This is a genomic window from Larkinella soli (assembly GCF_003703975.1).
GTDB lineage: Bacteria > Bacteroidota > Bacteroidia > Cytophagales > Spirosomataceae > Larkinella > Larkinella soli.
Window position 1 is genome coordinate 1 of record NZ_ML112622.1, and the last position, 230,686, is coordinate 230,686.

Annotated in this window: 216 protein-coding genes, 1 tRNA gene and 1 riboswitch (1 of these 218 cut by a window edge); of the genes, 89 read left to right on the top strand and 128 right to left on the bottom strand. The window is 57.2% G+C overall.

The window, feature by feature from the left end; translation table 11 throughout:
- The 4 genes from DX909_RS00005 to galE form a co-directional block, all read right to left on the bottom strand.
- The coding region (locus DX909_RS00005; RefSeq protein WP_128542997.1) for a dTDP-glucose 4,6-dehydratase at positions 1-652 on the bottom strand (652 nt) is incomplete at its 3' end.
- A 67-nt stretch (positions 653-719) separates the two neighbouring features.
- Positions 720-1,265: a dTDP-4-dehydrorhamnose 3,5-epimerase gene (gene rfbC / locus DX909_RS00010; RefSeq protein WP_128542998.1), complete on the bottom strand. Its 546-nt coding sequence runs from the start codon at positions 1,263-1,265 to the stop codon at positions 720-722.
- Positions 1,266-1,323: 58 nt separating this feature from the next.
- The coding region (locus DX909_RS00015; RefSeq protein ID WP_164851165.1) for a GDP-mannose 4,6-dehydratase at positions 1,324-1,969 on the bottom strand (646 nt) is incomplete at its 5' end.
- A 54-nt stretch (positions 1,970-2,023) separates the two neighbouring features.
- Positions 2,024-3,070 carry a UDP-glucose 4-epimerase GalE gene (gene galE, locus DX909_RS00020; RefSeq protein ID WP_128542999.1) on the bottom strand — a complete coding sequence of 349 codons (1,047 nt, stop codon included), beginning with the start codon at positions 3,068-3,070 and terminating at the stop codon, positions 2,024-2,026.
- Positions 3,071-3,348: 278 nt separating this feature from the next.
- On the opposite strand from galE, the gene DX909_RS00025 reads away from it, so the two are divergent.
- Positions 3,349-4,221, top strand: coding sequence for a transglutaminase-like domain-containing protein (locus DX909_RS00025; protein WP_128543262.1), 873 nt, complete (start codon positions 3,349-3,351; stop codon positions 4,219-4,221).
- A gap of 15 nt (positions 4,222-4,236) precedes the next feature.
- Here the strand turns inward: DX909_RS00025 and DX909_RS00030 are convergent, their stop codons facing one another.
- Complete coding sequence (locus DX909_RS00030) at positions 4,237-4,866, bottom strand: 4'-phosphopantetheinyl transferase family protein (RefSeq protein ID WP_128543000.1); 630 nt, start codon at positions 4,864-4,866, stop codon at positions 4,237-4,239.
- A gap of 55 nt (positions 4,867-4,921) precedes the next feature.
- On the opposite strand from DX909_RS00030, the gene DX909_RS00035 reads away from it, so the two are divergent.
- The 3 genes from DX909_RS00035 (at position 4,922) to folB (ending at position 7,281) form a co-directional block, all read left to right on the top strand.
- On the top strand, positions 4,922-5,824 hold the full coding sequence (locus DX909_RS00035) for a WD40 repeat domain-containing protein (protein WP_128543001.1): 903 nt from the start codon (positions 4,922-4,924) through the stop codon (positions 5,822-5,824).
- Between the two features lie 125 nt (positions 5,825-5,949).
- Positions 5,950-6,846 (top strand): DivIVA domain-containing protein, encoded by an 897-nt coding sequence (locus DX909_RS00040; protein ID WP_128543002.1) that lies wholly within the window; start codon positions 5,950-5,952, stop codon positions 6,844-6,846.
- 84 nt (positions 6,847-6,930) lie between these two features.
- Positions 6,931-7,281, top strand: coding sequence for a dihydroneopterin aldolase (gene folB / locus DX909_RS00045; protein ID WP_128543003.1), 351 nt, complete (start codon positions 6,931-6,933; stop codon positions 7,279-7,281).
- A 4-nt stretch (positions 7,282-7,285) separates the two neighbouring features.
- On the opposite strand, the gene DX909_RS00050 is transcribed toward folB, so the two are convergent.
- From DX909_RS00050 to DX909_RS00065, 4 genes are all read right to left on the bottom strand, one after another.
- The gene (locus DX909_RS00050; protein WP_128543004.1) at positions 7,286-9,577 is read right to left on the bottom strand and encodes a glycosyl hydrolase family 95 catalytic domain-containing protein; all 2,292 of its coding nucleotides are present in this window, start codon (positions 9,575-9,577) and stop codon (positions 7,286-7,288) included.
- An 81-nt stretch (positions 9,578-9,658) separates the two neighbouring features.
- Positions 9,659-10,825 carry a hypothetical protein gene (locus DX909_RS00055; protein WP_128543005.1) on the bottom strand — a complete coding sequence of 389 codons (1,167 nt, stop codon included), beginning with the start codon at positions 10,823-10,825 and terminating at the stop codon, positions 9,659-9,661.
- Positions 10,826-10,935: 110 nt separating this feature from the next.
- The gene (ytxJ, locus tag DX909_RS00060; protein ID WP_128543006.1) at positions 10,936-11,274 is read right to left on the bottom strand and encodes a bacillithiol system redox-active protein YtxJ; all 339 of its coding nucleotides are present in this window, start codon (positions 11,272-11,274) and stop codon (positions 10,936-10,938) included.
- 59 nt (positions 11,275-11,333) lie between these two features.
- The gene (locus DX909_RS00065; RefSeq protein WP_128543007.1) at positions 11,334-11,639 is read right to left on the bottom strand and encodes a glycosyltransferase family protein; all 306 of its coding nucleotides are present in this window, start codon (positions 11,637-11,639) and stop codon (positions 11,334-11,336) included.
- Between the two features lie 67 nt (positions 11,640-11,706).
- On the opposite strand from DX909_RS00065, the gene DX909_RS00070 reads away from it, so the two are divergent.
- A complete protein-coding gene (locus DX909_RS00070; RefSeq protein WP_128543008.1) occupies positions 11,707-12,984 on the top strand; it encodes a 3-deoxy-D-manno-octulosonic acid transferase in 1,278 nt (425 codons plus the stop codon).
- Positions 12,985-13,051: 67 nt separating this feature from the next.
- Entirely contained in the window at positions 13,052-13,984 is a 933-nt protein-coding gene (gene rsgA / locus DX909_RS00075; RefSeq protein WP_128543009.1) for a ribosome small subunit-dependent GTPase A, read from the top strand.
- Between the two features lie 53 nt (positions 13,985-14,037).
- On the opposite strand, the gene DX909_RS00080 is transcribed toward rsgA, so the two are convergent.
- Together DX909_RS00080 and mce are read right to left on the bottom strand one after the other, a co-directional pair.
- Positions 14,038-15,414 (bottom strand): cystathionine beta-synthase, encoded by a 1,377-nt coding sequence (locus DX909_RS00080; protein ID WP_128543010.1) that lies wholly within the window; start codon positions 15,412-15,414, stop codon positions 14,038-14,040.
- A gap of 27 nt (positions 15,415-15,441) precedes the next feature.
- Positions 15,442-15,846: a methylmalonyl-CoA epimerase gene (mce, locus tag DX909_RS00085; RefSeq protein ID WP_128543011.1), complete on the bottom strand. Its 405-nt coding sequence runs from the start codon at positions 15,844-15,846 to the stop codon at positions 15,442-15,444.
- Positions 15,847-16,008: 162 nt separating this feature from the next.
- On the opposite strand from mce, the gene DX909_RS00090 reads away from it, so the two are divergent.
- Positions 16,009-16,335 carry a HesB/IscA family protein gene (locus tag DX909_RS00090; protein WP_128543012.1) on the top strand — a complete coding sequence of 109 codons (327 nt, stop codon included), beginning with the start codon at positions 16,009-16,011 and terminating at the stop codon, positions 16,333-16,335.
- Positions 16,336-16,433: 98 nt separating this feature from the next.
- Positions 16,434-16,988: an acyl-CoA thioesterase gene (locus DX909_RS00095; RefSeq protein WP_128543013.1), complete on the top strand. Its 555-nt coding sequence runs from the start codon at positions 16,434-16,436 to the stop codon at positions 16,986-16,988.
- Positions 16,989-17,021: 33 nt separating this feature from the next.
- On the opposite strand, the gene DX909_RS00100 is transcribed toward DX909_RS00095, so the two are convergent.
- The 12 genes from DX909_RS00100 to DX909_RS00150 form a co-directional block, all read right to left on the bottom strand.
- The gene (locus DX909_RS00100) at positions 17,022-17,453 is read right to left on the bottom strand and encodes a nuclear transport factor 2 family protein (RefSeq protein ID WP_128543014.1); all 432 of its coding nucleotides are present in this window, start codon (positions 17,451-17,453) and stop codon (positions 17,022-17,024) included.
- 20 nt (positions 17,454-17,473) lie between these two features.
- On the bottom strand, positions 17,474-18,988 hold the full coding sequence (locus tag DX909_RS00105; protein ID WP_128543015.1) for a glycoside hydrolase family 32 protein: 1,515 nt from the start codon (positions 18,986-18,988) through the stop codon (positions 17,474-17,476).
- Between the two features lie 6 nt (positions 18,989-18,994).
- Positions 18,995-19,954, bottom strand: coding sequence for a methylenetetrahydrofolate reductase [NAD(P)H] (gene metF / locus DX909_RS00110; protein ID WP_128543016.1), 960 nt, complete (start codon positions 19,952-19,954; stop codon positions 18,995-18,997).
- A gap of 102 nt (positions 19,955-20,056) precedes the next feature.
- Positions 20,057-20,704: a response regulator transcription factor gene (locus tag DX909_RS00115; RefSeq protein WP_128543017.1), complete on the bottom strand. Its 648-nt coding sequence runs from the start codon at positions 20,702-20,704 to the stop codon at positions 20,057-20,059.
- Between the two features lie 63 nt (positions 20,705-20,767).
- On the bottom strand, positions 20,768-21,496 hold the full coding sequence (locus tag DX909_RS00120) for a sensor histidine kinase (RefSeq protein ID WP_229310878.1): 729 nt from the start codon (positions 21,494-21,496) through the stop codon (positions 20,768-20,770).
- Positions 21,497-21,614: 118 nt separating this feature from the next.
- Positions 21,615-22,286 carry a hypothetical protein gene (locus tag DX909_RS00125; protein ID WP_128543019.1) on the bottom strand — a complete coding sequence of 224 codons (672 nt, stop codon included), beginning with the start codon at positions 22,284-22,286 and terminating at the stop codon, positions 21,615-21,617.
- Between the two features lie 49 nt (positions 22,287-22,335).
- A complete protein-coding gene (locus DX909_RS00130) occupies positions 22,336-22,806 on the bottom strand; it encodes a hypothetical protein (RefSeq protein WP_128543020.1) in 471 nt (156 codons plus the stop codon).
- Between the two features lie 310 nt (positions 22,807-23,116).
- Positions 23,117-26,989 (bottom strand): methionine synthase, encoded by a 3,873-nt coding sequence (gene metH, locus DX909_RS00135; protein ID WP_128543021.1) that lies wholly within the window; start codon positions 26,987-26,989, stop codon positions 23,117-23,119.
- A gap of 135 nt (positions 26,990-27,124) precedes the next feature.
- Positions 27,125-27,228: riboswitch (SAM riboswitch) on the bottom strand.
- An 84-nt stretch (positions 27,229-27,312) separates the two neighbouring features.
- Positions 27,313-27,675 carry a hypothetical protein gene (locus DX909_RS00140; RefSeq protein WP_128543022.1) on the bottom strand — a complete coding sequence of 121 codons (363 nt, stop codon included), beginning with the start codon at positions 27,673-27,675 and terminating at the stop codon, positions 27,313-27,315.
- A 15-nt stretch (positions 27,676-27,690) separates the two neighbouring features.
- The gene (locus DX909_RS29405; RefSeq protein WP_164851150.1) at positions 27,691-27,840 is read right to left on the bottom strand and encodes a DUF5989 family protein; all 150 of its coding nucleotides are present in this window, start codon (positions 27,838-27,840) and stop codon (positions 27,691-27,693) included.
- A gap of 19 nt (positions 27,841-27,859) precedes the next feature.
- Positions 27,860-29,002, bottom strand: coding sequence for an SGNH/GDSL hydrolase family protein (locus DX909_RS00145; RefSeq protein WP_128543023.1), 1,143 nt, complete (start codon positions 29,000-29,002; stop codon positions 27,860-27,862).
- 32 nt (positions 29,003-29,034) lie between these two features.
- Positions 29,035-30,897, bottom strand: a complete 1,863-nt coding sequence (locus DX909_RS00150) for a carbamoyltransferase family protein (protein ID WP_128543024.1) — start codon at positions 30,895-30,897, stop codon at positions 29,035-29,037.
- 255 nt (positions 30,898-31,152) lie between these two features.
- On the opposite strand from DX909_RS00150, the gene DX909_RS00155 reads away from it, so the two are divergent.
- Together DX909_RS00155 and DX909_RS00160 are read left to right on the top strand one after the other, a co-directional pair.
- Positions 31,153-32,043, top strand: coding sequence for a Ppx/GppA phosphatase family protein (locus tag DX909_RS00155; RefSeq protein ID WP_128543025.1), 891 nt, complete (start codon positions 31,153-31,155; stop codon positions 32,041-32,043).
- Positions 32,040-33,008, top strand: coding sequence for a GNAT family N-acetyltransferase (locus DX909_RS00160; protein WP_164851151.1), 969 nt, complete (start codon positions 32,040-32,042; stop codon positions 33,006-33,008). Before DX909_RS00155 ends, DX909_RS00160 begins: the two co-directional genes overlap by 4 nt.
- A 2-nt stretch (positions 33,009-33,010) precedes the next feature.
- On the opposite strand, the gene DX909_RS00165 is transcribed toward DX909_RS00160, so the two are convergent.
- The 6 genes from DX909_RS00165 to DX909_RS00190 are packed head-to-tail and all read right to left on the bottom strand — an operon-like array spanning position 33,011 to position 39,634.
- On the bottom strand, positions 33,011-34,516 hold the full coding sequence (locus tag DX909_RS00165; RefSeq protein ID WP_229310879.1) for a lipopolysaccharide biosynthesis protein: 1,506 nt from the start codon (positions 34,514-34,516) through the stop codon (positions 33,011-33,013).
- Between the two features lie 36 nt (positions 34,517-34,552).
- Entirely contained in the window at positions 34,553-35,449 is an 897-nt protein-coding gene (locus DX909_RS00170; protein WP_128543027.1) for a class I SAM-dependent methyltransferase, read from the bottom strand.
- The gene (locus DX909_RS00175) at positions 35,446-36,546 is read right to left on the bottom strand and encodes a glycosyltransferase (RefSeq protein ID WP_164851152.1); all 1,101 of its coding nucleotides are present in this window, start codon (positions 36,544-36,546) and stop codon (positions 35,446-35,448) included. The genes DX909_RS00170 and DX909_RS00175 overlap by 4 nt, the downstream gene beginning before the upstream one ends.
- The gene (locus DX909_RS00180) at positions 36,543-37,274 is read right to left on the bottom strand and encodes a class I SAM-dependent methyltransferase (protein ID WP_128543029.1); all 732 of its coding nucleotides are present in this window, start codon (positions 37,272-37,274) and stop codon (positions 36,543-36,545) included. Before DX909_RS00180 ends, DX909_RS00175 begins: the two co-directional genes overlap by 4 nt.
- Positions 37,275-37,292: 18 nt before the next feature.
- Positions 37,293-38,399, bottom strand: coding sequence for a non-hydrolyzing UDP-N-acetylglucosamine 2-epimerase (gene wecB / locus DX909_RS00185; RefSeq protein ID WP_128543030.1), 1,107 nt, complete (start codon positions 38,397-38,399; stop codon positions 37,293-37,295).
- A 2-nt stretch (positions 38,400-38,401) separates the two neighbouring features.
- Positions 38,402-39,634, bottom strand: a complete 1,233-nt coding sequence (locus DX909_RS00190; RefSeq protein ID WP_128543031.1) for a glycosyltransferase family 4 protein — start codon at positions 39,632-39,634, stop codon at positions 38,402-38,404.
- A 128-nt stretch (positions 39,635-39,762) separates the two neighbouring features.
- Between DX909_RS00190 and DX909_RS00195 the strand changes: the two genes are divergently transcribed.
- On the top strand, positions 39,763-40,572 hold the full coding sequence (locus DX909_RS00195; protein WP_128543032.1) for an FkbM family methyltransferase: 810 nt from the start codon (positions 39,763-39,765) through the stop codon (positions 40,570-40,572).
- A gap of 1 nt (position 40,573) precedes the next feature.
- On the opposite strand, the gene DX909_RS00200 is transcribed toward DX909_RS00195, so the two are convergent.
- Entirely contained in the window at positions 40,574-41,434 is an 861-nt protein-coding gene (locus DX909_RS00200) for a class I SAM-dependent methyltransferase (protein ID WP_128543033.1), read from the bottom strand.
- 167 nt (positions 41,435-41,601) lie between these two features.
- On the opposite strand from DX909_RS00200, the gene DX909_RS00205 reads away from it, so the two are divergent.
- Positions 41,602-42,864, top strand: a complete 1,263-nt coding sequence (locus tag DX909_RS00205) for a glycosyltransferase family 4 protein (protein ID WP_128543034.1) — start codon at positions 41,602-41,604, stop codon at positions 42,862-42,864.
- Positions 42,865-42,996: 132 nt separating this feature from the next.
- Here DX909_RS00205 and DX909_RS00210 read toward each other — a convergent pair whose 3' ends face one another.
- Positions 42,997-43,734, bottom strand: a complete 738-nt coding sequence (locus DX909_RS00210; RefSeq protein ID WP_128543035.1) for a class I SAM-dependent methyltransferase — start codon at positions 43,732-43,734, stop codon at positions 42,997-42,999.
- A gap of 57 nt (positions 43,735-43,791) precedes the next feature.
- Here DX909_RS00210 and DX909_RS00215 point away from each other — a divergent pair, with 57 nt between their 5' ends.
- The 3 genes from DX909_RS00215 (at position 43,792) to pfkA (ending at position 46,397) form a co-directional block, all read left to right on the top strand.
- A complete protein-coding gene (locus DX909_RS00215; RefSeq protein ID WP_128543036.1) occupies positions 43,792-44,541 on the top strand; it encodes a glycosyltransferase family 2 protein in 750 nt (249 codons plus the stop codon).
- Positions 44,542-44,552: 11 nt separating this feature from the next.
- Complete coding sequence (locus DX909_RS00220; protein ID WP_128543037.1) at positions 44,553-45,215, top strand: phosphatase PAP2 family protein; 663 nt, start codon at positions 44,553-44,555, stop codon at positions 45,213-45,215.
- Positions 45,216-45,422: 207 nt separating this feature from the next.
- Positions 45,423-46,397 (top strand): 6-phosphofructokinase, encoded by a 975-nt coding sequence (gene pfkA / locus DX909_RS00225; protein ID WP_128543038.1) that lies wholly within the window; start codon positions 45,423-45,425, stop codon positions 46,395-46,397.
- Here pfkA and DX909_RS00230 read toward each other — a convergent pair.
- A complete protein-coding gene (locus tag DX909_RS00230; RefSeq protein ID WP_128543039.1) occupies positions 46,394-47,164 on the bottom strand; it encodes a YdcF family protein in 771 nt (256 codons plus the stop codon). The genes pfkA and DX909_RS00230 overlap by 4 nt on opposite strands.
- A gap of 80 nt (positions 47,165-47,244) precedes the next feature.
- Between DX909_RS00230 and DX909_RS00235 the strand changes: the two genes are divergently transcribed.
- A complete protein-coding gene (locus DX909_RS00235; protein ID WP_128543040.1) occupies positions 47,245-48,681 on the top strand; it encodes a TlpA family protein disulfide reductase in 1,437 nt (478 codons plus the stop codon).
- A 95-nt stretch (positions 48,682-48,776) separates the two neighbouring features.
- On the top strand, positions 48,777-49,310 hold the full coding sequence (locus DX909_RS00240) for a hypothetical protein (protein WP_128543041.1): 534 nt from the start codon (positions 48,777-48,779) through the stop codon (positions 49,308-49,310).
- A 40-nt stretch (positions 49,311-49,350) separates the two neighbouring features.
- Here the strand turns inward: DX909_RS00240 and DX909_RS00245 are convergent, their stop codons facing one another.
- Complete coding sequence (locus DX909_RS00245) at positions 49,351-50,262, bottom strand: DUF58 domain-containing protein (RefSeq protein ID WP_128543042.1); 912 nt, start codon at positions 50,260-50,262, stop codon at positions 49,351-49,353.
- A gap of 121 nt (positions 50,263-50,383) precedes the next feature.
- Complete coding sequence (locus DX909_RS00250) at positions 50,384-50,830, bottom strand: septal ring lytic transglycosylase RlpA family protein (protein ID WP_128543043.1); 447 nt, start codon at positions 50,828-50,830, stop codon at positions 50,384-50,386.
- A 270-nt stretch (positions 50,831-51,100) separates the two neighbouring features.
- Here DX909_RS00250 and DX909_RS00255 point away from each other — a divergent pair, with 270 nt between their 5' ends.
- From DX909_RS00255 to DX909_RS00275, 5 genes are all read left to right on the top strand, one after another.
- Positions 51,101-51,424, top strand: coding sequence for a DUF3276 family protein (locus tag DX909_RS00255; protein WP_128543044.1), 324 nt, complete (start codon positions 51,101-51,103; stop codon positions 51,422-51,424).
- Positions 51,425-51,561: 137 nt separating this feature from the next.
- Positions 51,562-52,665, top strand: a complete 1,104-nt coding sequence (gene ychF, locus DX909_RS00260; RefSeq protein ID WP_128543045.1) for a redox-regulated ATPase YchF — start codon at positions 51,562-51,564, stop codon at positions 52,663-52,665.
- Between the two features lie 323 nt (positions 52,666-52,988).
- Positions 52,989-54,026 carry a sensor histidine kinase gene (locus tag DX909_RS00265; RefSeq protein ID WP_128543046.1) on the top strand — a complete coding sequence of 346 codons (1,038 nt, stop codon included), beginning with the start codon at positions 52,989-52,991 and terminating at the stop codon, positions 54,024-54,026.
- Positions 54,023-54,796: a LytR/AlgR family response regulator transcription factor gene (locus tag DX909_RS00270; RefSeq protein ID WP_128543047.1), complete on the top strand. Its 774-nt coding sequence runs from the start codon at positions 54,023-54,025 to the stop codon at positions 54,794-54,796. Before DX909_RS00265 ends, DX909_RS00270 begins: the two co-directional genes overlap by 4 nt.
- Positions 54,797-54,820: 24 nt before the next feature.
- A complete protein-coding gene (locus DX909_RS00275) occupies positions 54,821-55,471 on the top strand; it encodes a hypothetical protein (protein WP_128543048.1) in 651 nt (216 codons plus the stop codon).
- A gap of 18 nt (positions 55,472-55,489) precedes the next feature.
- Here the strand turns inward: DX909_RS00275 and DX909_RS00280 are convergent, their stop codons facing one another.
- Positions 55,490-56,821 (bottom strand): type IX secretion system plug protein, encoded by a 1,332-nt coding sequence (locus DX909_RS00280; RefSeq protein ID WP_128543049.1) that lies wholly within the window; start codon positions 56,819-56,821, stop codon positions 55,490-55,492.
- Positions 56,822-56,917: 96 nt separating this feature from the next.
- On the opposite strand from DX909_RS00280, the gene DX909_RS00285 reads away from it, so the two are divergent.
- Entirely contained in the window at positions 56,918-57,841 is a 924-nt protein-coding gene (locus DX909_RS00285; protein WP_128543050.1) for a bestrophin family protein, read from the top strand.
- 58 nt (positions 57,842-57,899) lie between these two features.
- Positions 57,900-58,700: a DUF3667 domain-containing protein gene (locus DX909_RS00290; protein WP_128543051.1), complete on the top strand. Its 801-nt coding sequence runs from the start codon at positions 57,900-57,902 to the stop codon at positions 58,698-58,700.
- Positions 58,701-58,702: 2 nt separating this feature from the next.
- On the opposite strand, the gene DX909_RS00295 is transcribed toward DX909_RS00290, so the two are convergent.
- Complete coding sequence (locus DX909_RS00295; RefSeq protein ID WP_128543052.1) at positions 58,703-60,691, bottom strand: ABC-F family ATP-binding cassette domain-containing protein; 1,989 nt, start codon at positions 60,689-60,691, stop codon at positions 58,703-58,705.
- Positions 60,692-60,817: 126 nt separating this feature from the next.
- Here DX909_RS00295 and DX909_RS00300 point away from each other — a divergent pair.
- The 6 genes from DX909_RS00300 (at position 60,818) to DX909_RS00325 (ending at position 66,037) form a co-directional block, all read left to right on the top strand.
- Positions 60,818-60,890: transfer RNA gene (locus tag DX909_RS00300), tRNA-Thr, on the top strand.
- 182 nt (positions 60,891-61,072) lie between these two features.
- On the top strand, positions 61,073-62,404 hold the full coding sequence (locus DX909_RS00305) for a site-specific integrase (RefSeq protein WP_128543053.1): 1,332 nt from the start codon (positions 61,073-61,075) through the stop codon (positions 62,402-62,404).
- Between the two features lie 159 nt (positions 62,405-62,563).
- A complete protein-coding gene (locus tag DX909_RS00310) occupies positions 62,564-63,355 on the top strand; it encodes an RteC domain-containing protein (protein WP_164851153.1) in 792 nt (263 codons plus the stop codon).
- Positions 63,356-63,447: 92 nt separating this feature from the next.
- Positions 63,448-63,783, top strand: a complete 336-nt coding sequence (locus DX909_RS00315) for a helix-turn-helix domain-containing protein (RefSeq protein ID WP_128543055.1) — start codon at positions 63,448-63,450, stop codon at positions 63,781-63,783.
- Between the two features lie 433 nt (positions 63,784-64,216).
- Entirely contained in the window at positions 64,217-64,453 is a 237-nt protein-coding gene (locus DX909_RS29840; RefSeq protein ID WP_229310880.1) for a hypothetical protein, read from the top strand.
- A 75-nt stretch (positions 64,454-64,528) separates the two neighbouring features.
- The gene (locus DX909_RS00325; RefSeq protein WP_128543057.1) at positions 64,529-66,037 is read left to right on the top strand and encodes a hypothetical protein; all 1,509 of its coding nucleotides are present in this window, start codon (positions 64,529-64,531) and stop codon (positions 66,035-66,037) included.
- Here DX909_RS00325 and DX909_RS00330 read toward each other — a convergent pair.
- The 11 genes from DX909_RS00330 to DX909_RS00375 form a co-directional block, all read right to left on the bottom strand.
- Positions 66,030-68,483 carry a class I SAM-dependent DNA methyltransferase gene (locus DX909_RS00330; RefSeq protein WP_229310881.1) on the bottom strand — a complete coding sequence of 818 codons (2,454 nt, stop codon included), beginning with the start codon at positions 68,481-68,483 and terminating at the stop codon, positions 66,030-66,032. The genes DX909_RS00325 and DX909_RS00330 overlap by 8 nt on opposite strands.
- Entirely contained in the window at positions 68,441-69,475 is a 1,035-nt protein-coding gene (locus tag DX909_RS29845) for a type IIL restriction-modification enzyme MmeI (protein WP_229310882.1), read from the bottom strand. Before DX909_RS29845 ends, DX909_RS00330 begins: the two co-directional genes overlap by 43 nt.
- A 391-nt stretch (positions 69,476-69,866) precedes the next feature.
- A complete protein-coding gene (locus DX909_RS00335) occupies positions 69,867-70,442 on the bottom strand; it encodes a carboxymuconolactone decarboxylase family protein (protein WP_128543058.1) in 576 nt (191 codons plus the stop codon).
- Between the two features lie 13 nt (positions 70,443-70,455).
- Complete coding sequence (locus DX909_RS00340) at positions 70,456-71,010, bottom strand: carboxymuconolactone decarboxylase family protein (RefSeq protein WP_128543059.1); 555 nt, start codon at positions 71,008-71,010, stop codon at positions 70,456-70,458.
- Between the two features lie 76 nt (positions 71,011-71,086).
- Positions 71,087-72,343, bottom strand: coding sequence for an MFS transporter (locus tag DX909_RS00345; protein WP_128543060.1), 1,257 nt, complete (start codon positions 72,341-72,343; stop codon positions 71,087-71,089).
- A gap of 7 nt (positions 72,344-72,350) precedes the next feature.
- Positions 72,351-75,128 (bottom strand): TonB-dependent receptor, encoded by a 2,778-nt coding sequence (locus DX909_RS00350; RefSeq protein ID WP_128543061.1) that lies wholly within the window; start codon positions 75,126-75,128, stop codon positions 72,351-72,353.
- Between the two features lie 13 nt (positions 75,129-75,141).
- On the bottom strand, positions 75,142-75,717 hold the full coding sequence (locus DX909_RS00355; protein ID WP_128543062.1) for a carboxymuconolactone decarboxylase family protein: 576 nt from the start codon (positions 75,715-75,717) through the stop codon (positions 75,142-75,144).
- Positions 75,718-75,844: 127 nt separating this feature from the next.
- The gene (locus DX909_RS00360; RefSeq protein WP_128543063.1) at positions 75,845-76,384 is read right to left on the bottom strand and encodes a hypothetical protein; all 540 of its coding nucleotides are present in this window, start codon (positions 76,382-76,384) and stop codon (positions 75,845-75,847) included.
- A gap of 333 nt (positions 76,385-76,717) precedes the next feature.
- Entirely contained in the window at positions 76,718-77,104 is a 387-nt protein-coding gene (locus DX909_RS00365; RefSeq protein ID WP_128543064.1) for a hypothetical protein, read from the bottom strand.
- Between the two features lie 382 nt (positions 77,105-77,486).
- A complete protein-coding gene (locus tag DX909_RS00370; RefSeq protein ID WP_128543065.1) occupies positions 77,487-77,849 on the bottom strand; it encodes a hypothetical protein in 363 nt (120 codons plus the stop codon).
- A 297-nt stretch (positions 77,850-78,146) separates the two neighbouring features.
- A complete protein-coding gene (locus DX909_RS00375; RefSeq protein ID WP_128543066.1) occupies positions 78,147-78,569 on the bottom strand; it encodes a response regulator in 423 nt (140 codons plus the stop codon).
- Between the two features lie 1,036 nt (positions 78,570-79,605).
- Between DX909_RS00375 and DX909_RS00380 the strand changes: the two genes are divergently transcribed.
- A complete protein-coding gene (locus DX909_RS00380) occupies positions 79,606-81,213 on the top strand; it encodes a two-component regulator propeller domain-containing protein (protein ID WP_128543067.1) in 1,608 nt (535 codons plus the stop codon).
- A gap of 58 nt (positions 81,214-81,271) precedes the next feature.
- On the opposite strand, the gene DX909_RS00385 is transcribed toward DX909_RS00380, so the two are convergent.
- On the bottom strand, positions 81,272-81,595 hold the full coding sequence (locus tag DX909_RS00385; RefSeq protein ID WP_128543068.1) for a hypothetical protein: 324 nt from the start codon (positions 81,593-81,595) through the stop codon (positions 81,272-81,274).
- Positions 81,596-81,774: 179 nt separating this feature from the next.
- Between DX909_RS00385 and DX909_RS00390 the strand changes: the two genes are divergently transcribed.
- A complete protein-coding gene (locus DX909_RS00390) occupies positions 81,775-82,128 on the top strand; it encodes a nuclear transport factor 2 family protein (RefSeq protein WP_128543069.1) in 354 nt (117 codons plus the stop codon).
- Between the two features lie 54 nt (positions 82,129-82,182).
- Here DX909_RS00390 and DX909_RS00395 read toward each other — a convergent pair whose 3' ends face one another.
- The 4 genes from DX909_RS00395 to DX909_RS00410 form a co-directional block, all read right to left on the bottom strand.
- Positions 82,183-82,488, bottom strand: a complete 306-nt coding sequence (locus DX909_RS00395) for a hypothetical protein (protein ID WP_128543070.1) — start codon at positions 82,486-82,488, stop codon at positions 82,183-82,185.
- Between the two features lie 76 nt (positions 82,489-82,564).
- Positions 82,565-82,867 carry a hypothetical protein gene (locus tag DX909_RS00400; protein ID WP_310589811.1) on the bottom strand — a complete coding sequence of 101 codons (303 nt, stop codon included), beginning with the start codon at positions 82,865-82,867 and terminating at the stop codon, positions 82,565-82,567.
- A gap of 365 nt (positions 82,868-83,232) precedes the next feature.
- Positions 83,233-84,621, bottom strand: a complete 1,389-nt coding sequence (locus DX909_RS00405) for a serine hydrolase domain-containing protein (protein WP_128543072.1) — start codon at positions 84,619-84,621, stop codon at positions 83,233-83,235.
- A gap of 374 nt (positions 84,622-84,995) precedes the next feature.
- Positions 84,996-85,868, bottom strand: coding sequence for a LysR family transcriptional regulator (locus DX909_RS00410; RefSeq protein ID WP_128543073.1), 873 nt, complete (start codon positions 85,866-85,868; stop codon positions 84,996-84,998).
- 123 nt (positions 85,869-85,991) lie between these two features.
- Here DX909_RS00410 and DX909_RS00415 point away from each other — a divergent pair, with 123 nt between their 5' ends.
- From DX909_RS00415 to DX909_RS00450, 8 genes are all read left to right on the top strand, one after another.
- Entirely contained in the window at positions 85,992-86,399 is a 408-nt protein-coding gene (locus tag DX909_RS00415) for an EthD family reductase (RefSeq protein WP_128543074.1), read from the top strand.
- A 348-nt stretch (positions 86,400-86,747) separates the two neighbouring features.
- On the top strand, positions 86,748-87,101 hold the full coding sequence (locus DX909_RS00420) for an HPF/RaiA family ribosome-associated protein (RefSeq protein WP_229310883.1): 354 nt from the start codon (positions 86,748-86,750) through the stop codon (positions 87,099-87,101).
- Positions 87,102-87,312: 211 nt separating this feature from the next.
- Positions 87,313-88,056, top strand: a complete 744-nt coding sequence (locus DX909_RS00425; protein WP_128543076.1) for a DUF4932 domain-containing protein — start codon at positions 87,313-87,315, stop codon at positions 88,054-88,056.
- A 240-nt stretch (positions 88,057-88,296) separates the two neighbouring features.
- A complete protein-coding gene (locus DX909_RS00430) occupies positions 88,297-88,635 on the top strand; it encodes a PadR family transcriptional regulator (RefSeq protein WP_128543077.1) in 339 nt (112 codons plus the stop codon).
- Positions 88,623-91,277 (top strand): ABC transporter permease, encoded by a 2,655-nt coding sequence (locus DX909_RS00435; protein WP_229310884.1) that lies wholly within the window; start codon positions 88,623-88,625, stop codon positions 91,275-91,277. Before DX909_RS00430 ends, DX909_RS00435 begins: the two co-directional genes overlap by 13 nt.
- A gap of 152 nt (positions 91,278-91,429) precedes the next feature.
- Positions 91,430-93,838 carry a TonB-dependent receptor gene (locus tag DX909_RS00440; RefSeq protein WP_128543078.1) on the top strand — a complete coding sequence of 803 codons (2,409 nt, stop codon included), beginning with the start codon at positions 91,430-91,432 and terminating at the stop codon, positions 93,836-93,838.
- A 385-nt stretch (positions 93,839-94,223) separates the two neighbouring features.
- On the top strand, positions 94,224-94,904 hold the full coding sequence (locus tag DX909_RS00445) for a hypothetical protein (protein ID WP_128543079.1): 681 nt from the start codon (positions 94,224-94,226) through the stop codon (positions 94,902-94,904).
- Between the two features lie 286 nt (positions 94,905-95,190).
- The gene (locus tag DX909_RS00450; RefSeq protein ID WP_229310885.1) at positions 95,191-95,571 is read left to right on the top strand and encodes a DUF805 domain-containing protein; all 381 of its coding nucleotides are present in this window, start codon (positions 95,191-95,193) and stop codon (positions 95,569-95,571) included.
- A 364-nt stretch (positions 95,572-95,935) separates the two neighbouring features.
- On the opposite strand, the gene DX909_RS00455 is transcribed toward DX909_RS00450, so the two are convergent.
- The 5 genes from DX909_RS00455 to DX909_RS00475 all read right to left on the bottom strand — a co-directional run bounded on the left by DX909_RS00455 (position 95,936) and on the right by DX909_RS00475 (position 105,233).
- Positions 95,936-98,587: a putative Ig domain-containing protein gene (locus DX909_RS00455; RefSeq protein ID WP_128543080.1), complete on the bottom strand. Its 2,652-nt coding sequence runs from the start codon at positions 98,585-98,587 to the stop codon at positions 95,936-95,938.
- 148 nt (positions 98,588-98,735) lie between these two features.
- Positions 98,736-99,656, bottom strand: a complete 921-nt coding sequence (locus DX909_RS00460) for an SH3 domain-containing protein (RefSeq protein ID WP_128543081.1) — start codon at positions 99,654-99,656, stop codon at positions 98,736-98,738.
- Positions 99,657-99,869: 213 nt separating this feature from the next.
- Positions 99,870-101,432 (bottom strand): RagB/SusD family nutrient uptake outer membrane protein, encoded by a 1,563-nt coding sequence (locus tag DX909_RS00465; RefSeq protein ID WP_128543082.1) that lies wholly within the window; start codon positions 101,430-101,432, stop codon positions 99,870-99,872.
- Between the two features lie 31 nt (positions 101,433-101,463).
- On the bottom strand, positions 101,464-104,634 hold the full coding sequence (locus DX909_RS00470; RefSeq protein ID WP_229310886.1) for a SusC/RagA family TonB-linked outer membrane protein: 3,171 nt from the start codon (positions 104,632-104,634) through the stop codon (positions 101,464-101,466).
- A gap of 329 nt (positions 104,635-104,963) precedes the next feature.
- Complete coding sequence (locus tag DX909_RS00475; RefSeq protein WP_128543084.1) at positions 104,964-105,233, bottom strand: hypothetical protein; 270 nt, start codon at positions 105,231-105,233, stop codon at positions 104,964-104,966.
- A gap of 142 nt (positions 105,234-105,375) precedes the next feature.
- Here DX909_RS00475 and DX909_RS00480 point away from each other — a divergent pair, with 142 nt between their 5' ends.
- Positions 105,376-106,068: a LexA family transcriptional regulator gene (locus DX909_RS00480; protein WP_164851154.1), complete on the top strand. Its 693-nt coding sequence runs from the start codon at positions 105,376-105,378 to the stop codon at positions 106,066-106,068.
- Between the two features lie 296 nt (positions 106,069-106,364).
- Positions 106,365-107,753 carry a DUF4403 family protein gene (locus tag DX909_RS00485; protein WP_128543086.1) on the top strand — a complete coding sequence of 463 codons (1,389 nt, stop codon included), beginning with the start codon at positions 106,365-106,367 and terminating at the stop codon, positions 107,751-107,753.
- Between the two features lie 8 nt (positions 107,754-107,761).
- On the opposite strand, the gene DX909_RS00490 is transcribed toward DX909_RS00485, so the two are convergent.
- The 6 genes from DX909_RS00490 to DX909_RS00510 form a co-directional block, all read right to left on the bottom strand.
- A complete protein-coding gene (locus DX909_RS00490) occupies positions 107,762-108,211 on the bottom strand; it encodes a DinB family protein (protein ID WP_128543087.1) in 450 nt (149 codons plus the stop codon).
- Complete coding sequence (locus DX909_RS00495; protein ID WP_128543088.1) at positions 108,208-111,213, bottom strand: serine hydrolase domain-containing protein; 3,006 nt, start codon at positions 111,211-111,213, stop codon at positions 108,208-108,210. Before DX909_RS00495 ends, DX909_RS00490 begins: the two co-directional genes overlap by 4 nt.
- A gap of 141 nt (positions 111,214-111,354) precedes the next feature.
- On the bottom strand, positions 111,355-112,515 hold the full coding sequence (locus DX909_RS00500; protein ID WP_128543089.1) for an aminotransferase class I/II-fold pyridoxal phosphate-dependent enzyme: 1,161 nt from the start codon (positions 112,513-112,515) through the stop codon (positions 111,355-111,357).
- Between the two features lie 125 nt (positions 112,516-112,640).
- A complete protein-coding gene (locus tag DX909_RS00505) occupies positions 112,641-113,957 on the bottom strand; it encodes an APC family permease (protein WP_128543090.1) in 1,317 nt (438 codons plus the stop codon).
- A gap of 12 nt (positions 113,958-113,969) precedes the next feature.
- Positions 113,970-114,146: a hypothetical protein gene (locus DX909_RS29410; RefSeq protein WP_164851155.1), complete on the bottom strand. Its 177-nt coding sequence runs from the start codon at positions 114,144-114,146 to the stop codon at positions 113,970-113,972.
- Between the two features lie 558 nt (positions 114,147-114,704).
- Positions 114,705-115,940, bottom strand: coding sequence for a spore maturation protein (locus DX909_RS00510; RefSeq protein WP_128543091.1), 1,236 nt, complete (start codon positions 115,938-115,940; stop codon positions 114,705-114,707).
- A 118-nt stretch (positions 115,941-116,058) separates the two neighbouring features.
- On the opposite strand from DX909_RS00510, the gene DX909_RS00515 reads away from it, so the two are divergent.
- Entirely contained in the window at positions 116,059-116,721 is a 663-nt protein-coding gene (locus tag DX909_RS00515; RefSeq protein WP_128543092.1) for a M15 family metallopeptidase, read from the top strand.
- Between the two features lie 26 nt (positions 116,722-116,747).
- On the opposite strand, the gene DX909_RS00520 is transcribed toward DX909_RS00515, so the two are convergent.
- Positions 116,748-117,269, bottom strand: coding sequence for a 3'-5' exonuclease (locus DX909_RS00520; protein WP_128543093.1), 522 nt, complete (start codon positions 117,267-117,269; stop codon positions 116,748-116,750).
- A 268-nt stretch (positions 117,270-117,537) separates the two neighbouring features.
- Here DX909_RS00520 and DX909_RS00525 point away from each other — a divergent pair, with 268 nt between their 5' ends.
- Positions 117,538-118,446: a metallophosphoesterase family protein gene (locus tag DX909_RS00525; protein ID WP_128543094.1), complete on the top strand. Its 909-nt coding sequence runs from the start codon at positions 117,538-117,540 to the stop codon at positions 118,444-118,446.
- A gap of 12 nt (positions 118,447-118,458) precedes the next feature.
- Here DX909_RS00525 and DX909_RS00530 read toward each other — a convergent pair whose 3' ends face one another.
- From DX909_RS00530 to DX909_RS00540, 3 genes are all read right to left on the bottom strand, one after another.
- Positions 118,459-119,040: a porin family protein gene (locus DX909_RS00530; RefSeq protein WP_128543095.1), complete on the bottom strand. Its 582-nt coding sequence runs from the start codon at positions 119,038-119,040 to the stop codon at positions 118,459-118,461.
- A 113-nt stretch (positions 119,041-119,153) separates the two neighbouring features.
- Positions 119,154-119,348 carry a hypothetical protein gene (locus DX909_RS00535; RefSeq protein WP_128543096.1) on the bottom strand — a complete coding sequence of 65 codons (195 nt, stop codon included), beginning with the start codon at positions 119,346-119,348 and terminating at the stop codon, positions 119,154-119,156.
- A 5-nt stretch (positions 119,349-119,353) separates the two neighbouring features.
- Positions 119,354-119,911 carry a YqgE/AlgH family protein gene (locus DX909_RS00540; RefSeq protein ID WP_128543097.1) on the bottom strand — a complete coding sequence of 186 codons (558 nt, stop codon included), beginning with the start codon at positions 119,909-119,911 and terminating at the stop codon, positions 119,354-119,356.
- Positions 119,912-120,096: 185 nt separating this feature from the next.
- On the opposite strand from DX909_RS00540, the gene DX909_RS00545 reads away from it, so the two are divergent.
- Positions 120,097-120,945 (top strand): histidinol-phosphatase, encoded by an 849-nt coding sequence (locus tag DX909_RS00545; protein WP_164851156.1) that lies wholly within the window; start codon positions 120,097-120,099, stop codon positions 120,943-120,945.
- Between the two features lie 57 nt (positions 120,946-121,002).
- Positions 121,003-122,295 carry a DUF5690 family protein gene (locus DX909_RS00550; RefSeq protein WP_128543099.1) on the top strand — a complete coding sequence of 431 codons (1,293 nt, stop codon included), beginning with the start codon at positions 121,003-121,005 and terminating at the stop codon, positions 122,293-122,295.
- On the opposite strand, the gene DX909_RS00555 is transcribed toward DX909_RS00550, so the two are convergent.
- The 3 genes from DX909_RS00555 to treF all read right to left on the bottom strand — a co-directional run bounded on the left by DX909_RS00555 (position 122,296) and on the right by treF (position 126,225).
- Complete coding sequence (locus DX909_RS00555; RefSeq protein WP_128543100.1) at positions 122,296-122,802, bottom strand: hypothetical protein; 507 nt, start codon at positions 122,800-122,802, stop codon at positions 122,296-122,298. It abuts the gene before it with no gap.
- 346 nt (positions 122,803-123,148) lie between these two features.
- Positions 123,149-124,588, bottom strand: coding sequence for a pyruvate kinase (pyk, locus tag DX909_RS00560; protein WP_128543101.1), 1,440 nt, complete (start codon positions 124,586-124,588; stop codon positions 123,149-123,151).
- A 128-nt stretch (positions 124,589-124,716) separates the two neighbouring features.
- The gene (gene treF / locus DX909_RS00565; protein WP_128543102.1) at positions 124,717-126,225 is read right to left on the bottom strand and encodes an alpha,alpha-trehalase TreF; all 1,509 of its coding nucleotides are present in this window, start codon (positions 126,223-126,225) and stop codon (positions 124,717-124,719) included.
- A gap of 73 nt (positions 126,226-126,298) precedes the next feature.
- On the opposite strand from treF, the gene DX909_RS00570 reads away from it, so the two are divergent.
- A complete protein-coding gene (locus tag DX909_RS00570) occupies positions 126,299-127,561 on the top strand; it encodes an MFS transporter (RefSeq protein WP_128543103.1) in 1,263 nt (420 codons plus the stop codon).
- Positions 127,562-127,566: 5 nt separating this feature from the next.
- Here DX909_RS00570 and DX909_RS00575 read toward each other — a convergent pair whose 3' ends face one another.
- Positions 127,567-129,339: a family 43 glycosylhydrolase gene (locus DX909_RS00575; protein ID WP_128543104.1), complete on the bottom strand. Its 1,773-nt coding sequence runs from the start codon at positions 129,337-129,339 to the stop codon at positions 127,567-127,569.
- Between the two features lie 245 nt (positions 129,340-129,584).
- Here DX909_RS00575 and DX909_RS00580 point away from each other — a divergent pair, with 245 nt between their 5' ends.
- Genes DX909_RS00580 through DX909_RS00600 form a run of 5 tightly spaced genes read left to right on the top strand, consistent with a single transcriptional unit; the run spans position 129,585 to position 133,968 of the window.
- Entirely contained in the window at positions 129,585-130,454 is an 870-nt protein-coding gene (locus DX909_RS00580) for an STAS domain-containing protein (protein ID WP_128543105.1), read from the top strand.
- 8 nt (positions 130,455-130,462) lie between these two features.
- Positions 130,463-130,855 (top strand): STAS domain-containing protein, encoded by a 393-nt coding sequence (locus DX909_RS00585; protein ID WP_128543106.1) that lies wholly within the window; start codon positions 130,463-130,465, stop codon positions 130,853-130,855.
- A complete protein-coding gene (locus tag DX909_RS00590; protein ID WP_128543107.1) occupies positions 130,839-131,249 on the top strand; it encodes an anti-sigma regulatory factor in 411 nt (136 codons plus the stop codon). Before DX909_RS00585 ends, DX909_RS00590 begins: the two co-directional genes overlap by 17 nt.
- On the top strand, positions 131,242-132,255 hold the full coding sequence (locus DX909_RS00595; RefSeq protein WP_128543108.1) for an ATP-binding SpoIIE family protein phosphatase: 1,014 nt from the start codon (positions 131,242-131,244) through the stop codon (positions 132,253-132,255). The genes DX909_RS00590 and DX909_RS00595 overlap by 8 nt, the downstream gene beginning before the upstream one ends.
- A gap of 3 nt (positions 132,256-132,258) precedes the next feature.
- Positions 132,259-133,968: an ATP-binding protein gene (locus tag DX909_RS00600; RefSeq protein WP_128543109.1), complete on the top strand. Its 1,710-nt coding sequence runs from the start codon at positions 132,259-132,261 to the stop codon at positions 133,966-133,968.
- Between the two features lie 34 nt (positions 133,969-134,002).
- On the opposite strand, the gene DX909_RS00605 is transcribed toward DX909_RS00600, so the two are convergent.
- Positions 134,003-135,019: a helix-turn-helix transcriptional regulator gene (locus DX909_RS00605; RefSeq protein WP_128543110.1), complete on the bottom strand. Its 1,017-nt coding sequence runs from the start codon at positions 135,017-135,019 to the stop codon at positions 134,003-134,005.
- Between the two features lie 174 nt (positions 135,020-135,193).
- Here DX909_RS00605 and DX909_RS00610 point away from each other — a divergent pair, with 174 nt between their 5' ends.
- Positions 135,194-135,655, top strand: a complete 462-nt coding sequence (locus tag DX909_RS00610) for a pPIWI_RE_Z domain-containing protein (protein ID WP_128543111.1) — start codon at positions 135,194-135,196, stop codon at positions 135,653-135,655.
- Between the two features lie 76 nt (positions 135,656-135,731).
- Positions 135,732-137,207: a Gfo/Idh/MocA family protein gene (locus DX909_RS00615; RefSeq protein ID WP_128543112.1), complete on the top strand. Its 1,476-nt coding sequence runs from the start codon at positions 135,732-135,734 to the stop codon at positions 137,205-137,207.
- Between the two features lie 86 nt (positions 137,208-137,293).
- On the opposite strand, the gene priA is transcribed toward DX909_RS00615, so the two are convergent.
- The 4 genes from priA to DX909_RS00635 form a co-directional block, all read right to left on the bottom strand.
- Complete coding sequence (gene priA, locus DX909_RS00620) at positions 137,294-139,801, bottom strand: replication restart helicase PriA (protein ID WP_262707499.1); 2,508 nt, start codon at positions 139,799-139,801, stop codon at positions 137,294-137,296.
- 43 nt (positions 139,802-139,844) lie between these two features.
- Positions 139,845-141,731 carry a monovalent cation:proton antiporter-2 (CPA2) family protein gene (locus DX909_RS00625; protein ID WP_128543113.1) on the bottom strand — a complete coding sequence of 629 codons (1,887 nt, stop codon included), beginning with the start codon at positions 141,729-141,731 and terminating at the stop codon, positions 139,845-139,847.
- Positions 141,732-141,740: 9 nt separating this feature from the next.
- The gene (gene kefF, locus DX909_RS00630; protein WP_128543114.1) at positions 141,741-142,331 is read right to left on the bottom strand and encodes a glutathione-regulated potassium-efflux system oxidoreductase KefF; all 591 of its coding nucleotides are present in this window, start codon (positions 142,329-142,331) and stop codon (positions 141,741-141,743) included.
- Between the two features lie 85 nt (positions 142,332-142,416).
- The gene (locus tag DX909_RS00635; protein ID WP_128543115.1) at positions 142,417-142,626 is read right to left on the bottom strand and encodes a helix-turn-helix transcriptional regulator; all 210 of its coding nucleotides are present in this window, start codon (positions 142,624-142,626) and stop codon (positions 142,417-142,419) included.
- 165 nt (positions 142,627-142,791) lie between these two features.
- On the opposite strand from DX909_RS00635, the gene DX909_RS00640 reads away from it, so the two are divergent.
- From DX909_RS00640 to DX909_RS00670, 7 genes are all read left to right on the top strand, one after another.
- Positions 142,792-143,064, top strand: coding sequence for a SymE family type I addiction module toxin (locus DX909_RS00640; RefSeq protein WP_128543116.1), 273 nt, complete (start codon positions 142,792-142,794; stop codon positions 143,062-143,064).
- A gap of 40 nt (positions 143,065-143,104) precedes the next feature.
- A complete protein-coding gene (locus tag DX909_RS00645) occupies positions 143,105-143,407 on the top strand; it encodes a nucleotidyltransferase family protein (RefSeq protein ID WP_128543117.1) in 303 nt (100 codons plus the stop codon).
- Positions 143,388-143,585: a HepT-like ribonuclease domain-containing protein gene (locus DX909_RS00650; protein WP_128543118.1), complete on the top strand. Its 198-nt coding sequence runs from the start codon at positions 143,388-143,390 to the stop codon at positions 143,583-143,585. The genes DX909_RS00645 and DX909_RS00650 overlap by 20 nt, the downstream gene beginning before the upstream one ends.
- A gap of 37 nt (positions 143,586-143,622) precedes the next feature.
- Positions 143,623-143,757, top strand: coding sequence for a HepT-like ribonuclease domain-containing protein (locus tag DX909_RS30055; protein ID WP_374755852.1), 135 nt, complete (start codon positions 143,623-143,625; stop codon positions 143,755-143,757).
- A 457-nt stretch (positions 143,758-144,214) separates the two neighbouring features.
- Positions 144,215-144,544 (top strand): YegP family protein, encoded by a 330-nt coding sequence (locus DX909_RS00660; protein WP_128543119.1) that lies wholly within the window; start codon positions 144,215-144,217, stop codon positions 144,542-144,544.
- A 170-nt stretch (positions 144,545-144,714) separates the two neighbouring features.
- Complete coding sequence (locus DX909_RS00665; protein WP_128543120.1) at positions 144,715-145,725, top strand: YpdA family putative bacillithiol disulfide reductase; 1,011 nt, start codon at positions 144,715-144,717, stop codon at positions 145,723-145,725.
- Between the two features lie 96 nt (positions 145,726-145,821).
- Positions 145,822-148,212: a family 78 glycoside hydrolase catalytic domain gene (locus DX909_RS00670; RefSeq protein WP_128543121.1), complete on the top strand. Its 2,391-nt coding sequence runs from the start codon at positions 145,822-145,824 to the stop codon at positions 148,210-148,212.
- A 62-nt stretch (positions 148,213-148,274) separates the two neighbouring features.
- Here DX909_RS00670 and DX909_RS00675 read toward each other — a convergent pair whose 3' ends face one another.
- Together DX909_RS00675 and DX909_RS00680 are read right to left on the bottom strand one after the other, a co-directional pair.
- Entirely contained in the window at positions 148,275-149,102 is an 828-nt protein-coding gene (locus tag DX909_RS00675; protein ID WP_128543122.1) for a ferritin-like domain-containing protein, read from the bottom strand.
- Between the two features lie 33 nt (positions 149,103-149,135).
- Entirely contained in the window at positions 149,136-149,888 is a 753-nt protein-coding gene (locus DX909_RS00680; RefSeq protein ID WP_128543123.1) for a ferritin-like domain-containing protein, read from the bottom strand.
- Between the two features lie 335 nt (positions 149,889-150,223).
- On the opposite strand from DX909_RS00680, the gene uvrA reads away from it, so the two are divergent.
- Positions 150,224-153,073, top strand: a complete 2,850-nt coding sequence (gene uvrA, locus DX909_RS00685) for an excinuclease ABC subunit UvrA (RefSeq protein ID WP_206512949.1) — start codon at positions 150,224-150,226, stop codon at positions 153,071-153,073.
- A 132-nt stretch (positions 153,074-153,205) separates the two neighbouring features.
- On the opposite strand, the gene tnpA is transcribed toward uvrA, so the two are convergent.
- The 6 genes from tnpA to aat form a co-directional block, all read right to left on the bottom strand.
- Positions 153,206-153,664: an IS200/IS605 family transposase gene (gene tnpA / locus DX909_RS00690; RefSeq protein ID WP_128543124.1), complete on the bottom strand. Its 459-nt coding sequence runs from the start codon at positions 153,662-153,664 to the stop codon at positions 153,206-153,208.
- Positions 153,665-153,719: 55 nt separating this feature from the next.
- Positions 153,720-154,715, bottom strand: coding sequence for a GRP family sugar transporter (locus tag DX909_RS00695; protein ID WP_128543125.1), 996 nt, complete (start codon positions 154,713-154,715; stop codon positions 153,720-153,722).
- A 42-nt stretch (positions 154,716-154,757) separates the two neighbouring features.
- On the bottom strand, positions 154,758-155,678 hold the full coding sequence (gene rbsK / locus DX909_RS00700; protein WP_128543126.1) for a ribokinase: 921 nt from the start codon (positions 155,676-155,678) through the stop codon (positions 154,758-154,760).
- Between the two features lie 319 nt (positions 155,679-155,997).
- Positions 155,998-157,248 (bottom strand): glutamate-5-semialdehyde dehydrogenase, encoded by a 1,251-nt coding sequence (locus DX909_RS00705; RefSeq protein ID WP_128543127.1) that lies wholly within the window; start codon positions 157,246-157,248, stop codon positions 155,998-156,000.
- Positions 157,249-157,258: 10 nt separating this feature from the next.
- Positions 157,259-158,287, bottom strand: a complete 1,029-nt coding sequence (proB, locus tag DX909_RS00710) for a glutamate 5-kinase (protein WP_128543128.1) — start codon at positions 158,285-158,287, stop codon at positions 157,259-157,261.
- 116 nt (positions 158,288-158,403) lie between these two features.
- Positions 158,404-159,030 carry a leucyl/phenylalanyl-tRNA--protein transferase gene (gene aat, locus DX909_RS00715; RefSeq protein ID WP_128543129.1) on the bottom strand — a complete coding sequence of 209 codons (627 nt, stop codon included), beginning with the start codon at positions 159,028-159,030 and terminating at the stop codon, positions 158,404-158,406.
- 357 nt (positions 159,031-159,387) lie between these two features.
- On the opposite strand from aat, the gene DX909_RS00720 reads away from it, so the two are divergent.
- From DX909_RS00720 to DX909_RS00740, 5 genes are all read left to right on the top strand, one after another.
- On the top strand, positions 159,388-160,092 hold the full coding sequence (locus DX909_RS00720; protein WP_128543130.1) for a GNAT family N-acetyltransferase: 705 nt from the start codon (positions 159,388-159,390) through the stop codon (positions 160,090-160,092).
- A gap of 173 nt (positions 160,093-160,265) precedes the next feature.
- On the top strand, positions 160,266-161,483 hold the full coding sequence (locus tag DX909_RS00725; RefSeq protein ID WP_128543131.1) for an argininosuccinate synthase: 1,218 nt from the start codon (positions 160,266-160,268) through the stop codon (positions 161,481-161,483).
- Positions 161,467-162,732: a glycosyltransferase family 4 protein gene (locus DX909_RS00730; protein WP_128543132.1), complete on the top strand. Its 1,266-nt coding sequence runs from the start codon at positions 161,467-161,469 to the stop codon at positions 162,730-162,732. The genes DX909_RS00725 and DX909_RS00730 overlap by 17 nt, the downstream gene beginning before the upstream one ends.
- A gap of 45 nt (positions 162,733-162,777) precedes the next feature.
- Positions 162,778-163,761 carry an N-acetyl-gamma-glutamyl-phosphate reductase gene (gene argC, locus DX909_RS00735; RefSeq protein WP_128543133.1) on the top strand — a complete coding sequence of 328 codons (984 nt, stop codon included), beginning with the start codon at positions 162,778-162,780 and terminating at the stop codon, positions 163,759-163,761.
- 165 nt (positions 163,762-163,926) lie between these two features.
- Positions 163,927-165,633: an AMP-binding protein gene (locus DX909_RS00740; RefSeq protein WP_128543134.1), complete on the top strand. Its 1,707-nt coding sequence runs from the start codon at positions 163,927-163,929 to the stop codon at positions 165,631-165,633.
- Positions 165,634-165,690: 57 nt separating this feature from the next.
- Here DX909_RS00740 and DX909_RS00745 read toward each other — a convergent pair whose 3' ends face one another.
- Positions 165,691-166,137: a LytR/AlgR family response regulator transcription factor gene (locus DX909_RS00745; protein WP_128543135.1), complete on the bottom strand. Its 447-nt coding sequence runs from the start codon at positions 166,135-166,137 to the stop codon at positions 165,691-165,693.
- A gap of 237 nt (positions 166,138-166,374) precedes the next feature.
- Here DX909_RS00745 and cysM point away from each other — a divergent pair, with 237 nt between their 5' ends.
- The 4 genes from cysM (at position 166,375) to lolA1 (ending at position 171,647) form a co-directional block, all read left to right on the top strand.
- The gene (gene cysM, locus DX909_RS00750; protein ID WP_128543136.1) at positions 166,375-167,259 is read left to right on the top strand and encodes a cysteine synthase CysM; all 885 of its coding nucleotides are present in this window, start codon (positions 166,375-166,377) and stop codon (positions 167,257-167,259) included.
- A 31-nt stretch (positions 167,260-167,290) separates the two neighbouring features.
- Positions 167,291-168,328: a quinone-dependent dihydroorotate dehydrogenase gene (locus DX909_RS00755; protein WP_128543137.1), complete on the top strand. Its 1,038-nt coding sequence runs from the start codon at positions 167,291-167,293 to the stop codon at positions 168,326-168,328.
- Positions 168,329-168,347: 19 nt separating this feature from the next.
- Positions 168,348-170,891, top strand: a complete 2,544-nt coding sequence (locus tag DX909_RS00760) for an FtsK/SpoIIIE family DNA translocase (protein WP_128543138.1) — start codon at positions 168,348-168,350, stop codon at positions 170,889-170,891.
- A 126-nt stretch (positions 170,892-171,017) separates the two neighbouring features.
- Positions 171,018-171,647, top strand: a complete 630-nt coding sequence (gene lolA1 / locus DX909_RS00765; protein ID WP_128543139.1) for an outer membrane lipoprotein periplasmic chaperone LolA1 — start codon at positions 171,018-171,020, stop codon at positions 171,645-171,647.
- Between the two features lie 186 nt (positions 171,648-171,833).
- On the opposite strand, the gene purQ is transcribed toward lolA1, so the two are convergent.
- The 10 genes from purQ to ruvX all read right to left on the bottom strand — a co-directional run bounded on the left by purQ (position 171,834) and on the right by ruvX (position 181,025).
- Complete coding sequence (purQ, locus tag DX909_RS00770) at positions 171,834-172,523, bottom strand: phosphoribosylformylglycinamidine synthase subunit PurQ (protein WP_128543140.1); 690 nt, start codon at positions 172,521-172,523, stop codon at positions 171,834-171,836.
- A gap of 184 nt (positions 172,524-172,707) precedes the next feature.
- The gene (locus DX909_RS00775; RefSeq protein WP_128543141.1) at positions 172,708-173,628 is read right to left on the bottom strand and encodes a bifunctional metallophosphatase/5'-nucleotidase; all 921 of its coding nucleotides are present in this window, start codon (positions 173,626-173,628) and stop codon (positions 172,708-172,710) included.
- Complete coding sequence (locus DX909_RS00780) at positions 173,606-174,367, bottom strand: 5'-nucleotidase C-terminal domain-containing protein (RefSeq protein WP_229310888.1); 762 nt, start codon at positions 174,365-174,367, stop codon at positions 173,606-173,608. Before DX909_RS00780 ends, DX909_RS00775 begins: the two co-directional genes overlap by 23 nt.
- Positions 174,368-174,388: 21 nt before the next feature.
- Positions 174,389-176,065, bottom strand: a complete 1,677-nt coding sequence (locus DX909_RS00785; RefSeq protein ID WP_164851158.1) for a M1 family metallopeptidase — start codon at positions 176,063-176,065, stop codon at positions 174,389-174,391.
- Positions 176,066-176,173: 108 nt separating this feature from the next.
- Positions 176,174-176,353, bottom strand: a complete 180-nt coding sequence (locus DX909_RS00790; protein ID WP_128543143.1) for a hypothetical protein — start codon at positions 176,351-176,353, stop codon at positions 176,174-176,176.
- Between the two features lie 181 nt (positions 176,354-176,534).
- Positions 176,535-177,851, bottom strand: coding sequence for an adenosylhomocysteinase (gene ahcY / locus DX909_RS00795; protein WP_128543144.1), 1,317 nt, complete (start codon positions 177,849-177,851; stop codon positions 176,535-176,537).
- A 24-nt stretch (positions 177,852-177,875) separates the two neighbouring features.
- Positions 177,876-179,093, bottom strand: coding sequence for a pyridoxal phosphate-dependent aminotransferase (locus DX909_RS00800; RefSeq protein ID WP_128543145.1), 1,218 nt, complete (start codon positions 179,091-179,093; stop codon positions 177,876-177,878).
- Between the two features lie 156 nt (positions 179,094-179,249).
- Complete coding sequence (locus tag DX909_RS00805; RefSeq protein WP_128543270.1) at positions 179,250-180,032, bottom strand: amidohydrolase; 783 nt, start codon at positions 180,030-180,032, stop codon at positions 179,250-179,252.
- Between the two features lie 7 nt (positions 180,033-180,039).
- Positions 180,040-180,612: a peptide deformylase gene (def, locus tag DX909_RS00810; protein ID WP_128543146.1), complete on the bottom strand. Its 573-nt coding sequence runs from the start codon at positions 180,610-180,612 to the stop codon at positions 180,040-180,042.
- A complete protein-coding gene (ruvX, locus tag DX909_RS00815) occupies positions 180,612-181,025 on the bottom strand; it encodes a Holliday junction resolvase RuvX (protein WP_128543147.1) in 414 nt (137 codons plus the stop codon). The genes def and ruvX overlap by 1 nt, the downstream gene beginning before the upstream one ends.
- A 122-nt stretch (positions 181,026-181,147) precedes the next feature.
- Here ruvX and DX909_RS00820 point away from each other — a divergent pair, with 122 nt between their 5' ends.
- A complete protein-coding gene (locus tag DX909_RS00820) occupies positions 181,148-181,645 on the top strand; it encodes an NUDIX domain-containing protein (protein WP_128543148.1) in 498 nt (165 codons plus the stop codon).
- 4 nt (positions 181,646-181,649) lie between these two features.
- On the opposite strand, the gene DX909_RS00825 is transcribed toward DX909_RS00820, so the two are convergent.
- Complete coding sequence (locus DX909_RS00825) at positions 181,650-182,033, bottom strand: VOC family protein (protein WP_128543149.1); 384 nt, start codon at positions 182,031-182,033, stop codon at positions 181,650-181,652.
- A 77-nt stretch (positions 182,034-182,110) separates the two neighbouring features.
- Positions 182,111-183,070 (bottom strand): helix-turn-helix transcriptional regulator, encoded by a 960-nt coding sequence (locus DX909_RS00830; RefSeq protein WP_128543150.1) that lies wholly within the window; start codon positions 183,068-183,070, stop codon positions 182,111-182,113.
- Positions 183,071-183,259: 189 nt separating this feature from the next.
- Here DX909_RS00830 and DX909_RS00835 point away from each other — a divergent pair, with 189 nt between their 5' ends.
- Positions 183,260-184,363, top strand: coding sequence for a hypothetical protein (locus tag DX909_RS00835; protein ID WP_128543151.1), 1,104 nt, complete (start codon positions 183,260-183,262; stop codon positions 184,361-184,363).
- 110 nt (positions 184,364-184,473) lie between these two features.
- On the opposite strand, the gene DX909_RS00840 is transcribed toward DX909_RS00835, so the two are convergent.
- Together DX909_RS00840 and DX909_RS00845 are read right to left on the bottom strand one after the other, a co-directional pair.
- Entirely contained in the window at positions 184,474-185,802 is a 1,329-nt protein-coding gene (locus tag DX909_RS00840) for a Gfo/Idh/MocA family protein (RefSeq protein ID WP_128543152.1), read from the bottom strand.
- A 1-nt stretch (position 185,803) separates the two neighbouring features.
- Positions 185,804-187,528: a GMC oxidoreductase gene (locus DX909_RS00845; protein ID WP_128543153.1), complete on the bottom strand. Its 1,725-nt coding sequence runs from the start codon at positions 187,526-187,528 to the stop codon at positions 185,804-185,806.
- A gap of 191 nt (positions 187,529-187,719) precedes the next feature.
- Between DX909_RS00845 and DX909_RS00850 the strand changes: the two genes are divergently transcribed.
- Positions 187,720-187,989, top strand: coding sequence for an ArsR/SmtB family transcription factor (locus tag DX909_RS00850; protein WP_128543154.1), 270 nt, complete (start codon positions 187,720-187,722; stop codon positions 187,987-187,989).
- An 85-nt stretch (positions 187,990-188,074) separates the two neighbouring features.
- Complete coding sequence (locus tag DX909_RS00855) at positions 188,075-189,166, top strand: alkene reductase (RefSeq protein ID WP_128543155.1); 1,092 nt, start codon at positions 188,075-188,077, stop codon at positions 189,164-189,166.
- 80 nt (positions 189,167-189,246) lie between these two features.
- On the opposite strand, the gene DX909_RS00860 is transcribed toward DX909_RS00855, so the two are convergent.
- Entirely contained in the window at positions 189,247-190,539 is a 1,293-nt protein-coding gene (locus tag DX909_RS00860) for a glucuronyl esterase domain-containing protein (protein WP_229310889.1), read from the bottom strand.
- A gap of 324 nt (positions 190,540-190,863) precedes the next feature.
- Here DX909_RS00860 and DX909_RS00865 point away from each other — a divergent pair, with 324 nt between their 5' ends.
- Positions 190,864-192,381 carry a sensor histidine kinase gene (locus tag DX909_RS00865; RefSeq protein WP_128543156.1) on the top strand — a complete coding sequence of 506 codons (1,518 nt, stop codon included), beginning with the start codon at positions 190,864-190,866 and terminating at the stop codon, positions 192,379-192,381.
- 3 nt (positions 192,382-192,384) lie between these two features.
- Here the strand turns inward: DX909_RS00865 and DX909_RS00870 are convergent, their stop codons facing one another.
- From DX909_RS00870 to DX909_RS00905, 8 genes are all read right to left on the bottom strand, one after another.
- A complete protein-coding gene (locus DX909_RS00870; RefSeq protein WP_128543157.1) occupies positions 192,385-192,654 on the bottom strand; it encodes a hypothetical protein in 270 nt (89 codons plus the stop codon).
- A 65-nt stretch (positions 192,655-192,719) separates the two neighbouring features.
- Positions 192,720-193,424 carry a hypothetical protein gene (locus tag DX909_RS00875; protein WP_128543158.1) on the bottom strand — a complete coding sequence of 235 codons (705 nt, stop codon included), beginning with the start codon at positions 193,422-193,424 and terminating at the stop codon, positions 192,720-192,722.
- 135 nt (positions 193,425-193,559) lie between these two features.
- On the bottom strand, positions 193,560-194,939 hold the full coding sequence (locus DX909_RS00880) for a hypothetical protein (RefSeq protein WP_128543159.1): 1,380 nt from the start codon (positions 194,937-194,939) through the stop codon (positions 193,560-193,562).
- The gene (locus DX909_RS00885) at positions 194,926-195,477 is read right to left on the bottom strand and encodes an RNA polymerase sigma factor (RefSeq protein WP_128543160.1); all 552 of its coding nucleotides are present in this window, start codon (positions 195,475-195,477) and stop codon (positions 194,926-194,928) included. Before DX909_RS00885 ends, DX909_RS00880 begins: the two co-directional genes overlap by 14 nt.
- A gap of 80 nt (positions 195,478-195,557) precedes the next feature.
- A complete protein-coding gene (locus DX909_RS00890) occupies positions 195,558-196,820 on the bottom strand; it encodes an Ig-like domain-containing protein (protein ID WP_229310902.1) in 1,263 nt (420 codons plus the stop codon).
- 127 nt (positions 196,821-196,947) lie between these two features.
- On the bottom strand, positions 196,948-198,666 hold the full coding sequence (locus tag DX909_RS00895; RefSeq protein WP_128543162.1) for a GMC oxidoreductase: 1,719 nt from the start codon (positions 198,664-198,666) through the stop codon (positions 196,948-196,950).
- 34 nt (positions 198,667-198,700) lie between these two features.
- The gene (locus tag DX909_RS00900; RefSeq protein ID WP_229310890.1) at positions 198,701-199,291 is read right to left on the bottom strand and encodes a gluconate 2-dehydrogenase subunit 3 family protein; all 591 of its coding nucleotides are present in this window, start codon (positions 199,289-199,291) and stop codon (positions 198,701-198,703) included.
- Between the two features lie 171 nt (positions 199,292-199,462).
- A complete protein-coding gene (locus DX909_RS00905; protein ID WP_206512950.1) occupies positions 199,463-200,758 on the bottom strand; it encodes an esterase-like activity of phytase family protein in 1,296 nt (431 codons plus the stop codon).
- Between the two features lie 193 nt (positions 200,759-200,951).
- Here DX909_RS00905 and DX909_RS00910 point away from each other — a divergent pair, with 193 nt between their 5' ends.
- From DX909_RS00910 to DX909_RS00920, 3 genes are read left to right on the top strand one after another with little or no spacing between them, the layout of a single operon-like run.
- On the top strand, positions 200,952-201,578 hold the full coding sequence (locus DX909_RS00910; protein ID WP_128543163.1) for an RNA polymerase sigma factor: 627 nt from the start codon (positions 200,952-200,954) through the stop codon (positions 201,576-201,578).
- A gap of 11 nt (positions 201,579-201,589) precedes the next feature.
- On the top strand, positions 201,590-201,898 hold the full coding sequence (locus DX909_RS00915; RefSeq protein WP_128543164.1) for a hypothetical protein: 309 nt from the start codon (positions 201,590-201,592) through the stop codon (positions 201,896-201,898).
- Between the two features lie 37 nt (positions 201,899-201,935).
- Positions 201,936-202,385 (top strand): HMG-box domain-containing protein, encoded by a 450-nt coding sequence (locus tag DX909_RS00920; protein WP_128543165.1) that lies wholly within the window; start codon positions 201,936-201,938, stop codon positions 202,383-202,385.
- 31 nt (positions 202,386-202,416) lie between these two features.
- On the opposite strand, the gene DX909_RS00925 is transcribed toward DX909_RS00920, so the two are convergent.
- On the bottom strand, positions 202,417-203,676 hold the full coding sequence (locus DX909_RS00925; RefSeq protein WP_164851159.1) for a glycosyltransferase 87 family protein: 1,260 nt from the start codon (positions 203,674-203,676) through the stop codon (positions 202,417-202,419).
- Positions 203,677-203,794: 118 nt separating this feature from the next.
- On the opposite strand from DX909_RS00925, the gene DX909_RS00930 reads away from it, so the two are divergent.
- A complete protein-coding gene (locus DX909_RS00930) occupies positions 203,795-204,439 on the top strand; it encodes a hypothetical protein (RefSeq protein WP_229310891.1) in 645 nt (214 codons plus the stop codon).
- On the opposite strand, the gene DX909_RS00935 is transcribed toward DX909_RS00930, so the two are convergent.
- The 10 genes from DX909_RS00935 to DX909_RS00980 form a co-directional block, all read right to left on the bottom strand.
- Positions 204,418-205,482, bottom strand: a complete 1,065-nt coding sequence (locus DX909_RS00935; RefSeq protein WP_128543168.1) for an AI-2E family transporter — start codon at positions 205,480-205,482, stop codon at positions 204,418-204,420. The two genes, DX909_RS00930 and DX909_RS00935, sit on opposite strands and share 22 nt — an antisense overlap.
- Positions 205,483-205,571: 89 nt before the next feature.
- Positions 205,572-206,006 carry a hypothetical protein gene (locus DX909_RS00940; RefSeq protein WP_128543169.1) on the bottom strand — a complete coding sequence of 145 codons (435 nt, stop codon included), beginning with the start codon at positions 206,004-206,006 and terminating at the stop codon, positions 205,572-205,574.
- A 26-nt stretch (positions 206,007-206,032) separates the two neighbouring features.
- A complete protein-coding gene (locus DX909_RS00945) occupies positions 206,033-206,932 on the bottom strand; it encodes an SDR family oxidoreductase (protein WP_128543170.1) in 900 nt (299 codons plus the stop codon).
- A gap of 56 nt (positions 206,933-206,988) precedes the next feature.
- Positions 206,989-207,684 (bottom strand): peptidylprolyl isomerase, encoded by a 696-nt coding sequence (locus DX909_RS00950; protein WP_128543171.1) that lies wholly within the window; start codon positions 207,682-207,684, stop codon positions 206,989-206,991.
- Between the two features lie 84 nt (positions 207,685-207,768).
- Entirely contained in the window at positions 207,769-208,200 is a 432-nt protein-coding gene (locus DX909_RS00955) for a GNAT family N-acetyltransferase (RefSeq protein WP_128543172.1), read from the bottom strand.
- Between the two features lie 13 nt (positions 208,201-208,213).
- The gene (hemC, locus tag DX909_RS00960; protein WP_128543173.1) at positions 208,214-209,137 is read right to left on the bottom strand and encodes a hydroxymethylbilane synthase; all 924 of its coding nucleotides are present in this window, start codon (positions 209,135-209,137) and stop codon (positions 208,214-208,216) included.
- A gap of 16 nt (positions 209,138-209,153) precedes the next feature.
- On the bottom strand, positions 209,154-210,056 hold the full coding sequence (gene rimK, locus DX909_RS00965; RefSeq protein WP_128543174.1) for a 30S ribosomal protein S6--L-glutamate ligase: 903 nt from the start codon (positions 210,054-210,056) through the stop codon (positions 209,154-209,156).
- A gap of 75 nt (positions 210,057-210,131) precedes the next feature.
- Positions 210,132-210,611 carry an ATP-dependent zinc protease family protein gene (locus tag DX909_RS00970; RefSeq protein ID WP_128543175.1) on the bottom strand — a complete coding sequence of 160 codons (480 nt, stop codon included), beginning with the start codon at positions 210,609-210,611 and terminating at the stop codon, positions 210,132-210,134.
- The gene (locus tag DX909_RS00975) at positions 210,608-211,723 is read right to left on the bottom strand and encodes a DNA polymerase III subunit (RefSeq protein WP_128543176.1); all 1,116 of its coding nucleotides are present in this window, start codon (positions 211,721-211,723) and stop codon (positions 210,608-210,610) included. Before DX909_RS00975 ends, DX909_RS00970 begins: the two co-directional genes overlap by 4 nt.
- Before the next feature lie 6 nt (positions 211,724-211,729).
- Positions 211,730-212,932 carry a putative sugar nucleotidyl transferase gene (locus DX909_RS00980; RefSeq protein WP_128543177.1) on the bottom strand — a complete coding sequence of 401 codons (1,203 nt, stop codon included), beginning with the start codon at positions 212,930-212,932 and terminating at the stop codon, positions 211,730-211,732.
- A gap of 160 nt (positions 212,933-213,092) precedes the next feature.
- On the opposite strand from DX909_RS00980, the gene DX909_RS00985 reads away from it, so the two are divergent.
- The 3 genes from DX909_RS00985 (at position 213,093) to DX909_RS00995 (ending at position 215,688) form a co-directional block, all read left to right on the top strand.
- Positions 213,093-213,641 carry a hypothetical protein gene (locus DX909_RS00985; protein WP_128543178.1) on the top strand — a complete coding sequence of 183 codons (549 nt, stop codon included), beginning with the start codon at positions 213,093-213,095 and terminating at the stop codon, positions 213,639-213,641.
- Positions 213,642-213,710: 69 nt separating this feature from the next.
- Positions 213,711-214,478 carry a shikimate dehydrogenase family protein gene (locus tag DX909_RS00990; RefSeq protein ID WP_128543179.1) on the top strand — a complete coding sequence of 256 codons (768 nt, stop codon included), beginning with the start codon at positions 213,711-213,713 and terminating at the stop codon, positions 214,476-214,478.
- A 4-nt stretch (positions 214,479-214,482) separates the two neighbouring features.
- The gene (locus DX909_RS00995; protein ID WP_128543180.1) at positions 214,483-215,688 is read left to right on the top strand and encodes an N-acetylglucosamine-6-phosphate deacetylase; all 1,206 of its coding nucleotides are present in this window, start codon (positions 214,483-214,485) and stop codon (positions 215,686-215,688) included.
- On the opposite strand, the gene ribD is transcribed toward DX909_RS00995, so the two are convergent.
- On the bottom strand, positions 215,667-216,695 hold the full coding sequence (gene ribD, locus DX909_RS01000; RefSeq protein ID WP_128543181.1) for a bifunctional diaminohydroxyphosphoribosylaminopyrimidine deaminase/5-amino-6-(5-phosphoribosylamino)uracil reductase RibD: 1,029 nt from the start codon (positions 216,693-216,695) through the stop codon (positions 215,667-215,669). The genes DX909_RS00995 and ribD overlap by 22 nt on opposite strands.
- An 88-nt stretch (positions 216,696-216,783) precedes the next feature.
- Here ribD and prmC point away from each other — a divergent pair, with 88 nt between their 5' ends.
- The 4 genes from prmC to DX909_RS01020 all read left to right on the top strand — a co-directional run bounded on the left by prmC (position 216,784) and on the right by DX909_RS01020 (position 219,344).
- Positions 216,784-217,629, top strand: coding sequence for a peptide chain release factor N(5)-glutamine methyltransferase (gene prmC, locus DX909_RS01005; protein WP_128543182.1), 846 nt, complete (start codon positions 216,784-216,786; stop codon positions 217,627-217,629).
- Positions 217,626-218,600, top strand: coding sequence for an AAA family ATPase (locus DX909_RS01010; RefSeq protein WP_128543183.1), 975 nt, complete (start codon positions 217,626-217,628; stop codon positions 218,598-218,600). Before prmC ends, DX909_RS01010 begins: the two co-directional genes overlap by 4 nt.
- 65 nt (positions 218,601-218,665) lie before the next feature.
- Positions 218,666-218,875, top strand: coding sequence for a hypothetical protein (locus DX909_RS01015; RefSeq protein ID WP_128543184.1), 210 nt, complete (start codon positions 218,666-218,668; stop codon positions 218,873-218,875).
- Entirely contained in the window at positions 218,865-219,344 is a 480-nt protein-coding gene (locus DX909_RS01020; RefSeq protein WP_128543185.1) for a PIN domain-containing protein, read from the top strand. Before DX909_RS01015 ends, DX909_RS01020 begins: the two co-directional genes overlap by 11 nt.
- Here DX909_RS01020 and DX909_RS01025 read toward each other — a convergent pair.
- The 8 genes from DX909_RS01025 to DX909_RS01060 are packed head-to-tail and all read right to left on the bottom strand — an operon-like array spanning position 219,325 to position 228,489.
- Positions 219,325-220,824 carry an MBOAT family O-acyltransferase gene (locus DX909_RS01025; protein WP_128543186.1) on the bottom strand — a complete coding sequence of 500 codons (1,500 nt, stop codon included), beginning with the start codon at positions 220,822-220,824 and terminating at the stop codon, positions 219,325-219,327. The two genes, DX909_RS01020 and DX909_RS01025, sit on opposite strands and share 20 nt — an antisense overlap.
- A gap of 17 nt (positions 220,825-220,841) precedes the next feature.
- Positions 220,842-221,789: a glycosyltransferase family 2 protein gene (locus DX909_RS01030; protein WP_128543187.1), complete on the bottom strand. Its 948-nt coding sequence runs from the start codon at positions 221,787-221,789 to the stop codon at positions 220,842-220,844.
- Between the two features lie 47 nt (positions 221,790-221,836).
- Positions 221,837-223,558 (bottom strand): hypothetical protein, encoded by a 1,722-nt coding sequence (locus tag DX909_RS01035; RefSeq protein WP_128543188.1) that lies wholly within the window; start codon positions 223,556-223,558, stop codon positions 221,837-221,839.
- 51 nt (positions 223,559-223,609) lie between these two features.
- Entirely contained in the window at positions 223,610-224,347 is a 738-nt protein-coding gene (locus tag DX909_RS01040; RefSeq protein ID WP_128543189.1) for a dolichyl-phosphate beta-glucosyltransferase, read from the bottom strand.
- 5 nt (positions 224,348-224,352) lie between these two features.
- Positions 224,353-225,789, bottom strand: a complete 1,437-nt coding sequence (locus tag DX909_RS01045; RefSeq protein WP_229310893.1) for a DUF6056 family protein — start codon at positions 225,787-225,789, stop codon at positions 224,353-224,355.
- Complete coding sequence (locus tag DX909_RS01050) at positions 225,786-226,739, bottom strand: DMT family transporter (RefSeq protein WP_128543190.1); 954 nt, start codon at positions 226,737-226,739, stop codon at positions 225,786-225,788. The genes DX909_RS01045 and DX909_RS01050 overlap by 4 nt, the downstream gene beginning before the upstream one ends.
- A complete protein-coding gene (locus DX909_RS01055) occupies positions 226,736-227,812 on the bottom strand; it encodes an LptF/LptG family permease (protein ID WP_128543191.1) in 1,077 nt (358 codons plus the stop codon). Before DX909_RS01055 ends, DX909_RS01050 begins: the two co-directional genes overlap by 4 nt.
- Before the next feature lie 14 nt (positions 227,813-227,826).
- A complete protein-coding gene (locus DX909_RS01060; RefSeq protein WP_128543275.1) occupies positions 227,827-228,489 on the bottom strand; it encodes a metal-dependent transcriptional regulator in 663 nt (220 codons plus the stop codon).
- 165 nt (positions 228,490-228,654) lie between these two features.
- On the opposite strand from DX909_RS01060, the gene DX909_RS01065 reads away from it, so the two are divergent.
- Positions 228,655-229,995, top strand: coding sequence for an Nramp family divalent metal transporter (locus DX909_RS01065; protein WP_128543192.1), 1,341 nt, complete (start codon positions 228,655-228,657; stop codon positions 229,993-229,995).
- A gap of 149 nt (positions 229,996-230,144) precedes the next feature.
- Positions 230,145-230,686: the start of a KUP/HAK/KT family potassium transporter gene (locus tag DX909_RS01070; RefSeq protein ID WP_128543193.1), read on the top strand. Its footprint extends 1,402 nt past the window's final position; only the first 542 of its 1,944 coding nucleotides appear in the window; the start codon lies at positions 230,145-230,147; its stop codon lies beyond the right edge, outside the window.

Below are 230,686 nucleotides of genomic sequence, written 5' to 3' on the forward strand. Positions count from 1 at the left end.
CGCCCTTACCGTAGACCGGCAGGGGCTGGTTGTGGCGGATGTTGTGGATCATCAGCGGGATGAGCTTCTCGGGGAAGTGGTGGGGGCCGTAGTTGTTCGAGCAGTTGGAGACGACCACCGGCAGGCCGTAGGTGTTGTGGTAGGCCCGCACGAAGTGGTCCGAGGCCGCCTTCGAGGCCGAGTAGGGCGACTGCGGGTCGTAGGGCGTGGTTTCGGTGAAGAACTCCTCGGGGCGGTGCAGCGAGCCGTAGACCTCGTCGGTCGAGACGTGATAGAAGCGTTTGCCCTCGAAGGCGCCCTGCCAGCGGTTTTTGGCGGCATTCAGCAGGTTGACCGTGCCGACGACGTTGGTCATGACGAAGGCCATGGGGTCGGTGATGGAGCGGTCGACGTGGGACTCGGCGGCCAGGTGGATGACGCCCTGAAAGTCATGGCGGGCGAAGAGCTCGTCGAGAAAGGGAGCCTCGACGATGTCCCCGCGCACGAAGGAGTAGTTGGGGGCGTTCTCGATGTCGGTCAGGTTGGCCAGGTTGCCGGCGTAGGTGAGCTTGTCGAGGTTGACGATGTGGTAGTCAGGATAGTTGGTTACAAACAGCCGCACCACGTGCGAGCCGATGAAGCCGGCTCCGCCCGTTATCAGGATTTCTTTCATATTCAGTGATTGGTCAGCCCCGGCAGCCGGTTTTCTGAACCTGCGAGCGCTTCCGGGACTGAAAATTTTAGACGGCAATACGTGGATATAAGACCTGAAAAACAGGGAGTTGCTGATCCTTTTCGGAAATAATGGGGTTGGAAACGCCCCAATCGATATCAAGATCAGGATCATTCCAGATGATTCCCGACTCCGACGCTTTATGGTAGACGTTAGTACACTTGTAACTGAAAACGCTGTCTTCCAGGGCTACGAAGCCATGAGCAAAGCCTTCCGGAATATAGGCCATGTTGTGTAATGCTGCATCCAGGAGAAAAGTTTCATATTTCCCGAACGTCGGAGATTCCTCGCGAAGATCGACGGCCACATCCAGGACTTTCCCGCTTATCACGCGGACCAGTTTCCCCTGAGCATACGGCCGGTTCTGAAAATGCAGGCCTCTAAGCACTCCCTTTACGGAAAAGGACTGATTATCCTGGACGAATCCCGTCGGAAGGCCAAGCGACTCGAATATCGCTTCGTTGTAGGATTCAAAAAACAGTCCCCGTTCATCTTCGAAAATACGGGGGCGTAATTCGACCAGCCCCTCCATGGAAGTTTTTCTTACCAGCATCGTTTTTCAAGTTGAGTATTTTTGTAATTCCTTCTGCACTTTTCTTGGCAAGTGCCTTTTATTCAAAGTAATTCAGAACCTGATGACCACCTTTTGCCAGTAACTGGTCGCGCCGGAACAAATCGACGTCGGCGGAAACCATGTCTTCCACCAGGGCTTTTAAATCGTATTTGGGTTTCCAGCCGAGTTTGGTCATGGCTTTGGTGGGGTCGCCCAGCAGCAGGTCCACCTCCGTCGGCCGGAAATACCGCTCGTCGATCCCGACGACTTCCTGTCCGATTTTTACCGGGAAAGCCGGGTTGGTAGCGTTAACGGCCACCGCTTTTTCCTGAACGCCTTCCCCCTTGAATTCCACCTCCACCCCAATCTCCGCAAAGGCCATCCGCACAAATTCCCGGATGGTGGTGGTGACGCCGGTGGCGATGACGAAGTCCTCGGGCTGCTCCTGCTGCAGCATCAGATACATGGCCTCCACATAGTCTTTGGCATGGCCCCAGTCCCGCTGCGCGTCCAGGTTACCGAGGAATACTTTTTCCTGTAGCCCCAGACCGATCCGGGCCACCGCCCGCGTGATCTTGCGCGTCACGAAGGTCTCCCCCCGCAGCGGAGATTCGTGGTTGAACAGAATGCCGTTGCAGGCGAACATATCATAAGCTTCCCGGTAGTTGACCATGATCCAGTAGCCGTACAGCTTGGCCACCGCANTAATCGTGTCTATCATTCTAATCGATGAGCCGGCGGGGCGGATAAACGGTCTTTCAGGCCACCGATGTTCCGGATTCTTTTTTGGACTTTTCTTCGAGCTTCTGTTGCCAGCGCCAGGCGTCGCGCAGGCTGTCGGCCAGCGATTTTTCGGCCCGCCAACCCATGACCTGGTTCACCTTGTCGACCTGGGCGTAGATTTTTTCGACATCGCCCGGACGGCGGGGCCCAATGCTGTAGTTCAGTTTAAGGTGGTTGACCTCCTCGAACGTTTTGATCAGTTCCAGAACCGTATGGCCGTCGCCGGTGCCGACGTTGAAGACGTCGTAATAGCTGGTTTCCTGGCGGCCGTCGAGCAGTTTCAGCGCCTGAACGTGGGCCTTTGCCAGGTCGACCACGTGGATGAAATCCCGCATGCAGGTACCGTCGGGGGTGTTATAGTCGCTTCCGAATACGGTCAGTTTCTCACGAATACCGGCGGCCGTCTGCGTAATGTAGGGTACGAGGTTGCCCGGCACTCCCGAGGGAAGTTCGCCGATCAGGGCCGAGGGATGCGCTCCGACCGGGTTGAAATACCGCAGGGAAATGCCTTTGACGGGGGCTTTCGACCGGACGGTATCCCGGATAATGTCCTCACAGATGGATTTGGTATTGCCGTAAGGCGATTCGGCCGGCAGGCGCGGGGTCTGTTCCGTCACCGGAAGCTGTTCAGGTTGCCCGTAGACCGTACAGGAAGAGGAGAACACCAGGTGCGGAACCCCGTATTTAATCATGGTCTGCAGCAGCAGAACGGTCGAACCGAGGTTGTTGTCATAATAATTGAGCGGTTTTTCGACCGATTCCCCAACGGCTTTATAGGCGGCAAAGTGAATGACGCCGTCGAATTTCTCTTTCTCAAAAATGGCGTTCAGGCTCCCGGCGTCGTTACAGTCGGCTTCGTAGAACGGAACTTCCTCGCCCAGGATCTGTTTCAGTCCGTCGAGCACCGACCGGTTCGAATTGGAAAAGTTATCGATAATAACAGGTTCATAGCCGGCGTTGCGTAGTTCGACAACCGTATGCGAACCAATAAACCCGGCTCCGCCAGTGACTAAAATTCTCATCGGAATGATTGGATTAAGGTAGTTGTTTCAAACGTTGAGGCCATTCCGGCCGATACGGATGGTCTGCTTTGAACCGGGAAAATTTATCTTTGCGGGGTAGCGGAATGCCAAATCCTTTTTTTGTAAAATTTTGTTAAGAATTCGAAACCAGCCCTTTCCTTATCGGGCAAAAGTATAAAATTCAGTAGGTTTCTAAAAATAGTTTTTATCTTGGGGTTATTATCGAATCGTGAACGCTTTTACACGGTGTTCGAAGGCAACCCCGCTTGAGTAGCATGATGAACGACAGCGAAATAAAAGCGTTGATCTCGTTGCTGGACGACGAGGATCGCGAAATTACTGACCACGTAGAACAGAGAATCCGTGAAATGGGCGGTCAGTTGATTCCTTACCTCGAAAGTGAGTGGGAAGGCAGTTTTAACCCGATCCATCAGAAGAAAATCGAAGAGCTGATCCATGACCTCCAGTACCAGTCGGTGCTGGAACGGATCACCGCCTGGAAGGACGCCGGAGCCCAGGATCTGCTCGAAGGCCTCTGGATCGTGGCGACCTACCAGTATCCGGACCTGTCACTGGACAAGCTGCGGCAGGACCTCAATCAGCTGTATATCGACGTCTGGCTGGAGGGCCGCAACGAGATGCACCCCATCGACCAGATCAAATCCCTGAACCACGTCTTCTTCAATAAACTGAAGTTTGCGGCCAACACCAAGCATTTCCATTCTCCGTCGAACTCGATGATCAATGTGGTGCTGGAAAGCCGTCGCGGGAATCCGATCTCCCTCTGCGTCATTTACATGCTTATCGCCCAGCAGCTCGGACTGCCGGTGTATGGCGTGAACCTGCCGAGCCTGTTCGTGCTGACCTACAAGAAGGACCACACGCAGTTCTACATCAACGTCTTCAACCGCGGACTGGTCTTTTCCAAATCCGACATCGACCATTACATCGGTCAGCTGAACCTTAAACCGGCCGATACCTTCTACCAGCCCTGTTCCAACCTCGACATCATCCGTCGGGTGCTGAGAAACCTGATGCTGGCCTTTGAAAAGATCGGCGACGCCGGCCGCGTGAAGGAGGTTGAGCAGCTAATGGATGCCGTTTTCGACGAAGACGCCACCCCTCCCCTGTCGGATTATACCAATAAATAAAGACGGTATTCCGATTTAAAACGCAATGGCCATCAGCCCCGGACCGGTCCGGAAGCAGTGGATGTGCAGTTCACGCACGTCGTCGGGCAGCCGGACATGGCCGGTCAGGCGGTCGGGGGCATCCGGGAAAGGCTCGATGTGGAGGTGTTCGCGGAAGGTGAGATTTCGTTTGCCGTAGAGCTTGTACAGCGCTTCCTTGGCGCACCAGTAAACCGCCAGCCGGGCCGGATCACCGTCGGCATGAGCAATCTCCCCTTCCGACAGCACCCGCGGCACCACCCGTGTAAACTGCTCGCGGAACGGTTCGATGTCGATGCCGACCGGCCGGGAATGGTGCAGCACGGCCGCGGCCCATCCCTGCGTGTGCGAAATCGAGACGTGGGCGTCCATTCCGATCAGGTGCGGCTTTCCGAAGGAGTCCTTGAACAGGCCGGGATAAGGCCCGAGCGGTTCCGTCAGGGTCGCCAGAGCCGCCCGACAGGCCAGCCATTCGACCCGTTGGGCCGGGTGGGTGATCTCATGGAGTTCGAACTGTTCGGGGGCCGTCAGCGTCAGCATCGGCCGTAACGCCGGCTCCTCTTCTTCTATTTTCCACAACACCGCCGTGCATTCTGCACTCAGCCGGAGCGTCTGATACAGGGACATATCCCGATTCCGATTATTTTTGACGCGAAAATAAGGAATCGAACCGAGGGTGGGTATGCAGGTAAAAAAAATCGACACCTTCGCCGGGCATCGCGATGGTGTTTATACGCTCGAAGAAGGCGGGTCGCCGACGGAGTTTTTTTCGGCCGGAGCCGACGGTCTGGTGGTCCGATGGCAGCTCGACAAGCCGGATCTCGGCACCCTGCTGGCCCGCGTGCCGGCTTCCGTGTATGCCATAGCGTTCGATCCGGAACAGAAACAGCTCTGGGTTGGACAGAATTATGACGGCATCCATGTGCTGACCCCGTCCGATAAGCAGGAAATCCGGTCGGCGCAGATCACCCCGGCCGCCATCTTCGACATTCGTTTTCATGAGGATACCGCCTGGGTTGCCCTCTCCGACGGGGTCGTCGTGGTAATGGACAAAGCCGCCTTTGCGGTAAAAAAACACCTCAAGGCGTCCGATAAAAGCGCCCGCTGCATTGCCGTCAACCCCGGCGGCCGTGAGGTGGCGGTCGGTTACAGCGACCACGGGGTCCGGATTTTCGACCTGGACAGCCTCGTCCTCAAACGGGTCATTCCGGCTCACAGCAACTCGGTTTTCACGGTGCAGTATTCGCCGGACGGCCGGTTTCTGCTCACGGCAGGCCGGGACGCCCACCTGAAAGTCTGGAACGCGGCCGGGGGCTACACACTGCACCAGGACATCGTCGCCCACCTGTTTGCCGTCAACCACATCTGCTACAGCCCGGATGGCGCGTTATTTGCTACATGCAGTATGGATAAGTCCGTGAAAGTCTGGGATGCCGAAACCTTCCGGCTGCTGAAAGTCATCGACCGCGCCCGGCACGCCGGCCACGGCACCTCGGTGAACCGGCTCTGGTGGAGTTCGTACCGGCAGCAGCTGGTATCGTGCAGCGACGACCGGCTCATCTCGGTTTGGGAGATTCTCCGGTAAATAGAATCGCGCCCTACTTTTTTCCGGTGAAAAGAAAAATTCGGATTAATTAATTGATATTTTCAACCTGATCCCTTTATTTTTAGCCAAAACGGTGAAAGCCCTTCACCAAAACCCATTCAATCATGAAGATAACGCCCATTGAAATACGTCAGCATACATTTGAGAAAAAGGGCTTCGGTGGTTACCGCCCCGATGAAGTGGACGCTTTTCTGGCTTCATTATCACAGGAGTGGGAACGTGTAATCAGCGAAAGCAAAATGCTGAAAATGCAGCTTGAACTGGCTGAAAAGGAACTCGGCAAGTTCAAGGAAATTGAACTGACGCTTTTCAAAACGTTGAAAACCGCCGACGAAACCAGCTCACAGATCACCGAGCAGGCCAACAAGGCTGCCGAAAAATACCTGAATGAGTCGAAACAGAAAGCGGACGAAGTGCTGGCCGACGCCCGCAAACGCTCGACGCTCATGGTGCAGGATGCCGAGAATCAGGCGCGATACATCAAAGAAAATATCCTGAACGACCTGAAAGCCATGGAGCACGACTTCAAGGCCATGGAAAAGTTCAAAGAAAGCCTCATCAAACAGATCCGGACCCTCGCTACCAGCGCCATAGACAGTGTCGACCGGTTCGAGAAAAAATTCAACCAGCAGTCGCTCCAGGCCAAAATCGACGAGGTCACCGCCCAGAATAACGAAGCGGAAGCCGCAGCGACGGCCGCCGACATCGACCCTAACGAGCCTCTGATCGGGCAGGAAGAAACCGCAGCCGAAACCACCGAGGACGTTCAGGCCGCTACCGAAGCCCCCGCTGAAGAGACCGCCGTCATCGACCCCGTAGCCGCCCAGGGCGAAGAAGCCGCCGAAGCCGGGCTGCCGGTTACCGAGCCGGTCGCGGAAGAGGAGCCGGTTGCCGAACCGCAGGCCTTGCACGAAGCGGCCGTTTCGGACGAGAAACCCAAAGAAGCCGGAACCCCAACCGCCGGAACACCCGCCGGAGGCTCCTTCTTCGACCAAATTTAATCGGAGGCCGGGTTTCAAATCCGGCCTTTTCCTTTACTTTTGGGCGTTTTTTACGTAAAAAGGCGGTCGAATAGCCGCCCTCCTATGGGAACGATCACGCTCGAAGGACTGGAATTCTTTGCCTACCACGGCTTTTACGACGAAGAACAGAAAATCGGCAACAAATACTCCGTCGATATCACCGTCACCGCCGATTTTACCGAAGCCGCCCGTCGCGACCGCCTGAGTGCCACGGTCAACTACGAAGAGCTGTACCGCATCACGCACGAGGCCATGCAGCGGCCGGCCCGCCTGCTCGAACACCTCGCCCATACCATCATCGAGGAAATCCGGAAACGCTACCCGGCCGTCGAATCGGTCGAAGTAAGCGTGTCGAAGTTCAATCCGCCGGTGGGCGGAGTCTGCCACCGCGCCAAAATCACCCTGAAGGAATAATCGTCTACCGGGCCTCCAGCGTCAGGCTGCCCCCGGGTTTCATCGTGATCTGCACTAGTCCGTCGGACGCCGGACCCACCTCGGCCTGCTGCCGGGTTTTCACGGTATAAGCCCTGAACGGCAGTTTTACGCGGGCGGTTCCTCCCTTCTCCGATTTGACCGTCACGCGGTCCGGAATACCGGGCGCTCGTTCCGCGCTGACCAGAAAAGCGCCTTCCGCCCGCAGATCCCGGAACGACAGGCTCGTCCAGTCGGCCGGAACCGCCGGAAATACCTCGATGCGGCCGGCATACGACTGCAACAGCATTTCCTGCAATCCGGCGGCAAAGGCAAAATTCCCCTCCAGCGTAAACGGCCGGTAAGTGAATCTGGACAGGCCGGATTTGGTCTGATCGCCGTTGAGGTGGAACGAGTTGGTGGAGCAGAACGCCCGCGCAAACGTCCGGAGGGCTTCGGCGGCTCCGGCCCCGTCTTTGGCCCTCGCCTTCAGGCCGGCCGCCCAGGCGTAGGAATACCCGCACCACCAGTCCGGCCCGATCCGGTCGAGCAGGGAAAGCGAGTTGCGGATGATCTGCTGCGCCTTTTCGCCGTCTTCCCAGCGAATCAGGCCCAGCGGGTGGATCGCCATCAGGTGGGAAAAATGCCGGTGTGATTCGTTGTAGGGAGCGCCCGGCGCAAACAACAGCTCCTGCCGGTCGCTCAGCGAAAAATCCGGCAGTTCTTTCCCGATCGCTTCCCAGTGCCAGGCTTCGTCGGCACGGCCCAGAGCACCGGCCATCTCCGCAGCCGCCGAAAAGACGAATTTCATCAGGGCCAGGTCGTAGTTGGTCGTGTTCAGAAACCAGGCTTCCAGCTTGTTATTGTTGATTTCCGGGCTGGAGCTGATGGGCAGCTTCCGGCGGCCGTCTTCTTCCCGCACCGTCACCTGCTCCAGATGCCGGGCCACCCCCGACACCCAGGGATAGGCCCGCCGGCTCAGAAAACCGGCATCCCGGCTATACTGCCAGTGGAGGTAGTAATGATGGGCCAGCCAGGCCGAGACCGTCGGCGACAGTGAATACTGAATCCAGCCGCCCATCTCCTTGCCGGTCAGGGTCGTTACGCCCGGCACGGCGATTCCGTCCGTTCCGAAATACCGCCGGGTATAGTCGCGGTAGACCGGCAGGTTTTCCTCCAGGTGGTTGAAATAGCCCAGCCCTTCTTCGAGATGATTTCCGCTGTAGCAGGGCCAGTAACTCAGCTGGGTGTTCAGGTCGTGGTGATAGTCGCCTTTCCAGGGCGGAATGCGTCCGTTGTCGGCGGTCCAGACGGCCTGGAGGGAAATCGGCGGGGCGTCGGCCCGGGCGGCCGAGCCCCACTTGTACTGTTCCAGATACCACTGTTTGCGAAGCAGGGGGTCCGGGACGTTCAGATCGGATTTCGACCAGAACGTTTTCCACCAGGCCCGGTGGCTCTCGAGGTCCCGGGTGAACGAAGCGGCAGCGGCCTGCGGTTTTTCAGGCGACTTCACCCCGTTGGCCAGGGATTTGGGAAAGTGGGAAACGATGGTCCAGTGGCCTTCCAGCACATTTCCCTGCCGCTTCCACCCGACCCGTACTTCGTAGGAAAAGCCGCCCCACCCCTCCTGCCTGTACGTGATCCCGTCCTTCTGCCGGACCAGCTGGCCCTGCGGGTACCCGAGCCGGACGAGATTGTCGCCTTCCACCACCGCATTGCCGACCGAATCCTTCCCGGCTTTCCCGTAAATGGGCGGAATCAGGTCGATGGCCGGGTCGGAAGGAAGGTTCTCGAACCGGAACCAGCCGACGGGCCGCGTCGCATGCACGAACGACCGCAGCACCACCCCGTTTCGCCAGCGGACCTCCCCCACGGCCTCCTGCACCGACACCCGCGCCGACTCGACCGGCCCGAAAGCCGCCATATCGAATTCCAGGGCCGCGCCCGGTATTTTGGTCGGGCCGGGTTCGCGGTCATAGGGCGCGTCGAAATAATCCTGCACTACCTTGTATTCCTTTTTCCGGACCTGCTGCTGCACCCAGCGAAAGCTGAATTCCGGCCGGTCGAGCCCCTTCATCGGGCGAAGGTCCCAGAGGTCGGCGCGGTCCAGTGAAACCCGCAGACGGCCGTCTTTCTGCCAGATCAGGGCGCCCAGCGTGCCGTTCCCCAACGGCAGTGCCTCATCCCAGCGCGTCGGCAGGGCGGAAAATTTCAGATCGAAATCACCTGACGAAAGGGTCTGTGACCAAACCGGGTGCAGCAGAACCAGCCAACCGATCAGAACATGGAAAGCAAGCACTGGGCATCGGCGAAATCCGGTGCGGGACATAGAGGTCCAGGAGTTAAAAGTTGAAGGGTTTAGGGGTTGGGGAGTTGGGGGTCAGGTCTGGGAATTGAGTTCGGGGCGTTCCTGTTGTTCGGAGCCGAGAAGTTCCTTCTGGTTGATCGGGATCAGGTTGACGCTGAATTGACGGACAATCAAACGCATGATCGGATCATTCTCGATCTTTCGCAGCATTCTCCGGGTCTGTTCCTCGTCGTAGCCCATCACCAGCTGGTCGGTCAGCTTCAGGTATTTGACCGCATAGTAAAAGCCGGTAATGACATAGGGGCCGAAAGGCGTCGAGGGTACGTCGAAGGAGGTGCTGGTGATGTTGAAGATCGTATTCGGCAGATACCGGTTTCCGACGTCGATTCCCCTCTCGTTCAGGTAGTATCTGGCGGCCAGAGCCCGGGACGTCATGAACTGGTTGGGCGTGCAGAGCAGGCCGGCGTAGGGCTGCTGTTTCTGGGACTGGCTCGTCAGGATGTCGAGCATGCTCGACGCCCGGCGCCGGATTTCCGCCTGCACCTCATCCCACCAGGGTACGGGCGGCTGGCCGCCGTCGAGCCGGATCAGGGCGTGAATCGAGTAATCGAGGATGCCGGCGGTTATCCGGATGCCGAGCCGGTTGAGGTCCGCGTCGCGGTCGATCATCTGCTGAAGCCGGGCGCGCTGGGCGCGGGGGTGCGTCCTGAGGTAGTCGATGCTCTGGACCCAGTCGCCGGCCAGGTACCCGTCATGGGCGTAAACCTCCTTCAGCAGGTGCCGGATGTCTTCGTCGTTCCGGATTTTGAATTTTCCGGCGGGGGTGTCGTATTCCAGCTGGTTTTCCACCAGCATCTGTTCGATCTCGACGGCCACACCGGTAGCGCCCAGCATCCCGCAGTTCAGCGCCGACCCTTCCACAATGCCCATTTTGTAGATATGGCTGACATACGATTTATCCGACTGGTCGTGCAGGTGCCCGTGGGTCTGGATATGAACGAAATGGTCGATCCGGTCGTATTTCAGGGCGTTGCGCTTCTGGTTTTCCCGGATGATGTGGTTGATGTCCTCGAATACGTCCTGGGTAACGAAGGAGCCGGCGGCCCGGATCACCTGGAGTTCGACGTGGATGTCTTTCGTGCGGTATTCGTTGATCTTGTCGTTTACGACATCCAGTTGAAGCTGGCTCAGGTCGCGCGCATCGGCACAACCAATGAGAATGTGAAGTTCCTGTCTCAAGATAGTGATGGATTGGATTCGGGCGAAGATAAAAAAAGCGCGACATTCCGGTTGCCGGGAATGTCGCGCTTCTGCAAAAAAGTCTTGTACGGGCCGCCTTATACCACAAATCAGGCGGAAGCAAGCTGCTGTTTCAGGGCGTCTACCGAGATGTCGAAATGCGAAGCATCGAAAACACATTCCCCGTTCTGGATCAGCAGAATCTGGGGTGACTGGTGGTAAACGGCAAACTCTTCCGCAATTTTGTTCGATACCGGGCGATACGAAATCAGGTCCAGATAATAGGGTTTGATTCCGAGAGAGTCGCTCCAGTTGCGTTCGAGCCGACTGAGGGCCGTCGAACTGATGGAGCAGCGCGTGCTGTGCTTAAAAATCAATACCGGTTGCCCGGCAGACTCTTTTTTAAGGGCTTCTAATTGGGCTTCGTTTTGCAGTTTGTTCCAGTTCATGTTCCGTGTTCACAGGTAACTACGAGCATATAAGACATTTCCGGCCGGAAAAGTTTCGATCAGCCCCGGTGTACCTTCAATTTTTCGACCATCTCATCGGAGATCTCATCGGCATAGGTTCCGTAGGCGTTGACCAGCGTTCCCTTCAACCCGTCCTTCGACGCGATAGCGTACAGAATGGAGTTGTCGTCGGGGTTGCTCATGCCCTCGAACCGGTACGTTTCCACGATTTCAAAATCGTCGGGCTGCAGCCGCAGGTTGGGGCTATGGCAGACGAGGCAGTCCTGCGCCAGATTGAAATCGTAAGTGTAGCCCTTCTGTTTCAGGTCGTTCAGGGCCTCGACGAGCGTATCGTAGCTTTCCATGGGACGTGTTGTTAAAAGATAGCGATCCTGTGTGTAGTTTTACCGACTAATATCAACGCACCTTCGTTTGCTTTCCGTTTTTTACAACCTCTCACTCCGGCTCTACCAGGCTGCCCTGCAGGCTGCGGCTCCCTTTCATACCAAAGCCCGGCTGGCGGTGGCCGGCCGTCGGGACTGGAATCGGCAAATTAGCGCAAAACTCTCCGGCAATCAAACGCCGGTGGCCTGGTTTCATGCCGCTTCCCTCGGCGAATTCGAGCAGGGACGGCCGGTGATGGAAGCCTTTCGCCGGCAATATCCCGGTTATAAAATCCTGCTGACCTTCTTTTCGCCCTCGGGGTTTGAAGTCCGGAAAACGTACGGCGGGGCGGATTATATTTTCTACCTGCCCATCGACACCCCCGCCAACGCCCGCGCCTTCCTCGACCTCGTCCGGCCGAAGATCGCCTTTTTTATCAAGTATGAATTCTGGTACAACTATCTCCGGGAACTGAAGCGCCGGTCGGTGCCGGTCGTTTCGTTCTCGACCATCTTCCGCCCGGAACAGGCGTTCTTCAAACCGTATGGCGGTTTTTACCGGAATTTTCTCCATTTCTTCGATCATCTGCTGGTCCAGAACCGCCAGTCGGTGGAGCTGCTGGCCGGCATCGGCATCACGCAGGTGACGCTGGCGGGCGACACCCGTTTTGACCGGGTACGTCAGGTAGTGGAGGCCAAAAAGGAAATACCGGTGGCGGCCGCCTTCAAACAGGGAAATCCGCTCCTGGTGGTGGGCAGCGCCTGGCAGGCCGACATGGACCTGCTGATCCCGTTCCTGAACGGCTTCGGCAAACCGCTGAAAGTGATCATCGCCCCGCACGAAATTCATGGGGAGGAGATCGAACGCTGGCGGGGTCAGTTGAAAGGCGGGTCGGTCCGGTTTTCGGAAACACAGTCGGATGCGTTCAGGCAGACCGCGCTGGAGGAGGCCGATTACCTGATCATCGACAACGTCGGCATGCTGTCGTCTTTGTACCAGTACGGCGAATTTGCCTACATCGGCGGTGCCTTCGGGAAAGGGCTGCACAACATCCTGGAAGCTGCCACCTTTGGGATGCCGTTGTTTTTCGGGCCGAATTATACCAAATTTCAGGAGGCCGTCGATCTGGTCCGGCAGGGCGCGGCTTTCACCGTCACCAACGAAGCCGGGTTCCGGGCGGTTTTCGGGAAGCTGTATGACAGCGAACCGGCCCGCCGGGAGGCAGCCCGCATTACGGCCGACTACGTCCGGGCCAATACCGGCGCCACGGAAAAGGTGATGGAGGTAGCCGGGCGTTTACTCCCTCCGGCCGAAAAAGCGGGGTAACCAATTCCGGTTTTAGCTTGTTAAAAGAACACGTCCGAAGAAATTCAGATTTTGCGTTGAACAACCCATGCCACTGAAACCCGGCCTCGTCATCCGCTCCACCGGCTCGTGGTACGATCTTCGTACCGAGGACGGTCATACCTTCCGCGCCCGACTGAAGGGTAAATTCAAAATCAAGGGGCTGAAGGTCACCAACCCCATCGCCGTGGGCGACCGCGTGCAGTATGAGGTCGAAGACGAAACCGAGAATACGGCCGTCATCACCGACATCGAGCCCCGCGAGAACTACATCATCCGGCAGTCGGTCCATAAAACCGCCCACGGGCATATTCTGGCGGCCAATATCGACCAGGCCGTTCTGATCGTCACGCTGACTTTTCCCCGCACGTCGCTGGGTTTCATCGACCGCTTTCTGGTCACGGCCGAGTCGTTCCGGATTCCCTCTACGCTGGTGTTCAACAAATCGGACATCCTGGGCGAGGAAGGCATCGCCTACCAGAACGAGATCATCGAGCTCTACGAACGGATCGGCTACGGCAGCATGGCCACCTCGGCCCTGGAGGGCAAGGGCGTGGAAGGGTTCCGGGAGTTGCTCGATCAGAAAATTACGCTGCTCTCCGGCCACTCGGGCGTCGGGAAGTCCTCGCTGGTCAACGCCATTGCGCCGGACCTGAAGCTTCGGACGAGCGAAGTATCCACCTTCGCCAATAAGGGCGTTCATACCACCACCTTTGCCGAAATGTTCGAAATCGGACCGGGAACGTTCATCATCGACACGCCCGGCATCAAGGAACTGGGCCTGGCCGACATGGAAAAGGAAGAAATCAGCCACTATTTCCCCGAAATGCGCGACCGGCTGAACCAGTGCCGCTACCACAACTGCCTCCATATCAACGAACCCGGCTGCGCCATCAAGGAGGCCGTCGGAACCGGTGAGATTGCCGAGAGCCGCTACTGGAGCTATCTCGGTATGGTTTCGGGAGAAGACAACCGAAGGTAAAACACAACGAAAAAAGGGCCTCCGAGGCCCTTTTTTCGTTGAAAGTCAGTTATCTAAATTGTCAGGGCCGCCAGCAGGTCGGCCTGGGTGATGATGTGGACCTGCTGGTTTTCGTCGCGGACCAGCAACGCCTTGTTTTCCCGGTCGATCAGCGACGACAGCACATCGACGGTATTGTCCAGCGCCACGAACTTGAACGGTTTGTCCATCACCTGCCCGATGGGGGCGTCCTTGATGGTCGGGTCTTCGATGAGTTTGCCGAGAATGTCCGAGTCGGTCAGGCTGCCGACGATGAGGCCGTTTTCGTCCGTCACCGGGATCTGGGAGATGCTGTGCTGATTGAGCAGCCGGATGGCCTCCCCAACCCGCATGGTCTGTCCTACCGTCGTCAGTTGGGCTTTGCCGTTCTTGCTTCGAATGATGTCGCGGGCGGTGGAGAACTCGCGGGACTCCAGAAAACCGTGGTCCTTCATCCAGGTGTCGTTATAGATTTTGGCGAGGTAGCGCGTTCCGTGGTCGGGCAGCAGAATGACCATGACGTCCTCCTCCTTCAGGTTCTCGCGGGCCCATTCCAGTGCCCCATGGACCGCCGACCCGCAAGACCAGCCCACAAACAGCCCTTCCTCCTTTGAAAGCCGCCGGGCCATGATGGCTGAGTCCTTGTCGGTCACCTTCACGAAATGATCGATCAGGTTGAAGTCGACGTTTTTGGGCAGAATGTCCTCCCCGATGCCTTCCGTCAGGTACGGATAGATTTCGCCCTCGTCGAAAACGCCGGTTTCCTTGTACTTCTTGAACACCGAACCGTAGGTGTCGATGCCGACCGTGACGACGCCCGACTTCTGCTCCTTCAGGTATTTGGCCGTCCCGCAGATGGTTCCGCCGGTGCCGACGCCCGACGCAAAATGGGTGATCCGGCCGGTGGTATCGCGCCAGATCTCCGGGCCGGTGGTGTCGTAGTGCGCGGCCGTGTTGGACAGGTTGTCGTACTGGTTCGGGTAGAACGAGTTGGGAATCTCCTGGTTGAGCCGTTTGGCGACGGAGTAGTATGAGCGTGGGTCTTCCGGTTCGACGTTCGTAGGGCACACCACCACGTCGGCCCCGACGGCCCGCAGGATGTCGATCTTCTCCTTCGACTGCTTGTCGGCCATGGTGAAGATGCATTTGTAGCCTTTGGCGATGGCGGCCAGGGCCAGCCCGAAGCCGGTGTTGCCGCTGGTACCCTCGATGATGGTGCCGCCGGGTTTGATGACGCCGGCTTTTTCGGCGTCCTCGATCATCCGGACGGCGATGCGATCCTTGACGGAGTTGCCGGGGTTGAAGTATTCGACTTTCGCCAGAATGGTGCCGGGAATGCCCTTGGTCACCTTGTTGAGTTTGACTAAGGGCGTGTCGCCGATGGTATCTATGATGGAATTATAGTATTTCATGGGGTTGTGGTTTTACTGATCAATTCATTAATCGGTAATCTCCTGACAAAGTTCGACCAGGACGCCGTTGGTGGTTTTGGGGTGCAGGAAGCAGACGAGCTTGTTGTCGGCTCCGCGTTTGGGCGTTTCACTGAGCAGGGTGAATCCTTCTCCGCGCAGCCGTTCCATTTCGGCCCGGATGTCGGAAACCTCGTAGGCGATGTGGTGGATGCCTTCGCCTTTTTTCTCCAGAAACTTTGCGATCGGGCTGCCGGGGTCGGTGGCTTCCAGCAGTTCGATCTTGGTCTGGTTGACCCGGAAGAACGAGGTCGTCACGCCTTCCGAAGCCACGGTTTCGGATTTGTACGGCGGGGTGTTCAACAGCTTCGTAAACAGGGCGTTCGAGGCTTCCAGGCTCTTTACTGCAATACCGATATGTTCGACGTTTGTCATCCTCTGGTTCGCATTTTACCCAAAATATCTCCTTTTTCGGCGTAAGAAAAAAAGATACCGCCCAAGTCGAGTTAAAGGAAACCCGGGCCGCCGACCCTATAAACGAAACTTTTCTTTTTGGACGAGGGTTTTTACTTTAGCATTCAAATTACTTGCACTGCCATGGTATCGGTAACTGACAAAGCCAAAGATAAAATTGTGGAACTGCGCCAGAAAGAAGGCCTGACCGACAACTACGCCATCCGTGTAGCGGTTCAGGGCGGGGGCTGTTCCGGTCTGATGTATGATCTTCAGTTCGATACGGCCCAGCAGCCGAACGACCACATTGTGGAAGATAAAGGCATCAAAATCTACGTAGACCGCAAAAGTCTGCTTTATCTGGCCGGCACCGAACTCGATTTTTCCGACGGACTGAACGGGAAGGGATTTCAGTTCAAAAACCCCAACGCCAGCCGGACCTGCGGCTGCGGGGAGAGTTTCTCGGTATAGATATATTCTTGATTATAGGTTGTTAAAGGCATCGTCGCTTCCAGACGGTGCCTTTTTTTGTACCTTCCCGCGTCCAATGGATTGCAAAACCGCCCTCTATGACTCCCAAATCCGTCGATGTCTCCCGCGTTACCCTGACCGAGCTGATGATTCCCTCCTACGCCAATTTCGGCGGGAAGATTCACGGCGGTATTCTCCTGTCGCTGATGGACAAGGCCGCGTATGCCTGCGCGTCGAAGCACTCCGGAACCTATTGCGTCACCGTCTCGGTGGATGGGGTCAATTTCCGGCAACCCGTCGAGGTCGGCGAGCTGGTTTCCCTGATGGCCTCCGTCAATTATGTAGGCAAAACCTCGCTGGTAATCGGCATCAAGGTGATTGCGGAAAACGTGAAAACCGGCATCGTGAAGCATACCAACACCTCCTACTTCACGATGGTGGCCAAGGGCGACGACGATCACCCGACGGAAGTGCCTCCCCTCCTGCTCGAATCCGACGACGACATCCGGCGGTTTCTGGAAGCCATGAAACGCAAGGAACTGAAGGAGATGTACAAGGTTCATTTCGACAATGAAAGAACCCGGATGCTCGTGAGGGACGGCGGTCTGGAATTGCTGAAAAACGAGCGGTGCGTGATCCGGCCGGAAACCTAAAGGCGGGAAACCCGGCAGCTCCCTGCATGGAAATCAGTTGGCCAGCCGCAGCGATTGCCAGGCCACCATCTGCCATTGCCTGCCTTTTTTGACGTAAACGTCCGTATACCGCAGCCGGGTGTTGATCGTTTCCCCGTTGTTGGTGGCCCTGACCTGGCAAATTCCGCTCACCACGGCCGTATTGCCGTACACCCGGACTTTCTGTTCCTGCACGTTGACATCCTCGTAACTCTGTTTGCCTTCCCGCAGCGACTGGATGTACGATTGTTTGCCGTCCTGGTGGCCGTTCGAATGGGTGTAGACCAGGTCTTCGGCCAGCACTTTCTCCAGAAATTCGTAATTTCTGGACACCTGAGCGTCGAACCGTTTTTTCTCAAGCTCCATCACCGCGTTCTCGACGGATTTGGTCTGGCCGTAGACAAGAGAGGCCGAAAACAGAAGGCAACACGCAAAAAATACTTTCATATATCTTTTTAGGTTGGTGATTACTGCGGCCACACCGGCTCGACATTCCGGATCGTAACCGCGCGGAGTCCGTCGCCGGTAAAGGAAATGCCCCGGCTTTCGGGCTTCGGAAAAATGAGATTGGTCAGCGTCACCTGGCCGTCGTTGACGAAGACTTCCACCGACGACCGGTCCACATATATTTCCAGCCGGATGCCGGCCGGGGCGCCGGTGGCCGTCACTCCCGGATCGACGGGAGCGGAAAACCGGCCCGCAAAATCCTTGCTGAAAGCCGTCTGCCCGGAGCGGGTCCGATCCACAAAGACCTCCTTCCGGACCGGGTCATACCCGACCACGGTTTCTTCGCCGGCTCCCCTGCGAACGACCGCACTGAATTCCCTGCCGGGTTCGGCTTCGAGCCGCATGACGTAGGCATCGCCCTGGACCTTATTCTTTTCGACGCTTTTGTTCAGCTCGGCGGTATCGAACCCACGCCACTGGAAGCTGTCGGAGGTCAGCGGCCGAAGCTCCCGGGCCACGGTTTGACGGAGGGCGTAGCTTTTTCCGCTGCGGACGATTTTCAGCTCGCGTGGGAGCGTCATGGCGCCCCGGAAGGGCGTCGTCGGTATTTCGTTGGCATACTGCCAGTTGTTGAGCCAGCCGAGGCTGAGCGGGCGGGCCGTCTGGTTGAAGGTGATGGCCGCGTAGTAGTCCTTGCCGTAATCGACCAGACGAACGTCGTCGGTGCTGAGGTCGCTACGGAATCGTTTGCCGTCGAAGTCGCCGATGAAATACCGCATCCCGGTGCCGCCGGCGGGCATACCGCTACCGAGCGAGAGCAGCAGCAGCCATTTGGTCTGCCGGGTCCCTTCCACCGGAATTTCACGCAGCGCGGGGCATTCCCAAATGCCGTCCGGCCCGCCCGGCGAGGAAAACTCCCCGTTGCGGGTCCACTGCTTCAGGTCCTTCGAGCTGTAAAACAGAGCTTTCCGCTCCTTCGCCAGGACGACCGTCATCACCCAGCTTTGGGTCGGTTCGTGCCAGAATACGTTCGGATCCCGGAAGTCCTTCTCTTTCAGGTCGATCACCGGGTTGCCTTCGTATTTGGTCCAGGTCCGGCCCCGGTCGAGGCTGAAGGCGAGGTGCTGGCTCTGGTTATCTTCGCGGTGATTGGTGTAGACGGCCACCATCGGCACCTTGCCGTCGCGGCCGAAACCGCTCGTATTTTTCGTGTCGACCACGCAGCTTCCCGAAAACACCATGCCTTTGTCGTCTTCGTGCAGCGCCGGGGGCAGTTCCTTCCAGTGAAAGAGGTCCGGGCTGACGGCATGACCCCAGGTCATGTGCCCCCAGCGGATTCCGTACGGATTATATTGGAAGAACAGGTGGTATTCGCCGTCATGATAGACGAGCCCGTTGGGGTCATTGGTCCAGTTGACCCGGGGCGAAAAGTGGTATTGCGGCCGGAACGCCTGCCGGTAGGTGGTGTCGGCGGGCCGGCCCAGCAGGACCAATGCATTCAGCATCAGCAGGATCGACAGAAGTGATGTCTTCATAACAGCTTAGAAAACCTGTTCGGCGATTTTACGAATATTATCCGATTTCCCCATCGTGTAAAAATGAAGCACCGGAACGCCGGCCTTCATCAGTTCGCGGCATTGCTGCACGCTCCACTCGATCCCGACCTCCCGCGCCTGGGTGTCGTTTTCACAGGCTTCGACCGCGCGGACGAGGTCTTCCGGCATATTCAGGTGGAAAATGCTGGGCAGCACCTGAAGCTGTTTGCGCGTACTGAGCGGCTTCAGACCTGGGATGATCGGCACGTTGATACCGGCTTTTCGGCAGCGATCGACGAAATCAAAATATTTCTGATTGTCGAAAAACATCTGCGTGACCACGTAGTCGGCGCCCTTGTCGATCTTGAGTTTCAGATAGTTCAGGTCCTCATCCGGATCGGCGGCCTCGAAGTGTTTTTCGGGGTAGGCCGCCACCCCGATGCAGAACCGGCTGGGGGTCAAGGTGTGCTCGCTGTCATGCAGATACACCCCCCGGTTCATGTTGGCGACCTGCTCGACGAGTTCGCTGGCGTAGGAGTACCCGTTGGTTTTAGGCTTGAAGGTATGGTACGGCTTGGCCGGGTCACCGCGCAGCACCAGCACGTTGTCGATGCCGAGGTAGTGCAGATCGATCAGAAAGTCTTCGGTTTCGTCTCTCGTAAAACCACCGCAGAGCACATGCGGCACCGGATCGACACCGAACCGGTGCATGATGGCCGAACAGATGCCGACCGTTCCGGGGCGTTTGCGCGTCACGATCTTCCGGATCGTGCCGTCGGGCTCAGGCCGTTCGATGTATTCCTCCCGATGATAGGTCACGTCGATGAACGGCGGTTTGAACTCCATCAGCGGTTCGATATTGTCTAACAGGTTTTTAAGATTGTCTCCTTTGATGGGCGGGATTACTTCAATGGAAAAGATCGTCTTACCGTCGGCATTACGGATATGATCACAGACTCTGGCCATAAGTGGAAAAAAGTTGGAACAATAATGGATAAAAATGCCCTGGCAGTTACCACTCCAGGGCATAACTCTACAAAAATACCGGAAAAAACCGAGATTCTGTGATCAGGGGTCGATCAGCCCCCAGCGGATGGCTTCCATAACCATGCCCACCCGGGTTTTGACGTTCATTTTCTGGAAAACCGACTCCCGGTAACCGTCGACGGTGCGGGAGCTGACGCACATCCTGTCGGCGATTTCGTTATAGGTGAGTTCACTACAGGCTTTTTTCAGAAACTCGAACTCGCGGTCGCTGAAGTTGAAAAAGGCAGCCGGATTCGAGCCTCCGTCCGGGTTCAGGCTGCGGATGAGTTTGTCGGTGAAGAAATCGGAGTAGTGATAGCCCTTCGTGCGGAGGTCGTCGAGGGCCTGGCGCAGTTCGGACGGGCGGCAGCCTTTCAGCAGGTACCCTTTGGCACCCTGGCGCACCATCCGGACGATGTGTTCTTCCCGGTCCATCATGGACAGCACCATCACCTTGATTCCGGGGTGATGCTGCTTCAGATAGGCGGCCGTCTCAAAACCGTCCATCTCCGGCATACTGACGTCAAGCAGCACAATATCAGGCTTTTCCCCCCGGTTCAGATACCGGATCAGATCCCGCCCGTTTTCGGCGACAAACAGCACTTCGTAATCATCGAACTTCTGGATCAAGTCCGACAACGCCTGCGCTAACAACCGATGATCATCGGCAATGGCGATAGAGGTTTTCACTGGGGTAGGATTTTTGAGTGATGGTGAAATGTAGGATATGTATACCCCAAACACAAAATCCGGTTACATATTTTCAGACAATCGCCCGCTCATTTTATCTTCCGGCGATTCCGCCTTCGGCATCGGCACTCTGATTTCGACCCGCGTGCCGGTATCGGGCCGGCTGGTCAGCAGACAGTCGCCCCCGAGCATTCGGGCGCGTTGCCGGAGGTTGAGCAGTCCGGAGCCGGAAAGTTCGGCCCCGCGCCGGGAAGTTTCCTCCGGGTTGAAGCCGGCGCCGTCGTCGGTAATAATTAGAATGAAGAAGTCGGCATGATATTCCGCGGTCAGGGTGAGTTGCTTGCCTCCGGAGTGCTTCATAGCGTTGGTGAGTGACTCCTGCGCCATGCGAAACAAAACGGTTTCCGCCTGTTCTCCAAGAGGATACGGCGCCCCGGCCACCAGGAACTGCGTCTGGAAACGGCCCGTCCGCCGGATGCGATCCATTTCCAGCGACAGGCTTTCCTTTAGCCCGAACCGCTGGACGGTCCCGTTGTCAAGGGTTTTGGAGAGGGCCCGGACATCCTGCAGCGTCCGTTCGACGGTTTCGATGGCGTGCCGGACGGCGGGACGGTGGGCGGTGCCGCTGAGGTCATCCTCCAGCACGCTCAGCTGGATCATGGTCAGCGAGAGCATCTGCCCGACGTGGTCGTGCAGTTCCTGCCCGATCTGCTGAAGCGTATGGTTTTGAATCTCGATCTGGGTTTGAAGAATTTCGCGTTGGTAAGTCTCAGTGAGGGTTTGTTTTTCCAAAAGTGTTTGTTTCCTCCGCCGGTGATAATAAAGGATGAAACTCACACCAAACAGGGCCATGAGCAACAAGGCAATGGTGCCTGTTACAAGTACAATGAGGACGTCTCCGACCGAATTGTTATTCATGGGTTTGGGCGAGACGAAACCTTACTAAAGAAGTAAGGCTTATAATTAAATACAGCAAATAATTAAATGCGTATCCTGCATAATATATTTTTCCACCAAGGGCTACGTCCTTCTCAATGAAATAATCGAGGGTTCCGAGGATGAAAAAATTACCAAGGAAGTAAAACAGAATTCCGATTAAAACCCAAAACGTTTGATCTTTTTCCGGCTGATAACCATCTTCCCGATCAAGTAAGCCTCTAAAAAATAAAAAACACCAGCTAACTACCAATATGGTTTCCGTCATAATGGCAAGTGAATTATTATGATTTGGAGGCTCCAGGAAGTACTCGAAAATGCCAACCAGAAAAACAAATATGGGAACCGATAGTAAAACCGCCCTCCGAAAAGCCGGTTTATTTAACGACCGATAAAAAATTATACTAACGATGATGTACTCAATAGGAGAAAGAAAATGATAAACGATAATATTATTCTGTTTAAGAGAAAAGTGGATATAGTCGGCTATTAATTCAGTAATCAGATGAACAGCCGCCAGAAAAAGAAGCGGCCTAAGGTTTTTTGGAACCCTTTTATAGTTGACGGTAAGAATAATAGCTGTTGCCGTTAAAAGTAAAAGATAAATTTTATCCGCAACAGATAATTTTACTAACCACTCGGGCATAAGTAATGAGATAAATGGATTTCAATAGTGCATTCGTCTGCATGCCAACTCAGGGAAATAAATTGTCTGGCAATAACTTAGCGGTTTCACGTGTTGTTCCGCAATGAGGGCTACGGCAATCAATCTGAAAAACGAAAGCATTCTTTGAAGGATCACCGTCCTCCGAAACCAAATCAGAAAACGGATCAGTGGTGGTACTCCGGTTTACCGGCACGATCAGAAACGAGACGTCGTCATGGGTATCATCTGAGGAGTTCTCTTTGGTCAGATAAATTCGCAGGCCATTGATAGTGGGATTACTGGAGAGCATGTTTTGCAGGACGTCTGAATCGATCGTACCCGCCAGTATGACTTCACCGGGGGGAACATTACTTCTGTTCGAAACGAAGGTTTGATAATTCGTAACCTTCTCTTTTAGCAAACTCATACTTACATTCTGTCCGCCATAATTCGTCATTAAAGGGGAATTTAGCGGAACTTCCGAAGGCTGGGCGTTGGTCTTTCTTATTAAAACTGCCATAGTCTGAAATTTTTGAATTTTTTGTTACAACCAGCCGAACCTAAAAAATTCTGAACTCAGTACCAACACCAAAATATTCAGGGTAACGCCTTCTATTATCTAAACGCCTTTTTTGATATTATTTTAAAGAGATCATGAATTATTATTAATTCCATCTATAAAAAAACGGGAAATTTCCCGGGTATTAAACCGGTGTTTTCCCCTCTTCATCTCCGGTATTTTTCCCGGCATATTTTAAAGTATTATCTAAAAGCAAACAGGCCCGGTCTCAATGACCGGGCCTGTTTGCTTTTAGATTCAACGGACCTTTTTACGCATCATACCCCAGCACCGGCGCCAGCCAGCGCTCCACGTCCCCGACGCTCATGTTCTTTCGCTGGGCGTAGTCGAAAACCTGGTCTTTCGTAATCTTGCCGACAGCGAAATACCGGGATTCGGGGTGTGAGAAATAGAAACCACTGACCGACGAGGCCGGATACATGGCAAAACTTTCGGTCAGTTCGATACCGGCCTGACCCGCATCCAGCAGGTCGAACAGGATGCCCTTTTCGGTGTGATCCGGGCAGGCGGGATAACCCGGTGCCGGCCGGATGCCCCGGTATTCCTCCTTGATCAGTTCGTCGTTGCTCAGCTTTTCTTCGGGCGCATACGGCCAGAACTCCTTCCGGACGCGCTGGTGCATCAGCTCGGCGAAGGCTTCCGCCAGCCGGTCGGCGATGGCCTTGATCATGATGCTGTTGTAATCGTCGTGGTCGCGCTCGTATTTTTCGATCAGGGCTTCGATCCCCACCCCGGCCGTTACCGCAAACCCGCCGAGGTAGTCTTCCCGACCCGATTCGAGCGGGGCAACGAAGTCGGAGAGGCAGTAGTTGGGCAGCCCCGGCGCCTTCTGGTTCTGCTGACGCAGAAAATGGAAGACGGCCTTCGTATCGTACAGCAGCGTACCGGCCGGCTTTTTCCGGCCGTCCGGATTGGCAATTCCAATGGAAGCGGTGGCGGATTGCAGATCCGCATCAGTCGGCGTCGGGATTGCCAATCCGGACGAGCGTTCGGCCGAGCGCTCCGCGGAGCGGCTTAGTTTGTATTCCAGGTGCAGGTGCGAACCGTGCCGCTCGCAGGGTATCTCGCGGGCGATCTCCTCGAAATCGTGCAGAATGATGTCGTCATCGGTGGAGTTGGCCGGAAAGAATCCGACCACGGCATGGGCTTTCAGCAGCTTTTGATCGATCACCTCCTGCAGGAGCCGGCTGGCGTCGTCGAACAGCTTCCGGGCCTCGGCACCGACGACGGCGTCCTCGAAAATCTTCGGGTATTTGCCGTGAAGCTGCCAGGTCTGGAAGAACGGCGTCCAGTCGATGTACTTCGCAATTTCTTCGAGTGGGTAATCCTTAAAATACCGGTTGCCCAGGAAGGTCGGCTTCACCGGCTCGAAGTCGGACCAGTCGATGGCCGTGCGGTTGTGCCGGGCCTGGCCGATGGTCAGGTAGTTCTTATCCTGCCGGCGTCTGGCGTGGTCTTCCCGGAGTTTCGCATATTCGGCCTTGATTTCCCGGAAAATATCCTCCCGGGTCGCATCCGTTTCGCTCGTCAGCCGCCCGGCTACCGGAACGCTCCGGCTGGCGTCCAGCACGTGGATCACCGGCCCTGAGTAGTGCGGGTCGATTTTCACGGCGGTATGAATCCGGGAGGTCGTCGCCCCGCCGATCAGCAGCGGGATGGTGAAGCCCTGGCGCTCCATCTCCTTCGCCACCCCGACCATTTCGTCGAGAGAAGGCGTAATCAGACCGCTCAGGCCAATGATGTCGACGTTATGCTTCCGGGCTTCATCCAGGATTTTCTGGGTCGGCACCATCACGCCCAGGTCGACGATCTGGTAGTTATTGCATCCGAGCACCACCCCGACGATGTTCTTTCCGATGTCGTGCACGTCGCCCTTCACGGTCGCCATCAGGATTTTTCCGGCGGCCCGGGAGTCGGCCGTTTTTTCGGCTTCGATGAAAGGCAGCAGATAGGCCACGGCTTTTTTCATGACCCGGGCCGACTTCACCACCTGCGGCAGAAACATCTTGCCTTCTCCGAACAGGTCACCGACCACGTTCATACCGTCCATCAGCGGCCCTTCGATCACCTGGAGCGGTCGGTCGTACTGCTGCCGGGCTTCCTCCACATCTGCGTCGATGTAGTCGGTAATGCCTTTCACGAGGGCGTGTTTCAGCCGCTGCTGAACCGGTTCGAGCCGCCAGCTTTCGTCCTGAACCACCTCCTTGCCTTTCGCCTTGACGGTTTCGGCAAACTCGACCAGCCGTTCGGTGGCGTCGGGCCGCCGGTTGAGCAGCACGTCCTCGCAGCGTTCAAGCAGGTCTTTCGGAATTTCGTCGTAAACCGCCAGCTGACCGGCATTGACGATGCCCATGTCCATGCCGGCCCGGATGGCGTGGTACAGGAAAGCCGAGTGCATGGCTTCCCGCACCACCTCGTTTCCGCGGAAACTGAACGAAATATTGGAAACGCCCCCGCTTACCTTCGCCAGCGGCAGGTTTTCCTTGATCCAGCGGACGGCGTTGATATAGTCGACGGCGTAGTTGTTGTGTTCCTCGATTCCGGTCGCCACCGTCAGGATGTTGGGGTCGAAAATAATGTCCTGGGGCGGAAAACCGACTTTGTCGACCATGATGCGGTAGGCCCGCTCACAGATTTCCGTGCGTCGTTCGTAATTGTCGGCCTGGCCGGTTTCGTCGAACGCCATCACCACCGCAGCCGCGCCGTAGCGTTTGATGAGCCGGGCGCGTTCGATGAAGGCGGCTTCTCCTTCCTTGAGGGAGATGGAGTTGACGATGGCCTTGCCCTGTACGCATTTCAGCCCGGCCTCGATCACCTCCCACTTCGAGGAGTCGATCATGACGGGAACGCGGGCGATGTCCGGTTCCGACGCGATCAGGTTCAGGAAGGTGGTCATGGCCTCGACCGAATCGAGCATGCCCTCGTCCATGTTCACGTCGATGACCTGTGCCCCGTTCTCGACCTGCTGCCGGGCCACGGCCAGGGCCGACTCGTAATCGCCGGATTTGATCATCCGTGCGAACGCCTTGGAGCCGGTTACGTTGGTCCGCTCCCCGACGTTGACAAAATTGGTCGTTTCGGTGATTTTCAGCGGTTCCAGCCCGGAGAGCTTCTGGTAGGGTTCGGCGGCCGGTTTCGGGCGGGGCGGGTATTTGGCCGCGGCTGCGGCAATGGCCCGGATGTGGTCCGGGGTGGAGCCGCAGCACCCCCCGACGATGTTGACGAAACCGTCGCGCACGAAGCCCTCGATTTCGGCCGCCATCTGTTCCGGCGTCTGGTCGTACTCGCCGAACTCGTTCGGCAGGCCGGCATTCGGGTAGGCGGAGGTGAAAAATGGAGACTCTTTCGCCAGGGTCTGCACGTAAGGACGCAGCAGTTCGGCACCGAGCGCACAGTTCAGGCCGACACTCAGCAGCGGCAGGTGCGATACCGAATAGAGGAAGGCCTCGGTCGTCTGGCCCGACAGCGTCCGGCCCGAGGCATCGGTGATCGTACCGGAAACCATGATGGGCAGCGGCTCCCGGCCTGTATCCGTAAAATATTTGTCGATGGCGAACAGCGCGGCTTTGGCGTTGAGCGTATCGGTGATGGTCTCGATCAGCAGCAGATCGGCCCCGCCCTCCACCAGACCGCTGACCTGGGTGTAGAAGGCCTCCACCAGCTGATCGAAGTTGATGGAGCGATACCCCGGGTTATTGACGTCGGGCGAAAGCGAGGCCAGCCGGGTAGTGGGGCCCATAGCGCCGGCCACGAACCGGGGTTTGTCGGGCGTCAGGCGGGTTACCTCGTCGGCCACCTCGCGGGCGATCTTTGCCGACTGATAGTTGAGTTCGTAAACCAGATCCTCCATATGGTAGTCGGCCATGGCGACCCAGGTACCGCTGAAGGTGTTGGTTTCGATGATGTCTGAACCGGCATCCAGATACTGCCGGTGAATTTCCTTAATGATTTCCGGCTTCGTAATCGAGAGCAGGTCGTTATTTCCCTTCAGTTCGTGCGGCCAGTCGGCAAAACGTTCTCCGCGGTAATCGGCATCGGTGAGTTTATACCGCTGGATCATGGTCCCCATCGCGCCGTCGAGGATGAGGATGCGCTGTTGAAGAAGGTCGGTCAGCTTTTTCAAGTACTGTGTAGATTTAGCTTCTGAATCCCGCAGTCTTCCGCCTGCGGGCACGCGTTTCCGGCCCGATCAGATCGGGTGACGGGCAAACATACGTTGGTGGCTTATCGAAGAAAGGCAGGCCGGGAGCAGGCTTTCAACTTATCTTTCCCCGATTTGGGGGTGGAAAGTGGCACCTTTTTCCTAAAGAATGGTTGCCAAGACATCGTCGGGTCCAATCCCTCCGTCTTTCTGGATAAGCGTCTTACAAAAATACAAATAAGGCCGGTCTTCGCCAAAACAATTTCTTGCGGGCGAAAACCGGCCTTATTATTCGGCAGTCGGGGTTACCAGGTCTGTTCCAGGTCCTCCTTGGTGTAGGTATGATTCCGCTCGTGGTACAGAGAGGCTCCGTTGTTCCGCTTTACGGACATCGGGTTTTTAGCCGTCAGGCGGTAGAGGAGGGCAATCGGGAACAGGAACACCCAGAACAGAATGGTCAGGATGATCTTCCCGTTGATGGTTCCCAGCACCTCGGCGATTTTGAACCAGACCCAGACGATGCCGTTGCCGACGGCCGGGATCATCAGACTCAGAACGCCCACGGCCGCGGCCGCATACAGCCAGTACACCGATTTGAAGATAAAATACAGGACCAGCAGACCGGTGACGATCACCAGCTGGGCCTTGACACGATCCAGAGCACTCATAGCCAGACGATTTCTTTAAAACAGGGTATAGATAAACGGTGCAACGGCCGACCCACCGCCGATGACGATGATGACGCCGATCAGCAGCAGCAGCAGAATGACCGGGGCCAACCACCACTTTTTACGCTGCTGCAGAAAACCGAAGATGTCTCTGAGAAAGTCCATGATTCTTTTGATTAAAACTTCATTGCTGTGATTTGGTAAAACGGGACGTCATCATCCGGGAAAGCTGCTCACCCACCCGTTGATTGACGACGGCGCTGGCGTGAAAGTCATTCCGCCCCACGATGCGGTCGGCGGGGTCGATGTCTTTCACCAGCGAGCTGACGAGCAGCACCGGAACCTGGTTTTTCTGAAAAAACTCTACCACCGGACGGGTGTACTGCGTCGTTTTCTCCAGATTGTGGGAGAACGGAAACAGCACCACATACAGCGGGATCGAATTTGTCCGGCAATATGTAACGAACTGGTTCAGGTCGCTCAGGTGCGCCCCCAGAATGGCCGGGTCCGTATAGACTTTCCGGGCGTAATCCTCGAAGGGCGTGGCGCCACTGCCGTGGGGCAGCTGCCAGTAAATGTAATTCAGGAGGTACGACTTCTGGAACAGAACGCGAAGCCTCCCCGGCAAATCGCTGTAGGGCTGAAAAGCCGCCGGCGTCACTCCCTTTTCCCTCGCCACCTTCTCGATGTCGTTTGGAAAATACTGGAGTACGACCGCGTCCGGCTTCACCCCGAACTTCTCGAACCGCCGGTATTCATCCCGGGTATCGGAACCCGACACCCCGAGGTTATACACAACATACTGCCGGTTGCCCAGGCCTTTCGCCAGGATGTTGGAATACCGCTCTTCCACCTGCTTCAGACCGTGGCCGGCGGTATAGGAATCGCCGACGACGATGATCTTTTTCTTGCCGGTGGTGTCGACATGCTCCGCGTCGCGGTAGCCGAGCGAGTTGACCGGCGGCCAGTACCGCTCGAACCAGATGTGGGAAGCCAGCGTCAGGCCCCCCTCGTGGCTCTGGGAAACGAACATAAAGGCTATTTCCAACACCACCAGCAGCATGATCATCGGAATGAGCAGCGTGGCGCCGTTGGCCAGCCATTTCGGCGCCTTCTGGTTCTTGATGACCCCGTAATAGAACAGCCGCAGCACTTCGATGAGCAGCAGCAGCAGCAGACTGGCTTTCGCCAGCCGGACGTAAATATTGTCAAATAATTCGTAATAAGGATATTCGAACGTAATCTTCAGCCGTTCGCTGAAATAAATGAAAACGACCAGGAAGCTAAGAAAAACAAGCCTGATCAGACTACTGACGACCTTCGACATTGCAGTTCAGATGTTGATAAAAGGTAGCAGGTTCAATCCAGCACGAACTCCTCTTTCCAGTTGTCCTTCTCCTTCCACTCCGGCTGCTCAACCTTGTTAAACAGGTAGTTACCGATAACCAGATAATCCATTTCCGTCCGCATGAAACACCGGTAGGCGTCGTTGGGGGTGCAGACGATGGGTTCACCCCGGACGTTGAAGCTGGTGTTGACGATCACCCCGTATCCGGTCAGCTTCTTGAACGAATCGATCAGCTGCCAGTAGCGAGGGTTGGTGTCGCGGTGAACCGTCTGGATCCGGGCCGAAAAGTCGATGTGCGTAATGGAAGGCAGGTCCGACCGCAGGTGGTATAGCTTGTCGCGCAGCGGCAGGCTGTCGTAATTGTCCGGAAGAGGTTTCCGGCGATTTTTCACGACCGGATGAACCAGCAGCATGTAGGGCGAAATGCCGTCGTATTCGAAGTATTCGGCACAGTCTTCCGCCAGGACCGAGGGCGCGAACGGCCGGAACGATTCCCGGTATTTGATCTTGAGATTCAGCTTTTTCTGCATTTCGGCGCTGCGGGGGTCACCGAGGATACTGCGTCCACCGAGCGCCCGGGGTCCGAACTCCATGCGGCCCTGTACCCAGCCGACCACGTTTTCGCTCGCCAGAATCCGGGCCACCTCCTCGCTCAGCAGGCAGAAATCGTCAAACCGTTTGTAGGTTGCCTTGTAGCGTTTCGCCATCAGCTCGACGTCCAGATCGGAGAACGTCGGCCCGAGATAAGAGCCGCTCATGGCATCCTGCTGGTAGTCGATGATCCGTTCCTTTTCATAATAGATATGATAGGCCGCCAGGGCCGCACCCAGCGCCCCGCCCGCATCTCCGGCGGCCGGCTGGATGAACAGGTTCCTGAACACCTCCGACTTCTGGAGTTTACCGTTCGCGACGCAGTTAAGAGCCACACCACCGGCCAGCACCAGGTTTTCGGACCCGGTCAGCCGGCGGGCTTCCTTCGCCATCGTGATAACGATGTCTTCGGTTACGTATTGAATGGCCAGGCCCAGGTTGCAGTGGATCGGCAGCAGTTCGTCCTCCGGGTTGCGTTTCGGAAACCCGAACAGTTCCTCCCACTTTTTCTCGTGCACCATCCGCAGGCCGGTCGCGTAATCGAAATAGTCCTGATTCAGCCACACGGAACCGTCCTCCTTGCAATCGATGAGCTTGTCTTTGATGATGCTCACATAGCGGGCGATGTCGGGCGACTGGGGGTCGCCGTAGGGTGCCAGCCCCATGAGTTTATACTCGCCGGAATTGACCTTGAAGCCCAGAAAATAGGTAAAGGCCGAATACAGCAGACCGAGCGAGTGCGGAAAATGAAGTTCTTTCAGGATGGTGATCTGGCGGCCTTCACCCAGGCCGATGGAAGCCGTGGCCCACTCCCCGACCCCGTCGATGGTCAGGATGGCCGATTTTTCAAAAGGCGAGGGGTAATAGGCGCTGGCCGAATGCGAAAGATGGTGCTCCGGAAACAATAGCTTCACCTTCTTCTTCGGATCATACCCCAGTTTCTCCAGTTCCTCCCGGATCAGCCGCTTCAGAAACAGCTTGTCTTTCATCCAGACGGGCATGGCCGTCAGGAACGATGCCAGACCACGGGGGGCAAAGGTGTAATAGGTCTCCAGCAAACGTTCGAACTTCAGCAGCGGTTTGTCGTAGAAAACGATGGCATCCAGCTGATTGAGAGTCGTTCCGCCATATTCGAGGCAAAACTTCACGGCATTGGAGGGAAAGCCGGGATCGTGTTTTTTTCGGGTAAATCGTTCTTCCTGTGCTGCCGCGACAATCCGTCCATCTTCAATTAAAGCCGCAGCAGAATCGTGATAAAAAGCTGAAATTCCTAAAATCGTCATTGTTGTGAATACAAGCGGGGTCGGCAAATTAGTGACACTTGGGTAGATTTTCTGGAACAGCGATTAAAATTTTAATAAATTTTATTGTAAGGAAACCATTAGTGAGAGTACGGTAACAAAACCTTCTATACGTCAGGGTCAGTAAATAGAAATCAGACGCGAATAGGGGCCGGGCCGGAAACCGGTTCATTGTTTTGCGCGTCCCAATATGGTATCTTTGGCCGCTTTGTAACATCCATAGCTTCTCCTGCAACCTTGAAAATTGCTGCTATCGATATCGGCTCCAACGCAGCCCGTCTTCAGATTTCCACCGTTCTCCAGGTCGACGAACTGGTGAGTTTCAAACGCGTCGAATACGTTCGGTTTCCGCTCCGGCTGGGCCACGACGTGTTCAATTTCAACCGTCTGACGCCCGAAAGCGAAGAACGGACCACCAAACTCATGCAGGTCTACAAGCTGTTGATGGAACTGCACGAAGTGGAAGACTATATGGCCTGCGCCACCTCGGCCATGCGGGAATCGGCCAACGGACCCGAGGTAGCCGCCCGCATCAAGGCCGCCACCGGCATCGAGATTCACATCATCGACGGCCAGAAAGAAGCCGAACTGATCAACAACGTGGTGGTCCAGGCCCTCGACGGCGCTCAGCACCTGCACATCGACGTGGGGGGCGGCAGCACCGAACTCAACCTCTACATCGACCGCCGGAAGGTCAATTCCCGGTCGTTCAAGATCGGCTCGGTGCGACTCCTGGAAGGCAAGGAAACCAAAGGAGCCTGGAAAAAGATGGAGGAATGGATCGCCGAAAACGTCGATACGACCCAGGAGGTGATGGCCGTCGGGACCGGGGGCAACATCAACAAAATCTTCAACCTGGTCTCCAAAACCTCCGATAACACCGCTACCCTCGAAGAGATCGAGCGGATGCGGGCCTACATCGACGGCTTCAGCCTCGACGACCGGATCAACAAACTCCGCCTGAACGCCGACCGCGCCGACGTCATCGTTCCGGCCGCCGACATCTATATTTCCGTCATGAAATGGGCCGGCGCCCACTGCATCAAAGTACCCGATCTGGGCCTGAAAGACGGAATCATCCAGCTCGTCTACGAACGCTGGGCCAAAAAGCACCGGAAGAAAAAGTGACGAAACCGACCGACCGGCAAGACAGCCACGAAATCATCCACCTTACGAACCCCCTCCCCGACCGGTTTCCGCCGTTTTTCCGCGACGGCTACCTGTTTCTGCGCCCCGACCACCTGCTCGGCCAGCCCGGTCGGCCCCTCCACTTTTTTGCCCTCCTGAACCGAACGACCGGACAGGCCGACGCCCGCTTTGCCTTCTTCGAAAAGGACGGTATGGCCCTCAGCCCGTCGGCGGCTTCATTCGGTTCGGTCGAATTTGCCGAAACGGTGTCGGACGAGATGTTGCGGGTGTTGATGCATTATGTTACCGAAATTGGTAAAAAGTTACTAAGCCGGGGAATCAGAATAGTGAGTTATCCCGATTGCTATGAATCCGCCCGGGCCGAGCAGCTTCGACAACTGCTGGTTTCGCTGGGTTATTATCAAAAAGTCATAGAGCTGAACCAGCATGTACACGTTTCGGACCAGGATTTTGAAGCCGGCCTTCACCCTGCCGAACGAAGGCGGCTTCGGAAAGGCCGCGAAGCCGGTTTTTCGGCCGGGGTATGGGAGAAGCCGGAGATCGGGGCGTTTTTTGACCTGCTGAAAACCGCCCGGGCCAGAAAGGGACATCCGCTGACGATGAGCCGGGAGGGCCTGGAGGATTTACTGACCCGGTTTCCGGAAGAGTGCCCGGTTTTCGGCGTCTGGGATCAGGACCAGCTGATTGCCGCGTGCCTCGGCATCCGGGTTTCCGCCGGGATTCTGTATTATTTCCAGCCGGCCGACCATTCGGACTATCTGAGGTTCAGCCCTTCGGTAATGCTGATCGAAAGCCTTTATGCCTATTGCCGGGAACAGGGCGTTCCGCTCCTCGATCTGGGCATCTCCACCAGCGGGGGCATCCGCAACGAAGGGTTGATCCGCTTCAAGCAGCGACTGGGCGCCCGGGAATCCGCCAAATCCATTTTTGAGATTACTTTCTGAACCTATCGGCCCAGCGAACGCGCCCGCGCCCACATCGCCGATACCGTATAATTGACGTCCTCCGACACCCGCATTCCGAGGACCAGCCCCGTAAAAAGGAGCGTCAGAACGGCGCTCCGGACAGAGATCCCGAGCAGGATTTCGAACCAGTTTCCGTTCCACTCGGGCAGGACCAGCGACACGCCGTAGACCCCCGCCAGAATCAGGAACGCCTTCGCCCCCGACAAGGTAAAAGGCAGCATCCGGAAGAAGATCCACACCAGCCCGACTTTGCCGAGTGCAAACAGCAGGGTCGTCAGGGCGGTCGCCAGAGCCGCCCCATTATAACCGTACAGCGGAATAAAATACGCGTTGGTCCCCACGGCCGTCAGGGCCATCAGAATCATCAGGTACGTGGCAAACCGGAAATATTTCGAGTAATTGATGATTTCGCCGTTGAGGCCGGTCGCCATATCGAACAGCTTCGAGAGCGCGATCAGCAGCACCACCAGCTTGCCCTGCCGGTAAATGTCGGCTTTCGGCAGCAGGCTGAAAATGCCGTCGATATTCGTCCAGATCAGCAGAAAGACCAGACCGCCGACCAGCAGCTGGTTCAGCGACGATTTATGATACAGCTCCCGAACGTGCCGCAGGTCGTTGGTACGCAGGGAGTTGGCCAGCAGGGGCGTTGAAATCTGGGTGATGGCTTTCCGGGGAATTTCGATGATGCTGCCGATGTAGGTGGCGATGATGAAAATGGCCGTGCTCGTTAGCCCTTCGTTGTGGGAGAGCATGGTCCGGTCGATGAAATACACCACCTGCACCCCGACGCCCCCCAGCACCACGAACAACCCGAAATAGGCCATCTGCCGCAGCAGCCCTTCTTTCAGGCTGTTGAAGTCGAATCGCAGCGAAAACTTTCCAAGTTTGTAAATATAGATCAGCAGAATCACCACGGCCAGCCCGTAACACGCCACCATCAGATACAGCATCCAGTCGAAACTGACCCAGCCCAGCCCGAACAGCAGCACGACCAGAATGTTGGCGAGCTTCAGGTAGACCTCCCGGATAAAGGTCGGGATGGCGATGCGGGAATTGTTGCGGCAGTATGCCTCCAGGACGGTGATGTAAATCCAGAAGATCGTCAGCGGAACGACCAGCACGTGATACGGGACCAGCTTGGCGGACTCCTTGGCGAAGTAACTCTGAATCTGGTGTTCGAACCCGAAATAGAGGGCCGCAAACAGCCCGATGCCGAGGATCGGATAGAGCAGCAGAAAGCCCAGAAAGCCCCGGTTCCGGCTGTGGTGGTCGCGGTAATAGCCGAAAAACCGGTCGGCGATGAAGGGCGTGCCGAGGTGGGCGAAAGCCGCGAACACGAGGCTGTTCTCCAGCAAAAGCCGTGAAATAGCCAGCTGGTCGGTCGTCAGAAGCTTGACCGAGACGAACAACTGGTTGATGATCCCGATGCCGACGCCGATGTAGGAACCGAGGCTGGCTTTCAGGCTTTGGCGGATGATGATACCCATTCGTTACAACGATTCCCGCAGATCAGTCCGGGCGGGTTACGGTTTTCGATAAATCGCCACGACGGTGGCCCCTTCTTTCAGCACCGGCAGCGCCTTGACGGCAAAGCGGGTGGCGGTATGCAAAAGCCGGCTTAAGCCGTTGGTTCCGAGAAGTTTCTCCAGCCACAACCGGTAGCCGACGCTCCGGTGCGTGGCCGAAGCAGGTTCGACCCGGACATCCACGGTCTCCAGCCCTATCAGCGTTCCGGCGTTCCGGAGCGAAACCGGGTCCCAGAGCAGGGTATGGTGGGGCGGCAGGTTCAGCGTGTGGTACGGGTCCTCCCGGAAATAATAGGAAGCGTTGTTGGGCACCCCGATCGCCATCAGGCCGCCCGGTTTGACGCACTGCACCGCCTGCCGGAAAAACGTCCCCACGTCGTTGACATGCTCGAAGACCTGAAACGCACAGACCAGATCATACTGGCCGGCAAACTGTTCGGCATGTTCGCCGAGGTCCTGCCCGATGAGGTTCACCCCGATCTCTTTTCCGTAAGCGATGGCGTCCTCGTTCAGTTCCAGCCCCAGCCCGACGGCCCCTTTCTCCGGCAGCTTTTTCAGAAAAAAGCCGTTTCCGGAACCGATCTCCAGCACCCGGTCGCCTTTCTTCAGGGCTTGAAAGACCTGTTCGTGTTCCCACTTCCAGGGGCTGTAATAGCCTTTGTACTGCCGGGCCAGTTCGGCGTAGAAACTGCCGTCGCCGGCGAGGGTAAACGGGTAATAGAACCGGAGCTGCGACTGGTTGCAGCGGTAGATCGTGACGGCTTCCAGACCGCTGAAAAACCGGCTCACGTCCATGCCGAAATCGGAACGGTACCGCTGAACGATGGTCGGAATGTTCAGGGTCCGGACCGGCGACACGTCCGGCGAGTGGGTCAGGGGAGAAAGTACGGTCATGCTTGCAGGATGCGGGCCAGTTCCGCCGTTCGGTCGCTCATTTCGTATTCACGGATCATTTTCTGCCGGGCATTCCGGCCCAGTTCTCCGGCCTTTTTCGGATCGCTCAGCAGCAGGTGGATATAATTCGCCATGCCCTCCACGTCGCCCTCCTCCACCAGAAAGCCGGTCACTTCGTGATCGACGGCTTCCTTGATGCCGGCATGGCGGGTGCTGACGATGGGCAGGCCCGAAGCCGAAGCTTCCAGCACGGTATTAGGCGTTCCCTCCGAATCGCCGTTGGCCGGATTCACCACCGAATGCTGGACAAAAAGCCGGGCCTTCCGGTGCCAGGCTGCAATTTCCTCCGCTTTTTTCACACCTTCAAATGAAACGGCATGTTTCAGCTCCAACTCCCCGACCAGCTTCCGGGAAGCCTCCAGCAGTTCTCCGTTGCCGATCATCACCAGCCGCGCGTCGGGATGCCGCTCCAGCACCTTGTCGAATGCCCGGATGGTCAGGTGCGGAGCTTTTTTCCCCGTGAACCGCCCGACGGCCAGCACGATCTTGTCGGCGGTTTCGGGCCGGGCACCCTGAAAAAAGCCGGTATCTACCCCATAGGGGTTACGGTGTATCTTCTCCGGGTCGGCCCCCAGCCGGATGAGCTGCTGTGCCATGTCGGCCGATACCGCCACGACCGCTTTGGCGTAGGCAAAAAGGGCCTGGTAGCCCCTGCGGTATTTCTCGATGGACACCTGGTCGGAGGCATCGAAGCCGTGGAAATGCACCACCAGCGGCACCCCGGTTTTCCGGCAGGCGTCGAGTACGGCCGTTCCGGTCGGGCCGTACTCGGCCAGAACCACCTCGGGCCGGTTCTCTTTCAGATACCGCGAGAGGTAATAGGTATAAAAAGCCGGATAGAGCCAGGGCAGGCCCCGCTTCACGCCCACCCGAAGCGCTTCGGCCAGCGGCAGCCGGATGAGGTTCTCCCCGTCCTGCGTGCGGTAGGGCCGCCAGCCGCCCGAGAGCGACAGGGCCGGCTTCAGGTAGTGTAAGTGATTGTAAATGAAGGTCTCCGAATAATTGTTCCGGTTCGGATACGCGATGCACAGCTTCATACTTTCCTTCCTACGACCAGATACGTACAGGCGTCCCGGTCTTTCGTCTGCTGGGAGGTGGTTTTGTCGAAAAGGCTCACCAGCGCCTGCATCACCAGCGCAAAGGGCGGCCAGAGCCATTTCGGAATCTTGAACAGAAAACCATCCTGGAACAGTTGCAGCCCCATCGCCGACCGCCCGATGATGCCCCGGAACGCCACGATCTCGAAGCCGTTGCGGGCCACGATCTTCTGCAAACCGGCCGAGGTCCAGCGCCAGTAGTCGGTCGGGTCGGGGTGGTACATCCAGTAGCCGTGGGTGGTCAGCAGCAGCAGACCGCCGGGTTTCAGGATGCGGCAGGCTTCCTGGAGGTATCCTTCCGGGTCCTCGACGTGTTCGAGGACCTGCGTCGACAGCACGACATCCACCTGCGCGTCGGCCATCTCGATGCGGCTGTCGGAGCCGATATGGACTTCGGCGTGGGGGTTCCAGGCCAGATCGATGCCGAGGTAGTTCACCTGTTCGGACGGAAACAGCGTCACGTAGGGCTTGGTCCCGCAGCCGTAGTCGGCCAGCGTCACCCGCTCGCTCCGGGTCAGCGGATCGACGAAGGCGGTTTTGGCGTACTGCACCAGTTCCCGCAGTTTGGTCAGGTAATAGCGCCGGGGGTTGGTCAGGGAGGGCCTGATCCGGTAATGCTCGGACGGGTCGTCGGGCATCGCTTCCGTGCGCAGAGTCGAGTCGGTCATGATCCGGGGTTCCGGTAGTTATTTCCTGGCGTATTTCTCTTTGATGACGGCGGCAATCCGGCCGGCGGCCTGTCCGTCCCACAGGGGCGGAATTACGCCTTTTTTCGCTTTCCCTTCCAGAATCTCGACCAGCTTTTCGTGAACCGTCACCGGGTTCAGGTCGGCCAGGAGTTGGTTGGTGCCCAGCTCGACGGTTACGGGGCGCTCGGTGCTGTCCCGAAAGGTCAGGCAGGGAACCTGGAGGTAGGTGGTTTCCTCCTGAATGCCGCCCGAGTCGGTAATCAGCACGGCGGCATGTTCCATGAGGTCCAGAAATTCCAGATAGCCCTGTGGTTCCATCAGTTGCAGGTTGGCGATGGCGTTCAGCCGGTCGGCCAGCCCGAAGTGTTCGAGGTTGGTGCGCGTCCGGGGGTGAATCGGAAACAGCACTTTTTTATACCGGGCGGTATCCTCCACGATCTGAAGGATGCTTCGCAGCCCTTCCTCCGCATCCACGTTGGCCGGGCGGTGCATCGTCATCACCACGTAGCTGCCCGGCTCCAGCCCGAGATTTTTCACGGTGCCGGTTTCGGCGGCTTTCCGGCGGTAATGGACCAGCGAGTCGATCATGACGTTGCCGACGAAATGGACTTTTTCATTGGGAACACCCTCCCGGCGGAGGTTGTCGATCCCGGCCTGCTCGGTCACGAACAGGTCGTCGGAGATGCTGTCGGTCAGGATGCGGTTGATTTCCTCCGGCATCCGGCGGTCTCCGCTCCGCAGCCCGGCTTCCACGTGGACCACCGGAATATGCATCTTCACCGCCACCAGGGCGCAGGCAATCGTGGACGTCACGTCGCCCACCACCAGCACCACCTCCGGCCGCTCGGCCTCCATCACCTTCTCGAACTCCAGCATGATGCGGGCCGTCTGCTGGGCATGCGACCCTCCGCCGACGCCCAGAAAATAATCCGGCTGGGGCAGTTCAAGCTGGTTGAAAAACACGTCGCTCATCCGGGCGTCGTAATGCTGGCCGGTATGGACGATTTTGGATTCAAGGTCCGGGAAGGTCCGGAAGGCGCGGTGCAGCGGAGCCACTTTCATGAAATTCGGCCGGGCCCCGACGATATTGAGAATCTTGGTCATATTCAGACGTTGGAAACCGCCCGGCGGCTTTTCAGGACGTATTCGAAAGCCCGGACGTATTCCCTTAGGACGGCGTGGATATTCACTTCGTCACGGATGATCCGCAGCGAATGGGCGCCGAAGGCTTCCACCCGGCCCGGTTCGCCCAGCAGGGCGTCGATTTTGGCGGTCAGGCTGTCGGCGCTTCCGTTTTCGAAATAGCCGCCGTTGTAGCCCTCCCGCACCAGCCGCTTTTCGGTGCCGTCGGCCACCGAGCAGATCACCGGTTTGGCGAAACACATGGCGTCGTTGATGGACAGGCCGCCCATCCCCGCCAGTACATACACCGCCGACGCATGCAGATACCGCCCCAGCGACACCGAATCATATACCCCGCCCACGAACCGCACTCGCCCGGCAACCCCCTGACTCTCGGCCAGTTGCTTCAAAGCCGCTTCTTCGGGGCCGTAGCCGACCACCACCAGTTCGATGGACGGATACCGGGTTTGCAGCCGACGGACGGCCTCGATGATCAGATCGACGCGCTTCCACTTCACCAGCCGACCGACGTGGATCAGGCGGTGGGGGTTGGGCGGCAGCACCGGCTGTTCGCTGCGGACCTGTTCGTAGGCCACCAGCAGTTCGTCGGTATCGGGCGAGTTGGAGGTAATAAATATCTTTTCGTTCGGAATGCCGTAGCTGCCGATGATCTGCCGGGCTTCGTCGGTGTAATAAATGTGGGCGTCGGACCGGCGCAGGTAAATCCGGCGGGCCACCGTCACGCCTAGAAACCACAGATAACCGCCCAGGCTTTTCTTTTTGTTGAGGCTGAAATCCTCGTTCAGGTTATTGCCGCCGAAGTAATATTCCTTCACGCGGCCCCAGGTCGGGACGTTGAAGGGGATGTCGCGGTTGATGAGCCGGATGCCGGTCCGGCGGAACCAGCCCCAGAACGAGGGGCTCATGGCAAAGTGCAGAATATACGGCCAGTTGACGATCAGGATGTCCGGCTTTTCGGCGTCGAGAGTTTCCTTCAGGTTTCTGAAAAACGGTTTGCCGTACCAGGTGCGGTATTCTTCCAGTTCGTGCAGTCTGAATCGGCGGCCGGACGTGTCTTCATGCACCCCGGAGCCGATGCTGGCGCTCCGCCGGGCCGGCTTGATCAACGCAACTTCCACGCCGTACTCGGAAACCAGTTTATTGAGTACCAGGGTAAAATAATGCGGTAACCCCGCCATCATGAAGCAAACTTTCATTGCTGAGGATTCGTCAATCAATCCGCAAAAGTACAACGAAATACCGGATTTCCGGCGACCGTTTTCCGAACCGCGCCGGGCCGGGCCCTCCCGTTGGGCGGTCCGGCCGGAATCCTTACTTTTGCGCCATGCTTCTTTTTCGCTTTCTGTTTAAAGATGCCTTCCGGTCGCTGACCAGCCCCACGGGCCGCGTCTTTCTCGGTCTGCTGCTGCGGTATGGCGGCCGGCCCCGGTTCCAATCGACGGAAGTGACCTTCGGGCGGTATCGGTTCACGGTGCCCGACGCGCTCTCGTTCGTCTGGCAGTACAAGGAAATCTTCACCGACGAATCCTATTATTTCGAGCCCAAACGGCCCAACCCGATCATTCTCGACTGCGGGGCCAACATCGGCATGAGCGTCACCTATTTCCGGGAGAAATTTCCGAAGGCCCGCATCGTCACCTTCGAAGCCGACCCCGCCATCGGCGCCATTCTCCGGAAAAACCTGACGGATAACCGGGTGGCAGAAATCGAAGTGATCAACAAAGCCGTCTGGACCGACGACCATGGCGTTTCCTTTGCCAGCGAGGCCGCCGACTCGTCCTCCATTTTCTCGGACAAACCCAAAACGCTGATTCCCTCCGTCCGACTGCGCGACTACCTCCTGCGCGAGCCCTACGTCGACCTGCTGAAAATCGACATCGAAGGGGCCGAAACGGCCGTGCTGGAAGACTGCCGGGATGCGCTGTCCCGCGTGGACCGGCTGTTCGTGGAGTTTCACTCCTACATCGGCCACCCGCAGACGCTCGGTACGGTGGTCCGGATTCTGGAAGAAAACGGTTTCCGGTATTACGTCGATACCAACCAGCACCGGAAACGGCCGCCCTTCGTCGATTTTCAATACTCCGGCAACGCCGTCATGGACCTCCAGCTGAATATCCACGCCTGGCGGATCTGACTCAATGTAGATACGGGTTCGGGGGAAAATCGAGCATCCGATAGCCCTGACGCACCAGTTCCTGCACGGTTTCGGCGGTCGGTTTCTCCTTGAAAATCACTACTGAAAGGGCTTCGCTCGGCAGCAGGCTCAGGTCCGACAGCAGGGTGCGGAAACGGATTTTCCTGGTTTGCTGCTCAATAGTTTGGGCAGCTCCCACATTACCGGGGTTGAATCCTTTGTAGGCGATCATCGGCAGGCCCATGCCGCAGGCCATCTTTTCGAACTCACGTAACGAGATTTTGAACACGTAATTCCCGACGGTTTCGAACGAATACTGGTTTTTCCAGAGCCGGCGCAGCAGACCGGTATCGAAGCGGTCGAGCAGGTTGCGGATAAACAGCAGCAGCGGCATCTGGGCGATGGGGTCGAGCGGCTCCTGAATCACGACTGCCCGCCGGCAGACCCGGATCATCTCGTAAAACCCGAGGGCCGGGCGCGGAAAGTGGTGGTAAGCCTCCTTGCAGTAGACGTAATCGAAGGTCCGGTCCGGAAAGGAAAGCTTCTCGACGTTCTCCACCGAGTAATCACGGATCAGGTTGCCGGCTTTGGTTTTGCTCAGGATGGCGTCCGAGAGGTCGCTGGCAAGCACGTCGCATCCCCGGCGCTGGAGGTAGGCCGCATCGGCGCCGTAGAGGTCGCCCACGGTCAGCCAGCGGGTGCCGGGTTTTGCCAGCGCATCGGTCAGCTGCCAGAACTGCCGGTGAATGAAGTAATTGACGTCGCCCTCGCGGAACAGGGATAGATCGGCATCAGTCTGGAGGTAACTGGCGGCCCGCTGGACGATGTGTTCTTCGTGTGCCTGATAGCTTTCCTGATTCATATAAATAGTACGATGGCCCCGGAGGCCCACTCACCGCCCGGCCGATGCCCGCAAAAGTACGGATTCGGCGCCACAATCGAAGCCCGGCCGGACGGGTTCCGGCGTCCCGGATTACGATTTCTGGAAGTTTCGGTGCAATTTTGCTTCCTGTCAATCAACGCGCCCGCATGCGGATTCTGCATCTCAGCACCTTTCATACCACCGGCGGAGCGGGCATCGCGGCCCGTCGGCTGAACGAAGCGCTGGTGCGGAATGGCCTGGATTCGCAGCTGCTGGTGCCGCAGACCGACCGCCCCGAACCGCAGGTGACCGGCCTGGCCGAAACGCCCCTGCAGCGCAAAACCGCCCTGGCCCGCTTCGCCCTCGACCGGCTGTCCTTCTGGCTCCACGAACGCGACAAAACCGTCCGGTTCGCCTTTTCACCGGCGCGGGTCGGCAGCGACCTCAGCCGGCATCCGCTGGTCCAGCAGGCGGACGTTCTACATCTGCACTGGACCCAGTTCGGTTTTCTGTCGCTCGACGGGATGCGGAAGCTGTTCTCGCTCGGCAAACCGGTCGTCTGGACGCTGCACGACATGTGGGCCTTTACGGGCGGCTGTCATTACAGCGGCACCTGCGAACGCTACCGGACCCACTGTCAGCACTGCCCCTTCCTCCGTCGTCCGGCCGAACACGACCTCTCCTACCGGGTGTTCGAGCGAAAAAAGGCGGTTTTCGCGAATGTTCCGCTGACGTTCGTCACCCCGAGCCGATGGCTGAGCGACCTGCTGAAAACCAGCGCCCTGGCGGGCGGTTTCCCGGTGGAGGTGCTGCCCAACCCCATCGACACTAAGCGGTTTCAACCTTCCCCGGACCGCGCCGACATCCGGCGGCAGCTGAACCTGCCCGTCGACCGGCGGCTGCTGCTGTTCGGCAGCTTCAATACCGCCGACCCGCGCAAAGGCTTCCGGTATGTGCAGGAAGCCCTTCGAAAGGCCAAAAACAACCTGCCCGATACTGAACTGATGGTTTTCGGCAAAACCGGCCCGGAAACCGACGCGGCCCTGCCCCTGCCGGTACATTCGCTCGGATCGGTGTCGTCGGAGGAGCAGATGATCCGGATCTATCAGGCGGCCGACGCCTTCGTGATTCCTTCGCTGGAAGACAACTTTCCGAATACCGTCATCGAGTCGCTGGCCTGCGGCACCCCGGTGGTCGGCTTCGCCACGGGCGGCATTCCCGAACAGATCACCCACCTCAGGACCGGTTATCTGGCCGAACCGAAATCGTCGGACGACCTGGCCGCGGGCCTGATCTGGCTGCTGAACGAAACCGACCCGGCGATGGTCCGGACGCAGGCTGCGGATAGTGTAAAACCGCTGGATTATGCGGTAATGGCGGAACGGTTCGGTAGTTTATACCGAAGAACCGGCGGGAACGGGGCGGTTTGATTCGGTCTGTATTACTCCGGCAAACCACCCCCCGGCCCCCTCCTTGGTAAGGAGGGGGTGGCTTCGCCGGTTTCAAAACTGGCAGCGCACTCCCCCTCCTTACCAAGGAGGGGGCCGGGGGGTGGTCCCACCTTAAAAAATCTTCAGGCCGCCCTGGTGCCGGCATAACACGGCATAGGCATTCGGTTTGATCTTCCGCAGGAATGGAACCGCTTCGATGAGTTTGCTTTTGGCGACGCGCAGAAACCCGGTGAGCCGACTGGGGGCCGACCGGCGCAGGACTTCGGCATCGTAGAAAACGAAGTCTTCGCGCAGGATTTCGTAGCCTTCCGATTTCAGCAGAAACCTGAACAGCGAAGGCGTGAAAATGTTGATGTGGCCGTAGGAAAGGAAATGGTCGGTTTTCTGGTCGACGAAGAAACTGAAATCGATCGGCACCTCGAAGAACTGGTAGTCCGCCACCCGGGCGATCTCGCGCAGGAGCAGACGCGGGTGTTCGACGTGCTCGATGACGTGGGAACAGGTGGCGAGTCGAAACTCCCCGGCCGCATACGGAATGGTGTAGCCGTCGAACAGCCTGACCTCCCGCAGCGACGCCAGATTCCGCTCGCGGATGCGGCCGACACCACTTTCCGAGATTTCAAGGGAATACATCGCCGGGCAGAACTTCGATCCGTCGAGCTGCTGCAATACCGCCCCGTCGCCCGAGCCGACGTCGAGCATTTTATCGAACCCGTAGGAGCCACAAAGTTTGCGGATGTCGTCGGCCTTCAACCGGGCGCCCAGATCACGCCAGGAACGGTCAGAATCAGCGTATTGGGACTTGTAAACTTCCTGAAGCGCGGACGATGTGGACGGATTCGAAGGCATGGGGCCGTAGGTTAGCATTCAAAAATACCGTTTTTTTGCGAATTGTCATCCGCAGCCATGCCCCTGCTTTCCATCATCACGGTCACCTACAACGCCGAACGCTTCCTGGAACGCACCCTCCGAAGCCTGATCGCCAACCGGCCGGGTGCGGAGGTGGAGTATCTGATCGTCGACGGTAATTCGACCGACCGGACGAAGGAGATCATCCGGCAGAACGAGGCCGTCGTCGCCCACTGGCTGTCCGAACCGGACCGGGGGCTGTACGACGCCATGAACAAGGGACTGCATCTCGCCACCGGCGAATACGTCTGGTTTCTGAACGCGGGCGACGAAATCCACGACGGGCAGGTCATCGACCGGCTGCTGGGGCAGATGAAGGCCAACCCGGCTGATATTTATTATAGCGACGCACTTTATGTGGACGAAACCGGCCGGGCGCTGGGCCTGCGGAGCGAACTTACCCCGCACTCGCTGCCCCGTCACCTGACCTGGCAGGATATGGCCATGGGGATGAAGGTCTGTCATCAGGCGTTTATCGCCCGCCGGAGCATCGCTCCCGACTATCCGGCCGACAACCTCAGCGCCGATGTCGACTGGGAAATCCGCTGCCTGAAAGCCTCCCGCCACACCCTATGGCTCGATTTCATCCTTTGTAAGTACCTGACGGGCGGCCTGTCGGTCCAGCGTCACCGCGAATCGCTCGCCGACCGGTTCAAAGTTCTCCGGGCGCATTTCGGTCTGGTGCCGACGCTCTGGAACCACCTCCGGATCGTGGCGCGGGCCGTGCGGTTCCGACTCAACTCCTGAAACGCTTTTCCATGAAGTACACCTTTCTTTGTTTTCTGCTGATCTGGCTGGCCGCCCTCCCGCTCCGGGCGCAGACCGCCGGCGACTCCCTGCCCACCGAGCGACGTTATCCGCTGAAATCCTTTATCGCCCCGGCCGTGCTGGGGGGCAGTGGGGCGGTTTTGCTGGGTCATCCCACCCGCGAGCCGTTCACCGGCCGGCACCTCTCCTACGCCGACGACTACCTGCGTTTCGGGCCGTACGGTCTGCGGGCGGCCTTGCAGCTGGCGGGCGTGAAACCGGCCGTCCGGCTGGGCGACGAAATTGCGGTAACTATCCTGTCCAATGTGGTAATGGCCGGGGTGACGGAGGGCCTGAAGCGGACGGTACAGTCGACGCGGCCCGACGGTTCCGACCGCCGTTCGTTTCCGTCGGGGCACGCGGCTGTGGCCTTTACCGGTGCCGAACTGCTCCACCAGGCTTATAAACACAGAAGTCCGTGGATCAGTGTGGCGGGCTACGCGATGGCGACGGCAACGGCCGTCTTACGGGTCGGCAATGCAGATCATCACTGGGCGGATGTGCTGGCCGGGGCGGGCATCGGCATTGCTTCGGTCAAAATCACTTATGCAGTATATCCACTCATCAAACGAAAACTCTTTCGGACAGCCGGAACGGCAGGACGCCCGAAATAAAAAGCTCACTTCCAGTCTTTTGCTTCCCGCGAATTTTGCATTTGGGCCGCTTTTTTCATGAAATTACCGCTTTACCGCTGTATTAAATTCGTTTTTCATTGCCGCGATTTGTCGGTTTGTTAAGAAATGAAAATAAATTTGCGGTTCGCAAGCGAAAGACCAACGATTCTTCTTTTGCACTCAGAAAACCTAAAATAGACTTTTATCATGAAGCGCATAGCTGTTTTTACTTCCGGCGGTGATGCACCGGGCATGAATGCCTGTATCCGGGCGGTGGTCCGGGGTGCGGTTTACCACGGCGTCGAGATTTTCGGCATCCGTCGGGGGTACAGCGGTATGATCAACGGTGATATTTTCCAAATGACCTCCCACTCGGTGAGCAACATCGTTCAGCGCGGGGGAACCATCCTGAAGTCGGCACGCAGCAGGGAATTCATGACGTCGGAAGGCCGGAAAAGGGCCTATGACCAATTGATGAATCACGGAATCGAGGGGCTGGTCGCCATCGGCGGGAACGGGACCTTCACGGGTGCCCTTAAATTTTTCGAAGAATTTCAGATCCCGACCGTCGGCGCGCCGGGAACCATCGATAACGACCTGTACGGAACCGACAATACCATCGGCTACGACACGGCCGTCAATACCGCTCTCGAAGCCATCGACAAAATCCGGGATACGGCCGACTCCCACGACCGCATTTTCTTCATCGAGGTGATGGGCCGCGATTCGGGTTACATCGCCATCCAGTCCGGGATTGCCGGCGGGGCCGAAATGGTGATGGTGCCGGAAGTACTGACCCCGATTTCGGAAGTGGTCGAAACGCTGAAACAGGGCTGGAGCCGCTCGAAATCCTCTTCCATCATCGTCGTGGCCGAGGGTGACGAGGAAGGCAACGCGGCCGAGGTGGCCGAAAAGATCCGGTCGCAGGTGGGCGTCGACGTCGATATGCGGGTGACGACGCTGGGCCACATCCAGCGCGGAGGCATCCCGACGGCTTATGACCGCATTCTCGCCAGCCGCCTGGGTCTGGGCGCCCTCGAAGGCCTCCTGAACGGCGAAAAGAACGTCATGGCCGGGATCGTCAACAACGAACTGGTCTACACGCCCTTCGTCGACACCATCAAACTCCCCAAACCGATCAGTGAGGACCTGCTCAGAATGGTCAAGATATTAAGTGTTTAAACATACCCCGCTCCCCAGTACGCCAGGTACCCGACCCACTCGTGGACGAGCCAGTAAAAGTTGTAGAAGGCTTTTTCGGTAGGCAGCAGGAGGTGGTTGGGCGCGTACTGGCGGCTTTCGCTGAGGAAGGCCGCCGGGTAGGGAACGACCCGAATCCCCTGCTTCTCGAAACAGCCGACGGCCCGGCGCATGTGCCAGGCCGAGGTGATCAGTACGTTCGTATAGCCTTTCAGATGCCGCCGGAGGAGGGGGGCGGAATAGAGCGCATTTTCGTGCGTGTTCCGTGATTTCGGCTCCCGGAGGATGTCTTTTGCCGGAACGCCCGCCAGCCTCAGAAACCGTTCGACCATCGTTCCCTCGTCGGCCACATTCCGGACGAAGATCGTCCCGATGCCGCCACTGATCAGAATTTTCTGAATCTGCCCGGCTTTATACAGAACCAGCGCCTGCCCGAGCCGGTCGGCCTGGTCGCCGAGGTAGATGCGGTTTTTCGGCTCCGCATCGACGTCGATCATGCCGCCGGTCAGCACCACACCCACCCGGGGGGCCGGGGAGGCCGGGAGCGTCGCCGGCGGGTACTCCCACCAGAGCGCCAGCTCATTCGTCAGAAAGCCGTTGCCGCCGATCCAGAGCCAGCCCAGGGCCGCGATCAGAGCCGCCCGGCGTCGGGCATGATTTTTGGTAAAAAGGGCAATGAGAAGGGTAAAGGCCAGGATGCCCATCGGCATCACGAGAAATGAAAGCACTTTGGAAAGAAAGTAGAACATCGTGTATGCGAAGGCCGCCGGCCCAACGTTATATCTATTAATTTTGCAATTCTGATTCCGGTTCACCAACCTATACGCTCATGACCCGCCGATTCTGTTTTGCGGCCCTCCTGCTGCTCCTTGCCGTCCCGACGCTGTGGGCACAATCGTCCGAAGGCCACAAAATTAACATTCGTATCAAAGGGCTTGCCAACAAGACGGCTTATCTGGCCCATTTCTACGGCCCCACGCAGTACATTCCCCGCGACACGGCTAAAGCCGACGCCCAGGATCTGTTCGTCTTCGACGGGCCGAAGGCGCTGCCCGAAGGACTGTATATGGTGGTGGTCAACAACAAACCGGTGCTGGAACTGGTGATCGGGGAACAGCAGTTTTCCGTTCAGACCGATACCGTCGATGTGGTCGGCTCCATGCAGGTGACGGGTTCCCGCGAGAATACCACTTTTTACGATTACCAGCGATTCCTGAGTAAAAAATACGGGGAAATGGGCAGCCTGCAACAGCAACCCGGCGGTCAGGAGAAAATAGCCGTCCTTCGCCGGGAGGTGGACGCCTTCCGGAAGGATTTTATGGAAAAAAACGCGGGAACGCTGACCGTCAAGCTCTTTCGGGCCGCCGACGAACCCGAAATACCCGAAGCGCCGAAATTAGCCAATGGCCGCCCCGACTCGAATTTCGTGTTCAATTACTACAAAAGTCACTACTTCGACGGCTTCGACTTCACCGACGAGCGCCTGCTGCGGACGCCGTTCCTGCAGAAGAAACTGGACCGGTATCTGAAGGAACTGACCGTCCAGACTCCCGACTCGATCATCCCGGCGGCCGACTATCTGGTCGGGAAAGCCAAAGCCAACAAGGACATTCTCCAGTATACGATCTGGTACATCACCAACCAGTATGAGGAGCAGAAGAAAGTCCTGAACACCGACGCCGTGTTTATCCACATGGCCGAAAAATACTGGCTGACAGGCATCATGCCGGTGAGCGACACGGCAACGCTGAAGGGTATCCGCGAGCGCGTGAAGGTCCTGAAGCCGCTGCTGGCCGGAAAAACCCTGCCGAACGTTTCGCTCCAGGATACCCTGGGCCGCTGGCGGGCGCTGCACGATCTGAAGGCGGAATATACGGTGGCCTTCTTCTATGACCCGGAGTGCAGCCATTGCCGGGAATCGGCACCCAGGCTGAAAAAGTTCTATGAGGCCAACAAGGCGAAGGGTGTGCAGGTCTACGCCGTCGCGATCGGCAAGACGCCGGAAGTCTGGAAGAAATTTATCCGGGAGTTCAGGCTCCAGAATCTGGTGAACGTCTACGGGCCCAGCTCACCGGTCGATTACAAGAACCAGTACGACGTCTACTCCACCCCGACCGTATACCTCCTCGACCGCAACAAAAAGATCCTGGCCCGGCGGCTGCCCGTCGAGGATCTCGACGGCTATTTCGACTTCCTGCTCCGCCAGCAGGCCGCCAAAAAGCCCGCCCCGGGACCGGCCGCCAAAGCAAGCGTGAAGGGGAAGTAGTTACTCCCGGATTATCAAAAGGCTCTTGATTTAATTGTTAAGATTAAATCAAGAGCCTTTTGATTTTTGATCCACTCACTTTATAAATCTATGCGATGACGGCCCAATGTGAGTTGATATTATTAGCTGCCTTTTCCCTTGTTGCTTCCCAGAAACTATTTTGCCAAAAGCCTGAAGAGAAAAAGGGGATAATCAAAATTCTGAATGAACGATATAAGGTAGAATCAGTGGCCGGTTTCCACTCTAATCTCTATATATCCAACCTAAAGAACAAGAAATTAGAACCTGAAGAAATAACAACAAACGCTTCGGCCATCAGTCGGTTGAGCGGATGCATGAAAGAGCATGGACCTATAATTAACACTTTGATAGAAAACTCCTTAAAATTCAGAACAGGGGATTTAAGTAGACATGGGGAAATGCTTGGCATCGTCCTGTTTCTAAACAGATCCGGAGAGGTCGTTTACGTTAATTTTATGATTAACGAGAAATCAATAATCAGCTTTAGGGGTCTTTATCTCCTTGAGAAAGCCATTAAAGAGCATTTGAAATGCCCGGTAATTAGTCCTTACCTGTTACCGGAAGAGTATATAAGTTGGGGCATGGTTCCCATCAGACCCAATAAATAGTTTCTTTTCTACCCTAAAATCGGAAGATTAAAATAAACACTCACCGCATCTTGGTGCGCTTCACGAGGTAGCTCGTCAAAATCTGGTCGAAGCCTTTGGCGATGTCGGCTTCGATGAAGTCGATGCGGTATTGGCCGCAGCGGATTTTCAGCTCCTGGTAGAAGGTACGGACGGCCTGCCGGTAGGAATCGCGGACCTGGTTGGGCTGCACTTTCACCTTTTCGCCGGTTTCGAGGTCGATGAACTCGTAGGGCCGCTCGTCGAAGGAGAATTCTTCCTCCGTTTTCTTATCGGTGACGTGAAACAGCAGCACCTCGTGCAGGTTGTGGCGCAGGTGCTGGAGGGCCGAAAAGAGGTGGTCGACCTCGGAGACATTCTCGAACATATCGCTGAAAATGATCACCAGCGACCGCTTGTTGATCTTCTCCGCCAGCTGGTGAATCACCTCGGCCGCCGACGTCCTGCGCAGGGGCCGGGGCTGCTGGAGCAGGTTGTTGAGCTGCTGAAATATCTTATGGACGTGCGAGGGCGTCGATTTGGTCTGGGTCTGCACCTCCACTGCCTCGGAAAAGGTCGTCAGGCTGACGGCGTCCTTCTGCCGCTGAAGCAGGTAGGACAGACAGGCTGCGGCCAGGATGCTGAAGGTAATCTTTCCGTAGCCCGGTTCGGGGTAATACATCGTCGATGAGGTATCGAGCAGCAGGTGGCAGCGCAGGTTGGTTTCTTCCTCGAACCGCTTGACGAACAGCCGCTCCGACTTGGCATACACCTTCCAGTCGATGTACCGGGTGCTTTCGCCGGTGTTGTAAAGCCGGTGTTCGGCAAATTCGACCGAAAAGCCGTGAAAGGGAGACTTGTGCAGACCGGTGATGAACCCCTCCACCAGCTGACGGGCCAGGAATTCGACATTTCCGAATTCACGGACTCTGTGCAGATCGACTTGTGTTGCCATAGGGATTAAAATAAGTATCGCGGACTTTCTGATCACACAACCGGGGCATCAAATTTATTCTGTGCCTGAAATGCGCCGGGTGTGCGGGAGAAAGACCGCGATACGAAAACGTTTGCTACGCTTAATTGTTGCTAACGGGCGTGAGCATGGGCATCAACTGGGTGTTGGTCGGAAACAAGACGGCGGTTTCCTGTTCCGCTACGGAACGCGCCCGTCCAACCACCCGAATCGCCACGTTGGCAACTCCGGATTTCAACATCCCGATGGTTTTGGCGGCCGAATAGGCCAGATCGATGATTCGACCTTTTCCGTGGGGGCCCCGGTCGTTGATCCGGACGACCACCGATTGGTTGTTGGCTAAATTGGTCACTTCGACCATGGTATTCATGGGTAGTGAGAGGTGGGCAGCCGTCAGTTCGTCGTTCTGATAACGTTCTCCTGACGAGGTCTTTTTTCCATGAAACCGCTTGGAGTAGAAAGAAGCCTTGCCTTTCTGTATGAGACCCGAATGGGTCTCCGTTGGTTTCATGCTGCTCAGGAGCAGCATGATAGACACGATTACACTCATACAGTTTTAGGTTTGGTGGTAAAACAAAAAACGAGGCTGAGCGCCAGACACTTACGCCCCACCTCGACTCAGGATTTTCCAATCCCTTTACTACAAAGATAACGGTAACCGGGAAAGAGGCAATATGTTTCCTCAATTTATTATAAGATTCTCCTTATTTCGTCTAATTCCAGACCATAGGGTATGAAAATTTATTTCAGGCAAAGTTTTTGCTTGTTATACTAATCCGCTTATTTTAGCGTTTGAATCACCTCAAACCAATCACCGATTGTGGAAGAAAAAGAGAAAGAAAAAATCTTTTCCAAGCGCGTCAGAGCTGGAAAACGAACCTACTTCTTTGACGTCAAATCCACCCGCGCCAACGATTATTATCTGACCATCACCGAAAGCCGCCGGCATCCGCAGGGCGATGGTTTCATTTACGAGAAACACAAAATGTTCCTCTACAAAGAAGATTTCGACAAATTTTCCGAAGCCCTTCAGGAAACCATCCAGTACGTTAAAACGGAACTGATGCCGGAATTTGACTTCTCACAGTTTACGGCTAAAGATGAACTGGAAGACATTGGCGGCAGCGAACTGAAATGGGATTAGCCCCCGATGGGTGCTTCCAGCTGATCTTCAGCCTCTGATTGCCTCGGAGGCTTTTTTGTTTTTCACCGCCCGAAGGGCGAACTTTGCCGTTGAGAACGAGCGCGTGCCTCGTTCAGCAACGCTTTTATCATTTCAAAATGAGTTTACAATGCGGTATTGTCGGGCTGCCCAACGTCGGGAAGTCCACTTTGTTTAATGCCATATCGAGCGGAAAGGCCGAAGCCGCCAACTACCCGTTCTGTACCATAGATCCCAACGTCGGCGTCGTAACCGTCCCGGACGAGCGGCTCGACACCCTCGAAGGCCTGGTCAAACCCCAGAAAGTCGTGCCGACCATCATCGAATTCGTCGACATCGCCGGTCTGGTGAAAGGGGCCAGCCAGGGGCAGGGCCTCGGTAACAAGTTTCTGGCCAACATCCGGGAAGTCGACGCCGTCGTTCACGTCATCCGCTGCTTCGAAGACGACAACATCGTCCATGTCGAAGGCCGCGTCAACCCGAGTTTCGATAAGGACATCATCGATACCGAACTCCAGCTCAAAGACCTGGAATCGGTCGACCGGAAGCTTCAGCGCATCGAGAAAGCCGCCCGCACCAGCGGTGACGCCAAAGCGAAGGCCGAACTCGAAATCCTGCTCCGCTATAAAAACGCGCTGGAAGACGGCCGCAACGCCCGCACCGTGGAGGCCACGCCCGAAGAACGGATGGCCGCCGTCGGCGAACTTCAGCTCCTGACCGTCAAACCGGTCATCTACGTCGCCAACGTCGACGAAAAATCACTTCCCGACGGCAACGCCTATTCCGACAAACTGAAGGAAATCGCCAAAGCCGAAGGCGCCGAAGTGGTGGTCATCTGCGCGGCCATCGAAGCCCAGATTTCGGAAATGGAAGACCCCGACGAGCGGCAGCTGTTCCTGGAAGAGTACGGCCTGAAGGAATCCGGTCTGGATCAGCTCATTAAAGCCTCTTACCGTCTGCTCAACCTCATCACCTACTTTACGGCGGGTGTCAAGGAAGTGCGGGCCTGGACCATTCAGCGCGGCTGGAAAGCCCCGCAGGCCGCCGGCGTCATTCACTCCGATTTCGAGAAAGGCTTCATCCGGGCCGAGGTGATCAAACTGCCCGACTACGTTCAGTATAAAACCGAAGCCGCCATCAAGGATGCCGGTAGAATGGCCGTCGAAGGCAAGGAGTACGTCGTGGAAGACGGCGACATCATGCACTTCCGGTTCAACGTGTAACGCCCACGGCCTTCCCGGCTCCGAAAACCGGCTTCCCTCCGGCCGGGGTATGCAGGAGACGAAACGCCGGGTAACCGTCTTTTCCGGTTACCTCATCCACGGCATGGGCCTGAATTACACCTGTTGACGGAGGGGCCGTTCGCCGGAAAAGCCGAAAGGTGCCGCGATGAAATCCTGAAGGTTTTGCTGCCATAACCGGTGCCGTTTCAAACAGTCGGGTAATCATTTTAACCCGCTTTCCGGCCGGTTCGAACACCGGGGCAGTCCGGGTTCGGTTTTATTTGCTGAAATTCGCCTTACCCGGTAACATTCGGGGACCCGGTATGGCGAATTCCTACGAAAAACAACTGAGACTCATCGGCATTCCGCTGTTCATGGTGGCGAGCTGGCTCGGCAATCAGTATTACCTCCGGCCTCTCGACTGGACGCTGATCGAAGCCAACCTGCAAAGCCTGGTCTGGGTCGTACTGCACTGGGAAGTCATCCGGCTGATTCTGCATTTCTTCCGCCGGCGCCTGCCCCGGCATGCACAGCTGGTGATCCGGCTCTCCGTGACGCTGCTGGCCTGCGGTCTGGCCGGGATGGTGGTCGGGGGCATCCTGTTCCTGCTTTATCAGGGACTGACCGGGCGGGAGACGCTGTTAGCCGTTTTTGCGGGACAGTTCGGACCTTCGTTCTTCTTCTCCGGTCTGGTCGTGGGCGCCCACGAAATCATGTATACGTTCGGGGAACTGCGCCGGATGGAGCGGGAACAGGAGGAACTGAAGAAAGCGCACCTGCAAAGTCAGCTGGATTCGCTGAAAAGCCAGGTCAACCCGCATTTTCTGTTCAACAGCCTCAACTCGCTCCTATCCCTGATTTCGACCTCGCCCGAACGGGCCGAGCGTTTCGTGGAAGAACTCTCGTCGGTGTATCGCTACCTGCTCCAGACGAACGAAAAGGAACTGAGCACCCTGCGGCAGGAACTGGGCTTTCTGCACTCCTACTTTCACCTGCTGAAAACCCGCTTCGGCTCCGGTATCCTGCTGACGCTCCGGATTGACCCGGGCCTGCAGGAACACCGGCTGCCCTCGCTCACGCTCCAGTTGCTGATCGAGAATGCCGTCAAACACAACGTCATCTCGACCTCACGCCCGCTGACCATCGAACTGATCACCGAAGGCGGACCGGCCGGCGGGCCTCCCCGGCTGACGGTCCGGAACAACCTCCAGCGCCGGGAACAGGCCGTGGCCTCCAGCCGTATGGGGTTGAACAATATTCTTTCCAAGTTCCAGCTGCTCAATCAGGCCGACGTCAGCATCACCGACGCCGACGGATTCTTTACCGTGAGCCTGCCGCTCCTAAACCCCCTGACCGCATGAACGTGCTGATTGTCGAAGACGAAGAACTGGCCGTCGAACGGCTGCAGAAACTGCTTTCGGAAGTGGAACCGGCCGCCCGGGTGGCCGGCATCACCGACAGCATCGCCGACTCAACCCGCTGGCTCGAAACCCACCCGGCACCGGACCTGATCCTGATGGACATCGAACTGGCCGATGGCCAGAGCTTCGAGATTTTCAACCGCGTCCGGGTGCAAAGCCCGGTGGTATTCACCACTTCCTACGACGAGTTTGCCATCCGCGCCTTCCGGGTCAACAGCATCGACTACCTCCTGAAACCCATCAAACGGGAAGAACTGAGAGCCAGCCTGGATAAGCTGAACGATCTGAAACGGCAGTTTGCCACGCCCGCCGAACCGGCTTCGGGCCGCATCGAGCAACTTATCCGCGAACTGGCGCAGCCCAGAAAAGAATACCGCGACCGCTTTCTGGTTAAAACCGGCTCCCGCTACGTGTCCGTCGAAGTCACCGACATTGCCTATTTCTGCTACCTCGACCGACTGACGTTCCTGAAAACCTGGAAAAATGAGCGGTATGTAGTGGATTACACCCTCGACGAACTGGAAGAACTGGTTCCGCCCAAACTCTTTTTCCGGGCCAACCGGCAGTTCATCGTCCATATCAAATCCGTCCAGACCATCCACAGCTATTTCAACCACAAGCTGAAGCTCACCCTGCAGCCGGCCGCCGAAGCCGAACTCCTCGTCAGCCGGGAGCGGGCCACCGACTTCAAAATCTGGATGGGGAAATAAACGCAGCCATACATACAAATACGAATGAACATGACAACTCACCTCTCTCCCCAACGGCGCCGGCAGGTTCTGGTCGGCCTCTGCCTGATTGCGGCCCCGGTCGCCCAGCTCGTCGGCGACAGTTACTACGTCATCGGCGATTTTCCGTTTGCCTTCTCCCTCTGGCGGTGGGTCGGCCACCTGCTTTTCATCCCGGCCCTCCTCGGCCTGTCCCACTACTGGCTGCGCGGTCGGGCGGACTGGCTGGGCCTGATCGGAACCGCCCTGGTGGTGATCGGCAGCATGGGCGCGGCCAGCCTCTTCAGAATCATGCGGCTCAGTTCGGTGCTGGAAGTGGGTCAGAACGGATTCCCGCTGGTGGCCGAGCAGGCTTTCGGAAGAAGTCCGGGCATTGCGGCCAGCCTGTTTCTGGGTTCGCTCCAGTTTCCGGTCGGGCTGGTCGTGCTGGGTGCGGGAGTCCTGCGGGAGCGCAGCCTGCCGGGCTTTGCCGGTATTCTGCTGATGGCCTGCGGGTTACTGTTCTGGCTGGGCAACGCCATGGAGATCGATGCCTGCCTGCTGGCCGGCGACACCCTCACGCTAAGCCTGCTGGGCTGGCTGGGAAGCCGGCTCCTGGAGGGTTCGGACCACCGACCGCCGGTGGTGGAGGTGCGCGCCGGGCGGATTTCGGAATAAGCCGGTCTTTCGGTACGGTTACCGCCGTTTGTTGATACCGAACCGCCGGTAACCGATCAGCTGGTCGGCGCGGGAGGCCGGGGGGCGGTGGTAGACGAAGATCTCGTAATCGTTCTCCGTCGTCGAATAAGTCCCTTCGATCAGGATTTCGTTTCCGTCGGTTTTCAGGCCCGAGCGCGTCACCGGCGGGGCGATGCCTTTCACGGAATAATTATAGTTGTAAACGCCCTGCTTCAGCGGTATTTCGACCTGATAGGCCCGAAGGTCGGGTTTGAAGGTCATCCGGTTCCGGTCGTCGAGCCGCCAGAACTGAAACCCGCCGTTGACATACACCTCCGCGTTCGGAATTTCGTCCATCCGCAGAGTGAACACGGTATTGATATAATCGGCCTGGGTGGCGCCCACGTGGGTTTCGAGAATGTCGATCACGTTCATACCGTTGAAGTCATCGGTCTGGACGTAGGCGCCCACGCTCCGGGGCCCGTCGGTCTGCACAAAAGCCGAGTTGCCTTCATCACGCCGGACCACCCGCTCCACGTAGTTTCCGCGCGAAATCACCGTCCGGATGTCGAAATACCGGTATTCGTTGCCGCCGGGAAAGGTATTTTTGAGATCGAACAGGCGGTATTCGAGCAGGTTGTCGAAAGCGCGGAGGTTGGTCGGGCGCAGGCCCGTGATGACGAGGTCGTCGCGGAAGTTCTGGCGGATCACGATTTTGAGGTCTTCCTGCGGAGCGATGAGCTGGTACCCCCGGTAGCTGATGTCGAAGTCGACCTGCTGGGCCGTGAACCGCAGCTGCGGGTCGTTGGCGAACTGAACCGTCGGCGCAACCGTCACCCGGTTATTATAGACCATGAACCGCCGGCTGAAAAAGACCTCCCTCGGATTCCGCTCATTATACACCACCAGCACGTAATTTCCCGGCAGCTTCAGTTTCGGCAGCGCATACCGGTAATGATAATACGGCACCTTCGTGTTGAGGGAGATCTGGTAATCCTGAATCGGAAAGTCGTTGTATTCGTAGGTAAACTCGATATCGTTCAGGACGGACTGCCGCCAGTCGGCATTACAGTGTACGAATTTGGCCCGGAAGGGGCGGTAATTGGCCGTCAGATCGTCGAATTCCAGCACCAGCTGCGTGCCGGCCGCCTGGTCGATCACGGGCGGGTTGAGCGTCAGGGCCGGGTCGGTGAGGTCGCTGCCGAGCAGCGGGTACAGCAGGACGGTTTTGATGGACGCGTCGAAAATCCGGTCTTCGGCCGGCTGGTTCTGGGCCCGGGCGGACAGGGCCGTCAAGCCGAGAAGCACCCCAACCTTCAGGAGATAAAAAGCCAGTCTGAAATGGTACATAATCAGGTATTAAAACGAAAATACAGGGAAGCCGGTATACAATTATGTATTTCATCCGTATACTTCCGGTGGTTTAGCCGCCAGTCCGATACGATCATGATCAATTACAACCCGAAAGAGTGGCTTCGGTTTCTGATTTCTTTCCCGAAGGCGGATACGGTTCGAAAGCTGCTGCCGTTCCTGATCGGCATGGGCGTTTATACGTCGGCCATCGCCTTCATCATTCTGGAGGTATTTCACATGAAAGACAATTCCGACCTCCGGAACGTCTCCCTGATGCACTCCCTGTTGGGTTTCGTCATCTCGATGCTGCTGGTTTTCCGGACCAATACCGCCTACGACCGCTGGTGGGAAGGCCGCCGGCAATGGGGGGCGCTGGTCAACAACAGCCGCAACCTGGCCCTCAAGATCGACTCCCTGCTCGACGCAACGGCCACGGCCGAGCGGGCCTTTTTCAGGGCGATGATCCCGAATTTTGCCTTTGCGATGAAAAACCATCTGCGCAGCCACTTCCTCGAGCGTGAGTTTACGGAAAGCCCCGGGTTTCGGCTGGGCGATCTCAAACCACAGGAACACGTTCCGGCCCAGATTGCCGCGGCTCTGACCGCCCGGGTATTCGACCTCCAGCGACGGGGCGTGCTGCTGCCCGAACACCTGCTTTTTCTGAATAGCGAACTTCAGAGCCTGATGGACGTCTGCGGGGCCTGCGAGCGAATTCATAAAACGCCCATCCCCTACTCCTACAGCGCCTTTCTGAAAAAGTTTATCCTGACCTACTGCCTGACGCTCCCGATCGGATACGTCTTCAACCTGCATTATTTCGTGATCCCGTTCTGCGTGTTCATCTTCTACGTGCTGGCCAGCCTGGAGGTGATCGCCGAAGAAATCGAAGACCCGTTCGGCCTCGACGCCAACGACCTTCCCGCCGAAACCATCTGTGAGAACATCCGGATTTCCGTCGGTCAGCTTCTTGCCGTCTCGCCCCCGGTCCAGTCAACTTCTTCAGCTTCAGTTTCCTGAGTTTTTGGATCTCGGAGGAAACCGTTATTTTGCGGAGGTGCCCTGAAACCGTAAAACGATGAGTCTGACCTTAGTGAAACAATGTCCCAACTGCCGCACCGGCCTGGAAAGTGAATACAACTACTGCCCGGCCTGCGGGCAGACGACCCACCTCCATCGTTTCAACCTCCATCATATCTTTCATGAGGTATTTCACGCCCTGACCCACGCCGACAAAGGGGTTATCCATTTGGTGAAGGAGCTTACAATTCGGCCGGGGGTTGTGGCCCGTGAGTATATTCTGGAAGGAAAACGAAAGAAGTACTTCAATCCTTTCACGTTTCTCGTGCTGATCGTGGGCCTGACCATTTTCGTCAATTCCATCGTTCATCCCTACACCCGGAGCAGCGATCCGGTCGGTCAGGCCGCCGGTCGGGAATACCGGACGGAGCAGGAACGGCAGCAGAAGCTGAAAGTAGCCGAACGGATCCGGACCTCCCAGCAGTTTCTGGAAAAGCGGGGCAACGTGATCATTTTCCTGGCGATTCCGATCGTGACGCTGACCTTCTGGCTGCTGTTCTTCCGGTCGGGCGTCAACTACGCCGAACATCTGGTGGCCCAAGTGTTCTTTACCGGGTATTACTCCCTCATCACCTCGCTGGTTTTCACCCCCTTACGGCCGCTTTTCCCTAATGCAAACGCCTTCGCCGGTACGCAGATTCTGTTTCAGCTGGTCTATATTACCTTCGCCTATTATCAGTTTCTGCCCCCGAACCGACCCAAATCCGTGTTCCGCGTCGCCCTGGCCACGCTGGCGGCCCTGATGACCTGGGCGGTCGTGTCGTTTGCGGCTATGTACCTTTATATCCGCTTCGGCTGATTTCAGGCCAGTTTCTTTTCCAGTTCCTCGGCTTCGAGCATGGCTTCTTCCCACTGCTCCTGCAGGTCGTTCAGCTTTGCCGAAAGCCGCTGGTATTCGGCGGTTTTTTCCTGAAGTTTCCGGCTGTCGGCCATCAGGGCGGGTTCGGCCATTTCGGCTTCGAGCCGCTTTTTGGACTTCTCCAGGTCAGCGATCTGCTGTTCGGTTTCGCCGGCCTGCTGGGTGGCTTTTTTCAGAGCACGCTGCCATTCCTTCCGTTCGTCGTCGGTGGCGCTGCGGCTCTGGCCGTTGGTTTTCTGCCCGTTGACCGGGGTGCCGTTGCCGTTCAGGGCGGCCGGTTTTCCGTTGGAGGAGCCGGTATTGGCGCCGGAAGAGGTTCCGTTCGGCTTTTCGGCCTTCCGTTCCTCCATCCACCACTCATACTCCTCATAGGTGCCGGGGTATTCCTTGATCTGCTCGTCTTCGATGTACCAGATTTTGTTGGCGATCTGCGAGACGAAATACCGGTCGTGCGAAACGACCACATACGTCCCTTCGTACTGCTCCAGCGCCTGGATGAGGATATTCACCGACTGCATATCGAGGTGGTTGGTCGGTTCGTCGAGCAGCAGGAAGTTGGCCTGTGACAGCAGCACTTTCGCCAGCGCCACGCGGGATTTCTCTCCCCCGGACAGCACCTTGATTTTTTTGAAGACGTCGTCGCCCGAAAACAGGAAGCAGCCCAATACCGTCCGCAGTTCGGATTCGGACTTGGTCGGGTTGGAGCTTTTCAGTTCCTCCAGCATGTTGTCCTCGACGTTCAGCGACTCCAGCTGGTGCTGGGCATAGAAACTGAACGAGACGTTATGGCCCAGACGACGCTGGCCCTGAATGGGTTCGGTGCCGGCGATAATCCGCAGCAGCGTGGACTTTCCGCGTCCGTTAGCCCCGATGAGCGCCACCTTGTCGCCCCGTTCGAGCCGGGCGTTGGCGTGGGTCAGGATTTTCTTTTCGCCGTAGGCTTTGGTGGCGTCTTCCAGGTGCAGGATGTGGCGGCCCGGCTGGGTCGAGAAGTTGAACCGGAAGTTGACCCGGGCATTCTCGTCGATTACCGCGTCGACCAGTTCCATCCTGGACAGCATTTTCATGCGGCTCTGGGCCTGTTTGGCCTTGGTGGCCTTGGCCTTGAAGCGTTCGATGAAACGCTCGGTCTGCCGGATTTTGGCCTGCTGGTTTTCGTAGGCCCCCTGCTGAATTTCGTTCCGCAGGGATTTTTCTTCCACGTAGAACGAGTAATTACCGGGATAGTAATTCAGTTTGGCGCCCGACACTTCCACGATCGTATCGACGACGTTGTCGAGGAATTCGCGGTCGTGGGAGACCACCATGACGGCACCTTCGTAGTTCTGGATGTATTTTTCAACCCACTGGATGGAGGGAAGGTCCAGGTGGTTGGTCGGTTCGTCGAGCATCAGCAGCGAGGGGCGCTGAAGGAGCAGTTTGGCGAGCATGACGCGCATCCGCCAGCCGCCGGAAAACTGCCGCAGGGGTTTGTGGAGGTCGTCGGTGGAGAAGCCGAGCCCTTCGAGGATTTCCTCCGCTTTCGACTGGATGGTATAGCCGTCGAGGGCGGCAAATTCGTCCTGAGCCCTGGCGAGCTTATCGATCAGTTCGTCGCGGTAGTTAACCTCCATTTCGTGCAGCAGACTATCGATACGCCGTTGCAGGACGTTCTGCCGTTCGAAGGCCTGCATGGCCACGGACAGGATCGAGTCGTCGGTCTGGTACGAGAGCAGGTCCTGATTCAGGAAACCCAGGGTGACGTCGCCGGCTTTGGAGATGGTGCCCCCGTCGGTCTGGTATTCACCGATGATGAGCCGGAGCAGGGTCGATTTACCGGTTCCGTTAAGACCGATGAGGCCGATTTTCTGACCCGGTTTGATGTGCAGGGACGCATTTTCGTACAACGGCCGGCTGCCGAGATAATAGGAGAGGTTGGTAATGGAAATCATACCGCAAATTTACGCAAAATTGTCCCGTTTGCTTGCATGAATTATTACGAACCCGTTATATTTGCACCCACAATTTGGCAGGCAGTTATCCCGGCTCAGGTCTGGAAGGCAAAAATGCCGAAAAAAGCCTCCTTAGCTCAGCTGGTAGAGCGACGCATTCGTAATGCGTAGGTCGCAGGTTCGAATCCCGTAGGAGGCTCATTTTTCAGATAAGGGTTAATCAGTTTTCGAGCGTAAAACCTCAAAATCAACTGATTAGCCCTTTTTGCTTTATCGGACTTTATCGAAAGAAGTACGGAATAATCAAGTAAATCCGTCCCCTATTCCGTCCCCCGTATTTAGAATATTTGTAACTTGGAACTGACCAAACCAAGTTTACCAATGAAAACCATATCGGATAAGGACATTAAGTTCTTACTCAAAGACGCCCGCGCCGACCGGCCAACGCTCATTAACCTTGTTTTCCGCTACGATAACGCCCGGTTCAAGACTTCTACCGGCCTCACGATTGAACCTTACCAGTGGGACATTTCCAACCAACGGGCGTACACCAATCAAAAGAGCCGGGCCGCTCGTGAACCGTTTGAAACAATTAACGCTCACCTCGACCGTTGGCGGTCTGCCACGAAAAAGGTATTGAACGCGCTGCAACTGGCTCAAATCCCTTTTGACAATGAAACGATCAAACAGCACCTCGACACAGAGTTAGGCCGGGCCAAAAAAGTCAAAGTAGTTGAGGAAAAAACGGAATCGTTTACTGAATACATTGAGCGGTTTGTGAAAGAGGCTGAGGCCGGAAAACGGCTAAACTCAAAAAGTATGCGGTATGCCCGTTACACATTGGCCGGGTACATGAAGTTAAAACGAATCCTAGAGCGCTACCAGGCCGAAACCCGTAACGGCATTGATTACAATGACTTTTCACTCGATTATTACCACGCCTTCAAACTTTGGTTAACCGGCCGTGGCCTGACGCTCAATTACGTTGGTACATTGCTCAAAGACCTTAAAGTAATGTTGAAACAGGCTCATGCCGACGGACTGCACAGCAATAACGTTTATCAGCATCGGGATTTTAAAAAGTTGGTGGAGGACGTAGATAATGTGTACCTCACCGATGAGGAATTAACAAGACTCTACAACCTCGACCTATCCGCTAACGCCCGACTAGACCGGGTTCGTGACCTGTTTCTGATTGGCTGTTACACTGGCCTTCGGTTTTCCGACTTCTCAGAGTTACGACCTGAAAATATTACCCACAACGGGCGTATCCTGACGCGTAAGACGCTCAAAACCTCTGAACGAGTTTCTATACCCCTCAACCCTAAAGTCCTTTCTATCCTCAACAAATACGAAGGTATTCCCCCGCGCACGATTACAAACCAGAAAATGAACGATTATCTGAAAGAGTTGTGCCGATGTGCCGGGCTGACAGACTCTGTAGAGGTGAGCCGGACCAAAGGAGGCAGGAAGGAAACGCGTTACATTGAAAAGTGTGAGATGGTAACAACTCACACCGCCCGCCGGTCTTTTGCCACCAATGCGTATTTGGCAAAGGTTCCGACCGTTGCTATTATGAAGATTACCGGGCACCGCTCGGAGGCTGTGTTTTTACGGTACATCAAAATTTCATCGGAGCAAAACGCACTATTGATGCTCGAACATCCACACTTTAACGGCTCGGCTGTACTTGTAGCGGGTAATTCGTATTAAACCAAACAAACGGCTATGCAAGGCATATCGGCTAAATACATATTCACAGGGGCAAACTAAAACGCTGACCATTGAGCCACTGCTGAAAACCGACTGACCATCGGGGTTAAGGAATTATTAACCAATGACCAAACCAGGGTAGGACCTATGTTTTCTACTATGATCACAGTCAGTAATTTGTTAAGGAGAGCAATCAATGGAATTGATTATTTAATAAGAAATAATAGCGACTTAATTTCTTCTCCTTATGAGATTGAAGTCTATGTGAAAAAGGCGAAAAGTTCAATTATGAGTCTAGAGCGTTTGGACGATGATGATCTACTAGATCTATTTAAAAATGAATTAGCTACTAACTATTTGAATAATAATAAAAGAACTGAACAGTTTCAGGTAATCAATAAAATCCACAGTCAGGTGTTTATGCTATGGGACACTTTAGGTGTATATCAAAATACAGACCTATCGCATTTAAGTAAAATAGTACCCGATGCTGATATTTACGTCTTTGAGCGAATTAGGCATTACGCAAATGAAGCATCTTCCGAAAATATATGGGAGCGGGCCTACTTTACAATTCACGAAATAATAGATATATATTTTAGCGAATCTGAACGAACTAACCACTTGTTATCAACTTTTAATGCAGAAGCCATACAAGTAGCACTGTCTCAGAGGCCAAACACAAAATTTAAGTGGAGAGGGAGTAAAACGGATTTTGCAGAACTGGTCTGGGCATTAGCAAAGTCACAAAGAATTATTGATAATACAACAAACAAACCGGTGACCATAGATATGCTAGCCAACCAACTAGGTTCACTGTTTGGAATGTCTATAAGTAATCCAAAGCAATTAATGCAGGCGCGTAAAGACTCTTTTAAGGCTTCTGAAGATGGTATAACGTTTATTACCTCCCTATCTGAATTGGTGGAACAATACATAGGTAGTAAGTGATTTAATTATACTTGGTTATAGTCAAAGTTATAGTATAACTCTGAACAGAACTGTTCCTGCCAACTTTGGGCCGTACCAAATCAGATACGGCCATGTACGGCACAGTAACACAAATCCAGATTACACCCGACCAGTTGACCGAACTGGTACAAAAGGCGGTTCGCTCTGAGCTAGCGAATTATACCCCGCCCGCCCCCGAAGGATTCGACCTTCCTGAACTGTTGACGCGCCGACAAACAGCCGACGTTCTGCAAGTGAGCCTAACCACCTTGCACGATTGGGCAACGGATACCGACGACCGCCCGGCCGTACTAGTTCCACGCAAAATCAACGGGCGCGTACGCTACCAAAAAACGGATGTATTGGCCGCGCTCAAACAACCGCGCCGGTTTAAACCCAGTAAGGCCAGGGAGGGCCAAGGTTTATGAATATGGTTTTAAACCTATCTGACCAGCATCATACCAAATACACCCGTATTTCTGAAGTTGGCGTAACACTAAAGGCACTATTACAGGCATGCAGTGAATACGAAAATGAGATAACTCAAACGAGTGACCCCGAGCGGGTAATGATTTTGCGGCTTGAACAAGCAAAGACAAGAGAAGTGTTTCAAAAATTAATGGATACTATTGATGAGGCTAGGGAGGGCCGGAACCAATGACGTATCTACCTACCTCCCACCATCTGACGTACCGGCTTGATGTTGACCGGGGCCGGTACATTGTCAAAGAATGTGAGCCGGGGTTTTGCAAGGTTCCGCGTGAATTGATTGTTGAGGAACGGCGATTTAATGACAACATAGACGCCGAATTTATCCTACGTGGTCCCGAAACCAAGAAAAAGGAAACAGGTACGGGTAAAATGTCAGCACGAAAGATTACGTTCTTTACCGGGCTGCAACGGACCGACTACGCGGGCGTTTACATCGGTAATGTGGTAACGTTCGGGCAGGGAGGTAGTAAAGTCCGCAACGGGGTTATCGTTCAATTCTCGACCGATGCCGGGCGTATGACTCTCCGCTACTTCCCGGCTTATTATCCATTCCCTAAAGACCGGGCCGCCTTTGTAGCGTCCATTGTAGGCCGGGGGCTTCTTTAAATCTTTCCTCATGTAACGAACCGCCCCGCGCGGGCACTTACCACACGTTGACCGTGGGGGCGGGTTCACTTTGCCATGTTCGACGGAATCACCATACTTGACGTTTCGGTAAACGTTGATGCACTGCTGACAAACGAACGTTTGACGTTTGGAACGTTGGTTGATGAGCAAAACGGGGTCATTCTTAATCCTGTCAGAAAGACACATGACCGGGGGCTAACCTTTCGGCTCGTTCCCCGCCGAACCGGGCAGGGGTATCGGGTTGAGGTAAAAGGGAGTCTGCACAAATTCCACAACAACGGGTTGCATAATGCCGATCAATACACTGTCAACGATCTATTGCTGACGCTGGATCAGTTGTCAACTGAATACGGTTTTAACCTGGTTGATTCGGTCATCAATAACATAGAGTTTGGCGTAAACGTTGAATTGCCGTTTCCAGTTGCCAAAGTCTTAGAAAACCTCATCTGTTACAAAAACCAGCCGTTTGAGGTGGATAGCCATAGCCCGATCCCGTATTACGTCTGTGATCGACAACGCTACGTCGTAAAAATGTATGACAAAGGCAAACAGAAAGGGCTAGCCGCTAACGTGCTACGGTTTGAGATTCGGGTTAGAAAGATGAGGTACTTTGACGGTACGGGGGTTCGACTGCACACCCTGGCCGATTTACTAAACGTAGTTAACTACGGACCGTTAGGCCTTCTACTGGTCGATACGTTCAGTAATATTCTGTTTGACGACCCGGCTATTGATCCAAAAGGCATGAGCAACGATCAGCGGCATATCTACCAGCAAGGCCGGAACCCGCGTTACTGGCATACGCCCGACAATCTAACGCCAAAACAGGCCGCAACACACCGCCAACGTTTGAGCCGGAACAAAAACCGTTTCCGGGCCTTGCTCGATCAGTACGGTAGTAACTGGCAAGGTGAGGTTGCCGCGCTCATCCGTCAAACGTGGGACCAATTAACTAGCGTTGACGACCACTTACTGACACGCATTAATCAACACAAAACAGCCTGGCAAAATCTAACAAAACCTAACATTTGGAACGGTTTCACGGGGAGAGAATACAGTGAGGAAACAGTGATAAACGAGGGGGAAACCTGTCACAAATTAACCGGTTTTACCCCGCCTGTCTGTCACGAATTAACCGACTCCCCAACACCCCCACTGTCACAAATTAACCCTTTATATTCCGGGGTACCTTGTGACAGCAGGAAATCCGACCAGCCGCGCCTGGTAGTGTGCCCTGTAACGGGCGTCATGATCGAACAGCCACGGCCGGGGCAAAGGTTTGTTTCAAGTGTCGTTTTGCGGAATGACGACGACTTATTGCTGACGCTCAACCGCCAACATCGGAAATACGCCAAAGGCTCGAAAGAGGACCAATACAGCCGGGCGGCTCACAATGTCCGCAACCGGGAGAGTAACGAGCGCAACAACCTGGCCCGGCGATTGCGTCGTGTACTCGACACGCCCGGTTTGTTTCCACCTGCTGAGGGAATCCGCCTGACCGATGAGCAGCGGGCCGCGCTCGACTATTGGCGGGGAACTCCCTATGAAGTCCGGATTACATAGCGTAGGTTCCCTCCGGCGTTTGCCGCACCAGCGCCAGCGCAGCCAGCGTATCTAACAAGGGCTGCACTTTCCCGGCGTTGGTTCGCTGGAACAAGGCGGCAACCTGTTTGGCACTGAGCGGAACGCCCGCCTGTTGAACGGCATCCCGAACAGCCTGCATCTGTTGGGCTAGTTCTTTCGGCCATTCCTTTTGACTGACTTCTTTGGCGGTTTCCTTTGTCGTTGTCTCCGTTAGTAAGTTGATTCCTAACTGCTGCTGTTGGCCTGGAGCCTGGTATTCGGGACGTAGGTAGCGAATATGCCCGGCGGCTTCTTCGGCGGCTCGTTCGTGGTTTAGCCGGACAAGGCGGGTTAGTATTTCGCCCTCCGGTAGATCGTGCGGCCATCCGTAGGCATCAGCCACGGCCGCATCAATCTGTTGATGCAGACTGAGGACCACCGAACCCAAACCTTGCTGATTGATCGTTTGCTCTTTGGCGTTCAGCGATTCGCCCGCCCGCAATTTTTCGACTACGTTGTAGAGGTCGGTTAGCGTCAGAGCCGGGTATGCGGTCTGTTGGCGTTTGCGGTGTGCGTCTAATTGTTCAGCCAGTTCACGAATACGGTTTTGCTGTTGCGGTGTTGCATCGGGGAATGGGAACGGGTCGAAACAGCGGGTTTTATTATAACGTGGGGTATTACCTCCTAGATCGCCACCAGCCGCTAGTGCCCAAACTACATGAATATTACTCGATAAAACTCCAAGAGAGTAGGCATTATCCAAGGCAATTGCAACCAGCATGTTATCTGGTAATATTTCAGCATTTAAAAACTGAAAGACACGGTGTTTAGCAGTTTCAACCGTAGCTATATAACGTTTAATTGATCTGATAGCCGCTCTTAATTCATCTCTAGTACGACCATGTAACCACCACTTTTTTTTGACATTCGGCTCTTTGCTTATATCGCGTTCCGGCTTCACTCGTTCAAGAACATGCTGGTATGCAATTGGGTATTGCTGAAGGGCTTCAGAGTCAGACAAACCAAAAAAATCAATCACTTTTACACCTCGGCTATTCCCTGTAAAATCTTTACCATTTAAATAGTCCTTAATCACAGTTACGTTAGAAGGATCTTTTTGCAAAATAGCGTCTGCTGTTACTTCATCTAAAATAAATCCTGATCCATACAATTGCATTCCTCGATTAGATAAACCCTCATTGGCCTTTAGTGGCTTTGCCGAATCAAGTTCAGCACCTATTGTTAGGTCAGATAGGATTGCTCCTTGTTTTATAGAAAAAGAAACTTCGGCGGCATCATCACCAAGGGGTACACTTTCAGACTTGACCGTTAATAGATTCCCATTTATTGAACCTATTCCCCTGCGTTCTACAACTGTCATGGCAATTCTCACAGCCGCCCCATCCGCACTTTCCACCCACGGATGGTCAGGGATAGCAAACGTTAAGACCAGTTCGGATTTATCACCTTCCAAAAAAGGCTGCATCACGCGCCGGTTAAATGTCTGTTTCAGGCTGTTTGTAGTGATAAAACCGAATCGTTCGGTATTTCCCTGTTTAATTTGTTCAGCTGCGTTATACCACCAGTACATGACCAGATCAGCCGAATCCGGCACTTTGCCTTTGTAGGTCTTTCGCAAGGCTTCCGTATAGCCATCGCCTAATGCTTCACGCATTCGGGCCGTTCCAACAAACGGCGGGTTACCGACAATAAATTCAGCTTGCGGCCATTCCGCAGGGCGGGGGTTTGGGTAGTCGTACACCGTCACGCGGGCGGTTTCGTCGGGTACGGGTTGGCCGGTAACCGGGTGTAGTTTGGTCGTGACCCCGTCCCACCGCGTAATGGGTTGGCCGTTGGCATCGACACGCGGAACGGGCGGACCGTGCTGCAACACGGCGTCCTGTTGCTGGATATTCTCATATTCATCTAACAGCGGTTCGGGTAGCTCGCTCATGCCGTGGGTCCGTAGGTGCCATTGCAGGTAACCGATCTTTAAGACCACGTCGGCAATCGCAGCCGCACGAGGGTTCAGTTCCAGGCCCAACAGTTGCCGGGGCGAAATAGTCGTCCCTCCGCTGAGGTTGAGCAGGGCGGTTTGGCCGTAGGAGTTGATAGCCGCCAATACCTCCCCCTCCAATCGTTTCAGGTGTTCGAGCGTCACATACAGAAAATTGCCCGAACCACAGGCCGGGTCCAGAATTTTGATACTCGTCAGCCGCCGTAAAAACCGTTCCAGTTCGGCGCGGGCGGCTTTATCTTTGCCTTCCTCCAACAGCCGCGCGGCCGCAGCCTGAGCAGCCGCCCATTCCCGGCGCAGGGGTTCCAGCACCGTCGGCAGCACCAACCGCTCGACGTACCGACGCGGGGTATAGTGTGCGCCCAAACTATGCCGTTCGCGCGGGTCTAACGCCCGTTCCAGCAACGTGCCAAAAATGGCCGGTTCCACGGCTGTCCAGTCGGCTTCAGCAATAATTCGATTTGATCGGCCGTCAGCGGTAACGCCCTGGCATCGTGAAACAGTTTCCCGTTGAATTTGCGTACCCTGGCCTTAAGGTCCGGGGAAAAACCGCCCGCGTCCATCGTTCGCCAAAGGGTTTGTAAGGCATCGGGCAAGTATTCGCGTAGTTCCGGTTGAGCGTATTGGCGCAGCATACCGGTAAAGGAATCTTTCGGAATCAAGCCCACGTCCTCCGAAAACATCGTAAACAGACACCGCATCAGGAACTGAGCCACCAAATCCGGTGACTGTCCGGCCCTCTCTAATTGCGTCGATAGTTTGGCAAGGTATTCAGCTAGTTCGCGCGTCACGCGGGCCGAACGGCGGCTTGGGTCCAGTTCGCGCGGGTCAGTCCATATCAGCCGCAACATATCCCGCGTTTCCTCATCGGCCAGTTTCGACAAGGGGAGCCGGTAACGGGTTTGATCGGGAAAGGGTACGAACTGATCGCCAACTCCCGCGAAGTTACTGTATACGTCGATGCAGTAACCCACATCGGCCACCAGGACAAATAGCGGCCGAGGTTCGTCGGCAGGTAAGGCCCGCACGTACCCTAACGCCTGTTGTCGGGCGGTCTGCATCATTTGCCCCCATTTGGTAGTACCCCGTACAGCGTGACCTTTCCGGCGTTTTTCGGCCGATAGTCCTAATTCGGCGCGTTCAGCGGCCTTTTGTTGGTCGGGTGTTTCAGTGCCCTGTTTGGTTTCCAGCACGAAACAGCCTCGTTTGTAAAGGTCTATTCGGCCGGTACTCCTTTTGCCATGGTCATTAAACTCCACCGCCCGTTCAAGTACGTAGGCATCTTGAGCGGGGTTATCGGTTGTAGGGTCAGGCCGGGAAACACCGATTAAATCGCAAAGGTCTTGTAGGAATAGTCCATAGTTGGCGCGTTCGGCACCGCCCGCCGGTTTCCAACGGGCTTCAAATTCGGTATAGGTCACAGGTGAATACGACGATATGAGTACTTAAAAATATTAGGGGATAATTACTCAAAAAAAAGAACTGTTCTAACCGCCTTTACCCATAATTGGTAAAAGTCAGTTGATGGATAGGGAGAACCAGGGAGGGGTACTGCAATTCTCTAGCCAAAACGAAATTTGCGACCGCTATGGTAGTTTCTAATGTATAAAGGCAAAACTCAGGGGGGGCCCTTGCCTTCATATTTAAACAGCGGCATGACTATAAGTGACACTAGTCTAGAAAAAAGAGCGTTTACCTGAGATTTTGCATCCGGGGAAAAGGCATAATAAAATAAACGTGGGCCAGCTCACACAAAAAAAGCAGCAGGAGCAGAACTCACAAGAAAAGGGCGTTCTATGCTGGTAGAAACGCTTAAGATGGCGGCAGGTAATGATCTTCGTGGGTGTACCCGTATTCGGCTACTTTCTGCGCTCGATACCGGTATAGGTCCGGGCTGTCGGGTGCCCAGGTATTCAGGCCGTCGACGTAGCGATTAAACATACAGAACGCGGCCGCAATCAGGACCGTATCGTGAATGTCACGGTCGGTAGCCCCTTCGGCCCGGGCTTTTTCGATCTGTTCGGTGGAGACCTGTTTCCCACCCTGCTGCACGCTGCCGGCAATAGCCAACAGCGCTTTCAGCTTATTCGAAATCGCAGCCTGCGTATAATCCTGCTTTACCGATTGGACCAGAGACCACTCGGTATCGCCCAAATGGTGGCTGGCGACGGCACCGTGAATGGTCTGGCAGAAAAAACAGTCGTTTTTAGCGGATACGTAGGTACCGATCAGCTCCCGTTCCCCTTCGCTAAGCGTCGATTCGGGATGGGTTGCGTTCGTGCGCAACAGGACGTTGACCAGGTCGTTGAGGGGGCGGGCCGTCTCCGGGCTGAACGCCATCGGTCCGCGAATACCTGGCAGGCCAGGCAGAAAATCAATATGAGGCATCGTTCTGGTTTGTTTAGTTCGGTGTAGGTAATACGTATCCCAGCGTTCCCATCCGTTCGCCCATCGCTGCGTAAGCCGCCGGGTCCTCCGGAGTTAGCGTTGCCAGCCCATCGACGTAGCGGTTATACATCGAGAACGAAGCAGCGATCAGCACGGTGTCGTGGATATCGCCGTCGGTGGCGCCCTCCGCCCGGGCGATCGCCGTCACTTCGTCCGTCACGGTGCGGGCGTCGGCGGTAACGCACCGGGCAATGGTGAGCAACGCGCGTAATTTTGGGGAAATTGGTGCCGTTTCCGGGCTTTGGAGCACCTGATCGACGAGGTCGGCCCGGTCGCCGAAAAGATACCGCGACGCGGCCGAGTGGCTGTTCCGGCAAAAATCAGTATTATTCTGATTCGACACATAGGCAGCGATCAGTTCCCGCTCGGCATCGGCAAGCGTACTATCGGGCGAGCCCGCACGCAGCAACGCCTGAGCGAGTTCGTAGAGCGACTTTCCCGTATCGGGCCGGTAGATCACCAGGCTGCGGATGCCCGGCGCTTCGTTATTAAGTTGAATATGAGGCATTGGTTGTCTGTGTTAAAATGAAAAGCGATAATTCTTCCCGGTAGCGCCGGAAGCTTCCAGCGCTACCGGGAGAGCATTATGTGACCGCCGGTCGGTATCGGAGGAAAACCACGAGCCCGGCGACCAGGAAGGCGATTGAAAAAACAAGCAGCGCGTGGCCGAATCCGCCCAGGGCCGCCACCATGGTACCCACGAAAAACACCGCCGTCGCCGTAAAAAAACGACCGATGTTGAAACTGATGCCGGCCGCCGTCGCGCGAATCCGTACGGGAAATAAGGCGGGAATGATGCTTGACAGGGCTCCTTGGCTGATACCGAAAAAGAGCGCCACAAAGGCGGTTTCGGCGTAAATAACCGGTGTAAACTCCCGATTCGACAGGAACAGCAGCGCGCAGCCGCCCGCACAACCCGCAAAGGTGAGCAGTAGCGTTCTTCGCGAGCCGAGAAGCCCGATGAGCGGCCCCGACAGTATTCCGCCGAGAATACCGCCCATTCCGAGTAGCATCATGGTCAGCCCCCGCTCCCGCGCACCCACCGGAACGCCAGCCTGACTGCCCATCTGAGCGCCTGCCTGGCCGTCTGCCAGCAGCGACTGCACCCAGGTCGGAATCCAGGAGAACGTTCCCCATAGCCCGATCAGGACCGCGCCAAAGACCAGTATGCCCGTCACCAGGTTGGCCCGGTCGGTCGGCGACCAGGCTTTTTCGGGTTTCGGCTGCCGGCGCAACTGGGCCCAGTGGGCCGACTCGGGCAGAAAAAACAGCATCAGGACCGCGACCAGAACGGGAATCAGGCCCAGCCAGAACGCCTGTCGCCAGAGAATCAAGCCGGCGTTAAGTCCGCCGGTTGCCACAATCCCTACCGGAAACATAACGGCCAGTACACCCAGCACTACCGCCCGGCTTTTTTCGGGCCAGATTTCGGACAGATAGACCGTCGTGAGCAGCAGGACCCCGCCTACGCCCGCGCCCGTCAGAAACCGGCAGACCAGCAGGACCGGCCAGTTGGGTGCGAAAACGGTAAAAAGCATGGCTACGCCGTAAAGAGCCGTCACGAAGGCGACGGCTCGTGCCCGGCCCAGCCGGTCCCCGACCAGCCCGAAAATCAGACCACCGCTCATCCAGCCGTATAAAAAAGCGGCGTTGATGTAAGCGCCGATATCACCCAGCTGCCCGTTGGAAATCGATTGGCCCAGCAACTCCGGTACGGCGACGGGCAGAAAGGTCGCCATGAGGGTAGAGGCCGTTCCGCCCAGCGCATACGAGAGCGCGCACAACCCAAAAGCGAACCAGTTGGCCGCCAGGGTTTGCGGTTGGGTTACGATTGCTGCCATGCTCTTTTCAGCGTAATCCCGGATCAAAGATGAGTGACAGATAGTACAGTCCCCCCACCGCCGGCGATCCATACGCCTGCACCACGTACTGATTGGTCAGGTTGGTGGCGCCGAGCTTCACGACGGTTTTCACAACCGGAATCCGGTAGCTGAGCTGGGCGTCGAGCAGGTGGTACGCCGGTACGGGTCCCGGAATGAGCGCATTGAACGATCCCACCCAGTCGAAGCCCGACTGCCAGTGCCAGGCGACGTTGAAGCCGAGGTTCGGCGTAATGGACCGGTGGCCGACCGTCACGTTGGTTTTAAAACGGGGCGTATTAAAGGCCGCTACGTTATTGGGGTCGGCGTTGCGAATATCGAACGAGGACCAGGTTCCATTGGCCCCGATCTGGTAACCGCCCGGGGCACGGTACGTCAGGCCAAGCGTCGCGCCCTGGGACGATACCTTGTCCGGAGCGTTGGTGTAGAGCTGAAACGCCTGAACCCGACCGCTCAGGATATCCTGGGCCGCGGCCGGATTCGGTTTGCCGTCCGATCCCAGCACCGGGCTGGCCGGACGCAGGACGACCGTATTGAGAATAAAATTCGTGTACACGCCGTAGTAATAATTGGCGTCGACCGACAAGTGGGGGTTGAGCAGCCCGCGGTAACCGATCTCAAAGCTATTGACGCGTTCGGGCGCAATGTAGGGAACGTTCGACTTCTGAAGTTTGTCCTTGTTGTTCAGGACCGCCTGTTGTGGCCCTACTTTGCCCACATCGGCGCCGAAACCGGCGCCGAACCGATTAACGCTGGCAGCGGTATATGAATTTTCATACACGTTCATGCCCGCGCTGTTGCTGGGTGCTCCGCCTAAAATCGTGATGGGTCCCACATTGAGTTTGATAAACTGATCGGAGGGCGTAGGGTTTCGGAAGCCCGTCTGGTAGCTCGCCCGGAAGTGGTGCCGGTCGGTGGCCGAAAAAACCGCCGAGGCCCGGGGCGTAAAATAACCCGCAAAATTCTGGTTTTTATCGTACCGTCCCGACACGGTCAGTTTCAGTTTGTCGGCCAGCAGCGATCGGCTGATTTGGGCGAACGCGCCGTATTCGTAGTAGAGAATACGGCCCCCCTTGTCGTCGAAAAGCGTCCCGTTGGTGAACAGGCTATACCGCCGGAAATTACCGCCGACCAGCACTTCCGCCGCATTGTTAAGGGCCGAGGTCAGGTTATACTGGCCGTCGGCGTGCCACATGCTGGTCTGGCTCAAGATCCCCGCGCCGGCTAGGCCCTGAATGGCCGTCAGCCGGTTCTTCTGGGCGTCGAATTCGGTAGTGCCGGGCAGCAGTCGTCCCTGATCGGCAAAAGCCCGGGCCGCCGGATGCGAGTTGCCGCTCACATTGGGGATGGTGCCGCTATAGGCCGCCGCGTACCGGTTGAACCAGGTGTCGTCGGCCTTATCGGGCGTGACCACGTTGCCGCTTAGGTCGCGCACCCAGGTCCGGTTGATCTGCTGGCCCAGCGAGCGCGTATTGAACGAATCATGCGAGTCTTCGGCATTGCTGTACCAGCGCACGAAAAACTGCCGGCCCCGCAGCTCAACCCGGTGCTGGGTGAGCGAGAAGCCGTTGACCGAAAAGCGGTTGGAGCCCGTGTAATTGGCGGTTCCCTTGGCGTAATTAAAGGCGTAGATCGCTTCCAGTTTCGGTGTAATGCGGTAGTGGAGCGCGCCGTTCAATTTCAGACTATATACGTTGTAGTCAGTCAGGTCTTTCTCCTGGTAGGCTGTCCGCGACACCTGACCTGCTCCCGTTAGCGTCCGGACCACCTCGTCGCCGTAGCTGTTGAGTTCATTCCGAGCCGGGTTCTGCGCGCCCCGGAGCTCGCTGGGGGTGGCCTGGTTGACGTCGGTGTAATCGGTGGCGAACCAGTCGAGCCCCCACAGATAGGACGCGTTCACCTTAAAGGCAAAGCGGTTGCCGAACGCTTTGGCGTAACGGATGGCGTGGTCGTTGTACATGGCTGCTCCCGCGTTGGGATCGCCCAGGTGGTTCACACCCACTTTCGCTTGAACACTCAGGCCCTGGTGCGTAAACGGATCTTTACTCGTCATCAGCAAAGCCCCGTTAAAAGCGGCCGGACCGTAAAGGGCCGAAGCCGCGCCCGGAACGAGTTCTACATTATCGGCGTCCAAGTCGCTCAGGCCAAACATGTTACCGACGGAAAATCCGAACCCGGCGGGCTGGTTGTCCACCCCGTCGACAAGTTGCAGAAAACGGCTGTTACCCGTACTGGCAAAGCCCCGGGTGTTAATTTGCCGGTAGGTCAGGCCGCTGGTCACCATATCGACACCCTTCAGGTTATTGATTCCCTCGTAGAAGGTAGCAGACGGAGTTTCCCGAATGCTGCGGGCATCCATTTTTTCGATGGTAACCGGTGCCCGGACGATGCGTTCTTCAACTCGGGAGGCTCCGACCACCACCTCTTCCAGCTGGTTGGGAGCCGGATTCAGGTGAATGGCTAACGGAGCCTCATTACTGGGAGCCGAAATCGTTTGGGGTTCATAGCCAACCATCGAGATCCGCAGCGTGAGCGGCCCTTTGTGACTGACCGGCAGTCGAAAAGCGCCTTGGTCGTCCGTCGTGGTGCCCGATACCTGGCCTTTTACGGTAATGGTTGCCCCAACGAGGGGCCTATTGGTTACCGGATCAAAGACTGAACCGGTAATTTGTCCCGATTGCGCCAGGGAAACGGTACCACTGAGCCAAAACCAGGCGTAAAGTAGGGTGAGCTTTATTTTATTCATGCGGAATGCTGCGTTAAGAGTTGTTGGTTACGGACTGCGGGGCAGGGTAGCCTCCCGGGGGGCGGTTATAGCCCCGGTTCACAATGCGGTCGCCCAGCGTATCGTAATAGGCCGGATCACTGGGCGTTGCGGTAGCCAGGCCGTCGACGTATTTGTTGTAAAGACAAAACAGGGCGGCGATCAGCACCGTATCGTGGATTTCAAGGTCAGTGGCCCCGGCGGTTCGGGCGCGATCGACAGCCTCGGCGGTGACCGCCCGTCCGGATTGCTGCGTCAGCGCAGCGATCTGCAGCAACGCTTTCATTTTATCGCTGACGGGCGCGGTTTCCGGGTCGGCTTTCACCGCCGCCGCAGTTTTGTCGTCGCCCAGTAGCAGGTCGGCGGCTTTCGAATGAGCGGCTGTACAGAAGGTGGTATGATTTCGCGACGAGACCAGGGCCGCGATCAGTTCGCGTTCGCCCTGGGTAAGCGTTGAATCACCCCGAAGAAGAAGCTGGGTCAGTTCCCGAATCGGCCTAGCCGTATCGAGCCGGTATTCGAGCAAGCCCGTTATACCCGGTAAATGGTTCGGTAGAGGAATATGAGGCATGAAGGAATGCAATGAGGAGATTGATGGTCAGAAATTTCCAAACACGTCGTCTTCGGCGAACGGCATACTTCCGCTCGCCGTCGGGAAAGCGGAGTCCGGACGGTGTAAAACAATCAGAAAATCGGCCTTAGACTTCGGGTGGAGGACTCGAAACCCGCAGAGCTACTTGGGGGAAAGAAAACGGTTGTTCAGGAATCTGAATACGGTTGTGCCAGTCGAACGATTGAAAATGAAAGGCGATGCGGGACGTGGGGGAATATTCCTTCAGCAAAAACTTCAGCAATGAACTGGCTTTCTTGGGCGAGTCGCCCGAGCCGGTCACGTGTTTCTGCATGAACGAAAGCAGATCCCGCTGCCAGAACGAATCACGGTCCGTTTGAAGTCCAGCGATGAAGAGGGTGTCGCCCTGGATGGTCATGCTGACGACTGAATAATACTGCCCCCGGTAAGTAAACCCATCCGAGTTAGTACGGGTAATTATGCCGGCGTCGGGTTTGTCTTTGAGCGGAATCTGAAATTCGATGAGACTGTCGACCGAGCGGTACACCTTCAGCCGTCGGGAGAGATCGTGCTCAGCCTGCCACCACATTCCGATCCACACCAGTACATAGGCCAGAATGTGGAACAGCAGTAAGACAAATAGCCCGATCGAGATTGCCCTCTTCAAACTAAAGTTGGATGGTAAATTTTCCCAAGTATACTGCAAAATAGTAAACAAAGCTATAGTTTACAGGTTATATCAAATCCATTCCGGACTTTGGCTACGGCCATATGGAGGTAGAAAGGCTAAAACGGTATACGCTGCCGGGCATTTTACCTAAATTGGTTTGTTTTAATCACCTGGATGGCATGATGGGAGACAGGAATATTTAATCTCATGATACGCCCGAATAATGAGGCATATCATGCATTTTGCTTTGTCTCACATACGAGCGTTTTAGAAGATAGCAAATGGTCTTGAAGCGGGGCTAAATTATGACAGAAGAATTTCCTGTATCCGTTAGGAAGGATTGGAACTGACTGGCTTCATGGCCAAGTAAATCGAGTGGCCGATTAACCATAGACCCATTAATGCCAGCATACTCAAGAGCCCGTAAGGAGCCGTCACTCGAATTCCTGCGGGCACTACTCGGTCAGAAATCGGATCGTAGTGCACCGCCAAACTATCCAATTGAGCGGTGCTCCGGAAATGTTTTCGGGGACTGTGGACCGAATAAATACGCCCATAATACTGAATGTAAATTTTATGTGGGGACTTCAGGGTGCCAATGCCTTTCACTCGTCTTACGATGGGCATCTTCATGATAGGCCACTGCTGCTGAATAACCGCTTCTTTCTCCCCATCTTCGTAAATTTTAAATGTGAGAAAGAGGATGATCAGTCCCATTAAAAGAGAGAACCAAATTTTTTTCTGATCTAACGAAGTCCTCATAGGAAGAAGCCAACGGATGCTTTGGAAAGGTAGCGAAGCAGCAATGTTTCAGTCAATCATTTTGTGTTAAAAGGGGATAAACGGGAACTGCACGTCAACAATTGATAGTTCAAAAAAGGAGGGTATTAAGAGATTTTGTGAAATTGGGCCGACAACCTGGAGTAACCTGGAATAGTACGCACCCATCAGTAAGAATTATCTATTGGGTGCATAAGCCCCTTCCAGCCTGGAAACTGGAGGCAGACTACACACTCACAATTTTCGAGATCACTGGCGAGAACGCGCATTTCGGGGCGGATCGCCGCTGCGAGTCAATACACCCCCGGGAATCAGGTTTTCAGTTCGCGCTTGCCGGTAGAGCCGGAACCTCGTTCACCCCATTCCGATAATCCAGTAGCTCTTTTTCGGTGGCAAATAGGCTGCTTTGCGGGCGCAGAAACTCCACCGAGATACTCATTCGGGGTAATCCCTTCGTACTGCCCTGGGGTTTCAAGTCATAGATTCCATTGCTCACCACTAACTCATGGGTTTCATTTCGGTGACGAATGACGATGCTGTTCGAAAGGCTACCATCCAAAATGATTTGAATGATTTTGGCCTCGAAATAAGGATATTGAGAGTCCACCCCACAAAATTGATTGACCCACACGGTATCACCAATCAGGAACGGAATGTCTACGGGCTTCAGCGAAAGCTTCATGGAAGTTGTGATTTGGGAGCAACTTGACCGACAGCTTGCGAGTGGGGGCGGGAAGGAACTCAGTGAAAACTGATTAACCTAAAGGTACGATTACTATTCTGATAAACAATAACTTATTGCATATTCTGGACTGGAACGATTTTTATCGGCATCGCTCTGGCTGAAATACCTATCGAACCCAATTGAGGGGTTAGTCCCTTACGCCCAAAAAGTGCGTTGAGCTGGCAAGCTGACCGTCTCCAGCTAGTACTCTTTCAGTTCTTTAAGGCAAGATCTGTATTCCTGACCCTAGTCAATCTAAAAGTTATTGGGAGCGGCACATCGTTTCCAGTACTCGATGATGAGCGACAGGGTTTCTTCCAACGCCGTTAAACTATTTTCTTTAATGAAAAAGCCCTGTACCGATAAGCTATAAGCGTCAATGATCCTTTGCTGATCCACAGCGGTTGAAAAGAATAAGTACGGGATACACTTTAGGCTTAACTGGCTGTCGGTGTGAATTTTATTCCGTAAGGCAAACCCATCTAATTTGGGCATATTGATGTCCGAGAGGATTAAAAACGGCACATCATTCATTTGATTTAAGTACTCCAGGGCGGCCTCCCCATCGGAGAAATAGATCACTTTGTTGGGATGTTGGAGTTTTTTAAAAGCCAGATCGAGCAGTAATTGATCGTCATCGTCGTCTTCGATGACAATAATGGGTCCGCTTTTATTCATGAGGAAGGGAGTAGAGAGAGACCAACCAAATGCTCCCTTTTAAGTACAACTAAATTGGTGAGATTAAGTTGTAAAGGCTTACTGCCAGTTTTGCCATCTCACCAAACGCCCGTTTGGAGAGACAATTATCAATCTTAAAGATACTTTTGATAGGCTTACTTATACTATCTCAAATTGTTATCTCAAAAATCAATGTCTCAAAATTTAAATTCAGTCTGAGTATGTGAGACAGTTATGTTTTGCTATTGTTAAAAATAAACGGGTCGAGGGAACCACCCCCCGACCCAATGAACCGGGGGAACCACCCGCCCGGCTCTGACCAAACCAAGTAGCCAGTAAAGGCCGCTTGTTTCAGACAAAAATACACATGACGAGTTGGCAACCGTCCCCCGTTGAAGAAAAGTTTGTTTGATTTGTCCATCCGTCCCCTATTCCGTCCCCCAATCAGATAACACAAAGATACACTACTGTAAATCAGTTAGTTACACCTTTAGGTTCAACTCCCGTAGGAGGCTCCTCTTTTGTTTCAAGGCTAATTCGTTTGCGAGCAAAATCGCTCAATATAAACGGATTAGCCTTTTTTCTTTACTCCCCTTGATTCCATCAGGTTCCGTTCACTGAAGCCGTCTCCGGATTCCATAGCGTAGGCCCCGTCCGGCGTTGGTTCGCTGGAACAGGGCGGCTACCTGTTTTCCATTGAGTGGAACGTCCATCTTCTGAACGGCATACCTGCATCAGCCGGCAAAGCCCGCACGTACTCTAACGTCGGTTGGCGGGCGGTCGGCATCATTTGCCCTTTCCTTTGTAGATGACCACTCCATTTAAAATGTTTACGTAATCCCACACATTGAGCGTTTTTGCGAGACCATTGTATAAGCAACATTTTATACAGTATATCCAACTCCTTAGAGGCTAATACCCATAGCGGTCTGTAAAAACAACTTTTACGTTTCGTTAACATTCTTTTACTATCCCCCAACACATCATAGCACAAAGACGTGTAGGTTTGTTACAATCCCTGAAAACAAAGAGAGAGATGAAGAAGCTCGTATGCGTTTGTGCTGTATTGATGCTTATTTTTTGTACTTCCTGTGGAGGACAAAAAAAAACAGTCCTTTCAAAGGATAACAGCAAGCCCGAAATTCAAGACATAGGACCTAACCTAATGGTCCGTAATTTAAAAAAAGGCAGGAACGGCACCATTTTGATTGCCGGCCCGAACAACTCATCATTTGGTGACGTATTTCGATACGATGGAAAATCTTTTTCTAATCTTTCAAGTAAAATAGGTCAGCACAGATTCTGGGATGTCCTGGAAGATCGCCGAGGAACTATTTGGTTCGCTTCTGCTGATTCAGGCGTTTATTCTTACAACGGAAAGTCCATTCAACATTTCACTACCACGGAAGGACTTGCCGATAATCGGGTTATGTCTATTTATGAAGATAAAGCCGGTATTATCTGGTTCGGCACTGGAAGTGGATTAAGCCGTTACGATGGGAAATCTTTTCGAAATTTTACCTCTCCAAACGCCCCGCTTTTTTATAAAGATGGGCATTCGAATAATGAAATCAACATAATCATTGAAGATAAAACGGGGAAATTGTGGGTTGGCACAAGGGGTGACGCCTTTGTTTATGACGGGAAAAAATTTACCACTTTAACCCAAAATGGCGAGCCCTTTCTCGCGGTTTGGGGTATAATGGAAGATAGAAAAGGCAATATTTGGCTCAGTGGTTTCAATGGCTTTAAAGGAGGCCGTCTACCCGGTGGCCTCTGGCGCTATGACGGCAGTACCTTTACTAAGGTATCGGAGAGAGGTGCTTATGCTATTATCGAAGATAAACAAGGAAACATCTGGACCACAGGTCCGGTAAACCCAGCTAATTCGACGGTCCAGGCACTTTCCCGTTATGATGCAAAATCCTTATATAGTGATAAGCCCACGGTAACCGAAATTATGTCAGGAAAGGCTTTTTTTGGGCTTTTGGAAGCAAACGATGGAAGTATTTGGTTTGGAGATGCGACCGGAGTATATCGGTATGATGGAAAGACCATCACGGACTTTTATAATAAAGAGGGTCAGAAAAAATATATCATCGATACGAAGGAAAGTGTTGTAATATGGAAAGGCTCTATGCTCCTTGGTGCATGGGAAGGTTCTACGTTAGTTAATGATGGTTCCGTTACAGGGGACGTCGATCTATTAAAAGGAGAATTGTTGATCGAAAACCTGCATATAGTGGGCGGTACAGTTGAAGTCGACATGAATACAATTGAACAAAAATTTGATGATCAATGTCCCCACAATAAATTACCTGAATTTTTCAATGTCAAAAAATTTCCTGTTTCTACGTTCGCAATTACGAAGGTTGAAACGTGGAATGATGGTAATACAAAAGTTACAGGGAACAATATAAAAGTTACTGGAAACCTGACCATTGAAGGTGTCACGAAGGCAGTTTCTTTTCCAGCCAAAATGCATTTTAAGGACGGAATGGACGGAACCGTCGTGGTGAATGGCACGCTGATCCTTGATCGAACAGATTGGGGTATCGATTATAGATCGTCCTTTGATAAGAATGGTGATGTGACGATTTCGGACGACGTTAAACTCTTTTTGAAAATCGTAGCGAAAAAATAGCCTCTGAATCCGTTAGACTTCAACCAGATCAGCTCATGTCATTCCGTTGCAAGAGCTTTTAGGTTTTTGAAATTCTTAAAAAATTAAGACGACCATAGCTGTACTTTCCCGGCGTTGGTTCGGTAGATAGCCCCAATTCGGCACGTTCAGCCGCTTTGGCGGGCCCGGCGTTTCGGTCCCCTGCCTGGTCTGGTATGCCGTGGTCGTTAAACTCCACCGCCCGTTCGAGTACGTAGGCATCCTGGGCAGGGTGATCGGTGGTGGGGTCAGGTCGAGCAACGCCGATTAAATGGCAGAGGTTTTGGGTGAATAGTCCATAGTTGGCGCGATCGGCACCGCCCGCCGGTTTGCAGCAGGCTTCAAACGCAGCATAGGTTGCCAACCACTTGACTTTACATGGCCTCCTTTGTTGACAAGGAGGGTTTGGTGGGAATTCGGAATTATTTACAAAATGGCTATACCGTCAGGCAACGTTGTGATTGACACCATTTGCTCCGTGCGATAATTTTGTGCCGGGCCGGAATTCGCCAAAGGCCGATTTAAACATAAAAAGAAGCTGACATGACTGAGAATAACAAAGCAATTTTAGAAAAGGCAAATGTGGCTTTCGCCAAAGGTGACTTTGAAGGATTCCTGTCGTACTGTACTGAAGACACGAAATGGACGTATGTGGGCGACCGAATTCTTGATGGAAAGGAAGCCGTTCGCCGATACATAGCGGAGACGTACACAGAACCGTCAAAGTTTACCGTCGATAACTTAATTGCTGAGGGTGACTTCGTTACCTTACTCGGCGATATAATGCTGAAGGACGAAGATGGTGAGGAGACCCGGTACTCGGTCTGTGATGTATGGCGGTTTCGCGACGGCAAAATGGCCGAGTTGAAAGCTTTTGTCATTAAAGCATTGATGTAGAAAAATAGTGAGCAACGGGGCTTTTTTAACAGGACGTCCTTTTCGTCAAAACGTTCACACAGAAAATGGGGTGCGTACCTGCTCAAAATAAAAAAATACTTTGAAAACCAACCCATACAAAGGAGTGTCTCTTTCCTGCTTTTCGTTGACCAGTCCGATCCTAGATACCGCCTGAATGATGTCAGATATTTGAAGGGTATTCCGTATGGTAAGGCCCGCGAAGAGGGCCGCGAGCTTCCCAATGCGCTCCTCCACGGCAAATTTGGAGGCATATTCCTGGTCCACAAAATCATAGTTGAAGGGAACCGAAGGAATCACTTTTTTGAACACCGCTTCGATGGTAGCAAGCGCGTCGGCCATAGCCACCTCGGGCCTGATCTTGATGTTGATCCAGTTGATGGGCCCTCTCAGGAAAAAGAGGGTCGGGTAAACCGGCTCAAAGGGAGAACCCATAACCCCATACCCAGAGACTAATGGTCAGAGCGACGGCCTTGCCCACCGCGAGGCCCCCAATGGAGATAGAGGAGTACATCCCGTTCCGGGTCAGGTTGCGAAAGGCGATTTTGAGGTAATTACGAATCATGGCCGGATGGAATGGAAAGGGGGAAGGATTGTCATGACTTGGTTTCGTTTTCAGCCGGTTGAAAGGGAGGATCAGCCGTAGCACCGCCCACCCATACTGTCGGCGGGCCACTCGCTCCCCGACGGTTTTCAGCCAGTAAGTGTACATCTCCAGCAAATCACCCTACAACTCCTCTTCCAGACCGGGTGGGCAGAATCGGTTCAGCAACCAGACTGCCCATCGGGGAGGTCCTTGGTCTTCAGGTAAACGCTTCATCCCGGATCGGAGTTAATTAGTATAGGCTTTGTCGTACAAATTGTCGCCAAAAAACTCCAAAAGGGCCGTTGAGGGGATTAAAGCGCAGTTTGAGGGTTTCTTCAGGGCTAAGTTGTCCATTTTTGGACAGAGTGAGTAAAAGATCGGACACCTTCACGAACGGAGAGGAGGCAAATAAGCATACGGAATAGCTGGTGCAAAAAAGGAGCGTTTCCTTGAGCCGGCCCTTGGTCACCCTAAACAACGATAGCAAACTAAGAGAGGACTCACTCCCCAATCCGGATGAATTCGCCGGTGTTTTCCTGTTTCCAGATCAGTTTTACGGCTCTCCCCTTTTCAACTACAAACTCGATGGTGGTCAGAATCCTTCTTATTTGGGGCAGCACAAACAACGTCTCCGATTGGGCCGACAGCACCATGTTGGTACCGGATCCATTGGAGAGCGTGCAAGCCAGTCGGCCATCCGGTCTTTTTTCAATTTTGAGCGTCTCCTGATACTGCTCGTTTTTATAGGTACCCACGTACCGATCTACTAGTTCAGCCCCTACCATCCTTTCGGGAGAGACTGATTTACCCAGTATGAGTTTGACCAGTTCATAGCAGAGGTCCTGTTCATCTGTATTTTGCTGCCGACCATTAAATAACCCGACCACGTAGATGTTTTTCCGGGGCAGAAAGATGGCTTCGCTTCTAAATCCGAATATACTCCCGCCGTGTTCGATCGATGTAGTACCCTCTAATTTTCGAATAAACCAGCCATACCCATAGTCAGAAACCGTTCCGTCTCCGAGCGTATACGGTCGAAACGCTTTCTCCAGCGTTTCTTTTTTCAGGAGTATCCCCTGCCTTAGTGCCTCATTCCATCTGAAGAGGTCTTCCGTCGTACTGATCAGGCCACCGGCGCTGTAGAATAACGTCATACTGATAAAGTCGGCAGTATGATACGCATTTTCGGTTTTCTCATAGCCTTGAACCCGATTGGGCATGATGGAAGCGGGTCCCTCATAGTAAGTATGTGTCAACCCGATCGGGTCAAATATCTTTTGCTTAAGGTACTCCGGGTAGGACAAGCCGGAGACCTGCTCGATGAGGTAACCTAACAAAAAATAGTTGGAGTTGCTGTATTCAAATTTGGAGCCGGGGATAAACGACAAGGGCTGGTGGCGGATGCTGTCGACAATTTGTCGGGTCGGAAAATCGTAGCGGAAGGGATTAGGGATATGAAATTCAAGGTTAAGGTAGTCAGGTATGCCCGAAGTCTGAGTCAGTAAATGTTCAATGGTAATGACGCGCCCCTTCCCGGGAAACCCTTTGATGAATTTTTGCAGGCTGTCGGTCAGCGCTATTTTTCCTTGTTCCACTAACTGTAAAAGAGCGACGGCCGTAAACTGTTTGGTTAGGGAGCCAATCCGGAAAACCATCGTCGGTTGGACCGGAACCCGGCGTTCAAGGTCGGCCTGGCCGAAGGCTTTGTTATAGACGATCTGTCCATTTTTGGCAATGAGTACGGCGCAGCCCGGAGCAATGGCATCCAGTCGTTTCGTCAGTAGCTCATCGATCTGTTTCGTTACCTGCTTACTTAGTTTGGACTGCCCAACGGCCAGCGCCGGAATCATCCCTACCACAAAAAAAAGTAGCTGTGTGATTTTTGCCATCGATATAAGTCAGTAGATGAATTGCTTCAGGACGAGCCAACCAATCCTGACCGGCGGCCGGCCAATGCGTGATCGTACGGCAATAAACACGAAGGACAACCAACCCTTCCACTCACATCCGGATTTGAGATGAAAAATTGCCGATCATGGGACCATCCCGATGGAAGGTAAAAAGGTGGTTTCTCCGTATGGCTCCTCCTATCTCACCATACGCCCGTTTGGTTAGACGGTAACTGACACCGTAGGAGATCTCGAAAAACTTTGTGTGACCGGTTTCAAATAGTAAACCGTGCCTGAGTTTGGGAGTTTTTTAAGCTGAAATAAGGAAAAATGAGTCGGTGACCTACCCGTCCACCGCTTTCGCCTGACCCGGGCTACGTTGTAACGCCAGTGAGCAGTTCATAGAATTTTTTAACCGCTTCCTTTTCGTAGGCTTCTTTAAGAGAAATAATCATGATAGTTCGCTTCATATTTTTTCCATCAATCGGAATGGCTGTAACATCGGGGTCGTTGACGCTCGCATCGCTCAATATGGTATGCCAATGCCCTGTTTTTACGATTTCAAATAAAGTAGGGATGTCATTTATTTCCATACAGATATTCGGTACCAGGTTCTTTCGGCTAAACGATTCCTCAAAAAATTGTATGGTATTATAACCGCTGAAAGGTAAAGCCAACGGCAACCCGGCTACTTCATTAAGTGATATATTTTTTTTCTGGGCCAGCGATGATTTTTTAGCCGTTACCAATACCATATTTGATTTCAGTAATGTCTGATATTTTAAATGAGGTTCTTCTGGTTTTTGATGGAAGGTCAATACAAAGTCGAATTGATGCAGATTAAGTTTTTCCAAAAGGTCCTTGGTGGTGCCAAACACAACCTGAATTTTGATGTTTGGATACTGCCTGGCAAACTGTACCAATGTTTTGGCAAAAAGAATACGCATGGAGTAAATCACGCCGATGGTGATTTTTCCCGCATTTAAATTCTTTAAATCCTGCAAGAGCAATAAGCCTTCATTCGCTCGGTTTAAACTTTGCAAAGCGTATTCGCTAAACAGCTTACCTGGTTCGGTAAGGGTAACTCTTTTTCCGATACGGTTAAACAAAGGCACCGTTAACTCATCTTCCAGCTGCTTGATTTGTTGGGATAAAGTACTCTGGCTGATATTCAAAGCCTTAGCCGCTTCCGTAAAATTCAATAACTCCTTGGCCTTCAGAAAGTACCTGAGCTGTCTCAACTCCATATTTCTAAATCGGTTTTTCCGATTGATTTGATCGAAAAATAGCGTTTTGCAAATTAAGGCTTTGTTTCAATATTTGCGGAGTCATGTTTAAAATTAAAAGTTTTCCTCTTTATTCAATTCATTATGAAAATCCATCTAATCGCATCGCTTTGCCTTTTAATCACTTCATTCACGGCATTTAGTCAGGAAAAACAGAATATGGCCGTTGTTGAAAAAGGCTTGATTAAAGTATCCGTCATGTACCCGTATGCCGAAGGGAAAACCTTTAACATGGAGTACTATGAAACCAGACACATGCCTATGGTTGCAGGGTTTTTGGGATCAAATCTGGTTAAATATACCATTGAAAAAGGGCTCGCCGGCGGTCTTCCCAACCAACCCCTGCCTTTTATGGCCATTGGCACATTTTATGTAAAAAGCTTGAGCGACTATCAGGCGGCTATCGGGCCGAACAGAGAGGCCATCCGTGCCGATTTTCCAAATTACACCAATGTCAGTCCCGTCATTTTGGTAAGTGAGGTGATAAAGTAAGTATCAAACCCGCCGTTGACTTACTCACAACCCAGAATCAGAAAGGCTCATTTCCGGATTGAAAAATGTGCTCCCTCCCGTTTTAGGAGGGAGCGGGGAGACTGACAGCAACACCATTAACCCGGCTTTAAGCTCTTTTTATTTTTACCCCTATTTTTTCACCACCTCCCAGACCGGCTGATAATCAGGTGATCATTTTTAGAGGCAGGCGACCCTGCCCGAACAGCCGGAAAACCGCTGTCGTCGGTTTTTCAAACAAAACCCTCCCTCCGGGATTTATAGAAGACAGCTGTCCGAACCAGCAGCTTTTTCAGGTAAACCAAGCGTGTTATGCAACCAGATCAGAATTTGGATAATGTACGTCTCGACATTGAGGCCGTCGGCTTTACGCTGGACGACGACCTGCAGGCCTCCGTCCTGGACTCACTCACAAAGCTTCAACGTTTTTACAAGGGGGACGTCATTACGGCGGAGGTGTATTTGAAACTGGAACCGAACCAGCGAAATAACGAAAAGCATGTAGGCATCAAATACGGGGTGCCGGGGAACGACGTCTATGCCGACGACTCCGGCGACGACTGGTACGGTTTACTCAACAACGTAGTGGCCAAGTTACAGCGCCAGCTGGAAAAACGCTTCGGGAACCATACCAACGCCAACCGGGGCAATATCGACGAAATCGACCCCGCCGATTTAGCCTGACGACGTTGTGCGAAAAGCCATCGCCCGACTTTCGAGAGAAGGCCGGGCGATGGCTTTCATAGACAGAATAGCCCTGAGACGGCAGAAAACCCGACCAAAAATTTCAACCGGGGCCATAGTTCGATTAATTATACAACGGTAAACCCATATGTTTACCTGACCATTCTACGACTTAGGAATTGGATCAGCGGGGCCGTCCCAGGAAGCGGGGGTGTATGAAAGTATCTGGCCCTGGCACAACGATATGGCCCAACACCCCGACCAATGGGCGGATTTCGTCCGGAAGTCCGGCTTCCGAAAATTTTACAGGGACAACCAACCCTTTTATCAACAGAATATCAGAGACGTGACGCGGTTATTGCCGGTCAAACAAATGCAGAGCTGGCTCGAAGCCCAATTTCCCGGCATTCACTACGACGGGCAGCGGGTCGTGTTTTCACCCCTCATCAATGGCGCACACTCAGCGCAGAAATTAGCGGACCAGGGCTATCGGGAGAGTCTCATGTTCATCTGTGACGCCAAACACTACGACCGGACCAAATACTCGGAATCCCAGATCGAGGGATTATATTCCGGGATCGTCTTCACCGAGATCGATCACAACTTTGTCAACCCCACCAGCGACAAGAGCCTGTCTGCCATAAACGAGGCCTTCGGCAACCGTGAAAAATGGGTTCGGCCAGGCCAGGCCGACCGGTATGGAAGCGCTTATGAGGTCTTCAACGAATACATGACCCATGCAGTGCACCTGCTCTACATCAGGGACCTGTACCCTCGCGATGTGTACGAACTCGTGCGGACGCGCCGTGTCGGCCTCAACGGCACCCAGCGCGGGTTCTACCGGTTCGAAGCCTTTCTGGATAAGTTACAACAGCTTTACGAAGGGGAGAAGTCCGAGCAGACCGTCGCTGATTTATATCCGGCTATCTTGAGCTGGGCGCAGACCACCCCATAAGGCATTCAGCGCAGCTTTTCCGGAAACCGGTTGGTCGGACGCCGGCTACCTGTCCGTTTCCGTACTGAGTTGTCCACGAATGGACAATTTCCTACCCCGTTTGCACCCAAAACAGCCCTTCTGCCGCCTGCAGGCCCATTCAGAAATTCTGGCGAGGTATTTGTACGACAAAAACTATACTAATCCGGAACAGGAAGGGCCGGCGGGCCTGGACCCGGACGCGTTATTCCCCGATGTGCTATGAAACGAGCATTTTTAGGTGAGCTGGAAGAAATCGTCCTGCTGACGGTGGCCGCTCTGCAGGAGTCGGCCTACTGTGCATCGATTACCCAAACCATCGAGCAGCAGATGGCCCGCAGCATCAGCTTTCCGACGGTCCACACCACCCTGCAACGGCTGGAGGAGAAGGGTTTCGTCTCCTCCCGGATGGGCGGGGCAACGGCCGAGCGGGGAGGGCGTCAGAAACGCCTGTTCACGGTCACGGCGGCCGGTCAGCGGGCCCTGATCGACTCCCGGCAGGTGCGCAGTCAGTTGTGGGAGCAGATTCCGACTCAGGTACTACAGCTATGGGGTATTTAACCAACGGCGGGGAGAACCACCCCGGACCACCCCGCTGGGCGGAGTGGCTGCTGAGCCGCTTTACCCCGCACGGCATGGAAGACGAGCTGCAGGGCGACCTGCAGGAGATGTTCGCCTACTGGGTGAAAACCGCCGGTTTGCGGGTGGCCCGCCGACGGTATGCAGTGGCGGTGCTGCGGCTGATCCGCCCTTTTTCCCGGCCGGTAACCCGACCGGTTCATGACGATCCTCAACCCTTTCCATTCCATCCGGCTATGATTCGTAACTATCTCAAAATCGCCTTCCGCAACCTGGTCAAAAACGGGGTGTATTCCTCTATCAACATCGGCGGGCTTGCCTTGGGAATGGCCGTCGCGATGCTCATCGGCCTGTGGATGTACGACGAACTTACCTTTGACCGGTATTTCCGGAATTACGACCGCATTGCCAAAGTGATGCAAACCGGGAACTTCAACGGGGAGGTGTTTCACGGCAGTTATAATCCGGCTCCGATGGGGCCTGAACTCCGGACGAAATACGGCGACAATTTTACCCACGTCATCATGTCGTCCTGGACGGATGATCACATTCTGGCCTTCGGCGACAAAAAATTCACCAGAACCGGCAACTATCTGAGTGCGGATGCGCCGGAGATGCTGACGCTGAAGATGCTCGGCGGAACGCGGGCGGGCCTGAAAGACCCCGCGTCGATTTTGCTGTCCAAATCGGTGGCCGATGCCCTTTTCGGCACCACCGATCCGGTCGGTAAAATGATGAAGATCGACAATAAGCTGGATGTGAAGGTGACCGGTGTCTATGAAGACTTTCCCTACAATACCGAGTTCAGGGAGATGAAATTCATCGCTCCCTGGGACCTCTATGTTTCATCGGAAAACTGGGTGCGGGAAGCTCAGGACAAGGTAGAATGGGGAAATAACTCCTGGCAGGTGCTGGTGCAGATCGCGCCGAACGCCACGTTCGACGCCGTGTCGGACAAGATCAGGGACATCCGGCTGAAACATTCCCCGGAAGTAGCGTTTCTGAAGCCGAAAGTATACCTGCAACCCATGCGGGCATGGCACCTTTACACCGGCTGGGATAAGGCCGGGAAGGTGGAAGGCCGGATCCAGTACGTATGGCTGTTCGGAATTATCGGGGTGTTTGTGCTGCTGCTGGCCTGTATCAATTTCATGAATCTGTCTACGGCCCGTTCCGAGAAGCGGGCCAAAGAGGTGGGTATTCGCAAAGCCGTCGGCTCCCAGCGAAGTCAGTTGATCAGTCAGTTTTTCAGCGAGTCGCTGCTGGTGGTCGGGTTCGCCTTCGGCCTGTCGATCCTGCTGGTGCTGCTGACGCTGCCCGTTTTCAATGAAGTAGCGGATAAACGGATCGGCATCTTATGGAGCAACCCCGTCTTCTGGCTTGGCTGTATCGGTTTCAGCGTATTGACCGGGCTGATTGCCGGAAGCTATCCGGCGCTCTATCTGTCGTCGTTTCAGGCGGTCAAAGTGCTGAAAGGTACTTTCCGGGTCGGCCGGTTTGCCTCCCTTCCCCGTCAGGTGCTGGTCGTGGTGCAGTTTACGGTTTCGGTGACGCTCATCATCGGCACGATCATCGTGTTCCGCCAGATCGAGCATGCCAAAAACCGGCCGGTAGGCTATGAACGCAGCGGCCTGGTGACGGTGGCCATGAATACGCCCGAACTGCATCAGCACTACAATGCCCTTCGCAGCGAACTGATCCGGACCGGCGCCGTAATCGACATGGCAACCTCCTCGGCCCCGGCGACCGACCTGAACTCGCAGAACAGCGGATTCGACTGGGTGGGAAAAGACCCTAACTTCAAGGAAAACTTCGGCACCATTGCCGTTTCGCACGATTTCGGCAAAACCGTGGGCTGGCAGTTCGTGCAGGGCCGCGATCTTTCCCGGCAATTTGCCGGCGATTCGTCGGGCGTGGTGCTGAATGAAACGGCCGTCCGGTACATGGGCCTCAAAGAACCGGTCGGAAAGCAGATCAAGTGGAACGGGCGGCCTTTTCGGATCGTAGGGGTGATCCGGGACATGCTGATGGATTCTCCCTTCGAACCGGTCACCCAAACGGTTTATATGCTGGATTACGGCTGGGCGAACGTCATCAACATCAAACTCAATCCGGCCCGCAGCGCCGGCGAGTCACTGGCTAAAATCGAAACCGTATTCCGTAAATTCAATCCCGGCAGTCCCTTCGATTATCGATTCACGGAGCAGGAGTATGCCTCCAAATTTGCCTCCGAGGAACGGATCGCCAGGCTGGCTTCCGGCTTCGCCATGCTCGCCATCCTGATCAGTTGCCTGGGCCTGTTTGGGCTGGCTTCTTTCGTGGCCGAGCAGCGCACGAAGGAGATCGGCGTCCGGAAGGTGCTGGGGGCGTCGGTCGCCAACGTCTGGGTGCTGCTTTCCCGGGACTTTGTGATCCTGGTAATCATTGCCCTCGGCATCGCTACGCCCCTCGCCTGGTATTTACTGGGCAACTGGCTTCAGAAATATACGTACCATACGGAACTGTCCTGGTGGATTTTTGCCGTGTCGGGCGCGGGCGCCCTGCTGGTTACCCTGCTCACCGTGAGTTTCCAGAGCATCAAAGCCGCTTTGATCAATCCGGTGAAGAGTTTGCGCAGTGAGTGAAGTCCGATCCGATTCTTTCGCAGAGCGCACCGGCTGTACAGCCGGTGCGCTCTGATTTTAAGGCCCTTCACGTGCAACATTCTCTCCGGCCGTGTGTCGTTAGCCTATCAGTCCCTCACACGCCCGTTCCATCTGCTAATGAACACCCCCTTATGAGACCCTTTCTACTCATTCTGTTCGCCTGTGCCCTGGCTTCCGGCTTCGCCTGGGCGCAGCCTTCCGGAGTTTCCGGCTCCCTGCTTGATTCCACGGCCAATAAACCGGTTGAATTCGCTACGGTGGCTTTACTGAAAGACGGCAAAATCAGCAAAGGAGCCGTATCGGACCCGAAGGGAATGTTCAGCTTCTCCGAGGTGGAAACAGGCACATATACCCTTCAGGTTTCCTTCATGGGTTTTACCTCAAAAACCGTGGCCCCGTTCCGGGTCGAAAGCGGGCAGAAGGTGCAGCTGGGTGTTATCCTGCTCTCCCGGTCCGTTCAGCAACTGGCCCAGGTGACCGTCACCGAGCAGAAGTCCCTGTTCGAGGAGAGGTCCGACCGGATGGTGTATAACGCGGAGAAGGATATCAGCATCAAAGGCGGTGATGCCACCGATGTGCTGCGCAAGATTCCGGCGGTGGCCGTCGACATCGAAGGCAATGTCCAGCTGCGGGGCAGCGCCAACATCAAGGTGCTGATCAACAACAAACCCTCCAGCGTCGTGGCCCGGAGCATTTCGGAAGCCCTGAAACAAATTCCCGCCGACATCATCAAACAGGTCGAGGTCATCACTTCGCCCTCGGCCAAATACGACGCCGAAGGCACGGCCGGCATCATTAACATCATTACCAAGAAAAACGCCCTCAAAGGGACCAGCGGCTCGATTAGCCCCAACTTCGGGCAATGGAACAACTGGCAGAACGCCACCCTGAACCATCGCATGAAAAAGCTGGGAATCTCGGCCAACGGGGGCTTCAACAACTGGCGAAACAAACGGTATATGGAGTTCCGTCGGTCGTATACCACCCTGGATACCCTGTCCAGTCAGCTTCAGACCCAATGGATCAACGGCCGGGGGCAGAACTTTTACGGCAGCCTGAACGCGGATTGGGACATCGACTCCCTGAACCGGCTGGGCGCCGGAATCAACTATTACAATGGCGCCAATACCAACGGCTTCGACATCGATTTCACCGAAAGCAGCCAGGGCGAAGTCCGGCAGTATTTCCACCGGGACATGAGCCGCACCTACGACTGGGGCGGGGCAACGATCAATCTGGATTATACCCGCCTGTTCAAACAGCCCAAAAAGGAACTGACACTGCTGATGATGTATGCCTTCGACGGGGAGGACAGCGATTACTGGTCCAATCTGAAAAACCGGGATAACGCCGTCTACTACCGGGAGAAAAGCTATAACATCAGCAATAATAAGGAGGGAACCCTTCAACTGGACTTCACCCTGCCGCTGGACACCATCAGTACGCTGGAGACGGGCACCAAAACGATCTTCCGAAAGATCCTGAGCGACTACCGGATCGCCAGTGATCCGGACGGCTCGGCAACCTTTACCGATATACCCGCCCTGGCCAACGTCTTCGACTACGCCCAGCAGGTGGCCGCGGCCTATGTGGTCTACAGCCGCACCCCGAAGAAAAAATGGGGCATCAACCTCGGCGCCCGCTACGAGCATACGTTCATTCAGGCCAACTTTCTCAACGGCACCGCTCCGTTCACCGATACGTACGGCAACTTCATTCCGAACATCAGCCTGTCGCGTCGGTTGCCCAAAGAGCAGCAGGTCCGCCTGAGTTACACCCAGCGCATTCAGCGCCCCCAGTTTTATTACCTCAACCCGTACGTCAATCAGTCGGATTCCAAAAACCTGTACGGCGGCAATCCGTACCTGGACCCGGAACTTACGCATTCGGCAGAGGCCAATTACAGCATCTCCATCAAGCAGACGAGCCTGAATGCGTCGCTGTTTCTGCGCCAGACCAACAACGCCATCGAAAGCATCACGACCGTCGACGACCAGGGGGTGCTGCGGCAGATCTTCCAGAATGTGGCCCAAAATTCGGCCTATGGAGTCAACCTGAGCGCCAATGCCAAAATTCTGAAGCAATGGTCGGTGAACGGTTCACTCAACGTCTTTTATAACGTCCTGGAAAGCGCCGAACTGAAGATGCGGAACGAAGACTGGATGTACCGCGTCAACCTGAACTCGACGATCGATTTCGGAAAAGGCATCAAAATGCAGCTTTTCGGCTTCTATAACTCCGCCCGGGTCACCCTCCAGGGGAAGTTCGGAAGCTTCGGCTTCTACAACATGGTCATTCAGAAAGAAATCCTGAAGAAAAAGGGAACCATCGGGTTTGGATACGACAACCCGTTCAGCGAAACCATCCGCTGGCGTAACGATTACGTCGGTGCCAATTTTGCGCAGGCTCAGGACGTGGCCATGTACCGTCGGGGCTGGCGGCTGAATCTCAAATATGAATTCGGGAAGATGAACGGAAGCCCCCGGCAAAAGAAGCGGATCAGCAACGACGACAAGAAAGCCGGCGAAAGCAGCAATTGATCACGGCGCAGACGACGGCCGGAAAGGCTTACCGGCGCGTGGCTTTGATACGGCGGATCACTAAACCAAAACTCTTCCTTAATCGTCCGGTTCGTCACGGATAATCCTCTAACCCAAAGCGCGGCTGAAGTTTGTGAATGATTTGTAAAACGGATTCAGGGGATTATTACCGGTCGGAGATTCAAAAACCGCGTTTTAGTGGTTAGTTTAGGGTCGGCAACCATCAGTAAATCGATGCCGGGTTGAAAAATTACCGGTCCGGTCGTTTCGATCGACAGCCGCATTTTTCCTCAGAAGCTTTCCGAAAACGAGGAAAAAGCCACGCCTTTGTTTGGTCGTAATCCGTTTGCCCGACGATGTATCCTGCACATAATTGCAGAAAACCATGAAACTAAAACTTCTGACCCTTTTGGTATTTTGGCTCGTTGGCAGACAGGCCGAAGCCCAGACCCCTGCGCCATCCGGACTTGACCGGCTCGAAAAACTGCAACCGGTGAAGGTAAGCGTTTCCCGGGTTGTTTATCTTAACAGGAATGCCATTCGGGTTGTCGACACGGCGAAGGGCATTACGGATGAGGTCAAGTTCGCCAAACTCAAAGACGTCCAGTTTCAGAATGGGGTCATCGAGCTGGAATTGGCCGGTAAACCACTGGGCACTGCCGTCGAAACGGCCAGGGGGTTTGTCGGCATCGCCTTCCGGATCGCCCCGGACAACTCCCGGTTCGAGTGTATTTACCTGCGGCCCACCAACGGCCGGGCGGAGGATCAGGTTCGGCGGAATCATTCGGTGCAATACGTTTCCTATCCGGACTTCCCCTGGCAAAAGACCCGCAAAGAGACTCCGGAAAAATATGAATCCTATGTGGATCTGGTGCCGGGTGAGTGGACCAGAGTCCGGATAGAGATTCAGGGGGAGAAGGCCCGGTTATTTGTACACGGTTCCGGTCAGCCTTCGCTGATTGTCAATGATTTAAAACTGGGTCCCAACCAGGCGGGAGCCATCGGGTTATGGGTAGGCTCGGGAACGGAAGCCCATTTTACCAACCTGAAGATCAGCCCGCTTTAAGCGCAAAACCGGCCTTCCCGCCGAATCCGCCCTGTATTCATAAGTCCCCGGCGTCGCCTTCCGGAATCCGATTCCGCGGAGCTGCGTTTTTCCGGATTTGACTAATTACTGCCCGGCCCCCGCAGGATATTCAGTTTTCCCTACCAGTTACCGCTCCGTAGTAGCGGACGCTGCTGCGGCATTCTACCTTTGAACCATCGAAGGGCCGTCAACACCTCGAAACACTACGGACCTCGCCGATTTTTAACCATCCACATCCAAACACAACAGTACAATGAACACTATCATGCCATCGTCAACCGGCAACTCGCTGCTGGAAAATTACGTTTCCGTTCTGAAAAAATACAACGACTTCAACGGGCGGGCCCGGCGGAGCGAGTACTGGCAATTCGTCCTGATCAATGTGGCGATCACGCAGGTGCTGAACATTACGAACATCATGCTTTTCAACGGCTTCGCCCTGATCGCCTGGGTGGTGCTGCTGTTCAACCTGGCGATTCTGCTGCCTACCATCGCCGTTGCGATCCGGCGCATGCACGACGTCGGCAAAAGCGGCTGGTTTGTCCTGGTTCCCATCTACAACTTCATCCTGGCCGTTACGGAAGGAGAGCGCAGTTCGAACCAGTACGGAAACGACCCGAAAGCCAAAACCGCCCAAATGGCCTGATTTCCGACTCTATATTCACCCTAAGGGAAACCCGGTTTCGCAAGAGACCGGGTTTCCTTTTTGGTGCCTGGACCACCCCAACCCCTCCTTATCAAGGAGGGGCTTTGCGCTTCCGGTTGAGAAGTTGTCCGTCGGAGCCCCACCTTAGCCGGAAAGAGCGATGCGCTGCCGGTTAGGAAGCTATTAGTGTAAGCCCCCCTCCTTACCAAGGAGGGGCCGGGGGTGGTTTAGGCGGTGGGCTAATGGCTACATCGAACCACCCCCGAAGCGACTGAAAGTGGGAAAAGACGGCGAACCTCCATAAAAAACAAGCCCGGGCTCTCCGGCCCGGGCTGTCCCGTTTTACCTAATGGAAAATGGAATTTCAGGGTTTGATCAGTTTCAGGGCTACGCTGCGGGAACCGCTGATGCCGCGGAGAACCAGGATTCCGGGCGTGGCCCGGCCGACCTCCAGCGTCTGGCGCTCGGTGCCGGCGGCCCGCTCAACAGACCGCTGGCCGAGCGGCCGGCCGTTCCCGTCGGTCAGCAGCAGTTGCAGGGGTTGCCCTTCCGCCCCGGTAACCTCCACCTCGATCCGGTCGCCAACGATGGGGTTCCCCTTAGCCACGAGTTTTAACTCGTGGGCCTCGTGGGCCTCGTGGACCTCGGGAGCCGTTTCCGCCGAAAGCCGCCCGGACCCGCACTGGAACGTTTTCGGAGCGCCTTTCAGGACGTAACCGCTGCCCAGCACGCGCACTTTCACGGCGGTGCCGCCGGTCAGCCCGCCCGGGGGCGAAAAGCTGAAGGCATGGGCGCCGTTGCCTTTTCCGGCGTTTTTCAGGTCCTGGCGATAGGCGTTGGCCGTCATGCTGGCCAGAACGGTTTCGCTGCCCGGACCGGTTTCGGTGTAGAGTTCTACCGTCAGCGGGGTGTTCGGTTTTTTGCGGTCCCAGACCCAGCCGCGAATGCCGCCACAGTCGGCCTTGTCGAGATAGCCCTCGAAATCGCCCGTGACGGGGCTGCCGCCTTCGGGGTTGACGATCAGGTTGAAGCTCACGCTGTTGGTGGCGCCCGGGCCGTCGGTGGCCGAGTAAGTCAGCAGGAAGGTGCCGGCCTGGGTGGGCGTGCCGCTGACGACCCGGCTGGACGCATCCAGGCTCAGACCCGCCGGCAGGCCGGCCAGCGCGTAGGTCAGCGAACCGCCTTCGGGGTCGGTGAAAGCCGGTAGCGTGGCCTGGAACGGCACGTTCACCTGCGCCACCAGCGGGACGGCCACCAGCACGGAGGGCGTGGGCGGCACCGGCGGTTTGTTGCCCGGCGGCACCGGACTGGTCTGGCAGACCAGCGCCTTCGGCGAATCTTTCAGGACGAAACTGCCGCCGGCAACGCGGGCTTTCAGCGTGTGCGGCTGACCGTCTTTCAAAGACTCCGGAAGGACGAACCGGAAGGCGTGCTTGCCGTTTCCCTTGCCTGCATCGAGCAGGTCCTGCCGGAAATCGCCCGCCGGGATGGTCGTGAGGAGGTTATCTCCGTCGAGAATATCGACCGATACGACGGTATTTGGTTTGTCGCGGTTCCAGACCCAGCCCCGGAAACTCTCGCAGTCGGCGCCGTTGATGTAGCCGTCGAAGCTGCCCGCCACCGGCCCGACCGAGCAGACCGCCTGAAGCTCATAAGCCCCGATGTCGATCCGCCCTCCGTTAAAAAACCGGTTGTTGCCCGCCAGATCGACCGGGCCGCTGGTGCCGGTGGTGGCGGCCGGGTCACCCGCATCGGCGGCCGGGGAACAGTTCGTGAGCTGAAAGTCGGTGTCGCTGATAAAGGGAGTGGTGGCGGTAGTCAGGTTGCCGGAACCGGTCACATAGGTGACGCCCGTATCGAAGAGGCTGTAGGTGGCGGCTACGTCCTTGTTGAAGGTGTTGCTGCCTCCGTTGTTCCAGATGATACAGTTTCTGAAGGTAACGATCCCGGTCGTGCTGTTGTAAATGACCGCCCCCTCGGCCGCCGTGTTCCCCGTAAACGTACAGTTCGTGTAGGAAGGGTTGGTATAATTGAAAGCCACCCCACCCTTGTCGGCCTTATTTCCCGAAAAAAGACAGTTGGTAATGACCGGGCTTCCGCCTTCGTTGTCGATGGCCCCGCTGTTGTTGGTCGCTTCGTTTTTCGAGAAGGTGCAGCGGCTCACCACCGGGCTGCAGGCTCCTCCGCCCGTCAGACCGTTGTGGAGCGCCCCGCCCAGCGACGCCTTGTTTTCGATGAAATCACAGTGCGTGATGACCGGGTTACAGCTGACCGCGAAGCTCACCTCGTTGAACATTCCGGCCCCGGTCGAGGCCGTGTTGGCAAAAAACCGGCAATCGGTGAAAACCGGGCTGCAGGTGCCGCCGGAATGGGCCTGATTGTAGACCGCCCCGCCTGAAGCGCCGGCATTTCCCGTAAACAGGCAGTTTCGGACCGTCGGGCTGGCGTTTCGGTTGGCCATGCCGCCCCCGCCGAAGGTTTCCTCATCGAAGCCGTTGGCATTTCCGGCCGTGATGATGAAGCCGTCGAGGATGGCGCTGGTGGTCAGGGCCAGCGTGAGGTTCGCCACGACGTGGTAGGAGTTATCCGTATTCCCGGCCGCGCCGATCTCCCCGCTGAGCGTCGTCAGGGAGGGGGTGGTCAGATTGACGGCCGGACGCTCGCTGAGCTGCCCTTCATCCCCCTCGAAGCCGCCGTACACGGCCACGTTGTTCCGAAGGGAGAAACCGGCCGAACGGTCGTTGCCGGTGGTGGGTTTATACGTCCCGGCGGCTACCCATACCTGCACCTCCTGATTGCCGTTGTTCTGCGAGTAGGTGGCGGCCGTTTCGATGGCGGCTTGCAATTGGCTGCCGTCAAAGGCGTTCGCCCAGGTCGAGCCGTCTTTCACGGCCCCACCGGCCGGTGTCACGAAGTAAATCTTCTGACTGAAAGCCTGGAGGCCGGTAAGAAACAGGGAAACCAGCAGGAACAGAACCCGAAGTCCTGCTCTGCCGAACAGTAAAGATGTTTTCATTTGGGGGCGGTTTGGTGTGTTGGGATCGATTCAGGGCTGAAAATATACACCCGCCCCTTTCCCGGCGAGCCACAGTCGGTATCTGGCGGAAAAGGGTGAATAACTCCCGGAAAACAGCGGTTATCTGGCGAACCGCCGGCCGGGACGCTCAGGAAGCGTTGATCCAGAACCCGAAGTCGCGGAAGGTGGGGGCGGTCCACCAGTTGCGGGTAAAGTAAGCCTGATTGTTCCGGCCGGCCTGGCTCTGCAGCGGCTCGGCAACGGCCGTTCCGGTCCGTTTGGCCTTTTTCACGTCCGTTTCCGGCACGATCGCCGTGATATGGCCGGATCGGTTCGGCACTTTGTTCTGGGCGCAGACCACCACCACCAGCCCGTCGTTGGCGGCATTCTGCATCTGGGTAAAATCGAAGGTCCGGGTCCAGCCGAAAGTCGGCCCGAACTCCTTCAGCCAGTTGAACAGGCTATTGGCGTTCAGTTCGTTCACGGTCTGCGCAAAAATGGGCGCCACCTCGATATTCCGGCCCAGCTTGTCGAGCGAGGTGGCCGACCACCACACCCGCGGCAGGTAAGCCCCGGCCAGAAAGCAGTAATCGTAGGCGTAGATGTTGCAGAAGGTCTGCGAGGGGGTCGGGGCATAACGGTTATTTTTCTCCACGCCCAGCCAGTTGACGATGGCCGTCAGTTGAGCCGCTTTTTCCTCCCCGGAGCCGGTTTTATCCCGGGTTTTCTGGCCCGGCTCGTTGAGGGCGAAGGCCATGCGGTCCTTGTTGGCGCGGACGACGGGTTTGTTCGTCGACAGATGGACCGGGCTGAGGCTGCTGTGCGGCAGGGGCGGCACAAAAGCCGTCTCCGGTACCAGAAAAGCACTGCTGACGAAACCTTCCACATCGGTGCCCTCGATGGTCGTGGAAACCTCCCACCAGGGCGCAACCGGGGCTTCGGCTTTCTTGGTCACCCGGTGCCCCATCGGAAGCACCGCCTTCTTGGTGTTGTCTTTTACGACCGGCTGCGACCGGAGGTTCAGCCCCTGCGAGGCTTTGTCGCTGACTCTGAAAAGTAGCTGTGACATAGGAATGGCGGAGATAAGGTGAAGAGGAAGATTCTCAGAGAGATAGACAGCGTGCGCTGCCTGATAAAGCTACTCCGAAATACCGGATAAACCATCGGTGATTTATTGACCGGTCAAAGCCGCACCCCGCCATAAAAAAGGCCCTGAACCTACCGGTAGGTTCAGGGCTTTGTGCTGATCAGGATTTGCAAATCCCGACCTGCTATTCAGCCGTTAGTTCGGGTAACCCGGGTTCTGCGTCTTGAGGTTCGGGTTGTTCAGCATCTCCTGCTTGGGCAGTGGCAGCAGCAGGTGTTTCTCCTGAAGCGCCTGCTTCGAGCTCTGGTTGACGTGGCCGACGAAGTTGTCGAAGCCTTTGGTCTGCTCGTTGAACACTTTCCGCAGACGAACCATGTCGAACCAGGTAATGCCTTCGTAGCACAGTTCGTACCAGCGCTCGCGCCATACGGCTTCGCGGAAGGTAGCCGGCGTGAAAGTGCCCAGCGCCGGAGTGGTCAGCTTGGCCCGGTCGCGAATCCGCTTGTAGGCATCGTAAGCCGCCTGGGTCGGTCCGCCGACTTCGTTCTGCGCTTCGGCATACATCAGCAGCACCTCGGCATACCGGATCTGCGGCACGTTCAGGTTGTTCAGACGCGTTCCGGCCACCCCCGCCGTACCGTTGGCGGTGCGGTTGAAGTGCTTGAACACATACGGTGCGCCGAGGCTGAAGGGGGCCCCGTTTCCGTTGGTGAAGTAGGTGGTGTAGAACCAGCCTTCCTGATCCTTCGCCCGCAGGTCGCCCGGCTCGAACGAGTTGTAGAACGAACTGGTCGGTACCGAGCTGCCCGTCCCGGACGGACCGTTATAGGTCACCGGCTTGAAGTTCGGGTAGTAGTTGTCCATCGGGTTACCGGCCACCAGCGTGTTGTACTGGAGCATGAAGAGGTGCTCGACCCGGTTTTTCAGGCTTTCCCGGTGAACGTCTTCGTAGGTCGGGAACAGGTTGATCACCGTCGGGTTGGCATTGGCGTAGGTAATCACCTCGAAGGCTTTATCGGCCGCCAGTTTGTAGTGCGATGCGCCCTTATTGAGAGGGAAGCCGGCCATCGTCAGATACACTCTGGCCAGTTGCGCCTTCACGGCAGCCAGGTTCACCCGGCCGCTGACGTCCATCCAGGCCAGTCCGGCGCCTTCGGCGGCTTTCAGGTCCTCGACGATCAGATTATAGATCTGCTCCTGTGGGGTCCGCGAAGGCTGGAAGTCTTCCGAGGTCACCGTCTGCGGTTTGGTGATCAGCGGAATATCGCCCCAGAGACGAACCGCCATGAAGTAGGCCGTGGCCCGCAGGAAACGGGCTTCGCCCAGGATCTTGTTTTTCTGAGCGTCCGGCATCGGCGTGATGGGCGGCACCTTTTCGATCACCTGGTTGGCCTGGGCAATCACCTTGTACAGACCGTTCCAGTAGTTGACGACGTGGATCGTGTTCCCGTCATGCACCAGACCGTACAGGTTGTTCAGGTCGGAGTTCTGGGCGGTTTCCGTCGTCGAAGTTCCGGTCATGGCTTCCAGCAGCTGCCAGTTGGTCGAGAAGATACCGGCCCCGTCGCCAATAAAGCGAAGGTCGGCATAGACGGAAGCGATGGCGGCTTCGGCGTGGTCCGGGATCGTGTAGAAGTTGTCGGGCGTCAGGTTGGAGGGCGCCTGTTCATCCAGGAAGTCCTTACAGCCTACGGGTCCCAGCAGAGTGGCACCGAGAAGCGCCACCTTGCTCATTTTATTCAATATATTCAATTTCATTGTTATTCTCTTTAGGTCAATACGTTAAGGATTAGAAGCCAACCTGCAGACCGAGCATATAGGTAGTCGGTTTCGGGTAGTTGTGCCAGATCATCCCCTGCGAGAAGGCACTGTTGCCGTCGCCCTGGTTGGTCGGGGTTACTTCCGGATCGCCGACGATCTTGTCATCGACCAGCAGGAAGAAGTTCTGCACCGTGGTGTACAGCCGCAGGCGGCTCAGTTTCAGACGGTTCGTCAGCGCCGACGGGAAGTTGTAACCCAGCAGGATGTTCCGGCCGCGCAGGAAGGAACCGTCCTTGATCCAGTGGCTGTCGACGTTCGTTACGTAACCGGCACGGGTGTCGCGGATTTCGGCGACCATCGTGTTCTGGTTCTGGGGGGTCCAGGCGTTCAGAACGGTCTTGTAGCTGTTAGCCAGCGCCTGACGGTCTTCGCTCGGGTGCAGGTTCATCAGCATGACGTCGTTGCCGTACATGAACTGAAGTTCCAGCGTGAAGTCGAAGTTCTTGTAACGCAGGTTGTTGGTGAACGCGCCCCAGCCTTTCGGGCTGCCGTTTCCGATGATGCTCCGGTCGGCGTCGGTGATGGCCTTGTCGCCGTTCACGTCGAGATACTTGATGTCGCCCGGCAGAATCGTCAGACCGTTCCGGTAGCTGGTGAACTTGGCGGCTTCTTCGCGCTCGGATTCGCTCCATACGCCCAGACGGGTCAGACCCCAGAACGCACCCACCGGCTCACCCACGCGGATGACGTTGGTCGGGTTGGTGAAGTTCGGACCGCCGACGTTGAAGATGTCCGAAGGCGTGGCCAGCGAGAGCACCTTGTTCTTGTTCATCGAGATGTTGAACGTGCTGTTCCACTGGAACCCGCCCGAGTTGACGTTGACCGTGTTCAGGGAGAACTCGAAACCCTTGTTTTCCATCGAACCGACGTTCCGGCGGATGGTGGCATACCCGCTCGTACGCGGCACCGGGGCATCGAGCAGCATGTCGGTGGTCTTGCGGTAGTAGTAGTCGGCTTCCAGCGTGATCCGTCCGTTCAGCAGGCCGAGTTCAACACCCACGTCGGTCTGGGCGGTTTTTTCCCAGCGCAGGTCCGGGTTGGCCAGACGGGTGATCCCGGTACCGGCCACGCGCGAATCGTTGAATACCGTGGCGTAGTTGGAACTCAGCAGGGCCAGCGAAGAGTACGGCGGAATTTCGGAGTTACCGGTCAGACCGTAGCTGGTCCGGAGTTTCAGGTTCGAGATCAGCGGGTTGTTCTTCAGGAAAGCCTCTTCCGACACCCGCCAGGCCAGAGCCGCCGAGGGGAAGAACGAGAACTTGTGGTTGGCCCCGAACTTCGAGGAACCGTCGGCCCGGCCCGTCACCGTCACCAGGTACTTGTCCATCAGGCTGTAGTTGATCCGGCCGAAGTACGAGTTAAACGCAAACCGCGACGCCCCCGAGCTGACGGCCGGGTTGGTAGCACCGGCACCCAGGTTGTTGAACGTGAAGTAGTCCGTAGCGAAGTTGTTGACGCTGGCACCGATGGCGAAGATGTTCGTTTCCTGCCAGGAAATCCCCAGCAGCCCCGTGAAGTTGTGCTTGTCGCCGATCTGCTTGTTGTAGGTCAGGTAGTTTTCCAGCGACCAGAAGCTTTCTTTCCGGTTGCCCGCCGAAGCGTTTCCGTTTCCGCCGATGTTCAGCGTCCGGGTCTGCGACTGGTTGTTCTCCTGGGTCTGGATGTTGATCCCGAAGACCGTCCGCATTTCCAGCCCTTTCGCCAGGCTGATGTTTGAATACAAACTACCCAGCGTGGTCTGCGTGTTCAGGATATACTTCCGGCCCATCAGACGGTGGTATGAGCTCATCGTTCCTTCCGCATACGGATAGTCGCGGTTGTTGGCGAACGTACCGTCGGCGTAGCGAACCGGCATGAACGGGAAGTCTTCCACGATCTGGCGAGCCACGGCGTCGTTGATGTCGACCAGGTTTTCGGTCTGGTTGTTGTAGCTCAGCGTCCCTCCCACTTTCAGCCAGCGTTTGATCTGGTCGTCGATGGTGAAGCGGCCGGAATAGCGTTTCATATACGAGGTCTTGATCAGACCCTGATCGTCGCGGTAGCCCAGCGAGAAGGAGTACTGGGTCCGTTCGGTTCCTCCGCTGAAGTTCAGCTGGTGGTTCTGCGACAGCTTGTTCTGGGACGTCTCCTTGAACCAGTCGGTATCGTAGAGCGGGTTGCCGTTGGCGTCGAAGATGCGCGGGTCGGTCCGGCGCAGCTTGGGGTTCAGGTAGGCCCACTTGCCGGCGTTCCAGCCGACGGGGTCATATTTGGCCATGTTGGCCCAGGCCAGGTCCTCAACGGCCAGATATTCCCGGGCGTTCAGTACTTCCGGGCGGTTCGGGCCGATGGTGTTGACGCTGAAGTCGGCACTGTAGGATACCGTTCCTTCACCGGCCTTCCCTTTCCGGGTCGTTACGAGAATGACCCCGTTCGCACCCCGCGCTCCGTAGATGGCCGTCGAGGAAGCGTCTTTCAGTACCTCAACCGAAACGATGTCGTTCGGGTTGATGTAGTCGATGGCCGAGCTGAACTGGTTCTGGGTTCCCTGCGGCAGCATCACCCCGTCGACCACGTAAAGCGGGTTGTTCGAGGAGTTGATGGAGCTGAAACCACGAATCCGGATGGTGGTCCGGCCGCCCGGCCGCCCGGAGTTGGTATTCACCTGCACGCCCGGCATACGGCCCGAGAGCGCCTGGGTGAGCGATGCCTGCGGACGCTCCCGCAGTTCGGCTTCCTTCACCGAACCGACGGCGCCCGTCAAATCGCTTTTCCGGGTCGTACCGTAACCGATGACGACCACTTCGTCCAGTACCTTATTGTCCGGACGCAGCGTGACGTCGACCGTCGCCCGGTTGCCGATGGCAATTTCCTGGGTCAGATAGCCCACAAAAGAGAAGATAAGCGTACCGCCCTGGTCGGGTGCGGAGATGCTGTAGCCGCCGTTTGCATCGGTGGTAGAACCCCGCTGCGTTCCTTTCAGTACGATACTAACCCCCGGAAGGGCCGAGCCGTTTTCGTCGGTGACTTTCCCGCTGACCGTGCGGTCGGCCGGTTTCGTGTTTTCAATCAGGGGTGAAACCCGTTCAGGAGCAGTTGCCGCGAGGGCCGGATCGGTAAAGAGAAAAGTGGCCAGGAGTGGAATAACGGGAAGCCCCATCCTCCTGCCAGGGAGACCCTGGGAGAGTAAAGGTTTGAGCATAGAGATTGTGCCGGAAGGGCATTGACGGTTGGATTAGAAAAATAAATTAACCGTGAAGAAACAGGAATATTTCGTATTTATAAAAGGAGAGTCAAAGAATTATTAAAATTTTAAAGAAATAGTAAAAAATACGGTAAAATCCCGGCCCGACTTACTTATTATTAAAGGTTATTAAAGCGCTTGATTCATAATTACATACGTTAAATATACCTTAGGGTATCCCCAAAAAAGGGTACGGGTCGGCATCCGAAGGGAGCCGACCCGTATTTTTACAATTCCTTAACCTATTATGATCTCTGCGAAGCCTCTTGCTGAACCCGGTCGAGCTCGTCCTCCATCCACTTCCAGACGGCATCGTCCAGCTGGTTCTTCAGGTCCTGGAAACCGGCCAGAGACTCGTCGCCCTCGCGGAGCGTGTCCCGGAAGACGTCGTCGCCGAGTTCGATGGCGAACAGCAGCCGGGTCGCGTAGTTGCGGATGAGCATTTTCTGCCGAAGCCGGGGGCTTCCGCCCTCCGCCGGAAAACCGGGGTTTCTGAGATTCCGAAAAGACTTCATCTTCGATTTTGTGCTTTGATGGGGATTGACATACCTTAGCCGGTTCGCAGTTTTCCTAAGCAAAGGCAAAACAGGAACCCGATGCTAAAGTCAAAATTTTTCTTTGTACACACAAGAAATAACTGGAAAAAATTTACTTCCCGTGACTGTTTTTGCCCAGAAGATAAAGGAATACCGAAAAAAACATGGCTTAACCCAGTTCCAACTCGCTGAAAGACTGGGTATAAAAGGACAGTCTGTCCAACAATGGGAAAGCGGCAGGACCTATCCGAGAGGGTCGAGACTATCTGCGCTGGCCGACCTGCTGGAACTCAAGATGTCGGACCTGTTTCCGAACCAGACCAATTCCCGGCTCCTCTCCCTTGAAGTTCATACCGTTCCCGGCCTTGCCGTGCCTTCCGACGGCCTGTTCTGTCTGCTGCCGCTGGTGATGCCCGCCAACCGGGCAATTTTCATCCGGCAGTTCGTGCCGGAGCAGTCTCCGGATTTCATCAAAGACGGTTTTCTGCTGGCGCTGCCCGAAGGTGCGGACCCGGCGCGGTATCTGGTCGTCGAAGTAGAAGGCGACCGCATGAAACCGGAGCTGAAAGACCGCGCCCGGGTGCTGGCCGAAGCCGTTCCGCCCGCCGAAATCCCGTATGAATCAGGCGGTATTTATGCCGTCCTGTTTGCCGGTCGCTTCGTTGTCGGCCGCATCAAAACCAACGACCTCGGCCAGACCGATACCCTTACGGTCCACAGCGACGACGAGCGTTTCGGCAGCGTCACCATCAAAGCCGCCGACCTGCGCGGACTCTGGAAGGTGACCCGGATCGTGGATGCGGCCGTCTACTGAACTTTGTTCCGCTTTGCGGGCTGTTTGGGAAAGGGAGAACTACTTTCCCGACCGGTTTGCCATCCCGCCGACCACCCCCAGCCCCCTCCTTGCCAAGGAGGGGGAGAGCGCGCTGCCACTTTTCGGTCCCGCGGAGCCACCCCCTCCTGTTTTAGGAGGGGGCCGGGGGGTGGTCCGGCGCTCCACGTTCCCCGGAAAGACAAACAATCAATCAGAAGGGCAAAAAACGCTTCCCCAAACCAGCTTTTACGGGGCTGCGGGGCTAACTTTTGGGAGGCTCGTCGGTTTATAGGACAATGAGACCCCAACGTATCTCCCTTGTACTGTCCGCGGTCGTCATGGTGCTGGTCATGAGCCGCTGCGGAAAGGTGCAGCCCCGCCCTCCGCAGGCCACCGGCTTCGACCCGCCCATCGCCCCTGCCCTTTCCTACCTGGCCGGCCCGCTTCATTTCCCCCTCAGCGAGCTTCAGGCCAAAATCAATCAGGGGCTGGACCCCGTGCTGATCGGGCGCAGCTCGAAGGAAAGCCGCGGCAATCCGCTGCTGCCGCTGCGGGTCGTGCGCTCCGGCCCGGTCCGCATCCGGTATGAAAACCAGACCGTCAGTTTTTCGGCCCCTATTCAGGTGTTTCTTGTCTCGCCGTTCCGCTCCGGCGGACCCGACTCGCTGAAAGACCCGTTCTGTGCCCTTCACGTCGACTTCCAGAGCCCGCTGGCGGTCTCGCCCGACTGGCGGCTCTCCACCCGCACCCGGTTTCAGCAATACCGCTGGATCCGGCGGCCGGTCGTAAAGATTCTGGGACGGGAAATTTCACTGACGGAGCTGGCGCAGAGGGAACTGGAGCGCCGGAAACCCGACATCGAAGCGGCCATCGACTCGGCGGTTTACAACGAGCTTCGGCTCGACCAGATCGTCAAACCCATCTGGGAAAGCCTCCAGAAGCCGCTGATGCTGAGCAAGGCATACGGTCTCTGGCTGCTGCCGATGCCGGTGGGCGTAACGACCGGGCCCCTGCAGGGAGACAACCGGCAGTTGACCATTCCACTCCGGATCGCCTTTCAGACCCGGACGGTCCTGAACCGGAAACCGCCCGAACCCACTCCCCTGCCCCTGCCGGTGCTGGAAAAACGGGACAGCGTCGATCTGACCTCCGACCTCAGGATTATGAGCTTTCTGTCGTATGCCGACATCAACCGGATTCTGGCCGAATCCTTTCAACGCGAAAAACTGGAGCTGGGCCTCGGCGCCCTGACCATCCAGGGTGCCACGATCTACGGCGGGCAGCACTCGATCATCGCCCGAACGCAGGTGAAGGGGCTGGTCAACGGGACGCTCTATTTCCGGGGCCGCCCGCAGTTCGACACCACCACCAGCACGCTGAAAGTCATCGGGGTCGGTTTCGACGCCCAAACCGAGGAGGCCCTCCCCGACCGCATCGCCCAGTGGTGGGGAAAACCGCTCTGCCGGCTCCTGGAGGAATTTCTCGTGTTTCCGCTGGGAGAAGAAATCCGGCGGATTCCCGAAACAATAACCAGCGAGTTGAAAAAGGGAGAAGCGGGCCGGGCGGCCGACTTCGCCATCCGCGATTTTCAGCTGGTTCCGCAGCGGGTCGCCGTGCGGCCCGACGGTATCCAGACGCTCATCCAAATCCGGTCGAAGGTGGACGTCAGCATCAGGCAGTTATAACGGGCCGGTTATCGGGCAAAGACGATGTAATCCGTCACGGGCGGGGTTTGGAGTTCCGGCCGCAGCAGCTGGACGATCTGCCCCCGGTGGTAGGCGGCATGGTGGCTGAGGTGGGTCAGAATGTCGGCCAGGGTGCTGGTAAACGGCTCGCCCCGCGTGGTGGCGTAGGCGATGGGTCGGTCCAGCCCGTCGTCGGGCTCACCTTCCAGCAGGGCCTTCATATTGCGGAAGTTGCGTTCGGCGGTTTCCTGCATCCAGACGATGGGGATATCTTCCCAGACGGCCACGAAGGGAGTGGTTCCGGTCAGTCTGGCCAGCCACACCTGCTGGGCCGACAGAATGTGTCCCATGAGCTGAATGGCCCGCAGCGGTGGCGTGTTCACCTGTTCGAGCGATTCGATCACGCGCTGGTTGGCCCACCGTTCATACTCCAGGAGCCGGATCATGTAGTCTTTCATGGGTTTGATGCGGGTTGCGGGCTCAGGATCGACGTCACCTGCGCCGACGGCCCCCGGCGAACGGCTTCGTACAGCACATCGGCAACGTTCGTCCGGACGTTCAACTCACTGATTTTGTTGTTGTTCCGGGTCGGATAGACGCGGTTCGACAGAAACACGTAGGAGATGTTGTACTCGGGATCGATCCAGGTAAAGGTGCCGGTAAAGCCGGAGTGGCCGAAACTCTGCGGGCTGGCATACCGGGGCGCATTGCCCGAAAACTTAAACGTAGGCTTGTCGAAACCCAGCCCCCGCCGGCTGCCCTTCTCGGGAAACTGATACCGTGTAAACTCGGTCAGCGTCTCGGGGCTGACGAACTGCCGTCCGCCGTAGTAGCCTTTCTGGAGATACATCTGCACCAGCTTCATCAGGTCGTTGGCCGTTCCGAACAGCCCCGCGTGGCCCGACAGCCCGCCGAGCATGGCGGCCCCCTCGTCGTGGACGCGCCCCCAGATCTGCGTCTTGCGGAACAGGGAGTCGTATTCGGTCGGCACGATGCGGGGCGGAGTGTAGAACCGGCGCGGATTGAAAGTCAGCGTCGTGGCTCCGAGCGGTTCGTAGACGTTGGTTTTCAGGTAGTCCTCGAACTCCTGCCCGGTCTGCTTCCTGACGATTTCGGGGTATAGGTAAAACGAAAGATCGCTGTAGACGTAGGTCTTTTTGTCGCTCACCGGCGAGTCTTTGATCTGCTCGAAGATGGTTTTGCGGTATTTGCGGTGCAGCCAGAGGTTGTCGGTCACCTCCACCCGATAGGGGCCGTGCTTCCTGTCGCTGAAGGTCTTGTCCTTCCAGGTGCCGTCGGGATTTCGGGTATCCATCCAGAACGGAATCCAGGCTTTCAGGCCGGCCTGGTGGGTCAGCACGTCGCGCCAGACGAGGTTTTCCTTGTTGGAGCCCTTGTAGTCCGGCAGGTACTCGGCCATGGTCCTGTTAACGTCGAATTTCCCGGCATCGACGAGCCGCATCAGGGCCAGCGTAGAGGTGCTGATCTTCGTGACGGAGGCCATGTCGAAGAGGTCGTCGAGTTTGGTCGGCGTCAGACCCTCGTAGGTGTGCCGCCCGTAGGCTTTGCGGAAAATCACCTTGCCGTCCTTCGCCATCTGCACCACCCCGCCCGGAAACGCCTTCTGCTGCATGGCGCTGTTCATGATGGAATCGACTCTGGCGGTCAGAAACCGCGAATCGACGCCCACCTCTTCCGGGATGGTGTATTTCAGCCGGGCAATCGGGCTGGTCGTAAGGCCGCCGTTGAGCGGATACTGGGCATTGACCGTAACGGGCAGTTTGCCCCGGGCCGGAATGGCGCCGAAGATCAGCTGGGCCGACAGCTCCTCGGTGAACGGAGTCAGCTGGTAGGCCATGAGGAGCGCCCGGGCCTGGGCCAGCCCATCCAGTTTGTCGAGCGCATATGGATTACCGAAAACCGTCACTAACGCCTTACCGGTTTCGCACAGGGTTTTCAGGATTTCCACCGTTTTGGGCGAAATACCGTACCGAACCGCCGGGCGGATGTTGTTCAGGTGGACGCCCACCAGCACCACGTCGTATTTTTTCAGGTCTTTCCGAATCCGGCTGATAGTCGTGTCCAGCGACGAAGCCGAAATATTGAAATGATCGACCTTTGCGTAGTTCGACAGCATTTTCTGGAAGTCGGTCAGCTGCGGGGCATCCAGCGACACCGAGGCAATGCGTTTGGTTTCCAGATTGAGCAGCGGGATCAGGGTCTCGCCCGAAGCCTCCTTCTCGTTTTTGAGCAGGGTCAGGGCTTCTTCGGTCATCAGCCGGTTGATCAGGCTGGATTCCGGGTCGTTGAGGTCGCTGACCAGATTGGCCAGGTCGACGGGCCGATACCGGTCCAGACCGGCCCAGGCTTTGGCCGCCAGCACCTTGCGGCAGCGGGCGTCGAGGTCGGCCTGCGAAAGCCGCCCGTCGGCGATGGCCTGCTTCACTTCGGCGATGGTCCGCGGGATGTCCTGCGTGTATTCCAGCACGTCCATGCCGGCTTCCAGGCCCATCCGGTCGGCGATGCCCGACGGGTAATACTTCGTGACGCCCTTCATGTTCATGGCGTCGGAAAAGATCAGCCCGCCGAAACCCAGTTCGTTTTCGAGCAGGTCCGTCACTACCCGGCGCGAGAGCGTGCTGGGCAGGTTGCGCGTGGTGTCGAGAGCCGGGATGTTCAGGTGCGCCACCATTACCCCTGCAGCCCCGGCCTGAATGAGCTTCCGGAACGGATACAGCTCCAGTTCCTCCAGCTGCCGGCGGTCTTTAGAGATCAGGGGCAGGTCGTAGTGCGAGTCGGTGCCGGTATCGCCGTGGCCGGGAAAGTGCTTGAGCGACGTGAGCAGGCCGTTGTCCTGCATGCCGCGCATATAGGCCAGGGCCTTGCGGGCCACGGCCTCCTTGTCCTCCCCGAACGACCGGAAGTTGATCACCGGGTTGTTCGGGTTATTGTTGACGTCCACCACCGGCGCGAAGTTGACGTGAATCCCCATTCGCCGGCTCTGCCGGGCCATGAGCGCCCCCATTTTATAGATCAGGTCGTCGCGGCCCTGAATGGCGCCGAGCGTCATCTGGTAGGGGAACCGCACCGTGCTGTCGAGCCGCATCCCCAACCCCCACTCGCCGTCGATGGCGATCAGCAGTGGCACTTTCGCCACCGTCTGAATCCTGTTGACCAGCCGGGCCTGTCGGATCGGACCGCCCTGAAAGAACACGATGCCGCCGACCTGGTAGGTCTGTACCAGCGCCATCAGCGAATCCTCATAGGCTTTGTTCCGGTTCGAGAAACCGGCCACCATGATCAGCTGCGCAATCCGCTGATCGGGCGTCAGGGCATTGAACACCGAATCGACCCAGCGCGGATTCGCTTTCAGAAATGACGGAACCGTCTGGGCTCCGGCCGATTGAACCAACAGAAAAATACCGGCAAGACAGACGAAGAGACGCTTACGAACGGACATGAGTATGTAGGAATTTTCGAATTGTTGAATTGTTGAATGATTGAATGAAGCTCCGCTAACCATTGCACTGCGGAGCCAATTCAATCATTCAATCACTCAACAATTCAACAATTTTACTTCAAAGGTAACAAAATTCATAGGTCAAATGTGTTCCAGGGCCTGCCGCAGGTCGGCGATCAGGAGGTAGGGGTCTTCCAGACCGATGTACAGCCGGACCAGCGTAAAGCCGGTATCGCCGGGGGCCAGGGTTTCTTTGGAATAACCAATACCGGACGGAAATACCAGCGACTCGTGCCCGCCCCAGGAGACGCCCAGAATAAACCGCCGGAAGGCATCGGCGAAGGCATCGACCCGGTCGAGGGAGTCGGTATCGAGGGCGATGGTCAGCAGGCCCCCGCAGCCCGACATCTGCCGCCGGGCCAGCTCATATTGCGGATGCGTGGGCGAGAACGGGTAATACACCCGCTTCACCTTCGGATGGTCTTCCAGAAAAGCGACGATTTTCGCGGCCGAGCGGGCCGAGCGCTCCAGCCGCAGGGGCAGCGTCCGGAGGCCCCGGATCATGAGCCAGGCGTTCTGCGGGCTGATAATGCCGCCGAGGGTCATGAACTCGGAATAGAAGATTTTCCGGATCATTTCGTTCGAGCCGGTGATGACGCCGGCCACGAGGTCGCTGTGGCCGCCGATGTACTTGGAGGCCGAATGCATCGTCAGGTCGATGCCCAGTTTGATGGGTTGCTGGTACAAAGGCGTCGAGTAGCTGTTGTCGACCATCGTCACGATGCCCCGGGCCTTCGCCAGCGCGGCCACCGCGGCCAGGTCCTGTAACTCAAACGTGAAGGTATTGGGCGATTCGAGGTAAATGATGCGGGTATTGGCCTGAATCGCCCGTTCGAAATGCTGCACGTCGGTGCCGTCGACGAAGGTGGTCGTGACGCCGAAGCGGGGCAGGAAATCCATCATCAGGCGGGTGGTCCAGCTATACGGTTTCGCCACGGAAACGATGTGGTCGCCCTGCCCGACGTTGGCAATGACGGCGGCCGCGATGGCCGCGCTGCCGCTCGCCAGCACCAGCGCATCCTCAGCTCCTTCGAGGGCGGCCAGTTTTTTCCGCAGGATCTCCACCGTCGGGTTGTTACCCCGCGTATACAGATGTGCATCGAACTCCCGCAGCATATCCCGGCGCATGGATTCGACGTCCGGAAAGGTGAAATTGCTGGTCTGGATGATCGGCGGGGCAATGGCGTTGTAATAATCGCTCCGGTTTTCACCGAGTTCGTTAAGGATATAGGAAAGGTCCATTGAATGGGTTTGTTATTCTTTTTACTGCTTAAAAACCACCCCCAACCCCTCCTTGGTAAGGAGGGGCTTTCCCCAGGGAAAGAGAAAATCACCCCTCCTTGGTAAGGAGGGGGTCGGGGGGTGGTTCAAATCACCTTCTTCAGCACCCAGTACAGGGGCGCTCCGCTGAAGAACAGACCCCAGCCGATGGCGGCCGGAACCGGGTCGCTGAGGATTACGTTGACCGACACCGCCAGCAGGAACAGGACGAACAGCAGCGGTATCCAGGGATAAAACCGCATTTTGTAGCCCGTATGCGGGTCATGTCCCCGGACGCGTCGCCGGAACACGAAGAGGGATGCGGCCGCGCTCGCCAGCGCCAGGCTGTCGATGGACATGACGTAACTGACGATCTTCTCGAAGGTGCCGAGCACGAGCAGCGAAGCCAGAACGATCACGGTAATGAAGATCAGCGTAAACTCCTGTACCTGGGTCCGGGCATTCACTTTCTTAAAAATCGGCGGAAGAACGCCGTCGTCGGCCATGGCATAGAACACCCGGGGCAGCGACAGCAGCGTGGCGTTGATGTACCCCAGCACCGAAATGAAGATAGCGACCGAAAAGAACGTAAAGCCCCATTCTCCGAACAGCGCCCGCGCCAGGTCGGCGGCAATCAGCCGGGAGCCGGCCAGTCCCGAAAAGCCGAGCTGGCGGTAATAGGCGAAGTTGATGCAGAGATAAAGCGCCAGAATAATGGCGATGCCGGCCAGAATACCGCGCGGGGTGTTCTGCGTCGGGTTTTTGATGTCGGCCCCGAAATTAAGAGTCTGCTGATAACCGCCGTAGGTGTAGAACACCGCAATCAGGCTGACGGCAAAAGCGGACAGTATACCGGTATCGGGCGCCGGGGAGGACGGGGCAGGACCGGCGGACGCACCGGCCGCCGGAGGAAGCAGAGCCCCGAGGCAGAGCAGCGCCATCAGCAGAATTTTCAGCCCGCTCAGGACGTTCTGCGTCCGGGCGCTGGACTTGATGCCGAGGTAATTGACCACGAAGAAGATAAGCACCGTGGCCACGACCGTTCCCTGGATGCCGGCCTGCGAACGGAGGGAGACCGGCAGCAGCGGGTTGATGTACTCCGCCCCGATCAGCGCGACCCCGGCCAGACCGGCCCCGTAGGTCAGCACGATCACCCAGTTGAGCATGAAGGCGAAAACCGGGTGGAAGGCCGTGGAAATCAGTTTGTAAAAACCGCCCGGGAAGTGGTATCGCGCCCCAATCTCGGCGAAGGTCAGTGCCCCGCAGAGGCTCACCAGCCCCCCGGCGATCCAGGCGGCAAAAAACACCTCCGCCGACCCGGCCGACTGAGCCACAATGGCCGGAGTCCGGAAAATGCCGACCCCGATCACGAGGCTGACCACGATCATGGCGATGTCGAAAGCGGTAAGTTTCGGTTGGATCATGCCCCGGCGCGATTAGCTGTGGCGGGGACGTTTGCCGGTGGGCCGGGCCTTGGCGGACTGCTCCTTCTCGTAGTCCTCCCGCTGCCGCTTCTCGGCGATCAGCGTACGGTAGAGGCCGTTCAGAACATAAATATCGTCGACTTCGTCGATCAGGCGGTGCAGTTGTTCGCGTACTTCGGAAACGTTCATTGCAATGGTTCAGGAATGAAGGATACTTTTTAAAGTTGTTTAAAGGAAGCGTAAAGTGCCTAAAGGCGCTGCTTCGATGGTTACGGCTTTTCGTTAGCTACAAACATCAGGTCGCTCCCCGACCCGCAGAAAGGAAGCGTCTTCCTGATAGTCTGGCCTTCGCGAAGCCCTTTTTCCTCCCGACGCCGTTTGTCATCCCGGCCCCTTTTTGTCATCCCGAGGAACGAGGGATCTTGCGGCTGAATGCTCCATCTGACCGGGCGCCGAAGCATAGGATCCCTCCTGCGTCGGGATGACAAACCGGTTGGATGACAAAGCGGTCGGGATGGTAAAACGGTTCCCCAAATCACCTTTAAGGGCATGTCTGATCAAGGGCAATTACATGGGTAATAGGTCTTTAAGATATTTCTGCCGATAGTCCTCCCGCGTTCCTTTTATCGCCTGCGCTCCATACCGGGCTAACGTCTCGTCACTGACAGGGACTTGAAGGATCGCCATAAGGTTTGTTTTCTCAAAGATAACGATTCCGATAGCGGATTTGTCATTTCCTCAGCCGGCTCAGTGGAAAAAGAAGTATCCCAGGGCGATGCCGGCGACGACGCCCGCAAAGTCGGCGATCAGGCCGGCGACGATGGCGTAGCGCGTCTTCCTGATCCCGACCGACCCGAAATACAGCGCCACGATGTAGAACGTCGTTTCGGCCGCCCCCTGGAAGATACATGACAGCCGGCCGACGAACGAATCGGGGCCGAACTGCTTCATGGCGTCGATCATCAGCGCCCGCGACGCGCTCCCGCTCAGGGGCCGCATCAGAGCCACCGGCAGGGCATCCGTGAAATCGGTATTGACGCCCGTCAGGCCGATGAGGAACTTCATGCCGTCGACGATGTAGGTCAGCGCCCCGGAGGTCCGGAAGGCACTGATGGCCACCAGCATCCCGACCAGATAGGGAATGATCCGGACGGAGGTTTCGAAACCGCCCTTGGCGCCCTCGATGAAGGTGCTGAAAATATCGATTTTCTTCCGAAGCGCCCCCAGCAGAAAGGCGATGATGATGCAGAACAGAATGACGTTGCCGACCACTCTCGACACCTGCTCGATCTGCTCTTTGGGCAGGGAGGACAGGTACCACAGGATGAGCGCCAGAAAAGCCGTGATACCGCCCAGCCAGCCCAGCACCAGCCCGTTGAACAGATTGATGCGCTGTTTGAGGGCCACGATGAACATACTGAACACGGTGGCCACATACGTGCCGATCAGGCAGGGAATGAAAATGTCGGAAGGGTTGGTGGCTCCCAAGATGGCCCGCTGGGCCATGACCCCCAGCGGCACGATGGTCAGGCCGGAAGTGTGCAGCACCAGAAACATGATCTGGGCGTTGGAGGCCGTTTCCTTATCGGGGTTCAGTTCCTGAAGGCTCTGCATGGCCCGCAGCCCGAAGGGCGTCGCGGCATTGTCCAGCCCGAGCATATTGGCCGAGAAGTTCATGATCATCTGGCCGTTGGCGGGGTGGTTTCTGGGTACCTCCGGAAAAAGCTGATTAAAAAACGGACCGATGATGCGGGCCAGAAAGTTGATGGCACCGGCTTTTTCGCCCAGGTTCAGCAAGCCCAGAAAAAAGGTCATGACGCCCGCCAGCGGCAGGGCAATATCCATTACCGCGCTTTTGGATGAGTCGAACAGGCCCTCGATGACGGTCTTGAAGATTTCGGTATCGCCCAGAAATATCAGTTTGAAGAGAGCGATTACAAAAGCAATGATAAAAAAAGCTACCCAGATATAGTTAAGGGCCATGTTACGGACTCGGTTTTCGTAGCAAAGTAGGCCGATTTTTGTTATTTCGCAACGGATTCCCTCCCGGCCGTACGGACGGCGGCCGGGGCACCCGGCGCAATCCCGCACCTTGAACAGAATGAAAATCGGCTTCCTGCTCCTTTTACTCTCCTGCCAGTTGGTGACCGGGCAGACTCGAATCGAGCAGGCCATGATTCGCCAGGGGCTGGTCGACGTTCAGAAAATCGACCCGACCATCCTGGTGGATCTGAAGTACTCGACCGCCGATAACTTCATCGGAAAGGACGTGTATGGGGACCTTACCCATGCCTACCTCCAGCCGATGGCGGCTCAACGGCTCGCCCAGGCCGGCCGGTACCTCCGCCGGCAGAAACCCGGCCTCCGGCTGCTTGTCTATGATGCCGCCCGCCCCCAGACCGCCCAGTGGAACCTCTGGAACGCCCTGCACCTGCCCGAAAAGCAACGCCGGAAATACGTCGCCGACCCACGCATAGGCTCCATCCACAGTTACGGCTGCGCCGTGGACCTGACCCTCGCGACGGCGGACGGCAAACCGCTCGATATGGGTACCCCCTTCGATTTTTTCGGGGATCTGGCCTATCCCGAAAAGGAAGCCTCTCTGCTCAAGACCGGCAAACTGACCCGCCCCCAGGTCGAAAACCGCCGTCTGCTGCGCTCGGTTATGCAGCAGGCCGGCTTCTCCCCCATCAAAACCGAATGGTGGCATTTCAACGCCCTGTCGAGGGAAAAGGCAAAACGGCAATACAAACGGGTGGAGTAATCGCCCAACCCCTAACTTCTCCGCCTTCACTCCCCGGCCCGAATGATTCCCTTTGTATCGTGCCTAAGGAGCCGTTCGAAGAGCTGGACGGTGGCTGCGGCATCGCCGTGAGCGCGGTGGCGGTGGGTGATCGGAATCTGGAGGCTGAGGCAGAGTTTGCCGAGGCTGTAGGAGGGCAGGCCGGGGAAAATCCGGCGGCTCAGCTGAACTGTGCAGAGTTTGTGGCGCTCGAAGGGCCGGCCGATCCAAGCAAATTCCTTCTTGAGAAAACCGTAGTCGAACGGGGCGTTGTGAGCAACAAAAACCGCCCCCTCCGTGACGCGGGCGATGGCCTCGGCCACATCGGCAAAATCCGGGGCCTCCTGCACCATGGCGTCGGTAATGCCCGTCATGCGGCTGATGAACGGAGGAATGGGACAGCCGGGGTTAATCAGTGAGTGGAAACTATCGACCACCTGAAGGCCGTCGTGCCGGAAAACCGCCACATCCGTCAGCCGGGTCGGGCCGCCGATACCGCCCGTCGTTTCTACGTCGACAATGGAAAACATAGGGCGCAAGATAGCACAGTTTCCGAAAGTTTAATAGATCGTTCACGGCCCCTTAACAGTAAGGCAATACCCAATGCCTACCTTTGTTTCAGCAATGGGAAAACGCAGTATCTCCTTCCATTTAAGCGTGTTCTCTCTTCATGTACATTGGGTATAAACAGGCAAAAGCGGGTCCGTTCAGTGGCTCGCTTTTCCTTTTTTCGATAAGATTTCAGGAAACAGGCCCCGGCAAATGGTTGTAAAGAAAAACCTGAATGGACAAGGAAATATGAATAGACGGGAAGCGCTATCTTCCATCGGGCTGTTGACCGGTCTGGCTCCGACCGACCTGGCAAATCCGCACCGCCGGAAGCGGGTCCTGCGGCTGGCGCACCTCACCGACGCCCACATGATGCCGCGCCGGAAAGCCGAGGAGTCGCTGGCGAAGTGTCTGCACCGGCTTCAGTCGATGAAAGACCGGCCGGCTTTCATTCTCAACGGGGGCGACGCCATCATGGATGCCCTTTCCCGGGATAAAAATACCGTAAAGAAGCAGTGGGACGTCTGGAACCGGATTCTCAAAGACGACAACTCGCTGCCGGTCTACCATTGCATCGGCAACCACGACGTCTGGGGGTATGACGGCGGCAGGGAAGACCCGCTTTACGGCAAAGCCTGGGCTACCGAGCAACTGGGCCTCAGCAACCGGTATTACAGTTTCGACCACAGCGGCTGGCATTTCGTGGTGCTGGACAGCACCCAGCCCAACGCGGAAGGCGGCTGGTATACGGCCCGGCTCGACGACGAGCAGCGCGACTGGCTGGAAAAAGACCTCCGGAAAACCGATGAGAAAAAGCCGGTGCTGATCCTGTCGCACATCCCGATCCTGTCGGCCTCGGTCTTCTACGACGACGAGGTGCAGAAAAACGGAAAATGGGAGATACCGGGCGGGTGGCTGCATACCGACGCGTCGGACCTGATCAGACTGTTCCATAAAAACCGGAACGTGAAAGTCTGCCTGAGCGGTCACATGCATCTGCTCGACCGCGTCGACTACAACGGCGTGACGTACCTCTGCGACGGGGCCGTCAGCGGCAACTGGTGGGACAGCGACGTCTACCACGAAACCCGGGCCGGCTACGCCCTCATCGACCTCTTCAGCGACGGCTCCGTGGAACGCACCTACGTGATGTACTGACCGGGCCGGCCGTCATTTTTTCCTGTAGAAATTATAAACGATCGACGCCTGGAAGGTCCGGTTGTAGTATTTCACGGTGGGCGTACCGGAAATGTCGTTCAGGCCGTGGATGTAGCGCAGGTGCAGGCTGAACTTTTCGGCTAAATCCAGAAAATCGTAATGCACCCCGACCACGATGCCGAGGTCGTTCTTTTTGGCCGGGCCGTTGGTGCGGGTCGTGTTGAGCGCGTAGCTGAACTCAGGTCCGGCCTGGAACGTCAGCCCTTCCGTCGGGATATAACCGACCAGCAGCGGCAGACTCAGGTAATTGTAGTTGTTGCGGGTCACGCGGCCGGTCGTATATTCCTTGAATGAGCCGCCCTTCACCGAATACAGCGCTTCGGGCTGCAGCACGATCCGGTTGAGCCGGAGCCGGTACATCGCTCCGAGGTGAAAATCGTTCTTGAACCGGGAGTAAAACCGGGTCGGGCCGTCCTGAGCCGTTTTGGCGGAGTTGACCCCGGCCTTGACGCCGAAATGCCCCCCAACCTGGGCAAATGAAGAAAACGATGCGAGTAAAAACGCGGATAGAATGAAAATTCTGAATGTCGACATACCGAATGAAGAAGGAACCGGCCGGTCCGGCATTCAATAACGAACCGACAGACAAATAACGGGAGAATTCCCTTTATCTGCTATCGGTCGCCAAAAACTTCATCGTGGAAGGACTACTTCGTCAGGAAGCTCAGAATGGCCAGAATGGAGCCGACAATCCCCAGGAACTGAAGCAGCCCGACGAGGGACACCGTTTTACTCAGGTCGCTTTTGGCACTGGCTACTTCCCTGAGCAGGTCCTCCCGAACGTTGAACAGCTCATCGCGGGTCGCCAGATGGCGGATGTTTCGTTCGACGTTTCGCTCCACCCCGTTCAATTCAGCCGCGGGTCGACGGGGTAGTGGGACAGGACACGGTACTGACCGCCCATTCGGCGCAGGACGCCCCGCCAGAACTGGTCGGAGGGCGTATCGAAGATGAAACCCGCGTCGGTATGGCTGACGATCCAGGCATTCTGGGCCATTTCGTCGGCCAGCTGCCCGCCCGACCAGCCGGAATACCCGACAAAAAACCGGATGTCGTTCTCCTTCACGGTGCCGGTGTTGATCAGTTGCCGGAGCTGATCGAAATTCCCGCTCCAGTACAGCCCGTCGGCCACCCGGATCGAGTCCTCGAGCGCGTCGCCCAGGCGGTGAATGTAGTGCAGCGTGTTCTGCTGCACCGGCCCGCCGACATACAGCGGGTAATCATGGTACAGCTCGTCGGTGAGAACATCGTTCAGCCGAACCTGGGCGATCTGGTTCAGGACCAGGCCGAAGGTGCCGTCTTCATTGTGTTCGCACACCAGGATGACACTCCGCTCAAAATTAGGATCGCCCAGAAACGGCTCGGCAATCAACAGACTTCCGTTCGTAACAGCTTGTGCGCCCATATATCTGCGATTCAGGTTGAAAAATCATTCCATTGCTCTATTTACGAAAGATTGGGTATCTTACTAACGCTCCCACCCCGACAATTTTCGTAACACAATCTTAATACCAAAATAAGTAACCTAAATTATTCGAAAAAGAACTTTGGATGCGGCTGTAGCCGTGGTCAAAACACCAGATAATGAGTATGCGGTCTGCCTTTTCGACTAACTATCATAGCCACAGCCATTTCTGCGACGGTGTCGGCACCCCGGAGGAACAGGTGCAGGGCGCTTTGCAGGCCGGGCTGCGGGCCTTCGGCTTTTCTTCCCACTGCCCCATGCCGTTCGACAACCGCTGGAGCATGAAGGCCGGCCGGCTGGACGATTACCTGCGGGAAACCGCGTCCCTGAAGGAAAAGTATGCCGGCAGCATCGAACTGTACACGGGGCTGGAAGTCGATTATATCCCGAACCGCGTCGGCCCTTCCACCTACCGCGACCGGCTGGACTATACCGTCGGGTCGGTTCATTACGTCGGCCTCGACGACGGCCGGCGGCCCTGGGAAATCGACGGCAGCCAGACGGTTTTCATGGACGGCCTGACCGAAGTCCATCAGGGTGATATTGAGACCGTTATCCGGCTATATTACGGATTGATCCGCGAAATGGTTGCGCATGATCCGCCGGACATCGTCGGCCACCTGGACAAGATCAAGATCCAGAACGCGGGCCATGCCCTGTTCGATCCCTCGGCCGACTGGTACCGGTCGGAAGTGATCGCTACGCTGGACGCCGTCGCGTCGGCGGGCTGCATGGTGGAGGTCAATACCCGGGGGCTGTACAAGAAAGCACTGACGACCTACCCCGGCCCCGAGTGGCTGCCGACGATGCGGGAACGCAACATTCCGGTCGTGCTGAATTCCGACAGCCACCACCCGTCCGAAATCAGCGCCGGTTTCAGGCAGGCGGGTGCCTTCCTGCGCGAAGCCGGCTACAACACCGTCCGGGTGCTGCTCGACGGCCATTGGCAGGACAGCCCGATCGACCTTCCCTGAGGGAATCCAACCAAAAACCGCATCCGGATTTTCATTTTTATTCTGAACGGGCATCTCATGAGCCAACCCGCTTTCCTAAAAAACCAGACGGTTTTCGTGCTTTTTGGAGCCACGGCGGCTTTCTGCACCTATGCCTGCATGTATGCCTTCCGAAAGGGCATCACGGCCGTCACCTTCGAAGGGATGAGTTACGCCGGTGTCAGCTATAAAATCTGGCTGATCACGGCCCAGGTCTTCGGCTATGCTCTCTCCAAGCGGATCGGCGTCAAGGTGGTGTCGGAGATGAAACCGGGCCGGCGGGCGCTGTATGTGCTGGGTTTTATCGGAATCGCCGAGCTGGCTCTCCTGGGCTTCGCCTTGATTCCGCCCCCCTACAATATCGTTTTCCTGTTTCTGAACGGCCTGCCGCTCGGGATGGTCTACGGCACCATGCTGGGATTTCTGGAAGGCCGCCGGCAGACCGACGGGCTGATTGCGGGCCTGACGGCCTCCTTCATCTTCGCGTCCGGCTTCGTCAAGACCGTGGCGCTGACGATCCGGCAGTCCTGGGGTATTTCGGAGTTCTGGCTGCCGTTCGTGACCGGGCTGCTGTTCGTGGTGCCGTTGCTGATTGCGGTCCGGATGATGACGCTCCTGCCTCCGCCCACGGCCGAAGACCGCGCCCAGCGCACGGAACGCACCCCGATGAACCAGGCCGAACGGCGGCAGTTTCTTCAGACGTTTTCCTTCGGCCTGACGGTGCTGATCGTCTCCTACGTGCTGCTGTCGGCCTTCCGGGATTTCCGCGACAATTTCGCTCCCGAAATTCTTTCCTCCGTCGGCATCAGCGACCCCTCGGTTTTTACGCAGACGGAAACGACCGTGGCGGTGGGCATTCTGCTGCTGATGGGGGGTCTTCAACTGGTGAAGGATAATTTCAGGGCGTTCCGGCTCATCAACGGAGTGATGCTGCTGTCGGCGGTGCTGATCGGCGTCAGCACCTGGCTGTTCCGGCAGGGGGTGGTTTCTCCCGGCATCTGGTTCACGCTGGTCGGTATGGGGTTGTACGGGGCTTATGTGCCCTGCAACGGCCTGTATTTCGAGCGGCTGGTAGCTTCCTTCCGGTATGTCAGCACCGTCGGGTTCATCGTGACGCTGGCCGATTATTACGGCTATATGGGCAGCGTGGCGGTTCTGCTTTACAAGAACTTCGGCCAGCCGAACATCAGTTTCCTGGACTTTTTCGTGTATTCGGCCTATTTCATTGCCGTCGTCTACGGGCTGCTGGTGGTGCTTTCCTTCGGCTATTTCCGGCGACGGTATGAAAACCTGACGACCCGGGCGGTTTCCGAAAAGATCGACTCCCGTTAATTACACGGGCTCCGGTCGGCCGACGAAACGCAGGCCCCCGGCCGCGTTTTCAAGGGCGACCGGGTAAAACAGATACCAGAGAAAGACGTGCAGCAGCGCGTCCGGCTCCTCCACTCCGGTCCGGATTCGGACCACGCAGCGTCCCTGGTCGGCTTCCAGCCCATAGGCCAGTACGGTCCGGCCCTGCTCGCGCAGATCCCATTCGGCCATGGGGTTATTCCAGATGACGAGTTCATATACCTTCTGCCGGAAGGTAACCTCCAGCGTGTTGGCATACCAGCGCGTCGGGCGGGCCAGGAGAACCGGAGCGCCGTCCGCTTCCCGCAGTTCGACGGCGGTCGACCAGAAACCGATCTGCTTCAGATGATAAGTCTGCCCGCCGATCCGGGCTTCGGCCTGCTGACCGAACGAATCCAGCCGGATGTCGAGCCGACCGAGGGGCTGGTTTCCATCGAGGATCGTGAAGGCGCCGTCGCCGGTTTGCCGCCACTGTTTCGTTGAATTCATTGCCTTGTGAATGGATGGTTAGCACTGCCAGTCTTCCGAACCGGCCAACAAAGAATATGTAAATTCCGGAAGTAATCCCATAGGTAAAAATTGATTTAACAATAAATTAAAACCCGGGCCTCCGCCGGATGCCTGCCCGGCATGGGTCGGGACAAACCGCCCTTTCAGAAGGTCCGGATGGCGGATACGTCGGCTGAAAAAGTAGGCTCGCTACTCCCCGTTTTTCAGCCGCCCGCAGGAACTGTGTGACATCCTGCTGAGGCTGTAGGCGGCATCCGCACTCTTTTAAACGACGAAACCCCTCCCGGACCGGGAGGGGTTTCGTCGTTCCTGAAACCGTATGGGGCTACTCTACGACGCTCAGCTTCACCATATTGGTCTTCCGGAATTCCAGAAGCGGCAGGCTGAGGGTATTGATGAAAATGTCGCCCGGTTCGAGGGCGCCGTGTTTCACCAGCAGATTCTTGATTTCCTCCACGGTCTGCTCCACGTTGTTGGCCGGATTCGACTGATAGGGCATCACCTGAACGCCCCAGTACAGGGCAAGCGTATTCATCAGGGCCCGGTCGGGCGTAAAGACGAACAGGCCGGCTTTCGGACGATGGTGCGACAGACGAACCGCCGTGTAGCCGGAGGTGGTAATTCCGATAATGGCTTTGGCTTTCGTGTCCCGGGCCAGGCGGCAGGCGCTCATCACTACATTGTCGTTCAGGACGTTGTCGGTGGGGTGCTCATTCACGTAGGCATGGTAGCGGAAGTAGATCTTGTCGGACTGCTCCTCCACCTTCTGAATCGTGCGGGCCATGTGTTCGACGGCCAGTATCGGGTATTTCCCGGAAGCCGTTTCGGCGCTCAGCATCACCGCATCGGCTCCGTCGAGTACGGAATTGGCGATGTCGTTCACCTCGGCGCGGGTCGGCCGCGGGGCGTCGATCATGCTTTCCAGCATCTGGGTCGCTACGATGACGGGTTTAGCCGCCCGGTTGGATTTCTCGACGATCAGCTTCTGAATCATCGGGACATCTTCGGCCGGCAGTTCGACTCCGAGGTCACCGCGAGCCACCATGACGCCGTCGGTGGCTTCGATGATTTCGTCGATGTTCGCAATGGCCTCCGGCTTTTCCAGCTTGGCCACCACGCGGGCAATTTTTCCTTTGGACCGGATGTAATCCTTCACCTCCTGAATCTCCTGCGCCTGCCGAACGAATGACAGGGCGATCCATTCGACGTCATGCTCCAGACCGAATTCCAGGTCGGCAAAATCCTTCTCGGTCACGGACGGCATGGATACCTTCGTGTTCGGGAGGTTCACCCCTTTCTTGGATTTCAGCAGACCGCCGTACACTACTTCCGTGACGATGTCCGTGCCGTCGATGCCGATGACTTTCACTTCGAGCTTCCCGTCGTCGAGCAGGATGCGCTCGCCCGTTCGGACGTCCCGGTACATCCCTTTATAGGGCGTACTTACCCGCTCGGCCGTACCGACCACATCTTCGTTGGTGAAAACCAGTTTATTACCGGGCAGAATCATCACGCCCTCGTCCTTTTCAACCTTACCGATCCGAATTTTCGGACCCTGAAGGTCCTGAAGAATGGCAAGCGTGAGACCATATTCCTCGTTGATTTCCCGGATGCGAAGGATGCGCTGCAGGTGTTCTTCATGGGTACCGTGCGAGAAATTGAGCCGGAACACGTTCACACCGGCGCGGGCCAGGGCCAGCAGTTGCTCTTTGCTTTCGGACGCCGGGCCGACCGTGGCAACAATCTTGGTTTTCTTCAATAACATAGAACTTGGTAGAAGTCTGTAGACCAAACGGGTGCAAAATAAGCAAGCCTTTCCGACATATCAGCAAATTTTTCCCAAAGGTTGTCGGCGGCCCGGCAAAAATCGGCCCCGGACCGGGCCGATTGCCCCTATTCGGCCGCCAGTTGCAGGTAGACCCCGTTGGTCCAGCCGAAGCCGTCCTGGTTGGGATACTCCCCTCCGCCCGCCAGGGCTTCGGCCTCGATGACGTTGTATTTCTCCATCATCTTCCCGGTGGCATGGTAGACCCGGTCGTTCAGGTCGAGCCACCGTTTGCGTCCCAGATGGGCGGTTTCCGTATATCCGTAGTTCATCAGGCCCCGGTAAACGATCCACTGGAGGGGTGCCCAGCCGTTAGGCGAGTCCCACTGCTGGCCGGAGTCGGTCAGGGTGGTCACCCAGCCGCCGGGTTTGAGAAACTCGTCCTTCAGCCGCTCATGAACGCCGGCGGCCTGTTCGGGCGTCGCCAGTTTAAAAAAAAGCGGAAAGGCACCGGCCAGCGTCAGAGCACTGGTCGGGCGCTGGGTAATCAGGTCGAAATCCATGAAATAGCCCCGGTCCTGACTCCAGAATACGTCGAGGATGGCCTCCTTCCGGCGCTCGGCCCGCTGCTCGAACGCCCAGGCGTCATCGGCGGACCCATACCGGGCGTAACCGTCGCGCAGGGCGGTTTCCAGGTTATACAGGAGGCAGTTGAGATCCACCGGCAGAATGTCCGCCGTCCGGATGGTGGCCAGGGTCCGGCCGTCGCCGAACCAGCGGCTGCTGAAATCCCAGCCGGACTCACAGGCCGCCCGGATGTGGGTATACAGGATCTCGGGATCGATGCCCAGGTCGTTCGTCTCTTCCGTCAGTTCGATTTCGGCCCGGTACGACTCCGGACGGGGGGCCGGTTTGCAGTCCCAGTAGCGGTTGAGCAGATGGCCCGACGGCAGGAGTGCCACCCGCTGATTAACCGGACGGTCGGGGTTGATCCTATCGCTGCCCCGCATCCAGAAATCGTATTCCTGCCGCAGCTGCGGCAGATACCGCAGCAGCACGTCCGGCCCTTCCAGCCCGGCCAGGAGCTGAACCATGGAGGCAAAAAACGGCGGCTGCGACCGGCTCAGAAAATAGGTCCGGTTGCCGTTCGGAATAAAGCCGTAGGTGTCGATGAGATACGAAAAATTCTCCAGCATGTTCCGGATCAGGTCCAGCTGCCACGACTTCTTCAGGCCGAGCATGGTAAAGTAGCTGTCCCAATAGAATATCTCACGGAAACGGCCGCCGGGTACCACATACGGGAATGGCAGCGGCAGGCGGGAACTTCCCTCCACGGGCTGATCGTCGGCCTTGCGGGTCAGCCGGGGCCAGAGTTTTTCGATGTGTTCACGGGTCGGCACCGTCCGGTCGCTGACGTAATCGGCCGCGGGATTGTCAGGAAGGATGAAGTGCTGCCCGACAAAGCGGCCCAGTGAAAAATCGGGCCGGTCCTTCTGTCCCTCGTACAGGGCCAGGATGGCGGCCGGCGGCATCATCGGTACACAATCGACAAAAGTTTTCGAATCGGGGAATACGCGTCTTAGCTGCACGTCACGGAAAAGAATGCCGAAAAGCTCGTCCGGAGGGGTGGTCATCATCGGGAAAATCTATTTTTTATTGGGAATGTACTTTTTTATTATGTTTGCCAAACAAATATACAATTTCCCTGTGATGTCAAACTGGAGAATCAAACTTTCCCTTTTATTAAACTACTTTGTGTTCGCCATTCTGCTCAACAGCGTCGGCACCGTCATCCTCCAGGTCCAGAACAACTACGGCGTTTCGGCCTCGGAAGCGAGCGTTCTGGAGGCCTTCAAGGACCTCAGCATCGCCGTGGCCTCGTTCCTGATCGCTTCGTCGGTCACCCGGATCGGTTACCGGCGGTCGATGGCGCTGGCGCTGGCCTTCGTCGCGGCCGCCTGCCTGCTGATGCCGCAGGTTCCCGGCTTTCTGATGACCAGGCTCCTGTTTGCCGCTACCGGGGTCGGGTTTGCCCTGATCAAGGTCTCGGTGTATGCCACCATCGGCCTGATCACCGACGATTCCCGCGAGCACGTCAGCTTCATGAACTTCCTCGAATCGTTTTTCATGATCGGCGTCCTGACCGGTTATTTCATTTTCAGTGCGTTCGTCGACGACCGTCATCCCGGCTCCACCGACTGGCTCGACGTGTACTACCTCCTGGCCGGTATTGCCCTGACGGCCCTCCTGCTGCTCCTCAGCACACCCATCGACGAGTCAAAGGTAAAACCATCGTCCGGCAAAAGTCTCCCGGAAGAAATGGCCGAAATGATAAAACTGGCCGTTCGCCCGGTGGTTCTGGTGTTCATTCTCAGTGCCTTTACCTATGTCCTGATCGAGCAGGGCATCATGAGCTGGCTGCCGACCTACAACAGCCGGATTCTTCATCTACCGACCACGCTGAGCATTCAGATGACGAGCATCCTGGCGGCTTCGACGGCGGCAGGGCGGTTTCTGGCCGGGCTGGCCCTGCGCCGGTTTGCCTGGTTCGGTATCCTGGCGGCCTGTCTGCTGTCGGCCGCGGCCCTGGTGCTGCTGGCCCTGCCGCTGGCGTCCGCCGTCCCGGCCACCCCGGCCACGGGCTGGGCCGACGCCCCTCCGGCCGCGTTCGTATTCCCCCTGATCGGCCTGTTCATCGCACCGATCTATCCGGCCATCAACTCCGTGATCCTGAGCACCTTGCCGGCCAGACAGCACGGCCCCATGTCGGGTCTGATCGTGGTTTTTTCGGCCCTGGGAGGCACCACCGGATCGATCATCACCGGAACGGTCTTTGAAGCCTACGGCGGGCAGACGGCTTTCTATTTCTCCCTCCTGCCCATCACCCTTCTGCTGCTGGCCCTCTTCGGGTTCAACCGGATGCAGAAAGGCGGCCGGAAACCGCAGCCGACCGGGGTTATATCCGAACCTTAAGCCGCCTATTTGACGCTGACGACCTGGCTAACCGTCGAAACGCCATTTTCATTGAAGGCTTCGACGGCAAACGAATACGGGACGCCCACGTTCAGCGCCCGGAGTTCAAGCCGGTTCGGCTGGTCGTTCCAGACCTGATAGGCCTGATACAGCTTGTCGGGCGCGATGCCCCAGAGTATGTTGTAGCCGACCGCGCCCGGCACTTTCTCCCAGCTGATATCGGCATTCCGCTGGTCTTTCTGCCGCACGGCCTTCAGCCCGGCCGGGGAAGCGGGCGCTTTGCCCAGCCCGTTGCCAAACACCCGAAAACCGTTGACGGCGACGTAGGGGCCGGCGGTATACACGTGTTCGTAGCGGATGTACCGCGCCCGCACCGGAGCCGGCAGTTCGACGTAGGCGCAGGCCCGGTCGCGTTTGGGTTCCTGCGTCAGGTCGGCGATGCGGTCCCACTTTTTCCCGTCGCGGGAGGCAAAGAGCCGGAACTGGGTGTAGACCGTCGAATCGCTGTCGAAGACGTTGTTTTTATAATCGACGTAGTTGACCTGAACCGCCCGGACGTCGTGGTCGGCGCCGAGGTCGGTCGTGAGGGTTTCGCCGGGGCGGTTGCGGGTCGGCACCCAGAAGGTACGCGGGTTTTCATCGACGGTCAGTTCGGCCCGCAGGGTGTCGAGGGTCGAGGAGGCCGTGACCGGTTTTTTGTAGTTCAGCAGCATCCAGCCCGTAAACAGCTCGTTGCTGTTCTGCCATTTTCCGGTCGGCAGGCGGTGCGGAAAGTCGCCGAACCGGGTGTTGGCATACATCTGGTCGTCTTTGTCGAAACCGGCGGGGTGCATCACGATCCGGCGCTCCATGCCCCAGACGATGCCCAGCCAGGTGGTGCCGGTATTCCAGTAGTTGCCGAAATGGTCCTGGAAGGTATTTCCGTGGCCGGTGCCGGTGGCATACCCGCCCGGGCGGTAGGCCACCGGGTTGTAGGGGGCATATTCGAAGGGCCCGAGGGGGTGTTTCCCGACATACGTACCGTTGGCGTAGACGTTGTATTCGGTGCCGGGAGCGCCATACTGGAGGTAATACTTCCCGTTGTGCTTGGTCATCCAGGCGCCCTCCACAAACGGTTTGATGGGGTCGGAGTGGTTCGGACCGAACCGTTCCCAGCCATGCTGCCAGGGGTCGAGCCAGAACATGGGCTGATAGGCTTTGGAGGGTTCCGGGTTGGCGTAGGTCAGACGGCGGCCGTGGTCGAGTTCGGCGCCGAACACCGGGTAAACGTTCGAGGAACCCCAGTACATATACCATTTGTCGGTATCGGGATCGTGGAACAGGGCGGGGTCCCAGGGGCCGATGTCCTTCGGAAGCCGGGGCAGCCAGCGGTTGTAGAACTTCAGTTTGCCCTGCCCCGGCTCGGTCGAGTAGAAAATGGGCCGCTGCTCGAAGGTCGACTGGAACAGAAAGAGCGTATCCCGCACCGACAGGGCGGCCGGCGCACACATATCCTCCATGGGCCACTTGTCGGGCACGACATACTGCCAGCCGACGAGGTCTTTCGACTTCCACCAGCCGCCCGAGATGGTGACGAACAGAAAGTATTCTCCCTTGTGGGCGATGATGACCGGGTCGGCCCCGGACCGGTAGGAGATTCTTTCGTTCAACTGCTCGAAATTGTACCGATAGCTGATGTCCATCGGGTTACAGTACGTGCGTTGCTGGGCCACGGCCCCGGCGGCACAGATCCACAGCAGTCCAAGGCACAGAGCCCGTTTTCCAAACGCGATTTTCATGAGATGATTTCCTTCCGCAAATTCGATTGAACCCGCAAGCTAATGGTTTTTACAGGTTCAGGGCAAGTCGGGTCTGAACGGCTTCGCCGGCCCGACTACTTACCAATCGGGTAGCTGTCAGGCTTTTGCAACTCTCGCAAATCTGGCGTATCTATACCGAATTATTTATTTAAAAAAACGGAAGACCGGCATCCGCGCACTTCCCCAACCCTTACATTTGTTCCTTCCTAAATGAGCCTCAGAGCATGAAGAGTAACCTACTGAAATCCCTTCAGAAAAAAAAGAAACAAATTTTAGAACTCTGGATACAGAATCAGCTGACGGACCCCAACCTGCGGGAGGACCTGATGAGCAATACCGAACTCCGCGTGCAGTCGGACGAGTTGGTGGACGTTTTTCTGAAAAATCTGAACGACACCAACCTGACGGAACCGGATTCGCCTGATTTTGAGCCGGTCTTCGAAATTCTGGCCGGCATTTCCATCTCCCGGGCGCGGCAGGGCTTTTCTCCGCGCGAAACCGGCATTTTCGTATTCAGCCTGAAAGAGGCCCTGCTGGAAATTCTGCGGCAGGAGCTTCCGGACGACCCGCTCCAGCTCTATAATGAGAGCATGAAAATCAGCCGGCTGATCGACAGTTTCGGCATCAATACCTTCGAAACGTTTATCAAAGGCCGTGAGGAAGTTATCCTGCGGCAAACCGACGAAATCGCCGAAATCTCCACCCCCGTGATCCGGGTCTGGGACGGCATTCTGGCCCTGCCGATCATCGGAACCCTCGACAGCTCGCGGACGCAGGTGGTGATGGAAAACCTCCTGCAGGAGATCGTCGAAACCGCCAGCGGCATTGCCATCCTGGACATTTCGGGCGTCCCGGCGGTGGACTCCCTCGTGGCCCAGCACCTGATCAAAACCGTCAGCGCCACCCGGCTGATGGGGGCCGAATGCATCATCAGCGGCATCCGGCCGGAAATTGCCCAGACGGTGGTTCACCTCGGCATCGATCTTTCCGGCATCGTTACCAAGGCAACCCTGGCCAGTGCGCTCAAATACGCCTTTTCGCTCCAGCAAATGGAGGTGAAGCGCATTCGTCAGGAAAGAAAGTACATCGACTAAACCCTTTTATGGAGAAAATCCCTATCCTCCGAATGGGGCCGTTTTTGCTGGTCACCATTCAGATCGATCTTTATGACCGGCTGGCGCTGAATCTGGAAGCCGACCTGGTGCAAATGGTAAACAAAACCGGCGCCCGGGGAGTTTTAATCGATATCTCAGCCGTTTCCATCGTCGATTCCTTTATGGGCCGGATCATCGGAAACATCGCCAGTATGTCCAAAATCCTCGATGCCGAAACCGTTGTTGTGGGTATGCAGCCGGCGGTCGCCATCACCCTGATCGAGTTAGGACTCCCCCTCAAAGGTGTACATACGGCCCTGAACGTCGAAAAAGGAATGGAATTGCTGAAGTCGAAAATTGGTCCCGAAGAGGAATCCGACGACGATGGTGACGCTGACTAAGGACCGAATGATGATCCTGAAAGACCAGGACGTGGTTCCCTTCCGGAACCGGGTGAAGGAGTATGCCGTCCGGATCGGAATGGGGCTGGTCAACCAGACCAAACTGATCACGGCCGCCAGCGAACTGGTCCGGAACATGCTTCGGTATGCCCAGCAGGGTGAAGTTTTCATTGAAGTGGTCACGCAAGGGCGGGAAAACGGCGTGCGGCTCACTTTCGTGGACAAAGGCCCGGGCATTCCGGACATCGAACTGGCCATGAAAGACGGATATTCCACCCACCGGAGCATGGGGCTGGGCCTGCCCGGCACCAAACGACTGGTCAACGAATTCGAAATCCGGAGCAAGGTGGGCGAAGGAACCGTCATTACAATTTTAAAGTGGAAGAATGGTTAACCCTTACCACGTCGCCTTCAACGCCACCGATCGAAGTTACCTTGCGATTCTGAAAAGGGAGATTCATCTTCTGGTGGGTCAGTTGAAGTTCAGTACGAAGAGAGCGGGCGAGATCGATATCATTGTGGCTGAAATGGGGTCCAACCTGGTAAAACACGCCGGCGGGGGCGAAATTCTCGTCCGGATTCTGAAAGAGCCTGAACCGGAAGGAATCGAGCTGATCAGCATCGACAACGGCCCCGGCATGGCCGACCCCGGCCGCATGATGACCGACGGCGTCTCCACCAGCCAAACCCTGGGCCACGGCCTAGGCGCCATCAAACGCCTTTCGGACGTATTTAATCTGTATTCGACGCCGGAATGGGGCACCGTCCTGCTGGCCAGAATCTTTAAGAAACCTCCGGCCAGGGGGGCGTTGAATCCGCGGGCGGAAGTCCGGTCGGTCATCGTGCCGAAACCGGGCGAAACCGTCAGTGGCGACGGCTTTTCCAGCCAGTTGTCGACCGAAACCCTGCGGCTCTTTCTGGGCGACGGGCTGGGGCACGGACCTGAGGCCGGGGAAGCCGTTCGGCAAGCCGCGGTATCGTTTCAGGAAAGCCGCGAAACCCAGCCCGTCGAGATCATCCGGCAGATGCACCGCGCCGTTCGAAAAACGCGGGGACTGGTCGGGACGGTCGCGGCCTTTGATTTCAGCACCCGCAAATGCCGCCTGTGCGGAGTGGGTAATATCACGACCCGGTTTCATCTGGGTCCCCATTCCAGAAATTACCTGTCCTACAACGGCATTATCGGACTCAACGTACCCGGTACGATGAACGATCAGGAATTGACGTTTGAAAGCGGCCATGTGATGATCATGTGCTCCGACGGCATCAAATCCCGATGGGATATATCCAGATATCCATCCATATTAAAATACGATCTGTCCGTTCTGGCGGCCGCCCTGTATAAGGATTATGCGCGTCGAACCGACGATACTTCCGTGGTGATTGCCCGATTTTCCTGAGCCATGCACGAAATTGCCAAAGTCGCCTTAGAAAATGAGATGGACCTGATTCTGGCGCATAAACGCGCCATGAAACTGGGCGAACTGGCAGGGCTGTCTCTGGCTTCACAGACCATATTTGCCACGGCCGTTTCGGAAGTTGCCCGGAATGCCATCGATTTCGGCGTCGACGCCTGGCTGACGCTCGGCATCACCTCCGGCAGCGAAGCCGACCGAAGCATGGTGGCCTGCATCAACGACCGCCGGCCGACCGTCTCCGACAAGGAAACCGAGGGCCTCAACAACGCCCGCCGGCTGGTCGACGAATTTTATTTTCAGGAATCGCCGAAGGGTTTTGAAATCAGCCTCCTCGTTCGGTTTCCGGCCAGCTACCGCGTCAGCGAAGCCCGGATCGAGGCCTGGAAGCGGCAGTTCATCGCCCAGACGGCCGTTTCTCCCTACGAAGAACTGCGCGGCAAAAACCGCCTGCTCCAGGAACTGGCCGAACGGCTCCGGGCCAGCGAAAAACAGTACCAGCTTCTGACGAATTCGCTGCCGCTGATGATTTTTTCGGTGACGAACGACGGTCAGGTACTATACGCCAACGACTGGATGGTGCAGTTCACCGGATGCCCGATCGACGAACTCAATTCGACCGAGTGGCGAACGGTCATCCACCCCGACGATCTGGAAGCCGGCTGGAAAAACTGGCGCCAGGCGACGGCCGACGGTAAACCGTTTCAGAGTGAGGTCCGGGTTCGGCAGGCGGCTACCGGAGCCTACGTCTGGCACCTGGTGTCCACCTCTCCGCTGCGGAACGAACAGAATGAGATCCAGTACTGGTCCGGGTTCATGGCCGACATTCAGGCTCAGAAAACGGTGGATCAGACCCTGCGGGCCAACGAGGAACTGCAGGAAACCAAGATGCAGCTCGAACAGTACCAGAACGAACTGAAGATGAACATCGGGGAGCTGAACCGCAGCAACCAGGAGCTGGCCGAGTTTGCGTACGTGGCCTCGCACGACCTTCAGGAACCTCTGCGCAAGATTCAGTCGTTCGGGACGCTGCTCCTCGAAAACTTTGCCCCCGAACTCAGCCCGACGGCGCAGGACATGATCCACCGGATGCATACGGCCGCCGAGCGGATGCATGGGCTGATCAAGGACCTGCTCTCCTACTCCCGGCTGAACACCTACCGGCAGCCGTTCCGGCCCGTCGACCTGAATGTGCTCGTGAAGGAAGTTCTGGGAGATCTGGAGATTACGGTTCGGGAAAAAGGCGCGAAAATCCTGACCGAGCCGCTGCCCGTCGTGAAAGGCAATGCGCTGCAGCTGAGGCAGATGTTTCAGAACCTGCTGTCCAACGCCCTGAAATTTACGACGGCGGATCGGGCCCCCGTCATCAGTGTTCAGACCGCAGAGATGGCCGCCGGCGACGTTCCGGTTTTCCTGCGGCATCCCGAACCGCACTATCTGGCCATCCGGGTGGCGGATAACGGCATCGGCTTCGACGAAAAGTACCACGACCGGATTTTTCAGCTTTTCCAGCGTCTACACGGCAAAGACCAGTATTCCGGCACCGGCATCGGGCTGACCATCTGCAAGAAAGTGGCCGAAATGCACGGAGGGACCATCGGCGCCCAGGCGCAGCCGGGACAGGGAGCTACCTTCACCATCTATCTCCCCAACAGCTCCATCGTAGAATCGGTCCTCCGTACGAAACCGGGGGCTTAGGACCCGACGTCCGGCAGACGGAAGGCTATTCCGCTCAATACCGCTCCAGGGTCTTCCGGAGCGACTCTTTCAGTTCCTGCGCCAGGCTCTCCGGCTCCAGCACCCGGACGTGCTCGCCATAACTTCGGAGGTGCATGAGCAGGTCACGGTTGGGGGCCAGCCGGAGCCGCACCACACACTCGCTTTCATCGTCGCGCAGGACTTCCTGGGTCTGGTGAATCGGCTTGGCCCGGACATACCGTCCGAACAGGGGTGAAAACGAAAGAACAATGGCCTCCACCGGGCCGCTGCTGTCGGTGATGCCGTAGATATGTTCGAAGAGTTCGGAAACGTAGGCCAGGACGGCGGGCGGCACCTCGCAGGGTTCGTCGAGCGTCTCCAGGTCGCTCATTCGGTCGAGGGCGTAGGTTTTCTCCCGCCCGGCCGAAGCGTCGTAGCCGATGACGTACCAGCTGTCGGCTACCTCCCGCAGTAAAATCGGGTGCAGCGTCCGCAGGCCGGAGGCCGACCCGGGATCTTCATGTTTGCGGTATTGAAAGTGCACCTGCCGGTTCTGGTTGATGGCCCGGATCAGAACCGGAACATACTGGCGGTTCCCGCCCAGGATCTTCTCCTCCACGTATACCACCCGACGGGCCGGACCCGTCTCCCCGCCCGGTTCGGTTTTGACTTCCCGGATGATGTCCAGACTCTGCCGGACCTTCTGCAGGGCGTTGGTGAGTTCGCCGGCCACCGAGTCGCCCTGCGTGGCCGCCAGCACCTCCCGGGCATAATCCAGCGCTTCCATGTCGTCGGGCGTCAGCATGAGCCGGAGTAGCCGGAACTGCGGGTCGGTGTAGTAGTAGCCGTTGCTGCGCTTACAGTAGGCGATGGGCGCATCGTGATCTTCGCGCAGCCGCTGAATGTCTTTTTCCAGCGACGACATGGACCGGATGCCGCAGCGGTCGCGGCAAAGCTCGAACAGCGCCTGTTTGGAATACCGGCGCGGATAGCGGCTGATGATTTCGTCGATCAGGCGGTAACGCTGGAAGGCGGATCGGGTCAGGGGCATGGTTCAGCCGATTAAGGGGAGGGGCAACGAATACCGGGTAAAAATCCGAAGATTTTTTTCACAAAAAAAGAAGAACGTAAAAAGATTACGTTCCGGGGGTGACACCTTTGTAATGAACAATAAGCAACACGATCGATGAACGTCCTCTGCAACGGACAGTAAACAACAAAACTCATGAACGTCCAGCTTTCAATTCCACACCAGACCGCCCGCTTCTCCGGTTCCCACCTGATGCGCTGGCAGGAGCCGCTGTCGACGCAACTGCGTTATCAGCACGAACTGCCGGGCCAGGTGGCGAACCGGCTTCTGAATGTGGAACTGGGGTTGTTCGTGCTGGCCGAGCTGTTGCCCCTCGCCCCTCCGCAGGCACTTTCCGACCTGCTGAACGGCGAAGGGGCCGCGTATGAGCAGCGCCCGGTCTGGACACCCCGGCAGCACCGGTATCTGAGCCGGGCCCGGACGCTCCTGGCCCCCTACCGCAACCGGCTCCGCTGGCTGGCCGCCCTGGAAAAATACGAGCGCCTGCCCGAAACGGCGAAAGCCTTCACCCTGCACGGCGCCGGCGGCTGGGGCACCGCCATGAGCGGCATCGATCTTCGGAAACGCCGGGAGTTGTTTCAGGCGGCACTGAAATAAGATATTTTTTTCAGGTAGATAGTCCGTTCGGGAGGCTTTTGTAGTATTGAATTATCATCAAGCCTTACCTTATAATATGGAATCTTCAGACAAACCGTCCCAGACATCCCGTCGCCAGTTCCTGCAATCCGGGGCGCTGGCCGCCGGTAGTTTCTTTATTGTGCCGCGCCATGTCCTGGGAAGAGGTTTTATCGCCCCCAGTGACAAACTCAATATCGCCGGTGTCGGCGTTGGAGGGAAGGGCTTCGGCGATACCAACAACGCCTTCAACAACGGAGCCAACAACATCGTGGCGCTCTGCGACGTGGATTGGGGCCTGCCCCGCGTGAAGGAGAATTTCACGAAGCACCCCAACGCCAAGCGGTATAAGGACTTCCGTGAAATGCTCGACAAGGAAGGAAAAACCATCGACGCCGTCACGGTTTCGACCGCCGACCATACGCACGCCGTGGTGGCGATGGCCGCCATGTCGCGGGGCAAACACGTCTACGTTCAGAAACCGCTGACCCACAACATCTACGAGGCCCGCATGCTGACCGAAGCCGCACGCAAATACAAGGTGGTCACACAGATGGGTAACCAGGGCTCCTCGAACCCGCAGCAAAAGCAGATGGTGGAGTGGTTCGACAAGGGCCTGGTCGGCAACGTCCACACGATCTATCTCTGGACGAACCGCCCGGTATGGCCGCAGGGCATCCCCGTGCCCCCGGCGGCCGGTGAAGTGCCCACCGACCTTGACTGGGATCTGTGGCTCGGACCCGCCCAGAAAGTGGGCTACACGCCTGCCTACCACCCCTTCAAATGGCGCGGCTGGTGGAACTTCGGTGCCGGCGCCCTCGGTGACATCGGCTGCCACATCATGGACGTACCGTTCCGGGTGCTGGGTCTCGGCTACCCGACCGAGGTCGAAACCAGCGTCGGCCAGGTGTTCCTGAAAGACTGGACAGCCGAATACATTCCCGAAGGCTGCCCGCCCTCGTCGCACGTCGAACTGAAGTTCCCGGCTTCGACCAAGAACAAGTCGGCCGTGAAGATGGTCTGGATGGATGGCGGTCTGCGTCCGTTTAAGCCCGATTTCCTGCCGGAGGGCGAAGCCTACCCGGAAAACGGCGAGAACGGCGTGTTCATGGTCGGTGATAAAGGTCTGATTGCCTGCGGCATGTACGGCGACGATCCGAAACTCTACACCAAGAGCGGTGAGAAGATGGAAGCGGCTCCGAAGCCCAAAGGAGCGGACGGAAAAATGCTTCCGGAAAACGGTCACCAGATCTTCTGGACGGAAGCCTGCAAGGCCGGTTTCAACAGCAAGGAACACAAGGCCCTGACCTCCTCGTTCGACTTCGCCGGCCCGCTGACCGAGTCGGTGCTGATGGGGAACGTCGCCATCCGCAGCTACATGGTCCGGACACCGAAAGCCGACGGCAAGGGTTTCAACTACCCTGGTCGCAAACGCCTGACCTGGGACGGCAAGAATATGAAGATCACCAACTTCGATGAAGCTAACCAGTTCGTTTCACGGCAATACCGCGACGGCTGGAAGCTGAACATGTAAGTCGTATCTGAAATACGGTTATAAAAAACCGCCGGAAAACCGCCTTCAGCATGAGGGAAGTTTTCCGGCGGTTTCGTTTCAAGAGCTTACAGACAGTCGACGTCCGCGACGATAGTCACGGCTTTCAGGCCCTTGTCGCTCAGCAATTCGTTCATTTTTTCGAGGATAAACGCCTTGGCGGCCTTGGGGTTGATGGCCCGTTCGAGTTTGATCAGCACCGTGTAGAGGAACTGATTCCTGATCCTCTCGACCAGCGGCACCTCCGGCCCCAGCACCCGGGCGCTGCCCAGCTTGGCGGTCAGGTCGTCGACCAGACGCTGGGCGGCCTGCAGGCTGACGGTGGCTTCGGAGTGTTTGACGGTCAGCTTGATCAGCCGGGAGAAAGGGGGATAGTTGAAATTTTCGCGCTCCTGGACTTCCTCCTCGAACATCCCTTTGTAGTCGTTTTCCAGTATCTTCAGCAACACCGCCTGATGCGGGTTACTGGTCTGAATCAGCACCTTTCCGCGACGGTCGGCCCGGCGACCCGCCCGGCCGCTCACCTGCGTAATCATCTGGAAGGCCCGTTCGACGGCCCGGAATTCGGGAAAATGGATCAGGCGGTCGGCGTCGAAAATACCGACCAGGCTCACGTTGTCGAAGTCGAGGCCCTTGCTGATCATCTGGGTCCCGACCAGAATGTCGACGTTGCCCGCTTCAAACTCGGAGATGATCTGCTGGTAGGCATTCTTGCTCCGGGTGGTGTCGAGGTCCATGCGCTGGATGCGGGCGGCCGGAAACACGATCTGAAGCTGGTCTTCGATTTTTTCGGTCCCGAAGCCGATGGTGCGCACTTTATAGGAGCCGCAGGCCGGGCAGGATTTCGGAACGGGGTCCTTGTGGCCGCAGTAATGGCAGCGCAGCTCGGCGTCGCGCATGTGGTAGGTCAGGCTGACGTCGCAGTTCGGGCACTGGCTCACCCACTCGCAGTCCTCACACTGGAGGTAGGGCGAATACCCGCGCCGGTTCTGGAACAGGATGCTCTGCTCCTTCCGCTCCAGGTTCTGATTCAGTTCCTCCAGCAGCACCGACGAAAACTCGTTTTTCATCTTTTTCTGCCGCCGTTCCAGCCGCGTATCGACCAGCACGATGTCGGGCAGCGTGGCATCGCCGTACCGCTGGAGCAGTTCGGCAAAACCGTACCGGCCCTGCCGGGCGTGGTAATAGCTCTCGACGGACGGCGTGGCGGACCCCAGCAGCACCTTGCCCTTCTGCCAGGTGGCAATCATCATCGCCACGTCGCGGGCGTGGTAGCGCGGAGCCGGATCGTGCTGTTTGTAGGAGGTTTCGTGTTCCTCGTCGACGATGATCAGGCCCAGGTTGTCGAACGGCAGAAAAATTGCCGACCGCACCCCGACCACGAACTGGTACTGGCCCGACACGATGCCCTTCCAGACCTCCACCCGCTCGTTGTCGGAGAATTTGGAGTGGTAGATGCCCATCTTGTCGCCGAACACCTTTTTCAGCCGCACGACGATCTGGGTGGTCAGGGCGATTTCCGGCAGCAGATAAAGCACCTGCGAGCCGCTCTCCAATACTTTCTGAATCAGATTGATATAGACTTCCGTCTTTCCGGAGCCGGTGATCCCGTGCAGCAGCACGATGTCCTTCTCCTGAAACTGGGTCAGGATGCTGTCCACGGCCTTCTGCTGCGGGCCCGTCAGTTTGATCTGGGCCGTGGGTGCGGAAGTATCCTCGCCGAAGCGGGGCATGATGACCTCGAACGTCTCGAATACCCCGTTTTTGATCAGTGTCTGCAGCGACGACTGCGACAGTTCGTCGTCCTGATTGAGCAGGCCCTTATCGAGACCCTTGCGGTTCAGTACCGGGTTGTTCTGCGCCGGCACATACCGCAGATACCGCATCACCACCTCCTGCTGCTTCGGTAGTTTTTCGAGCCGGTTGATCAGTCCCAGCAGCTGGTCGCGGTCTTCGTAGGACGGGTGCAGCCGGATCTTGCGGATCATCTTCGGAATGTATTTCTCCCGCACCTCGTCGAAGACGATCACCGCCCGCTTGCCGACCAGCGACTTGATGGTAGTCGGCACGTTGGTTTCACCCACCAGCCGGCCGAGTTCCTCGTAGCTCAGGGCCGGGTGCTTTTTCAGTTCGTCGAGCAGCCGGACTTCCTCTTCCGTCAGCAGTTCGGGGTAATCGAAATCCGGGTTATACTGCACCTTCGACTGGCTCGTGATCTTCAGGCCCGAGGGCAGCGCCACGTTCAGCACGTCGCCGATATTGCAGAGGTAATACTCGGCCATCCACGAAAACAATTCGAGCTGGTAGGGCGTCACCAACGGGTATTCGTCCAGTAGTTCGAGGATGTATTTGGCCTGATAGGCGCTGGGGGGCTGGGTGTGGATGCGTCCGACCACCGCCGTGTAGACCCGGTTTTTACCGAACGGCACGATTACCCGCGCCCCTACCTTCAGCAGTTCGACCATATCCCGCGGGACGCGGTAGGTGAACAGTTTCGGGATCGGCACAGGCAGGATCAGGTCGGCGAAGTAGGTGGTTTCTTCACCGGCGGCATAAACAAGGGGCAGCGGTTGCACGGGTCGTACGGCTTTGGATCAAAAGACAAGATAAGGTTTTTTGTCAGGAGTTGGGCGTATTGAACTCCCGACGCAGGGATTCGGCATCCCACCCTTCTTCAACATCTTTCAGCCAGCGATCGTTTTCGTCCGAGGTAATCAATTCCTCCAGTTCCCGGATGCGCCGGCGGGCGCTGCTGAAATATTGTTTGTGGTCGTGCCGGACGGCCGCCAGCTCTTCCAGCGCCTTCTCGTCGTGCTTCCGGAACAGCCGGGCGGCCCGTTCGGAGGAGTAGGCCCGGTGACCCAAAAGCCGCATGGCATCGACGCCCATCCGCAGGGAGCTGTCGAGGGTTTCGCGGTAAATATGCGTCAGACCGGCATCCATGAACTCGTAGGCATCGTCGCGGTCGATGGCCTTGACCAGAATTTCCAGATTGGGAAAGTGCTTTTTGGCCGTTTCGATCAGGTCGAGTGCCTTGTCGGGCGAGTCGATGGCGATGATCAGCAGCCGGGCTTCGGCCGCCCCGGCCGATTTCAGCAGATCGTAGCGGGAAGCGTCGCCGTAATAGACCTTCAGCCCCAGCTTCCGCAGCGTATCCACCCGGTCGGAGTCGAAATCGAGCACCGTCGTGGCGACGTTGTTGGCCCGCAGAAACCGCCCGACGATGTTTCCGAACCGCCCGAAACCGGCAATAATGACCTCATTTTTCTCCTCGACGGCGTCTTCCGGCTTGCGTTCTTTCTCCTTCGTGCCGAAGCGCGGCAGCAGCATTTTCTCGTTGAACAGAAAAACCAGCGGGGTCAGCGCCATGCTGAGAGCCACGACGGCCGTCATCAGATCGACGGTCCCGGCGTCCAGAATGCCGTTCTGGGAAGCGAACGAAAGCAGTACGAAAGCGAACTCGCCCACCTGACAGAGGCCCAGTGAAAACAGCAGGTTCTGGTCGGTCCGAAGCCGGAACCGGTTTCCCAGCACCGCCAGCACGACCGCCTTGGCCGCCATGATCCCGAACACGATGCCCAGCACCACCCAGGGGCTGCCCAGGAGCAGGTCGAAATTGATTGCCGCCCCGACGGAGATGAAGAACAGGCCCAGCAGCAGCCCCTTGAACGGGTCGATGTCGCTTTCCAGCTCGTGTTTGTATTCGCTGTTGGCCAGCACCACCCCGGCCACGAACGCGCCCAGCGCCGGGCTGAGGCCCACCATCTCCATCAGCACGGCGATGCTCACCACCATGAGCAGGGCCGTGGCGATGAACACCTCCCGCATGCCGGTGCGGGCAATGATCCGGAACACGGGCCGCATGACATACCGCCCCACCAGCACCAGCCCGACCACGGCCCCGACCACGACGAACGGCCGCGCCCAGTCGGGCAGTCCGTCGACGAGGGAAAAATGGTGGGCGTGGTTGCCTTCGGCCTGCGCCGGGTAGATGGCCAGCAGAGGCATGATGGCCAGAATCGGGATGACGGCAATGTCCTGGAAGAGCAGCACCGCGAAGGTGCGCTGGCCGGCCGCCGTCGACAGCAGCCCTTTTTCGTTGAAGGTCTGCAGCACGATGGCCGTCGAGGACATGGCCAGAATCATGCCGAGGGCGAGGGAAGGCTGCCAGGCAAGGCCGGTCAGCATAGCCAGCCCGGCGACGATGAGCGTCGTCAGAAGCACCTGCAAACCGCCCAGCCCCAGCACCGAAACGCGCAGTTTCCAGAGCCGTTCGGGTTCCAGTTCCAGCCCGACCAGAAACAGCATGATGATGACGCCGAACTCGGCGAAGTGCATCAGGTCGTGGCCCTCGTCGCCCACAAAGCCCAGCCCGGCCGGACCGATCACCATGCCGGCCAACAGATACCCCAGCACCGACCCCAGGCCCAAGCGCTTGGCGAGGGGCACGAACAAAACACCGGCGGCCAGATAGACGATGGCCTGCAGCAATACGGATTGATCCATAAGTAACTATTAATCAAGGATAAGTTCGTTGAAGTACTGCCGCTTTCCGGCCTCCTGAACATCGATCTGGTCGTTGACCAGCATCGACAGCAGCGACTGATACTGCTGTGCATACCGCTGGATGTCGGGTTCGTTCAGGCGGTGGGTGCCGTGCACCACGAACGGAGGCAGGTAGGACATATTACAGAGCCGGGCCGTCTGTTCGAACGGCGCCAGAAACTGACGCATCGTGAAGCGGTTGTACCCTTCTTCCTGGTACGCTTCCTGCCGCCCCCCGGCCGTCACCACATTGAGCATTTTTTTTCCGGTAAGCGCCTTGCCCTGCCGCCCATACGCCCATCCGTGTTCCAGCACCAGGTCCTGCCATTGCTTCAGGAGGGCGGGCGAGCTATACCAGTACAAGGGGTGATGCATGATGATGTAGTCGTGGTCGAGCAGCAACTGCTGTTCGCGGTCCACGTCGATGTCGAAATCCGGGTATTCCTCGTAGAGGTCGTTGACGGTCACCGCCCCCATCTCCCGGCAGGCCTTCATCAGATACCGGTTCGTTTTCGATTTCTCCAGCGCGGGATGGGCAAACAGGATAAGAACGGACGACATACTTCAATAAGTTGATTGGGACAACCGCCACCACCCGGGCGTCGTGCAGGCAAGCCACTTCATTCAAAAGTAGTGAAAAACGGGCTTACTTTTTATTCGACACGAACAACTCCCGGACGTCGACGTCGAGCAATCGGGCAATTTCGAAGAAGGTTTCGACGGGCGGCTGCATGTCGTTGGTACACCAGCGGGAGACGGTTGACTTATCTTTCCCGAGCTTTTCACAAAGCCATTTGGACGTCCGGTCCTGCTCTACCAGAACCGCCTTGATCCGATTAAATTTCTGATTCGGCATGAATCACACAAATTTCGTCGGGCGCAAACATAGTTAAGAATATTTCCAAAACCTACCGAGTTTCATCCAGCCAGTTTTACGCGTTTTACGAAAAATATTTTCTTTTTTTTGAAAACATTTATTTAGTTGGCGTAACAATTATCAGTTTCCGGTTGGGAGGAATTTATGCGTCAACCCAGAAAAATCCGTAATAAAAAGGGAGTCGGAACATCACGCAGGTGGACCGTCCGCCAACTGAAAGTATACCGGAAACATTTCCCGCGGGCCCGGTACAAAACCGTCGTATTCCCCGAAATCCGGCTTTGCGGTCAATGGCTTCAGGACATCGGTTTCGAATGCGGGCAGACGGTTCTGGTCCAGCGGGAACCGCACCGGATTACGATCACGCTGAAAGCCGGGCGGGCCACCGGTGACGGTGATCAGATAAAAATGGAATGATTGCATCCTTAATTTGTTATTTTTGACCAGTCACTGCATCATGGCGAATATCGATCCACATATCAGACATACGCTTCAGCATTATTTTGCCGGCCAGCCGGTCATAAGAGCTTATCTTTTTGGTTCACTGGCCCGTGGACAGGATCATGCGGAGAGTGATATCGATGTGCTGATCGAATTCGCCAAAGGGGCGACCCTTTTCGATCAGGCCCGGATGGTGTGGCAACTGGAAGAGTTGCTGCACCGAAAAGTCGATGTCGTTTCCGAAAGCGGATTGTCTCCTCTAATCAGGCCGTTTATCAATCAGGATAAAATTCTCGTTTATGAAAGGAAATCTCGGTGACCGGCAGAGAATCGAGCATATCCGGGAAGCTCTCGTTCATATTGAAAGTTTTACGAACGGGCTTAATTACCAAGCCTATATAGACAATTTCCAACTTCGGCTGGCCTTGGTAAAATTACTGGAAATCGTCGGAGAAGCTGCCGCTGCCATTAGTAGCGAACTGCAGGAAGAATTTTGAGATAGAATGGCGAACCTTGAAGTCCGTTCGCAATATCTTGGTCCACGAATACTTTGGGATCAGTTACGATATTATCTGGGATACAATTCAGAAAGATATACCCGGTTTAAAAGACAAGATTGATTTAATTATCCAGAAAAAATTTTCGGATTCGTCCACCGCTGGGACTTGAACCGAGCCAACCGGAAGGCAAAACGACCAGTTCCCCTGTCTTCGTGTACCGCCCGGCAATGCCCCTTAACCGGCTTTGTCATCCCGGTTCTTTTGTTATCCCACCCCTCCACCCTTTTTGTTATCCCGACGCAGGAGGGATCTTGCAGTTCAATAACCTATCTGAACGAGCATCGAAGCCCAGGATCCCTCGTTCCTCGGGATGACAAGGCTCCGCTGATTTGAAAACCGGCAAAGCAGCTTTGACATCAGGGTGACAGGTAGAAACCGCCGAACCCCACCCTCCCGCGTGCCGTAGGTACGCTACCTCTCCTCTGCCCTCACGAACGCCCGGCCTCGATCTGGTTTTGCCTCAAGGAAAATACCTGTCTGACAAACAGAACATTATCCTAATTGTTAATGATACCGCAAGGGGTAACGTCCTTTTACCTCCGGTTCATCACAAACCTTTAATCATCATGGGAAAATACGTCATCACCAGCGGCTCGCAGGGCGAAACCTTCCGCTTCCGACTCGTAGCCGGCAACGGCCAGACCATTCTGACCAGCGAAACCTATAAATCCAAAGCCGGTTGTGAAAACGGAATCAAATCCGTGCAGAACAACTCCCAACTCGATACCGCCTATGAGCGGATGACCTCCCGGAACGGCAAATACTACTTCAATCTGAAAGCCCGGAACGGCGAAATCATCGGCAACAGCGAACTCTACGAAAGCGAGTCCGGCCGGGAGAACGGCATCGACTCCGTCCGCCGAAACGGATCGACGGAGGTGGTCGAGACGGAATAACGCCGACGGTGGCAGCCATCCGGTTTCCTGTGATTTTTAAGGTCAGTTTGCCGAAAAAACTGCCTTTCCAGAAACTTCTTTGGGTAACTTTGAGATTCTAAGGATATACCTTCTGAAGTGGGAAACCGTCGGGTCAGATCGGCCCGGCCGATTCTGGAAATAAGCAAGTTATGTATGACGTCATTATAGTGGGCGGTGGCCCCTGCGGGCTGGCGGCCGGAATCGAAGCGGCCAAAGCCGGACTGAGCTACCTGATTCTGGAAAAAGGCAGCCTGACGGAATCCATCCGGCGGTATCCGCGCATGATGCGGTTTTTCTCCACGGCCGAGAACATCGAGATCGGCGGGATTCCGTTTCCGATTTCCGGCGTGAAGGCCAACCGGAACGAAGCCCTGCAATATTACCGCAAGGTGGCCGGTTATTTCCACCTGGATTTCAAGCTGTTTACGGAAGTGGACCGGGTTGAACCGACGGCGGGCGGGGAGGATACGGCCTTTACCGTCACCACCACAACCGGCGACGCCTTTCAGGCCCGGAAGGTAATTATGGCGACGGGCTACTTCGACAAACCGCGCCGGCTCGGCATTCCGGGCGAGGACCTGCCGCACGTGACGCACTACTACGACGAGCCGTTCCGGTATTCCTACACCAACGTAGTGATCGTCGGGGCCTCGAACTCGGCCGTCGAGGCCGCGCTGGAGCTGTACCGCGCCGACGCCCATGTTACCATCGTCCACCGGGCCGACGACTTCCGCAAAACCGTCAAATACTGGCTGGTGCCGGACGTCAAGAATCGGGTGAAGGAAGGAAAGATACACACGCAGTTCAACGCCTGCGTCACCCGCATCGAACCGGGCAAAGTCATGACCGTCAACCTGCAAACCGGCGAGGAAACGGAACTCCCGGCCGACTTCGTGCTGGTCCTGACCGGTTACATCCCTGACGCCGACCTGCTGCGTCGCTGCGGCATCGAACTGAACGACGAAACCCAGGTGCCGGTATTCGACCGGGAAACCTTCGAAACCAATCTCCCGGGGCTGTATGTCTGCGGCACGGTCATGGCCGGTATTTATACCGAAAAAGTTTTTATCGAGAACGGCCGCGACCATGCCAAAGCCATCATCGACCACATCACCGGCAAGCCCATCCGGAAAGTGGCCGAACTGATCGAGCGGATTTAAAAACGTTTCTCTGAAGCTACCGATCCGACAGTTCAGGATACAGAAAGCGGGTTTTGTCCGTATCTTGCGCCGAGATTTAGACCGACCCGGCCGGATATGAAAAACCCGCTTTTGCTCCTTTTTTTGCTCCTGAGCCCGATTGCCTTTGCCCAGATCCCCACTGAACGTCAAGTGAAACCGAACCCCCGCTGGCAGACCGATTTCTGGAAAGCCCGCTGGATCGCCCACCCATCGGCCCCGGCCCGTTCCTACGGGGTCTATCACTTCCGCAAATCCTTCGACCTGAGCCAGAAGCCGACCCGCTTCGTCATCAACGTCTCGGGCGACAACCGCTATCGGCTCTTCGTCAACGGCAAGCCGGTCGTTCACGGCCCCGCCCGCAGCGACCTTCAGAACTGGTATTACGAAACCGTCGACATCGCGCCTTTCCTGAATACCGGAAAAAACACGCTCTCGGCCCAGGTCTGGTACCTCGGCGATCAGGCGCCCTTTGCCCAGATGAGCTACCAGGTGGGTTTCATCATCCAGGGCGACGGCGATGCGGAACAGATCGTCAATACCGACAATACCTGGAAGGCCTTTCATAATCAGGCGTATTCACCCGTCGTCAACGACATTCCGAAGCTGCGGACCTACATCGTCGTGGGCGCGGGCGACCGGGTGGAAGCCGCCCGGTTTCCCTGGGGCTGGGAAAATTCAAATTTCGACGACGCCGGCTGGCCCCCGGCCAAACCGGTGGGCTGGGCGGCCAAGCCCCGCGGCCTCGGCACCGACGGCAACTGGCAGCTGATTCCGCGCACCATCCCCCTGATGGAAGAAACCCCGCTGCGGCTGGCGACGGTCCGCCGGTCGGAAGGGGTCGACGTCGATGACGATTTTCTGAAGGGAAACAATGCGGTGACGATCCACCGCAACTCCAAAGTGGTGATTCTCTGCGATCAGGGCCACCTCACCAACGCCTACCCGGAACTGACCGTCAGCCGGGGCAAAGACGCCGTGATTACGCTGGCCTACGCCGAAGCGCTCGTCGACGACAAGCGGCAGAAGGGCAACCGCAACCAGGTGGAAGGCCGTCAATTGATCGGGTTTGAAGATCAGTTCGTAGCCAACGGCGACCAGAAACGGACGTTCCGGCCGCTGTGGTTCCGCACCTACCGGTATTTGCAGATTACGGTCGAGACCAAAGGCGAGCCGCTGGTCCTCAATGACCTCATCGGTCAGTTTACCGGTTATCCGTTTCAGGAGAAAGCCCGGTTTGCGGCCAGCGACGCGGGTTTGACGGACATCTGGACCGTCGGCTGGCGGACGGCCCGGCTCTGTGCGGGCGAAACCTACTACGACTGCCCCTACTACGAACAGTTGCAATATACCGGCGACACCCGCATCCAGTCGCTGATCTCGCTCTACGTGACCGGCGACGACCGGCTGATGCGCAAGGCCATCACCGATTACGAACACAGTCGTTTTAACGACGGTCTGACCCAGAGCCGCTACCCCAGTGCCGATTTTCAGGTGATTCCGCCCTTCTCGCTCTATTGGGTCTGCATGGTGTACGACTACTGGCTGCACCGGCAGGACGACCCCTTCGTGCAGTCGATGCTGCCCGGCATCACGAGCGTGCTCGACTGGCACGAGAAGCGCCTGACCTCCAACTACCTGAACGGCCCGATGGAGTGGTGGAACTTTGTCGACTGGTCGAAATGGGAAGCGCCCGAGGAGGGCATGGGCGGGGTGCCGAAAGGCGCCCGGAAAGGCGGATCGGCCATCCTGACGCTTCAGCAGGCTTATACGCTTCAGCGGGCCTCGCAGCTGTTGTTTCACTACGGCAAAAACCAGCAGGCCGAACATTACCGCACGCTGGCCCAGCGGCTGGCCCGGACCGTCTACGAACGCTGCTGGGAACCGGGGCGGGGACTGATTGCCGATACGCCCGACAAAACCGGCTTCAGCCAGCATGCCAACATCTGGGCGGTATTGACCGACGCCGTGCCGGTGGCCCAGCAAAAGGCGGTATTGCAGAAAGTCATGACCGACCCGAATCTGATTCAGGCGACGTTCTATTTCAAGTTTTACCTGTTCCAGGCCCTGAAGAAAACCGGCCTCGCCGACCAGTTTCTGCCCATGCTCAAACCCTGGCGCGACATGCTCGCCATTGGCCTGACCACCTTCGCCGAAAACCCGGAACCGACGCGTTCCGACTGCCACGCCTGGAGCGCATCACCCAACTACGAATTTCTGGCGACGGTCTGCGGGATCAACCCAGCCTCACCCGGTTTTCAGTCGGTGATCATCACCCCCTACCTCGGCGACCTCCAGTTTGCGGAGGGCAGCATGCCCCACCCGGCCGGAGAAATTGCCGTCCGCTTCGATAAAACCGCCACCGGCCTCAAAGGCACCGTAACCCTGCCGCCGGGACTGACCGGCACGCTCAAATGGCGGGGTAAAACCGTCGCGCTGAAAGAAGGCAGACAGGATCTCACCTTATGAAAAGAAAAAGACCGGCCCCTTTGCCGGTCTTTTTTCCATCCAGTGTGTTCAGTACTCTATAATCAGCTTTTGATAAACGGCCCGGCAATCGCCAGCACCTGCTCCATGGTCAGCGGTTCGTCGAAAGATTCGTAAACCGTTCTTTCGTACATGGCCGGGTTGAAGACCGAGTCATGCGGCAGGGTCATCAGATCGACCATTCCGCCACCGCCGTTAGGCTGCATCGTCTGGTTTTCGCCTGCATAGACGGCGCCCTGTACGTTGGGTGAGGTCGGCAGCGTATTGTCGTTGGCGTCGGGCCACACCCGGATGCCCCGCATCCGGCGCACAGCAGCCGCGTGACGGGCTTCGACGGAGTGGATCTGGAGGGCGATGCCCAGCACGGTCGGGTCGGAAAGCAGGTTGGCGGCCTGGCCTTTGTAGGCCCGAACCCCCGTGTCTTCCAGCGCCTGGGCGATGGCCAGGAAGGTCTGGTAGTTAGTCAGAACGTCCGGGAAAGCCCCACCATAGGTGAAATCAAATTTCAGGGTGTTTTCCTTGATCGTCTGGGCTTCCGGGATGGCACCCCGGAGCAAGTCGACGTGGGAGGCCTCATGCTTGGCAATCTGGACCACATACTCGCGGGTGCCCAGCGGCAGCAGACCCCGGGAGAACTGGGCAGCCCGGTAGAAGTCGCGTTCCAGGTACTCCAGCGTCAGGGCATATTTCAGAATGTCGACGACCGAAGGCGTGTCGGCAAAGGCTTTGTTGATGGAAGCGGCAAAGAAAAGGGGTGTGGCGGCCGCAGCGACCGACGTGGTTTTCAGCAGTTTCCGGCGCGAGAAGCTTACTTTTTCAGCCGCTTCCGGATCTGTTTTTTCAATCTGGGAAAATATTCCGAAGAGATTCATGAGTTCGTTGAAAGTTTAAAGGTTGGAGATCGGTTAACGGCTCAGCAGATCACCGAAGTCGAGGCCGGTGGTGGTGATGAACTTCGCGACCATCGGAATGACCTGCGACGGTTTCAGGCTGATATCCAAACCCATGGTTTTCACCACGTCGTCACCGGCGAAGAAGCTGGTCCCCGGACGCAGAATCGTGCGGATCAGGGCGGCATGGCGGGCTTCGACGGAGACGATCTTGCCGGCCAGCGTCAGGAACGTGCCGTTGGTCAGCAGCGGACCCGCGCCGTTATAAGCTCCTACACCTGTATCTTCCAGCTGACGGGCGGTGTTGAGCACCTCCTGACGGTGGTTGAAATCGATCGGAAATTTAAACTCCAGATCCTGAATGGCATACGGCCCCAGGGCGGCTTTGAAGAATTCCCTGTGGACCAGCTCGTGGTCGTGGATGTCGCTCAGGACCATTTTTTCATCGCCCCGGATGTCGGAGAACAGTTTTTCGACGGCCTGGCGGTAGAAGGCCGTTTCGAGCTGCTCAAGGGCATAGGCATAGTTGAGAATGGCAATGTCTCCCGTCCCGAAACTCTTGCCGCCGGCATCGGCGGCCGTTCGGGCACCCGAGCGGTTGGCCGGTGCCAGTTCGTTCACGGAATTCTGGCACGAAGCCAGGAACGCGGCTGTGGAGGCTGTAAACAGGCCGACGGTGCGCAGGAACATTCTCCGTTCGACCGACGGGATGGCGGGAACCGATGGTCCAGTTTCTTTTTTGACTGGCTCACTGGATAACTGTTTCATAATGATAATGAGTTGTTAAGAATAGTGTGAGATTGCCTTTGGAAGACACTGATACCAACGAGGCAGGCGCTTATCCGGATTTCGGTGCCGTAAGCTTCCTGAGGGAGTGGGACGTCAGGAAGGGGCTAAGTAACTGAAAGGCAGTAAATTAGATTTTTGAGATATTTTATGTTATTTTTTTGCTACTCCCGCTGAATTTTCTTTGGATAAAAAATTGAACAAACCGCCTTGAAAACGGTTTATGCCCCCTTTTTACTGGCTCTCAGAATACTCGATGCTCGTCGAAACTTCGTATCTTCGTTTTCTGTTAGCTTTAAGAATAAGGCCTTCACAACGTGACCGATAATAAAGTTTCTCTTACCGACATTGACCTGACGGGCTACGAACAGATTGAAATTCTCGGTGCCCGGGAGCATAACCTGAAAAATATTGACGTTACGATCCCGCGCAACCGGCTGGTAGTCGTAACCGGTATCAGCGGCAGCGGGAAATCCTCGCTGGCGTTCGATACCATTTATGCCGAAGGGCAGCGTCGGTACATGGAGAGTTTTTCCGCTTATGCCCGTTCCTTTATCGGCAACATGGAACGGCCCGACGTCGATAAGATCAACGGTCTGAGTCCGGTCATTTCCATCGAACAGAAAACCACTTCCAAAAACCCCCGCTCGACGGTCGGCACGACCACGGAGATTTATGATTTTCTGCGTCTGCTCTATGCCCGGGCCGGAGAGGCCTTTTCCTACGTAACGGGCCGGAAAATGGAGCGGCAGTCGCAGGACCAGATCATCGACGCCATCCTGAAACATTATACGGGCAAAAAGCTCATCCTGCTGGCTCCCGTCGTGAAAGGTCGGAAAGGCCATTACCGCGAGCTTTTCGTACAGATCGCCAAGCTGGGCTACAACAAAGTCCGGGTGGACGGGCAGGTGCTGGACATCGTCCCCAAAATGCAGCTCGACCGGTACAAGGTGCACGACATCGAGATCGTCATCGACCGGATCGTCCCGAAAGCCGACGACCGGTACCGACTCTCGCAATCCATCCAGACGGCCCTCAAACAGGGCAAGGGCGCCATGCAGATTCTGGACGAGCAGAACCAGGTGACCTATTTCTCCCAGAACCTGATGGACCCCGAGTCGGGCATCAGCTACGACGAGCCGTCGCCCAACACATTTTCGTTCAACTCCCCCTACGGCGCCTGCCCGGTCTGCAATGGTTTAGGCTCCATCGAAGAGATCACCGAGGAGTCGGTTATTCCCGACAAGTCCCTGAGCATCAGCCGGGGCGCCATCGCTCCCCTCGGCGAATACCGCGAACTTTGGTTTTTCCGTGAAATTGAGGTCATCCTGAAAAAATTCAAACTCAGTCTGACTACCCCTATTGAGAAATACCCGCCCGACCTTCTTCATGCCATCCTGTACGGTACGGAGGAAGAGACGACTATGCCGTCGAAGAAATTTCCGGGCGAAGATTATTACAACTTCAAGTTCGAGGGGGTCATCAACTTCCTGAAGCGGCAGCAGGAAAACGGTTCCGACAAAATTCAGGAGTGGCTGAAAGACTTCATGGTCGTCAGGACCTGTCCGGAATGCAACGGGGCCCGGCTGAAGAAGGAATCGCTCTACTTCCGAATCGACGAAAAAAACGTCTCGGAACTGGCCCGCATGGACATCTCGGAACTCTCGGTCTGGATGACCGACCTGGAAAGCCGCCTGTCCGAACGTCAGAACGTCATCGCCAAAGAGATTCTGAAGGAAATCCGCAAACGCATCGGTTTTCTTCTCGACATCGGACTGGATTACCTGACCCTCGACCGGCCTCTGCGGACGCTCTCGGGCGGGGAAGCCCAGCGCATCCGGCTGGCTACGCAGATCGGTACCCAGCTCGTGGGCGTCCTCTACATCATGGACGAACCGAGCATCGGCCTGCACCAGCGCGACAACGTCAAACTGATCGATTCGCTCAAGAATCTTCGCGACCTCGGCAACACGGTTCTGGTTGTCGAACACGACAAGGACATGATGCTGGAATCGGACTTCATCCTCGACATCGGGCCGGGGGCCGGGCGGCACGGCGGACAGATTGTGGGGGCCGGTACGCCCGAGCAGTTCATCCGGAACGGCAGTACAACGGCCGAATTTCTGAGCGGCCGACGGACCATCGAGGTTCCGCAGGAGCGACGGAAAGGCAACGGCAACCAGCTCGTTATCAAAGGCGCCACCGGCCATAACCTGAAGAATGTCTCCCTGAAGCTGCCGCTGGGCAAGATGATTTCGATCACGGGTGTTTCGGGCAGCGGCAAGTCCTCGCTGATTCACGAAACGCTGTTCCCCACGCTGAACCGGCACTTCTACAAATCGAAGCGGGAGTCGCTGCCGTTCAAGTCGGTGGAGGGCCTGGAGCACCTCGACAAGGTGATTGAAGTGGACCAGTCGCCCATCGGGCGGACGCCCCGCTCGAACCCGGCGACTTATACGGGGATGTTCTCCGAAATCCGGACGCTGTTCGCCGAGTTGCCGGAAGCCAAAATCCGGGGCTACAAGCCGGGGCGGTTCTCGTTCAACGTCAAGGGCGGTCGCTGCGAAGAATGCGAAGGCGCCGGGATGAAGAAAATCGAAATGGAGTTTTTGCCGGACGTTCACGTCGTGTGCGAGACCTGCAAGGGCAAACGCTTTAACCGTGAGACGCTGGAAGTTCGCTTTAAGGGTAAATCCATTGCCGACGTGCTGGACATGACCGTCGAGCAGGCACTGGAGTTCTTTACCAGCCAGCCTAAAATTCTGCGTAAAGTGCAGACCCTCAATGATGTCGGTCTGGGCTACATCACGCTCGGGCAACACGCTACCACCCTCTCGGGCGGGGAAGCGCAGCGGGTCAAGCTGGCGGAAGAACTCTCGAAGAAGGATACCGGCAAAACGCTCTACATCCTCGACGAACCGACGACCGGCCTTCATTTTCAGGACATCGCCCACCTGCTCGCCGTCCTGAACAAGCTCGTCGAGAAAGGCAATACCGTCCTGATCATCGAACACAATCTCGACGTCATCAAGGTGTCGGACCACGTTATCGACCTCGGCCCCGAAGGGGGCAACAAGGGCGGGCAGATCATCGCCGAAGGCACGCCGGAGAAAGTTGCCAAAAGCAAAGGCAGCTATACCGGCCAGTTTCTGGCCCAGGAGTTGTGAAACCGTTAAAACGGTTCAGGTCGGTAAAATCACGTCATCGAATGAAGCCCCCGGTTGAAACCGGGGGTTTTGAAACGGAGATCACCGATGATCCGAATATATTGCCCGCGGAGCCGAACCGTTTCAACGGTTTTACATCTCACGCACCTGCCCGTCTTCCCCGGCCGTCAGCCCGTGGTGTTGAAGAAACCGTGTGAATTCATCCTGAAAGGTGAGCCGGCGATGGTGTTCTTCCTGATTCCGGATATACTGCCGAACGCGTTCCACCTGCGATTCGCTGACCGAAAAAGCGCCGTAACCCACCTGCCAGGCAAATTTCTGCCGCAGGAGCGCACTGCGGTTAACCTCATGCGAACTGCCTCCCTTCACCTGCTTCAATACCTCGGAAATCGACCGCTGGGGAGGTAGCAGAAACAGGAGGTGAACATGGTCCTCGATCCCGCCGATGCCTTCGACGGAGCAGCCAATGTCGGCGAGTTGCCGCCGGATCAGTTCATGGACAGCGGCCCGGATGCTTTTATGCAGGAAAGGCCGGCGGTTTTTGGTAGCAAAGACGGCATGAATCCAGACTCTGGAGTACGTATGCGGCATGAGAAGGGGACGTTCGTTTTAGTAGTAGACGTAAGGGTCCCCGAACCGTCACTGCTCAGCGGGCGGCAATGATCAGACCTAAGCCGACGACATAACACAACAGCATGATGTTCAGCAGCATACCGACGCCTTTGGGCGCGTTGCGGAACTCATGCCAGACATAGATTCCCCAAAGGGCCGCCACCACCGTAGCCCCCTGACCCAGCCCGTAGCTGATGGCCGGGCCGGCTTTGTCGGACGCGATGATGCTAAACGACATCCCGACGCACCAGATCATGCCGCCCAGAACTCCCATCCCGTGGTCACGGAAACTGCCCCGGAAATACGCCGAATAGCGGACCGGAGGCCCGACGAACGGCCGGTACATCAGGAGCGTGTTGAACAGAAAGTTGCTCAGAAAAATACCGAGGGCGAAGAACACCACCGCCGTATACGGGCTGAGCTTGCCGGGTTCGGGAACCGAAAAGTCGGGAAACATCGAAGCCGCCACATAGCGGTAAAAGAACCCCATCAGAACGCCCGCGACGACCGAGAGCAGCAGGCCCCGGGTGGAAACGCCCTGATTCGAGGACGCTGTCCGTCGATAGGCCCCGGCATTCAGCAGAATCGCTACGATGATCAGTGCCACCCCGCCGAACAACAATCCGGCGTTGCCGACCGGCAGGTCGAGGTAATTGACGATGACCCCGATCACCAGCGCCAGGCCGATGCCGACCGGAAACGCCACCGACATCCCGGCAATGGAAATAGCGGCTCCCAGCAGGATATTGGCGGCATTGAAAATCACCCCGCCGACGATGGCCGATCCCAGATTGCGCCCGTCGGCCTGCCGTACATCGGGCAAAAACGCCCGGCCCCCTTCCCCCGTGCTGCCGAACGTAAACGCAAAAAGCAGCGAAAGCAGCAGGATACCGACTACATAATCCCAATAAAATAACTCGAAACGCCAGGTCCCGGCTGCCAGTTTCTGGGTGTTGGCCCATGAGCCCCAGCAGAGCATGGTGATCACGCAGAACAGGACGGCCAGAGAATAGGAAGGAATGATAAACACGGCTATGCAGGGTTAGGGGTTCAGATAGTGGAAAACCGCAACTCAGGCGACGGCCGGCCGTTCGTCGAACTCATGCCGGTGGGGGGCCGAGGCCTGGGCGCCCATCCGCGTAACGGAAACAGCGGCTGCCCGGCAGGCAAAGGCGACGGCCTCTTCCAGCGGCCGGTTTTCCGACAGGGCCACCGCCAGGGCGCCGTTGAAACAGTCTCCTGCCGCGGTGGTATCGATGGCGGTGACCGATGGAGCCGGAATCAGCCGTGCCCCGGCCGCCGTATGCAGAAAAGCCCCCCGCGAACCCAGCGTGATCACCACGTTGGGCACTCCCAACTCGTGCAGCCGCACAGCCGCCCGTTCGGCCGAGGCCGGGTCCGTCACCCGGATGCCGGTCAGCAATTCGGCTTCGCTTTCGTTGGGGGTAACCAGATAGAGAAATGGAAAAACATCCGGGGACAAAGACTGGGCCGGAGCCGGATTCAGAATGACCCGAAACCCCTTCTCATAACTGCGCCGGATGGCGTATTCGACTACCGGCAGCGGGATTTCAAGCTGTACCAGCACGATGGGCGACCCGCTCAGGGCATCGATGGCCCGCTCCACCTCGCCGGTTTCCAGCCGCGCGTTGGAACCGGGGGCCACCATGATGCAGTTTTCGCCCGCAGCATCCACGTTGATCAGCGCCACCCCCGACGGGCTTTCCGAATCGGTAAAAATGTAGGCGGTGTCGATCTGTTCCTGCCGAAACTGCCGGACGGCCTGTTCACCGAAAATGTCGTTTCCGACTTTGGCGACCAGCATTACCGAAGCACCCAGCCGGGCAGCCGCCACGGCCTGGTTGGCCCCTTTTCCGCCGGGATTCATCAGGAACGTGCCGCCGATCACCGTTTCGCCGGGGCCGGGTAGTTTCTCTGCCTTGACCACCATGTCGGTGTTGGAACTGCCGATCACGCAGATTGCATTCGCCATAAAAGAGTCCAGGAATTGTCAGCAGCCAAATATATCCGGAATTTATACAAATTCGGATACCGGCTCCCGGTATTCTTCCTCCTGCTCCAGCCCAGAGAAAGCCGCAGGTAATTCGGTTTCCGGCGCGCCGGACCGGGTTTGGATCGGTCGGCCGGCACCTTTTTCCATTGTGATCCACAACGTTGGTCGTTAGACCGTAGCGGACCACAATGGCCGGCAGGTCCTCCCGCAAAGGTCCCGAACAGCCGGTCCCGGATGATGAGGGTCATGCCGCTGAAATACCGACGAGCGAAAATCGGGGTCAGAAAAGCCCCGGCTTCTACCACCGAACCTGCCCGTCGCCGGTTACGATCCACTTTTCGGTCACGAGCTTTTCGAGCGCAAACGGACCCCGGGCGTGCAGCTTCTGGGTGGAAATACCGATCTCGGCGCCCAGCCCGAAGACGCCCCCGTCCGTAAACCGGGTCGATGCGTTGGCGTAGACGGCCGCGGCATCTACTTCGTTGAGAAACCGGTCGATGATCGCCGGTTTGCGGGAAATGATGGCTTCGGAATGCCGGGAAGAGTAGGTCTGAATATGAGAAAGCGCTTCCTCCAGCCCGGAAACGACCTTCACGGCGCATTTATAGTCCAGAAACTCGCGGCCGAAATCGCTGAGCTGCGCCGGCAGCAGCCGGATATAACCGGCTTCGGCTAGAATGGCATACGCTTCCTCGTCGGCAAATACCTCGACCTGCCATTTTTCAAAATCCCCGATCAGCATCGGCAGAAAGTCCGCGGCCACCGTCCGGTCGACCAGCACGCAGTCGAGCGAGTTGCAGACCGACGGCCGGGATACCTTAGCGTTGACGACGATGTCCTGCGCCTTCGTCAGGTCGGCGGTTTCCTCGACGTAAGTATGGCAGACCCCCGCGCCGGTCTCGATGGTCGGCACCAGTGAGTTCTGCCGCACGAACTGGATCAGCGACTCCGACCCCCGCGGAATGATGATGTCGACGTAGCGGGTGGCCGTCAGCAGTTCGTTGACCACCGCCCGGTCCGGGGGCAGGAGCGAAACCGCATCCTCAGGCACCCTGAATTCCCGCAAAACCGACTGGATCAGCCCGACCAGACACTGGTTGGAGTGGTGCGCTTCCTTCCCGCCTTTCAGCACGCACGCATTACCGGACCGCAGGCAGAGGGCGGCCACGTCCAGCGTCACATTGGGCCGTGATTCGTAAATGACGCCCACGACCCCCAGCGGAACCGCCACTTTGCGCAGTTGCAGCCCCTGTTCGAGGGTCCTTTCCAGCAATACCTGGCCGCTCGGATCAGGCAGGCCGGCCACCTGACGGAGGCTGTCGGCCAGATCGGCGATGCGTTTTTCGTTCAGCAGCAGCCGGTCCTTCTTCGGGTCTTCGTCGGGCATGGCATCCAGGTCTTTCCGGTTTTCGTCCAGAATGGCGGCACACTGATCCAGGATCAGATCGGCCAGCCGGTTGAGCAGGACGGTTTTCTGATCGTCGGACAGGCGCCGGACCGATGCTGCGGCCGCCTGGGTTGCCTGAAGAACGGGAGTAATCGTATTCATCGCTGTTGGTTTACCACAAAACTATATCATTCGCATTCGCAATTTCAATATTCGGCTTGCCGATAACCTCTCCGATGGCTCCTGACGAAAGCCGGGCGCGGGCTACGGCCACCGCCGAGCCGCTTTCGTCGCAGATCTCGACCACTTCGCCGGCTTCGAATTCGCCCTCCACGGCCCGAACACCCACCGCCAGCAAACTGTTCCGCCGGCCGAGTGCCGCCACCGCGCCGGCATCCACTTTCAGGCAGCCGGCCGCCAGGCTCCCGCTGCCCAGCCAGCGGTGGCGGGCCCGGGGGGTGCCGAGCTGCGGGGTGAAGGCCGTGCCGGTTTCGCCCTTCAGCGCCCTGAGAATCCCGTCGGGCTGGTTCAGGCCGAAGATCGTTACCTGAATGCCCATGCGGGTCGCCAGTTTGGCGAAGGTCAGCTTGGAGGCCATACCGCCCAGCCCCAGGGCCGATTTTTCGTTACGGACCAGCCCAAACACCGACTCGTCGACCCGCCCGACGGACGGAATGATCTGTCCCTGCGGATTGAGCAGGCCGCCTACGGACGTACAGAGCATGAGCGTGGAAGCTCCGAAACCGACGGCCATGAGCGTGGCCAGTTCGTCGTTATCGGAAAACTTCAGTTCTCGGTCGCTGACGACGTCATTTTCGTTGGCGATGGGAATGATGCCGTTTTTCCAGAGTTCCTCGACGGTTTCCTTCAGTTGGAGAAACTGCCGGCGGTCGGCGAAATGATGCCGTTCGCAGAGGGCCTGAGCCACGGGAATGTCATACCGGGAAAAATAATGATTATATACGTTGAGCAACAGAAGGTTGCCCACGGCTGCGGCCGCCTTGCGCTGGGCAATCTCGCCCCGGTATCCCTGAATCAGGCTCTTCCCGGCCCCGACTGCCCCGGACGAAACCAGAACGATGCGGTAGGATCGGTGCAGCTCGGCCACCTGCCGGGCAATGTCGGCAATGACGGCTTCATTCAGCGCACCATCCGGCCGGGTGATCGAGGCCGTCCCAAATTTAATGACTAAAACAGACACGCTTCTGGACCGTAGTTACGGCGATTTAACACGACCCGGATGCCCCCGGGCCGGCAGGAGGCAGCAAAAGTACGAAGATTCAGGGCAAGCCGCCAATCCTTTTCGGAAACCGGCCGCTAATCCGACTGGTTTCGGAAGAGGTGATCGAGGACGGGCTCGGTAAAGCGGGCTTTCTTCTGAAGGGTGCGCTTGAGAATCCGCATGTATTCGGGGCGGGGAATCTCGATGGCCCCGAACCGCCGGACGTTGTCGTTAATGAACTGCGTATCGAGCAGTTCGAAGTTCTGTTTCCGGAGAATCTCGATCAGGTAATGAAAGGCGACCTTCGAGGCATTGGGAACGAGATAAAACATCGATTCCCCGAAAAAAGCCGATCCCAGCGCCACGCCGTACAGCCCGCCCACCAGGCGGTTATCGATATAGGTTTCCACGCTGTGGGCCAGCCCCATCTGGTGCAGATCGACATAGGCTTCGATGATTTCATCGGAAATCCAGGTGCCGTCGTTCTCGGAGCGGGGGACCGCGCAGTGGCGCATTACGCTTTCAAAGTCGGAGTTGATCCGAAGTTCGAACAACCGCTTGTTCAAAACAGGCCGCAGGGATTTGGCCGGGCGATAGGTGTCGAGGGGGATAATAGCACGCGGGTCCGGAGAGTACCAGTAAAGCGTACCGTCCGTATCAGCCATCGGAAAAATACCGTTAATATAGCCATATATCAGATCATCGGAGGACAGCCGATACATGCAGGCGAGTTAAGGTTGTTCCGACAAATGTATTAAAAAATTCTTGGGAAAAAACCAATACGCTTTCGAACGTTTAGTCAATTTTTTCGTTATACCATTGCAAGAACGGAACAATTCTGTTAACATTGTCCCGCTTTTGGCGAAAGAGAAATGGCAAGACCTATCTATATACCGACTTTCTACCACACGACGCCATTTTGGTTCAGGTCCGAAAGGACCCGACGCTAATTGCTTGCCTACGCGGTGAGTATCCGCCCCCTGCGGCTCCATCCTTTCTCATTTTCAACAACCATTCGATTCACAAAAACCACCGGATCAGTCGTCCGTTCCGGGGGTAACCTATTCCATCCAAAGACGATGATTCCGGAAGTAGACAACGATCACTATATAGTACAGGTGGCCGACGAATCCCATCTGAATCTTGCCCAGACGATCTGCAAGGAGATGGAGGAGAGCGCCAAAGCGCGGGGTACGGGGATTGCCAAGCGGTCGCCTTTGTACCTGATGGAAAAAATGCTGGAGGGAAAAGCCATCGTCGCCACCACCGATACCGGCGAATGGGTCGGCTTCTGCTATATCGAAACGTGGGAACATGGCAAGTTCGTTGCCAATTCGGGGCTGATCGTTCATCCGGATCACCGGAAAAGCGGCATCGCCACCCGGATCAAGGCCGAAGCCTTCAAACTCTCGCGCACCAAATACCCCGACGCCAAGATCATCGGTCTGACCACCAGCCTGGCCGTCATGAAAATCAACTCGGACCTTGGTTATGAACCGGTGACGTTCAGTGAGCTTCCGGCCGACGACGCCTTCTGGAAAGGCTGTTCGAGCTGCGTCAACTACGACATCCTGACCCGGACCAACCGCAAGCATTGCCTCTGCACGGGAATGCTCTACAACCCGGAACAGCAAAAGAAGCAGGAAAAGTCCGAAAAATGGAACTTCCTGAAGGAATCCAAACTGTATGAGCGCTGGATGCGCATCAAACAGCGGATCCTGCTGCGTTTCAGAGAGCGCCCGCGGGTCAGGAAGCCTGAACGTGAACTGGAAGCCGTCGGGTAACTTGATATCGTTCCGGATCCCTCTCCGGAAAACACCATAAAATACCTTTGTTATTCAGGTGATTTCGAGTCCCTTTCGGCTGTCGGCTGGAAGGGATTCGCTATTTTTGCGTCTGCCTAACCGAAATACGTACAACCGATTTCTTACCAACCCGCCACAGCGGACCCCGTCTAATGTCAGAAGTTAAAAAGGTCGTTTTAGCGTTCAGCGGAGGTCTCGATACCTCGTTTTGTGTCAAATACCTGTCCGAAGATCTGGGCTATGAAATTTTTTCGGTGCTGGTCGATACCGGCGGTTTTCAGGAATCCGAACTGAAAGCCATCGAAGACCGGGCCTACTCCCTCGGGGTGAAACACCACACGGCCATCGCCAAAACGGACGACTATTATCAGCAGTGCCTGAAATACCTGGTTTTCGGAAACGTCCTTAAAAATAACACCTACCCACTGTCGGTCAGCGCCGAACGCATTTTTCAGGCCATCGCCGTGGCGGAATACGCCCGGGAGATCGGCGCCGGGGCCATCGCCCACGGCAGCACCGGCGCCGGTAACGACCAGGTACGGTTCGATATGGCGTTCCGGATCATCGCGCCGGAGGCCGAGATCATCACCCCCATCCGCGACCTGCGGCTCTCCCGGGAAGCGGAAATCGAATACCTGAAATCGAAAGGCGTCGAGCAGGAATGGCACAAAGCCGCCTACTCGATCAATAAAGGGCTTTGGGGCACTTCCGTCGGAGGCCGCGAAACGCTGACCTCGCAGGGCTTTCTGCCCGAGTCGGCCTGGCCCACCCAGGTCACCAAAACCGAGCCGGAAACCATCACCCTCCGGTTTGAGGCCGGTGAACTGAAAGGTATCGGCGATACCCGTTACGACAACCCGGTCGAGGCCATTCAGAAGCTGACCGAACTGGCCGGGCCGTTCGGCATCGGGCGCGATATTCACGTCGGCGATACGATCATCGGCATCAAGGGCCGCGTCGGTTTCGAAGCCCCCGCCCCGCTGATTATCCTGAAGGCCCACCACGCCCTCGAAAAGCACGTCCTGACCAAGTGGCAGCAGTACTGGAAAGACCAGATGGCCAACTGGTACGGCACGATGCTTCACGAAGGCCAGTTTCTGGACCCGGTCATGCGGAATATCGAAACCTTCCTGACCGATACGCAGGGCCATGTGACGGGGCAGGTTCACGTCCTGCTGGCGCCCTACCGCTTTCAGGTGCTCGGGATCGAATCTTCCTACGATCTCATGTCGGCCAAATTCGGCAGCTACGGCGAAATGAACAACGCCTGGACCGGTGAAGACGTCCGCGGCTTCTCCAAAGTCATGTCGAACCAGGTCATGATCTACGAAAAAGTCAAAGAAGCGAATCAGGTTGAACATCATCGTTGATGCCAGCCCGCTCGGCATCGGGTTTTACCACCGTCAGGCCAAAACCGGCGTCAGCCGGGTGGCCGAGCAGCTGGTGAAAGGGCTGGCCGGATCGGAAAAAGTGAGGCTGTCGCTGGCGGCTCCCACTCACGTGGCCGAAACCCAGCGGTATGTCCGGACCACCTTCGGAGACCGGGCGCCCCGCCTGGTTAACCCGTCGGGGGAACGGGGCTGGGCCTCGTTCGAGAATGCCCTGCTGGCTCCGTTCTCTCCGGAAAGCCTGCCGTCGAAAGTAATCCGGCAGATTTTCTACCGGAGCCGGAAGGCGCTGGGCAGCGAACAGGCACGGTTCCGACCCGAGGATTTCCCGGCCGGTTCGATCTACCATTCGCCGTTTTATGCCATTCCCGGCGCCGTCGGGCGGATGAGCCACGTGCAGAAGGTGCTGACGGTTCACGATCTGATTCCGATTCACCACCCCGAGTGGTTTCCGGCAACGGAGCGGTCCGTCCGGGATGCCTTCACGCTCCTGCCGCCGGAGGCTCAGGTAGTGACGGTGTCGGAGGCTACGAAAGCGGACTTCTGCCACTATACCGGCTTCGACCCGGGCCGGGTAACGCCCATTCATCTGGCCGCATCGAAGGATCTGTTCTATCCGGTGACGGACGCGGGCCGGGTGCAGGATACCCGCCGGCGGTTCGGGCTGGGCGACGCGCCCTATCTGCTTTGTCTGGCAACGCTCGAACCCCGCAAGAACCTCGACCACCTGATTCGGTGTTTCGTCCGGCTGGCGGAGAGCGGGGACCTGGACCGGGAGGTCCGGCTGGTGCTGGTCGGTTCCAGAGGCTGGAAGATCGACCAGATTCTGAGCGAAGTAGCCCGTAGCGAAGCGGTTCGGGCGCGGCTGGTGTTCACCGGTTTCGTGCCGGATGAGGACCTGGCCCCGCTGTATGCCGGGGCGCTGGCCTTCGTCTACCCGTCGCTTTTCGAAGGTTTCGGGCTGCCCCCGCTGGAAGCTATGCAGTGCGGCCTGCCGGTCATTACGTCGAACGTATCGTCCCTGCCGGAAGTGGTCGGCGATGCGGCCGTGCAGGTGTCTCCGACCGATGCCGATGCGCTGGCGCAGGCCATTCTGACCGTCGTGCGGTCGGAGCCGCTGCGGAAAGACCTCGCGGCCAAAGCCGTCCGGCGGGCGCAGCAGTTCTCCTGGCAGCGGTTTACCGACGAGCATATTATTCTGTATCAAAAACTTGTCAATACGAAATCCTGAGTCGTTCGAGCCGGCAGGCCGGACGGAAAGGTTTCAGCATTTATTATGGATCAGATTACTGTTGGAATTATCGGCGGAGCCGGTTACACGGGCGGAGAACTGCTTCGCATCCTGATCAACCACCCGTACGTTCGCTTTGCCTTCGTACACAGCAAAAGCCAGGCGGGCAAACCCGTTCATGCGACCCATACCGATCTGCTCGGAGACACCGATCTGCGATTTTCGGGGGAAGAAACCCGCGATCTGGTGGCCCAGCCGGGGCTTTCGGTGATCTTTCTCTGCTCCGGCCACGGCGAATCGGCCCGGTTTCTGGCCGAAAATCCCGTACCGGAAACGGTGAAGATCATCGACCTGAGCACCGACTTCCGCGACCAGTCGAACGGCTTCCTCTACGGGCTGCCCGAGCTGCAGCGGGAACGCATCCGGCCGGCCGGTAAGATCGCTAATCCGGGCTGCTTCGCCACCAGCATCGAACTGGCCCTGCTGCCGCTGGCGGGTTCCGGTCTGCTCCGCGAGGCCGTCCACGTCAGCGCCGTCACGGGGTCTACGGGGGCGGGCCAGGCCCTGAGCCCGACCACCCATTTCACCTGGCGCAATAACAACTTTTCCATCTATAAGGCCTTTACGCACCAGCACCTGAAGGAAATCCGGATGAGCCTGACGACGCTTCAGGCCGGTTTCGACCAGGCCGTCAACTTCATACCGTACCGGGGCGACTTCACGCGCGGCATCATGGCCAACGTATACACGCCTTTTGCGGGCAGTCTGGAAGAGGCTCACCGGCTGTACCATGACTATTACGGCACCCATCCGTTTACCCACCTGAGCGACGCGCCGATCGACCTCAAGCAGGTCGTCAATACCAACAAATGCCTGCTGCATCTGGAAAAGCACGAAGGTCAGCTGCTGATCACCAGCATCATCGACAACCTGACCAAAGGAGCATCCGGGCAGGCGGTGCAGAATATGAACCTGATGTTCGGATTGCCGGAGGATGCCGGTCTGCGGCTGAAGGCCCCCGCTTTCTGACCCCGGCGAAAACCGCAACCGCCCTGATTGGTTAGGCTTTTGAACGGGAATCCGGTGAAAGGCCATGAAATTCGGGTCATGATCCGACTATTTGCGGACCTGAAAGCGTTTACCGATTGAGGTTCCAAGTTTTATCTTATTTTTACAGAAAAACATTATAAACCTATGGCAACCACTTCGGCAGCTAAACCGTACCCCTGGCTAAAATTCTATCCGAAAGGTGTTCCGTACGAAATAAATCCCGATATCTTTTCTTCCCTGGTCGAGATGATGGAGGACGGCTTTCGTCGCTTTGCCGACCAGCCGGCCTACTCCTGCATGGGGAAAGTGCTGACCTTTCGGGAAATGGACGAACTATCCAGGCAGTTTGCCTCCTACCTTCAGAACGACCTGAAGCTTCAGAAAGGCGACCGCGTCGCCATCCAGATGCCCAACCTGCTGCAATATCCGGTCGCCATTTTCGGTATCCTGCGGGCGGGGATGGTGGTGGCCAATACCAATCCGCTGTATACTCCGCGCGAGATGCAGCATCAGTTCAAGGACTCGGGGGCTAAAGCCATCATCATTCTGTCGAACTTCGCGCACAATCTGCAGAAGATTATCGACCAGACGGACATCCAACACGTGATCGTCACGCAGATCGGCGATCTTCTGGGATTCCCCAAGAAGCTGATCGTCAACGCGGTAGTGAAATATGTAAAGAAGATGGTTCCCGACTACCAGCTGCCGCAGGCGGTTTCGTTCGCCGATGCCCTGAGCCGCGGCAGCCGGACCGCCCCGCAGCCGGTCAAAGTGACCGGTCAGGACCTGGCCTTCATCCAGTATACCGGCGGTACGACGGGTGTCTCTAAAGGCGCCATGCTGTCGCACCGGAACATCGTGGCCAATGTGGAAGCCATGAGCCTCTGGATGTTTTCCAGCAAAAAAACGGACGACCAGGACGTTATCGTAGCCGCGCTTCCGCTGTATCATATCTATGCCCTGACGGTGAATGCGCTTTCCGCCCTGAGGAGCGGAGCCATGAACCTGCTCATTACCAACCCCCGGGATATGAACGCGTTCATCGACGACCTGAAGAAAAACCGGTTCACCATCTTCGTCGGTCTGAACACGCTCTACAACGGCCTGCTCAACAACCCGAGAATTAACGAGGTGGATTTCAGCCATATGCGAATCTCCTCGGCGGGCGGGATGGCCCTACAGACGGCCGTAGCCGAACGCTGGCAGAAACTGACCGGGATGCTGATCGCCGAAGGCTACGGCCTGTCGGAAACCTCGCCGGTGCTTTCCTCCAACCCCTGCGACGGCACGGCCCGCCTGGGAACGATCGGCGTGCCTTTTCCCAGTACCGAACTGAAGATCATGCAGGAAGACGGCACGGAAGCTCCGCTCGGGACGCCCGGCGAACTCTGGGCCCGCGGCCCGCAGGTCTTTCCCGGCTATTTCAATCGCCCGGACGAAACCGCCAAAGTCATGGAAGGGGAATGGTTCAAAACCGGTGACATCGCCGTGATGGACGAAGACGGCTTTTTCCGGATCGTCGACCGGAAGAAGGACATGATCCTGGTCTCGGGCTTCAACGTCTATCCGAACGAAATCGAAGACGTGATCGCGAAGTGCCCGGGTGTGGCGGAAGTAGCCTGCATCGGCGTGCCGGACGAGAAATCGACCGAGGCCGTCAAGGTGTTCGTCGTCAAGAAGGACCCGGATCTGACGGCGGAAAACATCCTGAGCTACTGCCGGGAAAACCTGACCAACTACAAACGACCGCGACACATCGAGTTTCGGGCCGAGCTGCCCAAAACCAATGTCGGCAAGATCCTCCGCCGGAGTCTGCGCGACGAGGAACTGGCCAGGCTGAACGGGAAGTAAAAAATTTAGTGGCACTGAACCAGCCCGCCCGGTCGAACCGGGCGGGCTGGTTGGTTCTCAGGCGGTGGCGTAGAACGCCGTCAGCGGGAGCAGTTCCTGCTGAAACTGGCTGACCACCTTCAAAAACTGACCGGCCTTCCGGCGCGAGACTTCGAGGTCTACGCCGTTGGTCAGGCTGATCATCATGTTTTTATCGGGATGGATTTCCTGCAGATACAGCAGATTGATGATGTTTTTCTTGTGAGGCCGCACAAAGATTTCGGACGGCAGACGGCCCTCCAGCTTCTTCAGCGTGAGCGAAACGATCAATTGCGTTCCGTCGCTGAAATGCAGAACCGTGTAGTTCCCTTCCCCTTCCAGCCGGACGATTCGATAAACCGGCACCCTCTTTCTCTGCCCCCAGAAAGGTAATACCACATCCGGTAAATTCAGATGACGGGTCAGCGCCTGCAGTTGATTCTCTGAGTAACTGCTTCGCGGATTGTAGTATAACTGTAGTTTCATAATTTGTGCGGGTGTAGATGTTTAAGTTGGAAAGAGCGGTTAAATATTACTAAACATTAAATAAAAAACAATAAATACCTACTAATTTGTAACCACTTTGCTAAAATAATTTACAAAAAATACGCCTGTCCGATTTAAAGCCCTTCTTCAGGATTTTCCGACCGGTTTTAAGAGAATTGCAACTTTGACCGGACGCCCCGCGTTTGAGCCTTTAACCGTATTATTTCTTCATTTTCCATGGCAACCTTATTAGACTTTGTCGGCAATACGCCGTTGGTAGAGCTTAACCGTCTGAATCCGAATCCCGCCGTTAAACTGTATGGCAAAATGGAAGGCCAAAATCCCGGCGGCAGCGTCAAGGATCGCCCGGCCCTGAACATGATTAAAGGGGCCATCGACCGGGGCGAACTGAAACCGGGCATGAAACTCATCGAAGCCACCAGCGGCAATACCGGTATTGCTCTTGCCATGATTGCCCGCCTTTACAACGTTGAAATTGAGCTGGTTCTACCCCAGAACTCCACCCGGGAGCGCGTCCTGACGATGCAGGCTTACGGCGCGAAAGTGACCCTGCTCGAATCGATGGAAAGCGCCCGGGACTACGCCGAGGCTCAGGTGGAAAAGGGGGGCTACTTTCTGCTAAATCAGTTCGCCAACCCGGATAATTACCTAGCGCACTACCGTACCACCGGCCCCGAAATCTGGCGGGATACTCAGGGGAAAATTACTCATTTCGTTTCTTCCATGGGAACCACCGGCACCATCATGGGAACCTCCCGGTATCTGAAGGAGCAGAACCCCGGGGTGCAGATCGTGGGCTGCCAGCCGTCCGAAGGCTCCCAGATTCCGGGCATCCGGAAATGGCCGGAGGAGTACCTGCCCAAAATTTTCGACCCCAGCCGCGTCGACCGGACCATCGAGGTATCGCAGGACGATGCCACCGAAATGACCCGCCGGCTGGCCCGCGAGGAAGGCGTTTTTGCGGGAATGAGCAGCGGAGGGTCCGTGCATGCCGCCCTGAAACTGATCGAAGAACTGGAAGAGGGCGTCGTCGTGTGCATCATCTGCGACCGGGGCGACCGCTATCTGTCCTCCGATTTATTTAACCAGGAAGGTCTTTGAGACCTTGCGGGTTGGGTCGTACCTTTGCGTCATGTACAAGCGTATCCTCCTGCCCCTTCTTTTTCGCTTCGACGCCGAGCAGATTCACCATTTCGTCACTTCGCTTTTAAAATTTACGCTCGCCATACCCGGATTCCGCTGGCTGACCCGCCGATTGTTCACCTTCGAGAACCCGCGGCTGGAGCGGGAGGTCTTCGGAATCCGGTTTGCCAACCCCGTGGGGCTGGCGGCCGGTTTCGATAAAAACGCCGACCTCGTCGACGAACTGGCCTGCCTCGGATTCGGCTTCATTGAAATCGGCACGGTGACCCCCCGCCCCCAGCCCGGCAACGACCGGCCCCGGCTGTTCCGGCTGAAGGCCGATCAGGGTCTCATCAACCGCATGGGTTTCAACAACAAAGGCTCCAGGGTCGCTGCCGAACGACTGCGCCGACGGCAGTCGAGGGTCATCATCGGGGGAAACATCGGCAAAAACAAAGTCACACCCAACGAAAACGCCCTGGACGACTATCTGGTCGCCTTCCATGACCTGTTCGAGGTGGTCGACTATTTTGTGGTCAACGTCAGCTCGCCCAATACGCCCGGCCTGCGCGATCTTCAGGAGAAGGGCCCGCTGACGGCCCTTCTTCAGCGGCTTCAGGACGAAAACCACCGGAAGCCGGCCCCCAAACCCATTCTGCTCAAGATTGCTCCCGACCTGACCGACAGCCAGCTGGACGACATCATCGACATCGTGAAGACGACCGGCATCGCGGGGGTGATCGCCACCAACACGACCATCAGCCGGGAGAACCTGACCACCGACCGGGCGGCCGTCGAGGCCATCGGCGCGGGCGGGGTCAGCGGGCAGCCGCTCCGGCAGCGATCGACCGAGGTGATTCGTTACCTTTGCCGGCAGTCAGGCAATGCCTTTCCCGTCATTGGGGTGGGCGGTATCGCCACTGCCGGGGATGCGCTCGAAAAGCTACGGGCCGGGGCCAGCCTGGTTCAGATCTACACCGGCTTCATCTACGAAGGCCCGTCGTTAGCTAAACAGATTTGCAAAACTTTGTCAGAAAAGGTAGCTTAAAGCAGTTTTCAATAACAGAATGGCTCAACCCACTAACCGACAAAACTCAATTCGGAACGAGCGAGCGAAGGCGCGGGCTTCGGCGGTTTCGATTAACTGGACTGCCTGGCAAACCGACCGCCGGTCTCAACTGGCCTTCGGCGGATTGCTTCTTTTTTTAGCGGTGGGGCTGACGGTCGCTTTCGTGTCGTATCTGCTGACCGGACCGGCCGACCAGAGCGTTCTCGATACGGTCACCACCACGCCCCTGCGCGAATCCGGCGCCGAAACCCGCAACTGGCTTGGCGTACTCGGCGCGTTCGTGGCTCACATTTTCATCTTCCGCTGGTTCGGGATTGCCGCCCTCGGCCTGCCGATCATCCTGTTTCTGGCCGGTATCAAACTGGCTTTCGGCTGGGAGCTGCTGCCCCTGGCCCGAACCACCAAAGCGGTGCTGTTCTACATGGCCTGGGTCAGCATGCTGACGGGCTACATCGTGCTGGCGACGGAGTCCGTCGGGCGGGGCAGCGTCTGGTGCGGGGGCCTGGGCTACGAATTCAATGCGATTCTGTACAGCCTGATCGGCTGGGGCGGCATTGCCGTCATCGGCTTTGCGCTGTTCCTGTTCCTGGTCTATTTTTACAGCATCACCTCCCTCCCCTCCTTCTCGATGACGCCCAGGTCCCGGTCCTATGATCCGCAGGCCGGCGGGGTGGCGGAAGAACCGGACGACGAGGAGGATGACGATGATATTGAAGACTTCATCGACGTAAAACCGCCCACGGTCAACGGGGTTCCCAGGCCGGAACAACCTCCGGTCGAAACGGCCCCGATTGAACCCGTGAACGGTCATGCGGCCACGCTCGATCTGAGTCCGAAACCGGAAACGCCCCGGATCGAAAAAGCCAACGGCAACGGATTGCCCTCGAAACTGCCGCTTACCCTTACCATCGAGGATACTTCAGCCGTGGTCCCGGAAGCCGGCGAGGAAACGGAAACGGCCGCCCCCGTGGCCGAACCCTACGCCGGCCCGACCGATGAGGTGGATGAGGACGCCCTGAAACTGCATGGGCTCTACGACCCGACGCTCGATCTGCCCAAATACCTGTTCCCCACCATCGAACTGCTGACCGAATACCCGGAGAATCAGAAAGCGCAGGTGTCGGCGGAAGAACTGGAAGCCAACAAGGACCGGATCGTTGAAACGCTTCAGAACTACGGCATTACCATCGACAGCATCAAGGCAACCATCGGCCCGACGGTGACGCTGTATGAAATCGTGCCCTCGGCGGGGGTGCGGATCTCCAAGATCAAAAGCCTGGAAGACGACATCGCCCTGAACCTCTCGGCGCTCGGCATCCGGATCATCGCGCCCATGCCCGGAAAAGGAACCATCGGGATCGAGGTGCCGAACAAAAACCGGGAGATGGTGGCGATGCGGTCGGTGATTACCTCTGAAAAGTTCGCCAAGAGCAACTTCGAGCTGCCGGTGGTACTCGGAAAAACCATATCCAACGAAATCTACGTCGCCGACCTCGCCAAAATGCCGCACCTGCTGATGGCCGGGGCGACGGGTCAGGGGAAATCCGTGGGTCTGAACGTACTGCTGACCTCGCTGATCTACCGCAAACACCCTTCTCAGCTCAAACTGGTGCTGGTGGACCCGAAAAAGGTGGAACTGACGCTGTTCAACAAGCTGGAAAGGCACTTCCTGGCCAAGCTGCCCGACAGCGACGAGCCCATCATTACGGACACGAAAAAGGTAGTCAATACGCTTAATTCGCTGTGTATCGAGATGGACAACCGGTATAATCTGCTGAAAGACGCGCAGTGCCGGAATCTGAAAGAATATAACGCCAAGTTTATCCAGCGCCGGCTGAACCCCGAAAAAGGGCACCGGTTCCTGCCGTATATCGTGCTGATCATCGACGAGCTGGCCGACCTGATGATGACGGCCGGGAAAGAGGTCGAGCAACCCATTGCCCGGATGGCGCAGCTGGCCCGGGCCATCGGCATTCACCTCGTGGTGGCGACGCAGCGGCCTTCCGTCAACGTCATTACCGGTCTGATCAAGGCCAACTTCCCGGCCCGGCTTTCCTTCAAGGTAACCTCCAAGATCGACTCCCGGACCATTCTGGACACCGGCGGAGCCGAACAACTGGTCGGGATGGGGGATATGCTGTTTTCGTCCAATTCCGATATCGTCCGGCTGCAATGCCCCTTCGTGGATACCAACGAGATCGAAGAACTCTGTGATTTTGTGGGCGGTCAGCGCGGCTACGATTCGGCCTACGTGCTTCCGGAGTTTGCCGGCGACGATGCGGGCAACGGCGAGGAGAAGGAGATCGACCTCGAAAACCGGGATCCGATGTTCGATGATGCCGCCCGCCTGGTGGTCGTTCACCAGCAGGGAAGCACTTCGCTCATCCAGCGCCGTCTCAAGCTGGGTTACAACCGCGCCGGCCGCCTGATCGACCAGCTCGAAGCCGCCGGAATCGTTGGCCCCTTCGAGGGCAGTAAAGCCCGTGAAGTGCTCGTCCAGGACCCGCAGGTTCTGGAGGAAATGTTAAAGTCTCTTAATTGAAAACCGGCCCGGACCGCTTAACCTTTTTTCCCTAAACTTTTTCCCCTAAAAATTGTCTGAATACAAAACGGTCAGCAATTTTGCGGCCTGTTTTGGTGAGCAAAAGATTCAGAAAAGAAAGAACACATGAGAAAATTAGCACTGCTGTTGATGTTGGTTACGGGTTTGTCACTACCGTCGACGGCGCAGAAAGATAAACGGGCGGAAGGGGTTCTGGATGCGATGAGTAAGAAGTACAAGGCGTTGAATTCGTACCAGGCGGCTTTCACCTATAAAGGGGACGGCGGCAATTATAAAGGCGATTTGGCGGTGAAAAACAACTCGTTCCGTCTGAAGCTGGCCGGCCAGGAAGTCTTTACCGACGGCAAGACGATGTCCACTTACGTGAAGGAAACCAACGAAGTGAACGTACAGGATTACGATGCCGGTGAAGCGGGCGACTTTAACCCGGCCAAGATCTACACCATCTACAAGCAGGGCTACAACTATAAATTTATCGGGGAACAGAAGCAGGGCGGACAGACCGTGGAAGTGATCGAACTGACGCCGGAGAAGAAAAACACCCAGATTACCAAAGTACAAATTGCCGTCAACAAGAAAGACAAAACGGTGAAAAGCTGGAAAATCACCGACAAAAGCGGAAAAGTCACCAGCTACCAGATCGATAAGTTTACCCCTAACGTCAATATGCCGGATTCCTATTTCGTCTTCGACAAGACCAAGTATCCGGGCGTCGAGGTGGTCGATCTGCGATGATTCATCATATCCATATAAATAAAAAAGCCGGACGTTGCCGGCTTTTTTTATGACTTCATTTTACGTCCAATTGTTGATAACTGGGTCTGTTTTCCGGCTAAAATCCAATGGATGAAAAATAGACGGACTATTTTATCAAAATACCTCCCTTTTCACCTACTTTCCGCCGGGCCGGGGTTTTTTGGTTTACACCAGTACCGCGTTCAGCAGTTGTTCAAGGATCAGTTTTCCGTCCGTATTGCCTAGCATCGGATCGGCGGCCCGCTCGGGATGCGGCATCAGGCCGAAGACGTTCTTCCGTTCGCTGGCGACCCCGGCAATGTTGTTCAGGCTCCCGTTGGGATTGGCCGATTCGACCACGCTGCCGTTCTCATCGCAGTACCGGAAGATAATCTGATCATTGTCTTCCAGGCGCTTGAGTGTATCGGCATCGGCGAAATACCGGCCGTCGCCGTGCGCGATGGGGATTTTATAGGCCCGGTCTTCCAGCTCTGACGTAATCAGTGCGCTTTTCGACTCCGGCCGCAGGTAAATGTTCTTGCAGACGTATTTCTGACTGGTGTTCCGCAGCAGAACGCCGGGCACCAGCCGGGCTTCGGCCAGAATCTGGAAACCGTTGCAGATTCCCATCAGGTAACCCCCCCGTTCCGCGTGTTTGATCACCTCATCCATAATAGGTGAAAACCGGGCCACGGCTCCCGTCCGAAGGTAATCGCCGTAGGAGAAACCGCCGGGCAGAATAATAAAATCACAACCCTGGAGGTCGTGGTCTTTGTGCCACAGCTTAACCACCTCCTGTTTAAGCTGATCACGCAGGGCGTGTACGGCGTCGTCGTCGCAGTTCGACCCCGGAAATACTACTACTCCAAATTTCATAGCTGGGATGAAAATGTATTCACAAAGGTACTCAGATTGCCGGTCGGATTCAACGGGTTGGGGAGAAAAAGGCTCAACCACCCCCCATCCCCCTCTTTGCCAAGGAGGGGGTGGCTTCGCAGGTATGAAAAAGGCGGAGCACTCCCCATCCTTACCAAGGAGGGGGATGGGGGGTGGTCCTTTTCTACTTCACCTCGATCGCCCTCGCGCCTTCCATTCCACCCCTGCCGCGTTCGAAGGTCAGGTCGATGCGGCCGAGGTAGATCCCGGCAAACCCGACCTGGTTGATCAGCACCGGCAGGCCCTCCTGGCTTACCACGCTCACCGGTGCTTCCAGGAAAGTGTGGGTATGCCCGCCGATGATCAGGTCGATGTTCCGGCTTCGGGAAGCCAGTACCCGGTCCGACACCGTCGCGTCGTTGTACTGGTAACCGAGGTGCGAGAGACAGACCACGTAGTCGCATTTCTTCTCCTTCCGAAGCCGTTCTGCCATGTCGTTGCCGACCTCAATGGGGTTCAGATACTTCATCTCCTTGTATAACTCCTTCGGAATCAGATCCTCCGGCTGGATACCCAGGCCGAAAACACCCACCCGGACGCCGTCTTTGTTGAAGACTTTCCAGGGCTGCGTCCGGCCGTCCAGCACAGTATTTTTAAAGTCGTAATTGGCGATCAGAAACGGGAATCGGGCCTTCCCGAACTGGGTCACCATGTTGTCGATACCGCCGTCGAAATCGTGATTTCCGATGGCGCTGGCATCATAGCCCATCCGGTTCATGGCCAGAATCTCCGGTTCGCCCTTGTAAATGTTAAAATAGGGGGTGCCCTGAAAAAGATCCCCGGCGTCGAACAGCAGGATGTTGGGCTGCTCCTTGCGGATCTGGTCAATCAGCGTGGCCCGGCGAACGATGCCGCCCCTTCCGGCATTACGGCTGCCGTCCATCGGGAACGGGTCGAGCCGGCTGTGTACGTCGTTGGTGTGCAGAATGGTCAGCCGGGTGGTTTTCGGTTTCGCTGCCAGCTCGTTCGGTGCCAGGCTGCCCACCACGGCGGCCGACCCGAAGAACTTCAGAAACTGACGTCTACTGGATTGTGATGCGTCCATCGGTAACGGGAGTTATGGGTTGACCGGATTTGCCGAGCTGGCGAAAATAATCGATGAAGGCGTCGCGGAGAAGCAGATTCAGGTCCTGGCGACGGACGGCATCTTTCAGGAAAAAGGCTCCTCCCCCGCCGTTAGCGACAAAGTCACTGACGGCGATGGTGTACTCCTGCTCCGGCTGGAAGGTCTTTCCGTTCGTAAAGGCGATGGTCGTGATGCTTTTGCCCTGAATCGTGACCCGCACCCCGCCGACGAGCAGAGCCGCTTCGTTCGCTTCCGACCCCGCGTAATGCTCGAACAACTGCTTCAGCATCGAACCTTTCAGCGTCAGGACGGTAATCTGGTTGTCGAACGGCATGACCTCGAAGATGTTGCCGACCCGGATCGGGCCCTGCGGCAGACCGGACCGGACGCCCCCGTAATTCAGGTGGGAGCAGTCGACGGGCTGACCGAGCCGCTGGCGGGTCTGCTGAAGCATGGCGTCGCAAAGCAGGTTGTTCAGGGCGGATTCCGGCCTGGCCTTCTCCAGCCGCACCGTCGACTGAACCAGCACCTCATTCATGGTTTTTTCCAGGCCCTGCCGGTAGGGTGCCAGGAAGCGGGCCGTGGAACTGTCGGCCGGGGCCGCAGCCGAATCCACCTGAATGCGGTTGTAGGCCCGGTTGCTGAGGTGATACCCCGGGTGGCAGGCTGCCGTGACCAGCGCCAGCAGGAGGATCGAAATCCGTATTTTAGTAGGCATGGGAGTTGAAAGAGTGTCCGCTTAGTTCTGGGTCGGGGTGTCGCCCTCCAGAAGCTGGCGGGTGCCGAACCATTGTAATTCATAGGCCAGACTGAACCATCCCTTCGTCCTGCGGACGGTCGTCGTCTGCCATTCACGAGTCGGCCGGAGCGTGTGCCAGGGTCCGAAGGCAAACCGAAATTTCAGGGGCATATCGAACCCCGGTGCCTCGGCGATCCACCGGTGCCGGATTTCCAGATCGTCGCCTTTCTCGGTGAGCTGGTACTCGATGATGGGCGGTTTGGCGTAGTTCAGAAACTGGTCGAAAATCGGTTTCAGGTCCATTTTCGTTTCACGGCTGAGAATGTCGACGATCTCGGCGGTCGAAACGATGGAGTGCTTTTTCTGCAGGGCCAGTTTGCGAAGGGCGATGAACCAGACGTCGTCGTTATCCACCACGTTCCGCAGCGTATGGAGCATCCAGGCTCCTTTGTAATAGATGTCGTTATCTTTCGGTTCAAAATTGACCCCGGCCGGCCCGACCATCGGAAACTGGCTTTTGATAAGCTTTTTCTGCGTCATCAGGTACTTCACCGCCTTTTCGTACCCTTCCGTACTTTCGACGTACAGTGATTCCATGTAGGTGGTGAAGGCCTCGTGGATCCACATCTCGGCGGGGTCGGCACAGCTCAGGCTGTTGCCGAAATACTCATGACCGCTTTCGTGAATAATGATAAAGTCGAAGCCGAAAGGGTTGTTTTTGTAATTGTTCCCGTAGGCGATGGCGCTCTGGTGTTCCATCCCCCAGTACGGCGTTTCGACCAGCGCATAGCCGTCGCGCCAGAAGGGAAAGTGGCCGAAGTGCCACTCATAGCAATCCAGCATGCCCTTCACCTGGGCAAAATGGGAAACGGCTTTGGCTTCATTGTAGCGCAGGACGTAGTAATTGAGATCCAGAAATTTAAAATCCCGGCTGCGGTACTGGTCCTGAATCCGGACGTAATCGCCCAGGTTGAACGTCACGTTATAACTGTTGATCGGGTAGCTGACCGCCCAGGTAAACTCGGTCTGGCCGGCGCCGGCCTCCCGCTTGCCCACCAGCCGCCCGTTCGAGACGCACATCAGGCCGTTCGGCACCCGGAACGTCATCCGCATGGAATCCGGCTCGTCGGACAGGTGGTCCTTGCAGGGCCACCACGAACTGGCACCCAGCCCCTCGCACGACACCCCGACCCAGTCGCGGCCGGTGCTGTCCTTACTCCAGGAAAAACCGCCGTCCCAGGGCGGGCTCTTGGCCTCCACCGGCTTTCCGCGGTAGACCACCCTGATTTCCTGCACTTTGCCGACCGGCTGCGGCCCTCCCATCGTCACAAAGACCGCGTTGCCTTCCCGCTGAAACTCCAGCGGTTTGCCGTTCTGGGTGATGGCACCGATTTCCAGATTCGCAAACAGGTCGATCTGCATCCGGCTGAAAGGCTGTTTGACCCGGTAGCGGATCGTGTTGGTGCCGTCGATGGTCCGGGTAGCGGGGTTGACGGCCACATTCAGATCGTAGAAGGTGACGTCGTAACCCGTCCGTTCGGGCCGAAGCGAGCCGCGCAGGGAATCCTGTCGGGTATAGGAAGCGGGGGAAGCGTCTTCGGCGGCAGGGGCTGCGGTCTGCGCCCGGGAAGCGTACGAATAAAAAAGGGCCAGAACGGCCAGAACACATGGTCTCATCCGGAGTCTCAAATCTGCTCCGAAGTTACAAACCAAAACCGGTTCGAACAGCATCCGGGCGGTCCGATTTCGGGAAGAAGACAAGGGAAAATTCTCCGAATTACCGGACTACTGCTCGAACCGGAAGGGAAGCCGGGGGGTACCTTTCAGGGAAACCAGGCCCAGCCGGTTCGCTCTGGCAATTAGTCGAAGAGCGTACTCCTCAGCCTCCGTACCGGGGAAGGAACCGGCGGTCGGCTTTCGGTTTCTGCGCAGCTTGTACAGGTCGGCACCTTTGATCAAATCCATCAGACGGAACGGTTTTGATTATACGTTGCGAAGATAACCCTTTTGTGGAATTTCTGTTAAACAGATTGGAAATTTCTACCGGAAAGACGTTTCAGAGGCTTCAAAATAACGAAAAAACAAAAAAACGCGGCCCCGGAAACGGGGCCGCGCATCCGGGCCAGAGGCCCGGTGAATGGAATGCTTAGTAACGATACCACTCGGACTTGTAGGGACCGTCGGATGTTACGCCGATATAGGCCGCCTGTTCGTCGTCGAGGGTGTCGAGTTTGGCACCGATGTGTTCCAGGTGCAGCTTGGCCACCTTTTCGTCGAGGTGCTTCGGCAGCACGTACACGCGCTTCTCGTACTTGTCCGCGTTGGTCCACAGCTCCAGCTGGGCCAGGGTCTGGTTGGAGAAGGAGTTCGACATCACGAACGACGGGTGACCCATCGCCACGCCGAGGTTCACCAGACGACCTTCGGCCAGAACGATGATCTCCTTGCCGTCGATTTCGTACAGGTCGACCTGCGGTTTGATCTGAGATTTGGTATGACCGTAATTTTTGTTCAGCCAGGCCATGTCGATCTCGTTGTCGAAGTGGCCGATGTTGCAGACCACCGCCTTGTCTTTCATCACCCGGAAGTGACGCTCTTTGACGATGTTGATGTTTCCGGTGGCCGTTACGAAGATGTTGGCCCGCGTGGCGGCTTCGTCCATCGTCACCACTTCATACCCGTCCATGGCGGCCTGGAGGGCGCAGATCGGGTCGATCTCCGTCACCAGCACCCGGCAGCCGGCACCGCGCAGGGATTCGGCCGAGCCTTTGCCCACGTCGCCGTACCCGGCCACGACGGCCACTTTCCCGGCCAGCATCAGGTCGGTCCCGCGCCGGATGGCGTCGACCAGCGATTCGCGGCAGCCGTATTTATTGTCGAATTTCGATTTCGTCACCGAGTCGTTGACGTTGATGGCCGGCAGGTGGAGCGTGCCGTTTTTCATCCGCTCATACAGGCGGTGAACCCCCGTCGTCGTCTCTTCCGAAAGGCCCTTGATGCCCGCGATCAGTTCCGGATAATTGTCGAAAACCATGTTGGTCAGGTCTCCGCCGTCGTCCAGGATCATGTTCAGCGGTTTGCGTTCCTCGCCGAAGAACAGCGTCTGCTCGATGCACCAGTTGAACTCCTCCTCGGTCATTCCCTTCCAGGCATATACCGAAATCCCGGCGGCAGCGATGGCGGCCGCAGCATGGTCCTGCGTCGAGAAGATGTTGCAGGAAGACCAGGTCACTTCGGCGCCCAGTTCGACCAGGGTTTCGATCAGGACGGCCGTCTGGATCGTCATGTGCAGACAGCCGGCGACGCGGGCGCCCGCCAGCGGCTTCGACGGTCCGAATTCTTTGCGGAGCGCCATCAGACCCGGCATTTCCGCTTCTGCAAGCCGGATTTCCTTCCGGCCCCACTCTGCCAGGGCGATGTCCTTTACCTTATAAGGTACGTAGGTGGACGTTTGTGTAGACATAGATTGTTGTATTGGTCCTTAGCTTTATTTCAGTTTGGCTACTGCATCTTTGATCCGCTGAACGGCTTCGGCCAGTTGTTCGTCCGAGGCAGCCGTGGAGATACGGAGGCAGTTGGGGGCGCCGAAGCCGGAGCCGGCCACGGTCGAGACATAGGCTTCGTTCAGGAGCCAGAGTGCAAAATCGTCGGAGTTGTTGATGGCGGTGGTGCCGTCCGATTTGCCGTAGTAGTAGCTGATGTCGGGGAAGGCATAGAAGGCGCCTTCCGGTACGTTCACCTTGAAACCGGGTACCTCTTTCAGCAGCCCGATCACCAGATCCCGGCGACGCTCGTACGCCTTCGACATTTCCTGCGTCGGTTCCATTGGTCCGTTCAGAGCCGCCAGGGCCGCCCGCTGCGAAATGGAGCTGGTCCCGGACGTCACCTGACCCTGGAGTTTTTCGACTCCTTCGGCGATCCATTTGGCCGCTCCGATGTAGCCGATGCGCCAGCCGGTCATGGCAAAGCCTTTCGCCACCCCGTTGACGGTGATGACGCGGTCTTTGATTTCGGGAACCGAGCCGATGCTGAAATGGCCCTTATCGGTAAAGTTGATGTGTTCGTAGATTTCGTCGGCCAGCACGAAGAGGTTCTCGTGACGCGCGACGACCTCGGCGATAGCGCGCAGTTCCTCCTCGCTGTACACCGATCCCGTCGGGTTGTTGGGCGATGCGTACATCACCACTTTGGTGCGGTCCGTGATGGCGGCTTCGAACTGTTCGGGCGTCACCTTGAAATCGTTCTCGAAAGAACCTTCCAGCACGACGGATTTGCCTTCCGCCAGCTTCACCATTTCCGAGTAACTGACCCAGTAGGGCGCGAAAATGATCACTTCGTCGCCGGGGTTGACCAGCACCTGAATCACATTGGCCAGCGAATGCTTGGCCCCCGTCGAGACGACGATGTTTTCCGGTTTCCAGTCGAGATTGTTTTCGCGCTTGAACTTGTCTGCAATGGCTTTCCGCAGATCGAGGTAACCCGCTACGGGCGAATAACCGTGGTAGCCTTCGTCGATGGCTTGCTTGGCGGCTTCGCAAATGTGTTTCGGTGTCTTGAAATCAGGTTCCCCGACACTGAGACTGATCACTTTGTGGCCCTGGGCGGCCAGCTCGCGGGCTTTTTTGGTCATCGCCAGCGTCGACGATTCCTCCAGCGCGATGATGCGGTCTGCCAGTAAACTGGCAGTTTCTACCGTTGCAGACATGATATATTAGGATGGTTTCAATAAAACTCAACCGCAAAATTACTAACAATCAACCGATTCCGGCTAATGTTTTTTGAATTAATTGGATGAAGGGGTGAAAAGGCAGACAAAGGTCGTAAACGGCTGAAGGGCTGGAAGTTTCCCGAAACCTCCCGGCTACAGGATCTGAAACCGGTCCGAATCGAGGTTCGCCGGGAAGCGTTCGCGGAAGGCCGTCAGTTCATCGCGCGAGATCGTCAGCTGAAACGCGCCCTCGATGTCGGCCTGCCGGAACAGGACCTCCCCCTTCGGGTCGATCAGGGCCGACTCGCCCGCGTAAGGATGGCCGTTGCCGTCTTCCCCCACCCGGTTCACCCCGGCCACGAAGCTCAGGTTCTCGATGGCGCGGGCCTGCAACAGCGTGTTCCAGGCCGTCCGGCGGGCGGCAGGCCAGTTGGCAACGTACAGCAGCAGGTCGTAGGCGAAAGGCCGGGCCTCCGCCGGCCGGTTGCGGCTCCAGACCGGAAACCGCAGGTCGTAACAGATCAGCGGGCAGATGTTCCAGCCTTTCCAGGTTTTGACGAGGAGTTTCTCCCCGGCGGCATAGGTCCGGTCCTCCCCCGCCATCCGGAAGCGGTGCCGCTTGTCGTAGGTATCGAATGCCCCGTCGGGCTGCATCCAGACCAGCCGGTTGTAATACCGCCCCTGCTCCTTTACGATGTAACTGCCCGTCACGACGGCGCCGGTTTGGGCGGCCATCTGTTTCAGCCAGCGGAAGGTGGTCAGGTTCATCGGTTCGGCCAGCACTTCGGCGTTCATCGTGAAACCGGTCGTGAACATTTCCGGCAGCACGATGAGGTCGGTCGGCGCGGGCAGGCCGAAGATGGTTTCTTCGAGCATCGCCCGGTTGGCCGTGGGATCCTCCCAGTGCAGGCGGGTCTGGATGAGCGTCAGCCGCAGCATGGGCTTATTTCGGGAATTTCATTTTGTAGTCCGCCTTGACGTTGCCCTTCGTGATGTCGGCCAGTTTCTTCTTGAGCAGCTGCCGTTTGAGCGGGGTCAGATAATCGGTAAAGAGCTTGCCCTCGATGTGGTCGTACTCGTGCTGAATGATGCGGGCGGCCATGCCGTCGTATTCCTCGACGTGCCGGTTCCAGTCGGTGTCGTAATACTGAATCTTCACGACTTCCGGCCGGAACACCTCGCCCCGGATGTGCGGAATGCTGAGGCAGCCTTCCTCGAAACCCCACTCCTCGCCGTCCTTTTCCAGAATCTGCGGATTGACAAACACCTTTTTGAACCCTTCCAGGCTCGGGTCTTTCTCGTCTTCGGGTTCGCCCTCGTTGAGCGCCGTTCCGTCGACCACGAACAGCCGGATGCTTTTGCCGATCTGGGGAGCGGCCAGACCGATGCCCGATGCATTGTACATCGTTTCGAACATGTCTTCACTGAGTTTTTTGACGTCGAGGCTCCCCTGCTCGATGTCCTGGGCGCGCTTCCGCAAAACGGGATCGCCGTAGGCAATTATTGGGTAAATCATTATTTTTTACTTTCCATGTACGATTGTAAAATAATCACGGCGCTGACCTTGTCGATATTGCCTTTTTCCCGGCGGTCCTTCTTTTTGGTCCCGGCCGCGATCATGGCCTGAAGGGCCATGGCGGACGTAAACCGCTCATCGTGCCAGTGGACCGGGAGGTCCGGGAAAGCCGCCTTCAGCTTTTCGGCAAACGCCCGGACCCGGGGCGTGTTGTCGGTATCCGAGCCGTCCAGTCGCCGGGGCAGCCCCAGCACGAAGGCCTCCACCGGCTCTGCGGCCGCATACCGCTTCAGGTAGTCCAGCAACTGATGCGTCGGAACCGTCTCCAGGGCGGACGCAATGATCTGAAGCGGGTCGGTCACCGCCAGACCGGTGCGTTTGGAGCCGTAATCGATTGCCAGCAAGCGAGCCAAATCTTTCGGATGCGAATTAAAAGTGTTGGGGTATGAGTAGATTCGGGGGCAAATATACAATTTGGTAACGGCTAATCCTTTCGGAACGGTTCCTTAACTGCTAACTCTTAACAGAACCTCAGGTGGTACGGTATCAATTCTGTCCGCAGTGCGGTCATTCGCTGGTTGCCGGGATGGCCGGAGGGCGCGAGCGCCTGATCTGCTCCCAATCGTGCGGTTACATTTACTGGAACAACCCGCTGCCCGTGGTCGGCGCCATCGTTGAATACGGTGACGACCAGATCCTTCTGATTCAGAACCGGGGCTGGCCCACCGAGTGGTTCGGCCTCGTGACCGGCTTTCTGGAACAGGGCGAGGAGCCGGACCAGGCCGTTCTCCGGGAGATCAGGGAGGAAGTCGGGCTGGACGGAGAAATCGTGGAGCGGCTGGGCGTTTACACCTTTTACCAGCGCAACGAGATCATTATCGCCTACCATGTCCGGGCCTGGGGCGACATCCGTATGGACGAGGAGGAACTGCAAGCCTATAAACTGGTGCCGGTGGATGAACTGAAGCCCTGGCCGTTCGGCACAGGGCCCGCCGTGAAAGACTGGCTGAAGAAGAAAAGAGCATTGTCGTAGCCCCTCAGGCGGTTTCCGGCGCCGAATAGGTGACGATATCGATGCCGATGCCGTTCGGATCGACCACCGCGAAATGCCGGTCGCCCCAGGGCTCGTCCCGCAGTTCGATCTCCACCGGCACGCCGAGCGCCCGGATGCGTTCATATTCCGCATCGACATTGTCCACCTCCACCGTCAGAAACACACCCGCACCCGCGAAGGGTTTCTGAAAAATCGGCCGCTGCGAAGGGTGATCCGGCAGCAGAAAGCCGAGTTCGGCCTGGCGGTTGGGGCTGTACATCAGGAGGTAAAATTCATTTTCAAACGTCACCCCGAAGTTCAGGACCCGCTCGTAGAAAGCCCGGGTTTCGGCGAGTTTGTCGGTCACGATGCCTGCGTTCAGTTTCATGGGAATGGAATTTGGTTGAACCTGAGGCAAAGGAAAGGCAGGACGGTGACAACCGTATGTCAGCAGGGTTTCCCCGTTCAGGAAGTTATGTTTTCAGTCAGGTAATGCCGCTGCACTTCCAGGGCCAGCTTCCGGAGTTCGTCCTTCAGGGCGTCGGAGGTTTCGACGGTCACGGCGCTGCCGAACATCAGCAGCCAGCGGCCCATGCCTTCCGGGTACTGGGTCAGGAACCGCATCCGGACCCGGCCGCCGGCTTCCTCCTCCGACACGAAACCGTAGGTGTATTTAGTCTCCGCGCAATACCGCACCGCCGACCGGTGAAAGTCCACCACCACTTCCTGCAGATTCTGCGTTCGGCGGACCATTTCCAGATAGGCCGGTAGAGAAATCAGGTTTTGTTTGGAATACCGGCTTCCGGTCGGCTGGAGACGGCGGATGCGTTCGACCCGGAAGTCGCGGTAATCCTGCCGGAGCCGGCAGAAGGCGATCAGATGCCAGCCCGTCCCGTAATGATACAACCCCACCGGCTCCACTTCCCGCCGGGTGGTCTCTTCGTTGTAACTCGAATAATACTCGATCTCCAGCACCTGACACTGCACGATCGCCTGCTGAATCCCGTTGAGCAGGCCGTCCGAAAAGGCCGGCGCCGACGGATGCCGGTGGACGTGCACGCGGGGTTCAAGGTCCTCCAGATGCTCCTGGTCATGGCGCTTCAGCACCGACTTGATCTTGTACAGCGCCGAGGCAAACTCGGTCTGCACGGACGCATCCGTCCACTTCTCGATCAGCTTGCCGCCCAGCAGCAGGGCGCCGGCTTCCTCGCGGGTCAGCATGACCGGGGGCAGGTGGTAGTTCTCCAGAAAATAACCGATCCCGGCTTCAGCCCCGATCGGCACCCCGGCCTCCTCCAGCGCCCGAACGTCGCGATACACCGTCCGCAGGCTGATCCCGAAGCGGTCGGCCAGTTCCTGGGCTCTGACGACCCGCTTCGTCTGAAGATGAATCAAAATGGCGGTGAGTCGGTCGATGCGGTTCATGCGAAAAGAGGGCTTGACGAACAAAGGTAACCAATGCGGCCGTCAGCCGCCAGTCGAACCGGTTTCGGCCGAAGGGTGATTTTTTTTTCGGAGCCGCGTGGGGGTATCCGCCGGCTGGGCGGTCATAGTACCAGAACCGGCTGACGGAAGCCGCCGGCTACGACACAAAACCATACACACACAAATACTATGAAGAAGTTACTTTTATCGATCAGCACCGTATTAGGACTTGCCTCATCGCTTTACGCTCAGGATATGGATTCGCTTCGTTCGCAGCTGAACGAGGCCCGGAAAAACCGCTACCCCAGCCGCATCGCCCAGGTCGGGTTCGTACCGCCCCTGAGCACCAACGGCCTGGAGAATGCCAGGGTATCCAATCATTTGTCGATCAACCTTCTGGGCGGATATGCCGCTGCGCTGGACGGGGTTGAATTCAGCGGCTTGTTCAGTCTGGAGAAAGATTATGCGAAAGGAGCCCAGTTCTCCGGCATTTTCAACGGCGTCCGGAACGAACTCGACGGGGCGCAGTTCGGCGGGATCGCCAACGCCGTGGGCGGGTCGGCTTTCGGCGCACAGTTCGCCGGGATATCCAACACGGTGGGCGGCCCGATGAAGGGGGCCCAGTTTGCCGGGATTGCCAACGTGGTCGGGAAGCAGGCCCGGGGCCTTCAGGTGGCCGGCATCGCCAATGTCGCCTACTCGATCGACGGGGTGCAGATCGCCGGCATCGCCAACGTCGCCAAACGGGTTCGGGGCACGCAGATCGGCCTGATCAACGTGGCCGAAACCGTCGAGGGCGCACAGATCGGTCTGCTCAGCATCGCCCGCAACGGCTACCGCCGGTTCGAGGTCTGGGCCGGTGACGCCCTTTACGCCAACATGGGACTCAAAATGGGCGGCAACACCAAATTCTATAACATCCTGGCCGTCGGGGCCACCTTCCCGACCGGCGACAAAACCCGCTGGGGATACGGGTACGGGATCGGAACGAACCAGCCGCTCGGCAAACGCAATCAGCTGAGCATCGAAGGTATCGCCTACCAGATCCACGAAGAAGGCACCAGTTGGGACTACCTGAATATGCTGAACCAGGTGCGGCTCAGCTTCATTTTCCCGATCCATAACCGGCTCGCCCTAACCGTCACCCCGACCTTCAACGTCCAGGTGACCGATCTGGAAACCGGCGAGGGCATCGGCACGAAGTGGGTCAAGTGGGACGTGTACGACCGGACGTTCAACGACCGCACCCGCGTCCGGATGTGGCCGGGCCTGAACGTAGGGATCCAGTTCTGACGACAACCGTCGTAGCAAACCCGTTTTTCAGGGTACAACCGGATCGGTTGAGGGCCAGGTGCTTTCAACCGATTTTTCTTTTCACCGACCCGGTCGTATCCTGCTCCGGTCTACACCACCGGGTTCCAGCCTTTCTCGTAACTCCGGCGCCAGAGTTTGGCGGCCTCCTTGTCGTTCAGGATGTGGCCGTTGGCCGGGTCGGTCTGGAGCGTGTGGCCCGTGCGCTGCGAAATGTTCGCCAGGTGGCACAGCAGCACCGATTTATGTCCTTCGGCAATGTCGGAATTGGGTTTGGCCTTGCCCCGGATGCTTTCCAGGAAGTTTTCGAGGTGGTAGGCGTCGAGCCGCTCACCGCCCGCGCTGACCGCATTGGTGGCGGTATTGGCCGGTTCGTCGCCTTTCACTTCTTTGATTACTTTCCCGTCCAGGCCCAGAATCTGATACCCCGGGCCGCTCTGGGTGGCCGCCAGCGCCCCTTTATCGCCGTAGATGATGAAACCCCGGCCGCTTTTCTCGATGGAATTCGGCTGGCAGCTCCGGCCCTCCCACGTAATCAGCTTGTTGCCGAACTCGAAATTGGCGATCTGCGTGTCGGGCGTTTCCCAGTCGTCGCCCTGGAAGGCATACCGCCCGCCCGACGAATTGACTTTGGTCGGAAAATCGACGCCCAGCATCCAGCGGCAGCAGTCGATTTCGTGCGTTCCGTTGTTGCAGGCTTCGCCGGTACCCCAGTTCCAGAACCAGTGCCAGTTGTAGTGGACCACGTTGTCGTGGTACGGCCGGCGAAGGGCCGGTCCCTGCCAGAGTTCCCAGTCGAGCGTAGCCGGAACGGCAATCGGTTTTCCCTTGCCGATGGGTTTCCGGTTGTTGTAATACCAGCAGCGGGCGAAATACGGGTTGCCGATGGCGCCCTCACGCACTTCCTGGGCCGCCTGTTGGAGCGTGGGCCACGACCGGCGCTGGTTGCCCATCTGCACAATGCGGTTGTTCTTGCGGGCCGCTTCGGTCAGCCATTCGCCCTCCTGCGGGTTGTGACCGCAGGGTTTTTCGACGTAAACGTGCTTTCCGGCCGCGCAGGCCATGATGCCCGCCGGCGCGTGCCAGTGGTCGGGCATGGCGATGGCGACGGCATCCAGGTCCTTCTGTTCCAGCAGTTTCCGAATGTCCTTGATGACGGTCGGCTTGCGTTTCTGACCGGCTTTTTCAACGGCCTTCAAACCGTTGGCGATGGCGCCGTCCTCCACGTCGCAGATGTAGGCCACCTCGGCCCCCTGGAGCTTGGAAAAGATGCTCGACAGCCAGCTTCCGCGCGAATTGACGCCGATCACGGCCACATTGACTTTCTCGTTCGGTGCGTTCTTCCCGAACACGGAGAAAGGAAGAATCTGCGTTGCCAGGCCCGCAGCGGCCGTTTGCTGAATAAACGTTCGACGTTTCATGTTAAAGGTTTTGTTTCTTCATTTCCTTCACGGCATAATCGGCGGCCCGCGCCGTCAGGGCCATATAGGTGAGCGAGGGATTCTGGCAGGCCGACGAAGCCATGCTGGAACCGTCCGTGACGAATACGTTTTTGACGGCGTGCATCTGGTTCCAGCCGTTCAACACCGAAGTTTTCGGGTCTTTGCCCATCCGGCACGTACCCATCTCATGGATCGCCAGCCCCGGTGCCTGGTGGTTGTCGAAGGCCGAGGTGACCCGGATGCCGGCGGCTTCCATCATTTCCTGCGCCTGCCGGATGGCGTCGAGAGTCATTTTGTCCTCGTTCTCACTCCACTGGCAGTCGATGTCGAGCGTCGGCATGCCCCATTCATCCTTTTTGGCAGGGTTCAGCCGGACATGGTTTTCGAACCGGGGCAGCATCTCGCCCATGGCCGTCATCCCGAAGGTCCAGACGCCCGGCTTGGTCAGTTCTTCCTTGAACTCCGCCCCGAAGCCTTCCATGCAGATGCCCCGCCCCCAGCTGTCGCGGCCCCCTCCGCAGGCATAGGCATACCCCCGGACGAAGTCTTTCTGCTTATCGTTCAGCACGTTCCGGAAGCGGGGCACGTAGGTGCCGGTCGGCCGGCGGCCGTAATAGTATTTCTGGTCGAATTCTTTCCCTTCATATACCCCGGCTACGCGGCCCCGGTAGTTGTGATCCATCAGGTAATGCCCCAGCGCCCCGCTGTCGTTGCCCAGCCCGTTCGGAAATCGCCGGGAAGTCGAATTCAGCAGCAGGAGCGTCGAGTTCAGGGTGGCCGCATTGACGAAGATGACGCGGGCGAAGTATTCGCTCGTTTCCTTCGTGTTGGTGTCGATCACCCGCACGCCCGTGGCCCGGCCTTTCTGCTCGTCGTAGAGGACCGACTGGACCACGGAAAAGGGCCGGAGGGTCAGGCGGCCGGTTCGGGCGGCTGCGGGCAGCGTGGCCGAATTGCTGCTGAAGTAGGCGCCGTACGGACAGCCCCGGGCGCACCAGCTCCGGGCCTGGCAGTCGCTGCGGCCGAGGTCCAGATGGACTTTCTGCGCCTTGCTGAGGTTGGCCGTCCGGCTCATGATGAAATGCCGGTCCGGAAACTTTTTGTCCACGACAGACTTGAAATGTTTTTCAAGGCAGTTCATTTCGAAGGCCGGCAGAAACTCGCCGTCGGGCAGGGTTTCCAGGCCGTCGCGGTTTCCGGAAACACCCGCAAACTTTTCGACGTAGCTGTACCACGGAGCGAGGTCGGCGTAGCGGATCGGCCAGTCGACGCCGAAGCCGTCGCGGGCGTTGTCCTCAAAATTAAAACCGGCCCAGCGCTGGGTCCACCGCGACCAGATCAGCGATTTACCGCCCACCTGATAGCCGCGAATCCAGTCGAACGGTTTTACCTGAGTGTAGGGGTGTTCGTGATCTTTGACAAAAAAATGGCCGGAGTATTCGTTGAAGACGTAATTGGCTTTGGCGGCCACCGGACTCTTTTCGAGCAGGTCGAGCGGAAGCCGCCCACGGTGGGCCATCTCCCACGGGTTCGACATCGTAGTCGGGTAGTCGGTGACGTGTTCGACAGGTCGGCCCCGTTCCAGAACGAGCGTTCGCAGGCCCTTCTGCGTTAGTTCCCGGGCGGCCCAGCCTCCGCTGATGCCGGAACCGATCACGATGGCATCGTAGGTGTTTTGCCGGGCGGCTTTCAGATTCAGGTTCATGGGTTTACATTTAAATAGCGGCCAATAACCTCCCGTTCCTACCGTTAACTGGAAGTCGGCCGGGCCGGGAATCAGTTTGTTATCCGGGTTGTTACGTAAGAAGAAAAATATTTCGGAAATTTACTGCCTGTCGAAATCCGGTCGCCGGCTACCCGACTGGCTAAACCCCGAACCCACGGTTCGGCCCCACAATGGATACCCGTTTAATTGAAAAAGCATCCGGCGCCATCGCCGATAAATACCGACTCCAGATTCTGGTCACCCTTTCCGAGAAAGGCTCCATGAACAGTTCCGATATTCAGGAAATGACCGGGCTGTCGCAGCCCTGCGTGTCCCACCACGTCAAGACCCTGATCGACAGTGGGTTGGTCAATGCCCAGAAAGAAGGCCGGAACCTGAACATCAGCCTGAATAAGGAAGCCATCAAGGACCTGTCCGGCTTCCTGACGAAGCTGACTTAAAAATTTTTAACAAAACATCCAAACTTTTAAATGTATAGATGCGTTATCCCACCGAATCACCACTCAAAAAGTTAAAGATACGGTTATGAGCAACCTGTTATTCTCTCCGGCCAGACTGGGCAACCTGACACTTACCAACCACATCGCCATGGCGCCGATGACGCGGAGCCGGGCCTTCAACAACATCCCGAACGAACTGATCGCCACTTATTACGCCCAGCGGGCTACGGCCGGTCTGCTGATTACCGAAGGCACTTCCCCCTCGCCGAACGGCCTGGGCTATTCCCGGATTCCGGGCCTCTTCAGCCCCGAGCAGATCGCCGGCTGGAAACTCGTCACGAAGGCCGTTCATGACAGGGGCGGGCATATTTTCGTGCAGCTCATGCATACGGGCCGCGTCGCCCACCCGCTGAACCTTCCCGTTGGTGCGGAAGTCGTGGGTCCGTCGGCCGTGGCGGCCGAAGGCATGATGTGGACCGACCAGGAAGGCCCCAAACCGAACGCCACCCCCCGCGAGCTGACCACTGAAGAAGTGAAAGCCGTTATTCAGGAATTTGTGCAGGCATCGAAAAATGCCGTTGAAGCCGGTTTCGACGGCGTCGAACTGCACGGTGCCAACGGCTACCTGATCGAGCAGTTCATTCACCCGGCCAGCAACCGCCGGACCGACGAATACGGCGGCAGCATCGAAAACCGCGCCCGTTTCGCCCTCGAAGTGGCCGAACAGGTCGTCCGGGCCATCGGGAAAGAACGCGTCGGCATCCGGCTTTCGCCCTACGGCGTGGCCAACGACCTGCCCCATTATCCCGAAATCGAAGAAACTTACACCTACCTGGCCGAAAAACTGAACGACCTCGGTATCGTTTACATCCACCTCGTCGATCACTCGGCCATGGGCGCCCCGGCCGTGGCCCCGTCGACGGTGAAAGCCGTCCGCGAACGGTTTAAAAATACGTTGATCCTCAGCGGCAACTACAACGCCGAACGCGGTGAAGCCGACCTGCAGAGCGGACTCGCCGACCTGATCGCCATCGGCCGGCCGTTCATCTCCAACCCGGACCTTGTTGAACGGCTGGCTACCGGCACCGAACTGGCTCAGCCCGACCCATCCACCTTCTACGTCGGGGGCGAAAAAGGCTACATCGATTACCCGGCCCTGGTCGAAGCGTCGGTCTAAGGCTCCATTTCATTCAGTATCAGTACTTATGAGGTTAATAAACGGAAAAGCCGGAGGCAGTTGCTTCCGGCTTTTTTGGCTTACCGGTTCGTGCGGAGATGCCGGTCGGCAAACTCGATGTACTGCTCCCAGTCGTAGCGGAGAATGTCGTGCTTCCCCTCCCGGATGTGATACCGGACGGTTTCGCCGGTAGGCTGATGGAGGCCGGGCATCTGGTCGGTGCCGATGCCTTTTTTCCCGTACAGGGCATAGACCGGGTCGGTTTTCCGGGCGCTGGTAAACTCGCCCTTCGGGTCGGCCCACTGGTCTTCACGGGCGCTCGCTACGTACAAAGGCCGGGGCGCCATCAGCGCCAGCAGTTCGTGCTGGTCGACGGGCAGTGCCTCCGGCCGGTTGTTATAGGACCGGTAGCGGTCGCAGAACCAGTGCGGAAAGCTGGTGTTTAATTTTTCAATGGTCTCCCCAAAAATCCGCCGGGACAGAGCCGCCCCCCCTTCGCCCGAATCGTTCGAGAGGACGATGTCGAAACGGGGGTCCTGCGCACCGGCCCACAGGGCGGCTTTTCCCTGCCGCGAGTGTCCGACGGCGATGGCCCGACCGACATCGACCGAAGGGTCGGTTTCGAGATAATCCAGCATCCTGGACATGCCCCAGGCCCAGACGCCGATGGCTTTCCAGCGGTCGGGCGCTCCCTCGACGGGCGGGTCCAGGACGGAACGAATGCCGGTTTTCCAGCCCTCGGGATGGTCAGGCTCCAGGTCGCCGTAGTAGGCGGTGGCGACGGCATAGCCTTTGGACAGGATCAGGTCGAGAGGCCAGCGACGGGCCTGAAAGCCGCGTGAAGCTTCGGTGGCGCGGTGGTCGACCACGACCCCGTCCCCGGCGTTCATCATCCAGCGAGTCGACAGCAGAATGCCGGGGTCGGTGCTGACGCACTGGTTTCCGAAGTAATTCAGCCCGACAAAAACCGGGGGCCGCGATCCGCCGGTATTTTTTGGGGTATACAGCAGAATTTCGAGCGGGGGCAGTTGCGGGTAGTCGGTCCAGAACACCGCCACCTGTTTGCGGACGGCCGTGCCGTTCAGGGCATTGGCGTCGACCGACCGGACTTCGTAGCGGACATTGAGCTTTCGGTCGGGGGTTTTGCCGTAGACGTGTTCGGCAAACTGGCGCAGCAGATGAGGTCGCTGTTCGCGTTCCCATCCGGTTACGGACCTGACCGGTTTTCCGGCAGGAGTCAGCAGCGGATCGGGCAGCGAATAGGCCGGGACGGCGGCCTCGTCATAGTTGATACCGGGCTGCTGGCTCATTCCCGGCCGGCAAACGAGCAGCAGGCACAGCAGCAGAAACGATCGGAACAGTCGGGTAACCATAGGGCGGCTTTATTGTGGTTGATACCGGCAAAAGACCGCAATCGGGTTAATCTAACTTTCAATTATTCAGGAAGATATGAATGATGTTTCGTATTTAAATAGAATTTTCCTATAGAAATAGGTCATTTTTAACAACTGCCCTATATTTATGGCCGACAGAAAACGTTTAACACGTACCGTTGTCCGTGTCCGAAATTTGTATTTCCGGATCGAAAAGCCTTCTGTTGGAGGCTGCACCCGCCGGGCCGGGCGGTTTACGCACCTCTCCGGCTGCCCGTCTTACCGATTTGATCATACCGGACTGTCTTAATTTTTGAAGGATCGATGGACCATTTTGCCTCCCTTGCCGTGCAGAACATTCAGGATTTTGCCATCCTGGTGCTTGATCCGCATGGTATCATTCAATTCTCCAGCGAGGGAATCGTCCACGTGAACGGATTTACTTCGAAAGAGGTGACCGGCCAGCCCGTATCGGTTTTTTATCCTCGTCAGGATGCCGCGGAATACCGATCCGGACAAGTGCTGGAAACCGCCCGGCGGGAAGGAAAACACCGGGAGGAGGGCTGGCGGCTCTGTCGGGACGGCAGTCTGTTTCCGGCCGGCGTCGTCACCACTCCCATTCTGGAAGGCGAACACCTGATCGGCTATACGCAGGTGATGCAGAACCTGACGGAACAGCGACAAGCCGACGAGTCACTCCGCGCCAGTGAGGAGCGGTATCGCCTGCTGGTAGAGGAAGTGAAGGATTACGGAATTTTCATGATGGATACCGGCGGATACATCACCAGCTGGAACGAAGGCGCCCGACGCATCAACGGCTACGAAGCCCATGAAATCATCGGCCGGCACTTCTCGACCTTTTATACCGAGGAGGACCTCAAAGACGGCAAACCTGCCCGGGAACTGAAAATCGCGCGGGAGACCGGCAAATACGAGGAAGAAGGCTGGCGGCTTCGGAAAGACGGCTCCCTGTTCTGGGCAAGCATCGTCATTACGGCCGTTAACAATGCGGAACGGGAACTGGTCGGCTTTTCAAAAGTAACCCGTAACCTGACCGACCGGAAAGAAGCTGAAGATATCCTGAAGGCCAGCGAGGAGCGTTACCGCATCATGACCGAGGAGTTGAAACTCGCCAATCAGGAATTGAGAAACTTTGCCTACGTGGCTTCCCACGACCTTCAGGAACCGCTGCGGAAAATCCAGGCGTTCGGCGACGTCCTGCAAACCCAGTTTGCGCCTTCGCTTGGTGACGCAGGTAACGACCTGGTTCGGCGGATGCAGTCGGCGGCCCGGCGGATGCAGTCGCTGGTGCAGGACCTGCTGGCCTACTCGCGACTGAACAATGAGGTGACCTATGTCGAAAAAGTTTCGCTTAACCAGCTGGTCGCCCAGATTCTGGGTGATCTGGAAGTCGTCATTCAGGAGAAGGAGGCCGAGATCCGGGTCGACTCCCTCCCCGACATTCCCGGCAGCGAACCGCAACTGAGGCAGATGTTTCAGAACCTGCTATCCAACGCCCTCAAATTCAGCCACATGGACCGGCCGCCCCGGATACGGGTCAGCAGCCGCACGGTGCCGCTTACGCAGGTTCCGAAATCGATCCGGCTGCGAAGAATCCACTGGGTAGCCATCGAGGTCGCCGACAACGGCATCGGCTTCGAAGAAAAATACCGCGACCGCATTTTCCAGATGTTCCAGCGCCTGCACGGCCGTAGCCAGTACACCGGCACCGGCATCGGGCTGGCCATCTGTAAAAAGGTCGCCGAAAACCACGGCGGCACCATCGTAGCCGAAAGCACCCCGGGGGAAGGCAGCACCTTTACGGTCTATATGCCGGTCTGAGGATTAACGCCTTAAGGTATCGACCTTCGTTGCTCCTCCCCGCCGGAGGGAATCAGGCCGCAGCTGCGTGGGGTCGCCAGTCGGCCGACGGTCTTCGATCTGTTCCTGCCGCATCCGCTCCCGCACACTGGTCTTTCTGAACTTCTGTTTGCTGCCCGTCGGACTCTGCGTTCCCGGACCGGCCTGAGTTCCGGCGGGATTCTGATCCTGGGCAGAAGCGGGCAGAACCAGCACAGCGGCCAGCAGCCACCCTGCTAACATGATCTTTTTCATGGCTTTATGATAAAAGAAGCAGATACCGTCCGGTATCTGCTTCCCTCATTTTATACTCCAAAAAATTAATTATTCGGCGGATTGTTGCCTTTACGGTTCTTCCGGGTTTTCCGGTCACGGGAGGTATTGCCGGAATTGTCCGTCGTTCCCATCGTGCTGGAGCCCGTTCCCGTGCTGGAATCGTTCTGCATGGTAGAGCTGTCGGTCGAACGGCGGTTCCGGCCGGACTGGCCCTGTTGAGTGGTCCCGGAAGCGGGCGTATTGCCCATCGTACCTGAGTCCGTGGTCGAACCGGTGCTGCCCATCGTGCCGGAGCCACTGCCGGTTGAACCGCTGCCGGTGGAGCCGGTGTTACCCGCTGACCCGGTGGTGCCGGTTGAGCCGGCGCTGCCCATCGTGCCTGAGGTGCTGCCCGTTCCCGAATTGGAGCCGGTGCCGGAAGTAGAGCCCGTGCCGGTGGTCGGCTGCTGGCCCTGCGGATACGTCGTCGTACCGGTTGATCCCTGAACCGTAGTTCCGGTCGTTCCCTGCGTAGTACCCTGCGGGTTCGTAGTCGAACCGGTGCTCGACTGAGACCCCATCGTTGTGGAAGACTGCGGATACGTTGCCGAGTTGGTGTTGCCCGACGTACCCTGGGTGGTTCCCTGGGTTTGCGGAGAAGTGGTCGATCCGGTACCAGTTGTAGATCCTGAAGAGCCGGACGTCGACTGTGCGTTTACCTGGAGGGCCACCGCCACGACCATAGCCCCCATCATCACTACCTTTTTCATCGTTGAGTTTTGTTTTTTGATGGTTGAATAATTTCGTACCTATCAAAAACCTAACTCCCGTAAAATGAAGTTGTTCAGGATTTTTTTGAATTTTTTACGAAGCGGGACGTCGCTTGAATCATATTTGAAGCTTATTCAGGGCTTCCAGCGTAGTCCGACAATCATCCCGTAACTATACGGCCGAACGTTAAAACAGCGCGAATTATCGCTGATGGCGCTCAGGTTATAAACAATCCCCGGCTCGACCTGTAACCGCAGATGGTCGGTCAGCCGGCGCTCGATCCCGTAGGAAGCCTGAACCGAGGGCTGCCAGGGCTGCCGGTGCCGGTCGGTCAGCAGATAGCCGACGCTCAGACCGGCCGCCAGGGAGTGCTGAAGGCCCATCGGGGCAGTCCCTCCTCCGTTCAGTTTCAGACGTCCTTCCGCACTCAGGGCCACATACCGCCAGGTGGTCTTTACCTGCTTTTCCTGAGATTTATACAGGGGAACGACCCGGATGGTCTGCGCATCGATCCACTCCATGCGCGACGAATCCGGCCGGGCCGACCGCGCCGTATACGCCATCTGCTGCTGCAACTGCTGGTAGACCCCCGCAATCCGCAGGCCGAACCGGCGGCTCAGCGGCCACTCGGCGCCCAGCTGAAGGCGCCAGCCTGCGCGGGAAGAAAGCGAGGTTGCCGGCTGGATTTTTTCCATCACCACCTCGTCCTGCCGGACGGGAGTAACCTTCCGGAACGTATACAGCGGCATTACCCCGGCAAAGAGGGAAGGTTTCCGGGAGGTTCTTTCCGGCTCGATGGCCGGGGCACGGTAAGCCGGCTCGGGCAGGGCGGTAGTGAGGGCTGGATAGTGCAGCGGGCGAAAAGCGATTCGGTCGGCTGCCAATATAAATCGGTTTTCGGCGGGCGATGCGGAGCCGGCCGGTGCCGGGTCATCGGCGGTGGAGGAAAGGCGGTCTCTCTCAACCCGGTTTTCGCCGACCCAAGGTGTCACCGGGGTGCGGCCGGCAAATCCGACGGAAGCATGGTCGGCCGCGGGGGCCAGACGGTCCTCGATGCGTTCAGTTTGCGGCTGGAGACGGTTTCCGCTCGGTTGGGAATAAGAAGGTTCACGAGCGTCGTTCGGCCCGGCGGCAGGAGCCCGGCCGGAAGCGTCGGTCAGGAAATTGGAAGCGGCAGCGGCCGGCCTGGCCGACGGAAGTCCGGTACCGAAATTTTCCGGCTGCGGAACAACCGGTTTCAGCCTACGGACGGCCACGGATGACCCCGGTTCACCGGCTTTGTCGGTGGACAGGTAATTACCGACCCCCAGGATAAGGGAAGTCAGAACCGCCAGGGCAGCGGCCGACCAGCCCAGCAGCCGGGACCGGCGGGATAGCGGAACACGCCGACCCGGGGACGGGGCGGGGTTGGCACGGGCCAGGATGTGACTCAGGGGATCGGACTCCGGTTCGGACTCGTACTCTTCCAGGCGCCGGCGCAGGAGTCTCTCCCATTCGTCGTCAGTAGCTGCCATAGCTGACAATGCCGATTGATTTCAATTTCTCCTTCAATACATCTTTGGCCCGGGCGAGCTGCGATTTCGAAGTCCCTTCCGAAATGCCCAGCATCCGGGCAATTTCGGGGTGAGTGTAGCCGTCGATCACAAACAGGTTGAACACCATCCGGTAGCCGTGGGCCATCTGCTGGACCAGCTGAAGCAGTTCTTCCGTCGAGATGCGGGCCAGCAGTTCGACATGGTCGTTCGTGCTGGTTTCGAAGGCTTCCTCGTAGTCGGTTTCCGCCTGTTCGTGGTGGTGTTTATGGTACCAGTTGATGGCCGTGTTGACCATTACCCGTTTCATCCAGTGCAGCAGCCGGTCGGGCTGTTCGATGGTGTGGATCTGCTGGAAGATGCGAATGAAACCCTCCTGAAACATATCTTCCGCTTCGGCTTTTGAGCGGGCATAGCGACGGCACAGGCCCATCAGGCGGCTTTTGTAGCGTTCGTACAAAGCCGTTTGTGCCTTAGGGTCATGGCGCTGACAGGCCCGCAAGAGTTCTGCGTCAGTCAAGAGGTTGGTTTCGTTACGATTTACAAATTACCTGTTACGGGTAAATGTTTCCCGAATTAAGCAATAAAATCGTAATTCATTCACTCTTTTATGATTATCTGTACTCTTGCCGACGATTTGTTCTCCTTCACATCGGTCAGTTCGTAACCAAACTGAACCTCACCCGTAAACCCGCCCGGCGGCCGGTAAATGACCGTGCCGTCGTACTGGACCTTCAGATCGGCACCTGAGGGGTTATCGTTGATCGCAATTCTTTTCAGGGGGCTGCAGATCCGGTCGTTGGCCAGCACGTAGATCTGAATAAAGCGTTTCTGGGGGTCGTCCGAAAGCCGGGCGGCCTGGATGGTACCGACGTCGTTGCGGGCCGTCGGCACACAGCCCGGGTCCGGTTCGGCCACCCGGATGCGGACGGAGGCTTCGAGGCATTTGCCGTCGTCGCAGCGCTGGTACGTAAATCCGTCGTCTCCGTTAAAATCGGCATCCGGTATGTAAAGAACGGTATTGCTCCGGCGGACGACGGCTTTACCGTGCTCCGGGGTTTTCGTCAGGGTGATCGGTACGTCATAGCGCGACCGGCAAAGCTGGTCGTTCATCAGCACCGGAATGCGGAGCGTATCATTTACGAGCCGGCGTTTCCAAAGCACCTGATCGTCCCGCAGCGTGATGACGCAGTCCTTGTAGGGATCGCCGACGGCGACCTTGACCGGGGCCAGGAAATTTCCCTTTTTGCCGCCGTTGGAAACCGCCACCTTATAAAGAAACCAGTCGAACCCGTTGAAGCCGGCATTGGGCGTATACACGAGCTTGCCGCCCTCGGCTCTGACCGTTCCGTGCTTCGGCGCCTGTCCGACGGCCAGACTGGAGGGGTCGACCACCGCACTGCAGAAATGGTCGTTTTTCAGCACGTCGATCACGATCGAGGTATTTTCCTGCAACCGGAAGAAATCCGGAATAGGCCCGGCATTGCACGGAATCTGATTGCTGTCGGCCTCCATGTTGATACGGAACGACCGGGAAAGGCGGCTGTTGTTTTCGGCCCCGACCGCAAACTGATCCTCGCCGGCGACGAAGGTTTCGTGGGGTGTATACACCAGGAGGCCGGTGCCGCTGAAACGGGCCTCTCCCCAGCGGGGGGTCTGGGTAATGTGGAGCGTCGTGGCCGAACTCAGGCCGGAGATCGATTTCAGGTCGATAGCCACCTGCTGATCAGGCAGCGTGTAGTATTCGATTTCGTCACCCCCCCCTTCCGGCGGCTCGGGCGCTGCATCCTCCGCAATGCGGTCACAGGCTACCGTTGCCAACAGCAGGAATGCCAATAGGGTCGAGTGAGCTTTGTGTATCATCTGCACTGCGTAGCGAAACGGTTCTTATTTGCCAGGACAGGCTTTGGGCAAAAAGGGTTGCATGCAGAAGGGCCGCTCACAGACACCGGCACCAGCCGGATGCTTCTCCGTGAACGGCCCCGGGCATTTACAGGCTCTGGCGTTTCAGTTCCTGAACGGCATAGTTGGTGGCCCGTGCGGTCATCGCCATGTAGGTCAGCGAGGGGTTGACGCAGGACGCCGACACCATAAAGGCACCGTCCGTACAGAAGACGTTTTTGCAGGAATGGACCTGGTTGAACTTGTTCAGCACCGACTGTTTCGGATCGTTCCCCATGCGGGCCGTTCCCATCTCGTGGATGCCCAGACCCGGCCATGAGCCGACGTCGTTGATGGTTACGTTTTTCAGACCGGCGGTTTCGAGCATTTCGGCGGCATCGTTGCCCATGTCTTTCCGCATCCGCTTCTCGTTGTCCTTGAATTCGGCATCGAAACGCAGCACGGGCAGGCCCCACTTGTCTTTCTTCGACTTGTCGATAACCACCTTATTTTCGAAATACGGCAGACACTCGCCAAAGCCGCCGAGGTTCATCACCCACGGTCCCGGCTTGGTCAGTTCGTCCTTGAAAGACGCGCCGAAACCTTCCATGCTGTTGCCCCGGCCCCAGTTCATCCGGCTCGCCCCGCCCTGATAGCCGAAACCGCGCAGGTAGTCGCGCTTCTGCTGACCGGGCAGGTTCCGGAACCGCGGCACGTAGATGCCGTTGGCCCGGCGGCCGTAATAATATTTATCGGCAAACCCTTCGTACATGCCGCTGGCACCGACCCGGAAGTGGTGGTCCATGACGTAATGCCCCAGGACCCCGCTGTCGTTGCCCAGCCCGTTCGGAAAACGGTTGGACGTCGAATTCATCAGGATGTAGGTCGAGGCCATCGAGGAGGCACACAGAAAGATCACTTTGGCGTTGAAGGTCAGTTCTTCCCTGGAAAGTTCATCCACAACCCGGACGCCGGTGGCCTTGTTTTTGGTTTCGTCGTAGATGACGGAGGTCACGATGGAGTGCGGACGGAGCGTCAGCCGCCCGGTTTTCATGGCCGCCGGCAGCGTGGCCGACTGGGTGCTGAAATACGCACCGTACGGACATCCGCGCACGCAGAGGTTCCGATACTGGCAGGAAGCCCGGCCCAGGGCGGTCTGCTGGGCGGTCGGTTTGGTGATGTGAGCCACCCGCCCGATGGTAATCACCCGCTCCTTGAACTTTTTCTCCACTTCCGCCTTGACGTGTTTTTCAAGGCAGTACATATCCATCGGCGGCTGGAACTGGCCGTCGGGCAGCTGCATCAGGCCGTCGCGCGAGCCGCTGACGCCGATGAACCGCTCCACATAGTCGTACCAGGGCGAAATATCCTTGTAGCGGATGGGCCAGTCGGCCCCCACGCCTTCCTTGATGTTGGCTTCGAAGTCGAGGTCGCCCAGCCGGTAGCTCTGGCGGCCCCACATCAGCGAGCGTCCGCCGACGTGATAGCCACGCATCCAGTCGAAGCGCTTGTCTTCCAGATACGGGTTATCCTTATCGTTCACGAAGAGGTATTCGGATGCTTCGGAAACCGTATAGCCGGTCCGCGCCTGTACGGCCTTCTCTTCAGCGATTTCGGTCGGCACGCGGCCCCGGTGCGGGAATTGCCAGGGGTCGGTCATGGCGGTTTTATAGCCCGTGATGTGTTCGATGTTTTCACCCCGCTCCAGCATCAGCACTTTCAACCCCTTTTCGGTCAGTTCCTTGGCCGCCCAGCCGCCACTGATGCCCGATCCGACAACGATGGCATCATAGGTGGTCGCTTTTATACTGTCTATATTAAGATTCATACTTCCTGATAATGAATAATGGACAAGAATTCGGTTAGGTGGCCCACGCCTTCTGGCCGGGCTTGAGATCCATGCAGCCGTCGAATCGGCCGGGAACCGCAATGTAGTTCAGGGCCTGCGTGGCACCGACCTCGGACGTGAAATAGCCCATCAGCGTCAGTTCCTTCAGCATATTGAAGAAGGGCGTGTACCGCTGGTCGGCCGGTACGGTCTTCATGGCGTTGCGCTGCTGGGCCGCTTCGGCCTGGAGCTTGGTCATGATGTCGGTGCGCTGGGTATTGTCCAGGGCCACGAAGTTCTTGCTGTAAGCCGCCTGACTTATCTCGTTGGTGTGGGTCAGCCCATCCAGGAACCGTTGCTGATCCTTTTGCTTGAAGCAGTCTTTCAGAACGATGTCAATCACTTCATTGACTTTGGCCGCTTTGGCGCCGGGGGTGCTCGTCGTGGGAAGGATGACTTCGGCCATCTCGGCGACCATAGCATCCTGATCGGCACTAAACAACAGAGGCTTTCCGCTCACCGACCGCTTGACGGCCGAAGCTTCAAGCGTATCCGCGAGTGCAGGTAGCGCCAGGGTAGTCCCCATCATGGCCGCGACCCGCATCAAGGCATCTCTTCTGTTCATCGAATTAGTAGAAGGTTAGTGAGATTCAATAAAGTAACGGAATAATCCATGACAAATATATACACTTTCGGGCGCGGATTGTTACCAATTACGAGCGAATGCAAAATAAAAAGGGGTCAAAAGTACACCTGGACAAGTATACAATTGACCCACAATCGATTGAAGCGAAATTTACTTCAGTTTGACGAAGTACACGAAATTCTTGTCGGTCTGCCCGGTGGCCGGGAGTATTTTTTGGGCAAAAGCGCCGTTGACACTGGCCACGCCGAAGTCGTCGTCGTTGGCGATGGCGAGGGTCTGACCGACGAGCGTGATGCCTTCCGGCTTGTCGTGCGGGTAGGTCGGGATGCCGGCCACGATGTCGAAAGCCAGGTCCTTTTTGACCGGCACGATGCCGGCGGCCGTCAGGCCCGCCAGGTCTTTCAACTGCTCGACCGTCTGGCCGGATGGTCCGTACAGCTTTCCGTTCATCCCGTCGGCCGGGTCCGACACGTCGGTGGCGCCGTTCAGGTCGATGCGGTAAATCTTCTTGATGCGATTCTTACCTGATTCCGGGAAGGCGTCGTCGCGTTCCAGCACCAGAAATGAGGTCGACGACTCGGCCAGAATCTCGCTCACGCCCTGCACACTTGTGCTTTCCATCAGGTACACAAACTGTCTGGTGACCCCGGTAGCGATGTTGAACGTCAGAATCCGCAGTACCAGCGACCCGCTGACCCGGCTGGGGTTTTCCATCGGCGACTGCATTATGCCGACCAGCGTCGTGCCGTCGGGCGTGATGGTCAGGCCCTCCATGCCGCGGTTGGCCCGGCGGGTGGCAAACACTTTCGGAAGGCGACGCCCGCCCACGCCCGACCCGAAGGGATTGATCCGCTCCAGCGTTTTGCCGTCCTTATCGAAATGGACGATGTGGGGGCCATATTCGTCACTGACCCAGAACGACCCGTCCGGAGCGACGGCCAGCCCTTCCGAGTCAAGCCCGTTCGGATCGAGCGGCAGGGTGTTGTTCTGGAGGTCGAAGGCCAGCTCGCCGGTTCCGCCCTGCCCGGCGGGGTTCGGCAGGCCCGTCAGCTTCTTACCGGTTTCGTCGCGCAGTTCGATGAGCTGCTCCAGCTGGAATTTGCCGTCTACCAGCCGAAACCGGCCGATCTGGGGCGAGAAATCCGCTTTGGCAAAAATTTTGGAGTTGGTGACCGAACCGTCGACGTTGGGGCCGCGGTCGGTCAGCAGAAAAAAGACGTCGGCATGCTTCGGATCGACGGCGATGGCCGAGCCGAAACCGCCGTTATTGACTTCGACGGCGCTTTGCAAGCTCGTAACGCCCCCGTTCAGTTTGCCCAGAACGGGCACCTCGGCGAAAGCCGGATAATTCAGCGGATCAGGAATAGGACGGTGGTCGGCCATGCAGGCATAGAGCAGGGAGCCCATACCGCCGGCCAGCAGGACATGGAGGAAACGTAGCTTCATAGGGGGAGGGGGTTTAAAAACTGCAAAGAACGAAGCCGGCTGTTAACTGCGTGTGAAGTATAACCTCCTCCATATTACCATATTATTAGCAAAATAAGCCATTTGCCTTCGGATACGGGCCGCTCATCCCTTTCCGAAACCGAACGGCACCCTCCGTACAATATCCGGTGTTGTTATCCGACTTCCCTATTGTATGAGAAACCTGGCGCTGCACCCCATGACGGACCCGGCCGAAACGGATGGCCCCGAACCGAAGGTTCAGCCGAACGCCGTCCGAACGGTTCAGCGCGAACGTCCGCGGCTGCTGGATTTCATCCGCCGGCGGCTTCCGACCCGTGAGGATGCCGAAGACCTGCTGCAGGACGTCCTGACCGACTGGGCGGAGATCGACCGCCTGTCTTCCGAAAAAGTGGCGCAGCCGATCGAGCATCTGGCCGGCTGGCTGTTTGCGGTGGCCCGCCGGAAAATCACCGACTGGTACCGGAAGAAGCGCACCGTATCGCTGGAAGACCAGCTGACCGGCTCCGATGAGGACGGGGAGCCGATGCTCATCGCCGAACTGCTGCCCGACGGCGCCCTGACCGCCGACGACGGCCTGATGCGGGAAGCCGTCATGGAGGCCGTCATGGAAGCCCTCGGCGAGCTGCCGGCCGAACAGCGGGACGTTTTCGTCCGGCACGAACTGGAAGGCCAGAGTTTTCCGGACATGGCCGCCGAAACCGGGGTGTCGGTCAACACACTCCTGTCGCGGAAGCGGTATGCGGTACTGTACCTGCGCGAACGCCTGCGCGGCTTATACGACGAATGGATACACGATTAAATCAATAACTTATGGAACCCCTGTTAATTCTCAAAGGACTAGGCTTTTTTGCCCTCGGTGTTGCGCTCTTTCTGCTGGTGACCTTCGTGGTGATGCGTCTCTGGAACTGGCTGATCCCCCCGGTATTCAACGGCCCCCGCCTGCGGTTCGTGCAGGCGCTGGGCCTCCTGTTCCTGACCCGCCTGCTGATCGGCGGATTCGGTTTCGGCGGGCCGCGCGGAGGTCACTGGCACGGCCACTACGGCAACGACCGGCACCGGGCCGCCGTAGAATGCCCCCGCGAAACCCGGGAAACCCCCAAAACCAGCGCCCTCCAATAATTCAATCACTCCATCATTCAATCATTCGACAACTCTGATGAGACGACGATTCTGGATACGCAGGGGGCTGGCCATTGCCGCCTTTGCCCTCCTGTTTGTGACCCTGGCCGGCCTGGCCGTGTCGGGGTTATGGAACTGGCTGGTTCCCAGCCTCTTTGCTGGTCCGGCCATCACGTTCTGGCAGGCACTGGGCCTGCTGGCGCTGGCCCGGATTCTGGTCGGGTTCGGCGGCCGACCCGGCGGCTGGGGACCACGCGGGGGCGGCTGGGGTGGTCGCTACGGCCATCCGCGCCACGCCTACTGGCGGCAGCGCATGGCCGAACGCTGGCAGAACATGACGCCCGAAGAACGGAACCAGTTCAAGGCGCAGATGAAACAGCAGTGGCGGGAAGGCTGCGGCCGCCGGGACTGGCACCGGGGCCGGCCGGACGAATCCGACCCGTCGGAACCCGACCGGCCGGCCGAACCGACCGCCACCCGGATTTGACCCTACTCAACAGAAAGCGGAACCCGGCGCCTTACTTCAGGGCAGGTTCCGCTTTTCTGGAATAGGACGGAACCTGGGGTACGTTCAGCAAACTAAACAGAAGGCTTACGGTCAAGGCGTTACGAACGTTCAGCAGGAGTACGGCCGGGAGCTTCAACGTCAGCAGGGCGTTGTAGGTAAAGGGAAAAAGCAGGGTGGTCAATGCAAAAATCAGAACCAGAACGACCATTCGGACCGGGGACAGGAATCCGGCAAACGGCAGCAGCCAGAGCAGATACTGCGGTGAAAACACCTTGTTGACCGTAATGAACAGCAACAGAACCGCCAGCAAAGCGGAACCCAGGTGCTCCTGCGAAATGCGGCCGGTACGCCGGTATTCGATCTGAAACCGGTATAAAAGCCAGGCCGTCAGGACGGTGAAACAGGCCACGGCCAGCACCGGCAGCCCCTCCGCCAGCCGATGGGACAGGATCGACTCCAGATGGAAGGCCCCGTAATTGAAGACAATCTTTTCCCGGAGCATCCCGACCTGCTGCCCCAGCAACAGCAGCCCGGACCAGACGCTCTCGATCTGCAGCCCCCGAACCTGATGGTACTTCAGGAAGCCGACGATTTCAACCCCCGCCGGGACTGCCAGAGGCAAACAGCTAACCACCAGCCCGGCCCCTACCCCGCCCCCCAGACGGAGCAGCGACCGGTATTGCCGGCTGCCGAAATAATAAACACCGGCGACGGCCAGAAGAACCACCGGATATAGCTTGGCGGCTATTCCCAGCCCCAGCCAGAAGCCGGCTCCGACCGGTTTATCCCGAAAAACCGCCCGTACCGCCAGAAGGGTCAGCAGGGCCGGAAAAATATCGAACCGCAGGAGCAGATGCGGCAGGCTGATCAATACCAGCAGGAAGTATCCTCCCGCCGGCACCCGCCGGCGCCCGGACCTGCCCTTTCGGAACAGGGGAAGACCCAGCACCAGCCGGGTGGTCAGAGCCAGCAGAAGAATGTTCTGCAGAAAGAACAGGCGCAGATATATGTCGAAATCACCCGTCCGGACGAGGGCCGGGAGCAGCATGGGCAGCAGGGCCAGGGGCGGATACTCGACCCGAAAATCGCGAAACGGACACTGCCCTTCCAGCACGCGCAGGGCATACGTTTGGTACAGGTGCAGGTCGGCGTCGTGGACCACAAATGTCCGGTCGAGTGCCGCACAAGCCAGGCTAAGCACCACCGCACACAGGACGGCCGTCACCGCCCAGGGATGGGCAACGGACAGGGCTTTCAGAAATCTGTTCATCGTTTCAGGCAGGCAAAAATCCATCCGGAGTCCGGTCGGTGTAAGTATGGCAACGAACAACGAAATACGTATGAACTCCTCCGTCTCCTATCCGAATTCACCCTTAAATTCCGTCGCCTTGAAATTGTCCGTTAAACAAGCACTGATCACGGGTCTGCTCCTTCTGACCGCCTGGATCTCCTTCGACTTTTCGGTGGATCGCCGAAGGGATCACCGGCCATTCGACCCGTACGAAGTGGCCCGGCTCGATGCCGCCATGTGGCGCTCCTATTACGAACGGCAACCCGTTCGGATGTTTCTGCAACTCGCCGAGGTGATGCGCTCGCAGTACGGCGCACCCTTCTGGCGGTCATTCGCTATCGCCTACCGGGCCGGCAGGGCGGCCTTCGTGTTCAAGGACGGCCGTAACCGGGCCGACTACCACAGGGCCCTGCCCGACCTGGAACGGTATTTCGGGCTCCTCAACGACCTCAGCCGGACCCCGTTCGACATCCGGAAGGTCGCCCGGCTCGAACTGGAATGGTGGATTGTCCGCCGGGAAAAAGACCGGTTCAGCCCGGCCGACTGGGAGCGGCTGCTGGCTGAAGAAGCCGGACTGATGTACGGGCTTCCCGCCGACCGCTTCCGCGAATATGCCCACTACCGCACCGAAGCCATGCTCTACCGCGACGCCCGCAACACCCGGATGGCCGAAACCGACTGGCAGCGGGTGCAGTCCCTCCTCGACCGGTCCTGGTCGGCCTATTCCCGCGCCGTCCGCTGAACCGGGGCGGATGGATCTTCGGTTTCGTCCGTTCCGAGGAGGATGGCCAGCGGCTTCCAATCCTCGATTTTATCGGCCACGATCTTCAAAATCCCGATCATGGGAGGAATGACCACCAACCCGGCACCGCCCCAGAGCAGACCGCCCAGGATGATGGAGATCAGCATGACCAGCGTATTGATCTTCAGCCGGTGACCGACCGCTCTCGGAAAAATCAGGTTGGCCTCCAGATACTGCACGAAGGCAAACATCAGCACCACCCCCAGCGCCTGGGCCGGACTGCCGGTCCAGGCGACGGCGACCGGAACGGCCCCGCCGATCAGGATGCCGAAGTAGGGAATGAAGGTCAGAATGGACGCCAGGAAGCCGAAAAACAGAAAGTTCTCGATCCCGAACAACGCCAGGCCGACGCTGTTCAGAATCCCGACGACGAGGTAAACGATCGCCATGCCTTTCACAAACTGATAATAGGCCGCCACGCTCTCATGAAGGACTTCCCGTCCGGTCTGGCGGAACCGTTCGGGGAGCCAGGCCATCAGGGCCGCCACCAGGATCTCACGGTTGGCCAGAATGAGGGCGACAAACACCGGAATGATGATGAGCATGGCCAGCGAGGTGGCCGAAAAGGACACCAGCGATCCCAGAATGGCACCCACCGACGACAGGGCCTCCTGCCCGGACCGGCGGAGGTAATTGCTCTGCTGCTCGGGGGTCAGGTTGAAGCGGTCGTTCAGGAACTGCATCAGCCGCCCGGCCACGTCGCCGAATTCCCTCGAAACCACATCCCACTCCCGGGCCACCTGAAGAATACCGGTTATCAGGATACCGCCGATGCCGGCGAAAAACAGTAAAAGTCCCAGCAGGCAGGCGGCAATGGCCAACGACCGGGGCCAGCCTTTCTTCTCCAGATACCGGCAGACCGGGTAGCTGACGAAACTGATCAGAACGGCAAAGCTCAGGGGAATGAACAGGGGCCTACCGATGTACAACAAAATGATCAGCAGAAGAATGACCTCAAGGTTTTGTAACGTACGGCGTTTCATAGCATATCCGGCCGGTGGGCGGTTTCCCGGCCGCCCCGTGAAGCTCGTTGAGAAAGGCGATGCGCCAAAAGGGAACCGCCCTTATTGAATTACAACTGATTCTTTTTGACCAGCTTACTGATCGCTACTCCGTTCACCGAAATGATTTCCTTCGATTCCATCGCCGGTTCGAGGTCGATGGCGCGGAAGTAAACGCTGATGCCGCCTTTGGGTTTTACAAGCGCCACCAGCCGCCGGTCGTTCCCCGATCCTACTTCCCGGAATTCCCGGATGACGGCATGCTTGTAGGCATAGCCTTCCTCCAGGTGCGAGGCTTTGTCGCCGAATTTGGCGAACGAGAGAAAGATGTACCGGTAGGTGCCCCCGGCATGTATCCCTTCCCCGAAGCGAAGGTCGTCGCCTTCCTTCAGCACGATTCCCTTCCGGGTCGTTACCGGTCCCGTCAACCGCTCGCCCGAGCCCGGAAGCTGGGCGAAAGCGGCTGCGCTCATCACAAAAAAAACAAGGCTGGCGAATGTCTTCATGGTATTGGGGTTGAACGGCTTTCGGATTACAGCTGACCGGCCAGGACAGCGATACCTTCCTCGAAGCTTTTCGGCTCGTAGCCCAGCACCCGGCGCGGCTTGTCGAGTATGAAGCCGGTGCGCGGGGGCCGGCGGGCCGGCTGCGTGAAGGTCGACGAGTCGGCCTGGTTGATCAGGGATTGGTCGAGCCGGAAATAATCGGCGGTTTTGATCGCCATCTCGTAGGGTGTCAGAAAATCCTTCCCGGAAATGTTGAAAACCCCTTCCGCTTCCTGATCGGCGATGAGCCAGCAGCCCAAGGCCAGATCCTCGGCCAGGGTGGGCGTGCGCCACTGGTCGGTCACCACCTTGATGTTTTTGCCCTCTTCGAGCGATTTCTTCACCCAGAGGATGATGTTGGTGCGGCTCATGTCGTGGGCGATGCCGTAGACCAGAATAGTTCGGGCGATGCCCCAGCGGATGCCCGAGTGGATCACGGCTTTCTCGGCCGCGTATTTGCTCCAGCCGTAGAAGCTGATCGGGTTGGCGGCGGCCTCCTCGTCGTACGGGCCGTCGGCGCCGTCGAAAATAAAATCCGTCGAGACATGGACCAGAAACACGTCGTTGGCTCGGCAGGCTTCGATCAGGTACTCGACCGCCCTGACGTTCTGCGCCCAGCAGGCTTCCTTCTCCGCTTCGCACTGGTCCACGTTGGTCATGGCTGCGGTATGGATGATAACCTGCGGTCGGGTCCGGCCGACCACGTCCAGCACCTGCTGCCGGTCGGTGATGTCCATCGGCTGGTATTCGTAGCCGTCGCCGAAGGGCAGCCGGTTGGCGCCCCGCGCGGTGGCGATGAGTTCAACCTGCGGCTGTTTCGTCAGAAGATCGACCAGCTTCTGTCCGAGAAGGCCGTTGGATCCGGTAATGAGTATACGCTTTTTCATAAGGTTTCCGGGCAGCGGGGAGGCCGCCCGCAGGCGATTGATCGGCAAATTGCCGGTTAGTAGTTGAAACCAAACTGTTTGGTGATCTTTTTCTTTTTCACCCACTCGCCGGAAACCGTCATGCGGATGTCCTTTTCAGGCCGGTCGAGCGGGTTGCGGGGCCGGCCGGCGATGCTGTCGATCACCGCCAGCCCGTCGATCACCTCACCGAATACCGTATAGTTGCCGTCGAGGTGCGGGCTGCCGCCCAGCGTTTTATAGGTCTGAATCTGGCTTTCGGTAAAGGGCCGTCCGCTGCGGTCCATCTGTCGTTTCAGGCCCTCGTCGTCCCAGACCCGGCCCTGCACGATGTAGAACTGACAGCCGCTCGACGCCTTTTCGGGGTTGTTGTCGCGGGCGGCCGCCAGCGCTCCCTTTTTATGGTACAGTTCCGGCACGAACTCGGCCGGTATTTTGTACCCGACGTCGCCGTTACCCAGCGGCTGGTCGGCGACGGCCGCGCGGGAGTTGGGATCACCGCCCTGGATCATGAAGTTCTGGATAATGCGGTGAAACAGCAGGCCGTCGTAAAATTTCTGTTCGGTCAGCCTGATGAAATTCTCGCGGTGCTTCGGTGTCTGGTTATACAGGATCAGCCGCATGATGCCGAAGTCGGTGGTCAGGGTCACCAGATAGTCTTTTTTCTTCGGCGGTTTTCCGGCCCAGACCGAACCGGTAATCAGGAAAAGAAGCAGCAAAAGCGGTTTCCGCATGAGTCTTTCAATCGATTGGCTGCAAATTACACAGATTCCTCAAATTACGACCGGTTTTCGACCGGCCGGACGCCCCGGGAGCGGCTACAGCTTCAGGGCGAAATGGTGACTGACAATGTTGAACCGCTTGTTGAGATAGAGCCGGTGGGCGTCGTACCGCTGCGGGCCGTGGCCGGAATCCAGCGTCACGGCCTGGCAAGCGGCCTGCCGGGCTTCTTCGATGACGAAGTCGAGCAATTGGCCGGCGTAGCCTTTTCCGCGCTGCCCCGGCAGGGTCGACAGGTCGTCGATGTAGAGGGTCTTGCCAGTGAACAGCAGGTACATAATCCGGTATCCGATGACCGCAGGGGCCATCTCTTCGTCGGGATTGTCGATGAATGCCATGAAAAACCGGTCGTTTTCCTGCTGGAACTGAATCTGTTCCAAAGCCTGACTTTCGGTCAGGTGAGGGCGCAGGGCGAGAACGGCGGGAAGGCAGCGACGCAGGTCGGTTTCGTTACGGGCAATACTAATCATACAAACGGTTTGCTTATAAGTTCTGGCGGACGCTCCGCAACAGTTCATCGCCCCCCTGGGCCAGGATGCTCTCGGCCAGGTCATGGCCCAGTTGTTCGGCCTGCGGGACGGGGCCGGTAAAGGTTTCCCGCAGCATTTCTCCGCCGTCGAGGCTCACGATGCCGCCGGTCAGGCTCACCCCGCCTTCGACCAGCGTCGCCAGTCCGAAGACCGGGATGCTGCACCCGCCCTCCAGCCGGCGCAGAAAGGCCCGCTCGGCCAGCAGACAGGCTTCGGTAGGGGCATGGTTGGTCAGCTGCCGGATGGTGTTCACCTTATCGGGGGCCAGCCCGGCGGAAGCTTCCACCGCCACGCTCCCCTGCCCTACGGCCGGCGTAAAATCCTGAATCGGAAGGTATTCGGCAATGAGGTCGTCGTATTTCATGCGGTGAACGCCCGCGTACGCCAGCAGGAGAGCGTCGCACTGGCCTTCCTCCAGTTTGCGGAGCCGGGTTTGCAGGTTGCCGCGCATATCGACAGTAGTGATGTGCGGGCAGAAGTGCTTCAGCATCGCCACCCGGCGCGTAGACGAGGTCCCGACCACAAACTCCTTCCCGCCCTGCAGGGAAAGGCTTTTATCATGACTGACCAGCACGTCGTTCACCCGTTCCCGTTCGGTAAAGGCGATGATAGCCAGGTCATTCGGAATCGACGACTGAAGGTCTTTGGCACTGTGGACGGCGATGTCGATGCCCCCGGCGCGGAGCTGGTCTTCCAGTTCCTGGGTAAACACGCCCTTGCTGCCGATCTTCGACAGGGACCGGTCCAGAATCTTATCGCCTTTGGTTTCGATGATGACCAGTTCGGACTCGACGCCCCCGGCTTTCAGCAGATCCTGGATATAATACGCCTGCCATAGAGCCAGTTGACTACCGCGCGTCCCGATTTTTATTTTCATGTACTGAACAGGAGGGTTATACGCCGACGGTGTCGTTTTCGTCCGTCGGAATTTTTTCTTCAATAAACTCAACGATCTGGCTGGCCAGGTCGATGCCGGTGGTTTTCTCGATGCCTTCCAGCCCCGGCGACGAATTAACTTCCAGCACCAGCGGCCCCCGGTTGGACTGGAGCAGGTCGACCCCGGCCACCCGTAGCCCGAGCGCCCGGGCCGCGCTGACGGCCGTCCATTCCTCGTCGGGCGTCAGGCTCACGGAAACCGCATTGCCGCCCCGGTGCAGGTTCGAGCGGAACTCGCCCTCCCGGCCCTGGCGCTTCATGGCGCCCACCACCCGGCTGCCGACCACGAAGGCCCGGATGTCGGCCCCTTTTGCCTCGGCAATATACTCCTGAATCAGCACATTCGCTTTCAGACCGTAAAAAGCCTCGATGGCCGACTTGGCGGTTTTGGCGGTTTCGGCCAGCACCACGCCCAGCCCCTGGGTGCCTTCGAGCAGCTTGATGACCACCGGCGGACCACCGACGAGCTTGAGCAGCTGATCGACGTCTTTGGGATGCTTGGCAAATACCGTCTTGGGCAAACCGACTCCGGCTCTGGACAGGACCTGAAGGCTCCGCAGTTTATTCCGCGAGCGGGTGATGGCCTGCGACTTGGCCGTCGTGAAGACTTTCATCATCTCGAACTGACGTACCACCGCACAGCCGTAGTCCGTAACGGAAGCCCCGATACGCGGCACGATGGCGTCGATATGCTCGATGGGCTGCCCTTTGTAGAGGACGGACGGTTTTCCGCCTTCGATCATGACCTGGCACCGCAGGTGGTCGATGACGGTCGGCTCGTGCCCCCTCTGTTCAACGGCTTCTACCAACCGCTGCGTTGAGTACAGGTCGGGGTTGGTAGACAATATGGCGATACGCATATAAAAAAATAGGGTAGTCGAATGGAAGAAAAGGTGAAGATGGCACCTGATAATGACTCGATTGGTACCGTTTGCTCAATTGCCGGCGGCCTGTTGCTTCATCAGAAAGGAGACGTTTTGCCGTGATACGTCAACAACAAATTTATTTCGCAATAGTTTGCGTCCGAGCAGCACCGGGAAGCGCATACTGCCCCGGTTGGCCAGTGAAAATTCGGCCCGGATGAGCCGCCCCATAATCAGGATACGGGTTTTGATGACAAAGCGTTTTTCGGATTGGCCGAATGAATTTTTTATGGTTTTATACTGAAAGGAATCGACCAGATACTGGCGCTTTTTCCGCCCTTCTCCGCTTAGGATCGTAAACCGCAGCCGGTAACGCTCCCCCCCTCCCGGCACGAGCTTCACGTCGGTGCAGTGGAGGGCCGAGGTATAGGCCCCGGTATCGACCTTGGCTTCGATGTCGGTCAGGCTCAGGTCCGGGAAATCGACCCGGTCGGCATAGCCGATGGTCTGCATGGGGCGTTTCACCCGGGGCGTTCGCTTCGGCGGGTTCATTTTCCGTTGCGGATCAGGCGGCTGAACGTCAGTGACAAATCCATCATCACCATTTTGGCGCGTGCGTTGCGTTCGATATGAAAGGAAGCCTCGTTCAGCTCCCCGACCATACTTTCGAGATGGGCCGGTTCGAGAACCTTCCCGAAATTCTCCACAAACGTACGTTCTTCGGAGGGGAGCCGCAAGAGTTCATCGACACCGTGTTTATAGAGAAACAGATCCCGGCAGAAACTCAGGCTGTAGTCGAGCAGCACCCGCTGTTTTTCCTTACCGAGCGTATCGAACTGGTCGGCCTGTCTGACGAGGGCAATGAGGTCCTGTTTGTAGCAAAGCCGCATCCAGTCGGCAAACCAGGCATGGCGGTTGAAGTCCCCGTCGGGCTCCTCGCCCGCAATCCGGATGGCTTCGGAGAGGTTGCCGTCGGCCAGGTAAGCCACCTGACGCGCCCGTTTCTCGTCGAGGTTCAGGTGCTGCCGCAGATGCATCTGAACCTCCTCGTCCGTGAAGGCCCGCACCGCCACCCGCTGTGTCCGCGACAGGATCGTGATCAGCAGCTTTTCCGACCGGTTGGTGACCAGCAGAAACAGCGTCCGGGCGGGCGGCTCCTCCAGCACCTTGAGCAGCGCGTTGGCGGTGGCCGTGTGCAGGTTTTCGACGCACCAGATCAGCACGAGCTTGTACTCGCCCTCATACGCCTTGAGCGACAGCCGGCCCAGCAGCTCGCGGGCTTCCTCGACGGGGATGTTGCCCTGCTTCAGAGCGGCTTCGGCCAGCCAGTCGTCGAGGGTCCGGTACGGATGGTCGAGAACGAATCGACGCCAGGCGGGCATGAAATGTTCGCTGGTCATCTTGCTGCCGGCCACCGGAAACACGATGGTGAGGTCCGGGTGGGCCAGCTTGTTCATTTTGACGCACGACGCGCAGCGGCCGCAGGAATCCGTCTCCTGCCGGTCTTCGCAGTTCAGATAGGTGGCAAACGCCAGCGCCAGGGCCAGATTGGCGCTGCCCGGCGGCCCGTCGAAAAGCTGGGCGTGGGCCACGTGATTGGTCTGCACCGCCCGGAGCAGGGCCTGCTTCGTATCGTCGTGACCGATGATTTCGCGGAACTGCATGATGGTTTACCTTTTTCCCTCGGGAGCCTGCTGCGTCCGACGGTATACTTCTCTCAGAATGCTTTCCTCCGTTTCGTCGAAGGCGACACCCCGGCGGCCGGCGGCTTCCCGCGCCACCTGGATGGCTTTTTCCAGCCGGTAATCCGTAAATCCTTCGCCCGCTCCGCCCCAGGAAAAGGACGGAATGTATTTCGGCTGAAAACCGGGTCCGTAAACATTGACGTTAACGCCGACGACGGTGCCGGTATTGAACATGGTGCTGATGCCGGCTTTGGTATAATCGCCCATCATCAGCCCGCAGAACGTCTCTCCGGTATCTTCCAGCCCGCCGGTGGCGTAGCTGTGGAGTTTGACGCTGGTGTAATCGTTTTTCAGATTTGAGTTGTTGGTATTGGCGCCCAGGTTGCACCATTCGCCGATCACCGAATTCCCGAGAAACCCTTCGTGGCCCTTGTTGCTGTAGCCGAAAAATACCGAACTGCCGACTTCTCCGCCCACTTTGCAGAAGGGCCCGACGGTGGTGTTGCTCCGCATTTTTGCGCCCCAGTTGACGGTGGCGTTGTCGCAGAGGGCGAACGGGCCGAGCATGATCGTTCCATCCTGAATGACGGCATTCCGGCCGATATAGATCGGTCCGTTTTCGGCATTGAGGATGGCGGCACGGATGACGGCCCCTTCCTCCACAAAAATATGTTCTTCCCCGTAACAGCGTGTATGCGGGTCCGTAATCGGCTGCGATGGCCGCCCGGCCGTCAGCCGCCGGAAATCCGCCCGAATCTGGCTGCCGTTGTTCAGAAACAAATCCGGCAGGGTTCGGATCACCGTCAGGGTTTCCGCAAAAATCCGGGTGGCCCGGGCCTGGCCGGCCGTCGGAGGTTCGGCGGGGGTGCGGGCGGTACGGAGGGCGATCAGCCGGCCGTCGGGGGCCGCCAGGGCGGTTTCGTCCGGCAAACCGCGGATGGCCTCCACCAGCGCTTCGGACGGGCAAATGCCGCCGTTTACGAAAAAGTTTGTTTCATGTGTCCTGTATTCATATTTCCTTTGCAGATAGGGCTCCGTCAGGAACGAGGGCGTGGTGTTGAATTCGGTAGCCCATTTTTCGGTAATTGTCTGAATACCAACTCGAACTTCGCTCACCGGCCGCGTAAAGGTAAAAGGAAGCAGGGCGGTACGGATGGCGGGTTCATCAAACAGAATCAGATTATACATAGGTTGGTGAACATTCCGGGTGCAAATATCCACGTTTAATCGGGAATGTGACAGCCGGAATTTTTTAACAAATGGTTTATTTTTTAATCGTGTCTTTTAAACCATTTTGACGTCATAATGATCATTAGGGTGATCAGATTGCTCTACCCACTCCATTTCTATGAGAAATTTCCTGCTGCTGGGCCTCATCGGGCTTCTGCTGAATTGTGACAATAAGAAAATAAGTGAACCGAAGCCGGCAGCCTGCGGCAACTTTCTGGGGCTGAAAAACCGGCAGGAATGGATTGCCGCACCGACTGCTTCCTTCATCAACCGCGACACGATCAACCTCATGGTGGAGGAATGCACCGTTCCGCAGGTCAACGGCAGCGTAGAATGGCTGAGTCTGAATCAGTTGCCCGTCGAGCCGGGAACCTACGCGCTGCGGCCCAACCGCTGGGACGACTTCCACGGCACCCCCCTTTCGGCCTGGCTGTACAAAGGCATGGGTCAATCAGAGAACGGCGACCGGTACAACCTGCTGGCAACCAGATCCGAAAAGAACGAAGTGACGATCGATTCGTATAACCCTGCATCCCGCGAGATTCGGGGCCGCCTGAACGCTACCTTCGTGACCGACCCCGAAAACAACCGCTCGGGCCAATCCCGCCATGACACCATCCGGATCCGGGACGCGGTTTTCACGTTGGTGGTCGCCGAGGCAAAATAATTGGTTTTCGATCCGGCGCTGGAATCGGTTTTGGCCTTAGTTTTGGGCCACTGACTTTATCGTCCCTCTATGAACCGTTACGGATTGATCGGTTATCCGCTGACCCACTCGTTTTCCCAGAAATATTTCACCGAAAAGTTTAACCGGGAAAACATTCCCGACAGCCGCTACGACCTCTTCGAACTGCCCGACATTCAGAAATTCAACGCGCTGGTGCAGTCCGTCCCGGAGCTTCGCGGCCTGAACGTCACCATCCCGCACAAACAGGCCGTGATCCCGTTTCTGGATGAACTCGACCCGGCTTCGGCCGCCCGCATCGGCGCGGTCAATACCATCCGCGTCCTGCCCGACGGCCGGAAAATCGGGTACAACAGCGACTACTACGGCTTTCGGTCGACGCTGGAGGAATGGCTCCAGACGCTCGGTCTCCATGCCCCGGCCCTGCAGGCGCTGGTGCTGGGCAACGGCGGGGCCGCCAAAGCCGTCGCTACCGCCCTGACCGACCTCGGCATCCGCTACCGGCCTGTTTCCCGTACGCCTTCGGCCGAGGCTCTCTCCTACGAAGCCCTCAGCCCCGAAATCATGGACGAATACCGCCTGATCGTCAACACGTCGCCGGTGGGAACGTATCCGAACGTGGAGGCCAGTCCGGCCATTCCCTACCGCCTGCTGAGCAAAAATCACCTGCTCTACGATCTGGTCTACAACCCGACCGAAACCCGATTTCTTCAACTGGGCCGGGAACAGGGTGCTTCAACCTATAACGGCCTGCCGATGCTGCACCGTCAGGCGGAAAAGTCCTGGGAAATCTGGAACCAACCGATTGCAACGCTCTGAATCCATGCAGGAAATCCTATTGAACAACGCGACGGTCTTTACCGGAGAAGAGGTGCTGACGGGTGTATCGGTCCGGGTCTCCGGCGGATTCGTGCAGGAGGTAACCGAAAAACCGGCTTCCGGCCCGGAAACGATCGATCTGGAAGGGAACTGGCTGGTTCCAGGCTTCGTCGACCTTCAGTTGTACGGCGGCTCCGACTTGTTTCTGAATGAACTCCCGACGGCCGAAACCGTCGATCATATCTACCGGACGCACCTGAAGAACGGGACGACCTCGGTCCTGCCGACCCTGTATTCGACCTCCCATGCCGTCAATCTGGCGGCCGTGGAGGCCGTCCGGCAGGTTCAACAGACAAATCCGAACGGGGTCCTGGGCCTGCACGTGGAGGGGCCGTATATCAACATGGTGAAACGGGGCGCCCACAGCGCCAATTATGTGCGAAAACCGGAAGAAAGCGAACTGACCGAGCTGTTTGAAAAAGGCCGCGACGTCATCCGCATCCTGACCATCGCCCCCGAGATCTTCACCCCCGCCCAACTCCGCCACCTCCTGACCCTCATCAACCCACCCTCGGCCTCTCAACGCCCCAACCCCCAGACTCCCCAACCCCTCAACGCCCCTACTCTGCTCTCCCTCGGCCACAGCAATGCCACCTACCGGGAGGCCACCGACGCCTTCGACGGGGGCATCGCGCTGGCGACCCACCTCTACAACGCCATGCGGCCGTTCGAGAGCCGGGAGCCGGGGGTGGTCGGGGCGGTGTTCGATCATCCGGGCGTCCGGGCCAGCATCATCGCCGACGGCTTTCACTGCGACTGGGCCACGATCCGCATCGCCCGGCGGCTGCTCGGCGACCGGCTTTTCCTGATCTCCGACGCAACGCTCGCCAACCCGCCCCGGCCGGAGTTTGCCTACGAAGATTTTATCATACGTTACGAGGAAGGGCGATACCTGAACCAGGAAGGAAAGCTGGCGGGCTCGTCGATCACGCTGCTGGAGGCCGTTCGGAACTGCATCCGGCACGTAGGCATCGAGCCTTTCGATGCGCTCCGGATGGCTTCCACCATTCCGGCCGAAATCATCGGGCGGGGTGACACGCTGGGCAGAATCAAATCGGGGTACGTCGCCAACCTGACGGTGCTGAACCCTGCACTGGAAGTGACCCACGTGCTGGCGGACGGCATTCTTCAGACTCCGCTTCCGGCCTGACGGCGGTAATGCATCAGCCAGTCGGACCCGATCCGCTCCTGATCCACCAGCGCGGCCCGGAACAACGGCGCCGGCAACCCCTCTCCAAGCAGTTTGGGGCTTTTAAACAGGCGTATCTCGTCCCACAGGCCCTCGTTCAGGAAGCGTTCGAGCAGGTAAGTACCGCCCTCGACGATGACCGACTGGATTTTTCGCCGGTACAGGTCGGCGACGAGTTGCTCCAGGAAAGGCCGTTCCGGTTCCAGCCGCACGTAGGTGATCGCTTCATGAGCCGGTTCGGGCGGTGTCAGGATGGTGTAAACCAGAGTGGGCTGGGTGCCGTCGAAAAGCCGCAGGCCGGGCGGCAGTTTCAGATACCGGTCGATGACGACCCGTGTCGGGTTACGGCCCTGCCACAGCCGTACATTCAGAGCCGGATCGTCGTGGAGGGCGGTATTGGTACCGACCAGAATCGCATCTTCCTCCGTGCGCCACTGATGCACCAGCTGCCTCGACCGGGAGTTGCTGATCGGAATGGGGCGAAAATCGGCCGGGGCGATGAAACCGTCGGCGGTTTCGGCCCATTTCAGGATTAAATACGGCCTTTTCTTCTCGAAGAAAGTGAAAAACCGCCGGTTCAGCTCCCGGCCCCGCTCCGCCAGCAACCCGGTTTCGACCTCGATGCCAGCCGCCCGCAACTTTGCCAGCCCTTTCCCGGCCACCAGCGGATTGGGGTCGTCGTTGCAGACCACGACCCGCTTCACCCGCTTTTCGATGAGCAGGTCGGCGCAGGGAGGGGTTTTCCCGAAATGGGAACAGGGTTCCAGGGTCACATAGACCGTCGATTCGGGCAGGAGCGCATCGTCGGGCACCGAGCGAACGGCGTTTACTTCGGCGTGCCAGTCGCCGTAGCGCCGGTGCCGGCCTTCGCCGATGATCCGGTCCTGATGGACGATCACGCAGCCCACCATCGGGTTCGGGCTGACGCTGCCGCGGCCCAAAGCGGCTAATTCGAGCGCACGGGCCATGTAAATCGGGTCAGTCGGCACAAACGTTCGGGTAGCGGGTGTCAAAAGTCAGTAACATTTTGCAGATTTACACAAATTTTCCGTACGCATGACCACGGCCAAGTCGTTGTTTGATTCGCTGGTGGGGCAATTGGAGGGTTACCGGCCTGAAGAAGCCCGCGCCATCGTGTTTTTATTACTGGAGCATTTTCTGTTGTTACGCCGGACGGACGTCGTTGCCGGGAAGCCCCTGCCGACAAATCCTCCCCCTCCCGACTGGCAGGAACTGATCAGCCGCCTGAACCGCCACGAACCGGTCCAGCACCTGATCGGGACAACCGAATTCTGCGGCCTTGAGTTTCAGGTGTCTCCGGCCGTGCTGATTCCCCGCCCCGAAACCGAAGAACTGATCCGGCTCATCGTACGGGATTATGCCGAAACCACGCCGAGCCTGAACCTGCTCGACATCGGCACCGGCAGCGGCTGCATCGCGGTGACGCTGGCCCGGTTTCTTCCGCAGGCTTCGGTCGTGGCCTGGGACGTGGCGGAAGATGCGCTGGAGGTGGCTCGGCAGAACGCAACGACGCTGCTGGCCGAGGTGGTTTTCGAAAAGCGGGATATTCTGAACGTGGGGGAAGAAACCCGCCGGTTCGACTGCATCGTGAGCAACCCGCCCTACGTCACCTGGTCGGAAGCCGAGCAGATGGAGCCGAACGTACTGCGGTATGAGCCGCATCTGGCCCTGTTCGTCGAAGACCGCGACCCGCTTCTGTTTTACAAGGCGGTGGCCGACTTCGGCCGGACTTACCTGAACCCGGGCGGAGCCTGCTTCGTCGAGATCAACGAACGGTTCGGGCCGCAGACCCGGCAGGTGTTCGAGGAGCGCGGTTACGGCAACGTCCATATTTTCAAGGACATTCATGGAAAAGAGCGATTTGTGAAAGCGAATAAATGACCTCAGCCGACTTATCCTATCATACCAAAATCCGCCAGGTCTTCGACGAGATGGGCAAGGTGGTCGTTGGGCAGCAGGCGCTGCTCAGCCGGCTGCTCATCGGCCTGTTTACCGGCGGCCATATTCTGCTGGAGGGCGTTCCCGGTCTGGCCAAGACGCTGACCATCAATACGCTGGCGAAAGCCCTGCAGCTGGATTTTCAGCGGATTCAGTTTACCCCCGACCTGCTGCCCGCCGACCTGATCGGGACGATGATCTTCAACCAGAAGTCCGGCGATTTCGAGGTGAAACAGGGGCCGATCTTCGCCAACCTGATTCTGGCCGACGAGGTCAACCGCTCGCCCGCCAAGGTGCAGTCGGCCCTGCTGGAGGCCATGCAGGAGAAGCAGGTGACCATCGGGGAGGAGACGTTCGTGCTGGATAAACCGTTTCTGGTGCTGGCGACACAGAACCCCGTCGAGCAGGAAGGCACCTATCCCCTGCCCGAAGCCCAGGTCGACCGGTTCATGATGAAAGTGTTCGTGGGGTATCTCTCGAAGGACGAGGAACTGGAGGTGATGCGCCGGATGGCGAACCTCAACTTCGACTACGAGGTGCAGCCGGTACTGGACAAGGAAGACATTTTCGGCATCCGGGACGAAATCAACAAGATCACGATTTCCGAAACGCTCGAACGCTACATCATCGAGCTGGTGTTCGCCACCCGCCGACCGCTCGACTATAGCCTTCGCGACGAAGCCCAGTACATTCAGTACGGCGTGTCGCCCCGGGCGAGCATCCACCTGAACCGGGCCGCCAAAGCCCTCGCCTATTTCGACCAGCGGGATTACGTGCTGCCCGAGGACATCAAGGAAGTGGCCCCGGACGTGTTCAACCACCGCATCATTCTCAACTACGAAGCCGAAGCGGACGGGGTCACCAGCCCCCAGGTCATCGACTCCATCCTGCGGAAAGTGGCGATCGGGCGGTAAGTTTAACCGCCGGCCGTTCACAATTTCCAGGAGAATAGTGCTAACTTACGGAAAACGAACTTATTATGACAGCGATTCGACTCCGGGAATGGGTAAAAGACGGCGGTATTTTCATACCCCTCTCGCCTGAATTAAATAACCAGGAGGTAGAAGTGGAAATCATCGTACGTCCACTCCACCAGCCTTCCGGAAAAACGGATGCCCAGATAGCGGAAGAGTTTTTCGGAAAGGTTACCGTCCGTTCGACCGAAGATTTTGATGCTTATGACCAGTAGGATATTTATTGACAGTTCACTCTTGGTTGAGAAAGCAAAGAAGTCCCGAACCGACCTTTTTGATGCCCTGATTAGGAATCCCAACCTTGAAAAGTGTATCTCTGCAACGGTTTTAAGTGAATTCACCTTCCATCTGCTCGCCATCGAGGGCGGGAAAGCCCCACGGACCCTGAAAGAAGCTCAGGCAATCCCTGCTCTCCTATCAGCTAACCCTCCTCAGGATTTCCTCCGACTTTTCACGTTTGTTCCGGACAGCTCCCAGACGGTTTTGGTTTATCTCGATCTAATGTCGAAATACAATCTACTCCCGAACGATGCATTGATCCTGTCGGCCTGTGTCCTGTATGAAATTCCGTACCTAGCAAGTTATGACAAGGCTGATTTTGAGACGCCGTGTTTCAAAGAAGGAATCGGGCTAATCCATAGCCTAACCGATTTGGATTGGATTCTTAAAACTGAAAATAGATAAACTGGTTCGAGGTGAAGACGCCGAACAGGTAGCTCAGGAAGCAGATCAGCGGAAAAATCAGGAAGAAGACCAGCGTATTGCGGGTCGGGATGGTCAGATAGAACTTCTCCTTCCAGAACAGGACCGCCACGAGCAGCACGCAGAACCATAGTTCATTGGTATTCAGGGGGGTCTGAAGCGGGCCGGAGAACGGCGCACGGATCATTTTGCCGATAATCAGAAAGGCGTTTTCGACCGGGGCCTTGTGATTTCGGAAAAACACCCAGGTGAACATAACCAGGATGAACGTCAGAATGACCTGAATCAGTTGCCAGACTTTGCTCTCCTCCGGAAACCGGATGCCCGCCCGGTCGAGCGCCCGGTCGCGCCAGCCCGCCATGAGCTGGTAGGCGCCGTGCAGACCGCCCCAGATGACGTAGTTCCAGCTGGCTCCGTGCCACAGGCCGCTGACCAGAAACACGATGAAGACATTCAGGTACCGGCGGCCCGGGCTGACCCGGTTTCCGCCCAGCGGGATGTACAGATAATCCCGGAACCAGGTGGAAAGGGAAATGTGCCAGCGTCGCCAGAATTCCGTGATGGAGCGCGAAAAGTAGGGCGTCCGGAAGTTGTCCATCAGCGTGAAGCCCATCGTGCGGGCGGCCCCGATGGCAATGTCCGAGTAACCCGAGAAGTCGCAGTAAATCTGGATCGTAAAGGCCAGCGTCGCCACGAGCAGCGTCAGGCCCGACTGTTCGGCCGGGTTCTCGTAAGCCGCCCCCACGATCATACCCATCCGGTCGGCGATCACCACTTTCTTGAAAAAGCCGAACGCCATCTGCATCAGCCCGGCCTTGAGGTTCTCGAAGTCGTAGTGGAAGTAGGTGTGGTACTGGTGCAGAACGTTCTGCGGGCGCTCGATCGGCCCGGCCACCAGCTGGGGGTAAAACATCACGTACAGCGCGTAAATCCCGAAGTGCTTCTCGGCCTTCTGGTGCCCCCGGTAGACCTCGATCGTGTAGCTCATGGCCTGAAACGTGTGAAATGACAGACCGATGGGCAGAATGGTATCGACGATGCTGAAGGAGGTGGCGCTCTGCTGTCCGAAAAACGAAAGCACCTTGTTCAGCAGCCGGATCGCCAGATTATTGAACGTCTGGGCGGGCCCGTCGAGGCCGATCTGATCGAGCAGCCAGACGGCCGTATCCGTAAAGAATCCGAAATATTTGAAAAACGCCAGAATGCCGATGTTGGAAACCAGACTGATGATGAGCAGCCACTTCCGCCGGGGGCCGACGGGGGTCTTCTCCAGCCAGATTCCCGCATAGTAGTCGATGACGATCGTCAGGAAGAGAATCAGGATGTAGGCTGGCTTGAAGACCATGTAGAAGTAACAACTGGCCAGCAGCAGCAACACCCAGCGTCCCCGCCACGGCAGGCTGTAGTAGGCCAGCGTCACGACGACGAAAAAAAGCAAAAACTGTAACGAGTTAAACAGCATTCAGGTCGCGTCTTCGCTTAGGATTGACGTTCTTTTTTTCGGATGATTTCCCGGACCACATACAAGGGCCTCCCTTTGGTCTGGAAGAAAATCCGCAGAACGTACTCGCCGATGAGACCCAGCCCGATCAGCTGAATACCGCTGAAGAGGATGATGGCGAAAAGCAGCGCGGTGAAGCCCTGAGGAACTCCGCCAAAGAAGTATTTCTTGATGAGGGTCTGGATGAAGTACAGCACGGCGATCCCGATGGAGAACATGCCGAGGTTGGTCACGAACTTGATCGGGTATTCGCTGAAGTTAAAAATACCGTTATAAGCCAGCCGGCGCAGCATTTTGAAGGAGTATTTCGACTCCCCGGCCTGTCGGGCGTCGCGTTCGTATTCCAGGCCGATCTGTTTGAACCCGACCCAGCTCCGCATCCCGCGGATAAACCGGCTTTCTTCCGGCATCTGGTTCAGGACGTTGGCGACCCGGCGGCTGATCAGCGAAAAATCTCCGCTGTCGAGCGGAATATCGACGTAGGAAATCGACTTCATGAACCGGTAAAACAGAAAGTAGGCGGCTTTCTTGATGAAGCCCTCCTTCCGTTTCTTCCGAACCGCATACACCACGTCGAACCCCTCCTGCAGTTTGGCGTAGAAGTCGGGAAGCAGCTCGGGCGGGTCCTGCAGGTCGCCGTCGATCACGAACAGGGCTTCGGTTCCGCGGGCTGCGGCCATACCGGCCGTCAGGGCAATCTGGTGGCCGTAATTACGGGCCAGAAAGACGCAGTGGTACCGGTCGTCGGCCAGCGCCAGCCGCTGCATCAGTTCGGCGGTATTGTCGCGGCTGCCGTCGTCGATCAGAACCACCTCGATGCTCAGCGGAGAACGGTCCATCAGCGCATTCAGCCGGGCTACCAGGTGCGGAAACGATTCTCTTTCGTTATAGAGAGGAGCGACAATCGAAATCTGTGGTTCGGACAAAGTCACGATAGGTTAATTCTTATGGGTGGCAAAATTACATTAAATCTTCAGTGAACCGTCAGGGTCTGCTGCGAAAACCGGATGGCCGGCCCGGCCCCGGGCACCGCCAGCATGCCCAGCCGGTAGGTTCCCTTCGGCAGCAGTTCCTTCAGCACCCAGGTCTGAACGCCGACGATCCGCCCGCCCAGCCCGTAAAACCGGCGGGGAACGAAAGGCGCCTGCGACGAAAACAGGTAGGTCTGCCGGTCCGACTGGGCGATCAGGCAGACGTTGCGGACGCCGTCGGGCAGATACCAGTCCGGGCTCTCGATCCGGTAGCTGCCGGCCGACTCGGTAACGGACAGTTTCAGCTTCGGATCGGCAGGCCGGGACTTTCTCAGCAGGTCGGCTTCGAAGGGCGAATAGAAACTGTCGGGATAGCGGTAAATGCCCGTGGCGACACTCTGGTCCATCATCGCCCGGGCGGTATCGGCAAAGGCGGTTCCGGGCGTTGCACCCAGGCCTACGCCATTGTGTTTCTGGTTGAAGGCCTGCACCAGCATGATCTGCTTCCGCTCGGCCAGCCGGGGCCAGTGAAAACCATACGCCCAGGCCCATACGAACCCGCCCACCAGCAGTCCGACCACCAGCCAGCGCCAGCGGATCGGCTGCGTCCGGCTCTGGCTGATCAGGGTCAGATACAGCAGGGCCGTCAGCAGGGCCGGATAGATCAGATAATTGCTGACCAGCATGACGTCATAGCCGAACCGGGGTCGCAGAAAAGCCACCGCCGAGGCATTGACAAACAGCAGGGCGTAACATCCGATCAGAAAATACTGCGTCCGGAGCTGCCGGGCCGGAGGCCGGTACCGAAACCGGATCAGGTCGAACACCATCGGCAGGACGTAAACGACCACCCCGAACGCAATGACGAAGCCGAACAGGGTCGGCAGGATGCTTCGGCGGAACACCTCGATGTCGGGAAACAGGTTGAAGAAGCCGCCGATGAAGGTAAAAAAGCCCAGAAACACCAGGTGCGGGTGTTGCAGAAAAAACGAAAAGCTGCTTTCATTGCCCTGTGGGCCGGCATAGTCATAAAAATAAAACCAGACGGCAACCGCCCCGACGCCCAGCCAGATCGCCAGCCGCCGGTAATTTTTCTGGAGAACCAGCACGGCCGCCCCCGCCACCCAGCCGAACAGCCCGCTGCTCATCGAAAACGACGCCAGCAACTGACAGGCCACCCCCCCCCCGAACCGGCCGGCGGTGTCGCCCGAAAGCAGGTACAGCGCCGACAGCATCAGAAAAACGGCGGCCCCGTGCTGAAGGCCGGTAATGGCCCAGAGGCTGGTTCCGGAATATTCGGGCTGCAGGAAGATCAGCAACACCGGCACGAAATAGAGGGGGGGCAGACGAAACCAGTGGAACACCCGGTACAGAATGGCGACGGTGCCCATCAGGCACAGAAAAGCCACGCCGATGAGCCAGCGAAAATTCAGGTCGCCGGTCAGATGGTAAAAGCCGACCGTGGTCAGTTTGGCAAACAGGATGCGGTGTTCGTTATTGGGTTTCAGCAGGAGTGCGACCTTTTCGCCGAACGAATCGGATTTCAGATACAGCAGCAGAAACCCGACGAAGGACTCCAGGTCGTCGAACCAGGGCACATCGACCGCGTAGGTAAAGACCAGGGCCGCAAAACACAGCAGCGGAACGGCGATCAGGACCGGGGTCAGCCGTTCCAGCCGCCCCCCCCAGGCCGTGGTCGGGTAGTTTGTCGGGGAGGTCACCATCCTTTTCTTCTCCTAATCGTTTCGGTTCTCACTGCGGTTCAGATCGTTGGTTCAGGCGGAGCGGTAGGTCCGGTAAATTTTATAAAGTTCGACGGGCATCCGGAACATGTAGGAAAGCCGGATGCGCGAGTCGCTCTGCTCGATCCACTCCTTCAGGGGCATCTCCACCACCTTCTCGGAAAAGCCGGGCCGCCCGAACTGCCGGATCAGCCGCGCCAGAATTTCGACGTCGAACAGCCAGGGGCTGATGAACGGTTCGGAAAAAACCGTCGGCACGATCCCCCGGCGAAACAGCTTCGCTCCGCACTGGGTGTCGTAAACCGGAAGCTGGAGAATCAGGCTGATGAACGTGGCGATCACGCGGCCGATGTAGTGCCGGCCCGCATTTCGCCGGATCTGCGTACCCAGAAACTGAATCCGCGAACCCATCACCATCTGCCGGTTCGGAAAGCCGTCGAGCTGGGCCAGTAACTGGCCGATGGCTTCCAGCGGTGTGGCCAGGTCGGCGTCGAAATAACCGATGTAGTCGGCGGAAGTCTGCTGCATCTGGAGCATTCCGGCCCGCACCGCCCCCGCTTTCCCCTGGTTCTGTTTCAGATCGACCACCGTCACCTGCGCCGGGTTCTGACCGGCCAGTTGGTGAAGCACCTCCAGCGTTCGATCCTGACTGCCGTCGTTGACGAAACAGAACCGGACCTCCGGGTGAAGCTGCTGGTAGGTGCGGAACACCTCGGCGGGCAGGCGGCCGGCTTCGTTATAACAGGGAATGACAATACAAACGGTGGACATGCAGGTTACGGCCGATTCGCCGTCGGCGACTCCAAAATAATTACTTTTTTTCCATAATATCCGGCCTCACACCGATTCCAGAGGCTTTGGCGGTCCGAGCTGAGATCGTCGTTGAACATGGTGACGGGTTTGGCCGACAGCGGCACCAGCCGGACGGTATCGACGGCGGGATCTCTCAGCACCTGCTGGCGGGCCGTCATTTCCCGGTCGTAGGTAGCGGCCCGGCCCGAGATCCAGTCGCTGTACAGCCGTTTCAGGGGGACGCTCCGGTACAGGCTGAAGGCGACCCACAGCACCGCCAGGCCGGCGGTCCCGAAAAAATAGGTCATATTCATGCGGTTGCCGAGCCAGCCGCGCCGTTCGACGCCGACGACCCAGACCGTCAGGACGTAAAAAAAGCCGATCAGGAAATACGTAAAGACCAGATTCATAACCCGGGGGGGCGGTTCGATGCCGATGCCGTAATACGACGGAAAGATCAGCGCGGCCAGCAGGCCGACGTAGGCAATGACGGCCAGCCAGAGCGGCACGGCGAAGTACATACGCGCGCGATTATCGGTCCGGGCCAACCGCCGGGCGATCGGAACCCAGAGCGCTCCGAACACCAGTACGGGCGTCTGAACCAGCCATTGGCCGACGGCCCCGGCCAGGTAGACGAAGGCCGAACCGACCGAGAAAAAGAAGTTGCCGCCGTGTTCGTTGCCGCTCATCCGGATCTTGTTCCCCGGCGCCCGGAACAGCAGCCAGGTGGAGAACAGGGCCACGATCAGCATCCCGATGAAGAACCAGTCGAGTTTGCGCTGAAAGAGAAGCTGGTAACCGATCACCCCGCCCAGAAACAGCAGCATCCAGACCAGGTTCGTCTCACTCGACCCGACAATGGCGAAAATCAGGAATGCCGCCCAGACGGCGGTGAGCGTTTTGATGGGTCCGTCGAGCCGGTACCACCGGATGATGACCACGATCAGATAGAAGGTCAGGATCGTGGGAATGGTGTAGGAAGCCGCGGCCGCCAGCCAGAAAAAGCCTTCCATCGTGCTGGGAATCGCCAGCATGTAGAGAAAAAAGAGGATGCCCGTCGCCACCAGCCGCAGGCCGACCGACAGCGTCGGCATCAGTTCGCTGATGAGCAGATACAGCGTCCAGGTCCAGCCCAGCACCAGCAGCGCCGGAATCAGCCGGAAGGCATCGTACCAGCCCCACACCAGCGGGCTGGTATGCACGATCAGGTTGGAGAAATACCGCCCGGCCCAGCCGTCGTAATAAAACTTCTGGGCCTGCCAGACGCCGTGTTTCAGGGCCGTATCGGCAAAACAGAAATCGTCGACCGCCGAAGGATGATTATGGAAGGAAAGGACCAGCAGCGGCAGCAGGGCCAATCCGAAAAGGAGCAGGGCGGCTCCGTTGAGCAATGTAGATAAGCTGATATTCGATTGCATCATCCGGTATACAGGTTCTCTGAGGAGTCGGTCTCGGTGGTCCCGCTCGTCACCTCGGTGGGTATGGTCGGCGTTTTCGGACGGCTCAGGACCGGATAAATCAGCACGGCCGCCAGAATGACCAGCGTCCCGCCGTAGAATCCCGTCGTCATCCGCTCCCGGTCGCCGAAGATGATCCAGGCCAGCGCAATTCCGTATACCGGCTCCAGATTCACCGTCAGGTTGACGGCAAAGGCCGAAAACTTGCGCATCAGCCAGACGGAAGCCGAATAGGCATACACCGTACAGACAAACGCCAGAATACCGATCCAGAGCCAGTCGGTCGGCTCCGGTACGAGCGCGGCCGGTTCTTCCCAACCAAGCGCCAAATATAATCCCAGAAAAACCAGCGAACCGCCAAACGCCCCCGACATTTCGTAAAAGGTTATAATCAGGGGTGGATACCGTTTGGTAAACTGGCTGTTGATGATGGTAAAAACGGCCGCCAGCATGGCCGAAGCCACCGCCATCAGCAGGCCCGTCGCCCGGTCGATCTCGAACCGGAAGATCAGATACAGGCCCGCCATCACCACCGCACCGAGGACGACCTCCACGGCCTGCACCCGGCGCCGGAAAAACAGCGGTTCGAGCAGGCTGGTCCAGAGGGAGCCGGTGGCCATGCCGGCCAGACAGACCGACGCGTTGGCCACCCGGGCCGCCCCGAAAAACAGCATCCAGTGGACCGAAATCACCAGGCCGGTGGCCAGCAGCTTCCGGCGGTCGGCCGCACCCACCGGCACGAATCGGCGCTGGAAGAGCAGCACGGCCCCCAGCCCGAGGGCCGCCAGCAGGGTCCGGTATACCACCAGCGGCAGCGCGGGAACCGAAATCAGGAGGCCCAGAATGGCGGTAAACCCCCAGATCAGAACCAGGAAGTGCAGATGAAGGTAGTCGGTGGGCTTCGGGTGCGTCATCGCGGAATGGTATGGTAAAGCAGCAACCCGATGCCGGCAAAGATGAGATTCGGCAGCCAGACGGCCAGAATCGGGCTCATGTTCCCGGATTCGGCAATGCCTTTGGCCATCATGAAAAAGAGCAGGTAGACGAAAGCCAGCATAAAACCCAGCGCCACCTGCCAGCCCACCCCCCGCCGGCTTTTCCGGGCCGACATAATGACGCCGATGGCCGTCAGGATAATAATGGCGAAGGGTCGGGTCTGCCGCGAATATTTTTCCAGCAGGTAGGTTTCAATCCCGTCGGCACCCCGGCTCCGGAGCAGGTCGATGTAATTGTCGAGTTCGGGGAAGGTGAACGTCTCGAACAGGCTGTAATCGCTGTCGAAATCGGACGGATACAGGTTCAGCAGCGTATCGACCTTCGTGCCGTTGCTGAGCGACTCCTGCAGGCCGTTGATGGTCCGGATGTTGTAGTCGTAAACCGTCCATTTCTTTTTCTGGGGGCTCCACTCGATCCGGTCGCTCGACAGTTTACGCCGGAGCTGGTTGCCCTGCACCTGTTCGAGGGTGAACTTGTAACCGGTATTGGTCTGGTTGTTATAGCTTTCCAGATAGGCATACACGTTGGGGCCTACCTTGAGGTGAATGTTGCGCCCGGAATAGGTATAGGGGTCTTTGGTGTATTTCAGCTCGAAGGCGATGCGGGTCCGGTTGGCTTTCGGCACGACCCAGCCGACCAGAAAGTAGGTGGCGACGCCCAGAATGACGGCGCCCATGAAGTAGGGCACCATGAGCCGGATGAAGCTGATGCCGCTGCTCAGGATGGCGATGATCTCCGACTTGGCCGCCAGCCGCGAGGTCATGAACACCGTCGCGATGAACACCATGAGGGGGCTGATGTAATTGGCCCAGTACGGGATGAAATTCAGGTAGTAATCGAATATGATCTTGCTTGTCGGCGCATTATGCTTGTAGAAGTCGTCTACCTTCTCGGTGTAGTCGATGACGCAGACCACCAGTACAATGACCAGTACGACAAAGAGATACGTCAGCAGGAAACGCTTTAATATATACTGATCAAGAAGTTTCATAGGAACGTGGAAAATCAGTGGTCACTGTCGACCAATAGATTCCGGGCGACCTCGTTGCTCACGAACAGGGTTTTATCCCGGTTGATCTGAACAACGACGGATTTATCGAAATTATTGACCTCCTGGACCCGGACGCGGCAACCGAGGTTCAGCCCGGTTTTGTCGAGGTGCTGGAGGAATTCGGGCGAGTGTTCGAGCACGCCCATGACCCGTCCCTCCGTTCCGACGGGAACCTCGGAGAGCTTCGAGTATTCGACGGAAGGCATGAAACCGGCCGGGGTCGGAATCGGGTCGCCGTGCGGATCGAACTGCGGATAGCCCAGGAAGGCATCCAGCTTCCGGACGAGTTCTTCCGAGCGGATGTGCTCCAGTTCTTCGGCCATCTCGTGTACTTCGTCCCAGCCGAACCCCAGCTTCTCGGCCAGAAACACCTCCCAGAGCCGGTGCCGCCGGATGACCTTGAGCGCCAGCCGCTCCCCTTCTTCCGTCAGACGCACCCCCTGGTACTTCCGGTAATGGATCAGTTGCTTCTCGGCCAGCTTCCGCAGCATATCCGACACCGAAGCCGCCTTGGTGGCCGTCATCTCGGCCAGCGAGTTGGTCGTGACCTCCCCTTCCTGCCGGGCCGCCAGGTAATAAATGGTTTTTAAATAATTTTCTTCCGTGAACGAATACATATCCGTAGAACGGAGCCTCAGGCCGTTCATGCTTTCAAGTTACCTACAAATCTAAATTTTTCTGACCGGTTAAAAAATTTTTAGACTCGTCTAAATTTTTATTTAGAAACAATTAATATATTTGTTGCGTTAAGAGAAAGACAATTCTAAAAGTGCCCTAAGTTTATGGTTACTAAAGATTGGAAACCGACCGTGGCGACCGGGTGGAAATCCGAAAATAAGAATCTTTCGCTGCCGGAAGTTCACGCCAGCATCCCGGTCCCGGAGACCGGCTCATTTTTTAAACGTCTGATGGCTTTCGCCGGGCCGGGCCTGATGGTGGCGGTCGGCTACATGGACCCCGGCAACTGGGCCACCGACATCGCCGGCGGGTCCCGATTCGGCTACACGCTCCTGTCCGTCATTCTGATTTCGAACCTGTTCGCGATGCTCCTTCAGCACCTTTCCCTCAAGCTGGGCATTGCGACCGGACGCGATCTGGCCCAGGCCTGCCGCGATCACTACAGCCGCCCCGTCTCCCTGGCGTTATGGCTGCTCTGCGAAGTGGCCATTGCGGCCTGCGATCTGGCGGAGGTAATCGGATCGGCGCTGGCCCTGAACCTTCTCTTCGGCATTCCGCTGGCGGTCGGGGTCTGCATCACCGCGCTCGATGTTCTGCTGCTGCTGTACCTCCAGCATAAAGGCTTCCGCTGGCTGGAACGCATCGTCGGCGGGCTGATCTTCGTGATCTTCCTCTGCTTCGCCTATGAACTGCTGCTGGCCAAACCCGCCATTGCCGCGGTGCTGGACGGCCTCATCCCGCGGAAAGAGATCGTCACCGACCCGAATATGCTGTACGTTGCCATCGGGATTCTGGGCGCCACCGTCATGCCGCACAACCTGTATCTGCATTCGAGCATCGTGCAGACCCGGAATTTCGGAAGGACGGAAGCCGGCCGCCGGAACGCCATCAAATTCGCCACCATCGACTCCACGGTTTCGCTTTTCCTGGCTTTCTTCATCAACGGGGCCATCCTGATTCTTTCAGCGGCCGCTTTCCATTTTTCCGGCAATCGCGAGGTCGCCGACATTATGGATGCGCACCGCCTGCTGGACCCCCTGCTGGGAGCCACGCTGGCCGGTGTCGTCTTCGCGGTAGCGCTGCTGGCTTCGGGCCAGAACTCCACCCTTACCGGAACCCTGGCCGGCCAGATCGTGATGGAGGGCTTTCTGAACCTGCGGCTCAAACCCTGGGTCCGCCGGCTGATCACGCGTCTGATCGCCATCGTTCCGGCCCTGATCGTAACGATTCTGTACGGTGAACACGGCACTTCCGAGCTGCTGGTCTTCAGCCAGGTGGTTCTGTCGGTGCAGCTGAGTTTCGCCGTCGTGCCGCTGGTGCAGTTCACCAGCGACCGGCTGAAAATGGGTCCCTTCGTGAACCCCCGCTGGCTGACCGCCCTGAGCTGGACGGTGGCCGCCCTGATCATCGGCCTGAACGTGATCCTGCTGGCGAATGCATTCTGACCTCAATTACCGAAAAGTTTGGACAATCCCGATAAAATTTTGCCCTTCAGGCGGTATGTAGCAACTCTTCTCCGAAAAATGGGTTAACCTGTTATCTTTGCCGGGATTTCACCGCCCGTGCTGAGCTTTAAGCGCGGAAACCAATCGGTATGGAACATAACAGGAACCTGGATAAAGTATCGGCAGCGGGTCTGCTGGTCGCACTGGGTATCATTTACGGGGACATCGGTACCTCTCCTCTTTACGTACTTCGGGCTGTAGTAGGCACCGATCAACCCATTCAGAGAGACATCGTCAGAGGGGCACTCTCCTGTATTTTCTGGACCATTACCCTTCAGACTTCCATTAAGTATGTCGTTCTGGTTCTGCGGGCCGATAACCGGGGAGAAGGCGGCACCTTTGCCCTCTACGCCCTCGTCCGGCGGCATGCCCGCTGGCTGACCGTCCCGGCCATCATCGGGGGAAGTTCGCTCCTGGCCGACAGCATCATCACCCCGCCGATTTCGGTCTCCTCCGCCATCGAGGGGCTTCGGATTATCTACCCCGACATTCCGACGGTTCCTATCGTTCTGGGAATTCTGGCCCTGCTTTTTCTGATTCAGACCTTCGGAACCAGCGTGGTCGGGACGGCCTTCGGCCCCATCATGCTTCTATGGTTCACGATGCTCGGAACGCTGGGCGTGTTGCAGAT

Coding starts and splice junctions, on each gene's coding strand:
- DX909_RS00525 (WP_128543094.1), top strand. CDS start 117,538: ATGAATAGACGGGAAGCGCTATCTTCCATCGGGCTGTTGACCGGTCTG.
- DX909_RS00900 (WP_229310890.1), bottom strand. CDS start 199,291: ATGAACAGAAGAGATGCCTTGATGCGGGTCGCGGCCATGATGGGGACT.
- DX909_RS00195 (WP_128543032.1), top strand. CDS start 39,763: ATGCTTCTTTTTCGCTTTCTGTTTAAAGATGCCTTCCGGTCGCTGACC.
- DX909_RS00455 (WP_128543080.1), bottom strand. CDS start 98,587: ATGAAAACATCTTTACTGTTCGGCAGAGCAGGACTTCGGGTTCTGTTC.
- DX909_RS00945 (WP_128543170.1), bottom strand. CDS start 206,932: ATGAAAAAGCGTATACTCATTACCGGATCCAACGGCCTTCTCGGACAG.
- ahcY (WP_128543144.1), bottom strand. CDS start 177,851: ATGTCTACACAAACGTCCACCTACGTACCTTATAAGGTAAAGGACATC.
- DX909_RS00280 (WP_128543049.1), bottom strand. CDS start 56,821: ATGTACCATTTCAGACTGGCTTTTTATCTCCTGAAGGTTGGGGTGCTT.
- DX909_RS00340 (WP_128543059.1), bottom strand. CDS start 71,010: ATGCCTCATATTCAACTTAATAACGAAGCGCCGGGCATCCGCAGCCTG.
- DX909_RS00850 (WP_128543154.1), top strand. CDS start 187,720: ATGGATACCCGTTTAATTGAAAAAGCATCCGGCGCCATCGCCGATAAA.
- DX909_RS00165 (WP_229310879.1), bottom strand. CDS start 34,516: ATGGGTATCATCATCCGCCAAAGCCTGAAAGCCAGCCTCGGTTCCTAC.
- pfkA (WP_128543038.1), top strand. CDS start 45,423: ATGAAGCGCATAGCTGTTTTTACTTCCGGCGGTGATGCACCGGGCATG.
- DX909_RS00175 (WP_164851152.1), bottom strand. CDS start 36,546: ATGAAGCTGTGCATCGCGTATCCGAACCGGAACAATTATTCGGAGACC.
- DX909_RS00540 (WP_128543097.1), bottom strand. CDS start 119,911: ATGGGCGCACAAGCTGTTACGAACGGAAGTCTGTTGATTGCCGAGCCG.
- purQ (WP_128543140.1), bottom strand. CDS start 172,523: ATGAAATTTGGAGTAGTAGTATTTCCGGGGTCGAACTGCGACGACGAC.
- DX909_RS00490 (WP_128543087.1), bottom strand. CDS start 108,211: ATGAAAGACTACATGATCCGGCTCCTGGAGTATGAACGGTGGGCCAAC.
- DX909_RS00855 (WP_128543155.1), top strand. CDS start 188,075: ATGAGCAACCTGTTATTCTCTCCGGCCAGACTGGGCAACCTGACACTT.
- DX909_RS00955 (WP_128543172.1), bottom strand. CDS start 208,200: ATGATTAGTATTGCCCGTAACGAAACCGACCTGCGTCGCTGCCTTCCC.
- DX909_RS01015 (WP_128543184.1), top strand. CDS start 218,666: ATGACAGCGATTCGACTCCGGGAATGGGTAAAAGACGGCGGTATTTTC.
- DX909_RS01040 (WP_128543189.1), bottom strand. CDS start 224,347: ATGTCCACCGTTTGTATTGTCATTCCCTGTTATAACGAAGCCGGCCGC.
- DX909_RS00355 (WP_128543062.1), bottom strand. CDS start 75,717: ATGCCTCATATTCCTCTACCGAACCATTTACCGGGTATAACGGGCTTG.
- DX909_RS00190 (WP_128543031.1), bottom strand. CDS start 39,634: ATGAAAGTTTGCTTCATGATGGCGGGGTTACCGCATTATTTTACCCTG.
- DX909_RS00145 (WP_128543023.1), bottom strand. CDS start 29,002: ATGTCGAAGGTCGTCAGTAGTCTGATCAGGCTTGTTTTTCTTAGCTTC.
- DX909_RS00405 (WP_128543072.1), bottom strand. CDS start 84,621: ATGGCAAAAATCACACAGCTACTTTTTTTTGTGGTAGGGATGATTCCG.
- DX909_RS00970 (WP_128543175.1), bottom strand. CDS start 210,611: ATGAACCCGCCGAAGCGAACGCCCCGGGTGAAACGCCCCATGCAGACC.
- DX909_RS00290 (WP_128543051.1), top strand. CDS start 57,900: ATGAGTCTGACCTTAGTGAAACAATGTCCCAACTGCCGCACCGGCCTG.
- DX909_RS00500 (WP_128543089.1), bottom strand. CDS start 112,515: ATGGACCTTTCCTATATCCTTAACGAACTCGGTGAAAACCGGAGCGAT.
- DX909_RS00910 (WP_128543163.1), top strand. CDS start 200,952: ATGAGAAACCTGGCGCTGCACCCCATGACGGACCCGGCCGAAACGGAT.
- ytxJ (WP_128543006.1), bottom strand. CDS start 11,274: ATGAACTGGAACAAACTGCAAAACGAAGCCCAATTAGAAGCCCTTAAA.
- lolA1 (WP_128543139.1), top strand. CDS start 171,018: ATGAGAAAATTAGCACTGCTGTTGATGTTGGTTACGGGTTTGTCACTA.
- rsgA (WP_128543009.1), top strand. CDS start 13,052: ATGCCACTGAAACCCGGCCTCGTCATCCGCTCCACCGGCTCGTGGTAC.
- DX909_RS00365 (WP_128543064.1), bottom strand. CDS start 77,104: ATGGGACTGATCATCCTCTTTCTCACATTTAAAATTTACGAAGATGGG.
- ychF (WP_128543045.1), top strand. CDS start 51,562: ATGAGTTTACAATGCGGTATTGTCGGGCTGCCCAACGTCGGGAAGTCC.
- DX909_RS00785 (WP_164851158.1), bottom strand. CDS start 176,065: ATGAGACCATGTGTTCTGGCCGTTCTGGCCCTTTTTTATTCGTACGCT.
- DX909_RS00580 (WP_128543105.1), top strand. CDS start 129,585: ATGAAGAGTAACCTACTGAAATCCCTTCAGAAAAAAAAGAAACAAATT.
- DX909_RS00415 (WP_128543074.1), top strand. CDS start 85,992: ATGAAAATCCATCTAATCGCATCGCTTTGCCTTTTAATCACTTCATTC.
- DX909_RS00615 (WP_128543112.1), top strand. CDS start 135,732: ATGGAATCTTCAGACAAACCGTCCCAGACATCCCGTCGCCAGTTCCTG.
- DX909_RS00310 (WP_164851153.1), top strand. CDS start 62,564: ATGATCACAGTCAGTAATTTGTTAAGGAGAGCAATCAATGGAATTGAT.
- DX909_RS00375 (WP_128543066.1), bottom strand. CDS start 78,569: ATGAATAAAAGCGGACCCATTATTGTCATCGAAGACGACGATGACGAT.
- DX909_RS00510 (WP_128543091.1), bottom strand. CDS start 115,940: ATGGCCCTTAACTATATCTGGGTAGCTTTTTTTATCATTGCTTTTGTA.
- DX909_RS00635 (WP_128543115.1), bottom strand. CDS start 142,626: ATGCCGAATCAGAAATTTAATCGGATCAAGGCGGTTCTGGTAGAGCAG.
- DX909_RS00295 (WP_128543052.1), bottom strand. CDS start 60,691: ATGATTTCCATTACCAACCTCTCCTATTATCTCGGCAGCCGGCCGTTG.
- DX909_RS00645 (WP_128543117.1), top strand. CDS start 143,105: ATGGCGAATATCGATCCACATATCAGACATACGCTTCAGCATTATTTT.
- DX909_RS00130 (WP_128543020.1), bottom strand. CDS start 22,806: ATGGCAGTTTTAATAAGAAAGACCAACGCCCAGCCTTCGGAAGTTCCG.
- DX909_RS01065 (WP_128543192.1), top strand. CDS start 228,655: ATGGTTACTAAAGATTGGAAACCGACCGTGGCGACCGGGTGGAAATCC.
- DX909_RS00080 (WP_128543010.1), bottom strand. CDS start 15,414: ATGAAATACTATAATTCCATCATAGATACCATCGGCGACACGCCCTTA.
- DX909_RS00860 (WP_229310889.1), bottom strand. CDS start 190,539: ATGGTTACCCGACTGTTCCGATCGTTTCTGCTGCTGTGCCTGCTGCTC.
- DX909_RS00170 (WP_128543027.1), bottom strand. CDS start 35,449: ATGACCGTACTTTCTCCCCTGACCCACTCGCCGGACGTGTCGCCGGTC.
- DX909_RS00950 (WP_128543171.1), bottom strand. CDS start 207,684: ATGCGGAAACCGCTTTTGCTGCTTCTTTTCCTGATTACCGGTTCGGTC.
- DX909_RS00410 (WP_128543073.1), bottom strand. CDS start 85,868: ATGGAGTTGAGACAGCTCAGGTACTTTCTGAAGGCCAAGGAGTTATTG.
- DX909_RS00240 (WP_128543041.1), top strand. CDS start 48,777: ATGACGGCCCAATGTGAGTTGATATTATTAGCTGCCTTTTCCCTTGTT.
- DX909_RS00925 (WP_164851159.1), bottom strand. CDS start 203,676: ATGAACAGATTTCTGAAAGCCCTGTCCGTTGCCCATCCCTGGGCGGTG.
- DX909_RS01010 (WP_128543183.1), top strand. CDS start 217,626: ATGACCTCAGCCGACTTATCCTATCATACCAAAATCCGCCAGGTCTTC.
- DX909_RS29840 (WP_229310880.1), top strand. CDS start 64,217: ATGTCAGCACGAAAGATTACGTTCTTTACCGGGCTGCAACGGACCGAC.
- DX909_RS00725 (WP_128543131.1), top strand. CDS start 160,266: ATGTCAGAAGTTAAAAAGGTCGTTTTAGCGTTCAGCGGAGGTCTCGAT.
- DX909_RS00665 (WP_128543120.1), top strand. CDS start 144,715: ATGTATGACGTCATTATAGTGGGCGGTGGCCCCTGCGGGCTGGCGGCC.
- DX909_RS00040 (WP_128543002.1), top strand. CDS start 5,950: ATGAAGATAACGCCCATTGAAATACGTCAGCATACATTTGAGAAAAAG.
- DX909_RS00595 (WP_128543108.1), top strand. CDS start 131,242: ATGGTTAACCCTTACCACGTCGCCTTCAACGCCACCGATCGAAGTTAC.
- DX909_RS29405 (WP_164851150.1), bottom strand. CDS start 27,840: ATGGACTTTCTCAGAGACATCTTCGGTTTTCTGCAGCAGCGTAAAAAG.
- DX909_RS00105 (WP_128543015.1), bottom strand. CDS start 18,988: ATGAAGACATCACTTCTGTCGATCCTGCTGATGCTGAATGCATTGGTC.
- DX909_RS00485 (WP_128543086.1), top strand. CDS start 106,365: ATGAGACCCCAACGTATCTCCCTTGTACTGTCCGCGGTCGTCATGGTG.
- aat (WP_128543129.1), bottom strand. CDS start 159,030: ATGTATCGGCTGTCCTCCGATGATCTGATATATGGCTATATTAACGGT.
- pyk (WP_128543101.1), bottom strand. CDS start 124,588: ATGTTATTGAAGAAAACCAAGATTGTTGCCACGGTCGGCCCGGCGTCC.
- DX909_RS00460 (WP_128543081.1), bottom strand. CDS start 99,656: ATGTCACAGCTACTTTTCAGAGTCAGCGACAAAGCCTCGCAGGGGCTG.
- DX909_RS00680 (WP_128543123.1), bottom strand. CDS start 149,888: ATGAAACAGTTATCCAGTGAGCCAGTCAAAAAAGAAACTGGACCATCG.
- DX909_RS00250 (WP_128543043.1), bottom strand. CDS start 50,830: ATGAGTGTAATCGTGTCTATCATGCTGCTCCTGAGCAGCATGAAACCA.
- DX909_RS00440 (WP_128543078.1), top strand. CDS start 91,430: ATGAGACCCTTTCTACTCATTCTGTTCGCCTGTGCCCTGGCTTCCGGC.
- DX909_RS00780 (WP_229310888.1), bottom strand. CDS start 174,367: ATGCCTACTAAAATACGGATTTCGATCCTCCTGCTGGCGCTGGTCACG.
- DX909_RS00790 (WP_128543143.1), bottom strand. CDS start 176,353: ATGGATTTGATCAAAGGTGCCGACCTGTACAAGCTGCGCAGAAACCGA.
- DX909_RS00705 (WP_128543127.1), bottom strand. CDS start 157,248: ATGAATACGATTACTCCCGTTCTTCAGGCAACCCAGGCGGCCGCAGCA.
- DX909_RS00265 (WP_128543046.1), top strand. CDS start 52,989: ATGGCGAATTCCTACGAAAAACAACTGAGACTCATCGGCATTCCGCTG.
- DX909_RS00995 (WP_128543180.1), top strand. CDS start 214,483: ATGCAGGAAATCCTATTGAACAACGCGACGGTCTTTACCGGAGAAGAG.
- DX909_RS00915 (WP_128543164.1), top strand. CDS start 201,590: ATGGAACCCCTGTTAATTCTCAAAGGACTAGGCTTTTTTGCCCTCGGT.
- hemC (WP_128543173.1), bottom strand. CDS start 209,137: ATGAAAATAAAAATCGGGACGCGCGGTAGTCAACTGGCTCTATGGCAG.
- DX909_RS00345 (WP_128543060.1), bottom strand. CDS start 72,343: ATGGCAGCAATCGTAACCCAACCGCAAACCCTGGCGGCCAACTGGTTC.
- DX909_RS00865 (WP_128543156.1), top strand. CDS start 190,864: ATGGACCATTTTGCCTCCCTTGCCGTGCAGAACATTCAGGATTTTGCC.
- DX909_RS00520 (WP_128543093.1), bottom strand. CDS start 117,269: ATGTTTTCCATTGTCGACGTAGAAACGACGGGCGGTATCGGCGGCCCG.
- DX909_RS00740 (WP_128543134.1), top strand. CDS start 163,927: ATGGCAACCACTTCGGCAGCTAAACCGTACCCCTGGCTAAAATTCTAT.
- DX909_RS00370 (WP_128543065.1), bottom strand. CDS start 77,849: ATGAAGCTTTCGCTGAAGCCCGTAGACATTCCGTTCCTGATTGGTGAT.
- DX909_RS00845 (WP_128543153.1), bottom strand. CDS start 187,528: ATGAACCTGAATCTGAAAGCCGCCCGGCAAAACACCTACGATGCCATC.
- rimK (WP_128543174.1), bottom strand. CDS start 210,056: ATGCGTATCGCCATATTGTCTACCAACCCCGACCTGTACTCAACGCAG.
- DX909_RS00270 (WP_128543047.1), top strand. CDS start 54,023: ATGAACGTGCTGATTGTCGAAGACGAAGAACTGGCCGTCGAACGGCTG.
- DX909_RS00350 (WP_128543061.1), bottom strand. CDS start 75,128: ATGAATAAAATAAAGCTCACCCTACTTTACGCCTGGTTTTGGCTCAGT.
- DX909_RS00505 (WP_128543090.1), bottom strand. CDS start 113,957: ATGATCCAACCGAAACTTACCGCTTTCGACATCGCCATGATCGTGGTC.
- DX909_RS00150 (WP_128543024.1), bottom strand. CDS start 30,897: ATGACGATTTTAGGAATTTCAGCTTTTTATCACGATTCTGCTGCGGCT.
- mce (WP_128543011.1), bottom strand. CDS start 15,846: ATGACAAACGTCGAACATATCGGTATTGCAGTAAAGAGCCTGGAAGCC.
- DX909_RS00600 (WP_128543109.1), top strand. CDS start 132,259: ATGCACGAAATTGCCAAAGTCGCCTTAGAAAATGAGATGGACCTGATT.
- DX909_RS01060 (WP_128543275.1), bottom strand. CDS start 228,489: ATGTATTCGTTCACGGAAGAAAATTATTTAAAAACCATTTATTACCTG.
- DX909_RS00825 (WP_128543149.1), bottom strand. CDS start 182,033: ATGAAACTGAACGCAGGCATCGTGACCGACAAACTCGCCGAAACCCGG.
- prmC (WP_128543182.1), top strand. CDS start 216,784: ATGACCACGGCCAAGTCGTTGTTTGATTCGCTGGTGGGGCAATTGGAG.
- DX909_RS00935 (WP_128543168.1), bottom strand. CDS start 205,482: ATGAAACGCCGTACGTTACAAAACCTTGAGGTCATTCTTCTGCTGATC.
- DX909_RS00980 (WP_128543177.1), bottom strand. CDS start 212,932: ATGTATAATCTGATTCTGTTTGATGAACCCGCCATCCGTACCGCCCTG.
- kefF (WP_128543114.1), bottom strand. CDS start 142,331: ATGTCGTCCGTTCTTATCCTGTTTGCCCATCCCGCGCTGGAGAAATCG.
- DX909_RS01025 (WP_128543186.1), bottom strand. CDS start 220,824: ATGCTGTTTAACTCGTTACAGTTTTTGCTTTTTTTCGTCGTCGTGACG.
- galE (WP_128542999.1), bottom strand. CDS start 3,070: ATGAGAATTTTAGTCACTGGCGGAGCCGGGTTTATTGGTTCGCATACG.
- DX909_RS00100 (WP_128543014.1), bottom strand. CDS start 17,453: ATGAAAGTATTTTTTGCGTGTTGCCTTCTGTTTTCGGCCTCTCTTGTC.
- DX909_RS01020 (WP_128543185.1), top strand. CDS start 218,865: ATGACCAGTAGGATATTTATTGACAGTTCACTCTTGGTTGAGAAAGCA.
- treF (WP_128543102.1), bottom strand. CDS start 126,225: ATGATGACCACCCCTCCGGACGAGCTTTTCGGCATTCTTTTCCGTGAC.
- DX909_RS00875 (WP_128543158.1), bottom strand. CDS start 193,424: ATGAAAAAGGTAGTGATGATGGGGGCTATGGTCGTGGCGGTGGCCCTC.
- DX909_RS00200 (WP_128543033.1), bottom strand. CDS start 41,434: ATGAATCAGGAAAGCTATCAGGCACACGAAGAACACATCGTCCAGCGG.
- rbsK (WP_128543126.1), bottom strand. CDS start 155,678: ATGGCGAATGCAATCTGCGTGATCGGCAGTTCCAACACCGACATGGTG.
- DX909_RS00585 (WP_128543106.1), top strand. CDS start 130,463: ATGGAGAAAATCCCTATCCTCCGAATGGGGCCGTTTTTGCTGGTCACC.
- DX909_RS00570 (WP_128543103.1), top strand. CDS start 126,299: ATGTCAAACTGGAGAATCAAACTTTCCCTTTTATTAAACTACTTTGTG.
- DX909_RS00325 (WP_128543057.1), top strand. CDS start 64,529: ATGTTCGACGGAATCACCATACTTGACGTTTCGGTAAACGTTGATGCA.
- DX909_RS00745 (WP_128543135.1), bottom strand. CDS start 166,137: ATGAAACTACAGTTATACTACAATCCGCGAAGCAGTTACTCAGAGAAT.
- DX909_RS00335 (WP_128543058.1), bottom strand. CDS start 70,442: ATGCCTCATATTGATTTTCTGCCTGGCCTGCCAGGTATTCGCGGACCG.
- DX909_RS00610 (WP_128543111.1), top strand. CDS start 135,194: ATGAACGTCCAGCTTTCAATTCCACACCAGACCGCCCGCTTCTCCGGT.
- DX909_RS00025 (WP_128543262.1), top strand. CDS start 3,349: ATGAACGACAGCGAAATAAAAGCGTTGATCTCGTTGCTGGACGACGAG.
- DX909_RS00975 (WP_128543176.1), bottom strand. CDS start 211,723: ATGCAGTTCCGCGAAATCATCGGTCACGACGATACGAAGCAGGCCCTG.
- DX909_RS00180 (WP_128543029.1), bottom strand. CDS start 37,274: ATGACCGACTCGACTCTGCGCACGGAAGCGATGCCCGACGACCCGTCC.
- DX909_RS00895 (WP_128543162.1), bottom strand. CDS start 198,666: ATGAATCTTAATATAGACAGTATAAAAGCGACCACCTATGATGCCATC.
- DX909_RS00430 (WP_128543077.1), top strand. CDS start 88,297: ATGAAACGAGCATTTTTAGGTGAGCTGGAAGAAATCGTCCTGCTGACG.
- DX909_RS00035 (WP_128543001.1), top strand. CDS start 4,922: ATGCAGGTAAAAAAAATCGACACCTTCGCCGGGCATCGCGATGGTGTT.
- DX909_RS00940 (WP_128543169.1), bottom strand. CDS start 206,006: ATGAAGACATTCGCCAGCCTTGTTTTTTTTGTGATGAGCGCAGCCGCT.
- DX909_RS00985 (WP_128543178.1), top strand. CDS start 213,093: ATGAGAAATTTCCTGCTGCTGGGCCTCATCGGGCTTCTGCTGAATTGT.
- DX909_RS01035 (WP_128543188.1), bottom strand. CDS start 223,558: ATGGTGACCTCCCCGACAAACTACCCGACCACGGCCTGGGGGGGGCGG.
- DX909_RS00090 (WP_128543012.1), top strand. CDS start 16,009: ATGGTATCGGTAACTGACAAAGCCAAAGATAAAATTGTGGAACTGCGC.
- DX909_RS00220 (WP_128543037.1), top strand. CDS start 44,553: ATGAAGTACACCTTTCTTTGTTTTCTGCTGATCTGGCTGGCCGCCCTC.
- DX909_RS00475 (WP_128543084.1), bottom strand. CDS start 105,233: ATGAAGTCTTTTCGGAATCTCAGAAACCCCGGTTTTCCGGCGGAGGGC.
- DX909_RS00065 (WP_128543007.1), bottom strand. CDS start 11,639: ATGGAAAGCTACGATACGCTCGTCGAGGCCCTGAACGACCTGAAACAG.
- tnpA (WP_128543124.1), bottom strand. CDS start 153,664: ATGCCGCATACGTACTCCAGAGTCTGGATTCATGCCGTCTTTGCTACC.
- DX909_RS00390 (WP_128543069.1), top strand. CDS start 81,775: ATGACTGAGAATAACAAAGCAATTTTAGAAAAGGCAAATGTGGCTTTC.
- DX909_RS00275 (WP_128543048.1), top strand. CDS start 54,821: ATGAACATGACAACTCACCTCTCTCCCCAACGGCGCCGGCAGGTTCTG.
- DX909_RS00905 (WP_206512950.1), bottom strand. CDS start 200,758: ATGAAGCTACGTTTCCTCCATGTCCTGCTGGCCGGCGGTATGGGCTCC.
- DX909_RS00575 (WP_128543104.1), bottom strand. CDS start 129,339: ATGAAAATCGCGTTTGGAAAACGGGCTCTGTGCCTTGGACTGCTGTGG.
- DX909_RS00555 (WP_128543100.1), bottom strand. CDS start 122,802: ATGAATTCAACGAAACAGTGGCGGCAAACCGGCGACGGCGCCTTCACG.
- DX909_RS00435 (WP_229310884.1), top strand. CDS start 88,623: ATGGGGTATTTAACCAACGGCGGGGAGAACCACCCCGGACCACCCCGC.
- DX909_RS00495 (WP_128543088.1), bottom strand. CDS start 111,213: ATGTCCGTTCGTAAGCGTCTCTTCGTCTGTCTTGCCGGTATTTTTCTG.
- DX909_RS29410 (WP_164851155.1), bottom strand. CDS start 114,146: ATGAACGTTTCCGAAGTACGCGAACAACTGCACCGCCTGATCGACGAA.
- DX909_RS00830 (WP_128543150.1), bottom strand. CDS start 183,070: ATGAACCGCATCGACCGACTCACCGCCATTTTGATTCATCTTCAGACG.
- DX909_RS00605 (WP_128543110.1), bottom strand. CDS start 135,019: ATGCCCCTGACCCGATCCGCCTTCCAGCGTTACCGCCTGATCGACGAA.
- DX909_RS00445 (WP_128543079.1), top strand. CDS start 94,224: ATGAAACTAAAACTTCTGACCCTTTTGGTATTTTGGCTCGTTGGCAGA.
- DX909_RS00775 (WP_128543141.1), bottom strand. CDS start 173,628: ATGGACGCATCACAATCCAGTAGACGTCAGTTTCTGAAGTTCTTCGGG.
- DX909_RS00890 (WP_229310902.1), bottom strand. CDS start 196,820: ATGATACACAAAGCTCACTCGACCCTATTGGCATTCCTGCTGTTGGCA.
- DX909_RS00515 (WP_128543092.1), top strand. CDS start 116,059: ATGAAAATCGGCTTCCTGCTCCTTTTACTCTCCTGCCAGTTGGTGACC.
- DX909_RS00835 (WP_128543151.1), top strand. CDS start 183,260: ATGAAGAAGTTACTTTTATCGATCAGCACCGTATTAGGACTTGCCTCA.
- DX909_RS00530 (WP_128543095.1), bottom strand. CDS start 119,040: ATGTCGACATTCAGAATTTTCATTCTATCCGCGTTTTTACTCGCATCG.
- def (WP_128543146.1), bottom strand. CDS start 180,612: ATGATTTACCCAATAATTGCCTACGGCGATCCCGTTTTGCGGAAGCGC.
- DX909_RS00215 (WP_128543036.1), top strand. CDS start 43,792: ATGCCCCTGCTTTCCATCATCACGGTCACCTACAACGCCGAACGCTTC.
- DX909_RS00140 (WP_128543022.1), bottom strand. CDS start 27,675: ATGAGTGCTCTGGATCGTGTCAAGGCCCAGCTGGTGATCGTCACCGGT.
- DX909_RS00245 (WP_128543042.1), bottom strand. CDS start 50,262: ATGGCAACACAAGTCGATCTGCACAGAGTCCGTGAATTCGGAAATGTC.
- DX909_RS00660 (WP_128543119.1), top strand. CDS start 144,215: ATGGGAAAATACGTCATCACCAGCGGCTCGCAGGGCGAAACCTTCCGC.
- DX909_RS00650 (WP_128543118.1), top strand. CDS start 143,388: ATGAAAGGAAATCTCGGTGACCGGCAGAGAATCGAGCATATCCGGGAA.
- DX909_RS00755 (WP_128543137.1), top strand. CDS start 167,291: ATGTACAAGCGTATCCTCCTGCCCCTTCTTTTTCGCTTCGACGCCGAG.
- DX909_RS01045 (WP_229310893.1), bottom strand. CDS start 225,789: ATGATGCAATCGAATATCAGCTTATCTACATTGCTCAACGGAGCCGCC.
- DX909_RS00625 (WP_128543113.1), bottom strand. CDS start 141,731: ATGGATCAATCCGTATTGCTGCAGGCCATCGTCTATCTGGCCGCCGGT.
- folB (WP_128543003.1), top strand. CDS start 6,931: ATGGGAACGATCACGCTCGAAGGACTGGAATTCTTTGCCTACCACGGC.
- DX909_RS00235 (WP_128543040.1), top strand. CDS start 47,245: ATGACCCGCCGATTCTGTTTTGCGGCCCTCCTGCTGCTCCTTGCCGTC.
- DX909_RS00450 (WP_229310885.1), top strand. CDS start 95,191: ATGCCATCGTCAACCGGCAACTCGCTGCTGGAAAATTACGTTTCCGTT.
- DX909_RS00675 (WP_128543122.1), bottom strand. CDS start 149,102: ATGAATCTCTTCGGAATATTTTCCCAGATTGAAAAAACAGATCCGGAA.
- wecB (WP_128543030.1), bottom strand. CDS start 38,399: ATGACCAAGATTCTCAATATCGTCGGGGCCCGGCCGAATTTCATGAAA.
- DX909_RS00125 (WP_128543019.1), bottom strand. CDS start 22,286: ATGCCCGAGTGGTTAGTAAAATTATCTGTTGCGGATAAAATTTATCTT.
- DX909_RS00800 (WP_128543145.1), bottom strand. CDS start 179,093: ATGTCTGCAACGGTAGAAACTGCCAGTTTACTGGCAGACCGCATCATC.
- DX909_RS00920 (WP_128543165.1), top strand. CDS start 201,936: ATGAGACGACGATTCTGGATACGCAGGGGGCTGGCCATTGCCGCCTTT.
- DX909_RS00545 (WP_164851156.1), top strand. CDS start 120,097: ATGCGGTCTGCCTTTTCGACTAACTATCATAGCCACAGCCATTTCTGC.
- cysM (WP_128543136.1), top strand. CDS start 166,375: ATGGCAACCTTATTAGACTTTGTCGGCAATACGCCGTTGGTAGAGCTT.
- DX909_RS00670 (WP_128543121.1), top strand. CDS start 145,822: ATGAAAAACCCGCTTTTGCTCCTTTTTTTGCTCCTGAGCCCGATTGCC.
- DX909_RS00230 (WP_128543039.1), bottom strand. CDS start 47,164: ATGTTCTACTTTCTTTCCAAAGTGCTTTCATTTCTCGTGATGCCGATG.
- DX909_RS00990 (WP_128543179.1), top strand. CDS start 213,711: ATGAACCGTTACGGATTGATCGGTTATCCGCTGACCCACTCGTTTTCC.
- DX909_RS00095 (WP_128543013.1), top strand. CDS start 16,434: ATGACTCCCAAATCCGTCGATGTCTCCCGCGTTACCCTGACCGAGCTG.
- ribD (WP_128543181.1), bottom strand. CDS start 216,695: ATGGCCCGTGCGCTCGAATTAGCCGCTTTGGGCCGCGGCAGCGTCAGC.
- metF (WP_128543016.1), bottom strand. CDS start 19,954: ATGGCCAGAGTCTGTGATCATATCCGTAATGCCGACGGTAAGACGATC.
- DX909_RS00315 (WP_128543055.1), top strand. CDS start 63,448: ATGTACGGCACAGTAACACAAATCCAGATTACACCCGACCAGTTGACC.
- DX909_RS00470 (WP_229310886.1), bottom strand. CDS start 104,634: ATGGGGCTTCCCGTTATTCCACTCCTGGCCACTTTTCTCTTTACCGAT.
- DX909_RS00210 (WP_128543035.1), bottom strand. CDS start 43,734: ATGCCTTCGAATCCGTCCACATCGTCCGCGCTTCAGGAAGTTTACAAG.
- DX909_RS00205 (WP_128543034.1), top strand. CDS start 41,602: ATGCGGATTCTGCATCTCAGCACCTTTCATACCACCGGCGGAGCGGGC.
- DX909_RS00590 (WP_128543107.1), top strand. CDS start 130,839: ATGGTGACGCTGACTAAGGACCGAATGATGATCCTGAAAGACCAGGAC.
- DX909_RS00550 (WP_128543099.1), top strand. CDS start 121,003: ATGAGCCAACCCGCTTTCCTAAAAAACCAGACGGTTTTCGTGCTTTTT.
- DX909_RS00465 (WP_128543082.1), bottom strand. CDS start 101,432: ATGAAATTGAATATATTGAATAAAATGAGCAAGGTGGCGCTTCTCGGT.
- DX909_RS00840 (WP_128543152.1), bottom strand. CDS start 185,802: ATGAAACGTCGAACGTTTATTCAGCAAACGGCCGCTGCGGGCCTGGCA.
- rfbC (WP_128542998.1), bottom strand. CDS start 1,265: ATGCTGGTAAGAAAAACTTCCATGGAGGGGCTGGTCGAATTACGCCCC.
- DX909_RS00030 (WP_128543000.1), bottom strand. CDS start 4,866: ATGTCCCTGTATCAGACGCTCCGGCTGAGTGCAGAATGCACGGCGGTG.
- DX909_RS00285 (WP_128543050.1), top strand. CDS start 56,918: ATGATCAATTACAACCCGAAAGAGTGGCTTCGGTTTCTGATTTCTTTC.
- argC (WP_128543133.1), top strand. CDS start 162,778: ATGGATCAGATTACTGTTGGAATTATCGGCGGAGCCGGTTACACGGGC.
- DX909_RS01055 (WP_128543191.1), bottom strand. CDS start 227,812: ATGAAACTTCTTGATCAGTATATATTAAAGCGTTTCCTGCTGACGTAT.
- DX909_RS00720 (WP_128543130.1), top strand. CDS start 159,388: ATGATTCCGGAAGTAGACAACGATCACTATATAGTACAGGTGGCCGAC.
- DX909_RS00870 (WP_128543157.1), bottom strand. CDS start 192,654: ATGAAAAAGATCATGTTAGCAGGGTGGCTGCTGGCCGCTGTGCTGGTT.
- DX909_RS00880 (WP_128543159.1), bottom strand. CDS start 194,939: ATGGCAGCTACTGACGACGAATGGGAGAGACTCCTGCGCCGGCGCCTG.
- DX909_RS00395 (WP_128543070.1), bottom strand. CDS start 82,488: ATGGCCGACGCGCTTGCTACCATCGAAGCGGTGTTCAAAAAAGTGATT.
- DX909_RS00760 (WP_128543138.1), top strand. CDS start 168,348: ATGGCTCAACCCACTAACCGACAAAACTCAATTCGGAACGAGCGAGCG.
- DX909_RS01050 (WP_128543190.1), bottom strand. CDS start 226,739: ATGACGCACCCGAAGCCCACCGACTACCTTCATCTGCACTTCCTGGTT.
- DX909_RS00380 (WP_128543067.1), top strand. CDS start 79,606: ATGAAGAAGCTCGTATGCGTTTGTGCTGTATTGATGCTTATTTTTTGT.
- DX909_RS00305 (WP_128543053.1), top strand. CDS start 61,073: ATGAAAACCATATCGGATAAGGACATTAAGTTCTTACTCAAAGACGCC.
- DX909_RS00640 (WP_128543116.1), top strand. CDS start 142,792: ATGCGTCAACCCAGAAAAATCCGTAATAAAAAGGGAGTCGGAACATCA.